Origin of the sequence: Bacillus sp. SW14, from assembly GCF_047608225.1 — a bacterium.
In the GTDB taxonomy this organism is placed as follows: Bacteria; Bacillota; Bacilli; order Bacillales; family Bacillaceae; genus Bacillus; species Bacillus subtilis_G.
Genome location: NZ_JBLKRW010000001.1, coordinates 3565716 through 3727500, shown reverse-complemented (window position 1 = coordinate 3727500; position 161785 = coordinate 3565716). Strand labels below are relative to the sequence as shown.

Sequence of the window (161785 nt, the reverse complement as noted above, 5' to 3'; positions counted from 1 at the left end):
CATTACAAAGATTGGTCATGTCAGAGAAAAAACTGAATCCAACGTGATCCTTAAAACAGGTAAAACATCAAAGATCATAGAAAAAAAAGGATATAATCATTTTAAATAAGACGGGTGACTCGTGTGAAGCAATTAAAATGGAGAACTGTAAATCCTGAAGAAACAAAAGCGATTGCTAAGCTGACGGCATCGTTTGCTAAACCGGGAGACGTCCTGACATTAGAGGGCGATTTAGGGGCCGGAAAAACGACTTTTACGAAAGGTTTTGCGGAAGGACTTGGAATTACACGTGTTGTAAACAGTCCGACTTTTACAATTATAAAAGAATATAACGATGGCACACTTCCTCTTTATCATATGGATGTGTATAGAATGGAAGATGAAAGTGAGGATTTGGGACTTGACGAATATTTTCACGGACAAGGTGTCTGCCTCGTTGAATGGGCTCATTTAATTGAAGAGCAGCTTCCAAAGGAGCGACTGCAGATTGTCGTTAAAAGAGCTGGCGATGATGAGCGGGAAATTACCTTTACTGCTGACGGGAATCGGTATGAAATGCTTTGTGAGGAGATAAGTGGACATGACAATATTAGCAATTGACACATCAAATTATACGTTGGGCATTGCGCTGCTTCGAGAAGACACCGTCATAGCAGAATATATTACATATTTAAAAAAGAACCACTCTGTAAGAGCGATGCCTGCTGTTCATTCATTGCTGAAGGATTGTGAGATGACACCGCAGGATCTTTCTAAAATTGTGGTTGCGAAAGGACCTGGTTCATACACAGGAGTCAGGATTGGCGTGACGCTCGCAAAAACGCTTGCCTGGTCTTTACACATTCCGATTACTGCTGTATCAAGCCTTGAGGCGCTTGCGGCAAATGGACGGCATTTTGACGGGCTGATCAGCCCTATCTTTGATGCCAGACGTGGACAGGTGTATACAGGTCTGTATGAATACAAAAACGGGCTTTTGGATCAAGTTGTTCCTGATCAAAATGTGATGCTGGCCGATTGGCTGGAGATGCTAAAAGAAAAAGAACGCCCTGTTTTGTTTTTAGGTCATGATACTTCCATTCACAAGCAGATGATAGAGGATGTGCTTGGACCAAAAGGGATCATTGGAGCTGCTGCTCAGCATAACCCGCGTCCTTCAGAATTGGGTTTTCTAGGGGCGGAAAAAGAAGCAGCTGATGTTCATGGCCTTGTCCCGGAATACTTGCGGCTGGCGGAAGCTGAAGCGAAATGGATTGAAAGTCAAAAGTAGGGTGATAGGATGAAAACAAAAGCAGCGGTCAGAAACATGCGGAATGATGATATAGATCACGTATACGAAATCGAAACATCCTCCTTTACGTCTCCGTGGACGAAGGATTCGTTTTATCATGAGCTGCTGGAAAATCCGTATGCTCATTATCTCGTGATCGAAAAGAACGGCCATGTTGCTGGGTATTGCGGGATTTGGATTGTGATGGACGATGCGCAAATTACGAATATCGCGATCAAACCGGAGTATCGCGGCCAGTCTTTAGGAGAAACGCTTTTTCGCTCAGCGATGGAACTGTGCAAAGAAAAAGAAGCAAGGCGGCTTTCGCTTGAAGTGAGGGTTTCTAATCATCCTGCTCAAGGCTTATATAAAAAGTTCGGGATGCAGGCCGGCGGAATAAGAAAGAACTATTATACTGATAACGGGGAAGATGCGTTAATTATGTGGGTGACGATAAATGAGTGAGCAAAAAGAGACTTACGTATTAGGAATTGAAACAAGCTGTGATGAAACGGCGGCAGCAATTGTGAAAAACGGGAAAGAAATCATTTCGAACGTAGTGGCCTCTCAAATTGAAAGCCATAAGCGCTTTGGAGGCGTTGTTCCGGAAATTGCTTCAAGACATCATGTTGAGCAGATTACTTTGGTCATAGAAGAGGCTTTTCGTAAAGCTGACATGACGTATAGTGATATTGACGCGATTGCAGTAACTGAAGGTCCGGGATTGGTGGGAGCGCTTCTTATCGGAGTGAACGCTGCTAAAGCATTGAGCTTTGCGCATAACATTCCGTTAATTGGCGTCCATCATATAGCCGGTCATATATACGCGAATCGTCTTGTAGAAGAGATCGTGTTTCCGGCATTGGCATTGGTCGTTTCAGGGGGCCATACGGAATTGGTCTATATGAAGGAACACGGATCATTTGAAGTCATTGGGGAAACGCTCGATGATGCAGCGGGTGAAGCTTATGACAAGGTGGCGCGAACAATGGGACTGCCGTATCCGGGCGGACCGCAAATTGATAAGCTTGCTGAAAAAGGGAATGGCAATATTCCGCTTCCTCGGGCATGGCTTGAAGAAGGCTCTTACAATTTCAGCTTCAGCGGGTTGAAGTCTGCCGTGATCAATACGCTTCATAATGCGTCTCAAAAAGGACAAGAGATTGCTCCGGAAGATTTGTCTGCCAGTTTCCAAAATAGCGTAATTGATGTCTTGGTGACGAAAACGGCGCGTGCGGCAAAGGAATATGGCGTTAAACAGGTCCTTTTAGCTGGTGGAGTAGCTGCAAACAGAGGACTCAGAGCAGCACTAGAAAAGGAATTTGCACAGCATGAAGGCATTGCGCTTGTCATTCCTCCGTTAGCGTTGTGTACGGATAATGCTGCGATGATTGCTGCGGCTGGTACCATTGCTTTTGAGAAGGGGATTCGCGGTTCATATGATATGAATGGCCAGCCTGGCCTTGAATTGACTTCATATCAAAGTCTCACGATATAATGGCGTGAGACTTTTTATCTTTTATTAACAGATAATTCTCAATTTATCCACATGTCTGTGAGTAATTATGGAGATATAGATGGATAAAGGGCTGAAGACACTGTTAATAAAGTGGATAAATTCAGAATATTTTGTGGATAATGTGTATAAAGCGCTTACTTTGTTTACCTAAAAGGTTATTTTCTGTGGATAAAAAGCACCTCGAAAAAGAGGTGCTTGACTTTTTTTAAGCTTCTTCTGTGGATAGTTCTTCCCATTCGGATAAAAGAATCTCCAGCTCCTGATTGAGTTTCTCGTTTTCTGCATGGATGTCTTGTACCTTTTCGTGATCTTTAAAGACTTCCGGGTCACAAAGCAATTCATCATTGCGGCTGATGTTTTCTTCAATGGTTTGAACAGTGGTTTCAATTTCTTCAATCCGCCGGAGCCGTTGGCGTTCTTTCTTTTTCCATTCTTTTTCTTCTTCGTAGGAACGTTTGGAGTCAGACTTTACCGTGGCGGGCGTTTTTTCTGTTTCCTCTTGCTGATTCATTTTCTCCAGTTCAAGCTGTTCTGTTTTTTTCTCCGTATAATAATCGTAATCGCCCAGATATTCTTCTATATGGTTTGAAGATAGCTCCAAGACTCTTGTGGCGATTCTGTTAATAAAATATCTGTCATGTGAGACAAATAACAATGTGCCTGGATAATCAATCAGCGCGTTTTCGAGAACTTCTTTGCTATCTAAGTCCAGATGGTTTGTTGGTTCATCAAGGATGAGAAAATTTGCTTTTTGAAGCATCAGCTTAGCAAGGGCCACTCTTGCTTTTTCACCCCCGCTCAGTGAATGCACGGGTTTCAATACATCATCTCCGGAAAACAAGAAGTTCCCGAGACAAGTTCTGATTTCTTTTTCCGGAAGCCCGGGGTACTCATCCCACAGCTCATCAAGGACACGTTTGGAGGAAGTCAGCTCAGCCTGCTCCTGATCATAGTAGCCGACACTGACATTCGAGCCGTATGAGATCGTTCCTTGATCTGGCTTCAGGGTGTCCATTAATGTTTTCAGCAATGTCGATTTACCGATCCCGTTTGGGCCGACAAGCGCGGCGCTTTCTCCTCTTGTAAGCATGAAGGACACTTCTTTTAAAAGCGGCGGCTGGTTTTCATAGCTGATTGTGAGATCTTGAACACGCAGGACTTCGTTTCCGCTCTGTTTTGTAATATCAAAATGAAAGTTTGCGGATTTTTCATCGCCGAGCGGTTTTGCTTTGACTTCCATTCGATCAAGCTGCTTTCGGCGGCTTTGCGCTCTTTTTGTGGTAGAGGCTCTTGCCAGATTTCGGTCTACGAAGTCCTGGAGCTTTGCGATTTCATCCTGCTGCTTTTCATACACTTTAAGATCTTTTTCATATTGCACGGCTTTTTGGTCGAGATAAGCGCTGTAGTTGCCGTGATACTTTTTACTTTCAGCTCTAGATACCTCGTATACTTGGTTTACCACTTTGTCCAAAAAGTAGCGGTCATGAGAAACGATGAGAATGGCGCCTGAATAGCCCTGCAAATAATGTTCAAGCCAGGTTAGTGTATCAATATCGAGATGGTTTGTCGGCTCATCAAGAATGAGCAAATCAGGCTGTGTTAACAGAAGCTTACCTAGGGCCAGTCTTGTTTTCTGGCCTCCGCTGAGGCTTTGCACCTGTGTCGAATCGTCAAAATGGCTGAAGCCGAGGCCATGCAGCACAGATCTGACATCCGCTTCATATTGATAGCCGCCTTTATCCTTGAAATCCTGCTGAAGCCGGTCATAGGTTTTCATGATGCTTTCCAATTCATCGGGATCAGCTGCCGCCATTTTTTCTTCCATAGCCCGCATTTCCTTTTCCATTGCTTTTAAGTGGTCAAAAACAGTCAGCAGCTCTTCTTTTATGGTAAGCTTAGAATCCAAGCCCGTATGCTGGGCGAGATATCCCATTGTAATATCTTTCGGTTTAATGACTTCGCCCTTTTCATACGATAGCTGGCCTGCGATAATTTTAAGCAACGTAGATTTTCCCGCGCCATTTCTACCTACAATGGCGATGCGATCACGATTTCTGACTTCCAGCTTTATATTGTTTAAAATAGTATCAGCACCAAATGATTTGGACAGCTGATTAACTTGTAAGATCATCATATTATTTCACCTCTGCTATAATAAGTTAAGTGTAGCTTATGAATCAGAAGTCAGCAAACAATACATTGGCCGAATAAGACATAGAGAAGAAAATAGTGTATGATCTTTTTAAGGAGAGTTTTAATATGAATGGATTTTCTCATTTTAATGAACAGGGAAGAGCCCAGATGGTGGATATAAGCGAAAAATCTTCGACTGTCCGTACTGCGGCGGCTGTTTCAAGCGTACACATGAAGAATGAAGTGTACGAGAAAATACAAAGTCACGATATCGGCAAAGGAGATGTACTGGCTGTTTCGCAGGTGGCAGGCATTATGGCGGCAAAGCAAACGTCCACTATCATTCCGATGTGCCATCCGCTTTCACTGAGCGGAGTAGATATATCGTTCGACTGGAAAATAAAAGAAAAAGAAGTTATACTTCATATAAAAGCACAGGTCAAAACGAAAGGGAGTACAGGTGTGGAAATGGAAGCGCTCACTTCTGCATCGGTGTGCGCTCTTACCGTTTACGATATGTGCAAGGCCCTTGATAAGGGGATGGTCATCGGCCCTACTTTCTTGCTGGAAAAGACAGGCGGGAAAAACGGTGACTTTAAAAGAGAACTATCCGAGTATAATTTGGAGGACCAAAAATGAATAAGGATCAATCAAAAATTCCGCAGGCGACGGCAAAAAGGCTGCCGCTTTACTATCGCTTTTTAAAGAATCTGCATGCGTCAGGAAAACAGCGTGTATCTTCCGCTGAACTCAGTGATGCCGTAAAGGTTGATTCTGCCACGATTCGCAGGGATTTTTCCTATTTTGGAGCTCTTGGCAAAAAAGGATATGGATATAACGTGGATTATTTGCTGTCTTTTTTCCGCAAAACGCTTGATCAGGATGAGATGACAGACGTCATCTTGATTGGTGTCGGGAACTTGGGAACGGCATTTCTTCACTATAATTTCACAAAAAATAATAACACAAAAATTTCTATGGCTTTTGATATAAATGAGAGTAAAATAGGAACTGAGGTAGGCGGCGTGCCCGTCTATAACCTTAATGACCTTGAACAGTACGTAAAAAATGAATCAGTTGCCATTCTAACAGTGCCAGCAGTTGCTGCTCAGCCTATTACAGACAGATTAGTCGCGTTAGGAATCAAGGGTATTCTTAACTTTACGCCGGCCCGCTTGAATGTGCCGGAACACATTCGAATTCATCATATAGATTTAGCTGTAGAGCTTCAATCACTGGTTTATTTCTTGAAGCATTATTCAGTTTTGGAGGAAATCGAATAGAGGGAAAGGAGGAGCCCACATATGCCGATCGGTCCTGGAAGCCTTGCTGTTATCGCAATCGTTGCTTTAATTATCTTCGGTCCTAAAAAGCTGCCTGAACTGGGGAAAGCAGCGGGAGACACACTTCGTGAATTCAAAAACGCTACTAAAGGATTAACGAGTGATGAAGAGGAAAAAAAGAAAGAAGATCAGTAGGTTAGGGTGACACGAATGAATGTGAATCAAATGTCGCTGCTGGAGCATATTGCTGAGCTTCGAAAACGATTGCTGGTTGTGGCGCTGGCGTTTGTCGTTTTTTTCATCGCGGGATTTTTCTTAGCGAAGCCGATTATTGTGTATCTGCAAAAAACAGATGAAGCGAAGGAGCTTACGCTTAACGCGTTTAACCTGACAGATCCGCTTTTTGTGTTTATGCAGTTTGCGTTTATCATCGGCATTGTTCTGACCTCCCCGGTTATTCTTTATCAGCTTTGGGCTTTTGTGAGTCCAGGCCTCTATGAGAAAGAGCGAAAAGTAACGCTCGGTTACATTCCGATCTCTGTTTTGTTGTTTTTAGCGGGCTTATCTTTTTCGTATTATATTTTATTTCCTTTTGTTGTTGATTTTATGAAGCGAATCTCTCAGGACTTGAATGTCAATCAGGTGATCGGAATTAATGAGTATTTTCATTTTCTTCTGCAGCTGACAATTCCGTTCGGACTGTTGTTCCAAATGCCGGTCATTCTCATGTTTTTGACAAGGCTTGGAATTGTGACACCCATGTTCTTAGCGAAAATCAGAAAGTATGCGTATTTTGCGCTGCTTGTGATCGCTGCCCTGATTACGCCTCCTGAGCTTTTGTCTCATATGATGGTCACTGTTCCGCTGTTGATTTTATATGAAATCAGTATTTTTATATCGAAGGCCGCCTATCGGAAAGCGCAGAAAAGCAGCGCTTCCGACCAGGACGTGTCTTCCGGGCAATAATAAAAAATCCATTTCTCATACGGAGAAATGGATTTTCTTTATTTCTGGTTCTTTTTGATTTTCAATGAAAAGGCGAACATCTTAAATGAAATGCTGATGTTGTAAGCGGCGAACACCATCAGCAGGATGGAGTAAAATGACCACATGCTGCCTGGCGAGCTTGCGGCAAGATAAGTAAAGATGCACCCTACGGCAAAATAGATCATTCCCCAAACGACCGGGTTTCTCATAGAAATAATCCTCCAATAATCAATTGCATTTGTGTGCTCTGCTGTTCAAGGTACTTCTGAACAGGTTCAAGCTGCATGATAACGACAAATGTATTCATCATGACATGGGCGAAAATCGGCACCCATATCCGTTTTGTCCTCGCATACAAGAAGGCAAAGGTAAAGCCCATAGCTGTATAAAGAAGAAGATGCTTCAAATCAGCGTGAACAATACCGAAAATAATCGAGCTGAGCAGTGCTGCAAAAAAGAAATTCGTTTTTTCGTAAAGCGCCCCGAAAATGATTTTTCTGAAGAGGATTTCTTCTAATATAGGCCCGACGATAGAAGAAACGATAATCATGAGCGGGACTGCCTGAATGACTTTAAGAATGGCTTGTGTATTTTCTGATTCTCTTCCGATGCCGAATATATAATATTCAATAGAGCCTGCTATTCCTTGAGAGAAAAGGGCAATGAAAAAACCGGCTATCGCCCAAAGGATAGAAAGCCCGACGGAGTCTTTCCGGCCGTTTCGCAACGTTGTCTTCGGAACCGTTCTCAGAATAAGCAGAACGACAACGAGACAGGCGATAAAGCTGATGACGGACCATAATCCTTGTGCGTGCAGCATGTTTTCCTTGGTAGGCTGTCCTCCGGCATAACCGAATCTAAATAACAAGGGAATCCCGATAAATGCAGAAAACTGCATAATGATATATGTCAAAATAATAAACCAATACTGTTTTCTCAAATGGTATGTACTCCTTTGTTAAATGGGTTTCGTTGTCTACAGCTATTGTAACATAATCAGAACGGGGGTGAAAAAGCTAAGGGATAAGGGTGCTGAAAAGAATCATGTAAGCGTGAAAATTTTTTTATCTTATCACTTGAAATTGGAAGTGAGATTCTTTATTATAAGAATTGTGTTAGCACTCTTTAGTGTTGAGTGCTAAAATTACATATTCATACTATTGAGGAGGTTATTACATTGTTAAAGCCATTAGGTGATCGCGTTGTCATTGAACTCGTAGAATCTGAAGAAAAAACTGCCAGCGGAATTGTGTTGCCGGATTCTGCAAAAGAAAAACCACAAGAAGGCAAAATCGTGGCAGCTGGTTCAGGTCGCGTGTTAGAAAGCGGAGAGCGCGTTGCTTTAGAAGTAAAAGAGGGCGACCGCATTATCTTCTCAAAATACGCAGGTACTGAAGTGAAATACGAAGGTACTGAATACTTAATCTTACGTGAAAGCGACATTTTAGCTGTTATCGGCTAATTCTTAAATAAACAAATACTTAAAAATTCGAGGAGGTTTTGTAAAAATGGCAAAAGATATTAAGTTTAGTGAAGAAGCTCGCCGCGCAATGCTTCGCGGTGTCGATGCACTTGCTGATGCTGTAAAAGTTACTTTAGGACCAAAAGGACGCAACGTGGTTCTAGAGAAAAAATTCGGTTCTCCGTTAATCACAAATGACGGTGTAACAATCGCTAAAGAAATCGAACTCGAAGACGCGTTTGAAAACATGGGTGCTAAGCTTGTTGCTGAAGTAGCCAGCAAAACAAACGATGTTGCCGGTGACGGTACAACAACTGCGACAGTTCTTGCGCAAGCAATGATCCGTGAAGGCCTTAAAAACGTAACAGCAGGCGCTAATCCTGTAGGCGTGCGCAAAGGTATGGAAAAAGCTGTAGCGGTTGCGATTGAAAACTTACAAGAAATTTCTAAGCCAATCGAAGGCAAAGAGTCTATCGCTCAGGTTGCTGCGATCTCTGCTGCTGATGAGGAAGTCGGAAGCCTTATCGCTGAAGCAATGGAGCGCGTAGGAAACGACGGCGTTATCACAATCGAAGAGTCTAAAGGCTTCACAACTGAGCTTGAAGTTGTTGAAGGTATGCAATTCGACCGCGGATATGCGTCTCCTTACATGGTAACTGACTCTGATAAGATGGAAGCGGTTCTCGACAATCCTTACATCTTAATCACAGACAAAAAAATCACAAACATTCAAGAAATCCTTCCTGTGCTTGAACAGGTTGTTCAGCAAGGCAAACCATTGCTTCTGATCGCTGAGGATGTTGAAGGCGAAGCACTTGCAACACTTGTTGTGAACAAACTTCGCGGCACATTCAACGCAGTTGCTGTTAAAGCTCCTGGCTTCGGTGACCGCCGTAAAGCAATGCTTGAAGACATCGCTGTCCTTACTGGCGGAGAAGTCATCACAGAAGATCTTGGCCTTGACCTGAAATCGACTGAAATCACACAATTGGGACGCGCTTCTAAAGTTGTGGTTACAAAAGAAAACACAACAATTGTTGAAGGCGCTGGCGAAACTGACAAAATTTCTGCCCGCGTGACTCAAATCCGCGCTCAAGTGGAAGAAACAACTTCTGAATTCGACAGAGAAAAATTACAAGAGCGTCTTGCGAAACTTGCTGGCGGCGTAGCTGTCATCAAAGTCGGCGCTGCAACTGAAACTGAGCTGAAAGAGCGTAAACTTCGCATCGAAGACGCCCTGAACTCAACTCGCGCAGCTGTTGAAGAAGGCATCGTATCTGGCGGTGGTACAGCGCTTGTCAACGTATATAACAAAGTGGCTGCAGTTGAAGCTGAAGGTGATGCTCAAACAGGTATCAACATCGTGCTTCGCGCGCTTGAAGAGCCAATCCGTCAAATCGCACACAATGCTGGTCTTGAAGGATCTGTCATCGTTGAGCGCCTCAAAAACGAAAAAATCGGCGTAGGCTTCAACGCTGCAACTGGCGAATGGGTAAACATGATCGACAAAGGTATCGTTGACCCAACGAAAGTGACTCGCTCTGCACTGCAAAATGCAGCTTCTGTAGCAGCAATGCTCTTAACAACTGAAGCTGTTGTCGCTGACAAGCCGGAAGAGAATGCTGGCGGCGGTGCTGGTATGCCTGATATGGGCGGCATGGGCGGTATGGGCGGCATGATGTAAAACCGACAAAAAACCTTTGATTTACAAGGGTTTGTCGGCAATAGACGTCATTTTTAATGCCCATTTGGTGCCATTTATAGATTTTCGAGGCTTCTCATGAGTTCATTGAACTTGTGAGGGGCTTTTTTTCTGTCTTTTGTGATTTGATTTTTCAGCACTGTTCTATATCAATTTTCAATAGTTTTAATAAATGGTAGGTAACCCCGATATGGACTATTCATTGTCATCTCTACCGGCTCAGGTTCCTGCTTGCCTCTTTGACAAACGGCTTACTGTAACTTCAGTAAACTGCGTTTCTGTTATGATTATAAAAAGGGTTTGAAAATTATTTATCCAAACTTTTTTTACCTCTCTCTATTGCAGACAGGAGACTATATTTGTATACTGTCGTACGACAAAAAAGCCCCGATTATCTAAATAGTGCCACCAACACTCTTAGACGGTTTCCCCTAGGGAAGGTCTGTAAAATCCTGTTAAAATGTCTATTTGTGTTGTTTTTTTAGCTGCTATAAGACGATGTTTTTCTTGCAATAAGGAAATCGTCTTTTTATGTTAAATATAAAGAGCGACATAATAATGACATCCGGTTCCCAATAATTTCCTATCGATGGGGTTAGGTTCTTCCAATAACATTTGATAAAATCCGTTCCGGACTCTATGAAGATAGACAACCTAATTATCAACTCTAATATTAGTTTTTTTATGATGATCAAGGAGGAATTAATAGTGCATTTTTCAGAAATGATAGATCGTTTGGCTTTATATGATTTACATAGAAAAAGAAGCAAAGATAAACATTTTTCTGCTGCTTTTACAGCCGATGTAGATGATAGAGAGGAATTTTACAGTGCAAATATAGCTGATGTTTCCATTGATTTGAATGAATCTAAAGAAAGTTATAGGGTTGGAACATTTAGTTATGAATCCTTAACTCAATCTGGGAATCTTGTTAATGATACTTTAAAAGGGGAGGTTTTTTTAAATGAAAATGACATAGATCAACCCAATGTCATCTTTGTACACGGCTGGCGCATGGATTCGTACAATAGGATCAAAAAAATATTTCATAATCGTATCATGAACGATTTAGGCTGGAACATGTATTATTATTGTCTTCCATACCATTTTGAAAGAGAACCGGAAAATTCACTGTATAGTGGCGAATTGATGATTAGTGCAAATATTGATCGTACAATTGAGTCGACAAGACAGGCCATTGTAGATTTACGAGCGTTAATTCACTGGATAAAAGCAAATAAAAAAGGCCCTGTTATCTTAGTCGGAGTAAGCCTTGGGGGATGGGTTACTAATCTAATTGTTACCCTAGAATCTCAAATTGATGCAGTGGTATCAATCTTTTATGCCAATCGCCTTTCTTATTCAATATGGAACACGATCCCAGGTAAATTCATAAGAGAAGAATTAGAACAAAATGGTGTGACCTATGAAGAGTTAATAAAATATTGGAATATCACAGATCCTAGCCAAGCCTTGCCGAAAGTTAATAAAGATAACATTCTGCTGATTTCTGCTAAACATGATCAGTATATTGACTTAAAAGATGCAGATTATTTATGGGAAAGTTGGGAGAAACCCACAAGATTTATCTACAATTGTGGTCATTCAGGTATTGTTCTTTATCACAAAAAGCTCGCAAATGATGCGCTTTCCTTTATACGGGAAAGGATACATACGGGAAAAAGTGGTTCAGTACATTTGTAAACCTTATAAGAAACGAAAGACCAACTGCGACTTCAGTTGGTCTTTCCTATTTATTAATAAAGAAACTGAGTGAGATTGATGACAAAACTACTATGCTTGCTAGTCGTTTTCTTTAATGACCCTTGCCAATAGTTCCACCTCACCCCGAATCCCAATCGCAGGCTCCCACGAATCAATCAAACGAATCGCCTTCTGATTGAATTCCATCGCTTTCGTTTTCTCTCCTTTACGATACAACAACTGCGCCATCCCATAATAATAATAGATCAACTCAACTTGATTCGCGTTATGTTTGTCATAAAGCATCTGCTCAAAGGCTTCTTCTGCTTTCTCAAACTGATCACACTTCACGTAAGCGACACCCAGATTGAAATAGGCTTCTATCGTTTTTTCGCCGCCGTACGTGGAGCTGATTTTATTTGCCGCTTCGTATAATTGAATGGCTTCTTCATCATGACTTCTCACAAAGCCTAAGTCACCGCGAACCAATAGAACCCTGTGTTGAATTGTAGGGGAAATCGGTTGATCTTCGATTTTGTTTAAAATGGTCTCTGCTTTTTCCTGTTGCCCGGCTTTTAAAAACAGCCTCGATTGCAGTGCGAGTCCCCAAACCTTTAGATCAAGGGCATCGTGATCTGCAGCGTCTGATTGTTCCAGAATCTTTAGTCCGGCATCAATTTGCTGAAGCGCCCCGTCTAAATCATTGACTTCCATCAGTGCCCAGCCTGCTGTGTCGATTCGGAAGAAAGCTTCTCGTGTGTGTTTGCCTAATTGGTGGGCAGCATCGGCGGCTTTGCATCCGTATTCGATTCGCAGGGGCAGGTTGATTCTGCTTAGAAAATGGCTGATGCGGGTGATGAGTTCGATTAGGAATTCTTTTTGTCTGGTTTCGCTTGTCCATTTGATGACCTTTAAGATATTTGGCCATTCTTGTTTCATTTGATCTAAGTTCCGCCCCAGCAGGTAGCTCCAATAGATAGAGTTGGGCTGTTCTCGCTTTAAATGGGTTTCGGCATACTCAATATAATAGTGAGCCCAGCGGCTGCGGGCTTCTTTTTCATATTCGTGCTGTTCGGACAAGTGCTGTTCTCCGTAAGCGACAACGGTTTGGTGCGCTAAGTATTGTGTCCTTCCTTCGCTTCGTTCCGGCTGAATCAGAGCATATGACCGCATTTGTTCAATCGCGTAATGAAAACGACGGGCGTCTAATCCGGCAGCTGCCGCCAGGCTTTTTTCATCCGGCGGCTTGCTGAAAAAGCATAGCACCTGCCATAGCTTTCTCGTATCTTCATTGCATCTGTCCCATGTGCGGCCAAAGAGGAACTCAAACAATTCCAACAGAGAGTAGCCTGCTTTTCCAAGTTCATGAATCAGCTGCTGAGCGGGAATGTCATCGTCTGACATATAGGCGATGCTGAGTGCCATGGCTTTCGGGTTTCCGGCAGTCGCTGATATGAATTCGTTCTTCAGTTCAGACGATAGATGTAACAGCTGTTCCAGCTTTTCCTGTTTATGTGGGAGGTTGCATGTTTGTAAGCAGCGATGCACTTCTTGATGAAAAAATACTAGGGCATCTGTTTGGTCAAGGCCGCTCAGCTGGATGGCTGCCATTTCTCTGGAGCCTTCCCGATAGGTTTGTTTTACGTTTTCTCGTGCTGTGAGGAGAACTTTAACACCTTGCGGAAGGCTTGTGATAAATTCGTGAATGTCACGTTCTGCGGTATCGATGCTGTCAACGATCAGCAGTACTGGTTTTTCTCTTGTGTAATTGGCTAATGCATTGCGGACGACGAATCGTTTTTCATTGATTGATTTATCGATTTGTTCAGCGCGTCCGAGCTGATAGGCGATCGTATTTAAAAAATCGCTAAAGCTCCGTCCTTTCCAATCAGCGCTGACCCAGATGATGCTATTGAATGCCGGCCAATCTGAAGTATCATCGACACAGGAATAGGCAGCTTCAAGAGCGATTGTGGTTTTTCCCATGCCGGCCCAACCGGTGATTAAACAGACTGGTGACGGAGAAAGCATCCATTGCCGTATCGCTTCCATATCAAAGCTGCGTCCGATAAAGCTCCCGGCCCAGCGTGACGGTAGGTTATGCGTGATAGGCTGTTCTGTAAGCGCATTCGTTTTTTGGACGGGGATATCATGAAACAGCCGTTTTACTGCTATTTCTATATCGTCATCAATCGGAGCTCCAAACGATCCATCTTTTCCTATCGTTTTTGCTTTTTTAAGACAAGACGCTACCCATACAGGCAATGCGGGTTTAATGACAGGAATGGTGGTGGTTCCCAGCAGGTTCATCAGCCACTCGATATCGAAGTCGGTCTTTTCGAGAATGATCCAGATCATCCCGAACAGTTTTCCGTCCTCAATTCTTCCGGGAATATAGTTTGCACCCATCTGCCCGATCCAGCTTTTGATCGTGTTAGAGGAGACTCCCAGCTGGAGTGCGATTTTATCTATATAAGACTGTCCTGTTTTTTCGTTCTTTTTCCTTCTGACTTTATAATCAGGATGAAGCTTGAGTGATTTGACGGCAGGTGCCAGCAGTTCTGCAAATTGTTTTCGGTTTTCAAGTTCAGCCATAAGCCTGCACCTCCTATTAGTACTATTTTATCAATCCAGCGTTTTTTGTATATGAAAAAATAAAAGTACAGTGCCGCTGTCCTTTTATACAGCAGGAAAGGCTGTTGAACGTCTTGAAAAGCAGATAAAATGGGGCAGTAACAGAGAAAACAAAAAATGTATGCACTTACATTTTATTTTCTAAAGAAAGGAATTTGCCAAATGACTCACACAGTACCTCAGAACATGAAAGCGGCTGTTATGCACAACACAAGAGAGATCAAAATTGAAACAATGCCTGTGCCTGACATCAATCATGATGAAGTGTTGATTAAGGTGATGGCTGTCGGAATTTGCGGATCGGATCTGCATTACTATACAAATGGCAGAATAGGCAACTATGTAGTGGAAAAACCACTTATCCTTGGTCATGAATGCGCGGGTGAAATTGCCGCAGTCGGATCGTCTGTCGAACAATTCAAGGTGGGAGACCGTGTAGCTGTTGAACCGGGTGTCACGTGCGGACGCTGTGAGGCGTGCAAAGAAGGACGTTATAACCTTTGTCCGGATGTACAGTTTTTGGCGACACCGCCAGTTGACGGCGCATTTGTCCAATATATCAAAATGCGTCAGGACTTTGTTTTTTCGATTCCGGATTCTCTTTCCTATGAAGATGCTGCTTTGATCGAACCGTTTTCTGTCGGCATTCATGCAGCGGCGAGAACGAAACTTCAGCCCGGATCAACTATTGCGATTATGGGAATGGGGCCGGTGGGGTTAATGGCTGTTGCGGCAGCTAAAGCATTTGGGGCAGGCACAATTATCGTGACCGACTTAGAGCCGCTGCGGTTAGAAGCTGCGAAAAAAATGGGAGCGACTCATGTCATTAATATCCGTGAACAGGATGCGCTTGAAGAGATTAAAACGATCACGAATGAAAGCGGCGTTGATGTTGCTTGGGAAACAGCGGGGAATCCAGCGGCATTGCAATCCGCACTGGCTTCTGTGCGCCGGGGCGGGAAACTGGCGATTGTCGGTTTGCCTTCTCAGAACGAGATTCCGCTCAGTGTGCCGTTTATTGCGGATAATGAGATTGATATTTACGGGATCTTCCGTTATGCCAATACGTATCCAAAGGGAATTGAATTTCTCGCTTCCGGCATTGTGGACACAAAGCATTTGGTTACGGACAAATATTCGCTGGAGCAGACGCAAGAGGCGATGGAGCGGGCGCTTCAATTTAAGAATGAATGCTTAAAAGTAATGGTGTATCCAAATCGCTGAGTGAACTGGGAGGGGCTTTGGATTCTCCCTCTTGTTTACTAGAAATGAAAACGGATTCTTGGGGTGGGAAATGATGATTGAAACAGAAAAAGCAACGGCATTAAAAGCGAAGCATCATGGCCTGTCCTGGTTTGAACGAATCGGATATGGATTCGGTGATATGTCGTATAATATTGTCTTTCAGTTTGTAAACGCATACCTATTATTCTATTATACAGATGTCGGCGGCATTCAGCCTGCGGTGATCGCCACTTTGTTTCTAGTTGTCCGGGTGCTGGATGCTATTTTTGACCCAATCATGGGATTGATTTTAGACAAAACAAATACACGGTGGGGAAAGGCAAGGCCATATCTGCTGTGGGTGGCATTTCCTTTTGCGTTATTTACGTTTTTATGTTTCACGACGCCTCATTTCGGTGAGACGGGGAATATGGTATATGCGTACATCACCTATATTCTGCTTGGGATGTCCTTTAGTATGCAAACGATTCCGGTGAACAGCTTAACGGGTCGGATAACGAATTCTGTGGAGGAACGAACGGTTCTGACCACAACCCGGATGATTTTGGTCTATATCGGCATCCTTTTATCCATTTCCTGTGCGACACCGCTTGCAACTGCTATCGGAGGAGAGGATCAGGCGTTTGGATTTCAGATGACGGCGCTCATTTATGCGACGGTCAGCATCGTTTTGAATCTATTCAGTTTCTATACTGTACGGGAGCGGATTCAGCCTGAAAAGAGAAAAAAACAGGGGATCAAAAAGACGTTATCCGTTTTATTCCGAAACAAACCTTTGCTTATGTTAGTTTCATCATTTTTAGCTTTTGCGATGGGATTTAATATTAAGCTCAGCACGATGGTGTACTATTTTACGTATAACGTCAATCATAAAGAATTCGTGTTTTTGGGAACCGTTTTATTTTTCGGAGCAGCGCTGATCAGCAATCTGTTTATTCCTTTCTTTTCTGGGAAGTGGGGCAGAAAACAAGTCATGATCATCACGGCGGCTCTATCGCTTCTTTCTTACGCGGGCCTTCAGTTTACATCGTATTCTTCGATTCCGCTTATTTTCTTTTGGCTTTTCGTTTCTGGATTTTTCACGACGCCTTTGAATACCCTTGCTTGGGGAATGGTTGCCGATTGTGTCGATTATGCGGAATGGAAAACCGGAGTCCGGGCCGATGGCGTGGTGATTTCGAGCATGAGCTTTATTAATAAGCTGGGTGTTGCGTTAGCCGGGTCATTTTCGGCCATTTATTTAGGAATCGCCGGGTATGTCGCGAATACCGATCAGACGGCATCGTCATTGAATGCGATTAAAAATATGAATGCTTTGATTCCGGGATTATTCATTTTGCTTTCTATTATTCTTATCGCCTTTTATCCTTTAACTGAAAAAAGATATAAGCACATCATCTCTGAGCTGGAGCAAAGGGCTGTAAGATGAGTATACGTAAAATTTAAAATATTCCATGAAAACGGTTGTATTTATGACAGAAAGCACTATACTGAAACTATAATCAAGAACTGACAAATGAGTGTGATAATGTGGGAAGCCAATCTGTTATTTGTATTGGAGAATTGTTAATTGATTTCTTTTGTACCGATGTTGATGTTGATTTAATGGAAGGCCGCCATTTCTTGAAAAGTGCCGGCGGTGCTCCGGCGAATGTGTCGGCAGCGATTGCTAAGCTGGGCGGAGACGCCGCTTTCAGCGGAAAAGTAGGCAAGGATCCGTTTGGGTATTTTCTGAAGCAAACATTAGACGCCGCACAGGTGGACACTTCCATGCTGGTCATGGATGAGAAAGCGCCTACAACGCTTGCGTTTGTTTCGTTAAAGCAAAATGGGGAGCGCGATTTTGTTTTTAATAGAGGCGCGGACGCTTTGTTTACGCTGGAGGATATTGATCAGGAAAAACTAAACGAAGCGAAAATCCTTCATTTCGGCTCAGCGACGGCATTGTTATCAGATCCGTTTTGCTCAGCTTATTTACAGCTGATGTCGATTGCAAAAGACAATGGACAGTTTATATCGTTCGACCCTAACTATCGTGAGGATTTATGGAAGGGAAGGGTTTCAGAGTTTGTAAGTGTCGCAAAAAAAGCGATTGCTGTAAGTGATGTTGTGAAAGTCAGTGACGAGGAACTGGAGATCATCAGCGGTGCGAAGGATCACGAAAAGGGTGTTGCGATCCTTCATGAGATTGGAGCCAAAATTGTTGCTGTGACACTTGGGAAAAACGGAACGCTTCTTTCGAATGGAAAAGATCATGAAATCATTCCGAGCATTCCGGTTACATCAATTGACTCAACAGGAGCGGGAGATGCTTTTGTCGGCGCGGCTTTATATCAATTGGCCAACACGGATCAGATTCAATCCGTAGATGCTGATTTTGAGAAGCTGCGTGAGATTGTGGCGTTTGCCAATAAGGTCGGAGCTCTTGTGTGCACGAAAATTGGAGCGATTGATGCACTGCCAAGCATGGATGAGATTGAAGTTTCTTTGTAAATCATCGAGGATGTTTCTTGAAAGTCTTTGGACTTTTGGGAAGCATCCTCTTTTTGTTTGCCTACTCTCGTACAGGCCATTTTCGGGCACCCGCTTGGACAATGCCCAGCAGCAATTGACGCCGCTCCTGTAAAGATTGGATAGCCGTTTGGAATGTTTGCTTTGATAAAGTGGGTATGCCTTTTTGTTTAAGCTTTGTGATGTCTGGTTCCGGCGGCGCTTGTTCAGCTGAATGGATATAGGCGGTATGAACGGTATCCAAGTAGTTTTTAATGCTTGAGCGGGTTTCTTTGATGTGAAGCTGGTTTGGCTGATATTGTTCAGGAATGCCGTATTTCAAAATGGTTAATGCTTCATCCAATACAGTGACGGCTATAATGGATGATTCCTGACGCTGCGTGCTGTGGTAAAAATGAAGGATAGGGAAGGCGTAATGCTGAGCAGTCAGCTTTCCCAAGTCTGATGAAATCGTGATAAGAAGAAAATCAATGTCGTGAAAGTCTTTGCCATTCCATGCATTCTTGACAATTTCTGTTCCATCGCGCCCCATACTTAATACACTTTGGGCAAATGAACGCTTTTGGTTAACCGCACTCAATACGGAAATCAAATAGGTGACAGAAAATGTGATGGTAAGCAGGCCATGAGCGGTTTCTATGACCGTGACCAGCTTCCATAGGTGTCCGTTCGGTGCGAGGTCGCCATTCCCTAGTGTAAACATGACATAGCCGGCAAAATAAATTCGATCTGACCAGGATGCCGGGTCATTCGATTGAGTTTCCACGAGTGAATGGGGGTCACTTGAAAAAATCAAAAACCACCCGCCCCAAAATAAAATGATCCATATCACTAACGTTAGGCATAACAGCAGAGGACCTGCCGTGCTGAGAACCTTTGCGTGGTCTCCGCTGATTTTGCGGAAGCCTTTCCACAGCCATGCTGACAAACATCTTGTGATCGGGCCTGCGCCGCTCTCTAACCATAATGTGGTCCATAAAAAATCAATCATGCCTGCTGTTAACAATAAAAGGCCTACAATGACATAAACCTCATTCAATTTTGTTGCCTCCCTTAGCCAGCCATCTTTTCTTTTTTATTTCCTTTTACCTTTAGTCTGAAACAATTGTTCAAATGTTTGATAAGAAAGTCATTGTATAGAAGAAAAACAGGAGGAGTTACCCAACAGTTAACCATCTTGTCGTTGATAGCAGATAAACAGAAACTCACAGAGATTTTGACTAGATTTACTTATTTTCACAAAGAAAAAAGTTCATTTTCCCCTTGAATTGATGATTTTTCTTTGAATAGATAAAAAATTTTCAGAAATTTATATTGACTGTAAGTGTTTTTATAATTATGATAATATCAGAAGTAACAAAAATGTCACTATTATATTACTAAAATAGAACTATCAAGTTACTATAAAGTAACAAGTTGTCGAGTATATGCGCAAAGAAATGCTCAATGTTCTTTTAGTTGAAAATGAAATCGCTTCCAAAAGAACTGAGAGGCTAAGCAGAAGGGAAGGTAATGAGGCCATTGGATAAACATGAAGAATTTTTTCTGAAGCCTGCTCACCAGATGTAAGAAAAGCAGCAACCCTAGAATAAGTTTTTGAAATACGCAGTAATCGATTTTGAAAAAGACTGGGGGAAACAGTATGAATAAACAAGGTAATCAAATGTCATTTTTACGTACAGTTATTATAGTCTCGACTTTCGGCGGTCTCCTCTTCGGTTATGATACGGGAGTGCTTAATGGAGCTTTGCCGTATATGGGAGAGCCGGACCAGCTTAACCTCAATGCCTTCACAGAGGGGCTTGTCACCAGTTCACTTCTTTTTGGAGCCGCACTGGGTGCCGTGTTTGGCGGCAGGATGTCTGATTTTAACGGCCGCCGCAAAAATATTTTGTTCCTCGCTGTTATATTTTTCATTTCAACGCTCGGGTGTACGTTTGCTCCAAATGTAACGATCATGATTATCTCCCGTTTTGTGCTCGGAATTGCGGTGGGGGGCGCATCAGTTACGGTTCCTGCCTATTTAGCGGAGATGTCTCCTATGGAAAGCAGGGGGCGGATGGTGACGCAGAATGAACTGATGATTGTATCAGGACAGCTTTTGGCCTTTATTTTTAATGCGATCCTCGGAACAACAATGGGAGATAGCTCCAATGTGTGGAGATTTATGCTCGTCATTGCGTCGCTCCCTGCGGTATTCTTGTTTTTCGGTATGCTTAGAATGCCTGAGAGTCCTCGCTGGCTCGTCTCTAAAGGGAGAAAAGAAGATGCTTTGCGGGTTTTGAAAAAAATTAGGGATGAAAAGCAGGCTGCGTTTGAGCTGGAAGAAATTGAATTCGCTTTCAAAAAAGAAGATAAGCTTGAAAAAGCGACGTTTAAAGATCTTGCGGTACCGTGGGTGCGCCGGATTGTGTTCATTGGAATCGGGATTGCGATTGTACAGCAAATTACAGGTGTAAACTCAATTATGTATTATGGTACTGAAATTTTAAGAGATGCCGGTTTTCAAACGAAAGCCGCATTAATCGGAAATATCGCGAATGGCGTGATTTCGGTATTGGCAACATTCGTCGGAATCTGGCTGCTAGGGAAAGTTGGCCGCCGGCCGATGCTGATGACAGGTTTGATCGGTACGACAACGGCATTATTGCTGATCGGGATATTCTCACTTGTGCTCGAAGGATCACCGGCTCTTCCATATGTGGTTCTGTCGTTAACAGTGACATTCCTTGCATTTCAGCAGGGTGCGATCTCGCCTGTGACGTGGCTGATGCTTTCTGAGATTTTCCCGCTCCGCCTCCGTGGTCTAGGGATGGGCGTCACGGTATTCTGTCTGTGGATGGTGAATTTTGCAGTCAGTTTCACTTTCCCGATATTGCTGGCCGCGATTGGGCTGTCCACAACGTTCTTTATCTTCGTTGTACTAGGAATTTGCTCTGTATTGTTTGTGAAGACATTTTTACCGGAAACGAAAGGGCTTTCGCTTGAGCAGCTGGAGGATAATTTCCGCGCTTATGTTCGCGGCGAGGCGAAGAAAGATTCCAGTTCTGAAGTGGTAGGATAAGGAATATAAAAAGAATCCGCATCTGTGTGCGGATTCTTTTTTGTTCCATTAGTTAGGTCTCACAAGGATTTTGACTTGGTTTTTCTCTTTAATAAGAGCCCCGAAGCCTTCCTCGATCAAATCGTCTAATACGATTTTTTTCGTTACAAGTTTGTCAGCTGCAAAATAACCTTCTTTCATTAATGACAATACAGCCGGGAAGATGTCGCGGTATCCGATAATTCCTTTGACTGTACGTTCTTTGATGACGATATCGTTCGGGTGGATTTCAGCGCCTTTTTCCCAAATGCTTACAATGACTGTTTCACCGGCAATTGTAGTGGATTGGATCGCTTGTCGCAGTACCACTGGAACGCCAGTGACTTCGAATGCTACGTCGACACCGCCTCCAGTACGTTCTGCAATTTCAGCGACTACATCATCTGTTTTAGACGGATCAACGATGATGGCTCCAAGCTCCTCAGCTTTTTGCTGGCGTTCAGGTGAAAGCTCGACAGCGTAAATGTCAGTCGCGCCAGCAGCCTTCAGCGCTTCAATCACAAGAAGCCCGATCGGTCCGCAGCCGAATACAGCCGCTTTGTCACCGGCTTTGATTTTGCTTGAACGGACAGCGTATAAAGCGACCGCGGAAGGCTCAACAAGAGCGCCTTGTTCATATGATAATTCCTCAGGAAGTTTGAACAATAGCTCTTCATCTACAGAGACGTATTCAGAGAAACCGCCGCCTCCGCCGGCTAAGCCGAGGAATCCCATTTGTTCATCAAGGTTGTAGGCGCCCTGGTGACCGTGTGTTGCAAAAATCGGTTCGACTACGACTCGGTCTCCTGCTTTATAATTTTCAACGCCTTCACCGACTTCAACAACTTCACCGGAGAATTCATGGCCCATTGTGACAGGTGCTGTTTCATTCGTTAATGGATGCGGTTTGTCAACCGGAATAAAGATCGGGCCGCCAAGATACTCGTGTAAATCACTGCCGCAGATACCGCACCATTTGACTTTGATCTTTACTTTTCCCGGCTCTGTTTTTGGCTCTTCAATATTTTCAATACGGATATCCTTTTGGTTATGCCATCTTGCTGCCTTCATGGATTACCACTCCTATATCTTTTTATATGAGTAATTCCGCACTGATCAATATGAACTGTTCACAAAATCGCCATTTTTAAAACCAAAAAAGAAATGAAAATTTTATATAATGTAATTTACGTTTTTAAAAAAAGAAACTTTGAAGAAAAAAGAGTCTCGCACGCTCTTTTTTCTTTATTATGAGAGAGTATGAATCGTTTACATAACTATGAAATTTGGTTTGAACAATACGGTAATGGTTCGTTCATATTGAATGCGATAACTACTCTATCAACAATTATAACGCTTATATTCCAATTATAATAGGATAATCTTCCATGGGTTATTTTAGCATTGGTAACTATTCTGACTTTGTAACATTACTGTAAGGATATTGAAATAAAAATTCCCTGGTTGATCGTGTATAATTTTTCTAGATGTTAACAAACAGGGGGACGAAATGTTGAAGAAAGTCATTTTAGCCGCTTTTATCTTAGTAGGAAGTACTTTGGGAGCTTTCAGTTTTTCAGCAGATGCCAGTGCGAAACATGTGAATGGAAATATTACTTGGTATAATGGAGTCGGGAAAAAAGGCTCTTCAGGAAAAAAACTTGGGCACTGGGACTGTGCGACCAAAATCGGATTTGATGTTCCTAAAAACGGGACAAAAATCAGAGCTTATGCAAAAGCAAAGCCTAAAAAGGTGATTACGGTTTACAAAAATGATGTTGGCAGAATGCCTCATGCAGTACTGGATGTAAGCCCTAAAGCGTTTAAAGCGCTTGGATACCCATTAAGCAAAGGCAAAGTAGCGGGACATTACAGCTATTAATCTACATATATAATCTGTAAAGCAAGAAGTCACATTCTTGCTTTTTCTATTGGTGGAGATAAGAGATGAAAAAAAGAATCATATTATTGTTAACAGTCGTGATAGCGGCAGCGGGCTTTGTGTTTTATGTTGTAAAGGATAAAAGCCATGAGAGCGCTGCTGATGTTTCAGTCAATACGGAAAGCGGTGATCAGCTGCTCGTTTCGATTACGAATACCGATCTGCAGACGAAGTATTATGAAAATGACAAGGTGATCCATGAGGAGGAGCTGACCGGCTATCCGGCATTTGCCTTGGATCAAAAGCAGCGGGTGCTCTATTATACGGGCAATAATGATCAAAATGAAATGAGGCTCTTTAAGCTGGATCTAAAGTCTAATAAAAAGATGATGCTGTATAAAGGCGCTGAGAGTGCGGACAGCTTGTTTTTATCGAGGGACCGTTCAACCATCTATTTCCGTTTAGGAAAAGCGGACGAAAGCAATTTTCGGATCGCATCCTTTGATCTAAAAACGAAGAAATACAAAAACCTTTATCCTGCCGTGAATGATCAGGATGACAGCGTCAGCAGCTTCTTTTATAACAAAAAAACAGATTCATTTGCATTGCTTCATTATTCTGTAGAAGAAGATTACAAGAAAACAGATGAAGCGAACGAAAAGGGGATCGATCCTGAACCGACAACGATTCATTTTGCGGCGGGCCATCAAAACAAATTTGCTGAGCTTAAGAGCCTTGACCAGTTTATCAGCGATATTGCCGTTTCTGATGATGATAAACGTATGTTGTTTACATCCTATACACAAAAAGGCACTGAGCAAACCGCTGCTGTTCAGATGCTGAATGCGGATACGAAAAAGTATAAAACCATCATTACAAATCAAAAATCATTCAAGCTGTTAATTGACGCACAGCCGCAGTTCTCTACGGATGGCAAGAGCATTTATTTTCTCGCCGAAGCCAAGGGAGCTAAAAAATTAAAGGATGAAACAGGGCGTGAAGCAAAGGTTCGGACGATTTATTCCTACAACCTTGAAAAAAAGACGTTCGAAAAAGTGTGGGAAAATCCGAACGGCATCATCAACAGCTTTTCTGTTATTAGCTGAAAAAACCACTCGACATGGGCTGAGTGGTTTTTTAATGGATGAGATGCAGGACTGATGAACCGAGCCATTTAAAGAAATGGATCAGCGGTATCGACAAAAACAGAAGTTCAACATATGAGTGGATGGCAAGGTTCAGCTTTTTGATCTGAGCTCTTTTTTTTAGGTCGTTTCGCTGCTGGTTTGCGATCATGTTATCACCTCATTGATATCCATATTATACCATAACGGCAGGCGAAAAAAAGCCCTAAACGTAGACAGTTTTGGGCTTCTTTCTTTGTTTTAGGCCACTTTTGAAATGGAGGCTTTTTAGTCTGGATATAGAATTTGCGTCTCCGTTCGGGGAATGTTTGCTTGCAGGAGACTGCATTTGTTTATAGGGAAGAGCTAGCTTGTTTTCGTTTGACCGTTGTTTTGGAGATTCACTAATGAACGGATGCCGTCAATCATTTTGCTGCCGCACAAAGGGCATGATGGCGAGTCACTGCTGGCAAAGTTTTTTCTGCTCCAGCCGTTGCAGTCTTCTTTTGTGCATTCCCAAGTACTCACATCTTCTTTAGGCAGCGGTTCTTGATTACGTTTATTATAGTAAGACATAAAGTCACTTCTTCCCTCATGTATTTTAACTGCACATTTCTTATTGTCTCATACTTTTCCCCAATCTCCTAATTCCTTTTTCTTTATGGCTTTCCAATCAGACCATCTAAAAAGGAGAGGAGTGTACTGTTAAAAGCATCAGGCTCTTCTAAAAACGGGCAATGGCTGCTGTTAGAAAAGGTGACGAGCGTGGAGTTGGAAATTTTGCTGCGCAAGTGTTCTCCAGCTGCTGTAGAGAAAAATTTGCGGTCTTCCCCGAAGCAAAGCAATGTCGGTACAGTGATGTTTTGAAGGGTGCCGCGGTAATCAGCAGCCGTTTGGTTAAATAAAATCGTGCTTGAAATGGCAGCCGGCTGTTTGAGGATTTCTGCCAGCATCCATTCTTTTTCTGTCTCAGCAGGCGGTTCCGCGAACATATTCTGAATGAAGCTTTCGTAGAATGGCAGCGGATCAGTCTGAATGGCGTGCATCGCCGTTTTTAAACCGTCAAAATCAAACGGGCCGTGTTTCCAGCCCTCCCACTGATAGTCGGAAGCGGATTGGTCGATGATTACAGCGGCTTGTATGTTATCATTCCCAAATTGATTGAGATAATCCCATACGACAAAAGCGCCCATTGACCAGCCGGCGAGAACGGCACGATCGAGCTCCATTGCTTTTAGAAACTCCCTTACGTCGCGGGCGTATTGGGAAATGGTGTGGCCGTGAAGCACTTTGTCGGGCCGTGTCCTCTAAGGTCGAGACGAATAAACTGATAATTGGCAGATAGTGCTGAACATTGTTTGTGAAAAAACTGCCCGCTCATCAGCACCCCGTGTATAAACAGGATCGGTGTACCGCTCCCGTGCGTTTCATAGTATAGACGTGTCTGATCTTCTAATGTGATGTATGGCATGTTTCTCCTCCTCTAGTTTCCGTCTTGAGAATGAATGGCTGCTGTTGAGCTGATGATGGCGGCTGTCGCGGCTGTCTGCTGAGCCTGAATTGCCGCTTCGATTGCGGTGTATAGGCCTGATTCCATCAGCAGATTGTTCTCCATATACTCACTGAGATATAAGCAGACAGCAATTTTAAAATTAATCTCCTTTTGCCGTTTAAATGCTTTATCTTGGTTTAATTCGCGAGCGATAGCCAAAACGGTTTTGATATCTGGCTCTTCCAGAAATGTGAGAAGGGCAAGGTCTGGATAATGATAATCCTTAGGCTTTTTGAAAGATGCAGTGATGGATTGATATATATGTTTGTAATGGGAAACAAGTGTTTCAGGGGCTTTTTCACTTTGTAAGGCCAGAATATGGCTGACCTGATGTAAGTACTGCCCTTTTTTAAACCCGTTGGCCGCCAGCAGCTGATAGCATGTTTCCGCTTTGTTTAGCGCCTCCAAACCTTTTCCGCTTTCGCCAAGCAATACGGCAAGCGGAACATTCTGGGGTGAGGTGAGGAAATAATGATTTTTCTTCATCTGCTGATAAACAGAAAGCCCCGTGTTCATCTGTTCTCTTAGGTTTGTTGTGTCTGATTTGCCGGTGAGCAGGATCAGGGCGGAAAGGTACGTGAATATATCCCGCTTATATCCAAGCTTCACCATTTCATTGTATACGTCGATGAAAGTCAGAAACGTTTGTTTTGCCTCATGCTGAAAATGAATGTCCAGAATGGAAGCAACTGTAAAGCGGTGGTGGGAATTGAGTGTCGAGAAGCTGCCGATGTTTGATTTGATATAGCTGCTCAAATCATAAAAGCGCTCAAAATCAAACTCTCTTTTATTCACAATATATGCAGACGAAATGAGTATTAATATCTGATCTTGTGCAACTTTCCATTTTAATTTTGATTTTAATTCGGCATAAATGGAAATGTATTGTTTTGTCTTTTCGCTAAGACTGTTTGTCAGCATAAAAACGCTCCTTATTGCTGTTTTTATGTTATACGAAAAATGGGGCCAAAAGTTTCTTAAAGAAAAAACTTGCCTGCGAGAGGCAAGTTTGTCGGGTTATTTACGGGGATCTGTTATATCCATCGGTCTCATCATGTCATAGTCTTCATGCTCAAGAATATGGCAGTGCCATACGTATCGTCCGCTGTATGGCCCGAATGTCGCCGCGATTCTCAGGACTTCACCGGCGTGAGCTTGAATGGTGTCTTTCCAGCCCTTTTCACTTGGAGGCGGCGGAACAGCTGGACCTGTATAGGACAATTCCCCGCTTTCTTGATAACGTGCGATATCAAATGGCCGGCGGTCTAATACACGGAAGGAGACCAGATGCAGGTGAATCGGATGTGTTCCGCGTGTCGGATTGATAATGGACCATATTTCAGTTGTGCCGGCTTTTGGTGCTTCTGTGACAGGGTCGTGCCACCGTTTGTTATTGAGAAGAAGGACCGGTCTGCCGTATTCGTCCTGGGTGCCTGCCAGTTTCAGTGTTCTGATGTTTTGGATTCTTTCATTCTGCACCGAAGGGTATGAGGCGAGGTACTTCGGCTTTCTACTTTCATCTTTTTGTGCCAATGGTTTTGTGACTCTAAATTGCATGATATTCGCATCTGTTTCGGGATTGACGTCACCGCCGCAGCCTGCGCTGTTTGCCAAAATGATCGATTGTCCTTCATAGGCTGTGAAATCAATGATGATATCATAACGTTCAGCAGGTGCAAGACTGAAAGAGTTCAGTTTAGCAGAGCGCGGAAGAAGCCCGCCGTCTGAACCGATCTGAATAAATTCTCCGCCGTTATCGAGTGACAGATTATAGGTTCTCGTATTGGAGGCGTTGATGACGCGGAAGCGGTATTTCCTCGGTTCGACCTCCAAGTATGGCCAAACCTTCCCATTCACCAGTATGGTTTTTCCGCAAAAAGCCGGAACGATTGAAGGATTGGGAAGTGTCGGGGTAGGGTTTTCCGGTCCGTTTGGATAAAACAAAGAACCGTCCTCGTTGATCGTGCGGTCTGTGATCAGAAGCGGTATGTCGTATTCGCCGGAAGGCAGCTTTAAGCGTTTTTCCTTTGGATCGTGAATGAGATAAGCGCCGACGAGTCCGGCATAGACATTCAGCCTGGTAAGCGCCATGGCGTGATCGTGATACCACAAAATAGCACCGCGCTGCTGATTCGGATAATGATAAACCTCTCGTTTGAAATAAGGGCCTGTTTGCTCAAAGTTTTTGGAAAACCAAGCTTCCGGATACCCATCACTATCATCTGGCGTGACGCCTCCGTGTAAATGTACAACAGTCTTTACTTCGGGCTCATCATGCTGGCTGTCGCTGTGATGAATCGTATGGTCAATCGGAAGGAAATGCGTTGAAGGAAGGTGATTCATCCATTTCACATAAACGTTCTCATTTCTTTTGACCTCAATGGTAGGCCCCGGAAATAAGCCGTTGTAGCCCCAAAGGCGGGTCGGGGGGAGATCGCGGTGGAGCTGGTGAGTGCATTCTTCCATAGTGACTTCGTAGTATGTCTTTTCTTTTGTTTGCTGAACAGGCTTTAGTGTATCTGGGATTGGGAGAGCATCCGCAAATTTTTCAAGTATCATTTTTCATCTGTCCTTATTTAAATTTTCCATATTGGTATTATAGTTAATGACAATAAGGGCGTGATGGTTACAAAAAAATGGCGTGCCGCTGCCTGCCCGAAGAAGAAATAACAAAATCCTAAACGGGAGTCCGTTTAGGATTTGATCAGCATTAAGGGAGGATGTCGGGCTGCTGATGTGTGACAGACTTGGCTGCCGCTTTTTCGCTCACCTTGCGTTTTCTGAACACAAGATAAGAAATCAGAACGACTCCTGTGATGACGCCTGTCAGCAGCAGCTCGTCTCTCATGGAATCAATGAATGCCATAGATACTAAAATCCCGCAGATGGCGATAATGGTCACGTAGGTTAAGTATGGGAAGAGCCACATTTTAATCTTTAAAGCTTCAGGGTTCGTTTTTTCAAGTTTTTTACGCATTCTCAAATGGGAAACAGCGATGACGAGATAGACGAGCAGTGCAATTGCGCCTGATGAATTGACTAAAAATAAAAAGACGGTATCAGGAGAAAAGTAATTCATCACAACCGCGATATATGAGAAAAGTGTACCGGCAACAATCGCCTGTACGGGAGCACCTTTTTTGCTTAATTTCATAAAGCGGCGCGGTGCTTCGTTTCTTTCTGCAAGTGAATACAGCATTCTGGATGTGGTGTACAAACCTGAATTCAGGCAAGAGAGTACAGCGGTGAGGACGATAAAATTCATAATCTGCGCGGCAGCGGGAACACCGATATGCCCGAGCACAGCGACGAACGGACTTTCTAAAATATTGGCTGAATTCCAAGGCAAAAGCGCAACGACAACGGCAATAGAGCCGACGTAAAAGACAATGATGCGCCACACAACGGAACGCGTCGCTTTGGTTACGGATTCCAACGGATTGGATGTTTCTCCTGCAGCGATAGCAACGATTTCCGTTCCCATAAAGGAAAAAATAACGACGACAATGCCAAGCAATACGGAGCTGATGCCTTGCGGGAAAAATCCGCCTTGGCCCGTCAGGTTGGAGAGGCCCACTGGACTGCTTCCTGGTGCGAATCCAAAAATGAAAGCGAATCCAATAATTAAAAACAAAATAATCGTAACGACCTTAATAAGGGAGAACCAATATTCGAATTCACCGAATGATTTAACGGAATAAATGTTGGTCAGCGTGAGCAATACGGTCAAAATTAAGCTTGTGAGCCACAGAGGAATATCGTGGAACCAGTATTGAATGATGCCGGCTCCGGCAATTGCTTCAATCGCGATAACGACGACCCAGAAAAACCAATACAGCCAGCCGATTGTAAATCCGGCCCATGGCCCGATGGCGTCATGAGCGTATTGGGAAAACGATCCGCTCGTCGGGTTTACGGAAGACATTTCACCGAGCATTCTCATGATGAAAATAACCAGTAAGCCGGCTAGCGCGTAAGAAACGATAGCACCGGGACCGGTCGAGTGAATGACTGAACCGCTGCCTACAAATAGGCCGGCTCCGATCACGCCCGCGATCGAAATCATGGTCATATGGCGGGTCTTTAATTCTTTTTTTAATCCTGATTGAGACTGGTTCATAAATTACCTCCTTAAAGAATGAAACCATTACTGAATATTATGATAATTGAAACTCTATCATAAATATACAGTTTGTCGAAAATTCGTGTGAGAAAATATAACAGTTTATTTCAAATTTGTAGGTTTTTGTTTGTGGTGTTTTCAGGAGATAAGCTTGGATTAAAAGAAAAAGTGTTTCGTTAATTATTCATTTTTGCAGCTAGCGTAATGTTTTAAAATATCGAAGATCGCAGAGGTATTGGCGGCATTGAATTTTAAGGGATTTTTAGAGGAGAAAGTAAATTGGTTTAGAGAAACAGTGTTCCGCCATAACTATTTTTCTGTGGCAAGTGAATCATGTTTCTATAGACCCACTGCTATTCAGCTTTGTATCATTATAATAGGAATTCACGAGCGGAGAGGAGGTTTTGTATGGAGAGATACGATGAACTGAAAAAGGGAGAAGCCGGGGCTATTGTCAGCATTTCCGCGTATCTTGTCCTGTCCGCGATTAAGCTGATCATCGGTTATTTCTTTCACTCGGAAGCGCTTATGGCAGACGGGTTTAATAACACAACTGATATTATTGCTTCTGTTGCTGTGCTGATCGGCCTTCGCATCTCTCAAAAGCCTCCTGATGAAGATCATCCATACGGCCACTTTCGGGCGGAAACGATCGCATCACTTATCGCATCCTTTATTATGATGGTTGTCGGACTGCAAGTGCTGTTCAGCGCCGGAGAATCTATTTTTTCTCCTAAACAAGAGACACCGGATATGATTGCGGCTTGGACGGCAGCAGGCGGGGCAGTCCTGATGCTTATGGTGTACCAGTACAATAAAAGGCTGGCCAAAAAGGTGAAGAGCCATGCGCTCCTTGCCGCGGCCGCTGATAATAAATCGGATGCGTTCGTCAGCGTCGGCACGTTTATCGGAATTGCGGCTGCGCAATTCCGCCTTGCTTGGATTGATACGGTCACGGCGTTTGTGATCGGTCTTCTCATTTGTAAAACGGCGTGGGATATTTTTAAAGAATCATCTCACTCTTTGACAGATGGATTCGACATAAAAGACATTTCAGCTTATAAACAGACAATCGAAAAGATTCCAGGGGTACGCCGTTTAAAAGATATTAAAGCGAGATACTTGGGCAGTACGGTCTACGTTGATGTGGTGGTTGAAGTATCCGCTGATTTAAATATTACGGAAAGCCACGATATTGCCAATGAAATTGAGCGGAGAATGAAGGAGGAGCATGCGATTGATTATTCACATGTTCATATGGAACCTTTAGAACGCAAATAATTGAGCTTCCTGTCATAGGAAGCTTTTTTGGTGTGATTTATTCTGCTTTATTGGAAACAATTTGCTAGAATCGTTTTTTTATACAGATCGCTTTTTGTGGTAAAGTTAGGTTACAATATGATGAATTTTGTAGATGACTAGGAGGAAAAGAATGGCATACCAAGAAGACCTGCATCCTTTGCTGGGGAAAGCAGTTGAACATATTAATAGAGTAATGGTGGGAAAACGAGACATCGCCGTACTCAGCTTAGCAGCCATTCTTGCCAAAGGGCATGTGCTGCTTGAGGATGTGCCCGGAGTCGGTAAAACGATGATGGTCCGCGCGCTGGCAAAGTCAATCGGCGCCGATTTTAAAAGAATTCAATTCACTCCGGATTTGCTGCCATCTGATGTCACAGGCGTGTCCATCTATAATGCGAAAACGATGGAATTTGAATACCGTCCCGGCCCGATTATGGGAAATATCGTGCTGGCCGATGAAATCAACCGTACCTCTCCGAAGACACAGTCTGCTTTGCTTGAAGCGATGGAAGAAGGAAGTGTAACGGTAGATGGCCATACGATGCCGCTTGCGGCTCCGTTTTTTGTGATGGCAACGCAAAACCCGTTCGAATATGAAGGGACGTACCCATTGCCGGAAGCCCAGCTTGACCGTTTTTTATTCAAACTTCGCATGGGTTATCCGACCTTTAATGAGGAGCTGGACGTCTTATCTCTTCAGGAAAAAAGCCATCCGATTGAGACGCTTGAGCCGGTTATTTCAAAAGAAGACTTCATCCGTTTGCAGCGGGAAGTGCAAAATGTCCGCGCCGATGACAGCATTAAAGAATACATTGTGGAAATCGTGCAGAAAACGAGACAGCATGCCTCTGTTCAATTAGGCGTCAGTCCGCGCGGATCAATCGCTCTCATGAAAGCGGCCCAAGCATATGCGCTGCTCCATCATCGCGACTATGTCATTCCGGATGATATTCAATATTTGGCTCCTTTCGCGCTTCCGCACCGGATGCTGCTGCAGCCAGAGGCGAAGTTTGAAGGTATCGAGGCAGACGCGATCGTACGGGAGATCATGTCCGTTGTGAAGGTACCGGTTCAAAGGTCGTCGATCCGCTGATGAAGAAGACGCAATGGCTGGTATATGGGTGGAAGCTGATTGTATTAACGCTATTGACGGCTGCTGTTTTTTCTTACGCGATGTTTCAAGGAGGCTTTGTCAGCTGGTTTTTGTTTTACGCGTTTCTCCCTTTTGTCGTGTATGCCGGGCTGCTGGCGTTGTATCCGCTCCGCTCTTTCCAGGCTTCACGGCAAATGGCCAAAACACAATTGCAAGCGGGGGACAGGCTGGGCGTGTCGATAACGCTGAGAAGGAAGCTGCCGTTTCCGCTGATGTATATGGTGATTGAAGATTGCCTGCCAGAGGGAATCGAGTCATTGAACCGAGACGAAGCCGCGGCCAAACGTCTCGTTTTTCCTTGGTTTAAACGGCGTATGACGATGTCGTATGAATTAGCTCGCGTACCGCGCGGAGAACATCATTTTCATGCTGTCAGGGTGCGAACCGGGGACGTTCTCGGCTTGATTGAAAAAACAGCTTTTTATGAGCTGGATGATACCCTGTTTGTCTATCCATCCTTTCAGCGTCTTTCTTATCATGTGAATGAGAGGCATCAGGAAGATGGTGTAAGCGGTTCTTCTCCGGTTCATCAGCACCATTCCGCAGTCGCAGCGAGTGTTCGGGATTACCAGCCGGGAGACCGGTTTGCCGCGTTAGACTGGAAGACTTCTGCACGGCGGAGCCAGCTGATGACGAAGGAATTTGAACCGTCTCGAAGCAAAAACCTGTTTCTTCTGATGGACCGTTTTTCCTCTGAAGCATTCGAAGAGGTCGTTTCTGTGTCAGCTTCGATTCTTCATTCTGTTTTACAAAGCGGCGCGGGGGCAGGTTTGGCCTCAGTCGGAAAGGAAAAAACGCTTTTTCCTATTCAAGAAGGGGAGCAGCATTTTAAGCGCATGCTTCGGCATTTAGCCGTCGTTCATTGTGATGCGGCTGACCCGGTAAGCCGATATGTACGGGAGGAGCTGGGTAAGCCGTCTGTTCGCAAAGCTGATAAGGTGATCGTCACGGGGCAGTTCACGGAAGATTTGTTGAACTTAGCAGAAACCGGGGGAGGCCGGTTTACAGTGATCCTGGCAAAAGAGAAAGACGCTGAGCTTTCTCAAGCTGAAAATGTCATGGTCGAACGCATGATGAAACGCCAAATCAGAGTTCAGGTCATGAGGGGCGGACGAGTTTCGCGTGTTGTTTAGAAAGAGGGGTGACGGTGCACATGCCGCACGATGATCAGAAGGGAAGCCGTTTGAGCTTGCTGCTATTTTATTTTCTGGCGTTTTTATTGCTGTGGGAGTGGCTCAGGCCGCTTGACCATTTTACAGATACGAAACATACGGGCTTTTTTATTGTCTTTATCGGCTTGACGTTTCTACTGAGTTTTTTCAGAATGAGGTGGTTTGTCACCGTTCCTTTTTGTGTCTTATTTACGTTGATCTCGGTGCACATCCTGTTTTATCAAGGGTCCATATTTGACTTGAACTGGGTCAGCTCTTTTTTGCGGGATGTCTATTTGAATATCACGCTGATACAATCAGGGCAATGGAATGACATGATTCCTTCGTTTCGGACCCTGTTGTTTTTTGTGCTGTTGTGGCTGCTGGTCTATCTCCTTCATTATTGGGTGATTTACCAGAGAAGAATCTTATTTTTCTTTATGATGACAGTAGCGTATATTACGATTCTTGATACCTTTACGCCATATGATGCCACTTTTGCCGTCATCCGTATCGTGCTGATCGGCTTCTTTATGCTTGGCCTTTTATACTTAGAACGCATCAAGCTGATGGAAAGAATCGCATTGCCAAAAATATCTGTCCTGAAATGGTTTCTGCCGTTATCGGTATTCATTTTGGCTGCCGTGGGATTCGGACTTGCCGCTCCGAAATCAGATCCGGCTTGGCCTGATCCGGTGCCTTTTCTCAAAAAAATGACCAATCAAGAGCGTATGCCGGCTGGTGAAAGCAAAATCGGATACGGGAACCATGACGAATCACTCGGTGGCCCGTTTCAGCAGGATGACACCCCTGTTTTTACTTGGCAGGGAAAAGAGCGTACGTATTTCCGTGTGGAAACGAAGGATACGTATACCGGGAAAGGCTGGATTGAAACAGACACAGGCATGTCATATCAGCTAAGCGGAGGGAAAGTTGAAAATCTATGGTTTGACCACAAGGTTGCGACAGAGCGCAGCGCCGTCCGTGTCAAAGTTGATGAACACTATGGGTATAACCATGTGATGTATCCGATCGGTGCGAAAACCATACAGCCAAAGCAGGCTGTCTCGCTTGAAATGAACGGAAACACGGAACAAATTTCCCCGATCAGTGAACAAGCCGGTGAGATCAGAAATATGGGGAGCTATTCCGTAACGTACAATTCCCCGGTCTACAAGCTGGATGAGCTGAGAAAGGTGAAAGTGAGAAACAACAGTGAGGAATACACATTCAGCAACCGCTATATGCAGCTGCCGGATTCACTGCCTGAGCGGGTGAGAACCCTTGCGGCCAAGCTGACTCAGGATCACGATAATATGTTTGATAAGGTGAAAGCGGTTGAGGACTATTTAGGTTCAAATCAGTTCACATATGAAACCGAAAACGTGACCATCCCTAAGGATGATGAGGATTATGTCGATCAATTTCTGTTTGAAACAAAGATGGGCTACTGTGATAACTTTTCTTCCGCTATGGTGGTGCTCCTGCGTTCGGCCGGCATTCCGGCCCGCTGGGTCAAGGGGTATACATCAGGCGAATATAAAGAAGCGGGAAACAAAAACGGCAGCATCTACGAGGTGACAAATAACAACGCCCATTCCTGGGTAGAGGTGTATTTCCCAGAACAAGGCTGGGTCACATTTGAGCCGACTAAAGGGTTTACAAACCCGGCTGCATTTACTTCTTCTGACACAAAGGATTCCGGCAGCGAAAGCAGCAGCTCACCGGAAAAAACAAAAGAAGAGCAGACAAAAGAGAAAAAACAGCCGGAAAAACAAAAGGAAAAACGGGAGACATCTGTTTCTAAAAAACCGTCCGCTTCACATGAAAATGCCGGGGCGGGCTGGTATGGAGCGCTTGGGGTTCTTGCAGTCCTGCTCTTGGCAGCGGTCTTGCTGTATGTTTTCCGTTCGCTATGGATTCCTATTTTCGTTGTAAGAAAATTGAAGCGCCGCAGCGATCAGCACGTGTTTTTTGAGGCATATGGCGCGCTGCTGAAACAGCTGAAGAGAAGAGGCATTCCGAAACGAGACAGTGAAACGCTGCGTGACTATGCGAAACGAATCGATGGAAAATATGGCTCGGAAGACATGTCAAAGCTGACATCAAGCTATGAACGGGCGCTTTACAGAAATGAAGATTCGAAGGCGCTTTGGAATGAAACCAGAGAGTTATGGGAAAATTTAATTAAAAGAAGATGGTCTTGACCGCTTATCGACGTGTTGTTAGAATTAGTGAATATTATCGGAGTCTGGGAGCGAGTTGCCGGACTCCGGCAAACGGCCTTGCCAAAGAGGGCGGATCGTGCTTCATATCTGTCCTCGTTTTTTTCTGTGTCAAAAAACTTAGAGGAGATTAGGTGACAACCATGACAAAGTTAGTGAATGAAATGATTCTTGTCCTTGATTTCGGCAGTCAGTATAACCAGCTGATTACACGCCGTATCCGTGAATTCGGTGTATACAGCGAGCTGCATCCCCATACATTGACGGCTGAAGAAATTAAAGAAATGAATCCGAAAGGAATTATTTTATCCGGCGGTCCAAACAGTGTGTATGATGAAAACTCTTTCCGCTGTGACGAGAAAATCTTCGAGCTTGATATTCCTGTTTTGGGAATTTGCTACGGCATGCAGTTGATGACTCATTACCTTGGCGGTAAAGTTGAAGCGGCAAGCCAGCGTGAATACGGAAAAGCAAACATCCACATCGAAGGCGCACCTGATTTGTTCAAAGATCTTCCGAACGAACAAGTGGTTTGGATGAGCCACGGCGATTTGGTTGTAGAAGTTCCTGAAGGCTTCACTGTTGACGCGACAAGCCATCACTGCCCGAATTCAGCGATGAGCAAAGCGGACAAAAAATGGTACGGCGTTCAGTTCCATCCGGAAGTGCGCCACTCTGAATACGGCAATGACCTTCTGAAAAACTTTGTATTCGGCGTTTGCGAATGTGAAGGCAAATGGTCAATGGAGAACTTTATCGAAATTGAAATGCAAAAAATCCGTGAAACGGTCGGAGATAAGCAGGTTCTTTGCGCGCTAAGCGGCGGCGTTGATTCCTCTGTTGTTGCTGTTTTGATTCATAAAGCGATCGGCGACCAGCTGACTTGTATCTTTGTAGACCATGGTCTTCTCCGTAAAGGCGAGGCTGAAGGGGTTATGAAAACATTCAGCGAAGGCTTTAACATGAACGTCATTAAAGTAGACGCACAAGACAGATTCTTAAATAAACTAAAAGGCGTTTCTGATCCTGAGCAAAAACGCAAAATCATCGGTAATGAATTCATTTACGTGTTCGATGATGAAGCGGACAAGCTCAAAGGCATCGACTATCTTGCACAAGGAACGCTTTACACTGATATCATCGAGAGCGGTACGGCAACGGCGCAAACGATCAAATCTCACCACAATGTCGGCGGGCTTCCAGAAGACATGCAGTTTGAACTGATCGAGCCGTTAAACACGCTCTTCAAAGACGAAGTGCGCGCGCTTGGCACAGAGCTCGGCATTCCCGATGACATCGTATGGCGCCAGCCTTTCCCAGGACCGGGACTCGGAATCCGCGTACTTGGCGAAGTAACAGAAGAAAAACTGGAAATCGTTCGTGAATCAGATGCGATTTTGCGTGAAGAAGTTGCGAATCACGGATTAGAGCGTGATATTTGGCAATACTTCACTGTTCTTCCTGACATCCGCAGCGTTGGTGTTATGGGTGACGCAAGAACATATGATTACACAATCGGAATCCGCGCCGTTACTTCAATTGACGGCATGACATCTGACTGGGCGCGTATCCCGTGGGATGTGCTTGAAGTCATTTCGACACGTATCGTAAACGAAGTGAAGCACATTAACCGCGTGGTGTACGATATTACAAGTAAGCCGCCTGCGACGATTGAGTGGGAATAAGTAAATAGCTAATAGAAAAACGTCCCTTTTACAAAAGGGGCGTTTTTTTTGTGAACTTTTTGAAACCGTTTCGGCAGTTTTCCTATCTAACAACATAGGAGGTGGATAAGGTGAAGGAAGAAAGATTGATTACAAAGGCGAGAAAAGGAAATTCTCGAGCCTTTGAAAAGCTTATGCTGGCACATCAGGAGACGTTATATAAAACAGCCTATCTCTATTTGAGAAATAAAGAAGATGCACTTGATGCTGTACAGGAAACGGCTTATAAAGCCTTTATTCATATAGAAAAACTAAAAGAGCCAAAGTATTTTTTAACGTGGCTTACTCGAATACTGATTCATTCCATTTTCGCCATGAATAAAAAGAAAGGAGATTTGGTTCCGTTTGAGAAACAGCATGATACTGGCACTGATCAAGCCAATATCGAGGAATACATGGATTTGCGAAATGCGATTGATTCACTTGATGAACATGTTCAGTTAACAATTCAGCTCTATTATTTTCAAGATTATTCGATTTCAATGATAGCTGAACAAACAGGAATGGCAGAAGGCACAATTAAAACACATTTACATAGAGCAAGAAAATCACTAAAACAGGAGCTGGAAAAGGAGGATAAAAAAATATGGAAAAACACCAAGTAAAGCAGTTGTATGATGACATAGAAGTGCCAAAGAGAGCACTCAAAAAAGCAATACATCAAGCTGTCGTTCGTGCTGAAAATGAAAGTAACACAAAGCGCCGTTTTAAATGGGGACGAACCATTACTAATGGAATCGCTGTTGCTGCTGTGGTAGGTATACTGTATTTAACGTCCGGCCTTTTTCTGCCGTCTGTAAACAAAGCGATGGGAAGCATACCCATTGTCGGCCAAATTTATAAAGATTTTCAAGATAAAGTTGGCCTATCATTGTTTGAAAGCAATTTGGTCATAGCTTTGAATGAAAAGGCTGAATCCAGAGGAATCACCGTTTCTGTAAACAGCTCCTATTACGATGCTGGCCAGCTTGTCTATAACTTTACTGTTGATAACCTCCAGTCTGATGAAAAAGAGCTCATGTATGATGTGGATGAAGTGAGTTATAACGACAATTTTTCAATTAACTACGATTCCTTAGTGCTTAAAAAAATAAATAACAAACAATATGCAGGACAATTAAGGATTTATACAAATGGCATTCAAATAAAAAATGGGGAAACCGTACCCTTTGTGATTACTCATATCAATGAAATACAGGGGAATTGGAGGTTCAAACTGCCAATAATCAAAAAGAAAGCAAATTATTTAGAAAGCTCAAAAGTGGTATCAGCTCATCATAATCGTTATCAATTTTCCAATATTCAAGTGGAGAACGGAAAGCTCGGATCTGTCCTTCAATTTACAATAGATTATCAAGGCATAGCAAAAAATGATACGGTGGCAATTGATGAAGTCAAAGATGATTTAGGAAACACATATGAGATGACAGAGTCAAACATCGAACTTGGAAATCGCAAAAAGGTAAACGAGAGAACGGTAAGAGTAAAAGGACAAACACAGTTAGAATCACCAATCAATCCAAAAGCGAAAAAGCTAACATTAAGAGCATATATTAAATCTGAGGCAGAGGGCAGTGAAATCGTTCCGCTAAATGCAGAGATGCCGTTTCGTGTTTCAGAAACAAACCATCAAAACATAGGGATTGAAATCAATAACATGAAACAAAAAGGGAGGAAAGTAATGGTTCATTACCGCTTCACTGGAATTGATACCTCAAGCATGGATGAAAATGATTTAGTGAATATAGGTGAAACGATTGGCCTTGGTGATATAAAAAAAATGAAATCATGGGCTGATCCGTTGGCTTATTATGAAGAAGGTTATTATGTGAAAGCAAATACAGCTAAAGTGAAAAATATGAACACTGCCGAAATGGTATCCACTTTTGAACTGGATGATGCCTATCTTGATAAGCTGTCTTTAAAGCATTTTGAGTTTAATGAATATGGCCTGTATATGGATAAAGGCGTTTTAAATGAACTGATTCAACTAAAGCCATTCTCGTTTACTGTACCAGTGCATCAGGTGAGTCAGCCTGCCAAGATAAAATAAGCATAAGTTGAAAAACCGTATGAAGTCATGCATACGGTTTTTATCATTGTTACCAATTTAGTCAATAGACGAATAAACCATTTTTTTGAATCGGTAATGTTCGTTTTTTATATTGTCATTTCAAAACGAACTTGGTACAATAGACACAGAAATCAAATAAGATAATTCGTATAATCGCGGGGATATGGCTCGCAAGTCTCTACCAAGCTACCGTAAATGGCTTGACTACGTAAACATTTCTTTCGTTTGATATAAATAAAACACGTTTATTTATTCGAACTGAAATCCGTCTGTAGTCAAGCGTCCCAAAATGCATTGGGGCGTTTTTTATTTGGCGTTTTCAGGGCAGGATAAATAACAAAGAGTGAAGGGAGTCAAATAGCTTGAAAAAGTTTTTTCAGTTTGATGAGCTGGGCACCAGCTATCGCAATGAAATCATTGGCGGATTAACGACTTTTTTATCTATGGCATATATTCTGTTCGTCAATCCGATTACACTTGCTTTGGAGAGCGTGAAAGATTTTCCGGAAGCGCTGAGAATTGACCAAGGCGCGGTCTTTACAGCGACAGCACTGGCGTCTGCGGCAGGCTGTATCTTAATGGGACTGATCGCGAGATATCCGATCGCCATCGCGCCAGGTATGGGGCTGAACGCGTTTTTTGCGTTTTCTGTCGTGCTCGGCATGGGCATTTCATGGCAGGCCGCTTTGTCTGGTGTTTTCATTTCAGGTCTTATCTTTGTTGCTCTTTCGTTAACAGGTTTTCGTGAAAAAATCATCAACGCCATTCCCCCAGAGCTGAAATTGGCAGTCGGCGCGGGTATCGGCCTGTTTATTACATTCGTTGGATTACAAGGTTCAGGAATTATTACATCCAACCCTTCTACACTCGTCACCATCGGAAACATTCACAGCGGTCCTGTGCTGTTAACGATTTTCGGTGTAATTGTAACGGTTATTTTAATGGTGCTTCGCGTTAACGCGGGCGTGTTTATCGGGATGCTGTTAACTGCGGTTGCCGGCATGATTTTCGGTTTGGTTCCGGTTCCGACTCAAATCATCGGCAGTGTGCCGAGCCTTGAGCCGACTTTCGGACAAGCGTGGCTTCATCTGCCGGATATTTTCTCCGTACAAATGCTGATCGTCATTTTAACGTTCTTGTTTGTCGGATTTTTTGATACAGCGGGTACACTGGTTGCTGTGGCAACTCAAGCTGGTTTAATGAAGGAAAACAAATTGCCGCGTGCGGGCCGTGCGCTTTTAGCTGATTCATCTTCGATTGTGATCGGCGCCATGCTCGGTACGTCTACCACAACTTCTTACGTGGAATCAAGCTCAGGTGTCGCTGCGGGTGCCCGCTCAGGATTTGCGGCAATTGTAACAGGTATTCTCTTTTTACTGGCTACGTTTTTCTCGCCGCTTCTATCAGTCGTTACCTCAAATGTAACCGCTCCGGCGCTGATCATAGTCGGTGCATTGATGGTGGCGCCGCTTGGCAAAATCGCTTGGGATAAGTTCGAGGTGGCCGTTCCCGCTTTCCTTACCATGATCATGATGCCGTTAACATACAGCATTGCAACCGGGATTGCCATCGGATTTATTTTCTATCCGATTACGATGGTGTGCAAAGGAAAAGCCAAAGAGGTCCATCCGATTATGTACGGGCTGTTTATCGTTTTTATCCTGTACTTTATCTTCTTAAAATAACGAATGAAACCAGCTGCCTTGGCAGCTGGTTTTTTTGTTACAAAAGGTAAAACCATTTCATACGATATACCGTCATGTAGATGTGCCGCCATGCTTTACTTAAATGGAAATGACTTGACTGTTCAGGAAGGCTTCGGTACCTTATATAAGTGTTTTATTTTCTTGCTGAATGGTATTCCGCCGTATTTTTTTGATAGGAGTTGCTGACATGACGGAAGAAAGAAAAGAAACGTTTGAAGAAGAAGTTAACCAGAGTGAAAGAATAGATACAGATGAAGAACCGCTATCGAGAATGTCCAGAAAAGCGAGCCGGCAAAGCAAGCAGAAGCAAAAACAAAAGCAGAAACCGCATCAGGAACGCGGTGGTGTATCCATTGCTAAAGACAAGCTTGCGTCTGTATGGGCAGCCATCAACAGATATTGCGGTTTTGCGTTCTCGATTTTAAAATCACCGGCGAAAACCGTCGTGGCGGATGGTTTTTCTCATTATAAGTATGGTTTGATTTCAATGCTTATATTCAGTATGATCTTTTCAATCGGGAACTGGTTTCAGTTAAAGGCCAGCTGGAATCGGCCGCTCGGTTTCGGAGAACGCCATCACGCTTTCTATGACGGATTTTTAATCGTTCTTGTCTATTTGCTTCTCTTTTTCGCGGTAATGGTCATAGCCGTATGGGCCGTCTCCCGCTATATGATGAAGCAGAAGGTGACGTTTAGAGAAGCGGCTGCGGGTTTGGGTTCATTGCTTGTACCGGTGATTGCTGTTTCAATTCTTTGGCTAATCTTTGCGATCGTGAATATCCCGATGCTGACAGTTCTTTTTACAGTGCTGATCTTGTTTTCGATCTTTTTTATGATGGCGCTGTATGTGCAGCGTCTGTATCAGGCGGCACAAGATGCACCGATTGATTATATCTATTGTGTATTTGCAGTAGTTGCGGTCGCGCTGCTGTTTGCGGCGGTGACTTGGCCGTTTATTTCTGAATATTTCACAGCGTCGCTGATTCCGCTTTAATGAAAAAACCGGCTGTTCATAGCCGGTTTTTTGATGTCACAATTTTTACAAATATATCTAAAAAACATAGTTGATTTGTAGGATTAATCCGTGTATGATGAGGAAAATGCTGTAAACGTCCAGCGTACAAACCTTTATATTTTGGAGGATGATGGACATGGCTGAAGTACTTCGCCGAGCGATTAATCAAAAGAAGCAATTTTTAAAAACCAAATTACTGCTCTCGGAATTTTATCAGGGAAGAGGGGAACAGCTTGCTGATTATACGCTGAGTGAGCTTGAGAAAGAATACAAATCCCTTCTGAAAATGAAAAAAGAGATCTGACAATATATGAGAAAAGGTGAGTCTGCTGAAAAGCGGGCTTTTTTGTTTTGATGTTGAAAAGGTAAGAAAGAGGGTAAACTACTACTGTTCAATCTGAAAAAGCGTGTCGAAATATTTTCCTTAGGCTTACGGCCTCAGTTGATTGTAAACGACGCGTTTCTCTAGTAGAATATGATTGCTTTATGCAAGATGAAGAGTAGGGGGATGAAATGAAATGATGCAAACCATCTTATCAAATGGAATAGCCATGGTTCTCATAATTCTCATTATTAATATTGTCTATGTGTCATTTTTTACGATAAGAATGATTTTAACGCTGAAAGGCCAGCGTTATTTAGCGGCCGGCATCAGTACGATTGAGATACTGGTTTATGTGACAGGATTGAGCCTGGTCCTCGATAACTTAGACCAGATTCAAAATGTGATTGCGTACGCGCTCGGTTACGGTCTTGGCGTCATTGTCGGCATGAAAATAGAAGAAAAATTGGCGCTTGGCTATATGATGGTCAATGTGATTACGAAGGAGCTTGATGTTGATCTTCCGAGGCAGCTCCGTGAAAAAGGCTACGGTGTGACAAACTGGGTGGTCGGCGGGCTTGAAGGCGACCGCACAGCCCTTCAGATTCTGACACCGAGAAAATATGAACTCCAGCTGTATGATACGATTAAGACAATTGATTCAAAAGCCTTTATTATTGCGTATGAACCAAAAACAATCCACGGCGGCTTCTGGGTCAAAGCGGTGAAGAAGAGGAGAATTAAAGAATAATGGCAAAGCCGAAGAAGAAAAAGTTTGAAGTGACAGAGCAGCAAACGATTGATGCTGTGCTTCAGCAAATGAAAGAAGAAGGATATTTGCCTGTGCGGCGAATGGAGGAGCCTGTTTTTATGGAGAAAAAGGAAAACGGGTCAATTCAGATCGTTCCATGCGGGAAAAAAATCGTATTTGAAGGGAAATTGATCTAAAACACGAACATTAGCAGAATGAATTTTTGTATCGTTCGATAATGTCGTTGACATTATCCATGTCCGTTGTTAAGATAAACATGAAATCAAAACACGACCTCATATAATCTTGGGAATATGGCCCATAAGTTTCTACCTGGCAACCGTAAATTGCCGGACTATGCAGGAAAGTGATCGATAAAACTGACATGGATATATCGCAGAAGCGAACGACTGACGATACATGTACCATGCCCGGTTTGTATTGCTTCCTCATAAGTGCAATGCAGAGCGGGTATTTTTTATTTTCTGAAAACAAAAGCATGAGAAGGTGGGAACAGAATGCAGCCGCTAGTAGGAATCATCATGGGAAGCACTTCCGATTGGGAGACAATGAAAAACGCATGCGACATACTTGACGAACTTAATGTTCCGTACGAAAAGAAGGTCGTTTCCGCTCACCGGACGCCTGATTTCATGTTTGAATACGCTGAAACCGCGAGAGAAAGAGGCATCAAGGTGATTATCGCCGGTGCCGGAGGAGCGGCGCATCTGCCAGGGATGACGGCGGCGAAAACAACACTGCCGGTCATCGGAGTTCCGGTTCAGTCCAAGGCGCTGAACGGAATGGATTCTCTGCTTTCCATCGTCCAAATGCCTGGGGGCGTGCCTGTTGCGACAACAGCCATCGGAAAAGCGGGCGCTGTGAACGCAGGGCTGTTAGCGGCGCAAATGTTGTCAGCTTTTGACGAGGATCTTGCCCGTAAGCTGGATGAGAGAAGAGAAAATACAAAACAGACAGTGTTAGAAAGCAGTGATCAGCTTGTCTAAACAAATCATCTATCCAGGAGCAGTGATCGGCATTATCGGCGGCGGCCAGCTTGGAAAAATGATGGCTGTGTCCGCCAAACAAATGGGGTATAAAGTCGCGGTCGTCGATCCGGTGAAAGATTCGCCATGCGGGCAGGTTGCGGATATTGAAATTACCGCTCATTACAATGACCGTGAAGCGATTCGAAAATTGGCTGAAATCAGCGACATCATCACGTATGAGTTTGAAAACATCGATTATGATGCGCTGCATTGGCTAAAAGATCATGCCTATCTCCCGCAAGGAAGTGAACTGCTGCTCATTACCCAAAATCGTGAAACAGAGAAAAAAGCCATTCAAGACGCGGGCTGTGAAGTTGCTCCGTACAGCATCGTCAATACAAAGGATGGATTGAAACAGGCGGTACTGGAGCTTGGACTTCCCGCCGTGCTGAAAACATGCCGCGGCGGATACGATGGCAAAGGCCAATTTGTGATCAAGGAAGAGGCGCAAATTGAGCAGGCTGCTGCTCTTTTAGAACACGGTACTTGCATTCTCGAAAGCTGGGTTTCTTTTAAAATGGAAATGTCGGTCATCGTCGTCAGATCGGTAAACGGCGAAATTTCAACATTTCCGGCAGCTGAAAACATTCACCACAACAATATCCTCTTCCAAAGCATCGTGCCTGCACGGGTGGAAAAAGCGATCCAGAGGAAGGCTGCCGATTTGGCTGTTAAGCTTGCAGATGAGCTTCACCTTGTCGGGCCGCTCGCTGTTGAAATGTTCCTGACAGAAGACGGCGAGCTTTTGGTCAATGAACTGGCGCCAAGACCGCATAATTCAGGGCATTATACGCTGGACCTGTGCGAAACGAGCCAGTTTGAACAGCATATCAGAGCGGTATGCGGCCTTCCGCTCGGTAAAACAGATTTGCTGAAGCCGGGCATGATGGTGAATCTACTCGGCGATGAAGTGAAGCTTGTTGAGGAAGAGCCGGAGCTTATAAAAGAAGCAAAGCTCTATATATACGGAAAACATGAAATCAAAAAAGGCCGCAAAATGGGGCATATTACATTTATGAAGCAGCCTGAAGACCAATGGATTCAGGAGATCACAAATAAATGGATGAATAGAGACGGAGGACAAGCAGAATGATCGAACGTTATTCAAGACCTGAAATGTCCGCAATTTGGACGGATGAAAACAGATTTCAAGCATGGCTGGAGGTTGAGATTCTTGCCTGTGAAGCGTGGGCGGAGCTTGGCGTCATTCCGAAAAAAGACGTAAAGGTCATGCGCGAGAACGCGTCATTTGACATCAACCGCATTTTAGAAATCGAACAGGATACCCGCCATGACGTTGTCGCTTTTACACGCGCCGTTTCCGAATCACTGGGCGAAGAAAGAAAATGGGTGCACTACGGCTTAACGTCAACTGACGTTGTGGATACCGCTCTTTCTTACTTATTAAAACAGGCAAACGATATTCTGCTCAAGGACCTTGAAAGATTTGTTGACATTATAAAAGAAAAAGCGAAAGAACATAAATACACAGTCATGATGGGGCGCACACACGGCGTACACGCTGAGCCTACAACATTCGGCTTAAAACTTGCGCTTTGGCATGAGGAAATGAAACGTAATCTTGAGCGTTTCAAACAAGCGAAAGAAGGCATCGAGGTTGGGAAGATTTCCGGCGCTGTCGGCACATATGCGAACATTGACCCATTTGTTGAGCAATATGTCTGTGAGAAGCTCGGATTGAAAGCAGCACCGATTTCAACCCAAACCCTTCAGCGCGACCGCCATGCTGACTATATGGCGACACTTGCTTTGATCGCGACAAGCATCGAGAAGTTCGCAGTGGAAATTCGCGGTCTGCAAAAGAGTGAAACACGCGAAGTCGAGGAATTTTTCGCGAAAGGGCAAAAGGGTTCATCTGCAATGCCGCACAAACGCAATCCGATCGGCTCTGAAAACATGACAGGCATTGCGCGCGTCATCCGTGGCTACATGATGACGGCTTACGAAAATGTTCCATTATGGCATGAGCGCGATATTTCTCATTCTTCAGCAGAACGGATTATTCTTCCGGATGCGACAATCGCGCTGAACTACATGCTGAACCGCTTCTCCAACATCGTGAAGAACTTAACGGTCTTCCCGGAAAACATGAAGCGCAACATGGACCGCACACTCGGCCTTATTTACTCTCAGCGTGTGCTGCTTGCTTTGATCGACACAGGCCTGACTCGTGAAGAAGCCTATGATACAGTACAGCCGAAAGCAATGGAAGCGTGGGAAAAACAAGTGCCGTTCCGTGAGCTTGTGGAAGCGGAAGAGAAAATCACGTCCCGTCTTTCTCCAGAAAAAATTGCTGACTGTTTTGATTACAACTATCATCTGAAAAATGTTGATCTGATCTTTGAACGTTTAGGTTTAGCATAGAAGAAGCTTTTAGGCGGCTTCTTCTATGCTGCCGTGGTTTGAAAATTCCCAAGATTCGGATTAGGAGGCCTTCCGTGAATATTGTGAAGAATGAACTTTTATATGAAGGAAAAGCAAAAAAAATCTACAAAACCGATGACGAAAACACGTTGTATGTCGTGTATAAAGACTCCGCCACTGCTTTTAACGGCGAGAAAAAAGCAGAAATCAGCGGCAAAGGGCGCTTAAATAACGAGATTTCAAGCCTGATTTTCAAACATCTTCACGCTAATGGCATTAACAACCACTTTATCGAGCGCATATCGGAAACGGAGCAGCTCATCAAAAAGGTAACAATTGTGCCGCTTGAAGTCGTCGTCAGAAATGTTGTGGCAGGAAGCATGTCCAAACGTCTCGGCATTCCAGAAGGCACCGAGCTTGAACAGCCGATTATCGAGTTTTACTACAAGGATGACGCGCTGGGTGATCCGCTCATCACGGAAGATCATATTTGGCTCTTGAAAGCGGCAACTCCTGAGCAGGTAGAAAACATTAAGTCCATAACAAAAACAGTAAATGAAGAGCTTCAAACCATTTTTGCCGATTGTCATGTCAGATTAATAGATTTTAAGCTTGAATTCGGTTTAGATCCAGACGGACAAGTGCTTTTGGCCGATGAAATTTCACCAGACACATGCCGCTTATGGGATAAAAACACGAACGAAAAGCTGGACAAAGATTTATTTAGACGCAATCTCGGAAGCTTAACCGACGCATATGAAGAGATTTTCAAAAGACTGGGAGGCATTCATCATGTATAAAGTAAAAGTTTATGTCAGTTTAAAAGAAAGTGTACTAGATCCACAAGGGAGCGCTGTCCAGCATGCCTTGCACAGTATGACTTACAACGAAGTTCAAGATGTGCGCATCGGTAAATATATGGAGCTTACGATCGAAAAATCTGACCGTGATCTTGACGTGCTAGTGAAAGAAATGTGCGAAAAACTTCTTGCGAATACAGTGATTGAAGATTACAGATACGAAGTTGAGGAGGTAGTCGCACAGTGAAATTTGCGGTGATTGTGTTACCTGGCTCCAACTGTGATATCGATATGTATCATGCTGTAAAGGATGAGCTCGGCCATGAAGCGGAATACGTCTGGCATGAGGAAACAAGCCTTGACGGCTTCGATGGCGTATTAATTCCGGGAGGATTTTCTTACGGCGATTATTTGAGATGCGGGGCTATTGCCCGATTTGCGAATATTATGCCAGCTGTCAAACAGGCGGCGGCTGAAGGAAAACCAGTTCTCGGCGTCTGCAACGGATTTCAAATTTTACAAGAGCTTGGCCTTCTGCCAGGCGCAATGAGACGCAACAAAGATTTGAAGTTCATTTGCCGGCCTGCTGAATTAATTGTTCAGAACGACGAAACATTATTCACATCTTCCTACGAAAAGGGCCAATCGATTACAATCCCGGTTGCCCATGGTGAAGGGAACTTCTACTGTGATGACGACACACTTGCTTCATTGAAAGAAAACAACCAAATTGCTTTCACATACGGCTCCGATATTAACGGAAGTGTCAGCGGCATTGCCGGTGTCGTGAACGAGAAAGGCAACGTATTAGGCATGATGCCTCACCCTGAGCGCGCGGTCGATGAACTGCTTGGAAGCGCCGACGGTCTTAAATTATTTCAGTCTATCGTGAAAAATTGGAGGGAAACTCATGTCACTACTGCTTGAACCAAGTAAAGAACAAATAAAAGAAGAGAAAATGTATCAGCAAATGGGTGTCAGTGATGATGAGTTTGCATTGATTGAATCCATTCTTGGCAGATTGCCGAACTACACAGAAATCGGAATCTTTTCTGTCATGTGGTCAGAGCATTGCAGCTACAAAAACTCTAAGCCGATTCTGCGTAAATTCCCGACAAGCGGCGAGCGTGTGCTGCAAGGTCCGGGGGAAGGCGCCGGAATCGTTGATATCGGTGACAACCAAGCGGTTGTGTTCAAAATTGAATCACATAACCACCCATCAGCTCTCGAGCCTTATCAAGGTGCTGCGACTGGCGTAGGCGGCATTATCCGTGACGTTTTCTCAATGGGTGCCCGTCCAATCGCTGTATTGAACTCTCTTCGATTTGGTGAACTGACTTCACCGCGTGTGAAGTACTTGTTTGAAGAAGTAGTAGCGGGTATCGCGGGATACGGCAACTGTATCGGCATCCCGACAGTCGGCGGAGAAGTGCAGTTTGACAGCAGCTATGAAGGAAATCCGCTCGTCAACGCAATGTGCGTCGGTTTAATTAATCATGAAGACATTAAAAAAGGCCAGGCGAAGGGTGTCGGCAACACAGTGATGTACGTAGGAGCGAAAACAGGGCGTGACGGAATCCACGGCGCTACGTTTGCTTCGGAAGAAATGTCTGATTCGTCTGAAGAAAAGCGCTCTGCCGTTCAAGTCGGCGATCCGTTTATGGAAAAGCTTTTGCTTGAAGCATGTCTGGAAGTCATCCAATGTGATGCGTTAGTCGGCATTCAGGATATGGGAGCTGCCGGTTTAACAAGCTCAAGCGCGGAAATGGCAAGTAAAGCCGGCTCTGGCATTGAGATGAATCTTGACCTGATTCCTCAGCGTGAAACAGGTATGACTGCATATGAAATGATGCTTTCTGAATCACAGGAGCGGATGCTTTTGGTCATCGAGCGCGGACGTGAGCAGGAGATCATCGATATTTTTGACAAGTACGATCTTGAAGCGGTTTCTGTCGGACGTGTAACAGACGATAAGATGCTTCGCCTCACACACAAAGGTGAGATTGTGTGCGAGCTGCCCGTTGATGCCTTGGCAGAAGAAGCGCCGGTTTACCATAAGCCTTCTCAAGAGCCTGCTTACTACCGCGAGTTTTTAGAAACGGAAGTTCCGGCTCCGCAAATTGAAAATGCGAATGAAACACTGAAGGCACTCCTGCAGCAGCCGACGATCGCAAGCAAAGAGTGGGTTTACGATCAATATGACTACATGGTGCGGACGAACACAGTTGTCGCTCCTGGATCTGACGCAGGTGTTCTCAGAATCCGCGGAACGAAAAAGGCGCTGGCGATGACGACAGACTGTAACGCGCGTTATCTCTATCTTGATCCTGAAGTCGGCGGAAAAATTGCTGTCGCTGAAGCGGCGCGCAACATCATTTGCTCAGGTGCAGAGCCGCTTGCGGTCACAGATAACCTTAACTTCGGAAACCCGGAGAAACCGGAAATCTTCTGGCAGATCGAAAAAGCGGCTGACGGCATCAGCGAGGCGTGCAATGTTCTCAGCACACCGGTTATCGGCGGAAACGTATCGCTTTATAACGAATCAAACGGCACGGCGATTTACCCGACACCTGTTATCGGCATGGTCGGCTTAATTGAAGATACAGCCCACATTACAACACAGCATTTCAAACAAGCGGGTGATCTCGTCTACGTGATCGGTGAAACAAAACCTGAGTTTGCGGGAAGCGAGCTGCAAAAAATGACAGAAGGCAGCATTTACGGAAAAGCGCCGCAAATCGATCTTGATGTAGAGCTGTCACGCCAAAAAGCATTGCTTGACGCGATAAAAAAAGGCTTTGTTCAATCCGCGCATGATGTGTCTGAAGGCGGCTTAGGCGTAGCGATTGCAGAAAGTGTCATGACGACGGAAAACCTTGGCGCGAACGTGACTGTAGAAGGGGAAGCGGCGTTATTATTCTCTGAATCTCAATCCCGCTTTGTCGTTTCTGTAAAAAAAGAACATCAAGCAGCGTTTGAAGCGACTGTAAAAGATGCCGTTCATATCGGTGAGGTAACAGCGGACGGACTTCTGGCGATTCAAAACCAAGACGGACAACAATTGATTCATGCGCAAACGAATGATCTTGAACGCGCATGGAAAGGAGCTATCCCATGCTTGCTGAAATCAAAGGCTTAAATGAAGAGTGCGGCGTATTTGGGATTTGGGGACATGAAGAAGCTCCTCAAATCACGTATTACGGTCTCCACAGCCTCCAGCACCGAGGACAGGAGGGCGCTGGCATTGTGGCGACAGACGGTGAAAAACTAACGGCGCACAAAGGCCAAGGGCTGATCACTGAAGTATTTCAAAATGGCGAGCTCAGCAAAGTAAAAGGAAAAGGCGCAATCGGGCACGTTCGGTACGCAACGGCTGGAGGCGGCGGATACGAAAATGTTCAGCCGCTCCTCTTCCGTTCCCAAAATAACGGAAGCCTGGCGCTTGCCCATAACGGAAACCTAGTCAATGCCACTCAGTTGAAGCAGCAGCTCGAAAATCAAGGGAGTATCTTTCAGACCTCTTCGGACACAGAGGTTTTGGCTCACCTGATCAAAAGAAGCGGTCACTTCACGCTGAAGGATCAAATGAAAAACTCGCTTTCCATGCTGAAAGGGGCCTACGCATTCCTGATCATGACCGAAACAGAAATGATCGTCGCGCTCGACCCGAATGGGCTCAGACCGCTGTCCATCGGAATGCTGGGCGACGCTTATGTCGTCGCATCAGAAACGTGCGCATTTGATGTGGTCGGCGCGACGTACCTTCGTGAGGTAGAACCGGGCGAAATGCTGATCATCAATGATGAAGGCATGAAATCAGAGCGTTTTTCCATGAATATCAACCGTTCCATTTGCAGCATGGAGTACATTTATTTCTCAAGGCCTGACAGCAATATTGAAGGGATTAACGTGCACAGTGCGCGTAAAAACCTTGGGAAAATGCTTGCTCAGGAATCCGCAGTTGAAGCCGATGTCGTAACAGGGGTTCCGGATTCCAGTATCTCAGCGGCGATCGGCTATGCAGAAGCAACAGGCATCCCGTACGAGCTCGGCTTAATCAAAAACCGTTATGTCGGCAGAACGTTTATTCAGCCGTCTCAGGCTCTTCGTGAGCAAGGCGTCAGAATGAAGCTTTCTGCTGTGCGCGGGGTTGTGGAAGGAAAACGCGTCGTTATGGTAGATGACTCGATCGTGCGCGGAACAACAAGCCGCCGGATTGTCACGATGCTCAGAGAAGCGGGTGCGACAGAAGTGCATGTGAAAATCAGTTCACCGCCGATCGCTCATCCGTGCTTTTACGGCATTGATACTTCCACTCACGAAGAACTGATCGCGTCTTCCCATTCAGTTGAAGAAATCCGTCAGGAAATCGGAGCCGACACTCTCTCATTTTTGAGTGTGGAAGGGCTGCTGAAAGGCATCGGCAGAAAATACGATGACTCTAATTGCGGACAGTGTCTCGCCTGCTTTACAGGAAAATATCCGACTGAAATTTACCAGGATACAGTGCTTCCTCATGTAAAAGAAGCGGTATTAACCAAATAAACCTTGAAAATGACATAAAGGCAGCGCAGTTCGGCTGCCTTCTCTTTCTGCCCTCGTTCGGGGAGATATTTTGAAAAGCGCCTAAAAGGAGTGAATAGGATGTCTGAAGCATATAAAAACGCAGGAGTTGACATCGAAGCCGGATATGAAGCTGTAAAACGAATGAAAAAACATGTGGAGCGTACAAAACGGCTTGGCGTTATGGGCAGCCTTGGCGGTTTTGGCGGCATGTTTGACCTGTCTGAGCTTTCTTATCAAAAACCGGTTTTAATTTCGGGAACAGATGGTGTCGGCACAAAATTAAAGCTCGCTTTTTCTATGGATAAGCATGACACGATTGGCGTGGACGCTGTTGCGATGTGTGTCAATGATGTGCTGGCACAAGGTGCAGAGCCGCTATTTTTCCTTGATTATTTAGCGGTCGGCAAAGCGGATCCTGTGAAAATTGAGCAAATCGTACAAGGTGTGGCGGACGGCTGTGAGCAGTCAGGTTCAGCCTTAGTCGGCGGCGAAACAGCTGAAATGCCGGGACTATATACAGCTGATGAATACGATATTGCCGGTTTCTCAGTCGGAGTGGTTGAAAAGGACGAAATCGTGACTGGTGAAAACATCGAGGAGGGCCATCTATTGATCGGTCTCAGCTCCAGCGGCCTTCACAGCAACGGATTTTCCCTTGTCAGAAAAGTGCTTCTAGATGATGCGGAGCTGGATCTTGATAAAACATACGAACCGTTTGACCGCCGACTTGGCGAGGAGCTGCTTGAACCGACAAGAATTTACGTGAAGCCTGTGCTTGCCGCGGTGAAGAGCGGAAAAGTCGACGGCATGGCGCACGTGACAGGCGGAGGATTCATCGAAAATATCCCGCGCATGCTTCCAGAAGGCTTAAGCGCGGAAATCGATCACGGCTCATGGCCGATCCCGCCGATTTTCTCTTTCCTGCAAGAGTACGGCAAGCTGAAGGAAGAAGACATGTTCAACGTCTTTAATATGGGCATCGGCTTTGTTTTGGCAGTCAAAGAAGAGCATCTGACAGATGTGATCGAAACGCTTGAAAGCCATGGCGAAAAAGCCTATTTGATCGGGCGTGTGAAACAAGGCGAAGGCGTCACATTCGGCGGTGCGGCACTTTCATGAAAAAAATTGCGGTATTTGCATCCGGAAACGGTTCAAACTTCGAAGCCATCGTCACGCGTTTGAAAGAGGAGAACTGGGATGCGTCCGTATCGCTTCTCGTTTGCGACAAACCGCAGGCGAAAGTCATCGAACGGGCGGCAACGTTCCATATTCCATCCTTTGCATTTGAACCGAAGTCTTATGAAAACAAGGCCGCATTTGAACGGGCCATTATTGAACAGCTTCACCTTCATAACGTTGAACTGATTGTTCTCGCCGGCTATATGAGGCTGATCGGTGACACGCTGCTTCAGGCATACCGAGGAAAAATCATTAACATTCACCCGTCGCTTCTTCCGGCGTTCCCCGGAATCGACGCAGTCGGGCAGGCGTACCGCGCGGGTGTGAAGGTTGCCGGAATCACCGTGCATTATGTCGATGAAGGAATGGATACAGGCCCGATCATCGCTCAAAAGGCAATCGAAATTAACGAACATGATACATTGCAAACAATCGAACAGCGGATTCACAAACTTGAGCATAAATGGTATCCCAGTGTGATTAAACAGCTATTAGGATTAAATAACAGAGGTGAAAAGGCATGACCATTAAACGTGCATTAATCAGTGTTTCAGATAAAACAAATCTCGTTCCTTTCGTAAAAGAACTGACAGAGCTTGGCGTTGAAGTCATTTCAACAGGCGGAACGAAAAGGCTTCTTCAAGAAAACGGTGTGAATGTCATCGGAATTTCTGAAGTGACAGGCTTTCCTGAAATTATGGACGGACGGCTTAAAACACTTCATCCGAATATTCATGGCGGCCTTCTGGCGGTTCGCGGCAATGAAGAGCATATGGCGCAGATCAATGAACACGGGATTCAGCCGATTGACCTCGTTGTCGTCAACCTCTATCCATTTAAAGAAACGATTTCTAAAGCAGATGTCACATATGAAGAAGCGATCGAAAATATCGACATCGGCGGCCCGGGCATGCTGCGTGCGGCATCAAAAAACCATCAGGATGTAACGGTTATCGTCGATCCGGCGGATTACAGCCCAGTGCTGAATCAAATCAAAGAAGAAGGCGGCGTATCACTTCAGAAAAAACGCGAGCTGGCGGCAAAAGTATTCCGTCATACTGCGGCGTATGATGCACTGATCGCTGACTATCTGACAGATGTTGTCGGTGAAAAAGAACCAGAGCAATTCACTGTGACATTTGAGAAAAAACAATCACTTCGCTACGGTGAAAACCCGCATCAGGAAGCGACATTCTATCAAACAGCTCTTCCTGTCAAAGGCTCCATTGCGCAAGCAGAACAGCTTCACGGAAAAGAGCTTTCTTACAACAACATTAAAGACGCGGACGCGGCAGTTCAAATCGTTCGCGAATTCACTGAGCCGGCTGCGGTTGCCGTCAAGCATATGAATCCGTGCGGCGTAGGAACTGGAAAAACGATCGCAGAAGCGTTTGACAGAGCGTTTGAAGCGGATAAAACTTCGATCTTCGGCGGCATTATCGCCCTGAACCGCGAAGTGGACAAGGCAACTGCCGAAGCGCTTCACAACATTTTCTTAGAGATCATCATTGCGCCTTCATTCAGCCAAGAAGCGCTTGACATTCTGACTGCGAAGAAAAATCTTCGTCTGCTGACACTTGATGTGACAGCTGCTGCTCAAAAGGAAAAACAGCTGACATCCGTTCAAGGCGGGCTGCTGATTCAAGATTTGGATATGCACGGCTTTGATGATGCTGAGATCAGCGTTCCGACAAAAAGAGAGCCGAACGAGCAAGAGTGGGAAGACTTGAAGCTTGCTTGGAAAGTCGTCAAGCATGTGAAATCAAATGCGATCGTTCTCGCGAAGGACAACATGACAGTCGGCGTGGGAGCAGGCCAAATGAACCGCGTCGGATCAGCAAAAATTGCAATTGAACAAGCAGGTGAAAAAGCGAAAGGCAGCGCGCTCGGATCTGATGCATTTTTCCCAATGCCTGATACTGTCGAAGAAGCGGCAAAAGCGGGCGTAACGGCTATTATTCAGCCGGGGGGATCTGTACGTGATGAGGATTCCATCAAAAAAGCGGATGAGTACGGCATTGCCATGGTATTCACCGGCATCAGACACTTCAAACATTAAGGGGATGAAAACGACGTGAATGTATTCATTATCGGTAAAGGCGGAAGAGAACATACGCTGGCATGGAAGGCGGCGCAAAGCGGTCTCGTAGAAAACGTATTTGCAGCTCCAGGAAATGACGGTATGGCTGATTCCGCACAGCTTGTAAACATTGAGGAAAGCGATCACGCCGGGCTTGTCTCGTTTGCAAAAGAAAATCAGGTCGGCCTGACCATTGTCGGCCCCGAGGTTCCTTTAATTGAAGGTCTGGTGGATGAATTCGAAAAGGCCGGTCTGCGTGTGTTCGGCCCGTCAAAAGCCGCTGCGATCATCGAAGGCAGCAAACAGTTCGCTAAGGATTTAATGAAGAAATACGATATTCCGACTGCAGAATATGACACGTTCACATCCTTTGAAGAGGCAAAGGCATATGTGCAGGAAAAAGGCGCTCCGATTGTCATAAAAGCAGATGGACTTGCGGCTGGAAAAGGCGTAACCGTTGCTATGACAGAGGAAGAAGCGATTGCATGTCTGCATGATTTTCTTGAGGATGAAAAATTCGGTGATGCGAGCGCGTCTGTTGTCATTGAAGAATTTCTTTCCGGCGAAGAATTTTCTCTGATGGCATTCGTCAAAGGAGAAAAGGTGTATCCAATGGTGATTGCCCAAGATCACAAGCGGGCGTTTGATGGAGACAAAGGCCCGAATACGGGCGGAATGGGCGCTTACTCTCCAGTTCCGCAAATTTCAGAAGAAACCGTCCGCCATGCGGTGGAAACGATCGTCAAGCCGACTGCAAAAGCAATGGTACAAGAAGGCCGTTCCTTCATTGGCGTTTTGTACGCGGGATTGATGCTCACTGAAAACGGCTCAAAGGTCATCGAATTTAATGCCCGTTTTGGCGACCCGGAAACACAGGTCGTGCTTCCGCGCATGGAATCTGATCTGGTACAGGTGCTTCTTGATCTTTTAGAAGATAAAGAAGTCGACTTGAAATGGAAGGATACCGCGGCAGTGAGTGTGGTGCTTGCTTCAGAAGGGTACCCGGAAAGCTACGCAAAGGGCACGCCGATTGGCAACCTTGCAGCGGAAACTGATCAGGTTGTGGTCTTTCATGCCGGAACGAAAGCAGAAGGCGGAGAGTTCGTCACAAACGGAGGCCGCGTCGCCAATGTGACGGCTTTTGATGAAACATTTGAAGCGGCGAGAGACCGAGTGTACAAAGCCGTTGATGAGATCATCAAGCCGGGACTCTTTTTCAGAAAAGACATTGGGGCACGCGCTTTAAAGGCTGCCCAAAAATAAAGTGAAGAAAACCCGCAGAGGTTGAACTGCGGGTTTTTTGTTATGCAAAAGCGGGGTGGTGTGCGGAAGAAGAAAGCACAACCAGCGTGGTCGGTTTTCCGTGGGCCATCGAGGCGTCAATAAAATCTTCAAGCGTATGTACCGATTCTGTCACCACTTTTGTCACATAACTGTACATGCCTGTAATGCGGTGGTTTTACATCCGGATGCGCTGTGGCAAAGGCGGCGTAGTGTTTGCAGCTTTTCGGTTCCATCAGGATAAAAGCGGTAACATGCTTGTTTAGTTTTTCATAACAGATATTCGCGCTGTAGCCGGTAATCACTCCTTTGTCTTCCAGCTTCCTGACACGTTCCGCCGCGCTTGGAGAGCTGAGTCCAACAAGCTTTCCCAGCTCAACCATCGTTAATCTGCCATTTCGCTGCAAATGCGAGAGGATGTGAAGGTCTGTTTCGTCCATTTGTCTGGCTCCTTTACATGTTTAAGAGAATTCGTGAAAATTCCTTTTATCATAAGGTGATGCTGTCGATTTAACTTAATTGTAGCATATGGATGCCGTCTTATTTTTCCTATAATAAAGCCATCAACGGGAGAGGAGGCATCATGTTGCCAGAATTGCAGCGTTCGATCACTTGGATACAAGGGACGGCATTAACGATTGGGGCCGTTTTAGGCTGCGGGATATTAATTCTGCCGTCTGTCACAGCTGACGCAGCCGGTCCTGCTTCTTTATTTGTTTGGGTGTTCATGTCTTTCTTATCATTTCTTCTTGTCGGCACGTTGGCCCGGCTTGTGAAAATAGCGCCCAGCGCGGGAGGAATCACGGCTTATGTGCAGTTGGCTTTTCAGAAAAAAGCCGGAGCGGTTTTGGGCTGGATCATGTTAGGGTCCGTTCCAATCGGTGTTCCTGTCATCGCTTTGACTGGCGCGCATTACGTCAGTTACGTCACAGATGCTTCGGATTGGCAGATTACATTGATTGCAGGTTGTATGTTGGGTGTCTCCATTTTGCTTCATATAAAAAGCATTCAACTATCCGCTAATATCAGTACACTCGTTATTTGTGTCATCGTAATTCTGCTTGTCACTTCGATTGCCGTGTCATTTCCTCACGTCAAAGCAGCAGAATTCAAGCCGTTTCTTCCGCATGGCTGGTCTGCCGCAGGATCTGTTTCTGTAATGATTTTTTTCTCTTTTGTAGGCTGGGAAATGATTACCCCATTGTCCGAGGAATTTCATCGCCCTGAAAAAGATGTCCCAATCAGCTTGTTCTTGGGAGCGGCTTGTGTGGCAGGGCTGTATATCATGCTGTCGTTTGTGACGATAGGGACTCATTCATACGGAGTGAATGGAGAAATCGCATCGCTTGCCATGCTCATATCAAAAGGAGTTGGTGAAGGCGGAGTATATGTAACGGTGTGTTTAGCACTGTTTATCACATTCGCCACCATTCATGCTAATATTGCGGGTTTTTCCAGAATGGTGTACGCATTGGCGAGAGAGGGGCACATTCCTGTATATTTCGGGAAACTCAGTGAGACAAAACTTACGCCTATCCGTGTATTAACAGCGCTGGCCGCAGTGTTTGGCTTCGTGCTTGCGGCATATGGCTTGTTTCAAATCGATTTGACAACTCTGTTAAAAGGGCCGAGTGCGGCATTCATCGCATCTTACATATGTACAATGGCGGCAGCGCTAAAACTGTTGAGCTGGAGAGATTCAGGCTGGTGGATGGCGTTAGGGGCTTTTGCGGCGTGCGCAGTGATTTACTCATTCAGCGGCTGGGCAGTCCTTTATCCAGCAGCACTGGCAGCTGCAGGGTATCTCTATATGAAGACAAAGAAATGTCATGAGAAAAAGCCTGATCACGTTTCGTGATCAAGCTTTTTTCGTTTATCTGTCTTGATGCTCTTGTTCGTTATGACCGGAAGCGCTGTTTTGAAGCATGTAGGTCACAGGGCAGAAGCGCAGGATTCCCGATCCTGCTTTCATGGCCCCCATAAAGATGTAAAAGAGGTGCATTCTGCACCAAGGCTTTTTCGTAAACTTTGCGCTGGCGGCTGACATAATCGTCAGTCCGCAGGCGATTCTAAAGACGGCATTGATAAGACTGATGTTTGGCTTCATGGTAACCCGCTCCTTTTTAATTAAAAAATTTTTTAAATTGAACCTTCAAAAATTTGTAACGTTTTTATCGTGCGTGTTGAGGAAGGATGTGATAACATGAGTCTAATACATGTAAAGGAGAGTATGTGAATGTCCGAACGCACCTTTAACTGGAAAAACAAAGACATCAGGGCACAGGTTGATGTTGTAGACTCAAAGCTGCTTCCAACGCTCCTTTTACGGAATGCTCTCGTCTTAAATCCATATGTAAAACAGTGGCTGAAAAAAAACATTTGGATTTATCAGGACCGCATTGTTTATGTGGGTCATGAAATTCCGAATAGAGCCGAAGAAATTCATACAATTGATTGTGAAGGAAAATACATTGTGCCAGGGTATATCGAACCGCACGCACATCCTTTTCAAATATATAATCCCCAAACGCTGGCGGAATATGTGTCTCAATACGGAACAACGACATTTGTGAATGATAACTTATTTTTGCTTTTACAAAGCGGAAAAAAGAAAGCGCTTACCATTTTGAATGAACTCAAAAAGCAGCCTGTTCAATATTTTTGGTGGTCACGTTATGACCTCCAAACCGAAGTTCTGAACGAGGATCACGTTCTTCCGTTTGATGTCAGAAAGCAGTGGATTGAACATCCGGATGTGATTCAAGGCGGAGAAATGACCGGATGGCCGCGTTTGGTAGATGGTGATGATTTAATGCTTCACTGCATGCAAGCTACAAAGAAGCAGAGAAAACGCATTGAAGGGCATTTTCCCGGCGCTTCAAATAAAACGCTTACAAAAATGAAGCTGTTCGGAGCGGATTGTGATCATGAAGCGATGACAGGTGATGAAGTGATGAGAAGGCTGGAACTGGGCTACTATGTTTCCCTTCGGAACTCTTCCATTCGCCCTGATGTAAGAAAAATCTTGCGGGAGCTGCATGAGAAGGGTTTCCGCTATTATGACCATTTCTTTTACACGACAGACGGCGCGACGCCTAATTTCTATAAAGGCGGCATGACAAACGAGCTGATCCGCATCGCGTTAGAAGAAGGAGTCCCGGCAATCGACGCCTACAATATGGCATCATTTAATATTGCAAAGTATTATCAAATGGATGATTATTTAGGAGTTGTCGGACCGGGAAGGCTGGCATCGCTGAACGTATTAGAAGATCCGTTAAATCCGAATCCCGTGACCGTTCTCTCAAAAGGGGTCATCCTTCGTGAAGATGGCTGTGATTTGAAGGCGTTTACAAAGACGGGCTGGAGCAAAGGCGGTCTTGTCCCGCTTGAGCTTTCATATGATATGACGATGGATGATTTACAGTTTTCCATGCCGATGGGCGTGAAAATGCGGAATGCGGTCATTATGGAGCCGTATATGATTGAGATCGACAATTCGATGGAACAGCTCTCGTTTGACCATGATGAAAGTTATTTGACGATGCTTGACAGACATGGGAAATGGCGTGTCAATACGATGATAAAAGGCTTTGCCTCAAGCGTGCAGGGATTTGTGAGCTCCTTTACGACGACAGGTGATATTGTCGCGATCGGAAAAAATAAAGCGGATATGCTGCTCGCTTTCGCCCGCATGAAAAAGATCGGAGGAGGAATCGTTCTTGCGGAAAACGGGAACATTCTGCATGAAATTCCGCTTGCGCTGTGCGGCTGCGCCTCTTCGGAAGCGTATGAAGACGTGCTGGAGAAGGAACAAAAGCTGAAAGATCTTTTGACTGAAAGAGGTTACGAGTTTTGTGATCCCGTCTATACGCTGCTCTTTTTGCAAAGTACGCACCTTCCGTATATACGCATTACGCCTAGAGGAATCTTTGACGTCATGAAAAAAACTGTACTCTTTCCATCGATAATGCGTTAAAATATAAAAGAGCGGGGAGCCGACATATGAAAAAATGGATGACAGTTTGCGTGCTGTGTATCGTGTTTTTTCTGCTGGTATCCTGCCAGCAGAAGGATGCTGTCCCGGATTCTGCAAAGAAGCCGAAAGCTCCTTTGACAGGACTGGAGACGGAACAGAAGGTGACTGAACGCCGGCCTGTTGCTGTTATGGTGAATAATCACCCGAAGGCGAGGCCGCAGTCAGGACTGTCTAAAGCCGATATTGTCATAGAAGCGCTTGCCGAAGGGCAAATTACGAGATTTCTGGCCATTTTCCAAAGCCAGATGCCCGAAACTGTCGGGCCTGTGCGGAGCGCGCGGGAATATTTCGTCACTCTCAGCAATGGCTTTGACAGCATATTTGTCCATCACGGCTGGAGTCCCGGCGCCAAAGAGCAGCTGGAATCCGGAGCTGCCGATTATATGAACGGATTGGATTTTGACGGAAGCTTATTTTGGAGAGTTGATTTCAGCAAACCGCCCCACAATTCCTACACGTCTTATGATTACATAAAAAAGGCGGCGGAGCAAATGGGATATGAGCTGAAGCAGAAAACAGATCCGCTGCTGTTTCAAACATCAGAAGCAAAACCTGCAAATGACTTTTACAATGTTCGGGTAGATTATGGAACAAAGAACGTTACGAATCTTGTCGAATACAACTATGATAAAAAAGCCGAAGCTTATACAAGAAGCTCTGATGGTGTCATTACGACAGACCGGGAAACCGGAAAGCCGGTTGCAATGCAGAATATTTTCATTGTTGAAGCGAGCCATCATATTATTGATCAAGATGGAAGGCGGGACATCGATCTAGAATCAGGGGGGAAAGGTCTGTTGTTTCAGCGCGGAAACGTTATTGAAACAGACTGGAAACAAGTAAACGGCAGAATTGTGCCGGTAAAAGACGGCAAATGGCTGCCGCTTGTGCCCGGAAAAACTTGGATCAATATCGTGCCTGATCTAGATGCGGCTTCCATTAGTAAAGGAGAAGGTGTGTAACGATGCAAATCGATAAATTACGCGGCAAAGAGCTGGACCAGTTATTCAACTCGATCTTATCGCTGAAAGACCTGGAGGAATGTTACCGGTTCTTCGATGATCTTTGCACAATTAACGAAATTCAATCGCTGGCTCAGCGCCTAGAAGTGGCGCGCATGCTTCGCGAAGGTAACACGTATCATAAGATTGAAACAGAAACAGGCGCTTCCACGGCTACGATTTCCCGTGTGAAACGCTGCTTAAATTATGGAAATGACGCTTATGAAATGGCGCTTGACCGTGTGAAGGAGACGGAAACAGGGTCTTCTTCAAACTAACAAAGAGCCGCCCTGCCGTTTGGCATGGGCGGTTTCTTTATGAAACAAATTGGTTGATCAGTTTGTCGATGTCGACGATGCTTCCGTCTTCTTTTCGATAGACAACATGCTCCTTGGAAAAGTGGATGGGCGAATTGATGCCGGCTGCGGCTGCGAGATTAAACAGTCCCTCGCGCAGCGAAATGACGTAGTTGCAGACACGATGCTGTTTTTCCTCAACGCTTAGTGCTTGTTGCAGTTTTGGATCTGTTGTCGCTACACCTGCCGGACATGTGTTGGTGTGGCAGACGAGGGCGCGGATACAGCCGACAGAAAACATCATCCCGCGCGCAATATTGACAAAGTCAGCGCCGAGGGCTAAGGCGACCGCAATTTTGTCAGGAGTCAGGAGCTTTCCGGAAGCAAAGATTTTCAGCTGGCTGCGCAAGCCGTATTGTCTAAGCAGTGTATCAACCATAGGCAGCGCTGTCATAATCGGAAGGCCGACTGTGTCAGCGAGCTCATAAAAGGAAGCGCCAGTACCGCCTTCACTCCCGTCTATCGTAATAAAATCCGGATGCTTTCCGCTTTTCTGCATATAAGAGAAAAGCTCGCGCAATTCGTCAGGGTGGCCTGCGACAAGTTTGATTCCCACAGGCTTTTGCCCGACATCTCTAAGTTTCTCAATAAAGTCGAGCATTTCAGGAGCGTTTGAAAATTCATGAAAGCGGTTCGGGCTGTCAATTGATTTCCCGGGTTCGACATTCCGGATGTCTGCCACTTCCTCTGATACTTTGGCGCCATCCACATGGCCGCCGCGGGTTTTCGCTCCTTGCGCCAGCTTTAGCTCAAACGCTTTAATTTGGTCAAGCCTGCTTTTTCTTTTAAACTCCTCCCATGAAAATTCTCCGTTTCTTTTGCGCACGCCGAAAAGACCCGGACCGATTTGGCAAATGATATCGGTGCCGCCCTTTAAGTGATACTCAGATAATCCCCCTTCACCGGTATTCATCCATGTGCCGCCAGCCTGATGAAGCCCTTTTGAGAGCGCCGTAATCGCCCGTTCTCCAAGGGAACCGTAGCTCATGGCGGACTGGCCGACTAATCCCTTCACATAAAAAGGCTTCTCGCATGTATGGGAGCCGATCACCTGCACATCATCAGGGTGGAGATAATACGGATCGGCCTTAATTTGTTCGGCGTGTTCCTTTCGTTTGAACAGATTGTCAGCTTCGATTTCATAGATTTGGGTTTCAATTTTAGGCTTTTGGTTTACGTGCAATTCTTTTTTTTGTTTCGGAAATAGAGCATTACGGATATAAAAGCCCGGTTTGTCAAAATCTTTTACAGATCCAAAGCCCATCATTCTGCTTTTGTATTTGCCCGAGATAACGGTTTGCTCATATTCCTTTCGTGAAAAGGGCTTGCCCTCATTGTCATTGTTGAATAAATACTGCCTGAGTTCCGGCCCGATTTTTTCAAGGATATATCGAAATCTTCCAAGCAAGGGGTAGTTGCGGAGGATCGAATGCTCCTGCTGTTTTTCATCCTTTATGTAGATCCACAGAAACAAAACGATGGGGATGGCAATGATCCCGATAAGAAAAGCGATAAGTGCAATGATGAGGGTTTCCATCTGTCATCCTCCCTTTTTTATGTAACCTTTTCCACAGTTGAGCGCTTTCCAAACAATAACAGAAGGGAGTCATTTGCCTAGGCCTTGATGCTATTGAAGGCTTTCTGGAGCTTTCTTTTTTTATGAAAAAAGAATCAAAACACCTTTTTCAGTGAATAACGAGATTAACGGCTTTTTCCGTTTTTACGGGCTATGTGAATTTGTTATAATGTTTAAATGGTAACAAACGAATGGAGGAACGTATGACGTGTACGATGTAACGGAGTGGAAGCATGTCTTTAAACTCGACCCAAATAAAGATTTGCCTGATGAACAGCTGGAGATTCTTTGTGAATCAGGAACGGATGCGGTCATTATCGGAGGAAGCGATGGTGTGACAGAGGACAATGTCCTGCGCATGATGTCAAAGGTGAGACGGTTTTTGGTGCCGTGTGTCCTTGAGGTGTCAGCGATTGAAGCGATCGTTCCCGGCTTTGACTTATATTTTATTCCGAGTGTACTAAACAGCAAAAACGCGGACTGGATTGTCGGAATGCACCAGAAGGCCATGAAGGAATACGGAGAACTGATGTCTATGGAAGAAATTGTGGCGGAAGGCTACTGCATCGCAAATCCGGATTGCAAAGCGGCTGCATTAACTGAAGCGAATGCCGATCTGAGTGTTGACGATATTGCCGCCTATGCGCGTGTGTCTGAGCTGCTGCAGCTTCCCATTTTTTATTTGGAATACAGCGGTATGCTTGGAGACATAGAAGCCGTGAAGAAAACGAAGGCTGTATTGGAAACGTCCACCCTGTTTTACGGCGGCGGCATCAAGGACGCGGAAACGGCAAAGCAGTATGCAGAGCATGCGGACGTGGTTGTTGTAGGCAATGCGGTGTATGAAGATTTTGACCGGGCTTTAAAAACAGTAGCGGCTGTGAAAGGCGAGTAGTAAATTGTACGGATTTGGTTTATGATAGAACATATGTTTTGTATAGGCGGGTGAACGAATTTTGAATTATATTAGCAATCAATTACTAAGAGGATTAAACCCCGTTCAGCAGGAAGCAGTCAAAACAACGGACGGGCCCCTCTTGCTGATGGCGGGAGCGGGAAGCGGAAAGACGCGTGTTCTGACACACAGAATCGCTTTTTTAATGGCGGAAAAACATGTGGCGCCGTGGAACATTCTGGCGATCACATTTACAAATAAAGCGGCACGAGAAATGAAAGAACGTGTGGAAAGCATTCTCGGACCGGGCGCGGACGATATCTGGATTTCCACATTCCACAGCATGTGCGTGCGGATTTTGCGCAGAGATATCGACCGGATCGGGATCAACCGCAATTTCTCCATCCTTGATACGGCGGACCAGCTTTCGGTCATCAAAGGGATTTTGAAGGAACGCAATCTTGATCCGAAAAAGTTTGACCCAAGAAGCATCCTGGGCACGATCAGCGGTGCGAAAAACGAATTGACCGAACCGGAGGAATTCTCTAAAGTTGCCGGCGGTTATTACGATCAGATGGTCAGCGACGTATATGCCGATTATCAGAAAAAGCTATTGAAAAACCAGTCGCTCGATTTCGACGATTTAATTATGACAACGATTAAACTGTTTGACCGTGTGCCGGAAGTGCTTGAATTTTATCAGCGCAAATTCCAATACATTCATGTTGATGAGTATCAGGATACGAACAGAGCCCAATACATGCTTGTTAAGCAGCTTGCGGAGCGTTTCCAGAACCTTTGCGTGGTCGGGGACTCTGATCAGTCGATCTACAGATGGCGCGGCGCGGATATCGCCAACATCCTTTCGTTTGAAAAGGATTATCCGAACGCAAGCGTGATTTTGCTTGAACAAAACTACCGGTCAACGAAACGGATTTTGAGCGCGGCTAACGAGGTCATCAAAAACAACTCAAACCGCAAACCGAAAAATCTGTGGACGGAAAACGATGATGGCGTCAAAATTGCTTACTACCGCGGAGATAACGAGTTCGGCGAAGGACAGTTTGTTGCCGGTAAAATTTATCAGCTTCACAGCTCAGGCAAGCGGAAGCTGTCGGATATCGCCATTTTGTACCGGACAAACGCCCAGTCCCGTGTAATTGAGGAAACACTTCTCAAAGCTGGCTTGAACTATAACATTGTCGGCGGCACAAAGTTCTATGACAGAAAAGAAATTAAAGACATTCTCGCGTACCTGCGCCTCGTATCCAACCCGGATGACGATATCAGCTTCACACGTATTGTCAACGTGCCGAAGCGCGGAGTCGGCGCCACTTCACTTGAAAAAATCGCTTCGTATGCGGCGATGAACGGCTTGTCGTTTTTCCAAGCGATTCAGCAGGTTGATTTTATCGGCGTCAGCGCTAAGGCTGCCAACGCTCTCGACAGCTTCAGACAGATGATTGAGAACCTGACCAATATGCAGGACTACTTGTCCATTACAGAGCTGACAGAAGAAATTCTCGATAAGACGGAATACAGAGAAATGCTGAAGGCTGAGAAATCAATCGAAGCCCAAAGCCGTTTAGAAAACATCGACGAGTTCCTGTCTGTCACGAAAAACTTTGAACAGAAAAGCGAAGATAAAACACTCGTTGCGTTCCTGACTGATTTGGCACTGATCGCCGATATCGATCAGCTCGACCAGAAAGAAGAGGAATCCGGCGGCAAGGATGCGATCACGCTGATGACGCTGCACGCCGCAAAAGGGCTGGAGTTCCCGGTTGTTTTCTTGATGGGGCTTGAAGAAGGCGTCTTTCCGCACAGCCGTTCACTGATGGAGGAAGCGGAAATGGAAGAAGAGCGCCGCCTTGCTTACGTTGGGATTACGAGAGCGGAGCAGGAGCTTTATCTGACCAACGCCAAAATGCGCACCTTGTTTGGCCGAACAAATATGAACCCGGAATCTCGCTTTATTGCTGAAATACCGGATGATTTATTGGAAAACCTAAATGAGAAAAAAGAAACGAGAACGCCGTCTGCGAGAAAAATGCAGCCGAGACGCGGCCCTGTTTCACGTCCGGTATCCTACGCCGGCAAAACAGGCGGTGACTCCTTAAACTGGGCAGTTGGAGATAAGGCCGGCCATAAAAAATGGGGAACAGGAACTGTCGTCAGTGTGAAAGGCGAAGGAGAAGGGACGGAGCTTGATATCGCCTTCCCGAGCCCTGTCGGCGTAAAACGCCTATTAGCGGCATTCGCTCCTATTGAAAAGCAGTAATTGAAGAGGAAAGGAAGAAGCAGATGGACCAAGAAACAGCGAAGCAGCGGGCAGAAGAACTGCGCCGCACCATCAACAAGTATAGCTATGAATATTACACCTTAGATGAACCGAGCGTCCCTGATGCCGAATACGACAGATTGATGCAGGAGCTGATTGCGATCGAGGAGGAGCATCCAGACCTCAGAACGCCTGACTCTCCTACGCAGCGTGTCGGCGGAGCCGTGCTTGAAGCGTTTCAGAAAGTCACTCACGGCACGCCGATGCTCAGTTTGGGCAACGCCTTTAATGCCGATGATCTCCGTGATTTCGACCGCCGGGTGTGTCAGGCGGTCGGTGACGATGTGGCGTATAATGTGGAGCTGAAAATAGACGGTCTTGCTGTTTCTCTCCGTTATGAAGACGGCTATTTTGCCAGAGGCGCCACAAGAGGTGACGGCACGACTGGAGAGGATATTACGGAGAATCTGAAGACGATCCGCAATATCCCGCTCAAAATGAAACGTGATCTGTCCATCGAAGTGCGCGGCGAGGCGTATATGCCGAAGCCTTCGTTTGAAGCGCTCAATGAGGAACGGATCAAAAATGAAGAAGAACCGTTTGCCAATCCGCGAAATGCCGCCGCGGGCTCACTCAGACAGCTCGATCCGAAAATTGCGGCGAAACGAAATCTCGATATCTTCGTCTACAGTATAGCGGAGCTTGATGAAATTGGGGTGGAGACGCAAAGCCAGGGACTTGATTTTCTCGATGAAATCGGATTTAAAACGAATCAGGAACGACAAAAATGCGGCAGCATAGAAGAAGTCATCGCGCTGATCGATGAGTTTCAGGCTAAGCGCGCTGACCTCCCGTATGAAATTGACGGCATCGTCATTAAAGTAGATTCCCTCGATCAGCAGGAGGAGCTCGGTTTTACGGCGAAAAGCCCGCGCTGGGCCATCGCGTATAAATTTCCTGCTGAAGAGGTCGTGACAAAGCTTCTCGATATCGAATTAAATGTCGGCAGAACAGGTGTCATTACGCCGACCGCGGTTCTCGAGCCGGTAAAAGTTGCCGGCACAACGGTCTCAAGAGCATCCCTGCATAATGAAGATTTAATTAAAGAGAAGGACATTCGGATCTTGGATAAGGTCGTCATCAAAAAAGCGGGCGATATCATTCCGGAAGTCGTAAACGTCCTAGTTGAACAGCGCACGGGAGAAGAAAAGGAATTCCGCATGCCGACGGAATGTCCGGAATGCGGAAGCGAGCTCGTTCGTATCGAAGGAGAAGTGGCGCTCCGCTGCATTAATCCTGAATGCCCGGCGCAAATCCGGGAAGGGCTGATCCATTTCGTTTCCCGCAATGCCATGAACATTGACGGGCTTGGCGAACGAGTCATCACACAGCTGTTTGAGGAGAACCTTGTTCGCAATGTGGCGGATTTGTATAAGCTGACAAAGGAACAGGTCATTCAGCTCGAACGAATGGGAGAAAAGTCCACTGAAAACCTGATCAGCTCCATCCAAAAATCAAAAGAAAATTCGTTAGAACGCTTGCTATTCGGACTCGGCATCCGTTTTATCGGCTCAAAGGCCGCAAAGACGCTCGCTATGCATTTTGAAAGGTTGGAGAACCTGAAAAAAGCATCCAAAGAGGAGCTTCTCGCGATCGATGAAATCGGTGAAAAAATGGCTGACGCGGTCATCACTTATTTTCATAAAGAAGAAATGCTTGATCTCTTGAATGAACTTCAGGATCTGGGCGTAAACACACTCTACAAAGGCCCGAAAAAAGTAAAAGCAGAGGACAGCGATTCTTACTTTGCCGGTAAAACAATTGTTCTGACTGGAAAGCTGGAAGAACTGTCTAGAAACGAAGCCAAAGCGCAAATCGAAGCGCTCGGCGGAAAGCTGACTGGAAGCGTCAGCAAAAACACAGACTTGGTCATTGCCGGAGAAGCGGCGGGAAGCAAGCTGACAAAAGCTCAAGAGCTGGACATTGAAGTGTGGAATGAAGAACAGTTAATAGAAGAGCTAAAGAAATAAGAGGAGTGTTTTCTATTGAAAAAGACGTTGGCAATGGCGGCAACGGCGGCAGTGTTAATGCTGTCTGCCTGCTCGTCAGGTTTTGGGGGGGAGAAGGAGGAAGAGATCACGCAAAAGACAGCGAAATCGTCAGAAAAAGCGATTGTCCCGAAATATAATATCTCTGACTCCTATTACAAAATGGTGCTGCCATTTAAGGCGGGAAAAGCGCGAGGCTTGACGACAGAACAGCTAAATACAAGACTGGACATTGATGAGTTTGAAACAGGGCTGATGCGTCTTGCCCAAGATTCTTTCTCGACTGAAGATTACCTGTTCCAAGAAGGGCAATATTTAGATGAAGATACAGTATTAAGCTGGCTGGCACGGAAAAAAACAGGCTCAGATCTGAAAAAAGCCCAAAAAGAAGATAAAGACTTCAAAAATGAAGGATTGAACCCGGCGCTTCCAAGCTCCGGTTCAACAGAAGAGAAATACGAAAGCAGCCCGGTTTATTTAGCGTCCATGCTGGAGCACGATTATTTAGTCAGAAAAGACAAGAATTCCATCCAGCTTGGCGGCGTGATGATCGGACTGGCGTTGAACTCTGTGTATTACTATCGTGAAAAAACAGGCGACCCTCAAAAAGAGGTGGAGATTAAGGACAGCACGCTCCGCAAACAGGGAGAAAAAATCGCGCAGGAGGTTATTAACCGCCTCCGTAAAAAAGATAACCTGAAGAATGTGCCGATCACCATCGCGCTTTACAAGCAGGCGTCAAAAACATCGATTGTACCGGGGAATTTCATCTCCAAAACAGAAGTCAAAGCAGGCTCCACGGATATCTCGAATTGGGATGACATCAATGAAACTTATGTTTTCTATCCGGCGGATACAACCACAGCAGAAAAATACCCGGATGACACCGAGGTCTTTAAGCGGTTCAAAAACTCAATCGAAGAGTATTTCCCGAACTACACAGGCGTTGTAGGTACAGCGTTGTATGAAAATGATGAAATGACGAAAATGAAGATCGACATTCCAATGCAATTCTATGGAAAAAGTGAAGTCGTCGCGTTTACCCAGTTCTTAACGGGTGAAGTGATGGATTACTACTCTAAGAGCTCACTTAATCTCGAAGTGAATATCACATCTTCAGATGGACAGGAAGCGGTTATTATCCGCAATGCAGGAGATAAAGAGCCAACTGTTCATATTTATGACTAAAATAAGGTAACCCCTTGCGTCGCAACGGCGCTGGGGTTATTTTGCGTCTATGTTGAATTTAGGTATCATTGGAGGGGATATATATTTATGTTATGATGTTCTAAAAATAGAAAAGGGTTGAAATTATGAAAAATAAATCCTTTTATTTCATATGGGCGGGTCAATCAATTGCCAATTTAGGGGATTCTCTATATGTATTGGTTCTGACCCTATTCACCTATCAAGTCACAGACTCAGCTTTTTTGGCATCGCTTGTGGCTATGATGCAATTTGTCGGACAGTCATTAAGCGCAGTATTTATACCTGTTTTTATTAATAAATACAGGCTCAAACAAATTTTGATTTTTTTGCAGCTGACGCAAACTATTCTTTTATCTTTGCTGCTTGTTATATTTATTATAGATTTTAAATCTATTTTTATCTTTTTTTTGATCGTATTTTTCATGTCGCTGTTAGATGGAGGAACCATCCCGGTCAGAAATTCTATGATTCCCCGTTTTGTTCCCAAATCCATGCTATTGAAAGCAAATAGTCTTGTATTAACCTCTGATCAAATCGTGCTCTTGCTCGGTTGGCTGCTCGGCGGCATTTTGATCAAATGGCTCGGGCCCCAATTGCTTTTAATGCTGACTTTTGTGCTTTATGGCACTTCGACAGTGTCTTTATTTTTTGTCAAGGATGCCGGGAAAGGAGATGCTGAAAAAGAAGAAAATGAGTCTTTTATTGATAAAATCTCAGCTGGCTGGAAAGCGATTTATCAAATGCCTGTCATCAGAATGCTGACTGTTCTAGAACTTTTATCTATGTTTGGCAGAAGCATTTGGACTGGGGCCATCATTCTTGTTTATGTCGATGAAGTGCTTCATAAAAGTGAGACATGGTGGGGATTTATTAATGCAAGCTATTTCGCCGGCACCATTACAGGCGGTTTAATTGTATGGAAACTTTCGAAAAACATCAGTGGAAAACTGTTCTCAATGATCTTATGGACATCACTTGCCATAGGTGCTTGCACATTATGTCTTGCACTAAACAAGTATGCGCTGGCATCCCTGCTTTTTGTCTTTATTCTGGGACCATCATTTCAGCTCAGGGGGATTGCGATCAGAACGTATGTACAGGAGAACATAAACGAAACAATGCTGCCGAAAATCCTGTCTGCTCAGCATACAATAAGTACATTTGTATACGGCGCTTCCATCTTAATTATGAGCAGTCTTACTGATTGGCTTGGTGTGCAATATGTCTTTTTCTTGAATTTTATCATTTTTACTGCTTCAGCACTTCTATCAATAAAATTAAAAAATGAACAAATATAGACAATATATTATAAATATTTACAAAGATATTTTTGTATGTTTAAATGGGTGTTGTTAAATATTTTTGTAAAGAGGTGGGAATTTTTGAATGGTAAATTGAATTTATTTCCTCTTTCTCATCATCAAAAAAGAATTTTAAATATCGAAAATTTATATCCTGATACAGCTATTAATCATATCGGCGGCCTTATACAAATCAATGGAAAGCTGAATCTGGAGACATTACAAAAAGCCATTCAGCTTTGTATCAGACAGACAGAATCCCTCAGAATACGGCTCGTGAAGCAGGAAGAATCAGTTCTTCAATACATAGACGAAAAAACTCAGGCGCAAGTGCCGTCAGCCGATTTTACCCAAACGGATTATCCTTATGAAAGAATGCTGGATTGGGCAGAACGAGAGTTTAAAATACCATTCTCTTTATATGATAACGCACTTGCTCAATTTTATGTGTTTCAAACAGATGAAGCGACATGCGGATATTTAATCAAATGCCATCATATTGTCGCTGATGGCTGGTCTATGAAAATCATCATTGATAAGATTAAGAATCTGTACATGCAGCTCACATCCGGTGAACTTCTTACAGAAGGAGCTGACAATTATTCGATTCTTATAGAAAAAGAGAAAAAATACCTTTCTTCATCACGATATGACAAAGATGCTACGTTCTGGAAAGCTGAATTTTCTCACTTGCCGGACAGCTTCCTGTCAAAAAGCTCTGCACACATTGCCGGAAAGCGCAAGCGGTATAAGCTTGACCAAAAGCATTCTGCCGCAGTTTATGAATTTATTCAACGACAAGGCTCTTCGTTAAACGCTTTGTTTACTGCATCGTTGTTTTGGTATTTAAGCAAGGTAACCGGAGAGAATGATTTTATTATAGGCACGCCGGTATTAAACAGATCAGGCAAGAAGGAAAAAAGCACTGCAGGGATGACGGTCAGTACGATGCCGTTCAGAAAGAAAACAGACAGTGATGTATGTTTTTCGGACTTTTTAAAAGAAGTCAATTCCGATTACATGAAATACTTTCTCCATCAAAGATACCCCTATGATGAATTGGTGAAGGAACTGCAGCTTGCAAAACAGGGATACGACCAGCTTTTCCAAATTTATATGAATTCATATAACACCGACCTGGCTTCTGATATAAGCGGGTGTCGTGTCGAATATGATGAATTATATAACGGGTCACAGCCTTATTCTCTGCAGATCGCTGTTAAAGAGTGGGATGAAGGCGGAGCGATCGAATTGCAGTTTGACTACAAGGTATCCGATCACAGCGAAGCGGACATTCAGCTATTGAATGAACGTTTACAGCGCTTGATTTTATCAGTCATCGAGAATCCAGATCTGGAATTAAGGAATTTGTCTCTATTAACTGAACAAGAAAAAAGAGACGAAATCGTGAAATGGAATCAGACACGGGCTGATTATCCGAAAGATCTCACAATCGATCAATTATTTCAAGGAAAAGCCGCACAGTATCCGTTTCATACAGCGATTGAGGATGGAACAAAACAGGTTTCCCATCAAGAACTGGATGAACGCTCCAACCAGATTGCCCGTTACCTAATCCATAAAGGAATAAGCCGCGGTCATTTTGCCGCCGTGAGCATGAAACATTCACCCGATTTGATCGCTGTGTTGCTTGGCATTTTAAAAGCAGGCGGCGCCTATGTGCCGATCGATCCCGAATATCCCGCCGAACGCATTCAATATATTTTGGAAAACAGCGAAGCGGCATTTTTTATCACAGATCCGCTTTTTGAGACAGACTGCCGTTTGCCAAGCCAAGTGAAAAAAATCAGTTTTGACTGCGCCATGTTTCATAATTTAGATACGGGACAGTTAGACATCAAGAACGATCCTTCCGACATTGCATATATGATTTACACTTCTGGATCAACAGGGCAGCCGAAAGGCGTGATGATCGAACATCAGAGCCTTGTAAACTACATTATATCAGCCTCTAAGAATTACACTTCTTCCCAAGATGATAGCTTTGCGCTCTACTCATCCATAGCTTTTGATTTAACCGTTACATCCATTTATACCCCATTAGTGACAGGAAATAAAATCATCATTTACAGACAAGAAGATATACCGGAGTTTGTACTCCATCGAATCGTAAAAGAAAAGAAAACAGCTGTTATCAAGCTGACGCCAGCACATTTAGCGTTATTGAAAGATGAAAATTTGTCAGTATCCTCTATAAAAAGAATGATCGTCGGCGGAGAGCAGCTGCCTGTTTTATTAGCACGCCAAATAACAGAATCATCAGATCAATGCATTGAGATTTTCAATGAATACGGACCGACAGAAGCGACAGTGGGATGTATGATCCACAAATATGACCTAAAGCAAGATCAGCGGGCTTCGGTGCCAATAGGGATCCCGATGCAGAACACTGAAATTTATTTATTAGATGAACAGCTGCAGCCTGTATTGCCGGGAACTCAAGGGGAAATGTATATATCAGGCGATAATGTCGCCAGAGGATATTGGAAGCGTCCGGATTTGCAAACCGAGCGTTTTCTGGATAACCCTTTCATGAAGGGCAGAAAAATGTATAAGACAGGCGATCTGGCGAAAAGAACGAATAATGGACTGCTTGAATATGCGGGGCGGAAAGATCATCAAATCAAATTAAAAGGCTACCGTATTGAACTGGGAGAAATTGAATTAGCTCTGCTTTCGCTTGAAGACATAGATGAGGCGGTTGTCATTGATTTTAATGATTCACAGGGCAGAAAACAATTGGCGGCATATGTTGTCAGCTCAACCAAAACGGCAGCGCTGGAGCTCCGGAAAAAGCTTTCTGACAAACTGCCTGTTTTTATGGTTCCGGCCTACTTTATTCATATGGATCGGATTCCGCTGACGCAAAATGGAAAAACAGACAGAGAAGCTCTCCCTGACCCTTTACTGTCTCAAGAGCAGACAGATTATGGATTGTTAACTGAAGAGCAGAAAGAAGCGGAGGCGGTTCTTTTAGAAACCGCGAAGGAGATTCTCGGCCAGACTGATATTCGCCCAGAGGATCATTTTTATCAGCTTGGCGGAGATTCTATCAAAGCCATTCAATTCGTTTCAAAAATGAAAGAAAAAGGTCTTTTTATCAAGACTCAGGATATGATGACATATCCCGTATTTAGAGAACTTGTCAGTGCCGTGACTAGCAAACAATCGGTTTCAATTTCTCAACAACAAGCAGAAGGCAGAGTGATGGGAACGCCGATTGCCCAATGGTTCTGGTCCTTGAATTTAAAGTGCGCTCATTTCTGGCATCAATCGGTTATGCTAACTGCTGAAAAAGAGATTCATCTTGAAGATGTAAAAGCGGTTCTATCTATTTTGATCAATCATCACGACAGCTTGCGAATGAATGTAGAAAAAGAAACGAATACCTTGTTTTATCACAATACAGATATCGAACCTTATGCCGAATACTGGGATCTGTCTAATTTTTCCGAGGATGAGCAAACCAAACAAATAGCGGTAATCGGACAGGAAATGAGAGAAAGCACTGACTTATACAATGGAGTGCTTTTTAAAACCGGAGTGATCAAAGCAAACAAAAAAACGCATTTGTTATTTACAGCTCATCACCTGATCACGGACGGTGTATCATGGCAAATTTTGATTGATGATTTTCTTACTCTTTTACATTCAATAGATAAGAAGGAAGAGGGGAGACTTCCTTTAAAGACACATTCTTATCAGAAATTTTCAGATTCGATCCATGAATATGCTAATTCGCGTGAAGCGGAAGAAGAATGCAGCTATTGGGATGAAAAAGTGAAACAGATTGAGCCTCTCTATGAGGTTTGTTCGGAAAATTCCAAAGTTAAAGATAGCTTAAAACTGAAACGGGCTTTGAGCCGCCAGATGACTCAAAAACTGCTCAGTGAAGCAAATGAGGCGTATCAAACCCAAACCAATGATTTGCTTATCGCTGCGTTAATCCGGGCTTGCCATCATTGCACAGGCAAAGAGGTTATTTCTTTGGAATTAGAAGGTCACGGAAGAGAACCAATAAAAGAAGATTTAGATTTTTCAAGAACGTTCGGGTGGTTTACAGCGATGTATCCTTCCGTATTTCAGGCAGAGGCTGAACTGCCGGCGCAAATCCGGTCAGTGAAAGAAAACCTGCGGAGCATTCCCAAAAAGGGTATTGGCTACGGCGCTCTCACCTATTTGAGTAAACGAATGCCGGCTCACAGGAAGCCTGAGCTACGCTTTAATTATCTAGGAGAAGTTGACCGTTTTTTAGCAGACAAATCAGAATACCGGATTACTTATTTAAATTCAGGCGCCGAGTCATCACCGGAAAATGATCTGACAGTCAGTCTTGATTTGACAGCGGGAATCTATGACGGACAGCTAACGTTGGATCTAATCTGCAGCGATCTTTATCAAACAGGAGATATGGAACAGCTTTTAGATGAGTTTTCTGTACAGCTGAAGGAGCTGGCAGAACATTGTTGTAAACAAGAGTCTGTCGAATATACGCCATCAGATTTCGAGACCGCCTCATTATCTATTGAAGAATTGGATTCTTTGTTCAAATGATGAGAAACGTATGGCTGGTTTTATGTTTTTGTCTGTCAATTCTAGTCTGGGATGGCGGGCAGGTAAACGCTCAGACACCAGTTGATAAGCGCATTGACGCCCTGATTGAAAAGCAAATGAAGGAAAGCGGAATACCCGGGATCTCTATGACAGTGGTAAAAGGAGATGATGTTGTATATGAAAAGGGATTTGGTTATGCCGGCGAAAGGCATAGCCGCCCTGTATCTACTTCGACATTATTTGAGATGGGCTCAACCTCTAAAGCGTTTACTGCACTGGGTGTACTTAAGCTTGTACGTTCGGGGGCAATCAGTCTAAATGACCCTGTCAGCCGGTATATCAGCGGATTTTATCCAGTTTATGACGGAAAGAAAGTAGATATCACAATTGATCAGCTGCTGCATCATACAAGCGGGATTCCTTTTTTATCGATAGCTGATATCAAAGTTGATTCAAAAGAAGATGCCTTGGGGAAAACGGCGAAGGGATTAAGGGGAGTTGAGCTTAGCCATAAACCGGGAAGCACATTTGAATATGCCACAATCAATTATGATGTGCTGGGATATATCATCGAACAGGTATCAGGCCAGCCGTACGAGCAATATATGGCTGAGCACGTTTTTAAGCAGTTAGATATGTCAAACACGTATGCTGGACGTCACGCTGGACAGGCCGGCTATGTATCATCAGGTTTTAAATTTGGATTTCTAAAGGCCAGAGCCTATAATGCGCCTGAGTATCGAGGGAACACGCCTGCTGGATATATCATCACGAACGCAGAAGATTTATCCAAATGGCTTCGTTTTCAGCTCAATCGCAGTGACACTGATATAAGCCGTTTGATCGAGCAGAGCCACCAGCCTGATAAAAGCGTAAAAACGGATGAGCCGGGCGTTTATTATGGTGCGGGATGGTCAATTTTTGAAAAAAAGGGCGCAGTCAAAGAAATGTTCCATGCCGGCTCCAACCCTAACTTTTCTTCGTTTATTATCATCAGCCCTAACGATAATGCGGCTGTAGGGGTTTTGGCAAATATGAACAGCGCGTACGCTGAGAAAATCGCACGTTCTGTTTTAGAAGTGGTTGCCGACCAAAAGCAAAAACAGGACGGTTCTGTCACTGACCCGTTTCAGGTCATTGATCAAGTTGCGGTTGCCATGCTGGTTTTATTCAGTTTATTGCTTATTGTTTTGCTGTGGAGAATTTATATTTTTCTAAAAAGCGTAAAATCGAAAAATGTTCCTGTTCAGCAGCGAATCAGAATAAAGGCGCTGCTTTGGGGGATTTTGCTGGCAGCGGGAATAGTGGCGCCTAAGCTCATTTCAGTCTTCGCCTTTAATGGATTGCCTTGGAGCATGATATTTATTTGGGGGCCCGGTTCTCTTCTTTATTTGGCAGCGGTTTATTATATGCTGCTCTTTGTCTCCTGTCTATTCGGTTTAGCCGCATGCTTTTTCAATCACGGTGCCGCAAGAAGGAGTGAAACGCATGAAATGTGAAGCATACATCCCTGGTATTCAGCCGTTTAATGATTTATTTTATCGCAGCTGTTTTTTTAACTGTTATTTTTCCGTGGTTCGTTCATTTCAGCAGGAAATCTATCCTTATCTTTTAAATGACGTGTATTCATATCAATTAGATGAAGACGGTTATCCAATAATAGATCGGACAGAAGTTTATGATCCTGAGTATGTCATGAATCAGCAGGGAATAAGCGCGGATAAGCAATCGATGAGCAGCAGTCTCATAGATGATGTCAAACGGGATGTTCTTAAAAATAAACCCGTCATCATTTGGTTGGATACATATGCACAGCCTTATAGACAGGAATATATGTCTAAGCATAATCGGAACAGCATACTGATTTATGGCTTACATGACGCAAATCAAACTGCTCTTGCCCTTGAAAACCGTTATCCCGATAACTTGTCATATGAAGGCAGACACATTTCATATGATCATTTGGCCAAAGCCTATCAAGGCTTTCATCGTTATTTCCAGACTCCTGCCGCTTTTCATTCTTATGCCTCCTTTTCTTATGATCCGGGCAGGGATCGCTCAGGGCAAAGCCTTTTCAAAGATGCTGCTGCCTTTTTTGTTCATAACATCACCGAGCACTTAGATCGGATGTTATCCGGTTTGGCGAGCTTCAGCCGGTTTACTGAGGAATTTCACGGCATAAAAGACAGCGAAAAACTCCTTCATTCATTTAATGGAATTTTAAATGTGAAAAAAACAGAGCGATACCGTCTCGCATTTCTTCCGGCTTTTGAACAGCTTGCCGCTGTGACATCTGACATTATCGATGAATGGGAAGCAGCGCGGCATCTTGCGGCTAAGCTTTATTTTTCAGGAAGATCTTCTTCTGGTTATAAAGACCGGATCAAAGATTCACTGCAGAAAGTGCTGGAGCTGGAAGCAGCCCATATTGAATGTTTGAAGGATATTGGTAAAGAGGAGAGGGTCAAATGATCAAATTATTCTGTCTGCCGTATGCCGGGGGGGCGAGCACCATCTTCAGCGGATGGAAAAGGTTTCTTGATGCGTCAGTTGAACTGGTGGCCTTAGAACTTCCCGGACACGGAACGAGAATGTCTGAACCGTTGCTGCATCATGCGGAATCCGTGGCGGAAGATCTTTTGGAACAAGCAATACCCCATTTGGGCCATTCGGATTATGCCATTTTTGGACACAGCATGGGATCGCTGCTTGCATATGAACTGCAAAAGAAGTTAGCCGCGGAACATAAACAGCCGATCCATATGTTTTTTTCCGGACGTTTCCCGCCCCACATCCCGGAAAAGAAAGTGCTTCATCAGCTTTCAGATTCCGCTTTAAAACAAGCGATTATTGAAATGGGGGGTGTACCAGAAGAATTCAGCAAAAATGAGCAGGTGCTTGACTTTTTCCTTCCTATATTAAGAGCTGACTTTGAGTTACTGGAAACATACAAGAATACAACTGTTGCTCCTTTATCCTGCGATATTTCGGTTTTGTATGGAGAACGTGATCTGCCGTCAGTGCTGTTTGATTTATCCGACTGGAATCAGTACACCGATCAGTCATGCAGATTTTACGAATTTGAAGGAGATCATTTTTTCATTAATCAGAAGACAGAAGAAGTGACAGCTAAAATCAATCATATTTTGAATCAGACAGGAGTGGTGTGAAATGGATTTCAGAACTGCCGGTGTTATCGGAGGAGGCGTCATGGGGGCCGATATGGCTCTTGATTTGTCTGCGAACGGGTATCAAGTGATTTTGCTGGATATCAGTGATGAAAAACTGAAAGCCGCAGAGGAAAATATTAAAAAGACATTCAGGCTTGTTCAACTAATGCGGAAAGAAAAATTCAGCATGTCACTGGAAAATGTGCTTGATAACATTCAATTCACGACTGAGCCGCACAATTTGGAGCCGGCTGATATCGTCATTGAAAACGTAACAGAAGATTGGGAGATAAAAAGACAAGTGTATTTACAACTAAAGGATATCTGCCGAGAGGATACCATCTACCTTGTAAATACAAGCTGTATCTCAATCACGAAGGTTGGTTCACTGATGCATCGTCCGGATAAGGTAATTGGAGCGCATTTCATGAATCCTGTTCCTCTGAAAGAACTTGTAGAGGTGATTCGGGGCGATGCCACTTCTGACGAGACTGTCAATGCAGCCGTCGAGTTTTTGAAATCTTTCGATAAAAATCCTGTCGTCGTTTATGATTTGCCTGGCTTTGTGTCAAATCGTGTATTAATGCTGACCATTAATGAAAGCATTTGGACGGTTCAAGATCAAGTGGCGACACCAGCCAATGTGGATAAAATCTTCCGCGGCGGGTTCGGGCATAAAATGGGTCCGCTCGCGACTGCGGATTTAATTGGTCTTGATACGATCCTTAACTCCTTGCTGGTTCTATATGAAAGCTACAAAGATTCAAAATTCAGGCCATGTCCGCTGCTCGTGAAAATGGTAGACGCAGGAAAGTTAGGGAGAAAGTCAGGACAAGGATTCTTTCAATACAGTTAAAGGAGGAGCAGACCATTGAAAAAGGGAGTTAAGTGTGTTGTCTGGGATTTAGATCATACGCTATGGGATGGTATTCTGCTTGAATCTGATGATGTAAAGCTGAAGGACAATATTAAAGAAATTTTGACTGAGCTTGATGAACGCGGCATATTGCTGTCTGTCGCAAGCAGAAATGACGAAGCTGCTGTTATGGGAAAATTAAAGGAATTTGGAATTGATCATTTCTTTCTATATCCGGAAATCAGCTGGAATGCCAAATCGGTTTCTTTGGAAAAAATCAGCAAAAACCTCAATATCCATAAGGATACGCTTCTCTTTATTGATGATCAAGCATTTGAAAGGGAAGAAGTGCAAAATGCCCATCCAGAGATTTCGTGCTGGGATGCCGTTCGATATAAGGATCTCATCGTCGATCCTTTGCTGAAGCCTGCATTCGTAACGGAGGATGCCAAAAGACGCCGGCAGATGTATCTTGAGGATGACCGCAGAAAAGAGGACGAAGAGCAGTTTGAAGGACCGTCCGAACAATTCCTTGCCACTCTGAATATGAAGTTTACGATCAGCCATGCGCAAGAAAGCGACTTGCAGCGGGCAGAAGAGCTAACGGTACGTACAAACCAGCTGAATGCAAGCGGAAAAACATATGATTATCAGGAATTAAATGATTTCCGAAAGTCAGATTCTCATTTGCTGTTAGTTTGCGAGCTTGAGGACAAGTACGGTTCTTATGGAAAAATCGGACTCTCTCTAATAGAAGAAAAGGGAGATGAATGGCATATTAATCTTCTTTTAATGTCTTGCCGCGTGATGTCCCGCGGCGTCGGTACGATTTTGCTGACAGCCATTATAAATGAAGCGAAACAACAAGGGAAAAAACTGTTTGCCGATTTTAAACAAACGGATCGAAACAGAGTCATGTATATCACATATAAATTTGCCAATTTCAAAGAACATACGAAGGGCCCGGACGGCTTCATCTTATTTGAAAATGACTTGAGCCGGATTCAGCCTTATCCTGCGTATGTCGAGGTCAAAACGGAATTCAGCCAATCACCTGTTGCAAAAAGCAGAAATTAATCTAAATAGCGGGGAGAGCAAATAGATGAATCTTCATGAACAAATTAGAGAATATATTGAACAAAATTTGGTGGTCTTTGACGATGAAATCGAATTAACCAATGATGATCACATTTTTGAAATGGGATTTGTGAATTCTTTATTTGCGATGAAACTTGTAACATTTCTTGAGCAAAACTTTGGGTTTCAGCTTGATAACGAAGATTTAGATATTGCTAACTTCAGCACAGTAAACCGAATCGTCAGCCTAATTGAACAGAAACAGAACGGGGCGCTTGCTAATGAAAACAGCTGAGATGAAAGCCGACATCATTCAAGATTTCCGAGGTTACTGCGATGAAAAAATCAGACCTTTTGCAGGCGAATTTGATGAGAAGGAATGCATCCCGGCAGCATTAATAAAAGAGTTAGGGAGCAAATCTTATTTTGCTGCGGGTATTCCGGAAGTTTATCACGGATTGGGATTGAACCCTGTCGAGTACGGTTTGTTTACTGAACAAGCAGGTAAAGCGTGCTGTAATATTCGAACCCTTTTGACTGTAAATTCGTTAGTCGGTGAATCTCTGCTGCGGTACGGTACAGAGCGCCAAAAAGAAGAATGGCTTGTCCCCATCGGAAAAGGAGAGAAAATCGGAGCGTTTGCATTGTCTGAACCAAATATTGGTTCAGACGCAAACCACATTGAAACATCGTATACAAGAAACGGAAGCAGCTATGTCATCAACGGGAGAAAAAAATGGATTTCTTTTGGCGCCATTGCTGACTTTTTTCTGGTTATAGCCCGTGATAGAGAAGTGGTTACAGCCTTTATCGTAGACAGCCGCCAGAGCGGAGTAACGGTTAAAAAAATGGAAGGCATGATGGCCAATAGAGCTTCTTATCTTGCGGAAATAGAGTTTGACAGCGTCGAGGTTTCTGAAGATCAGATATTAGGGCCAATCGGGGGCGGCTTTAATTACATCGTTAATTTAGCCTTGGATCATGGGAGGTACAGTGTGGCATGGGCCGGCTTGGCGATTGCACAGGAAGCCGTCGATTCTTTAGTCACATATTCACGGAAGAGAAGCCAATTTGGAGAGAAGCTCTACAAACATCAAATGATTAAAGGAATGATCGGTGATGCTGTAACACAGCTGCATGCAGCCCGAGCCTTATGCATGAAAGCAGGCGAAATGCGGATGAAACAAGATCCAGAGGCCGTGACGGAAACGTCTATCGCGAAATATTTCACTTCAAAGATTGCTGTGGAGATTACCAATTCAAATGTGCAGATCCATGGAGGAAGCGGTTTCAGCAGAGATCATTCAGCTGCCCGCTTGTACAGAGAAGCCAAAGTGTTGGAAATCATTGAAGGAACATCTCAAATTCAGCAGCAAGTCATAGCGAATTATGGATTGAGACGATATTTTGTCAAACATATATAGGCAGAGGATGGAGAGGATTCTGTGAGTGAGCAAATGAAAAAAATAGATAAAAATAACATAGCCAACATTCTCGGACTGACCACCATTCAGGAAGGTCTGCTTTTTCATCATTTAATGGAGCCGGAAGGTAATGCTTATTTTGAACAAATGCTAATCAAGCTAGAGAGTGAGCCAGCCCGCGATCTTTTTGAAAAAGCATGGCAGCAAACGGTTCAGCAAAATGAAATGCTTCGGACGGTGTTTAGGTGGAAGGAAACAGCTAAGCCAATTCAGGTTATATTAAAGCATCATAAAATAGATATCCGTTATCTGAGCCTCTCGTTCGAGAAAGGCATTTCTCAGGAAAAGCTGAAGGAAGAGCTTGCGGAGAGTGACCGGGAAGAGCCGTTTCAGCTTCAAGAAGTACCTTTCCGTGTCACACTGTATCAAACAGAAGAAAATGGGACCTGGATGATGATCAGCTTTCATCATATCTTGATGGACGGCTGGAGCATGGGGATTGTCCTCAAAGAGTGGATGGAGTCCTATCAAGCGTTAGCCACGGGTCAAACACCTGTTATACCGCAAAAACCGTCGTATCAAGCATTTGTGAAATGGCAGCAGGCACAGCAGCGTAAAACAAAAGACAGCCAGGCGTCATTTTGGAAAGGATTATTGAAAGACTGGGAGCCCGTGCAATTGCTGCCGAATACAGAAAGACCAGGGAAGCGAAATGCTATTTTTTCTAAACATGAAATACAGCTTCCAGCTTCAGCAGGAAAAGCTCTGCGCTCACTCGCTTCTGAAAGGCAGGTTACACTGGCTTCAATTCTATATAGTGTCTGGGGTCTGCTGCTAAAGAATTATTCTGATCAAGAAGAAGTGGTGTTCGGGACAACCGTTTCCGGAAGAGGCGCGGATGTACCTGGAATAGAACAAATGACGGGGCTGTTTATCAATACCATTCCGCTTCGTCTCCGCTTCACGCCTCACTCCACTCCTTTAGATGTGATTCAGCTTGCACATGAGCAGATTGCTAAGAGAAGTGAGTATGAACATACACCGCTGTCTGATTTAAAAACCTATGCGGGTCTGACCGCTGAGCAGTCATTATTTGACACGATTGTCGTGATTGAAAATTATCCGCTTGACCAGATGCTTAAGTCAAACAGTCTTCCTCTTTCAATCGAGCAATACGACATGTTTGAACAAACTGAATTCGATTTGACATTGAGTGTACAGGCTTTTGATGAGCATATCCATTTTTCATTTATATACAATCCTGGTGTCATGTCTGCTCTTCAAGTGAAGCAGCTGGGAGATCATTTTCTCAACCTGTTATCGGAAGTTATTGAGTATCCGGCAGACAGATCTGTGCACCGCTTGAATATGCTTTCCGAAGACGAAGTGCATTATCAGCTTGAAGAGTTTTGCAACTATAAAGGTATGACCGGCAACACACATCAAACTGTTATTGATTTGTTTGAACAGCAGGCGGAAAAGACGCCGGATGCGCTTGCTGTGGACTTTCGCTCGGAATCCCTGACCTACGATCAATTAAATAAAAAAGTGAATCAGCTCGCCCGCTTTTTAGAAAGTCGGGGAGTCAAACCTGCACAAAGAGTCGGTATTTTAACAGAACATTCAATTGAAATGGTGATCGCTTGTCTCGCTGTATTAAAAGCGGGCGGCGCTTATGTCCCAGTTGATCCCGATTATCCTTCGGAAAGAATTGAATATCTCCTGCAGGACAGCGGGATAAAACTTCTGCTGACAGAAGATATTGAGGGGCTGGTTTACTCGTTCGATGGTGTGAAAGTAGATATTACCGATCAAAACCTTTATCAAGGAAACGACAGCAATCTGGTGAAACAATACGGTTCGCAGGACATTGCGTATTGCATCTATACCTCTGGAACAACAGGCAGGCCAAAAGGGGTGCTTGTTAAGCATCTTGGTCTTGAAAATTATGTTTCCTGGGCCGCCGAGCAATATGTAAGAGGTGAGAAAAGAGATTTTGCCCTTTATACCTCCCTTTCTTTTGATTTAACTGTAACTTCTATCTTTACCCCGCTTATTACAGGAAACGCAATTATTGTGTATCGTGATAAAAACAAGCAGCTTCTTGTGGAACAGATTCTGAAAGATAATCGAGCCCATGTTATGAAGTTAACGCCGTCCCATCTGCATTTCATTTCCGGAATGCCGTTTCGGGACAGTGTGATGAAGTGCCTGATACTGGGGGGAGAGCAATTAGAAACCTCTCTTGCGGCGAAAATTGAACAGAACTTCGATGGGGAAATTGAAATCTTTAACGAATATGGCCCGACGGAAACGGTAGTCGGCTGCATGATTCACCGCTACTCATCTGAAAGGGATAAAGGTCTGTATGTGCCGATCGGCCGGCCGGCAGCACATACTGATATATACATTCTAGATTCACATATGAATCTGCTGCCTCAGGGAGCAGCAGGAGAACTATATATTGCCGGAAAAGGAGTAGCAGAAGGCTACTTAGGCCGGGAGGAACTGACGGCAGAGCGCTTTGTGGCGCATCCTTTTAAACCCGGAGAAAAAATGTATAAAACAGGAGACGCAGCCCGCTTTTTACCGGATGGAACCATTCAGTTTTTAGGCAGAAACGATGACCAAATCAAACTTAGGGGCTATCGGATTGAGAGCGGGGAAATTGAGCACTGGCTCTGCCGGTACGGGCGTATAAAAGGGGCAGCGGCTGTCGTGAAGAAGGACGCGTCCCAGACGCCGTGCCTGGCTGCTTATCTTTTCACTGATGAGACGATTGATGAAAAGCAGCTGCGCGTTTACTTGCGCCGTTATTTGCCGGAATATATGATCCCATCCCGATTTATTGTGATGAGTGAGATGCCGCTGACGGCCAATGGGAAATTGGATAAAAAAGCACTGCCCGAGCTTGCAGCAGAGACAAAACGAGAGGTGTTTGCATCGGCCCCCGCTTCTGAAACAGAAAAGATGGTGCTGGAGGTTTGGAAACGCGTACTTGGTCAAGACAGCATCAATGTGCAGGATAAATTTTTTGAAATCGGCGGCACATCCCTGCATTTGATCCAAGTCAATCAGCAGCTTTCTAAGGAAACGGGAAAAAGTATTCCAATGGTTGAGATGTTCCGCCGTCCAACAGTCCAATTGCTTGCTGAGTTCTTGTCAGGCCATGATGAAGAGCAATCAAAAAAGAAAACACAATTAACATCAAAGCGGAAGGCACAATCAGATGAAAACATCGCCATCATCGGTATGGCCGGGCGTTTTCCTGGAGCTGAAAACATAGATGAGTTTTGGCATAACCTGCAAAATGGCAAGGAATCTATCTCTTTTTTCACTGATGAAGAGCTGTTTACGGCAGGCATTGATGAACAAACATTTACGAGAACTGATTATGTAAGGGCGAAAGGAATCATCGACGGCCCCGATTTATTTGATGCCTCCTTCTTCGGCTATTCACCGGGACAGGCAGAGGTTATGGACCCGCAAATCCGTCTTCTTCATGAGTATGTATGGAAAACACTTGAAGATGCAGGGTGTGTTTCAGCTGAATATGAAGGGAAAATCGGTTTGTTTACTGGAACAACCTCAAATTTTCAATGGCTCCAGCATTTCGCTGATTCATTAGACGGCAGGATGTCAGAGCTGTTTGAAATCGGCTCTTTAAATGATACCTATACGATCAGCACGCGAGTTGCTCATAAACTTAATTTAAAAGGTCCAGCCATTACACTGCAGACAGCTTGTTCAACCTCCTTGGTGGCGTTGCATTTGGCTTGCAAATCAGTGCTGAATGGAGAATCTGATGTGGCTCTCGCAGGCGGTGTATCCATTCTCCATCCGGTTAAGTCAGGCTACATCTACCAAGAGAATATGGTGAAATCACCAGACGGTCACTGCCGAGCCTTTGATAAAGACGCGAAAGGCACTGTAGGAGGCGATGGAGTCGGATTTGTCGCAGTGAAATCGTTGAGCCGCGCTTTGGCTGACGGCGATAGGATCTATGCGGTTGTAAAAGGGTCTGCAGTCAACAATGACGGTGACCAAAAGGTAGGCTTTAATGCGCCGAGTGTGGAAGGCCAGACAGAGGTCATAAGAGATGCGATTGCTGACGCGGGGATTGAACCTGAAACCATCAGCTATGTGGAAACTCACGGAACAGGCACAGCTCTCGGAGATCCAATTGAAATAGAAGCCTTAACAAAAGCGTTTCAAACGAATAAGACCGCGTTTTGCAGGATTGGTTCCGTAAAAACGAATATTGGGCACCTTGATGCTGCTGCTGGAGCGGCAGGTCTCATTAAAACAGTTCTTTCTCTGAAGCATCAACAATTTGTGCCTAGCCTTCATTTTAGGGAAGCGAATCCGAATATTGATTTTGAAAACAGTCCTTTCCTTGTGAATGACAAGCTCCGAATGTGGAAGAAAACAAATACCCCAAGACGAGCAGGCGTGAGCTCATTCGGTATGGGCGGCACCAATGCCCATGTGATTCTGGAGGAAGCGCCTGTCAGTGAACGTGAACAACATTCGCGTTCGTATCAGCTGTTTCCGCTTTCAGCAAAAACGATGAATGCTTTAGAAAAAACGAAAGACCTTTTGCTCGAGCACATGGAAAGGAACTCAGAGCTTAATGCAGCGGACGCCGCTTATACGCTGCAGGCCGGGAGACAGCACTTTGATTATAGGCAAATGTTTGTGGCAAAGGACAGACAGGATGTCATCCGCCTGCTTTCTGAGAAAAAGGACAGAGGACTTAGCCGAATGTCGCGGATTCAGGAAAAGAAGGGTAAAAAATTGATTTTCATGTTCTCGGGCCAAGGCAGTCAATATGTGAACATGGGCCGTGATTTGTATACGGAGGAGCCGTTTTTCAAAGAGACGATGGATCATTGTTTTCTAGAATTCTATGAAGCGACCGGCGAGAGGCTTGAGGATATTCTATACCCTGACCAGCAGGATGAAGACGCTGCCGCGAAAAAGCTTCAAGAGACGAAATATGCCCAGCCTGCTATTTTTATGCTGGAATATGCGCTGTCACTTTTGCTGATGAAGTGGGGGCTGCGGCCATGGGCTATGATCGGCTACAGCTTTGGTGAACTAACGGCTGCCGCGGTAGCGGGAGTGTTTACGCTCAGTGACGCTATCAAGCTCATCAGCTTACGTGGACAAGTTATGCACGAAGCGCCGTCAGGCATCATGCTAAGCGTCCCATTGCCAGAGGAAGAATTGAAACCGATTCTCCCTGATTGCATTTCCTTGGCTGTTGTTAATGACGCTTCTTGCATTGTGTCGGGGATTGAGTCTGACATTTCCGTATTTGAAGAACAGTTAAAAGCCAAAAAAGTGCTTTGTATGAGAGTAAAAGGTTCAATTGCTGCTCATTCGCATGTCATGGCTTCCGCAGCTGAACGATTTGGAAATACAGCAAAGCACATTTCTTATCAAAAACCGGATGTTCCTTTCTTTTCAAATTTAACGGGAGACTGGATAGCGGATGAAGAAGCCGCGGACTATGACTATTGGAAGCGGCACATGACTGAGACTGTTCGCTTTGCCGAGGGTATTGACGTGTTAACGAAGCAGGAAGATGCTATTTTTATCGAAATTGGCCCGGGACAGGACTTAAGTGTGCTGGTGAAGAGATCGATTAAGGATGAGCTGCGCCAGCATGCTTGCAATGTGCTGAAACACAGCAGACAGAGTATGTCAGATGTCCAATTTTTACTCAGCAGAATTGGCACGCTGTGGATGTATGGCGCGGACATTGATTGGCGCGGGCTGCACGAGGGCAGAAATCCTGAAAAGGTCTCTATGCCTCAATATCCTTTTGAAAAGGAATCCTTCTGGTACAAACGGAAACATACTGCCAGCGGAAAAGGCAAAAAACATTTCGAAGGAAAGCTCCCGGTTCAGGAGTGGTTTTATCTGCCGCAATGGGAAAAAGAAATCCTGCCGATTTCTCGCGAGATTGAAGCGACGGAACAAAGTTTGCTTGTCTTCATGGAGGATAGTGATTTTGGCCATAAGCTTATTCGGGGTCTTCAACCAGCCTGTGCTTCTTGTGTCATCATTAAAAAAGGGCATAACTTTCAGCAGATTGAAAAAGGAGTGTACACACTCCGCCCGGACTCTGCGGAAGATTACTGCCGTCTCTTTGAAGTGTTGGAGAAGGGAAACATCCAGTACAGCCGGATTTTGCACCTCTGGGGGCTGGCAGAGAAGAATGAATCAGCTGCTGCCGAGTGGATTGAGCAGATGCAAAACGAATCCTATTACTCTTTGCTTTACTTAGGGCAAGCATTGAAAAAGAAAGAAACAAAGCAGGACATTTCGATCTTTGTGTTATCGTCCCTTACTTATCAGCTTGGCGGAGAAGACATGCTGTATCCAGAGAAAGCCGTACATCTGGGGCCGAGTATGGTCATATCTCAGGAAACACCGTTCCTTCGCTATCGAGTGATTGATATAGACAGGCAGAAAGAAGATTCCTGGAAAGAAGACAAGCTGCTGGGACTCATCAGATCAGAGTTGATGACCGAATCAGGCAATCTCTTAACGGTTTACAGAAGTAATAAAAGGTACACCAGGAATTTTATTCACAAAGCAGTGCCTGCAGAATCATCGCAGGGGCACCTTCGTCCCGGAGGTGTATATATTCTGATTGGCGGTCTGGGCTTCATCGGTTTACATGCTGCAAAAACCATTGCTGAGAAAACAAAAGGAAAACTTATTCTGACAAGCCGTTCCGGCTTACCGCCGCGGAGTGAATGGGAGTCCTTAATCAGCACGCATGCTGAGGATGATCCAACCGTTAAAAAAATAAAATCAATATATGAGATAGAAAAAACAGGCGCAGAAGTCACTACCGTTGCTGCGGATGCAAGCTGTGAAGCGGATATGTCTGAACTGGTTCATATGGCTGAACGTAAGTACGGCTCCATCCACGGTGTAATTTATGCAGCTGGAATAACAGGCGAACAATCATTCAGAATGATGGAACAAACGGATAAAAGTTTCTCGGATGCTCACTTTCAAGCAAAAATGACGGGCGTTGCGGTATTAGAAAAAGTGCTGGCTGATCGACCGCTTGATTTCTGCTTTTTGATTTCGTCCTTGTCTCCAATATTAGGAGGACTTGGATTTACCGCCTATACTGCCGTTAACCAGTTTGTTGATGCCTTTGTATATAAACATAATGCGCAGCATCCTGTTCAGTGGACAGCCCTAAATTTAGACGGCTGGGAATTTGAAGACGGCAAAAAACCGGATATTCCAATCGGAGGGGATTTAGAAAATACCCTGATTCGTACGCATGAGGGCAGAGAGATCTTTGAGAAGATTTTTACATTTGATCATATGGATCAGATTGTAGTGTCTGCCACGGATCTGCAGGAAAGGATACAAAAATATGTGAACCGTCTGCAGAAGCCTAACGGTGAAGAGCAAGAGGAAGTATCGCTGTACGGCCGGCCGGAACTTACCGCTGAATATGCCGAACCGGTGACTGATATGGAAAAAGAACTTCTTGTTCAATGGCAGTCGTTTTTCAAGATTGATCAAATTGGCATAGACGATGATTTCTTTGAAATGGGCGGGGATTCGTTAAAGGCGATTACTTTCATTTCCATTATTCATCAAGCATTCAATGTGGAAATTGCGCTGCCGGATTTCTTTAACATTCCGACGATCAGGCAGATGGCCGAATTTATCAGCCAAGCCGACAAGAAGATGTACAGAAAGATAGAAAAAGCTGCGAAAAGGGATTATTATCCGTTATCCTCAGCGCAAAAACGACTTTATCTTGTACAGCAGTTAGATCCAACAAGCACAGGCTACAATGAGTTCACTGCCGGCAAGATTGCAGGAAAGCTTGACATGCAAAGGCTTGAGAATGTGTTCAAGCAATTGATTATACGTCATGAGAGTTTAAGAACATCCTTTAAAGCAATAGACGGTGTTCCTATGCAGTGCATAGCTGAGCATGCGGAATTTCATGCGGACTTTTTTGACCTATCAAATGTGGCAGGCCAGGAAGGGCAAAATCAAAAAGAACAAGAAGTCATCAGCAGCTTTTTAAAGCCGTTCCAGCTTGATCAGGCTCCTTTGATGAGAGTTGGTGTTATGAAGAACTCTGAAAACGAGTATATTCTGATGCTCGATATGCATCATATTATTTCTGACGGTTTATCTCAGGATATCTTGGTCAGCGAATTTATGGATCTGTATGACGGCAAGGAGCTTGCGCCGCTTGAATTGCAATATAAAGATTTCTCAGAATGGCAGAATCTGATGCTTCAGTCTGATGATCTGAATGAGGTGAAAACATATTGGCTGAAACGGCTTGATGGATTTAGTGAGCTTCAGCTGCCGGCTGATTATCAGAGACCTGTTGTCAAAAGCTTTGCCGGCGCCCATTATCGTTTTTATATAAGCAAAAAAGAGCTGGAGGCGTTCAAAGCCATTATGGCCGATGAGGATGCCACGCTGTTTATGGGACTTTTATCAATCTATCAAATCCTGCTGCATAAGCTTACTGGACAGTCCGACATTGTAGTCGGCGTTCCGGTCGCGGGGAGAAGGCAGGAGGAACTGCAGCGGATCATCGGTATATTCGTTAATATGCTTCCGCTTCGGTTTTATCCGAAAAAAGAGATGGCGTTCACTCAATTTCTGCACCATGTCAAGCAGCTGGTGATAGATGACTTTGATCATCAAGATTATCAGTATGAACATATGGTTCAAGATTTGAAGTTAGATAGGACGTTAAATAGGAATCATATTTTTGATACTGTTTTTGCACTGCAGAATCTAAGCCAGCCTGCTTTAGAGGTAGACGGGATCTCATTAACCGACTATGAATATGAAACAGCGGTTTCCCGGTTTGATTTGCTTTGGATCGCTTCAGAAGACGAAAACGGTTTATCTTCTGTCATTGAATACAGCACTGAGCTGTTTACAAGAGAAACCATTGAAAGCATTGCGAAAGGGATTAAAAAGGTGCTGTCAGCCGTGATTGATTGTAAGCAAACCTCTCTCGAGGATATTGACCTGACTTCAGGCATCAATGATTTAGAAAAGGTATCGTTGTTGGAACTAGACGATCTGAAAATCTAGCAGAAATAGGTGAATAACAATGAATCAAACCGATGTCTTTCAATTGAAAACCGCGGCTCTTGAAAAAGTGAAGGAGCGGCAATTTTGGACTTCTCTATTAACTCAAATTTCGTCGGACTGCCGTTTTCCTTATGATTCAAAGCAGTTTGATCAAACCGATGAAGAAGCTTCATTCACTTTTTTATTTCCGGTTCAGCTGGAAAAGGCCATCTTAAAGGCATCCGGAGCTTCAGATTTGCGTATGTTTATCATTTTTATGACTGTGGCAGTCACATTGCTGCACAGGTACAGCGGAAGAACGGATGTCGTGGCGTCGGCTCCAGTGATGAAACAGCGGGAAACACAGCCGGTGATCAATGACCTTCTTCCGCTGCCGGTGAAAATAAACCCTTCTATGAGTTTCAGAGACTGCCTTGAGCGGGTGAAACAGTCTTTTCAACAAGCGTATGCCCATCAAAATTATCCTGTGAAAATCCTGTTGGATGAGCTCTATCCTTTGCATATAAAAGGGGGTCCCCGCTTCGGCATTTCCGTGGCAATGGCTGACCTTCAGCAGCCCGCCTCATTGAAAGAGATGGACACCGATTTGTTGATTTCCATTCAGCGTGACGAAGGGATACTGACTGGTAAGGTGAGCTGGAATTTAAGGCATTACACCTTTGAAACGGCTGAACGGATAGCCGGCCATTTTTGCACGCTGGCAGAGCAGGCGATGTCAGCGCCAGAGACGCCAGTTACTGAGCTGCAATTTCTTTCTCAAGAAGAGAGAGAGAAAATCACCATGACATTTAACCAAACAAATCAGCCATATCCGAAAAACAAATCAATTGTCGATCTATTCAAAGAACAGGCCGATCGCAAGCCGGATCAGCCTGCGATTGTTTATGAAGATATCAGCTTCACATACAGTGAGGCTGATGAATTGTCAGACAGGATCGCTGCTTTTTTGATAAAAGAGGGTGTTCGTCATGAGGAGGCTGTTGGGCTGATGGTTCATCGTTCGGCAGAAATGGTTATCGGCATATTAGGCATATTAAAAGCCGGCTGTCCTTATTTGCCGATAGATGTAAATATGCCGTCCGAACGGATGGATTATATGCTGAGAAACAGCGGTTCGCGGTTTGTGATCACGAACGAGGATCATGACATTTCTGCTGGGGATAAAAAAAGCTTATTGATAGAGGAAATGATGAAATTTGAAGGGACGGCGGAGCATGGGCGTCTGCCGTCTCCTGAAAATCTCGCTTATGTGCTGTATACATCCGGGACAACAGGCAAACCGAAAGGCGTGATGGTGGAGCATCGTCAAGTCATCAATTTAGTATATGGCATAGACAGCCTTCATTTTCAGCCGTTTTCACAAGTGCATCTACGCATCGGCATGCTTGCATCTCATATTTTTGACGCATCTGTGCAAACGTTATTTCCTGCGGTGCTTCTCGGACACACCTTATATATTGCACCGGATCATGCAAGGGTGGATGGAAAGCAGCTGTGGTCTTTTTATGAGGAGAACCGCATTCATATTTCAGATGCGACCCCCTCTCATTTGCGCCTAATGATCAAAGCCGCTGAGAAAGAGCCGCACCACGTTAACGAATTGAAGTTAATATTGGCAGGCGGCGAAGTTCTTCAGCCCCAATTGGTTGACCAGTTTTTACAAACGTTTCAAGCCGACAAGCCGGTGATGACAAATAATTACGGCCCGACGGAATGCGCTGTGCAGTCAGCGGCTTTTATTATTCCTGAGCCTTGGAATGAAGCCGCCGTGCCGATCGGCAGGCCGATGCCAAATGAACAGATTTTTATTCTGGATCATTGCGGCCAGCCTGTGCCCATTGGCTTGTACGGAGAATTATGCATTGCCGGCGACGGTGTGGCAAGAGGATATATCGGTCAGCCTGAGCTGACGGCTGAAAAGTTTACAGTACCGCAGCATATCCCCGCCAGCAAGCTTTATCATACCGGTGACTTGGCGAGATGGCGTTCTGACGGCTTAATCGAATTTTTTGGCAGGTATGATGATCAAGTGAAAATAAGAGGATTCAGAGTAGAGCTGGATGAGATTAAAAAAGCCTTGCTTGATTACAGTGAGTCCGGACAAATCATTCATGACGCGGTGATTATTCCAGTTCAAAAGGAATCGGATGACCAGTTTCTTGTGGCGTATCTCATTTCCGATCAAAAGTTGAAAACTCGAAAAATGAGAGAATTTTTAGCAGCAAAGCTGCCGGCTTATATGATTCCAAGGCGATTCATTCGCATAGATTCGTTTCCGATGAACCTGTCAGGAAAGCTTGATATCAAGGCTCTTCCAGATCCTTTGGAAGAGCCTGAATCTGACGAGCAGGTCATAAAACCGCACAATGAAACAGAGAAAAAGCTGGTTTCCATTTTTGCTGGCATTTTGAATATATCTGAATCTGAAATCAGCATGGAAGATAACTTTTTTGATATCGGCGGAAACTCATTTCACATCGTAGAACTATCGAACAAATTGAAAGAGCAGTTTGGACAAGAGCTGTCAGTTGTTCAGCTGTTTCAATATACATCCGTTTCAGCAATAGCTGCCCAGCTCAGCCGGCAAACGGAGTCTGAGGGTTCTCAGGCAAACGCTGAGAGAGCGGAAGAGGCAGCGGAAGATTTAGAAAATGTCTCACAACTGTTAGGCGGGATCTCTGATGAGTAAAACAACAGGCTTGGAAATCGCGGTTATCGGAATGGCTTGCCGTTTCCCTGGTGCCAAAAATATTGAAGAGTTTTGGGAGAATATCAAAACGGGCACGGAATCCGTTACATTTTTCTCAAAAGAAGAGCTTATGGAAGCTGGTGTGCCTAAAGAGCAGCTCGATCATAAGAATTATGTCAGAGCCAAAGGAAAAGTAGACCGGCATGACCACTTTGACGCAGCGTTTTTCGGCTACTCACAGCGCGAAGCAGAGGTGATGGACCCGCAAGTGCGCATGTTTCATGAAGTCGCGTGGGAATCCCTTGAAAACGCCGGGTACAATCCCGAAAACTATTCCCAGCCTATAGGCTTATTCGGCGCTGCGTCTGCGAATTTGTACTGGCAGGCAAGTTCAATGCTGCTGAGAAGCAGCAGTTCTTCTGAGCAGTTTGCTGCTGTGCAGTTGACGGACAAGGACTTTATGAATACGCAAATTTCTTACAAATTAAATTTGAAAGGGCCGAGTATCGCAGTGGATACAGCTTGTTCTTCTTCTCTGACCGCTGTGCATCTCGCATCCAGAGCTTTGCTTACCGGCGACTGTAAAATGGCGCTGGCCGGAGGTGTAACGGTGACTTGTCCCCACAAAAAGGGTTATATGTATCAAGAAGGGATGATTATGTCGCCAGACGGCCGCTGCCGTGCATTTGATGCGGAAGCAAAAGGGACAGTCGGGGGCGAGGGCTGCGGTGTTGTAGTGCTCAAAACCTTAAAGCAGGCGCTGAAGGATCAAGACCATATTTACGCTGTCATTAAGGGATCAGCATATAACAATGACGGCAGCCGTAAAGTCGGTTACACCGCGCCAAGTATCGAAGGGCAGGCGGATGTCATTAGAAAAGCACTGAACATCAGCCGTGTAGAGCCCGAAAGTATTTCTTATGTCGAAGCGCATGGCACGGGCACTTCGCTAGGAGATCCAGTTGAAATAGAGGCGCTTAACCAAGCGTTTCAAACAGAAAAGAAGCAATACTGCGCGATCGGCTCTGTTAAAACAAATATCGGTCATTTGGATTCCGCCGCGGGAATTGCGGGGTTTATTAAGACGGCGCTGAGTCTCAAAGCGAGAATCCTGCCGCCAAGCCTTCATTACAAAAATCCCAATCCTAAAATTGATTTTGAAAACAGTCCTTTTTATGTCAGCACATCAGCAAAACAATGGACAGCATCTGACCGTGTGTTTCGGGCGGGGGTCAGTTCCTTTGGGATCGGCGGCACGAATGTTCATGTTGTCATGGAGGAGCCGCCGATGAAGGAAAGACGCCATAAAGAGGATCATGAAGACTGCCTTATGCTTATTTCTGCCAGGTCTGAAAAAGCCGCAACTAAGGCTGCGGATCAAGTCAAGCAATTTATAAAAGAGAATGAAGAGGTACCGCTCCAAGACATTTCATACACGCTGCAAGAGGGCCGCAGGCATTTTCAGTATCGTCAGGCATTTACGGCGGGTCCTTTAGGAATAACAAGCGATAAGACAACTTCTTCAATAGCGCTGGAAAAGCCGGCGGTTGTCTTTATGTTTTCCGGTCAAGGCTCTCAATACGTCAATATGGGGAAACAACTGTATGAAATGGAGCCCATATTTCAGGAGGAGCTGGAGCGCTGTTTTGCCATTCTGCAAGCTGAGGAAGGACTCAATATTAGAAGCATCATGTTTCCGGCTAATGAAGCAGAAAGCAAAGAAGCCGAACGGCTTATCCATGAAACTTCATATACACAGCCTATTTTATTTTCTTTTGAATATGCGCTGGCGTCCTTCTTGATCAAAAAAGGTTTAAAACCGCAATACATGATAGGCCACAGCATAGGAGAAGTAACGGCAGCCTGTCTGTCAGGCATTTGTTCATTGGAAGACGCGCTTCATATGGTTGTGGTGAGAGGCCGATTGATGCAGGAGATGCCGGAGGGAGAAATGTTGAGCGTCGGCCTGTCTGGCAGAGAGATAGAAATGGAATTGACGGAGGGCGTTGAGCTTTCGGCTTCAAACAGCTCTGATTTATCCGTTGTATCAGGTTTTATGGAGCCAATCAATGCTTTTGCCACGCGCCTTCAGTCCAAAGGAGTGGCAATTCAGCACTTAAAAACGTCCCATGCGTTTCATTCAAGCATGATGAAGCCGGCGGCCTCTCGTTTTGCTGATATTCTGAAAAACATGGAATTCCAAGTACCTGGCCTTCCGTTTATTTCGAATGTGACAGGCGATTGGATACAAAAAGAGCAGGCGGCAGATCCGGAGTATTGGGCTTCGCAAATCATAGAAAAGGTTGATTTTCATTCAGGGCTGAACACACTTTTACAAATGGGCAATGTTGTATTCGTTGAGATCGGGCCAGGGAACACTTTAACGCAGTTTGTGAGAAAGCATAAGGGTTTTATGACAGAGCGGCATGCCGCGGTAAATATCATCCGGCATCCAAAGGAAGTATCATCTGATCGTGTCTATCTGTTAAACAGCATCGGCAGGCTTTGGACGCATGGTGTAAACATGAACTGGGAGCAATTTCGCAAGGGAGGCTCATACGAAAGGGTCCCGCTTCCGACTTATCCTTTTGAGCATCAAGTATTTCCCGATCCGCAAACATCTCAGGGCGGAATGGAAGAAAAGATCAAAAACGAGTTGAAATTAAACGTTGCTTCAAGTGAAAAACAGCTTCCTTTTGATAAGTGGTTTTCCGTTCCGTTCTGGGAACGAATGGAACCAGTCAATGAGACATTCACTCATCAAGGAAAGAGGATACTTGTTTTTGAAGAAAACAGTGATGTCAGCCAACATCTCATAAAACAGCAAGCGGAGGCAGTTTCTGTCCTGCCGGGTGATTGCTTTGCGGAAACAGATAGCAACACGTTTACGGTAAAACGCGGGGATACGTCCCACTTTCGGAAGCTGCTGGATGAACTCAATTCAAGAGGGTTTGTCCCTGATGAAATCATCTGGATGTGGCTGCAAGACTGTGATTGCCGTGATGGAGACATTGCGGAGCACGCAATAGCCGGTTATCTCCCTCTTCTTGATCTTGTCCGTTTACTTGGAACACAGAGCAATAAAAGATTCAACATAACCGCAGTGACCAATCAAGCCCACGATGTGACGGGAACGGAGGAACTTCAGCCTCATCAGGCTGCGCTGACCGGAGTCTGTTTGACCATTCCGCAAGAGTATAAGCAGATCAGCTGTAAAGCGGTTGATCTTTATCCGGATCCGAGACGCGGCCAATCAAGCTGGCCTGAAATGATTTCTTATGAACTGCAAAAAGAAGATGATGAGCCTATTGTGGCTTATCGCGGAAACAGCAGATGGATTCGGCAGGCGAAGCAGCCGGCCAAGCAAGATGAGATGAATATGACCGGCAAACTCAGACATAAAGGAGTTTATATCATTACAGGCGGCCTTGGCGGAATCGGGTTATCTCTTGCATCTCACTTAGCTGTAACGGTTCAAGCGAAGCTTGTGCTGCTAAGCCGGACAGGACTGACCGATCAACTAAGAGCAGACGATAAAGAAAAAAAACGCAATGCTGTGGCAGAGCTCGAGAAGGCTGGAGCCGAAGTGCTGGTATTACAGGCGGATATTTCAGACGAGGCAGAGCTTCAAAAAGCCCTGCAAACAGCAGAATCTCGCTTCGGACAAGCTATTCATGGCGTTATTCATGCGGCAGGCATTCCTGATGGCAAAGTGATTCACGCAAGGACGCTAGACGATGAGAGGCATATGGCGAAAGCCAAAATAACAGGAACGGCTCTGTTAAGAAAAGCGCTTAGAAACAAACAGCCAGACTTCTTCTTCATTTGTTCCTCTCTTGTTTCATTTTTGGGAGCGGGGGGCCAAGTCGGCTACGCTGCATCAAACGCATTTTTGGACAGTTATGCTCACGCATGCCAAAAAGAAGGCGAAAACATGGTGACGGTTAACTGGGACCGTTGGGAACAAGTAGGGATGGCATATGAATCAGAAACGGCGACCATTCTTTCGAAGATAGCGAACAAAGAAGAGCAAAACCAAGGAATTCTGCCGAGTCAAGGCGCAAAAGCGTTTATGAGAGCTTTGCAGCTGAGCTACCCGCAAGTCCTGATTTCACTGCAGGACGTAAACAAACGAATGAAAGACAGCTATGTGAAAAAGGACAGACAAACCGCAGAGCATGTGCTGACAAAAGACCGGTTGGATACACTTGAAGATAGGTTAATGAATATCTTCAAAGATTATTTTCATTCTGAAACAGATGTAAATATGAATTTCTTTGAATTAGGAGCCTCTTCACTGGATCTGCTTCAGGTGAGCGGGAGAATCAAAAACGAACTCGGCGTGGATATCCCGGTTGTGATGATGTATGCCCACCCGACGGTTGCGGCGTTAACCCAAGCTATTAAAGCGCAGCAAAGCGGTGATGATTTACACATAAAAGGAGTTGAGCCAGATCGCCAAAAAGCCATAAATGAAGGGAAAAACCGGCGAAAACAGCGAATGAGACGAAAATAGATGGGAGGCTGATTTCCATGGCTGACGAGAAACAATGGACAGAAACAGGACTGGAAATAGCGGTAGTCGGTATGGCGGGCAAGTTTCCAGGCGCGGCACATATTGATGAGTATTGGAGCAACATTTCAAAAGGGATAGAATCGGTCACTCAATTTACCGATGAAGAATTAATCAAAGCCGGAGTGGATGAGGCGCTGCTTCGCCAAGATGCGTATGTAAAAGCAAAACCGATCATTGATGAAGTTTCTGATTTTGATGCGGAGTTTTTCGGCTATTCACCGAGAGAAGCTGCCTTAATGGATCCGCAAATCAGACTCATGCATGAATGTGCCTGGGAAGCGCTGGAGCATGCGGGCTGTGACCCTGAACGGTTTAACGGGCTGATCGGGCTGTATGCTGGTGCTTCCAGCAATTTGTCCTGGATGGGCCGGCATATGTCTTCTCTTCATAAGCATGAAGACGCTTTTCAAATCATGCATTTAAATGATTCGTCGTTCGCATCACGAATCGCTTATAAACTTAATTTAAAAGGGCCGAGTGTATCAGTTCAAACCGCTTGCTCGACTTCTCTTGTCGCGATACATATGGCGTGCCAGGGCTTGATTGGGGGAGAATGTGACCTTGCATTAGCCGGAGGTGTTACCCTGAGCCTGCCGCATATATCCGGGTACCTTTATCAGGAAGGAATGATCTATTCTTCAGATGGTCATTGCCGTCCGTTTGATGAACAGGCGAACGGAACCATTTTTGGTGAAGGAGCCGGAGTGGTGGCGTTAAAGCGATTGAAAGATGCACAAGCTGACGGCGATGCGATTTATGCCGTCATCAAAGGCTCTGCCATTAATAATGATGGAAACAATAAGGCCGGGTATACGGCTCCAAGTGCTGAAGGCCAGGCGAATGTCATTGCCACAGCTATGGAGATGGCGGAAACGGAACCGGAAACCATCGGTTATGTTGAGGCTCACGGGACAGGAACGCCTGTCGGAGATCCGATTGAAATTGAGGCGCTGACCCGTGCTTTCAATACAGATAAAAAAGCATACTGCCGAATTGGTTCTGTCAAAGCCAATATCGGACATCTGGACGCCGCTTCTGGGGTAGCTGGATTTATCAAAACCGTTATGATGCTCCATCATAAAAAACTGCCGCCCGCTTTTCACTATCTAAATTCGAACCCGCGCATCAAATTTGAGAACACGCCGTTTTTTGTCAATACAGAGCTGACTGAGTGGGCATCCCTGCAAGGGCCGAGAAGAGCCGGCGTGAGCGCTTTTGGAATCGGCGGGGCTAATGCGCACGTTGTTCTTGAAGAGCCCCCATCTCTTACTGATGAAATGCCAGCCGGCGGTCCTGAGTTAGTTGTTCTTTCTGCGAGAACAAGACAGGAGCTGGCCCGCTCAATGGATCAAATGGCTGATTTTCTTCGCCGGAACCCGGAATCGCCGCTGCCAGCCATAGCTCGCACGTTACAGCTTGGCAGAAAGCAATTTCAGTACAGAGTCGCTTTTGTTGCCTCAGATCAAAAGGATCTGCTTGATCAGCTTTCTGATCATCGGCATGAGAAACAAATCAGCGAATCGGCGGCTGTATCAAGCAGCACCATGTTTGTATTTGCGGGAGACGTTCAAGAGGGCTTTGACCGATATGCGGAACTATACCGTACAGAGAACCTGTTCAAAAAAGAAGTTGATGTTTGCCTTGAAAAGGTGCATAACGCTTTTCAGCAGGATGTTCTCGGTTTCTTTAAAGTGTGCATTTCTGCTCCAAACACATACCGGGAAGAGAAAGATCTGGGATTGGTCCATACGTTGTCGTTCATCATGGAATACGCCGCAGTCCGTTATTTACAACACATCGGCATTACACCGGACCGCTTTATCGGGCGGGGATTCGGGGAGTTTACGGCGGCCTGTGCGGCAGGAATGTTCTCCTTTGAAGAAGGGGCTGTTGCTGCATATAAACGCGGAGAGTTCATCAGTATGTCGCCGGCAGGAAAAATGCTCGGTGTCAGCCTGTCAGAACCGAATATCGTTCAATACTTAGAAAAATCATTATCTTTGGCGCTGATTGATGAGAGGTATTGTGCCGTCTCCGGTTTGCCAGAGGATGTGTATCAGCTGAAGGAGCGGCTTGAACAAGAAGGGATAGCTGCTGAATTATTTGATGGGGAGATCGCATATCAATCGGATCTGCTGGTTGACGCGGCCGAAGAATTCATGCACTTCCTTGGCACGCTGGACATGAAATCACCAGACATTCCAGTCGTTTCGTCTGTCACTGGAAAAGGTATAGCAGATTCCGAAGCAGCGGATCCCAGCTATTGGGCCGGCCAAATCTGCAAGCCGATACGATTTTTTGAACATATCTCGTCTTGTTTGCGGGAGGAACCTGCTGTTTGCATAGATCTGCGTTTGACTCAGGGTGCATCAGTATTTACAGAGCGCCGTTCAGTTGGCGTGACAGATAAACTCGGCACACAAGGACACACAGACGTTTTAAAGTTACATATATACGGAGCGTTGTGGAGTCTCGGGGCTGAGATTGATTTCAGCGTCCTGCACGAACCTCAGGATAATAAAAGGTTAGCCCTGCCGACTTATCCTTTTACAAAGCAGCATTTCCCGCTGCCTGACAATTCAGCGCAGGATAGGGAGGAAGAAGCGCCTCGGCAACTGGCGGATACACATCCCGAATTGCCGGCACTGACGTTATCAGCTGTTGAAAAGACAATCGGAGAAATTGTCCTAAAGCATTTTGGATTCCATGAACTGGACGATGAGGTGCCGTTTTTTGAACTGGGGGCTACATCGCTTGATATCTCTCAATTAGCGGCAAAATTCACAGATCATTTGAAATGGAAAGTGGAACCAGTTGTGCTTTATCAATTTGCCACAGTTCGCAGCCTGGCGAAGCATCTTCATCAACAGGTTCAAACGGTGGCCGGCCAGCCGGAAATGATGCAGCCTCAAAAGGTGCCTCAAACCCATTCGAATGGCCGGGGATCGGATATCGCGATTATCGGTATGGCAGGGCGTTTTCCCGGAGCCGGCAATTTGGATGAGTTTTGGAATAATCTCGTAAACGGCAAAGAATCTATCAGCTTCTTTACGGATGAAGAATTAAAAGCGTCAGGTATGGATGATCAGCTCTTGAAGCACCCCAATTATGTAAAAGCGAAGGGTATCCTCGAAGATCCTGATAGGTTTGATGCTGATTTTTTTCAATATTCCTCAAGAGAAGCAGAATTGATGGATCCGCAATTCAGGCTTTTACATGAATGTGCATGGGAGGCTTTAGAAGATGCGGGCTGTGACCCTGAGCGGACAACAGGGAAAATTGGCGTCTACACTGGGACAAGTCCGAACCTCGAATGGATCACACGTTTTGCAGGAAAACTGGATGGGACTGAACAGTTCAGCTCCATGCTGTTAAATGACAGAGAATTTTTCAGCACCCAGCTTGCTTATAAATTAAACCTGCATGGGCCGAGCATCACAATGCAAACAGCCTGCTCCACTTCTCTAGTGAATATTGGAGCGGCATGCCAAGCGCTGCAAAACGGAGCATGTGACGCAGCGCTTGCAGGAGGCGTAACCGTCAGCACGCCTTTGCGGTCAGGTTATGTTTATCAGGATGGCATGATTCAATCACCGGATGGGCATTGCCGGCCTTTTGATGAGGAAGCGGGCGGTACAGTTTTTGGCGATGGCGCGGGAATTGTCGTTTTAAAAAGATATGAGGACGCCGTTAAAGAAGGGCATACCATTTATACAGTCATAAAAGGGGTCGGAATGAATAATGACGGAAGCCGAAAAGTCGGTTTTACCGCCCCGAGCGTAGAAGGCCAGACCGAAGTGTTAAAGAATGCATACGAGAATGCAGGTATTGATCCGAACACAGTAGGGTATATCGAAGCTCACGGAACCGGCACAAAAATGGGTGATCCAATTGAAATAGAAGCGCTGAGCCAGGTTTTTAAAAGTGACAAGCCAATGTCAATTCCAATCGGGTCAGTGAAAAGCAATGTCGGACATTTGAACAGCGCTTCCGGCATTGCCGGCCTCTTTAAGGCCGTTTTATCGATAAAACATAAAACAATTTTGCCAAGCTTGAACTACACAACACCTAATCCGCATATTCATTTTGACCGGACGCCTTTTTATGTCAATACCGAGGCGACTTACTGGAAGGAATCCGATTATCCTAGGCGGGCGGGTGTCAGCTCCTTCGGAATTGGCGGCACAAATGCGCACATAGTACTGGAAGAAGAGCCGGAGTCAGGCAGAGAAGCTTCCGAAAGCCAGCGGCATTTGCTAGTTCTGTCAGCAAAAACAGACACAGCCTTAGAGCAGATGACAAATCGATTGAAGAAATTTCTTCGAACGCATCCAAACATTCCATTAGAAGATGTGGCATACACCTTGCAAGTCGGCAGAAAACAATTTTCATACCGAAAATCTGTCGTGCTGTCAAAATCAACGGAATGGGAAAGCGGTTCAGAGCTCACCGGTTATCAAAGACACAGCGGGCGTCCGACTGCCTTTATGTTCTCCGGGCAAGGTTCTCAGTATATTGATATGATGAAAAATTTATATGAAGCTGAACCAGTATTTCAGAAAGAAGCGGACCGCTGTTTTGCCTTAGCTGAAAAAACACATCAGGTCGATTTGAAGGCAATCGTCTTCCCGGATTCAACTGATGGGGCGAAGCTGACGGAGACCGCTGTAGTGCAGCCGCTGCTGTTCATATTTGAATACGCGCTCGCAAAGCTGCTGCAAAGTGCAGGCATCTCGCCGGATTATATGATTGGACACAGCATTGGTGAATACACTGCTGCATGCTTGTCAGGCGTGTTTTCATTAGACACGGCTTTAACGCTCGTCATGGAGCGGGGACGATTGATGCAGCAGCTGGAATCTGGAGCAATGATAAGTGTTCAGCTATCAGAGGAAGAGCTGCAGCCGCTGCTAACGAACGGTCTGTCACTTGCGGCTGTCAATGCTCATGACTTATGCGTAGTCTCAGGAAAAAGTGAGGAGATTGAGGCGTTAGCCATTTTCCTTGAAGAGAAGGGCATTGCCGGACGGCAGCTGCATACTTCTCACGCTTTTCATTCTTATATGATGGAGCCGATTCTTGCGGAATTTGAAACGCTTGTGAAGCAGATGGATATGCATATTCCCCGCATCCCTTTTGTCTCCAATGTCACAGGGACATGGATACTGCCGGAACAAGCACAAGATCCGGCTTATTGGTCTCAGCACTTAAGAGGCACAGTGCGTTTTCATAAAGGATTAGAGCAAATTCTAAATGATGAAAACGTGCTGTTGATCGAAGTCGGGCCCGGCAACACACTCAGTACATTTGCCAAAAGGCACAAGAAGCGATCAAACCGGCATGACATTGTTCATACAGTCCGGCATGCTCAAGAACCAGCTGATGACCATGCTTATTTCTTGAAGAAACTAGGGCAGATTTGGGTATGCGGTTATGAGATTGACTGGAATCGGTATAGCGGTGATAAGCCTAAGCGCCTCGTACCGCTGCCGCCTTATCCTTTTGAGAGAAAACGCTATTGGATAGAAGCGGCTGACAATGCGGCTACTGCTATCGCCTCCGCTGATGAGCCAAATAAAAAGAAGCAGATGGATCAATGGTTCTACCTTCCATCATGGGAAAGAAAGATCAAGTCCGCGAATGTCCGAAAACAAGAACAGCCGGCTGAAAGCGGAAAAACGCTTGTGTTTCATGAAGGAACAGCCTTTGGAGACCGGCTTGTGCAATCGATACGCCGTCATGGGCGTGAAGCGGCAGTTGTCACGAGGGGCCGGCAATTTGAAAAGGTGAGCAGCGGATTGTATATCATCAATCCGGCTGACAGCACGCATTATGAGCGTTTGTTTTCTTCACTTGCTTCAGACGGACTTCTTCCAAACCGAATCATGCATCTCTGGAGCGTTTCTGAACAAAGTGAATCTCAGCAATCTTTCAGTGCTTACAGCGAAAGCGGCTATTACAGTTTGATTTTTACTGCACAGACAGCAGCCAATCAAAAACAAATGAACCAATGTGACATATTTGTACTGACAAGCGGCATTCATGAGGTGACAGGAGAAGAGCAAATCGATGCAGAAAAGTCTCCGGTTTTAGGGCCATTGAAAGTGATCCCGCAAGAATACAACCATATGAAGTGCTGGAACATCGATATCCCTCCTTTGCCGGACAATTTGACATGGAAAGAAGAGGAGCTGATTGACCAGGTCCTTGAGGAAGCCGAAGACCCAGACTCAGATCAGATTATCGCATACCGAAGCCGCCGCAGATGGGTGCAGGCGTATCAGCCTGTACAGTTAAATAAAGCATCCGCCTTACCGGAGATGATCCGCCCTAATGGCGTATATCTTATCACCGGAGGAATGGGCGGAATCGGTTTTATTTTATCTAAGATGCTTGCGCAAGAAGGGAATGTCCATCTGATTCTGACAGGAAGAAGTGAACTTCCGCCGCCAAGCCAGTGGGAAAGCTGGTGCAAAAAACATCAGGAAGATGATCCGGTGACTGCGAAAATCCGAAAAATACAAGAATTGGAGAATCTGGGCGCAAAGGTGACAGCTCTTCAGGCGGATGCAGGAAGCCTATCAGATATGCAATCTGTTATGAGAGAGATTCATGCTGAATTCGGACAGCTGAACGGCGTCTTTCACGCCGCTGGTCTCCCGGGTAGTTCGTCTTTCCGGGCTATTAAAGATATACCCGGAGCAATTGAAGGCGGAGAGGACCAATTCAAGTCTAAAGTAAGGGGCCTGGAAGTGCTTGAATCGTTATTGGAAAACGAAAAAATAGATTTCTGCTTCTTATTTTCATCGATTAGTGCTTTACTCGGCGGTCTCGGCTTTTCCGCTTATTCTGCAGCAAATATTTATATGGACGCCTTTTCCGCGAGGATGAATCAGCGCAGCGAGATTCCTTGGATATGCGTCAATTGGGATGCCTGGAACTTCTGGGGACAGCTTGAATCTACAATTGGTGAATCCATTGCTGATCTTGCGATTTTGCCCGAAGAAGGGGCCGAGCTTTTTCAATATGTGCTGTCTGATATCCACAATCGTCATCTATTGGTTTCAACAGGTGATTTGGACCATAGAATCAAGCAATGGATATCCATGAATACAGAAAGCGCAGCGGGTGAGAAGAAAAAAGCAGCCGCCGTACACACAAGACCTGAATTGAATAATCCATATGTCGCTCCGCGCAGTAAAACAGAACAAGTGATTTGCGGCATCTGGCAGGATTTCATGGGTCTGGAGCAAGTCGGGATACATGATAACTTTTTTGATCTTGGGGCCAGCTCTTTAGATATCGTACAAGTGACAAACCGCTTAAATAAGGAATTGGGAACGAATGAGGCAGTGGTGACTTTATTCACATACCCGTCAGTGGCTGCTTTAGCGCAATTTATCAGTCCTGATCAAGAAGAAAGTGAAGAGGAGACAGAGGAAATGGCGGCTGTATCCAGCGTACGGAGAAAAACGCGGTTACGCAATCAGCGAGATAAAAGATTGAGAGGCGGCGAATAGAATGAGTAATTCTAACAATTCGAATCACGGAGCTGAAATTGCTGTTATCGGAATGGCAGGCCGATTTCCGGGTGCGAAAAACATGCAGGAGTTTTGGAGCAATTTGATAAATGCGAAAGAGACGATTTCTTTTTTCACTGATGAGGAACTGAGAGAAGAAGGCGTGGATGAAGAGCTGCTGAATAATCCGCGATTTGTAAAAGCAAAAGGAATTGTGGAGGACGTAGACCTGTTTGACGCCGGCTTCTTTGACTATACGCCAAAGGAAGCTGCTATGATGGATCCGCAGTTCCGAATCTTTCATGAATGTGTGTGGACCGCGTTGGAAGACGCTGGATACGATCCCTTCACTTACAAAGGGCAGATCGGCCTTTATACAGGAGCCGGCCTCAATGCAGAATGGGTGCTGAGGGCTCTTCAGGGGGCAAAACATGGAGAAGACTCAAAGACGCTGGAAACAGCTGTTTTGAATATGAGAGATTATATGGCAACACTTATTTCTTATAAGCTTAACCTGAAAGGGCCGAGCATGATGGTGCAGACTGCTTGCTCAACCTCGATGGTCTCTATTCACCTTGCTGCCCAGGCTTTGTTAAATGGAGACTGCCATATGGCGGTTGCAGGCGGAGTCTCTATCCGCCTGCCGCAAAAATCCGGGTATCTCTACCAAGAAGGTATGATCCATTCTCCAGACGGGCATTGCCGCGTCTTTGATGATGAGGCGGCGGGCACAGTATTTGGAGACGGGGCAGGAGCGGTCATTTTAAAAACGCTAGAAGATGCCGAAGCAGACGGAGATCATATTTATGCTGTTATAAAAGGTACTGCAATCAATAATGACGGCAGCAGAAAGGTTGGATATACAGCGCCGAGCACCAAAGGCCAGGTAACAGCTATCAAAACAGCCCTGCACATGGCAGAGGTGGAGCCTGAAACCATTACGTATGTCGAGGCTCACGGCACAGGGACGACACTCGGTGACCCGATAGAAATAGAAGCGTTAAAACAAGCTTATCAAACAGACCGTCGCGGCTACTGTAGAATTGGTTCTGTCAAATCCAACATTGGTCATTTAAATGATGCGTCAGGTGTGGCTGGATTTATGAAAGCAGTTCTAAGCTTAAAGCATAAAATGATTCCGCCGACTCTGAGTTTCGAAAAGCCAAACGCCAAAATCGATTTTGAGCAATCACCATTTGTCGTCAACACGGAACTTACCCCTTGGGAAGAAAACGAATTCCCGCGCAGAGCGGGCGTTAGTTCATTTGGCATAGGAGGAACAAATGGCCATGTCATATTAGAGGAAGCACCGGCGCATCACAAGGCAGCGGAAAGACACGACGCGGAACTCTTATTGCTGTCAGCCAAAACACCGGCCGCTTTAAACAACATGACAGACCGGCTATCAAACTATTTCATGAAAAATCAGCAAGCCAATTTGGCAGCCGCCGCATATACCCTCAAAGTAGGGCGTCATTCGTTCCCTTATAAAAAAGCAATTGTGGCAGCGGATGTGCCTGAGCTTCTTCAGGCTATTCATGAAAATGACTATGAGTCTGTTAAAACCGGAAGCTCTCAATCAGCAAGCCGGCCCGTTGTCTTTCTTTTTCCGGGACAGGGGGCGCAGTATGTTGATATGGCTAAAGGGCTTTACAATTCTGTACCGATTTTTAAAGAGGAGCTCGACGCCTGTTTTGACATATTAAAAAATCATATGGATACAGATCCGCGCTCGGTGCTTTTCTCTGACAATAAGCAGCATGATGCGAAACTGATTAATCAAACTGAATATACGCAGCCTCTTCTGTTCTGTATCGAATATTCACTTGCAAAAATGCTGATAGATTGGGGAATTAAGCCGAAAGCAATGGCGGGGCACAGCATCGGTGAATATACGGCTGCAGCCATATCGGGTGTGCTCTCATTGGAAGATGCGCTTGACATCGTCAGCTTTCGAGGGGCAGCGCTCCAAAATTTGCCGTCCGGATCTATGCTTAGCGTATCCTTAAGCGAAGCAGACATCAAACCGTATACAGGCGAAACCGTTTCAATCGCTGCGGTGAATGCGCCAAATTCATGTGTTGTCTCAGGGGAACTAGACGAGATTGAGGCATTGGAAAGGAAGTTGAGCGCCGAGGGGCATAGCTGCAGAAAACTCCATACATCTCATGCCTTCCATTCACATATGATGGAACCGGTTTTAGAGAGCATGAAACATAAACTCTCTGCCTATCAATTTGAAAATCAAAAGATTCCGTTTGTTTCAAATGTAACAGGGAATTGGATCACAGACGAAGAAGCCGGAGATCCGGCATATTGGGCTCACCATTTACGTGGGACCGTCAGATTTATGGACTGCGCAAAACGTTTAAAAGAAGAATTAAATCCGATTTTTATAGAGGTTGGCCCTGGAAACGCTTTGCGGTCGTTTGTCAGCAAGCTGTATCAGGCGGAGGATCAGCCGCAAATCGCCATTCAGCTGTTAAGGCACCCGAAGGAGTCAGCCTCCGATTATCGGTATTTGCTAAGCAGGCTGGGAGATATGTGGCTGCACGGGGTTCCGATCGACTGGAAAGCTTTTTATGAGCAGGAGCAATGCCAGCTTATTCCGCTTCCAACGTATCCTTTCGAAAGAGAAAGATATTGGATTGGCCGGACAAATGAACAGTCGGGAACACCGGTGGCAGAAAATTTTCAGCTTTTGGTGCCTGAGCAAGTAAATGACGAGAAGACAGCGGATACAGAATCAGATGTTCCATTGAATGAGACAGAAGCGGCTTTGGCGGTCATGTGGAAGGACATTCTCGGAGTCAAACATGTCACATTCGATACACATTTCTTTGAAACAGGAGGGCATTCATTAAACGCCACTGGCCTGATTTCCCGCATTCACAAGGAATTTGGAGCGGAGCTTACATTAAGCGACGTATTTCAGCATCCGACAATCCGTGCGCTTGCCGCACTTATTGAGCGTTCTGACCGAAATCAATATACATCCATTCAGCCTTCAGAAATAAAAGACGTGTACAGGCTTTCAGCGGCACAGCGGAGAACGTATTTGATTCATCAGAGAATCGGGCAAGTCACCACATATAACATGCCGATGGCCCTTTTATGCTTCGGGAAAATTGATGCCGCCCGCTTCGAGGACACATTCAAAAAGCTGATCGAAAGGCATGAAACACTGCGTACAACCTTTGAAATTAAAGATGGAGAACCTGTTCAGAGAATCCATCATAACTTTAATTTTTCGATTGAACAGACCGAAGCGAGAATGGATGAGCTCGATGACGAAATCAGTTCATTTATACGGCCGTTTGACCTTAAGGTCTCTCCATTAATTCGGGTGAAATTCGTCAAAATTGAAGAAGAAAAACATGCGTTGCTTGTTGATATGCACAATATTGTGGCGGACGGCGCCTCGATGAATATTTTCATAAAAGAATTTACTCAATTATATAGAGGGGAACAGCTCCCAGAAAAAATCATTCAGTATAAAGATTTTGCGGAGTGGCAGCAGACATTTTTTAATAGTGACATGTTTAAACGCCAAAAAGAGTATTGGCTGAAACAGCTTGAGGGTGAAGTGCCTGTGCTGAATATGCCTCTTGATTATGAACGCAAAGAACAAAGCTTTTTAGGCAGGGCAATCAAGTTTACAATCCCGACGCGCGTTTTAGAAAAGCTTGAAAAAATCGGAGAGGCGCAGCAGCTGACCAACAATGTCATGCTGTTTCAGCTCTATGCCATGCTTTTGTCCAGCTATACAAAACAGCAGGAGTTGATGATCGGGTCATTGGTGGCAGGCCGGCGTCATGCGGATATTGAGAATACGATCGGAATGTTTACAAACTTTTTGCCGATCAAAATTCATTTAAATCCTGAAGAATCGTTTGCCGGCAACCTTCAACACACTAAACAAACTCTGCTTGAAGCTTATGACCATCAAGATTATCCGTACGATCAAATGGCAGAAACGCTGAAGCCGGTGATCAAGCCGAACCGCAACCCTTTCTTTGACACCATGCTGATCTATCATAATGAGTATGACCCGAATATAAAAATGGAGGCCGGCGGATTAACATTTGAAACATATGAATTCGCAAAAGGCATTTCAAAGCTTGATATGAAAATGGACGTCGTCAAGGAAGTGACGGGAGAGCTTAAATGTGTGCTTCAATACAACCGATCTCTTTTCACTCATGAATCCATGCAGGCATTTGTTTCTCATTTTATCTCTCTTGCTGAAAAAGCTGCGGAAGAGCCTGAAAAACGCATAAAGGACATTCCGGTGCTGAGCCAAAAAGAGCAGGAAGAGGCCGAACGAAAAAGGGAGAGAGAGTCAAATCGAGTCATCGCGTGCCCATTAACCATTTGTTCCAATTTTACGGCTGATCCGATTGTGCCTTACCTCAAATGGTGGGGCGAACAGTTTGATATCAAGCTTGAAATCAAGCTGTCTCCTTACGGACAGGTGTTTCAAGAATTGCTTAATGAAGAAAGTTTACTGTCACAGCAAAAAAATGGTGCCAGCCTGCTGTTGATTCGCCTTGAGGATTTGGCGGGGGATTCAGGCCTTTCTTTGGAAGAAAGAATGGCCCACGTTCAATATAATTCAGATGAACTGCTCGCCATCATTAAACAAAAGAAAAAAGAAGTGCCTTATTTCATTGGATTGCTGCCGCTGGAAAATGTGAAAGAGCAGGAGCTTCGGGATATTCTTGTACAGTCCCAGCAGAATTGGATCACGGGGCTTGCTGGAGAAACGGATGTACATTTGATTGATCTCCGACAGCTGCATCAAACATACCAGCTTGATGCCATATTTGACCCGCAAAGTGAAAGAGCGGCAAGAATACCGTTTACTGAAGAATTTTATGCGGCGATGGGAACACGGGTGGCCCGTGAGTTTGCGGCATGGCTCAAACCGCCATTTAAAGTGGCCGCCATCGATTGTGACGGCACTTTGTGGAGCGGAACCGTGTCTGAAACTGGGGCGGAAGGGATCTTGATTACGCCTGCCCATCGAGCGCTGCAGCAATTTTTAAAGAGAAAACAAGAAGAAGGTTTGCTCCTTGTGCTTTCAAGCAGAAATAATGAAGAAGACGTCTGGAATGTGTTTGAACGACATCCAGATATGATTTTGAAGAAAGAGGACTTTGTCCTGTCACGCATTAATTGGGATGAGAAAGCCAGAAACATGAAAGAAATGGCCGATGAGCTGAACATTTCAGTGGATCGGTTCATATTCTTAGATGATGATCCGGCTCAATGCCTGGAAATGACCGAACGCCTGCCAGAGGTTCTGACCTTGCTTCTGCCATCTGATACAGATTCTATTCCGATGTTCTTAGAACATGTCTGGGCATTTGACAGGTTCACAGTGACAGAAGCTGATCAAAAGCGCACGGAACGATATTTGGCCGCGCAAGAAAGAAAAATAGAATTGAATACGTCCCGTTCGCTTGAAGAATTTCTTTCCGGTTTACATCTGCGTATAGCCTTGACTGAGATGACAGAAGAGCATTTGCCGCGAGTTGCTCAAATGAGCGCGAGAATTAATCAGTTCAATATGAATCCGTCAGTCTACCGTGAGGAGCAGATTGCCCAGCGGCTCAGTACGGACGGCCATATCGGCTGGATCGTTGAAGCAGCGGACAGATTCAGTGATGAAGGCATCGTCGGTGCAATTATGGGAATTCGAACAGAAGACTCATTAAAGTTAGATACTTTCCTTCTTAGCTGTCGCGCACTAGGCAAAGGAATTGAACATAAATTGCTGTCGGGTCTTGCTTCATATGCAAGGGATAAACAGCTTGCGTCGTTGTCCTTGGAGTTTAAGGATTCAGGCAGAAACCGCGCCTTTTCTGAATTTTTGGCTGCACATCGTTTTAAGAAAGAGACGGGCTCGTTAAAAACGGTTTATCACATATCCGCCGATGAGGTAGAGGATCAAAGCAGGCATATTGAATGGGCATCCTCTTTACAGCCTTCGTCTGGCAAAAAGGAGAAAGCGATTGCGGATGACGGATTGCAACCCGCTTTAATGGAAAACACAAGCGCTCATTGGGAAGTGCTGCATGCTGAGAAATCCTTGCATTCTCCATATTTACTGGCCTTAGATACTCATCAGCCGAAGCATTTGCGGGCGCTGCTAGTAAAGGAACAATTAGGAGCTGAAACAGAAGATAGCGGACCGAAGACAGAACAGCAAAAAATACTTGTGGACATTTGGAAGGAAATCCTCCACTTGGATTATGTAGGAATTGACAACGATTTCTTTGATTTGGGAGGAAATTCGTTGCTCGCTGTCAAAATGGAAGTAGAGATGGAAAAGAAAGGCTGGTATGTTGATGAGTTGAATCATGCGAAAAAACACACGATAAGGGAATTATCTAAATATATGAAGAGGGAGAATCAGCATGCATAAAGATATTAAAGCAATTTTTGATGAAGATAAGGTTTTGGCAGAAGGTGCCGTTATATATGGATTTACTAGAGATCAAGTACAGTTTTTAGCGGATGCGGAAAACTATGTGTATGAGTTTGCCAAAGACAATGAATCTTATATTTTAAAGATTACACACACGATTCGCCGGTCGCCGGATTATATAATGGGAGAGATGGAATGGCTCCACCATCTTGCTGAAGGCGGGCTTTCAGTCGCCAAACCAATTCCGTCGTTAACCGGTAAAGATGTTGAGGAAGTGCCGGACGGAAACGGCGGAGCATTTTTATTGAGAGTCTATGAAAAGGCGCCGGGTCATAAAGTAGACGAATCTGAGTGGAACGAAACCCTATTTTTCGAGCTTGGCAGATATACAGGGAAGATGCACAGCCTGACAAAAAGCTATAAACTGAGCAATCCTAGATTTAAAAGACAGGAGTGGGATGAAGAAGAGCAATTAAAGCTCAGAAAATATGTCCCCGAAGATCAGACAAAGGTTTTTCAAGAGGCGGACGATTTAATGAATGAGTTGCGTCAACTGCCAAAAAACCGTGACAGCTACGGCCTTGTTCACGCAGATCTTCACCATGGTAATTTTAACTGGGATCATGGTAAGATCACTACATTTGATTTTGATGATATTGGGTACAACTGGTTTGTGAATGATATCAGCATTCTCCTTTACAATGTCCTATGGTATCCAGTCGTCCCATATGAAAATAAAGCAGCCTTTACAGAAGAATTTATGATGCATTTTATAAAGGGATACAGGGAGGAAAATGAAATTGCCGCCGAGTGGCTCAAGAAAATCCCGGATTTCCTCCGTCTGCGCCATATGCTGATTTATGGATTGCTGCATCAAATGTTTGACCTTGATTCAATAGGAGAAGAAGAAAAAGAAATGCTTAAGGGATTCAGAAACGATATCGAAAATCAAACGCCGATAACCGAATTTGACTTTTCGAAGTTAGCGTAAGAAATTTGCGCCGATCCCCTTATTAAAAAACTCCGGCTCACGGGACTGACCCCCGTTTTTGAGACAGGGATCAAAACACCTTTTAAACAGCCAATTGCCGATAGTTTATCGGTGATTGGTTGTTTAGTTTCGTTTGAATACGAATATTGTTATAATAATGAATGTATTCTATGACAGTGCGTTCTACGATGGCGGTCGTGGTTCGATCAATGCTGTTAAGATAGAACGTTTCAGACTTTAGTGAGGAATGAAACGATTCGATGGAGGCATTATCAGCGGGCGTCCCTTTGCGGGACATGCTCATGGTAATGCCTTTTGTTTTAACAGCTTTCTGATACTCGTAAGATGTATACACAGATCCTTGGTCACTATGTAACACGCAGTTCTCAGGCAGTGTTGGCAGTTGATCAAGTGTGTGTAAGACAAAGTCTGTGTCCTGCTTATCTCCAATCGTAAAAGCAATCACTTCTCCATTGTATACATCCAATATACTGGAAAGGTACAATTGCTTCTGTCCATAAGGCAAATATGTGATGTCCGTTACTAGTTTTTCAAGAGGGCGATCAGACTGAAAGTTCCGATCCAATATATTATGGGCTACGGCATATGGCTGCCCGTTTTTCTTGCGTTTCTTCATCTTAACCCTGCACTGCCACTGATTTTTCTGCATGATACGCTGAACCGTTTTATGGTTAATGCACATTTCCTTTTTTAATAGGGCGGTGATTTTTCGATATCCATATCGATACTTGTGCTTTCGGCATACTACGCCAATTTGTTTCTCTAAATGCCGTTTGGGGTGATCTTTCGTCAGATTCTTCTTCCAACGATAATAAGACGCTCGTGAGATACCTAAATGAACACAGATATCCTGCACGGTCATTGTGCTGTGCAATCCTTCTACAAGTTCGACTGACGTTTGGCTATCAACTTCCTTTCCAATTCGTTGTACTTTTTTAAAACTTCATTCTGTTGTCTCAGGTAACGATTCTCTGCCTGCAGTTTCTCTAATTCGGAAGAATACTCCGGACCTTTTCCATAAGTGTATTGCTTACCAACAGGCTGTTCAAATCGATGTGTATCACCAGCCTTATACCATCTGACCCATGTCTTAATCTGCGTATTATTTTTGATATTCAACTCCTGCATGATCTCTTTCATAGGTACGCCTGCCAATCTCATTTCTACAGCCTTCTGTTTCACTTCAAGCGGATAACTCACTCTTGTCCCCATAGAAAAAACACCTCCAAGTCTAATTTCGGATAACAATCATCCGTATTCAAACTTGAAGGTGTTTTTATTTGTCTCATCTTATGGGGTCAGTCCCCACAGCCGGAGTTTTTTATTTTTGTTCTAAAATAGCAAAAATGTTTTTTGCCTGCTGCGTATTGTCGATGAGCCCCTTCCATTTTCCCTTCCCCGGACCGTAAGCATAAACCGGTACGTCTTCACCGGTGTGGGCTAACGTTGTCCAGCCTGAAAAAGACCGTTTATCAAAAATCAATTGAATGCTTTTTTGGACAGCAGCTGTATTTGATTGTGAGGCTGCGTTTTTCACCTGATTTATCTCATTTTCCGTCAGCTTCATATTAATATAAGTGCTAAGCACCTTTTCGGCATCTTGGCCTTCAGCGATCTTCTCTGCCATATAGCCCGGCGTTTTTTTAGCGGCGATGATTAGGGAAGGATCCCATTTATAGCCGGTCTCGCGCGTCATTCCCTCTGCACCGTAAGAGAAACCGCCTGTAGAGTGATCAGCTGTAATAATAACCAGTGTTTCTTTATCTTTTTTCGCAAAATCCAGAGCAGCTTGAACACCTTTCTCGAAATCTTCCATTTCGCTCAAAGCGCCCACCACGTCATTTTCGTGGGCTGCATTGTCTATATTGCTTCCTTCCAAAAGCATAAAAAAACCGTTTTCGTTCTTCTGTAACTGGGTGAGTGCCGCTTCTGTCATGTCTTTTAGAGAAGGTGTGCTGTTCTCTCTGTCAATCGCTTTATCTAATTCAACTTCTCCAAACAGTCCGAGCAGCTTATCGTGCTGGTTTTTTTTCAAGTCTTGCTTTGTGTTCACATAATGATAGCTGTCTTTTTGGAATTCTTCAGCAAGATTTCGGTCTTTGCGAATGAAATATTTCGCTCCGCCTCCGAGTAAAACATCAACCTTATGAGAACCATTAATACGTTCATCATAGAATTGGTCCGCAATTTCAGTGTAGTTTTTCCGTGAGACGTTATGTACACCGAAAGCAGCGGGGGTGGCGTCGGTTAAGTCCGAAGTCACGACGAAGCCGACGGACATCTTGTTCTCTTTGGCAGCTTCTGTTACGCTTTTGAGCTGCTGATGTTTGTTGTCTACTGCAATCGCATCATTATATGTTTTCGTTCCGGTTGCCATGGCGGTTGCAGCAGCCGAAGAATCAGTAATATTGTCTCTGGGATCGTTAGGATGTGTCATCTGCATGCCTGTTAAATAAGGGTCCCATGCTGTTTGGACGGGGGTATTCAGCTTTTCGCTTTTTAATGTCCTATAGCTGTTAATCATCGGCATACCCATTCCATCTCCGATGATTAAGATCACATTTTTAGGGTTCTTGCTGCTTGTCTTAGATGATTGAGAATGAGGAGAGGATATGAATTCTGTTATGGCAAAAACACTTAAGAAAGCAGTCAAAATGAGGGTGACAGTTACTGTAAAACGCGCTTTGGTAATAAGAAACATCTCCCTTGTTATATTTATTTACTAATATGTATTTTATTTGAAAATAATAGAGACTTCAATGCTTTTTTCGATAACAGCGAAAAACCAATAGGGAATCTAACCCCATTGGCTTTTACAATGTATCACATTTTACGCCGACTACGCCTTCAATGTCTTTAATGTCATAGTAGACATCGGTCGTGTACCTGTTTTTATGAACGCGGACCTTGACTTCCATGATTGGAAATTCCTTTTCACCCAGGTCGTCGATCCGGACGGAGTGCGTTTTAATATCTTTTCTTTTCATTTCTTTTAAAATATCTGTCATTTTGTCTTTATCCGAAAGCGACATTCTGATGCGGATGTCTTTTTCCTGCAGGCGGTCGGGACCGATTTTTCTGATCGCCCATGGTAAAAATTCCACGCTGATCAGGATGAACAGAAGACTGGCAAAGGCTTCTTTATAAAACCCGGCTCCGGTTGCCAGCCCAAGCCCCGCTGCACCCCAGATCATAGCTGATGTTGTCAGGCCGGAAATGACATCGTTGCTTTTCCGCAAGATGACACCGGCACCGATAAATCCGACGCCGGAGATAATTTGGGCCGGGAGACGCAGCGGGTCCATCATGATGCGATAGTATTTAGGGAAATGATATGCCGCATTAATACTGACGATCGTGAGCATGCATGAGCTGACGGCGATAACGATACAGGTTTTTAATCCGAGCGGCTTATTTTTTAATTCGCGCTCAAGCCCAATGACCATGCCAATCAATGTGGCAATGCCCAATTTTAATAAAATATCAGGATCAATATACCAGCTCAACAGCAACTTCCCCCTTCTCTAAGGTGTTTTTAAATAAATATGATTTTCTCACAGTATTTATAGCAAAACAAGAGCACAAAAGCCACCAAGCGGTGCTTGATGGCTTATTGCTTACTTTTTGCGTTTTAACAGCTTTTCCATGACACCGAATAATCGGTACGAGGCTTTTGCAGGACGTTTCGTGATCAAGCTCCCGATAATACCCGCGATCATACTCAGGAAAAATCCCGGTATCATTTCATAGAGTCCTGTAGAGTCAGCTAAACCAGTTGTAATCCAAATTAATACTGTCGCAGCTCCGACAACCATGGCTGAAAGAGCGCCCCATTCAGTCATCCGTTTCCAATACAGACTCAGAAGAATGGCAGGCCCGAAAGCAGAACCGAATCCGGCCCACGCATACCCAACCAAATCAAGAATCGTACTGCTTGGATTCAAGGACATCAGAATCGCAATGACCGCGATAATGAGCACTGACAGACGGCCGGTCATGACCAATTCTTTATCTGATGCTTCACGTCTGAAAAATGTCCGGTATAAATCCTCTGTCATTGCGCTCGCTGTGACCAGAAGCTGAGAAGAGATCGAACTCATAATCGCTGCTAAAATAGCAGACAGCAAAAATCCCGTAATCAATGGATGGAACAATATTTTAGAAAAAATAATGAAAATCGTTTCAGGATCACTTACAACAACTCCGAATTTATGTGCGTAAGCCACACCGACCAAACCCGTTAAAGTTGAACCGAGAATGGAGATCACCATCCAGCTCATCCCGATTCTGCGCGCGGGTTTTAAATCTTTGATATGTTTAATCGCCATAAAACGGATGATGATATGAGGCTGGCCATAGTAGCCTAAACCCCAGGCCAAATAAGAAATAATGCTAATGACGCTCGCGCCTTTAAAAATATCCAATAGCTTCGGGTCCACGGCTGAAATCTCATGTAAAGCAGGAGAGACGCCGCCCAGCTGGGTAAAAGCAACGATCGGCACAAGCACTAGTGCTGCAAACATGATCGCACCCTGTACAAAGTCAGTCAGACTGACAGCAAGGAAACCGCCAAACAGTGTGTATAACACGACAACGCCCGCAGTCAGCAGGAGTCCAAGTGTATAATCGGCTCCAAAAGCAGATTCAAATAATCTTCCGCCTGATACCATACCAGAAGACGTATACAATGTGAAAAAGATCATAATGATCAAAGCTGATACAATTTTAAGCACTGATGAAGAATGCTGGAATCTTTTATCAAAGAAATCGGGAATTGTAATCGCGTCATCCGCCGCTTCCGTATACGCTCTAAGACGCGGAGCCAAAAGAAGATAATTCGAATACGCGCCGATTGTCAAGCCGAGTGCAAGCCATAATGTCGACAAACCTGTGGCGAACATGGCCCCCGGAATTCCCATCAGCATCCATCCGCTCATATCCGCCGCACCGGCAGACAAAGCAGTGACAAACGGGCCGAGTCCTCTTCCCCCAAGCATGTAATCGTTGATATCAGTTGTTTTCCTAAATGAATACCAGCCGATTAACAGCATGGCAGTAAAGTAAATTCCTAACGATATAATAATTTCAATACTCACGTTTTACCCTCTCTTCAATCCTATAAATGTGACATCACCTCTCCAATTGATGGTGCCAGTTAAGTCTGGCGCAAGTGTGACCTATTTTGGTGCACTTGTTAACTTAACCTAACAAAGTATTCCCGGCCATTCAAGCGATGAAACTTTCAGCAGCAGTAAGAAATACCGCTGAAAACCTAGAAGGGACTAATAGATAAAGCGCTTTCATAAATGGATAAAATTAAAAATATTCAGAAAAATATTTTGTTTCTCCTTCGTCTCTTTTTAGTATAAAATATATGAGGTATTGTCTCGAAAACACAAGCCTGTTCCAAGGCGTTTTGTTGCTTTAAAGGGCTTGTTTTTGATATGATCAGTATTATATGACTTAACGGAGAAATATGTGGAGGTGGATCAGATGTCACGAATTTCAATAGAAGAAGTAAAGCACGTTGCGCACCTTGCGAGACTTGCGATTACAGAAGAAGAAGCAAAAATGTTCACTGAACAGCTTGACAGCATCATTTCATTTGCCGAGGAGCTTAATGAGGTTAACACAGACAATGTAGAGCCTACAACTCACGTGCTTCAAATGAAAAATGTCATGAGAGAAGATGAAGCGGGTAAAGGCCTTCCGGTTGAGGACGTTATGAAAAATGCGCCTGACCATAAAGACGGCTATATTCGTGTGCCATCAATTCTGGACTAAAGGAGGGACACAAGAATGTCATTATTTGACCATAAAATCACAGAATTAAAACAGCTCATACATAAAAAAGAGATTAAGATTTCTGATCTGGTTGACGAATCTTATAAACGCATCCAAGCGGTTGATGATAAGGTACAAGCCTTTTTGGCATTAGATGAAGAAAAAGCGCGAGCGTACGCCAAGGAGCTTGATGAAGCGGTTGACGGCCGTTCCGAGCACGGTCTTCTTTTTGGTATGCCGATCGGCGTAAAAGATAATATCGTAACAAAAGGGCTGCGCACAACATGCTCGAGCAAAATTCTCGAAAACTTTGATCCGATTTACGATGCTACTGTTGTTCAGCGCCTTCAAGATGCTGAAGCAGTCACAATCGGAAAATTGAACATGGACGAATTCGCCATGGGCTCATCTACCGAAAACTCAGCTTACAAGCTGACGAAAAACCCTTGGAACTTGGATACAGTTCCCGGCGGTTCAAGCGGCGGTTCAGCGGCTGCGGTTGCTGCGGGAGAAGTTCCGTTTTCTCTTGGATCTGACACAGGCGGCTCCATCCGTCAGCCGGCATCCTTCTGCGGCGTTGTCGGATTAAAGCCAACATACGGACGTGTACCCCGTTACGGATTGGTCGCATTTGCGTCTTCATTAGACCAAATCGGGCCGATTACTCGCACGGTTGAGGACAACGCATTTTTGCTTCAAGCGATTTCCGGCGCAGACAAAATGGACGCCACAAGCGCAAATGTGGATGTTCCTGATTTTCTTTCTTCATTAACTGGCGATATTAAAGGACTGAAAATCGCGGTTCCGAAAGAATATCTAGGTGAAGGTGTCGGCAAAGAAGCGAGAGAATCTGTTCTTGCCGCGCTGAAAGTTCTTGAAGGCCTCGGCGCTACATGGGAAGAAGTGTCTCTTCCGCACAGCAAATATGCGCTTGCGACATATTACCTGCTGTCATCATCTGAAGCGTCAGCCAACCTTGCACGCTTTGACGGCATCCGCTACGGCTACCGCACAGACAACGCGGACAATCTGATCGACCTTTACAAGCAAACGCGCGCTGAAGGTTTCGGAAATGAAGTCAAACGCCGCATCATGCTCGGAACGTTCGCTTTAAGCTCAGGCTACTACGATGCGTACTACAAAAAGGCGCAAAAAGTGCGTACGTTGATTAAGAAAGACTTCGAAGACGTATTTGAGAAATATGATGTGATTGTCGGACCGACGACACCGACACCTGCGTTTAAAATCGGTGAAAACACGAAAGATCCGCTCACAATGTACGCAAACGATATCTTAACGATTCCGGTCAACCTTGCCGGCGTACCGGGAATCAGCGTGCCATGCGGTTTAGCAGACGGACTTCCGCTCGGCCTGCAAATCATCGGAAAACACTTTGATGAAAGCACTGTATACCGCGTTGCTCATGCTTTTGAACAAGCGACAGACCATCATAAAGCAAAACCTGAACTGTAAGGGGTGAAAAGAATTGAACTTTGAAACGGTAATCGGACTTGAAGTCCACGTCGAGTTAAAAACAAAATCAAAAATTTTCTCAAGCTCTCCAACGCCATTCGGCGCGGAGGCGAATACACAGACAAGCGTCATTGACCTCGGATACCCGGGCGTCCTGCCTGTTCTGAACAAAGAAGCCGTTGAATTCGCAATGAAAGCCGCTATGGCGCTCAACTGTGAGGTCGCAACGGATACGAAGTTTGACCGCAAAAACTATTTCTATCCGGACAACCCGAAAGCGTACCAAATTTCTCAATTTGATAAGCCAATCGGCGAAAACGGCTGGATCGAAATTGAAGTCGACGGAAAAACAAAACGCATCGGCATCACACGTCTTCACCTTGAAGAAGATGCCGGAAAACTGACGCATACAGGCGACGGCTATTCTCTTGTTGACTACAACCGCCAGGGAACGCCGCTAGTTGAGATCGTATCAGAGCCGGATATCCGCACGCCGGAAGAAGCGTACGCGTACCTTGAAAAACTGAAGTCCATCATCCAATACACAGGCGTTTCTGACTGTAAAATGGAAGAAGGCTCGCTTCGCTGTGATGCCAATATCTCTCTTCGTCCGATCGGCCAAGAGGAATTCGGCACAAAAACAGAATTGAAAAACTTGAACTCCTTCGCGTTTGTTCAAAAAGGCCTTGAGCATGAAGAAAAACGCCAGGAGCAGGTTCTTCTTTCCGGCGGCGTCATCCAGCAGGAAACACGCCGTTACGACGAAGCAACGAAGAAAACCATTCTTATGCGTGTCAAAGAGGGATCTGACGATTACCGTTACTTCCCGGAGCCAGACCTTGTCGAGCTCTACATTGACGATGAGTGGAAGGAGCGCGTAAAAGCAAGCATTCCTGAGCTTCCGGATGAGCGCCGCAAGCGTTACATTGAAGAGCTTGGCTTGCCTGCATATGACGCGATGGTTCTGACGCTGACAAAAGAAATGGCTGATTTCTTTGAAGAAACCGTTCAAAACGGCGCTGAAGTTAAACAAGCGTCTAACTGGCTGATGGGTGAGGTATCAGCTTATCTGAACGCTGAGCAAAAAGAGCTTGCCGACGTTGCGCTGACACCTGAAGGCCTTGCCGGCATGATCAAATTGATTGAAAAAGGAACCATTTCTTCTAAGATCGCGAAGAAAGTGTTTAAGGAATTGATTGAAAAAGGCGGCGACGCTGAGAAGATTGTGAAAGAAAAAGGCCTCGTTCAGATTTCTGACGAAGGCGTGCTTCTGAAGCTTGTCACAGAGGCGCTTGACAACAATCCTCAATCAATCGAAGACTTTAAAAACGGGAAAGACCGTGCGATCGGCTTCCTTGTCGGACAGATTATGAAAGCGTCCAAAGGACAAGCCAACCCGCCGATGGTCAACAAAATCCTGCTTGAAGAAATTAAAAAACGCTAATAAAAAAGCAGCCCGCAGGGGCTGCTTTTTTGATGGTCAAATCGAGATGAAGACAGAGATCAGAGCCCGAAGCTTTTCAACTTCTTTGTCATTGGTTCCGGTTAAATTGGACAGCATGCCTTTCATAATCGGCTTGCGCGGTTTATCCTGAGACAGTTCTTCCGCGATGACATCAAGCGACACGGTGATATCCTCGGGCAGCGTGCTGTTTTCTTTCACTTTCTGAATGTCCTCAAGCAGCTGCTCTTTGCCCGCGGGCATCAGTCTGAAAATGTCTTTTGGCACAATCGGATTGAGAGTTGAACGACTCAGTCCCTGTACAAGGTCATCCAGTCTTTCGATGATAAAGGCTGAGATTTCTTCTGCATTAATGCTGAGTTCACCGTTAAATATCATGACATTCATATAGGAATGCACAATGCCTCTTGCCATGATGGAAAGGTCTGCGACGTACCGTTCGATTCCCTCGCCATAAGACGCCAGCAAGGCGTTCCGGTACAGTTTATCCGTCTCCGCGGTTATTTTGTAAAAGTATTGCTTGATCTCTTGATTCTCCGGAATAATATTTTCGGTAAGCAAAAGAACAATAAAATCTCTATGATCCCGGAAATCTTCAAATTGAGCGCCGATTTGCTTTTTCAGCACTTCCTTAGGCGGTTTTTCGGCGAGATCCTCTTCTATATGTTTCATTTTTTTCATAGACATGCCGATGTAATATTCGCAGGCTGATAACAGCAGCGCTTCTTTCGATTTGAAATGCAAATAAAAAGCGCCCTTCGAGATGCCGCATTCATTGGCGATTTCCTGGATTGTCGTAGCTGTGAATCCTTTTGTCGCAAATAAATGAATGCTGGTTTTTATGATTCTTTCTTTTTTTTCATTCATGACGTGCTTCCCCTTAATCCTTGAAAAATTTAGTAAAATTTTCTCGTATATGAGTTGACGTTGTTGCAATATAACGTTTAGTATTATATAGAATGACCAGTCAGTCAATAAAAAATGTAATGGAGGATATGATGAATCACGTTATTAATTTTGTTCTGAAAAACAAATTCGCCGTATGGCTGATGACGATTATTGTAACGGCAGCCGGATTGTATGCGGGTATGAATATGAAGCAAGAATCCATTCCTGACGTGAACATGCCTTACTTGACGATCAGCACCACATATCCGGGCGCGACGCCAAGCCAAGTGGCTGATGAGGTGACCAAACCGGTTGAACAAGCGGTGCAGAATCTGGATGGGGTCAGTGTTGTGACTTCGACCTCCTATGAAAACGCATCGTCGGTCATGATTGAATATGACTATGAGAAAGATATGGACAAAGCCAAAACAGAAGCGGCTGAGGCATTAGAAAACGCCAGCCTGCCTGATGACGCGAAGGATCCGGAAATTTCACGCTACAGCTTGAACTCCTTCCCGATTCTGACGCTGAGCGTGTCCAGCGATAAAGACAATCTGCAAGAGCTGACGAAAAAAGTGGAGGACAGCCTCGTTACGAAGCTTGAAGGTATAGAAGGCGTTGCTTCAGTCCAAGTATCAGGGCAGCAGGTTGAAGAAGTTGAATTTTCTTTCAAAGAAGACAAACTGAAAGATTACAGCCTTGATGAAGATACAGTCAAACAAGTGATTCAAGGTTCAGATGTGACAACTCCGCTTGGATTGTACACATTCGGAAATCAAGAGAAATCTGTCGTCGTCAGCGGCGATATTGAAACCATTAAAGATTTGAAGAATATGAGAATCCCGACGGCATCTGCTTCAAGTGCAGGCAGCAGCGCGGAGTCTCAAGCGGCGGCCCAAAGTGCACAAGCGGCAGCGCAGGCGCAGCAAAGCGCGAGCACAGCTGTGCCGACGGTCAAGCTTTCTGACATTGCCACAATGAAAGATGTGAAAAAAGCTGAATCTGTTTCACGCACAAATGGCAAAAACAGCATCGGCATCAACGTCGTTAAAGCAAACGATGCGAATACAGTAGAGGTTGCAGACAATGTCAAAGATGAGTTGAAGCAGTTCAAAGAAGACCATAAAGGCTTCGATTACAGCGCAACACTTGACATGGCAGAGCCAATCACACAGTCAGTTGAAACGATGTTAAGCAAAGCCGTTTTCGGTGCGATTTTCGCGATTGTGATTATTCTCTTATTCTTAAGAGATATCAAATCAACATTAATTTCAATAATTTCTATTCCATTATCACTGCTGATCGCGCTTCTTGTGCTGAACCAGCTGGATATCACACTGAATATCATGACGCTAGGCGCAATGACCGTGGCCATCGGACGTGTAGTCGATGACTCGATCGTTGTTATCGAAAATATTTACCGCCGCATGAGGCTCAAAGATGAACCGCTCCGCGGAAAAGCCTTGGTCCGTGAAGCGACGAAGGAAATGTTTAAACCGATCATGTCATCGACGATCGTGACAATCGCGGTGTTCCTGCCGCTCGCGCTTGTAGGCGGACAAATCGGTGAATTGTTTCTTCCATTCGCTTTAACAATCGTATTTGCGCTTGCCGCATCCCTGTTGATTTCGATCACGCTTGTGCCGATGCTCGCGCACAGCCTGTTCAAAAAATCATTATCGGGCGCGCCGGTCAAAGCGAAAGAACATAAACCTAGCAGACTGGCAGGCTTCTATAAAAAAGTTCTGAACTGGGCGCTGAGCCACAAATGGATCACGTCTATCATCGCTGTTCTAATGCTGCTGGGAAGCTTGTTCCTCGTACCGTTAATCGGTGCCAGCTACCTGCCGTCCCAAGAAGAAAAAACGATGCAGCTCACATACAGCCCTGAGCCGGGGGAAACGAAAAAAGAAGCCGAAGCTGAAGCTGAAAAAGCGGAAAAAATTCTGCTTGACCGCAAGCATGTCGATACGGTCCAGTATTCATTAGGCTCTGGCAGCCCGCTTGCCGGGGGAGATTCAAACGGTGCGTTGTTCTATATCAAATATGAAAGCGACACGCCTGATTTTGATAAAGAAAAAGACAACGTGCTAAAGAAAATCCAAGATCAGTCAGATCGCGGAGAATGGAAGTCACAGGACTTCAGCTCTTCAGGCAATAACAATGAATTAACATATTATGTGTATGGCGATTCAGAAAACGATATTAAAGACACGGTCAAAGACATTGAAAAAATCATGAAAGATGAAAAGGATCTGAAAAACGTAAGCTCAGGCCTTTCCAGCACATATGATGAGTATACATTTGTCGCTGACCAAGAAAAATTAAGCAAACTCGGTTTAACCGCGTCTCAAATTTCTCAGGCCTTAATGACACAAACAGCACAAGAGCCGCTCACAACCGTGAAAAAAGATGGCAAAGAGCTTGACGTGAACATTAAGACGGAAAAAGACGAGTATAAGAGTGTGAAAGATTTAGAGAACAAAAAGATCACTTCTGCGACTGGCAAAGAAGTCAAAATCGGCGATGTCGCCAAAGTGAAAGAAGGATCAACATCTGATACCGTTTCAAAACGTGATGGAAAAGTCTATGCAGATGTCACAGGTGAAGTGACAACAGACAACGTCACAGCTGTATCAGCTGATGTCCAGAAGAAAATTGATAAGCTTGACCTTCCTGATAACGTATCAATTGATACAGGCGGCGTATCCGCAGATATTGCTGATTCCTTCACGAAGCTCGGTTTAGCGATGCTGGCCGCAATAGCGATCGTCTATCTCGTGCTTGTGATTACATTCGGCGGAGCCCTAGCGCCATTTGCGATTCTGTTCTCATTGCCGTTCACAGTCATCGGTGCCCTGGTCGGACTATATGTATCAGGTGAAACGATCAGTCTGAACGCGATGATCGGTATGCTCATGCTGATCGGTATCGTTGTCACGAATGCCATTGTCTTAATTGACCGCGTCATTCATAAGGAAGCGGAAGGACTGTCTACAAGAGAAGCGCTTCTAGAAGCCGGCTCTACACGACTCCGTCCGATCCTGATGACAGCCATTGCGACAATCGGCGCCTTGATTCCATTGGCGCTCGGCTTCGAAGGCGGAAGCCAGGTCATTTCAAAAGGACTCGGCGTCACGGTTATCGGCGGCTTAATCAGTTCAACGCTTCTGACGCTCTTGATCGTGCCGATCGTATATGAAGTATTGGCGAAGTTCCGCAAGAAAAAACCGGGAACAGAAGAAGAGTAAAAATGTGAAAGCCTCAGCTCTGCTGAGGCTTTTGTGCGTTTTTACCTGTAAGATTATGTACATTTTGTTGCGATTTTTTTAACTCATAGTATAATTAAAGGTTGTTAGTGTAAAAATGGATCGGATACTCTTAAGTAGGATGATGAGATAATGAAACGTGCACGCATAATATACAATCCGACTTCAGGACGGGAGATCTTTAAAAAGCATCTGGCCCAGGTCCTGCAAAAATTTGAACAAGCCGGTTATGAAACCTCTACCCATGCCACAACATGCGCAGGAGACGCAACGCACGCCGCCAAGGAAGCGGCATTGCGTGAGTTTGACTTAATTGTTGCAGCGGGCGGAGACGGAACGATCAACGAGGTCGTCAACGGGCTTGCGCCTTTAGACAACCGTCCGACACTCGGTGTGATTCCTGTCGGCACAACGAACGACTTTGCCAGAGCGCTCAATATTCCGCGCGAGGATATTTTAAAAGCGGCAGATACGGTCATTAACGGCGCTGCCCGCCCAATTGATATCGGACAGGTCAACGGCCAGTATTTTATCAATATCGCCGGAGGAGGCCGCCTGACGGAGCTGACGTACGACGTGCCAAGCAAACTGAAAACGATGCTCGGCCAGCTTGCTTATTATTTAAAGGGAATGGAAATGCTGCCTTCACTTCGACCGACAGAAGTCGAGATTGAATATGACGGCAAGCTGTTTCAAGGTGAAATCATGCTGTTTTTGGTCACGCTGACAAATTCCGTCGGCGGGTTCGAAAAGCTCGCGCCGGATTCCAGCCTGAATGACGGCATGTTTGATTTGATGATACTAAAGAAAGCAAACCTTGCTGAATTTATCAGAGTCGCCACGATGGCGCTCCGCGGCGAACACATCAACGACCAGCACATTATTTATACAAAAGCGAACCGCGTGAAAGTCAATGTATCAGAAAAGATGCAGCTGAACCTGGACGGCGAATACGGCGGCATGCTGCCGGGCGAATTCGTGAATCTGTACCGGCACATTCACGTCATCATGCCGGAAGAGAAAGCGGAACAGCTGGATGACTAAAACTTGGCTTGAATAGGCCAAGTTTTTCTTTCGCTTAAAACTAGAGGTGATTATAGATGAAAATGAAACCCCCAGTAGAAAAAAACGAATACTACGACGTGACATTTGAGGATTTGACCCACGAAGGAGCGGGTGTTGCCAAGGTTGAAGGTTTCCCAATCTTTGTCCCAAACGCCCTGCCGGAAGAAAAAGCCCAAATCAAAGTGACACGCGTCAAAAAAGGCTTCGCTTTCGGCCGCCTGATCGAGATGAAGGAAGAAAGCCCGCACAGAACCGACGCCCCATGCCCGATCTACAAGCAATGCGGCGGCTGCCAGCTCCAGCACATGACCTACGAAGGCCAGCTCTTGTTTAAACAGAAACAGGTCAAAGACGTCTTAGAACGCATCGGCAAGCTGGACCTGTCAAACGTCACCGTGCACCCGACACTCGGAATGGAAGACCCTTGGAATTACAGAAACAAAGCACAGGTGCCTGTAGGAGAACGGGAAGGCGGACTCGTCGCCGGATTTTATCAGCAAAGAAGCCATGACATCATCGACATGAGCGCCTGCCTGATCCAGCAATCCAAAAACGACGCAGCCGTCCAAGCCGTCAAAGACATTTGCGCAAACTACGGGGTCAAAGCCTACAACGAAGAACGCCACAAAGGCTGGCTCCGCCACATCATGGTCAGATACGGCGTCGTTACAGGCGAAATGATGATCGTCTTCATCACAAGAACGAACGACTTCCCGCACAAAGCGAAGATCATCGAAGACATCACAGCGCAATTCCCGCACGTTAAATCAATCGTGCAAAACATCAACCCAAACAAAACAAACGTCATCTTTGGCAACGAAACAAACGTCATCTGGGGCGAAGAATACATCTACGACCTCATCGGAGACGTTAAATTCGCCATCTCCGCCAGATCGTTCTACCAGGTCAACCCGGAGCAGACAAAAGTGCTGTACGACAAAGCGCTTGAGTATGCTGAGCTTCAAGGGGAAGAAACCGTCATCGACGCCTACTGCGGCATCGGAACGATTTCTCTCTTCTTGGCGAAGCAAGCGAAAAAAGTGTACGGCGTAGAAATCGTGCCGGAAGCAATTGAGGACGCAAAGCGAAACGCTGAATTAAACGGCATCACAAACGCAGAGTTCGCGGTCGGGGAAGCGGAAACCGTGATTCCAAAGTGGTATGAAGAAGGCATCACGGCCGATACGCTAGTCGTCGACCCGCCAAGAAAAGGCTGCGACGAAGCCCTTCTGCGGACGATTGTGGAGATGAAACCGAAGCGGGTGGTGTACGTGTCCTGTAATCCTGGCACGCTTGCGAGAGACCTGCGGGTGCTTGAGGATGGCGGGTATGCGACACTCGAAGTGCAGCCTGTGGATATGTTTCCGCATACGAATCATGTGGAGTGTTGTGCGTTGATAGAGAAAATCAATTAGGATAGGATTTTTAATCCATAAAATTTCTCGAACCAGTATGCATGTTTAAACCGGAATATATTAACTTTTGAATTCCTGCTTTGAATATGCTGCAATTAAAATGTTTAGGATATTTCTTGCTATAATCAATAAATCGTCTAAAAACTGTCTTGATAAATTGAGATTCGAAGGATATACAGTTGAATATTTCACTGTAGCAGATAAGCCTCGAGGAATAAATTGCTTTTTAGTAAAAATTCCTTCCTGATTAATATTATTTTGGTTTATACTTTATTGGATAACATTGCTGTTCAGGAGGTTCAGGCTTTGGAGAAGATACATGGAATAAAAATAGCAGTAGAAGTATTTGATATTAAGTGCCGACAATTAGCAAAAACACGACACCCCAATATTTATATCAAGAATTCAAAAGAACTTTTCAGTGATTGGTTTGAAGATGGGATTCCCTATGGAATTACTCATCTCGGTGCAAATGATCATCCTGATGCCATTATTCAAAACGTTGGTTTTGAGTTGAAATCGAAAAAGGATAATGGACAAATTCAATTTAATAGCACTATTCCAACAGGAAGATTTAATCATAAAGGGCTTGAAGGGGAATGTTATTATGCTATTGCACGTTATGAAAAGGACCGGAGCTTTGGTCAGTTGCACGATTTTATAATTTGTTATGGAGACTTCTTTAATTTTAATCATGAATTTGCACATGCCCATATGAATTCGCAAGAGAAATACTTTGGCGATTATGGGGATGGAGTAGTTCGTTATAGAAAAATGTATTCTTTTCCCACACCAACTAAATCTGTTCCTGGTGTTGCTCTTATATTAGATATTGACGATGCTGAAAAATTTAATGCGAACTTAGTTTTGGAAAAAAAGATAAGTCGTTATGGAAAGGATTGCAACACAGAATATGAATTTTTTGTATATAGGCATAAACTGGTTATGAGCTGATACTTTGGGGATAGAAGTATACTAATTCTATTTATTTTGTCTATATTAATTTGATATAATCCACACCGTATAACCTACTTTTAAATAATGTTTATTGATAGAAGAATCGATCTTTGCAATTTATTGCAAAGGTCTTTTTTGCTAGTGTTGATACTACAAGCCTTTTTCTGAATGAGGCACAAAGAAATAGATCTGGAAGGTAAATGTTTTTTCCTGCTTCTATAGGGAATTGATTTAGAAAAAGCTTTATGGAGGTATGCCCGATGGATAAAATGTCAAAAGAATCTAGAAGCAATATTATGAAATCCATAAAGTCGGTCTCTCAACTAGAAAACATCGTAGCTAGTGCATTATGGCATCGTGGGTATCGTTTTAGGAGAAATTCAAAAAGCCTTTTTGGCAAACCAGATTTATCTATAAAGAAGTATAAAGTGGTTATTTTCATTGATTCTTGTTTTTGGCATTTCTGTCCTATGCACGGAAGAGTTCCTAAAAGCAATACAGAATATTGGAATTCCAAATTAAAAAAAAATAAAAAAAGAGATGAAAAAGTGAATGCTTATTATAAAGAAAATGATTGGAATCTTCTTCGAGTTTGGGAACATGAATTCAAGGATGACTTTTATTTAGCCATTGATTCTATTGCAGATTTTATAGATTTATCTAGAGAACAAACTTTTTAATGAATAGTCCAACATAACTCAGATTGATCTTAAGTCCATTTAAGTTTTATTACCTAGATTATCAAATGAAGAAAATGTAAAATAAAGCAATTTTCGCAAATGCAACAAAAAAATTTATAATACATGTCCTTTCTATATAGAAAAGACTTATTTTATACAAATAACAATTTTTTTAAAAATAACTTTATTTTATTGGGTGAAATTTGACGCTGGCCTTTTGGCTTTAAATTTGTTACTATTACACAAGAGAGGACAACAGGAGGTTGTTTTAATAATGAATATAAAAATAGAGAAAAAAGGAAGAGGCAAATTTAAGCCAGCGCCAAACTATACTATAGATGATGTGAAAACTGTGCTTATGGAGAAAATATTTGAGGAGTCTTCTAGAATTATCGATTCTTACGATGATTTTGAGTATATTAAAAAAGTAGATTTCCGAACTGACAAAATAAATGTGCTTAGCCTGTTTTCAGGTTGTGGGGGTCTTGATCTTGGCTTTGAGGTAGCCGGATTGGCTGCTGTAATTGGCGAAGACGCAGCTCTTGAAGCATTTAAGGATAAAAAACGTTTTAATGAAATAAGAGAAAAAAGTATTTTTCATACTATATATTCTAATGATATGTTTAAAGAAGCCAATCAATCATATAAATTTAATTCTCCTCCTCATGTTGTACAACATGAAAAAGACATAAGAGAAGTGAAATACTTTCCAAAGTGCAACCTTGTCTTAGGTGGTTTCCCTTGTCCTGGATTTAGTGAAGCAGGTCCAAGGCTCATAGACGATGAACGGAACTTTTTATATTTGCATTTTATACGAGTCTTAATTCAAACACAGCCTGAAGTTTTTGTTGCAGAGAATGTAAAAGGCATGATGACACTGGGGAAGGGGGAAGTTTTAAAACAGATTGTAGAAGATTTTGCTTCTGCAGGTTATAAAGTGCAATTCAAACTCCTGAATGCCCGAGATTATGGAGTTCCACAAATCCGTGAACGTGTAATAATTGTCGGGGTTAGAAAAGATATAGATTTTAATTACGAGTACCCTGCTCCTACACACGGAGAAGGAGAGAATCTTTTGCCATTTAAAACATTAAGCGATGCTATAGGTGATTTACAAGGAGATCCAGGTCCGTACTATACAGGATCATACTCATCCATTTATATGTCTAGAAATAGAAAAAAGAGCTGGAATGACCAAAGCTTTACAATACAGGCGTCAGGAAGACAAGCACCTCTTCATCCTGGTGGTTTGCCAATGCAGAAAATAGGGAAAGATGAATGGATTTTTCCTGATGGAGAAGAAAAAAATCGGAGACTCTCTGTAAAAGAAATAGCAAGGATACAAACATTTCCTGATTGGTTTGAGTTTAGTCAGGGAACAAACCAAAAAGCTTCTCTTAACAGTAAGCTAGATAAACAGTATAAACAAATAGGGAATGCAGTTCCTGTTGAGTTGGCAAGAGCAATGGCCATGCCTATTGCAGAATGGGCAATTGGCTACCTAAAGCAGTCACCAAATGAACAAGTCAAAAAAGAAAATGAAGATTTTCAGTTAGAGCTTTTTTAATATTGATGTCAGAAAAGATTTTAAAAGCTTTAAGGGCTTTTTAGAATCTTTTCTGCTACTTATGATTTATTAACTGGCATCAACACATAAACGATGTTTACCGCAATGAAGGCACTTAAAAAGATATCCTTGCAAAGTTCCGTTGTTTACTAACCAGCTTTTGAATTCCTCTCTTGTCATATGATAGTCATTGCATATGCTGTTAATATCGTTATCTAACTCATCTTCTAAATGGCTGATTTCTTTCCATCCAACATATTGCACAATGGCACAAAAATCTCCGCAATGACTCAGCCAATATTCTTGCTGCCAGCCGAAGTAACCCGGTGTTCTATGTATTAGTTCATCGATGAATGTTTCATTTTCCACTTCATCACAGCGGCCCGGATCTTGGAATTCACCATCATACAATTTGGCGGCTGATCCGTCAGAAATGCACCATGGACAAATTCCTTCTACATCATCTATTGAATAGAAAGGACCTTCATATACGTATTCACGTTCTTGATTGCATACAGGGCAGGTTGTCTTTTCTTTACTAATTACATTTAATGCAACTGGGTTTGGATTGTATTTAAACGTTGGAAGTGACATGGTTTATCCTCCTAATGTCCGCTTTTAGACTGTATGTACTTTCTAAAAAAGTTTTTACCGACTCTCTCTTAGGGTGGGTTCCCAAGTGTTCATAAACCCAAATTGCTTTCCGCTGAGAGATTGTGTATTGGGATTGTAAAATATCCTCATAATCGTATTCTATTGAGAATTTTCCGTTTATCTCTAGCTGAAGTGTTAAGTTCGTCCAGACATCCTGGTTATTTTCTTTGAACTCATCTCGTAATTCCTCAAATGAGTCATGTAATTCGAATAATAATTCATCATAAACGTCCTCACTAACATGAAAATGTTCAGGAATATTATGAGAATAAATATAATCCTCACTTTGCGGAGGATTGAAATAAAAGAAAACTTCAGAAGAATCGTCGAGTATTTCTGCATAAAGAATGACTTTTTCCCATTCAGAAGGAATGATTTCGTTAATGCCTTCTGCTATCTGTTGATATAATTCACCCATTTTTTCTGTTTCCATGCTAACCTCCACTTTTCAAGAGCTATATCAAATTTATAGATTTAGGTAGCTAATTAAAAATTTTTGATCTTCCTCGTCTTCAGGCAAGATACCAAGAGTTTTGTACTCCCATAATGCAATTCTTTGATACCCATCTAACTCAGATGCCAAAATATCGTCATCATTATAATCTAGTTGGAATTGACCATTGCTCTCCAATGTCAATGTAAGGTTAGTCCAAACCTGATCAATATTATTTTTGTGCTCAACTCTTAATTCCTCAAAAAGTTCTCGGATTTCTCTTAATAAAGTTTTGAAGATATCTTTACTTACGTTGTATTGGGCAGGTATATCTTGTGAATAAATAAGTTGATGTTTTTCTGATGTCTTGAAGTAAAAGAGAACCATGGTAGAGTCATTTAATACTTCTGCATAAAGATAAATTTTTGTCCATTCACAAGGTATGATGTCATTTAATTTCTGTCTAATAAGCTGGTACAAATCTAGCATTTTTTTAGTTTCCAATCTTTTCACCTTCAATCGTCGAGAAATCTTAGTTATCAAAAATAGCTCAGCAGAGAAGGGCTGAGCCATTTTTGATTTATAGACCGAAGTAGTTTATTACAAATTCTTTATCGTCCTCATCTTTAGGTAATATCCCTAAATTTTGATATTTCCAAACATCTCGTCTTTGAAGGTCATCAAGTTCAGACGATAAAACATCATCATAATTATAATCAATTGAAAACTTTCCGGTGTTTTCTAATTTTAAATTGAGATTTGTCCAAATATCTTGGTTGCCTAGTTTAAATTCTTCTTTTAGTTCTTCAAATAGCTCTTGAAGTTTAATTAGCAGTTGATCGTAAATCTCTTCGCTCACATCAAAGTGTTCAGGTATATAATGAGAAAATAAATAATCATTGTTATTTGGTGTTGTAAAATAAAAGTATATATCTGCTGAGTCATCAAGTATTTCAGCATATAAAACGATCTTTTCCCATTGAGATGGGATCATTTCATTTAGATGTTCAGCAATTTTTTGATACATTTTCTGAGTTTCCATCATTTAATTATCGGATTGTTCATTTAGATATTGTTCAAGGAACTTTCTGCTGCTCTCGCTCATTGGTGTAATTCCCAAGTGCTTATATTCCCAAATTACTTGCCGCTCAGTATCAGTATATTTTGAAGCGAGTACATCTTCATAATCATAATCAATTGAGAACTCCCCATTTCTTTCTAAATTTAGTGTGAGGTTAGTCCAAATATCTGAGGATTGCTTTTTAAATTCATCCCTTAATTCATCAAATAAATCTTGAAGGTCTAGTAGCATATTTTTGTAAATTCGATTACTTACTTGAAAATGTTCTGGAATATCGTGTGAATAAATATATTCTTCGTCTTCATGTGTGTTAAAGAAAAAATAAACTTCTCTGGAGTCATCCAAAATTTCGGCGTATAGAGTAACCCTTATCCATTCGGAGGGAATCATATCATTTATTTTTTCAGCAATCTTTTGATATAGTTGTTCCATTTTTGTAGTTTCCACTTTCATCAGCCTCCAATTTGGTTTCTAATTGTTATACTCTTTGTTCTTTCTTCTCCAATTTTATATGTTATATCAAATAAAGTGGGTCTTAACGAATCGCTCTCATAAACATTTTCAATTGTGATCGTAACCTTTTTTGGAGGCTCTTCTTTAAGCGCCTGCGACCATGCCTGTTCTAACTTGTACCATTTTCCGCCGCTTCTATTAATCTGAGAATTCATCGGCACAATATTGTCAAACTGGCCTGAGCCTTTGAATTGGGTGGCGATTAAATGGCCTCCGTCATCGTCAGGCTTTCGGTCTTGGGGCTTTCCAGCATTCGACTGTGCATATTGGTTTCGTTTGGCTTCTCCTAGCTGCAAGTCTGCTTTGACACTTGTAATTCTACCATAGTTGTCAGTGGTGTACGTGTAGCCTTCTTTTGTTTTATAGACAACATTCGGCTTCAGCACTTTCTTTCTGCTCCATTTTGCGTAATGCTCGCCGTATTTGACGGTTACCGGCGGTACAACTGGCGCTGGTGTTCGTCTTCCGCTTGCTGAGATTCCGTACGGTTTCGGCAGGATGACTTTGGCGAATTTCTGCAGTCCCTCTTTAAGTGTGACCCCGTTGACTGCGTTGTAAGGTACGCCTGCTGGCACTAAGTCGTGACGGGGATGATAGGGGAGAATATCCGCAAGTGTGAGTTCTCCGATTTGATTTAATTTGGTTTTGACGTGTTTTTTTGATATTTCAATGCCTGTGTTTACTTTTTGTTTGATGTGATCAATGGTTTGTTTTGAGACTGTTATGGCTTTTTGAGCTTTTGCTGATTTGCTTGCTGCTGTTGTGACTTTGGCAGTCACTTTGGCGGCTGTGCCAGTTTTTGAGACGGCGCCAACGCCTTTTGTGCCGACAATTGATGTGACAACAGTGCCAACCGCATATGACACCCATCTTGCTCTTGAGTAGGTGTCGCCATTCACCATGTCTTTTTGGTATGATTCTTCGATTGCCGCTGAAATGGCTTCATACGTTTTGATTGGGTGAGCCACCGCACCTGTAATGGCTTCAACGGTTCCGCCCGGATCTGTGACCATATCCCACAGGCCTGTGACCGCGTCTTTTCCTGAATCGTAAAGACCGACGGCGACCCCTTTGAAGCCTGCTTCAAGTTCACGCGTGTTTTCAATTTGGGTAAAGTATCTTTGCTGTTCTGCTGTCAGATTTTCATAGCCGATCGTTTTTGCCATTGTGTAAAATTCATCGGCATCCGCATAATCGTAGTTTTTCAGTTTTTCTTTCAGTTTTTCAATCTCGCGTTCCTTCGCTTCCTCTTTCTTAACCTTCAAGTAAGCCTCAGTCCGCTTTTCAATGTCGCCTTTTTTCTTATGTATGTCACTCTCACGGTACGCTTTGGCGTTGTAGTGGATGGGTGTGGCGTTTTTGCCTTTGCCCGTTGCTTCTTGGAGCTTTTGAAAGTCTGACTTGATGAATTGTTCGTTTGGTTCTGACAGGGCGTATTCTGTCTTCAGGTCTTCGTCCAAGGCGTCCAATTTTTCCAGTGTTTTTTTGCGTTTGTCGTTGGCATCTGCCAGCTCGTCTTTGAAGGTTTCTGTTGAAAACAGGTCGAGCGGGAGGATGTCGTTGATATCGTGCAGGATGTCTTTCATCGCTTTTTTCTGTTCGGACATGATGGACTTTGATTTTTTGTGGGCATTTGCCAGTTCGTGTTCCAAAAAGGATTCTTCGATGTATGCGTCAGAGAGGCCTTTGTCCTCGACGGCTCCGGCGATGCTGTTGAAAAATGCGATTTTCATGTCGATGTAGTCGATCCATTGGTCGGTGACGCCGACGTGGTCATGGTAGAAGGCTTTGATGTTGCTGGCGCCTTTTCCCGAGAATTCACTGTCACTGAGATCAGCGACGCTTTTTAACGCTTTTCTCAAGTTCACCATTTGCGTTCTTAGTTCTTTGTACTCTTTTGCACGGTCTGTTGCTTCCGAAAGCAGGGTTTTCGCTTCAAATACTTTCATGACCATTTCCCTTCTTTTGTTCACTCAATATCAAAATTTTACCACGGTGCGGGATGAGGGTGGGAATGAGAACGTGTTTCGGTGGAAAAATGAGTCATTTGGCATGTGTCTTTATTCATGAAGGGATTGGTGGAAACATGGTCGAAATGATATTGATCACTAAACATTTTTTGGAAGTTGGGATTCTATATTGTATTTTTAAGGAGCATGTTGATGAAGAAAAAACGGGTTACATTTGGTTTATTAGGGTTAATGGTATGCGCCATTGCTCTGTATGGTCAGTTACACAATAAAGATAATATTCCTGTCAAAGCTCCCGCCATCCACCCCGAAGAAGACCGCATCTTTTTTATCTACTCCAATCCTTTCATAAAAGAAAGCACGCTCCTCTCAACCTCAACAGGCGAACGGTTTAACAGGCGTACATTCAAGGTGGCTGATGTGCCTTATATTCAAACGAAATCTAACGCATCAACAGATATTGTCTTATTAGCGGAGCACGAGTCGTTTTATTACACGCTGGAGAAGGATGTGATCAAAGAGCACCCGCTTTCAAACCCCTTTGCGTTTTGGTATGAGGGGAAGGATGTTTCTGTTAAGGCCTATAACGTTGATACGACGGGGAATGAGATCCATATAAACGATAGAAAAACGGAAAAGAAATATCGGCTCACCTTGCCTTCGCTTGTCACGATGGGGTCTAGTGATGAGAACTATATTTATATCATTCAAAGCATGTCTATTTACGTGATTGATAGAAAAACAGAGGAAATCATTGAGACCCTGAGCTTAGCCTCATATGCAGATCAATTCGCAGACTCCAAGGATTTTATTGTCGCGAGCTCGGAGCATAAATTGACTGTTATTGAAAAAGGGACATGGAAGACGACATATATTCCGTATCCTGATGATCTTGAATACGCTGATACCGTGTACTATGACAAAGAAAGCGGCCATTTTTACGTGACGTATGAAGACAAAGAGGGTGAGGCTAACTTGCTGGAATATGGGAAGGATTTTTCTTTTCACGCATACGATTTGAAATTCCCTTATATGGAGGCGAAGTTTAAGGGGGATCAACTGTATATAGTTGCCCAGGAAGAGCATAAGAAGGGCATTGGCGGGTACGTGGGTGTGTTTGATATCCATTCTAAGGAGATGCTTTATCAGTTTGATTTGCCTGAGGAACAGGTGAAGGTTCAGGATTTTGTTGTGGTTGATTGAGTGTATTTCAGTCTCTTTCTTCTTCAGAAATGGTGCTTTGCGCATGAAGCAGCGCCAATGGATAAAGGATAGAGATGCGGCGGCAGACCAGCATAAGGAAGAAGAGAGCGGTTTCATTAGAACGCGTCAACAAAGTGATGGAATTGAAAAAGCGGACGAAAGAGCGCTGTTACGAGCTGGTAAATACGTATATGGATTAAACGAAGGGCCTGTGCCGGAACGTATCTGTGTTGCGGACATAGCCCTTTTTGTTGATAAGGGAGTCATGTTTTACAAGCGGGGGAAAAGGATATGGTATTAATGAAATCATTCTTGAGGAGGTTTACGAATGGCATATGAACAATATCAATCATTAGTTGAGACGCTGCACGACTGCATGGTGGCATGCAACCATTGCTATGACGCCTGTTTAAAAGAAGAAAATGAAAATATGATGGCGGATTGCATTCGGCTGGACCGGGAATGTGCTGATATTTGTGCGTATGTTGCGCAAGCGATTGTAAGAGGCACGCCGTTTGTTTCTGAGCTGACACACGCTTGTGCGGCGATTTGTGAGGCTTGCGGAAATGAATGCAAAAAGCATGACAAAGAGCATTGCCAGGATTGCGCCGAGGCTTGTTTTTCCTGTGCCGAGGCTTGTAAACAGGCAGTTTAAACATTGAGACAAACAAGGGCTTGAAACAGTGGAGATGAGACTGTTTCAAGCCCTTTTTTATTCAGATGGAGAATTCTCTTTTTTATCAATATACAGAGTGCCGTCTGTTTGAACTTCTGCATAAAATACTTCTTTAGGATGTTGGATGCCGGATTCTTTTAGCCGGTCCATCAGCCATTGTTTGTTCAGATTCAATTTTTTCAAGTTGTCTTCTCTCACTTTGCCATCGGCTATGACTGAAGCGGGATGGGAAACCTTCGCATTTTCTCCTTGAACGTTCATATCCTTTTTCGTCACGTTTTGTTTTGCTTGCTTTTTCAGGACGGATAAACTGCCGTCCGTTTCAAAAATGGCATAATCGACATCGGCTAAGGAAAATATATTTTTTTTGCGCAGTAAGGTTTGTAAAGCATCGAGATCAAGACGGACGCTTCTTAACTGCTTATCCATTATTTTACCTTTTCTTATTAAGATGACCGGCTGCCCTTCAACCGCATACCGAATAGCAGGGAACTTAATATCCAGAAATCCGACGATGATTGTAAAAGCACTCCAGGCAAACAGGGCGATGAATCCATTTCTGATGCTGAGGGTGGAGTCAATGGCAAGCGAGGCTCCGATGGTTCCAATGGAAATGGCTGAAACAAAGTTAAAAAAGGTCAGCTGGGCGATTTCTTTTCTGCCCATCAGTCTCGTTAACACCAACAAGGTGATAAAGGCGATGATCAGTCTAATGATCAATTGAGGAATAGGCATTGGCGAAAGCTCCTTTTATATAGATTCCATTCATATGTCTTTTATTTTCATCTTTCTTGGGGAAAACAATGCACCATTTTTTCGATCGTTCATAGCCTATACAGACCATAAAGGAGGGATGTTGATGAAACTTCCTGCCGCGGATCTGGGGATAATGGCAGAGCATTTGAGCACCCATGAAGGTGTGATTTCTAAGCTGAAAGCATACGGATCTGCTGTTCAGCATCGCGATCTGAGGGATTTGCTCCACCTGCATGCGAATCTTTTAAGAACTCATGTCACGGCGATGCTGGCACTGATCAATCCGGGTCAAACGAGTGAGGTGCATTTGCCTGAAATGCCGCACGTTCACTTTCACCAGCATTCAGGGGCTCTTTCGGCTGCTGAAAAAGATATCGCTCTGGAGGCTAGGTCGACCGCAAAACTCATGGGAAGCGATAATTTTAATTCGGCATTAATGATGAAACATCCTAACGTGAGGAATATTCATCTTCAAATGTCTTTCCAAAATGCCGCGCTGCAAATGCTGTATACCCGTCTGATCAGAAGAGGGAATGGTGAATTTGTTCCGATGGCCAGTGAACAAATGCAGCGGCTGACGCTGCAGCACTATCAGCATGTCGGGAATGAGTGAACCATAGGTGAAAGCTTTTCCAAACAATCAAATGGAAAGGCTCTTTTGCGTGAAAGGTACATAAAAAGGAAACAGCCTATTCAGGAGGTGCTTTTGCTTGGACATGCTTCAGAAAGAAATTCAGGTTGGGGAGCACAGATTGTTTTATCGGACTGCATGTGTCGGCAGCAAAACGGACATGGAGACAGAATCTGATGCGATTTCTCTGTCAGGCATTATTTATTTTAAGAAAAACGAATTGACAGGATGAAAAAACAATTTCTTCCTTTCACCTTGTTTTCAAATTTTTGGATTGATAGAATATGACATATCTTACATAGAGGGAGGGAAGCCGTTGGGTCAAGCCATACCGTCTTCGCGTGTTGGTGTTAAGATTAATGATTGGTACAAGATGATACGTCAATTTAGTGTTCCGGATGCTGAGATTCTCAAAGCGGAGGTGGAGCAGGACATTCAGCAGATGGAAGAGGATCAGGACTTGTTGATCTACTATTCTCTCATGTGTTTTCGGCACCAGCTGATGCTGGATTATTTGGAGCCGGGACAATCATACGGGAATCGCCCTACAGTGACAGAGCTTCGGGAAACGATTGAAACCCCTCAGAAAAAACTCACAGGACTTTTGAAATACTACTCTTTGTTTTTCCGCGGCATGTATGAATTTGATCAGAAAGAATATGTGGAAGCGATCGGATATTATCGCGAGGCGGAGAACGAGCTGCCGTTTGTGTCAGATGAAATCGAAAAAGCGGAATTCCATTTTAAAGTGGCGGAAGCGTATTACCATATGAAGCAAACGCATGTGTCGATGCATCATATCCTTCAAGCTTTAGACATTTATCAAAAACATCCTCTATACAGTGTTAGAACCATACAAAGCTTGTTTGTGATCGCCGGCAACTATGATGACTTCAAGCATTATGACAGAGCGCTCCCGCATTTAGAAGCGGCGCTGGGATTAGCAATGGACATCCAAAACGACCGGTTTATCGCCATTTCTTTGTTGAACATCGCGAACAGCTATGACAGATCAGGAGACTATCATATGGCGGTAGAACACTATCAAAAAGCGGCGAAAGTAAGCAGGAAAACGGTACCTGATCTGCTTCCGAAAGTCTTGTTAGGTTTAAGCTGGACACGATGTAAAGCTGGACGGAAACAAGAGGCGTTTCAGTCAATAGAAGAAGGATTAGCACATATCACAACATATTCGCAACTGACGTCTTATCAATTATATAAAGAATTATATACGTTCTTGCAGGCCGTGTACAAAGAGGCTGTTGACGAAAGCAAAATTCATGATCTTTTAAACTATTTTGAAAAAAAGAACCTGCACGCTTACATTGAAGCATGTGCCCGAAGTGCTGCCGCTGTTTTTGAGAGCCGCTGTCATTTTGAACACGCTGCCGCGTTTTATCGAAAAGTGCTGAAAGCCCAAGAAGATATTCAAAAAGGAGAGTGTTTATATGCTTATTAAGAAAAAAGTGATGATGTGCCTTGCTGTTACCCTGATTTGCGGAAGCATTTCGGTTCCTTTCCTGACAAAGTCCGGCGATTTGAAGGAATCAACGGATCGAAACACGACGTATATCGATCATTCCCCTCAAAATAGTATTGCTGATCAGGAGAAGAAAGCCCTTAGCTAGGGCTTTTTTCTTGCTTTACGGAAGAAGTTCATCCTTTTACACCGCGGCATTCCTTCTATTTCTAACGCAAGACACTCGAAACAACCAAACCATTTGAGGTATAATGGATAAAGTGAATAACAATATGTAGATAGATATATATGAAAGAGAGTGGAGCATCATGGGCCGTAAGTGGAACAATATTAAAGAGAAGAAGGCGTCTAAGGACGCGAATACGAGCCGGATTTATGCCAAGTTTGGCCGTGAGATTTATGTGGCGGCGAAGCAGGGCGAGCCTGATCCGGAATCCAATCAGGCGCTGAAGGTTGTGCTTGAGCGCGCGAAGACGTACAGCGTGCCGAAAAATATCATTGAGCGTGCGATTGAGAAAGCGAAGGGCGGAGCGGAAGAGAATTTCGATGAGCTTCGTTATGAGGGCTTCGGACCGAACGGATCAATGATCATCGTTGATGCGCTGACGAATAATGTAAACCGTACGGCGCCGGAAGTGCGTGCGGCGTTCGGGAAAAACGGCGGAAATATGGGTGTAAGCGGATCTGTCGCTTACATGTTTGACGCTACAGCAGTTATCGGTGTGGATGGCAAAACAGCTGATGAAGCGCTTGAAATTCTGATGGAAGCCGATGTCGATGTCCGTGACATTTTAGAAGAAGATGAGAGCGTCATCGTATACGCAGAGCCGGATCAATTCCATGCGGTGCAGGAGGCGTTTAAAAACGCGGGCGTTGAGGAATTTACTGTTGCCGAGCTGACGATGCTTGCGCAAAGTGAAGTGACGCTTCCGGATGATGCGAAGGAACAATTTGAAAAATTGATTGATGTATTGGAGGATTTGGAAGATGTTCAGCAGGTGTACCACAACGTAGATTTAGGAGAATAAAAGCAGGCTGCCACAGCCTGCTTTTTTCTTGTCCCCTGAATTTGTATGAGCTGTATATGGGCGGCCGCCTATACGATCTGTAAGGTATTCTCATACTCTGGACTGTAACCTATGTGAAGGAGAGAGTGAATATGACTGATATGGATACAAGACATATCTATGGCGGACCTGGTTTTGGCGTTTCTCCAGGCTATGGCATGCAAGGCGGAGGCTATCCGGGCTATGGTATGCAAGGCGGAGGCTACCCGGGCTACGGTATGCAAGGCGGAGGCTACCCGGGCTACGGTATGCAAGGCGGAGGCTACCCGGGCTACGGCATGCAAAGCGGAGGTTACCCGGGCTACGGCATGCAAGGCGGGGGCTACCCGGGCTATGGCATGCAAAGCGGAGGCTACCCGGGTTACGGCATGCAAGGCGGGGGCTACCCGGGCTACGGTATGCAAAGCGGAGGTTACCCGGGCTACGGCATGCAAGGCGGGGGCTATGGAGGCTATCCTGGAACTGTAAGTTCTCCGAGCTATGGCATGCATCATGAGAATGATGGGAATCCCCATCATCATAAGGGTAACCCCCATCATGATGGAAAAGATAATCACCACCATATGGGCCACTGGGGACAAGGCGGCTATAAATAAAGATGATGTAAAAAGGGACACTCTTGCAAACCAAGGGTGTTTTTTGTTTTGACTGTTCAGTCTGAAATCGAATCGCTAACCGTTTGTTGAGTTCGGGCACAGGGGGCGTATTCCAGCCGGACGGTGAAAGGGTACGCTTTGCTGATGCTGAAATGTGTATTGTGAATAAAGTCATTGGCCTTTTAACGGATATCGGCTGAAACAGATTTCTCCGGCTTATTGTTCCCGTTTCTAAATGAGGCAAAGCGGCAGGGATCAACGGAGCTGTGTGGGGACGCCGGGTTTTCCGTTCCGATCTGTAGCAGAGAATAGAGGCGGCAGGTTTGCCGGCGGATTATGCCCATTTTATGGCGGGCTGGATGAAGCGACCCGCCATGGCGCAGAACATTGGGGAAAGAACCCCGTTCGCAGAATTGGTTTGCGGCTGCTGATGCTGCTGCAAGGACTGATTAATTTAGAAAGACCTTCGGCTCTGCCGAAGGTCTTCTTTTTATTGATTCAATTGAAAAAGCTTAGCCGCGTTTTCAGTGCCAATTTTGTATCGGTCCGTTTCACTGATTGGGCATTGGTCAAACCAGGAAGAGATTTCTTCCATCGTTTCATACGGATAATCGACGGAGAAGAGGATGCGGTCTGAGCCAACCTCTAACAATGTATCAATTAGGGCCTGTGTTCTGAACACGCCGCTTGTTGTGAGATAAAAGTTTTTGCGGAGGTATTCAGTCGGCGCTTTCTGATGGTTGCCATGGGTTTCAGGACGCTGATGGCGAAGTCTGTGTTCAACCCGCGGCAATGTAAACGGCAGGCCCTCGCCTAAGTGGCCAAGGATGACAGTCAAGTCAGGGTATTCGTCAAAAAGGCCGCTGAGCATCAGGCGGATGGCATGTGTTGCTGTTTCAAAACCGAAGCCCCACGCTGAACCGAGAAGCCCTTCGTAGCCTTTATAAATTCGCTGCTGATTCGGCAGCGGGATACGCGGATGCAGATAGACGGGAACCTTTAGCTGTGCGGCTTTTTCCCAGAAAGGGCGTACCTGAGGCTCGTCTAAATATTGGGCATTGTTTTCGTCCCCGATGTTGCTGTAGCCGTTGACCAAGGCACCCGCAAAGCCGAGCTCGTTTACGGCTCGTTCGAGTTCCTTCGCGGCTTCTTCAGGATCTTGCAACGGCACCGCGGCAAATGCTTTAAAGCGGTCAGGGTGCTTAGAAACGAAGAATTCCGCAGCGTGATCGTTCATTTGCTTTGCGAGTTTCACCGCTCGTTTAGGATCAGTGATGCCTTCAATTCCAGGCTGTGTCAATGAGAGAATTGAAGTTTGGATGCCGTTTCGATCCATGTCTTCAATTCGGTTTTCGAATTCCTGCAAACGTTTTTGGACAGCGATGAAATATTCATCGTCAGTAAAATTGTGGCTTCCTGTAGCCGGAAAATCAGGAGATTCCCAATGCTCTTCTAAAGCGATTTTTCCATTCATGCTAAAGACTCCTCTCTTTATCATAGCGAGTGAGATCAGATGGAGTGCACTCATTTTAAGTAACGAAGCTTCGTTTAGAAAGATAATGAACACTATGTTCATTACTTTACACCGTGTACAAGATGTACGTTCATGGTACAGTAGATTTTAGAGAAAGGTCAATAAACAGAGAACGCTCAAATGTTTAGAAGTAGACATCCGCAGAAGATTTGTTCAGAAGAAAATGAAAGTTAGACAAGGAGGGGAAAAATGTCTGAAAAACGCAAAGTCGATCCGAGAATCAGACGAACAAACCAATATTTAAGAGATGCTTTAATTGCTCTACTGAAAGAAAAAGATGCCAACTCGATTACGATTCAGGAAATTACGGAAAAAGCGGATCTCACCCGCGGCACCTTTTATTTGCATTATCAGGATAAACAGGATTTTCTGTTTCAAAGCATGACCGAGGTTCTAGATGATTTGATCCGTCAGGTAAAGCCGGAAACGCCGGTCGAACCGGTCAGCATTGATGAGGATCATCCACCTTTATCTTTTGTTAAGCTATTTGAGTATATCCATAAACATGCCGAATACTTTCGAGTGATGCTGAGCGACAGGGGTCTGCCTCAATTCAGAAGTCTTATGGCGGAGTTCGTACAGAAGCGAATTTACGAGGAATTGCTTTCTTCCATTAAGGAATCAGACAAGGCGCTGCAGGTGCCGAAAGAGATTCTCATCAGCTATATCACATCCGCTCATATCGGGGTCATTTGTTCCTGGCTGGAGAGCGGCATGAAGTACAGTCCGTTATTTATGGCGAATCAGTTAACGCGTTTAACGCTGCTGGGCCCGCTCCGTATCGCGGGGATTGAGGAGCAGATCAAGCTTCCTTATTAGCAGTTTCAGTCATAATCATACCTCCTGCCTCATACCTATTAAGGTCATTGTATTTAAGAAAGGAGGAGCGGGAATGAAGGATATGCAGCCGTTTACGCCTGTTAAATCATACACGCCCTTTCACAGCCGTTTTGATCCCTGTCCGCCCATAGGGAAGAAATATTACAGAACGCCGCCTAATCTCTATATGACCTTTCAGCCTGAGCATATGGAGCAGTTTTCGCCGATGGAGGCTTTAAGGAAAGGCACCCTTTGGAAGGATCTCTATGATTTTTATGAAAACCCTTATCGAGGGGGAGACGCCCATGGCAAAAAAGGTTGATGCCGAGTATTACCGTCAGCTTGAGCAAATTCAAGCCGCGGATTTTGTGCTTGTTGAGCTGAGCCTTTATTTAGATACACATCCTCACGATGAAGACGCGCTGAAGCAATTCAATCAATATTCCGGCTATTCAAGGCACTTAAAAAGAAAGTTCGAATCCTCTTACGGACCGCTTTTGCAGTACGGCAACAGCCCCGCGGGCGAGGATTGGGATTGGAATCAAGGGCCTTGGCCGTGGCAAGTATAAGGAGGAATGCCTGAATGTGGGTGTATGAAAAGAAGCTGCAATACCCTGTTAAGGTCAGTACGTGCAATCCGACGCTGGCGAAATATTTGATTGAGCAGTATGGCGGAGCGGACGGCGAGCTGGCCGCGGCTCTCCGTTATTTGAACCAGCGGTATACGATTCCTGATAAAGTCATCGGCCTTTTAACGGATATCGGCACGGAGGAGTTTGCCCATTTGGAAATGATCGCGACCATGGTGTATAAGTTAACTAAAGACGCCACGCCGGAGCAGCTGCGTGAAGCGGGACTTGGCGAACATTACGTGAATCATGACAGCGCGCTGTTTTATCATAATGCGGCGGGTGTGCCGTTTACAGCGACTTATATTCAGGCGAAGGGCGATCCGATTGCCGATTTATACGAAGACATTGCGGCAGAAGAAAAAGCGCGGGCGACGTATCAATGGCTGATAGATATCTCCGATGATCCTGATTTGAATGATTCCCTGCGTTTTTTGCGTGAGCGTGAAATTGTGCATTCCATGCGCTTCAGAGAAGCGGTTGAAATTTTAAAAGAAGAGCGGGATAAAAAGAAGTTTTTCTAACGGGCAGCCGGGCCTCTCTTTCACGCACCCCTTTTACATACAGAGAAAATGTCTGTTTTTGCTGGAAGGTCTGCATTATAATCAAGGTGTGTGCAAGCTTATTTTTGGATTGGGAGGCCTTTATGTCATCTTTTAAGATTACGAATGAAACACTAGCTGATGGAATTTGCGCGTGTCCGGCCGTGTATGAGGATGCAGAATCGATTACCGGGCTGCTTGTCCGAACAGCTGAATGGCTCCGGGATCGGGGCTCTAACCAATGGAGCGGACTGCTGGAAGGGCAAGATACACACGATATCATGGGTTCAATTGAAAATGGACATGTGTTTGTGTTTAAAAAAGGTGAAGAGCTTGCGGCTGTCGTGATGCTGCTGCCGGAACCGAGTGAGTGGGATCAGACGCTTTGGGGAGACGATGGGCATGAGGCGTCCATTTATTTGCATCGTCTGGCGGTCAGCCGCCGGTTTGCGGGACAAGGACTTGGGGCGCGCGTTCTTCATTGGGCGGAGAGCGCTATTGACTATCCGGGGAAAACACGGATTCGGCTTGACTGTGTCGCTGATAATGACGCCTTACACTCGTTTTATCGGCGTATGGGATATGAGTTCATGGGTGCTGATGCATCCGGTTATCATTTATTTGAAAAAGAGCTTGCGGCAGAATAAGCGTCCTTTACAGGAGGCTTTTTTGTCTTTTTCTAAAAAGGGGGGACATGGGATGTGGTCACTTGTTTTTGTGATAGGGATCGTAACGGCTTGTCTGTTCGCTAGCGTATCCGTTTTTGTACGGGGGAAGCTTCCTGACAAAAGGTGGCCGGAATGGATATTGGCCGGGCTGGTTGTCCTTGGTGTGCTTGCCATCTGGTACAGCCTCGTGTATGTACGCGGCTGGGAGGGGGCTGCGCTCGGCATGCTTGGATTTCAGGTCATTTGCGGAGCTATTGCTGGATATTTGATCGAAAAGGCCATTCGGCGATACAGGAAAAGATAAGGGCGTCTGCTGTCTCAAAAGATGTCGAATTTGTCACGGGGCGGCAGGAATTTTCTTTCGAAAAGAGAAATACATATTACTTTAAAATGAAAGCGTTTTCTGAATCAGGAAGGTGATGTTAATGATACACAGTGTGACGAATGGGCTGAATCGTTTTTGTACGTGGGTGATGAGACTGGCCTATTTGAATGTGCTTTGGATTTTATTTTCTCTTGCAGGTCTGGTTGTGTTTGGGCTGATGCCTGCTACTGCCGCGATGTTTTCAGTGGCGAGAGAATGGGCGAAGGGGAACACGGATGCACCGGTGTTTTCTGTCTTTTTTCGGGCGTTTCAAAAGGAGTGGAGGGCATCGCAGCTTCTCGGGCTCATGCTTGTGACGGCTGGCCTGTTTCTGTTTGCGGATATGCGGATTGCGGCTCAGATGAATCAGCCTGTGCTCGTCAATGTGTTCCTGAGCATCAGCTTGATTTTCGCGTTTGTTGTGCTGTACGTGTTTCCGGTGTTTTCTCATTTTGATGTGAAAATCAGGGAAGTGCTGAGCATCAGTTTTTTGATTGCCTTCAGCCGTCCGGCGGTGACGCTCATGATGGCGGCGAGCGCTGTCGGTGTGTTGTTTCTCGTGCTTTTTCACGTTGTGTTTCTGCTGTTTTTCAGCGGGAGTTTACTTAGCCTGATCTTAACGAAGCTATCCTTTAAAGCGTTTCGGTCAATGGATCAGCGTCAGGAGAAAGAAAAGGCGGCATGAAAAAAAGAGTCGCGGGCTGTTACAGACGGATGAAGATTAAGGATAAGCTGTTTGTGTTTCTCTCTTTGATTATGGCCGTGTCCTTTCTGTTTGTATACAGCGGGGTGCAGTACGCCTTTCATGTGTATGATGAGCAGATTTACCGCAAGTCGTCGGAGGTGCTGCGGATGTCTTCTGAAAGGATCGAAGACGAGCTGAAAAAGATAGAGGATGTGTCATATGAAATCATTACGAACGAACAGATTCAGCGCATCCTGAGCATGCAAAATCGTGATGATACGTACGATCAGTATCAAATGAAGCAGGAGCTGTGGGATCAGCTGGCGGAATATGCCGGCGATGAAAAGTACATCGATTCCATTCATTTGATTGACGCCCGCGGCTCAGAGTATTCAGCCGGAAGCAGTTCCTCAGATCTTTTGAAGCAGCAGCGGGAAGAGGTGTTTACACGAGCCAAAGCGAAAAATGGAAGAAATCTTTGGATGACGCTCGGCGGTTCAGATCCTGTCCTCATTTCAGCGCGGCAGATCAGATCCTATCACCAGCTGAGTTTGAACGGTTTGGGCATGGTGCTGATTCAAGTCAATGTGAAACAGATGATTCGTGATTTGCCAAAGGATTGGGGCGATGCGGTCGGAGACATCATGATCGCCGACCAAGGCGGGAATTTGGTGTACTCGGCACATGCTTCGGTGTTGGCGTCCGAGGCGGCAAAGGAGACGCTGAAGCACCCTGGTTATGACCTGATAAAAAAGAATGGCAAACGTTACTTTATTTCTTTCCTTCAATCATCCTATCAAAATTGGAGCTACTATAACGTCATCCCCTTTGATCAGATGTTCGAAAAAATTTCCTTTATGAAAACGGTGATCGGCACGTGTTTTCTCCTGTTTTTCTGTGCGGTTTTGCTTTTCGGAAGAAAAATCGCCAACAGCATCACGGAGCCGATTGAGCAGCTTGTGTCCGCGATGAAATCGGTGCAGGACGGCGGCATTGAGGCTGGGGTATCGCTTTCTCTGCCGGAACATACACAGGATGAGGCCGGCATGCTGAACCGCCATTTTACTGTCATGATGAAACGGATTAACGAGCTTATGGAAGAAAATGTGGAAAAGCAGCTCATCATTAAAGAAACCGAATTGAAGGCACTGCAAGCCCAGATCAACCCGCACTTTTTATATAATACTCTCGAGTCCATCAATTGGCTGGCAAAGGCGAATCAGCAAAAGCAAATTTCAAAAATGGTGGAATCGCTCGGCTTTCTGCTGCGAAACAGCATTCATATGAAAAAAGATACAGTGACCATTCAGGAGGAGGCGGACATCGTTCTTCACTATATGACCATTCAGCGGTTTCGATTTGAAGAGCGCCTGAATTTTACTTTGGATATCGACGAAGAAGTAAAGCATTGCCTTATTCCGAAACTGACGCTTCAGCCGCTGGTTGAAAATGCGATTCAATACGCGCTTGAGCCCTTCACCAGGCCATGCGCCATCCGCCTTCAGGCGAAAAAAATGAAGAACTGTGCCTGTATTACGGTCGAAGATAACGGTCCCGGCATGGATGAACAGATGCTCGAAACATCGGGCGGAAGAGGAATCGGGCTTTGGAATATTCGTGAACGCATCAAGCTGACATTCGGAGAGCCGTACGGCTTGCGCATTCATAGTGAGCAAGACAAGGGAACGAGGATTGTGATCACAATACCGTGCCGAAATGAGGTGGCGTGATGTATAAGATACTGCTGGCTGATGATGAAAGGATTATTCTTGACGGAATGGCGGGAATCATTGAGTGGGAGGCGCTTGGCGCTTCATTGATCGGCAAAGCGCAGAACGGGAATGAAGCGTATGACAAGATCTTAAGCAAGCAGCCGCATATTGTCATTACAGACGTGAAAATGCCCGGTATGGACGGGCTTGAGTTGATTAAGAAGGTGTCAGCCGTCAGTCCGTCGGTTCAATTTATCGTCTTATCCGGGTTTGGAGAGTTTGAGTACGCGAAGGAAGCCATGAAATACGGGGTAAAGCATTATTTGCTGAAGCCCTGCAATGAACAGCAGATTATCAGCTCGCTGGAGGAGATCATGGCCGAGCTGAAGCAGTTCGATGTGCGGAAAAAGAGAACCGCTCATCTGAAGCATGAGCTCGATCATATCCGTTCCTTTGCCGCCGATCAATACTTGGAGGGCTTGATCGCCGGTGTAGCCCAGCTGTCACCGCTGCCTTCACTTGCCGGAACAAAGGTCCGCCTCCTGATTTTCAAAGGGGAACAATCTGTTGATGCCGGGGTCAGAAAGACATTCGGTTCGGCGCTGACAGCGGTTTGCAGCAGCGGAGAATGGACGGTGCTCGCCGTGGAGGAAAACGCCGCTGAAAAGGCAGCGGACGTTTTCGGGGACTATCGGATGGCAATCAGCCAGGCGGGAGAACTCCGGCACGCGGGGCAGCTGTTTCGGGACACCATCGAAACGTCTGGTGACCTGCACGGGAGCGCAGTGATTTCAAAAATGATCAGGCTTGTTGCCGATGAGCTCGGAAATCCGAATCTGTCCTTAAAATGGGCGGCGAAGGATATGCTGTTTATGAATCCTGATTATCTGGGAAAATTATTTAAACAGGAAACAGGCGAGAAATTTTCCCAATACGTGACGCGAGTGCGTCTTGAACATGCGATGAAGCAGATGAAAATCAGGCGGGACACGAGTGTCTCAGAAATCGCGGAAGAAATCGGGTTTGGCGATAATCCGAAGTATTTCAGTCTCGTCTTTAAAAAATATACCGGTCTGACACCGTCAGAATTCAGAAAAAAACAGGGAGGCGCTTCCGCAGGATAGCCATCTCTGTTTTTTTTACTTTCCCCACTGTTTTTTGAGTGTTTCGCCCTATCTGAACGCTTTAAAATAAAATGTAAGCACTTACATTAAAGGGGGGATTGGTTTGAAGAAGATTTGTTACGTGCTGCTGTCGCTTGTCTGCGTCTTTTTTTTCAGCGGATGTTCCGCGGGTGAAGAGGCATCGGGGAAAAAAGAAGACATTACGCTCAGAATCGCATGGTGGGGCGGGCAGCCAAGGCATGATTATACAACGAAGGTAATTGAACTTTACGAAAAAAAGAATCCGCACGTCCATATTGACGCAGAATTTGCGAACTGGGATGACTACTGGAAAAAGCTTGCGCCGATGTCTGCCGCCGGCCAGCTTCCCGATGTCATTCAAATGGATACCGCTTATTTGGCACAATACGGAAAGAAGAACCAGCTGGAAGATTTAACGCCGTATACAAAGGATGGAACGATTGATGTCAGTTCAATCGACGAGAATATGCTGTCGGGCGGAAAAATTGACAATAAGCTCTATGGGTTTACGCTGGGCGTCAACGTGCTGTCTGTGATTGCCAATGATGATTTGCTGAAGAAAGCCGGTGCGTCCGTCAATCAGGAAAACTGGACGTGGGAGGATTACGAGAAGCTGGCGTATGATCTTCACGAACAAGCCGGCGTCTACGGCTCCAACGGCATGCATCCGCCTGATATTTTCTTCCCTTATTATTTGCGCACGAAGGGTGAGCGTTTTTATAAAGAAGACGGCACAGGCCTCGCGTATCAGGATGATCAGCTGTTTGTCGATTATTTTGAACGGCAGCTGAGGCTGGTGAAAGCGAAAACATCTCCAACGCCCGATGAAAGCGCACAGATTAAAGGGATGGAGGACGACTTTATCGTCAAAGGCAAGTCGGCGATTACGTGGAACTACTCCAATCAATATTTGGGTTTTGCCCAGCTGACAGACTCGCCGTTGTCTCTTTATCTGCCGCCGGAGCAAATGAAGGAAAAGGCGCTGACGCTAAAGCCGAGTATGCTGTTTTCGATTCCGAAAAGCTCCGAGCATAAAAAAGAGGCCGCGAAGTTTATTGATTTCTTCGTGAATAATGATGAAGCGAATCAGCTGATCAAAGGCGAGCGGGGAGTGCCGGTATCCGACAAAGTGGCGGATGCGATTAAACCAAAGCTGAATGAGGAAGAAGCCAATATCGTTGAATATGTAGAAACCGCTTCAAAACACATCAGCAAAGCCGATCCGCCGGAGCCTGTGGGAAGCGCGGAGGTCATCAAGCTGCTGAAGGATACGTCTGATCAGATTCTGTTTCAGAAGGTATCGCCGGAAAAAGCCGCCAAAACGTTCCGGAAGCAGGCCAATGACATTTTAGAGAGGAATAATTGACGGGAAATGGGGCTGACGCAATGAAAAAAAGCCGGAGTATGAGAAAAGACAATCTGGCGGGATATGCTTTTATTTCTCCGTTTATTATCGGGTTCCTTTGTTTTACGGTGATTCCGATGGGAGCGTCCCTGTTTCTGTCCTTCACAAGCTATGACTTGTTTACGGCGCCGAAATGGATCGGGCTCAATAACTACAAGGAAATGTTTACGGGTGACGAAAAGTATTGGCAGTCGCTGAAGGTGACGTTTACGTATGTGCTTGCCGGCGTTCCGCTCCGCCTCGGCTTCGCGCTTTTTATCGCTGTCATTTTAAACAATGCATCAAAAGGAACGGCCATTTACAGAACGCTCTTTTATCTGCCTTCGATCATCGGCGGAAGCGTGGCCGTGGCGATTATGTGGCGCAATATTTTTGGCAATGACGGGGTCATCAATGCGCTGCTGTTTTTTGTGGGGATTGATCAAAAAATTCTTTGGTATCAGGACCCGACAAGCGCGCTGTGGACACTGATTTTGCTGTCCATCTGGCAGTTCGGGTCATCGATGCTGATTTTTCTGGCCGGCCTGAAAAACATTCCGTCTTCGTATTTGGAAGCGGCCAGTGTGGACGGGGCAAATCGGGTGCAGCGTTTCTTTCAAATTACGCTTCCGATTCTCACGCCGATTATCTTCTTTAATCTAGTGATGCAGACGATTTCTGCTTTTATGACGTTTACACCTGCCTATATCATTTCAAAGGGAGAGGGCGGGCCGCTTGACGGGACGCTTTTGTATTCGCTTTATTTGTTCCAGCGGGCGTTTAACTATTTTCAAATGGGCTACGCATCGGCGATGGCGTGGGTCATGCTGATCATTGTCGGGCTGATTACGCTGATTTTGTTTAAAACATCGGCCTATTGGGTTCATTACGAGTCAAAGGAGGAATGACGGATGGAGCCGGTCAACCAGCCTGTCAGAGAAGCCCCGGTTTTTGAGAGAAAAAAAGCCGGGCGCTTCAGGCTCAAACGCATACTGTTCCATGTTTTTACGGCATCGCTGGCGGTGTTATTGCTGTACCCGGTCATTTGGCTGTTTGTCAGCTCGTTTAAGGAAAGCTCCAGTATTTTCACAACCTCTCATTCTCTCATTCCCGACCCTTTTATTCTCAGCAACTATGCGGAAGGATGGAAGGGCATTGCGGGGCAGCCGTTTCTGACCTTTATTAAAAATTCGGCGATCATTGTCGGGCTGTCCACAATCGGCGCCGTCCTGTCATCGGCTGTCATTGCATACGGATTTGCGCGCATCCCGTTTAAGGGAAAAGCGTTTTGGTTCGTCTGCATGATGGGGACGTTAATGCTGCCGCATGAAGTGCTGATGATTCCGCAGTATATTTTGTTTGCGAAATTAGGCTGGCTGAATTCTTTTAAACCGATTGTCGTTCCGCCATTTTTCGGGCATGCATTTTTTATTTTTCTGATGATCCAGTTTATCCGGACGATTCCCGAGGAGTTGGATGAAGCGGCGAGAATCGACGGATGCGGGCGCTTTGCCTGCTTTTGGCGGATTATTCTGCCGCTGATTGCCCCGGCGCTTGCGACGTCTGCGATTTTCTCCTTCTATTGGAAGTGGGAGGAGCTGATTCAGCCGCTTTTGTACTTGAATAAACCTGAGCTTTACCCTGTTTCACTCGCGCTGAAGCTTTTTCTCGATACGGAATCGGCTTCGAACTGGGGCGCGATGTTTGCCATGTCAGCCGTGTCGTTATTGCCTGTGATTCTTGTCTTCTTTTTGTTTCAGAAATATATCGTTCAGGGCATTAGTACGACCGGATTAAAATAAAAGGAGTGTTGCAGATGGCACAGCTTATCTTTGATGAAGAAAAGGTTACATCCGTGATTGACCGAATTGTGAAACGGACATTTCAAATGGATTTTGCATGGGATTGGCCGGGCGGCGTCGCGTTTTATGGTGTGGCGGAGGCGTATGAAGCGACGGAAAACGAGGAATATATCAATCTGTTAAAAACGTGGGTTGATGAACAGCTTGAGGATGGGCTGCCGCCGCTTTCGATCAACGGAGTTTCCATCGGCCATACGCTTTTGTTTCTCCACAAGGTGACGGGTGATCACGTGTATTTGGAAACGGCGGGTGAGATGGCGGAATATGTGCTGCATAAGGCGCCGCGCTTTGGCGAGGGGATCCTTCAGCATACGGTTAATTCGACGGAATATGTGTTTCCTGAGCAGGCATGGGCGGACACGCTGATGATGGCGGGGCTGTTTATGCTGAGAATCGGGCGGGTGATGGAGCGTGAGGATTATTTTGAAGACGGCCTGCGCCAGTTCCACGGACATGAAGATGTGCTTCAAGATCCTGTCACAAATTTGTACTATCACGCCTGGGACAACAAAGCGCAAAATCATCTGTCGGGGATTTATTGGGGCAGGGCGAACGGCTGGGCCGCACTCACGATGGCGAAGGCGCTTCCGCTCATTGAGGTGACGCATCCTTCTTTTATGATCATTGACGGCTCGCTCAGAGACCAGCTGAGCGCGCTCGTCCGGCTGCAGGATGAATCAGGGCTCTGGCACACCATTTTGGATGATCCGGATTCGTATCTCGAGGTTTCAGCTTCGGCGGGTATTGCATCTGCTCTTTTGCCGAACGGAAAGCTGTATACAAAATACGCGCAGAAATCGCTTGCCGCCATTTTGGATGCGGTGGAAGAGGACGGACGAGTCAGCAAGGTATCGGCCGGAACAGCCGTCATGAAAAATGCCGAAGGATACAAACAGGTGCCTTACAAACGAATACAAGGATGGGGACAGGGACTTGCGCTGACTTTTCTTGCTGATGTGCTGAGAACGAAAAAACGCGTGTATCAGTAAAGCGGCGGCGGGGGGAAAGGGATGAAAAAACAGCCTCAACAGAAGGAACGGGTTTCACGCTGGAAGGGAACGTATTTCAAAAGAAACTTTGTCTTCATTTTGCTGATTGCCTGTATTCCCGGATTGCTGACTGGCGGCGCTATCTATTTTCTTTCGATCGACAAGGTGGAGAAGGAACTGCAGAGGTCGCATGAAACACAGGTGGCGCGTGAAGTCAGCCGGATGGATGAAAAGCTGGGAGTGCTGGAGCTGACTCTCACCCAGATGGCATACGATTCTTCGCTGATGAATGGATTGGCAGAGAAAGATTTGGAGAAAGATTATACGTTCTCCTATCAATTAACGAAAAAGCTGTTTCTTTTACGGGACCAGCAGCCGCTGATCGAGCAGGCTTCCATCTTTCTGAACAGCCCCCGGCCTCTTGTGCTGAGCCCTGAATACAGCGCTTTGACAGAACAGGAGACGCTTCGCAAGTATCGCTCGCTGCTTGCCTCGGACAAGAGTATTTATTGGAACCGATCCGGAAATCAAGCGATGCTGATCCAGCTCATTCCGGGTTCGGCGGAGAAACCGTTCGGCGCGATCATGCTGGCGGTTGATCCGTTAGAAATGGAGTCGATCCTGCAAAGCTTGTCCCCTTATCCTGAGGGCAGTGCGCTGCTTCTGGACCAAAATCGGGAAGTGCTTTTTCAGGAAGGAAAAAAGGATTTAGAAAAGACTTTAATTGAAGAGATAAAAAAACAGCCGGACGAGAAAGGGCATTTTCAGATGGAATGGGGCGGCACGTTGTATTCCGTCTCCTTTGGAGAAATGAACCGCATGCATCAGCAGTGGACCTTTGTGTCAGCGGCGCCTCTTTCAGCCATTACAGCCCCGATGGTGTTTTTATCAAAAGTGATCATCGTCATGCTTGTTATTTGCATCGGCTTAGCGTTGTGCATGACGTGGTACGCAGCAAAAAAAATCTATCGCCCCATTCAGCATTTGCTTGGCTTGTTCACCGGGGGAGAGAAGAAAACATGGCAGGTGTCCGGGCAGGATGAATTCAAGTGGATTGAAAAGCGATGGCATGATTTATCCCTTGAAAGCCGGAAGCTTCAGGAGCAGCTCCTGCGGCAGACGCCCCATATGAAAAAGAGTTTTTTGCAGCACCTCTTGCAGAGCGATTTTTACTATGACAACGAGGCAAGTCTCAGATCACGGATGGAGGAGGCTGGATGGAACATCGGAGAAAACGTGTTTCAGGTGCTTGATCTTCAGGTGACAGGGCTCCGCTGCGAAACAAGCATCTTCCGCGCCGATGATGAGCAGCTCGCTGTATTTACCCTGACCAATCTGGCCGAGGAGCTTGCGGCAAAACGCTGTTTTCAGCCCTCCATTCTTGATGTCGGCCGGCTTTCCGTCACCGTGCTTGTGATGAAAACAAACAGAGCTGATCTGAGGGCGTACGTAACGGAGCTTGCACACCAATTTGACGATCTCACCGGATTACACCTGACCGGGACGATGAGCAGGAAGACGGAGCTCGTCGCGGAAATCCGTTCTTTATATCAGGATGTGAAAAGCGGAAAATCCCACAGGCGGTTTGCCAACCGGCATCAGGTGATTGATTTACAGGCCGGCTTCCCTCAAGATGAGCAGTCCGCCCCTTATTACCCTTTTGAGCTGGAAAAACAAATTGTTCGGGCCATCCGGCTGGAAAGAAAACAGGAAGCCGAGGACCTGATACGTGTCTGCATGGAGGAACTGGCGGAAAAGGCGGGCATAGACAGACATGTGCACTCCGCCCTGATTCAAGTGTTTTCCCGCATTCAGGAGGATATTCTGCATTCCGGGCTCAATCCGAGCGAACTGTTTCAGCATCGGGATCTGCTTCTGGAGATTTCAGAATTGCGTGAACCCGGTGAAGCGGCGGCCTGGCTGATGGATGCTGTCGTTACACCATACCTTTCCAAGCTTGAGGGCAGAAAAAACAGACAGGAAAAGCAGCTGGCGGAACGTGTGATGGCCATGATTCATGAACAGTATATGGCGGATCTTTCGCTGGAAAGCTGTGCCGATGCGCTTGGCATGAATTCATACACGTTAAGCAAGGCATTTAAGCAAGTAACCGGCATTAATTTTATTGATTATGTAACCCAAATCAGAATTGAAAAGGCGAAAGAGCTGCTGGTGAATACGAATAAGAAAATTCTTGACGTGTCAGAAGAAGTTGGCTACCGACACAATTACTTTAACCGGATTTTTAAAAAACAGGTCGGCGTGCCGCCGGGTGTCTTCAGGCAAATGTATCAGGAAACGCCGTGAAAGGAGAGGACATGTGATGGAGAAACCGATTCAAGTGTTTTTAGCGGGGGATTCCACCGTGAGTGACTGCCCGCCTCATGAAGCGCCGATGGCGGGGTGGGGGCAGGTATTCGGGCAATTGTTTTCCGCAGATGTAAAGGTGCTCAATCACGCCAAAGGAGGGGCGAGCACCAATTCTTTTGTGGAGGAAGGAAGGCTTCAGGCGATTGCCGAGCGCATCACACAGGGCGATTATTTGTTTATTCAATTCGGCCACAATGACCAGAAACCGCGGGGGACGCAGCCGTACTCTACGTTTCAGCAATTTCTCACCCTGTTTGCAAATACGGCACGCGAAAAGGGAGCGCATCCTGTGTTCGTCACATCAGTGCAGCGCCGCCGCTTTGATGAAAACGGGCGGATCGAGCATACGCTTGGCGAATATCCTGATGCGATGAAAGCACTGGCAAAGGAACTTGCTGTGCCCGTGATCGATCTGCTGGCGAAAACAAAGGTGCTGTATGAAGCATACGGGCCGGAGGAGTCGAAGCGATTGTTCGTTTGGCTTCAGCCGAATGAACATCCGAATTATCCGGAAGGCATTGCGGACAATACGCATTTTTCGGAAGAAGGGGTAATGGAGGTTGCGAAGCTTGTGGCAGAAGGGATTGAGGAACTCGGCCTTCCGCTGAAGGACCATCTCGTGAGCCGGGAGGGAAAAGAAGATGTATAAGGAAGGCGCGTGCCTGTACCGTAACCCGCTCCGGTCAGCAAGCGATGTGAAGGACTGGCGGATGGAGGGGGGCGGACAGATTTCATTTGACGATCACCGCTTGCACCTGTCGCATGTTCAGGACGAAGCACACTTTGTCTATTGGTGCCCGGAAACCTTTCCGGACGGCATCATTGTGACGTGGGACTTCTCGCCGATTGAGCAGCCTGGACTTTGTATGCTGTTTTTTTCCGCCGCGGGGATTGGAGGCGAGGATTTGTTTGATCCAAGTCTCAAGAAAAGAACGGGAAAGTACCCTGAATATCATTCAGGAGACATCAACGCGCTCCACCTGTCGTATTTCCGCAGAAAATACGCGGAAGAAAGAGCGTTCCGCACCTGCAATTTAAGAAAAAGCCGCGGTTTCCACCTCGCCGCGATGGGAGCTGACCCGCTGCCTTCTCCAGACGACGCTGATTCTCCGTATCAGATGAAGCTCATCAAAGACAAAGGCTATGTGCACTTTTCAATCAATGATCTGCCCATTCTTGAGTGGACGGACGACGGCAGCGCACATGGGCCTGTGTTAACAAAAGGGAAAATCGGGCTCCGGCAGATGGCGCCCATGAAAGCCGTTTATCGAAATTTTGCTGTGCATCAAGCGGTAAGAAGATGAAGACGACGGTAACGGATGCGCTTTACGCAGGATGCGAAGCGGTGGTGAAAATCGCGTGGCTCAACGGGCTGTGGCTGTTGTTTACGCTTTTGGGCGGCGTTCTTTTTGGCTGGGCGCCGAGTACAGCCGCGATGTGTGCCGTCATACGAAAATGGCTGATGGGGCAAAAGGATGTCCCGGTGTTTCCGTTATTTCTCGATACCTACAAAAAAGAATTTCTCAAGGTCAATGCGATCGGATTGGCGTTTGCGGCTCTTTTGCTCATATTATCCGCGAACTATCATTATTTTTATGCCAGTACGGATTGGCTATCCTTTGCCGTAACAAGCTGCACGTTGCTTGCTGGGTTTTTGTATATCATCGCGCTAATGTATGTGTTTCCCCTTTATGTTCACTACCAGCTCCCGCTTCGTAAATATATTCCGCAAGCGCTGCTGTATGGCGCCATGCGGCCGCTGACGACCTGCTGTATGCTGATCGGGTGCGGATTTGTCTTTTATTTGCTGTATACGCTCCCGGGCCTGATCCCCTTTTACGGCCCTTGTTTATTTGGGCTTGTGTCGATGTTTTTTGCTTTCAGGGGGGTTCAAAAGACGGAGGCCCAGCACCGCCAAGCCGGGTAACAAAAAAGTGACCATTTCGCAAAAGAGTGCAGTGTCTGAATAAGGCGGATGCAAAAAAGTGAAATTGAAGGCAGCTCATACAGCGCATAAAATCCAATTTGAGTAAGCGCTTACAAATGAATGAGAAGGAGCTGTCTGATGAATACACGAAGGAAACGCATGTTTACCGCTGTGATGTTGCTGGTCTTGTTGGTGATGGGGGCCTCTGTATGTCCTGTGAAAGCTGAAGGGGCAGCGCGGCAGATGGAAGGGCTGAACCGGGGGCTTGTGGCAGTCAAGACGGACGGCGGCATTTTTGTCAGCTGGCGGTTTCTTGGCACTGAAAATGCATCTGTTTTGTTCAATGTGTACAGAGACGGGCAAAAGCTGAATGCCGCACCTGTCAAAAGCACGAACTATGTGGATCAAAACGGATCGGCGGCCTCCACGTATACGATTCGGGCTATCGTAAACGGAACCGAACAGGCGGCTTCTGAAAAAGCCTCCGTATGGGCGCAGCCGTATCATTCCATCCGGCTGGATAAACCGGCTGGCGGCACGTCGCCAAAGGGTGAAGCTTACACGTACAGCGCCAATGACGCCAGTGTTGGCGATGTGGATGGCGACGGGCAATATGAGCTGATCCTGAAATGGGACCCGTCTAATTCAAAGGACAACTCACAGGATGGCTATACGGGTGACGTGCTGATTGACGCGTATAAACTGGATGGAACGAAGCTATGGCGGATCAATCTCGGCAAAAACATCAGAGCGGGAGCGCACTACACCCAGTTTATGGTGTATGACCTTGATGGTGACGGAAAAGCGGAAGTGGCGATGAAAACGGCGGACGGGACAAAAGACGGCACGGGCAAAGTAATTGGAAATGCCAATGCTGATTACAGAAATGAACAGGGGCGTGTGCTTTCAGGCTCTGAATATCTCACTGTATTTCAAGGTGCAACCGGGAAAGAGCTTGTCACAACAAATTTTGAACCGGCCCGCGGCAATGTGTCAGATTGGGGAGACAGCTACGGCAACCGGGTTGACCGGTTTCTAGCTGGGATTGCCTACCTCGACGGACAGCGGCCGAGCTTGATCATGACTAGAGGGTATTATGCCAAAACCATGCTTGTCGCCTATAACTTCAGAGACGGAAAGCTGTCAAAGCTATGGACGCTCGATTCTTCGAAGTCGGGAAATGAAGCGTTTGCCGGACAGGGGAATCACAGCCTGAGCATTGCGGATGTTGATGGAGACGGAAAAGATGAGATCATTTTTGGCTCAATGGCTGTTGATCATGACGGCAAAGGCATGTATTCGACTGGCTTAGGCCACGGGGATGCCCTCCATACCGGGGATCTTGATCCGAGCCGGCCGGGTCTTGAGGTGTTTCAGGTGCATGAGGACAAAAACGCAAAATAC

General features: G+C 45.0%; 126 protein-coding genes, 5 pseudogenes and 2 riboswitches (2 of these 133 only partly in view). Of the genes and pseudogenes, 102 read left to right on the top strand and 29 right to left on the bottom strand.

Annotated features, from left to right (window positions below):
- The 5 genes in view from thiL to tsaD are tightly spaced (at most 14 nt apart) and all read left to right on the top strand, a layout consistent with a single transcriptional unit that may run on beyond the window.
- On the top strand, positions 1-109 hold the 3' end of the coding sequence (gene thiL, locus ACMX2I_RS18800; RefSeq protein ID WP_414957979.1) for a thiamine-phosphate kinase. 869 nt of this gene lie to the left of the window's left edge; only the last 109 of its 978 coding nucleotides appear in the window; its start codon lies off the left edge, out of view; it ends in the stop codon at positions 107-109.
- A gap of 14 nt (positions 110-123) precedes the next feature.
- Positions 124-600 (top strand): tRNA (adenosine(37)-N6)-threonylcarbamoyltransferase complex ATPase subunit type 1 TsaE, encoded by a 477-nt coding sequence (gene tsaE, locus ACMX2I_RS18795; RefSeq protein WP_414957978.1) that lies wholly within the window; start codon positions 124-126, stop codon positions 598-600.
- Positions 581-1270, top strand: coding sequence for a tRNA (adenosine(37)-N6)-threonylcarbamoyltransferase complex dimerization subunit type 1 TsaB (gene tsaB, locus ACMX2I_RS18790; RefSeq protein WP_414957976.1), 690 nt, complete (start codon positions 581-583; stop codon positions 1268-1270). Before tsaE ends, tsaB begins: the two co-directional genes overlap by 20 nt.
- A gap of 9 nt (positions 1271-1279) precedes the next feature.
- Positions 1280-1735 (top strand): ribosomal protein S18-alanine N-acetyltransferase, encoded by a 456-nt coding sequence (rimI, locus tag ACMX2I_RS18785; protein ID WP_414957974.1) that lies wholly within the window; start codon positions 1280-1282, stop codon positions 1733-1735.
- Positions 1728-2768, top strand: coding sequence for a tRNA (adenosine(37)-N6)-threonylcarbamoyltransferase complex transferase subunit TsaD (gene tsaD, locus ACMX2I_RS18780; RefSeq protein WP_087991307.1), 1041 nt, complete (start codon positions 1728-1730; stop codon positions 2766-2768). Before rimI ends, tsaD begins: the two co-directional genes overlap by 8 nt.
- A 226-nt stretch (positions 2769-2994) precedes the next feature.
- Here tsaD and ACMX2I_RS18775 read toward each other — a convergent pair whose 3' ends face one another.
- The gene (locus tag ACMX2I_RS18775; RefSeq protein ID WP_087991308.1) at positions 2995-4923 is read right to left on the bottom strand and encodes an ABC-F family ATP-binding cassette domain-containing protein; all 1929 of its coding nucleotides are present in this window, start codon (positions 4921-4923) and stop codon (positions 2995-2997) included.
- A 125-nt stretch (positions 4924-5048) separates the two neighbouring features.
- Between ACMX2I_RS18775 and moaC the strand changes: the two genes are divergently transcribed.
- The 4 genes from moaC to tatC are packed head-to-tail and all read left to right on the top strand — an operon-like array spanning position 5049 to position 7171.
- Positions 5049-5561, top strand: a complete 513-nt coding sequence (gene moaC / locus ACMX2I_RS18770) for a cyclic pyranopterin monophosphate synthase MoaC (RefSeq protein ID WP_414957971.1) — start codon at positions 5049-5051, stop codon at positions 5559-5561.
- A complete protein-coding gene (locus tag ACMX2I_RS18765; RefSeq protein WP_087991310.1) occupies positions 5558-6205 on the top strand; it encodes a redox-sensing transcriptional repressor Rex in 648 nt (215 codons plus the stop codon). The genes moaC and ACMX2I_RS18765 overlap by 4 nt, the downstream gene beginning before the upstream one ends.
- Before the next feature lie 21 nt (positions 6206-6226).
- On the top strand, positions 6227-6400 hold the full coding sequence (tatAY, locus tag ACMX2I_RS18760) for a sec-independent protein translocase protein TatAY (RefSeq protein ID WP_003234072.1): 174 nt from the start codon (positions 6227-6229) through the stop codon (positions 6398-6400).
- Positions 6401-6406: 6 nt separating this feature from the next.
- Positions 6407-7171 carry a twin-arginine translocase subunit TatC gene (gene tatC, locus ACMX2I_RS18755; protein WP_333561761.1) on the top strand — a complete coding sequence of 255 codons (765 nt, stop codon included), beginning with the start codon at positions 6407-6409 and terminating at the stop codon, positions 7169-7171.
- A 38-nt stretch (positions 7172-7209) separates the two neighbouring features.
- On the opposite strand, the gene ACMX2I_RS18750 is transcribed toward tatC, so the two are convergent.
- Both ACMX2I_RS18750 and ACMX2I_RS18745 read right to left on the bottom strand, forming a co-directional pair.
- Positions 7210-7401: a YdiK family protein gene (locus ACMX2I_RS18750; RefSeq protein ID WP_087991312.1), complete on the bottom strand. Its 192-nt coding sequence runs from the start codon at positions 7399-7401 to the stop codon at positions 7210-7212.
- Positions 7398-8132, bottom strand: coding sequence for a CPBP family intramembrane glutamic endopeptidase (locus tag ACMX2I_RS18745; RefSeq protein WP_289346578.1), 735 nt, complete (start codon positions 8130-8132; stop codon positions 7398-7400). Before ACMX2I_RS18745 ends, ACMX2I_RS18750 begins: the two co-directional genes overlap by 4 nt.
- 237 nt (positions 8133-8369) lie before the next feature.
- Between ACMX2I_RS18745 and groES the strand changes: the two genes are divergently transcribed.
- The 4 genes and pseudogenes from groES (at position 8370) to ACMX2I_RS18725 (ending at position 12060) form a co-directional block, all read left to right on the top strand.
- Positions 8370-8654 (top strand): co-chaperone GroES, encoded by a 285-nt coding sequence (groES, locus tag ACMX2I_RS18740; protein WP_003155970.1) that lies wholly within the window; start codon positions 8370-8372, stop codon positions 8652-8654.
- A gap of 46 nt (positions 8655-8700) precedes the next feature.
- On the top strand, positions 8701-10338 hold the full coding sequence (gene groL, locus ACMX2I_RS18735) for a chaperonin GroEL (protein ID WP_087991314.1): 1638 nt from the start codon (positions 8701-8703) through the stop codon (positions 10336-10338).
- A gap of 603 nt (positions 10339-10941) precedes the next feature.
- Positions 10942-11226, top strand: a pseudogene (locus tag ACMX2I_RS18730) (abhydrolase domain-containing 18); the annotation flags it as partial.
- Between the two features lie 144 nt (positions 11227-11370).
- Positions 11371-12060 (top strand): alpha/beta hydrolase, encoded by a 690-nt coding sequence (locus tag ACMX2I_RS18725; protein ID WP_414958360.1) that lies wholly within the window; start codon positions 11371-11373, stop codon positions 12058-12060.
- 99 nt (positions 12061-12159) lie between these two features.
- On the opposite strand, the gene ACMX2I_RS18720 is transcribed toward ACMX2I_RS18725, so the two are convergent.
- Positions 12160-14655 (bottom strand): NB-ARC domain-containing protein, encoded by a 2496-nt coding sequence (locus ACMX2I_RS18720; RefSeq protein WP_414957967.1) that lies wholly within the window; start codon positions 14653-14655, stop codon positions 12160-12162.
- 201 nt (positions 14656-14856) lie between these two features.
- On the opposite strand from ACMX2I_RS18720, the gene gutB reads away from it, so the two are divergent.
- From gutB to ACMX2I_RS18705, 3 genes are all read left to right on the top strand, one after another.
- Positions 14857-15918 (top strand): sorbitol dehydrogenase, encoded by a 1062-nt coding sequence (gene gutB / locus ACMX2I_RS18715; RefSeq protein ID WP_414957965.1) that lies wholly within the window; start codon positions 14857-14859, stop codon positions 15916-15918.
- Positions 15919-15991: 73 nt separating this feature from the next.
- Complete coding sequence (locus tag ACMX2I_RS18710) at positions 15992-17368, top strand: MFS transporter (protein WP_414957963.1); 1377 nt, start codon at positions 15992-15994, stop codon at positions 17366-17368.
- A gap of 101 nt (positions 17369-17469) precedes the next feature.
- Positions 17470-18432, top strand: a complete 963-nt coding sequence (locus tag ACMX2I_RS18705; protein WP_414957961.1) for a carbohydrate kinase family protein — start codon at positions 17470-17472, stop codon at positions 18430-18432.
- Positions 18433-18493: 61 nt separating this feature from the next.
- On the opposite strand, the gene ACMX2I_RS18700 is transcribed toward ACMX2I_RS18705, so the two are convergent.
- Positions 18494-19489, bottom strand: coding sequence for a potassium channel family protein (locus ACMX2I_RS18700; protein WP_414957959.1), 996 nt, complete (start codon positions 19487-19489; stop codon positions 18494-18496).
- Between the two features lie 603 nt (positions 19490-20092).
- Here ACMX2I_RS18700 and ACMX2I_RS18695 point away from each other — a divergent pair.
- Positions 20093-21514 carry a sugar porter family MFS transporter gene (locus ACMX2I_RS18695; protein WP_414957957.1) on the top strand — a complete coding sequence of 474 codons (1422 nt, stop codon included), beginning with the start codon at positions 20093-20095 and terminating at the stop codon, positions 21512-21514.
- A 48-nt stretch (positions 21515-21562) separates the two neighbouring features.
- Here ACMX2I_RS18695 and bdhA read toward each other — a convergent pair whose 3' ends face one another.
- Positions 21563-22603, bottom strand: coding sequence for a (R,R)-butanediol dehydrogenase (gene bdhA, locus ACMX2I_RS18690; protein ID WP_087991323.1), 1041 nt, complete (start codon positions 22601-22603; stop codon positions 21563-21565).
- A gap of 439 nt (positions 22604-23042) precedes the next feature.
- Here bdhA and walM point away from each other — a divergent pair, with 439 nt between their 5' ends.
- Together walM and ACMX2I_RS18680 are read left to right on the top strand one after the other, a co-directional pair.
- Positions 23043-23414, top strand: coding sequence for a cell wall metabolism protein WalM (gene walM / locus ACMX2I_RS18685; RefSeq protein ID WP_087991324.1), 372 nt, complete (start codon positions 23043-23045; stop codon positions 23412-23414).
- A gap of 65 nt (positions 23415-23479) precedes the next feature.
- Positions 23480-24520: a hypothetical protein gene (locus ACMX2I_RS18680; RefSeq protein WP_414957955.1), complete on the top strand. Its 1041-nt coding sequence runs from the start codon at positions 23480-23482 to the stop codon at positions 24518-24520.
- 31 nt (positions 24521-24551) lie between these two features.
- Here ACMX2I_RS18680 and ACMX2I_RS18675 read toward each other — a convergent pair whose 3' ends face one another.
- From ACMX2I_RS18675 to ACMX2I_RS18645, 7 genes and pseudogenes are all read right to left on the bottom strand, one after another.
- Positions 24552-24710, bottom strand: a complete 159-nt coding sequence (locus tag ACMX2I_RS18675) for a hypothetical protein (RefSeq protein ID WP_202328354.1) — start codon at positions 24708-24710, stop codon at positions 24552-24554.
- Between the two features lie 194 nt (positions 24711-24904).
- Complete coding sequence (locus tag ACMX2I_RS18670; protein ID WP_087991327.1) at positions 24905-25114, bottom strand: cold-shock protein; 210 nt, start codon at positions 25112-25114, stop codon at positions 24905-24907.
- Between the two features lie 83 nt (positions 25115-25197).
- A pseudogene (locus ACMX2I_RS18665) lies at positions 25198-26009 on the bottom strand (alpha/beta fold hydrolase).
- 12 nt (positions 26010-26021) lie between these two features.
- Positions 26022-27011 (bottom strand): DUF4003 family protein, encoded by a 990-nt coding sequence (locus ACMX2I_RS18660; RefSeq protein ID WP_414957953.1) that lies wholly within the window; start codon positions 27009-27011, stop codon positions 26022-26024.
- 96 nt (positions 27012-27107) lie between these two features.
- Positions 27108-28649 (bottom strand): outer spore coat copper-dependent laccase CotA, encoded by a 1542-nt coding sequence (gene cotA / locus ACMX2I_RS18655; protein WP_414957951.1) that lies wholly within the window; start codon positions 28647-28649, stop codon positions 27108-27110.
- A 151-nt stretch (positions 28650-28800) separates the two neighbouring features.
- Entirely contained in the window at positions 28801-30210 is a 1410-nt protein-coding gene (gabP, locus tag ACMX2I_RS18650; RefSeq protein WP_414957949.1) for a GABA permease, read from the bottom strand.
- 37 nt (positions 30211-30247) lie between these two features.
- Positions 30248-30355, bottom strand: a pseudogene (locus ACMX2I_RS18645) (hypothetical protein); the annotation flags it as partial.
- Positions 30356-30621: 266 nt separating this feature from the next.
- Between ACMX2I_RS18645 and mneS the strand changes: the two are divergent.
- The 24 genes from mneS to purD all read left to right on the top strand — a co-directional run bounded on the left by mneS (position 30622) and on the right by purD (position 56958).
- A complete protein-coding gene (gene mneS / locus ACMX2I_RS18640) occupies positions 30622-31494 on the top strand; it encodes a manganese transporter MneS (protein WP_414957947.1) in 873 nt (290 codons plus the stop codon).
- A 151-nt stretch (positions 31495-31645) separates the two neighbouring features.
- On the top strand, positions 31646-32608 hold the full coding sequence (locus ACMX2I_RS18635; RefSeq protein ID WP_087991333.1) for an AAA family ATPase: 963 nt from the start codon (positions 31646-31648) through the stop codon (positions 32606-32608).
- A complete protein-coding gene (locus tag ACMX2I_RS18630; protein WP_414958359.1) occupies positions 32605-33801 on the top strand; it encodes a DUF58 domain-containing protein in 1197 nt (398 codons plus the stop codon). Before ACMX2I_RS18635 ends, ACMX2I_RS18630 begins: the two co-directional genes overlap by 4 nt.
- 20 nt (positions 33802-33821) lie before the next feature.
- Positions 33822-36026, top strand: coding sequence for a DUF4129 domain-containing transglutaminase family protein (locus ACMX2I_RS18625; RefSeq protein WP_414957945.1), 2205 nt, complete (start codon positions 33822-33824; stop codon positions 36024-36026).
- Positions 36027-36187: 161 nt separating this feature from the next.
- A complete protein-coding gene (gene guaA / locus ACMX2I_RS18620; RefSeq protein WP_087991386.1) occupies positions 36188-37729 on the top strand; it encodes a glutamine-hydrolyzing GMP synthase in 1542 nt (513 codons plus the stop codon).
- A 110-nt stretch (positions 37730-37839) separates the two neighbouring features.
- Positions 37840-38373: a sigma-70 family RNA polymerase sigma factor gene (locus ACMX2I_RS18615; RefSeq protein WP_414957943.1), complete on the top strand. Its 534-nt coding sequence runs from the start codon at positions 37840-37842 to the stop codon at positions 38371-38373.
- Positions 38355-39821: a DUF4179 domain-containing protein gene (locus ACMX2I_RS18610; protein ID WP_414957941.1), complete on the top strand. Its 1467-nt coding sequence runs from the start codon at positions 38355-38357 to the stop codon at positions 39819-39821. Before ACMX2I_RS18615 ends, ACMX2I_RS18610 begins: the two co-directional genes overlap by 19 nt.
- A gap of 146 nt (positions 39822-39967) precedes the next feature.
- Positions 39968-40069: riboswitch (purine riboswitch) on the top strand.
- A 135-nt stretch (positions 40070-40204) separates the two neighbouring features.
- Positions 40205-41527 carry a hypoxanthine/guanine permease PbuG gene (pbuG, locus tag ACMX2I_RS18605; protein WP_087991336.1) on the top strand — a complete coding sequence of 441 codons (1323 nt, stop codon included), beginning with the start codon at positions 40205-40207 and terminating at the stop codon, positions 41525-41527.
- 208 nt (positions 41528-41735) lie between these two features.
- On the top strand, positions 41736-42542 hold the full coding sequence (locus tag ACMX2I_RS18600) for a hypothetical protein (RefSeq protein WP_414957939.1): 807 nt from the start codon (positions 41736-41738) through the stop codon (positions 42540-42542).
- 157 nt (positions 42543-42699) lie between these two features.
- Complete coding sequence (locus ACMX2I_RS18595; RefSeq protein WP_052245624.1) at positions 42700-42867, top strand: Fur-regulated basic protein FbpA; 168 nt, start codon at positions 42700-42702, stop codon at positions 42865-42867.
- A gap of 214 nt (positions 42868-43081) precedes the next feature.
- The gene (locus tag ACMX2I_RS18590) at positions 43082-43636 is read left to right on the top strand and encodes a DUF2179 domain-containing protein (protein ID WP_087991338.1); all 555 of its coding nucleotides are present in this window, start codon (positions 43082-43084) and stop codon (positions 43634-43636) included.
- Positions 43636-43833 (top strand): NETI motif-containing protein, encoded by a 198-nt coding sequence (locus ACMX2I_RS18585; protein WP_148963482.1) that lies wholly within the window; start codon positions 43636-43638, stop codon positions 43831-43833. Before ACMX2I_RS18590 ends, ACMX2I_RS18585 begins: the two co-directional genes overlap by 1 nt.
- 79 nt (positions 43834-43912) lie before the next feature.
- A riboswitch (purine riboswitch) is annotated at positions 43913-44014 on the top strand.
- 140 nt (positions 44015-44154) lie between these two features.
- A complete protein-coding gene (gene purE / locus ACMX2I_RS18580; protein ID WP_087991339.1) occupies positions 44155-44643 on the top strand; it encodes a 5-(carboxyamino)imidazole ribonucleotide mutase in 489 nt (162 codons plus the stop codon).
- Positions 44636-45778: a 5-(carboxyamino)imidazole ribonucleotide synthase gene (gene purK / locus ACMX2I_RS18575; RefSeq protein WP_414957936.1), complete on the top strand. Its 1143-nt coding sequence runs from the start codon at positions 44636-44638 to the stop codon at positions 45776-45778. Before purE ends, purK begins: the two co-directional genes overlap by 8 nt.
- Positions 45775-47070 carry an adenylosuccinate lyase gene (gene purB / locus ACMX2I_RS18570; protein WP_394716634.1) on the top strand — a complete coding sequence of 432 codons (1296 nt, stop codon included), beginning with the start codon at positions 45775-45777 and terminating at the stop codon, positions 47068-47070. The genes purK and purB overlap by 4 nt, the downstream gene beginning before the upstream one ends.
- A gap of 74 nt (positions 47071-47144) precedes the next feature.
- Positions 47145-47870: a phosphoribosylaminoimidazolesuccinocarboxamide synthase gene (gene purC, locus ACMX2I_RS18565; RefSeq protein ID WP_414957934.1), complete on the top strand. Its 726-nt coding sequence runs from the start codon at positions 47145-47147 to the stop codon at positions 47868-47870.
- Positions 47863-48117 carry a phosphoribosylformylglycinamidine synthase subunit PurS gene (gene purS / locus ACMX2I_RS18560; protein ID WP_003219409.1) on the top strand — a complete coding sequence of 85 codons (255 nt, stop codon included), beginning with the start codon at positions 47863-47865 and terminating at the stop codon, positions 48115-48117. Before purC ends, purS begins: the two co-directional genes overlap by 8 nt.
- Positions 48114-48797, top strand: coding sequence for a phosphoribosylformylglycinamidine synthase subunit PurQ (gene purQ / locus ACMX2I_RS18555; RefSeq protein WP_087991343.1), 684 nt, complete (start codon positions 48114-48116; stop codon positions 48795-48797). The genes purS and purQ overlap by 4 nt, the downstream gene beginning before the upstream one ends.
- Entirely contained in the window at positions 48781-51009 is a 2229-nt protein-coding gene (purL, locus tag ACMX2I_RS18550; protein WP_414957932.1) for a phosphoribosylformylglycinamidine synthase subunit PurL, read from the top strand. The genes purQ and purL overlap by 17 nt, the downstream gene beginning before the upstream one ends.
- Positions 50985-52415: an amidophosphoribosyltransferase gene (gene purF / locus ACMX2I_RS18545; protein WP_414957930.1), complete on the top strand. Its 1431-nt coding sequence runs from the start codon at positions 50985-50987 to the stop codon at positions 52413-52415. Before purL ends, purF begins: the two co-directional genes overlap by 25 nt.
- 99 nt (positions 52416-52514) lie before the next feature.
- On the top strand, positions 52515-53555 hold the full coding sequence (gene purM / locus ACMX2I_RS18540; RefSeq protein WP_087991346.1) for a phosphoribosylformylglycinamidine cyclo-ligase: 1041 nt from the start codon (positions 52515-52517) through the stop codon (positions 53553-53555).
- Positions 53552-54139, top strand: a complete 588-nt coding sequence (gene purN / locus ACMX2I_RS18535; RefSeq protein ID WP_414957929.1) for a phosphoribosylglycinamide formyltransferase — start codon at positions 53552-53554, stop codon at positions 54137-54139. The genes purM and purN overlap by 4 nt, the downstream gene beginning before the upstream one ends.
- Complete coding sequence (gene purH, locus ACMX2I_RS18530; protein ID WP_414957928.1) at positions 54136-55674, top strand: bifunctional phosphoribosylaminoimidazolecarboxamide formyltransferase/IMP cyclohydrolase; 1539 nt, start codon at positions 54136-54138, stop codon at positions 55672-55674. The genes purN and purH overlap by 4 nt, the downstream gene beginning before the upstream one ends.
- Positions 55675-55689: 15 nt before the next feature.
- On the top strand, positions 55690-56958 hold the full coding sequence (gene purD, locus ACMX2I_RS18525; RefSeq protein WP_414957927.1) for a phosphoribosylamine--glycine ligase: 1269 nt from the start codon (positions 55690-55692) through the stop codon (positions 56956-56958).
- A 40-nt stretch (positions 56959-56998) separates the two neighbouring features.
- Here the strand turns inward: purD and ACMX2I_RS18520 are convergent.
- Positions 56999-57416, bottom strand: a pseudogene (locus ACMX2I_RS18520) (Lrp/AsnC family transcriptional regulator).
- 143 nt (positions 57417-57559) lie between these two features.
- Between ACMX2I_RS18520 and ACMX2I_RS18515 the strand changes: the two are divergent.
- A complete protein-coding gene (locus ACMX2I_RS18515) occupies positions 57560-58834 on the top strand; it encodes an APC family permease (RefSeq protein ID WP_414957926.1) in 1275 nt (424 codons plus the stop codon).
- A gap of 15 nt (positions 58835-58849) precedes the next feature.
- Here the strand turns inward: ACMX2I_RS18515 and ACMX2I_RS18510 are convergent, their stop codons facing one another.
- Positions 58850-59083 (bottom strand): DUF2892 domain-containing protein, encoded by a 234-nt coding sequence (locus tag ACMX2I_RS18510; RefSeq protein WP_087991352.1) that lies wholly within the window; start codon positions 59081-59083, stop codon positions 58850-58852.
- Positions 59084-59212: 129 nt separating this feature from the next.
- Between ACMX2I_RS18510 and ACMX2I_RS18505 the strand changes: the two genes are divergently transcribed.
- The 3 genes from ACMX2I_RS18505 to ACMX2I_RS18495 are packed head-to-tail and all read left to right on the top strand — an operon-like array spanning position 59213 to position 62294.
- A complete protein-coding gene (locus ACMX2I_RS18505; protein WP_414957924.1) occupies positions 59213-60955 on the top strand; it encodes an adenine deaminase C-terminal domain-containing protein in 1743 nt (580 codons plus the stop codon).
- A 26-nt stretch (positions 60956-60981) separates the two neighbouring features.
- Entirely contained in the window at positions 60982-61977 is a 996-nt protein-coding gene (locus ACMX2I_RS18500) for a DUF3048 domain-containing protein (RefSeq protein WP_414957922.1), read from the top strand.
- A gap of 2 nt (positions 61978-61979) precedes the next feature.
- The gene (locus ACMX2I_RS18495; protein WP_087991355.1) at positions 61980-62294 is read left to right on the top strand and encodes a YerC/YecD family TrpR-related protein; all 315 of its coding nucleotides are present in this window, start codon (positions 61980-61982) and stop codon (positions 62292-62294) included.
- A gap of 37 nt (positions 62295-62331) precedes the next feature.
- Here ACMX2I_RS18495 and ACMX2I_RS18490 read toward each other — a convergent pair whose 3' ends face one another.
- Positions 62332-63909, bottom strand: a complete 1578-nt coding sequence (locus ACMX2I_RS18490; RefSeq protein WP_414957920.1) for an FMN-binding glutamate synthase family protein — start codon at positions 63907-63909, stop codon at positions 62332-62334.
- Positions 63910-64156: 247 nt separating this feature from the next.
- On the opposite strand from ACMX2I_RS18490, the gene ACMX2I_RS18485 reads away from it, so the two are divergent.
- From ACMX2I_RS18485 to ACMX2I_RS18395, 19 genes are all read left to right on the top strand, one after another.
- Complete coding sequence (locus tag ACMX2I_RS18485) at positions 64157-64843, top strand: heptaprenylglyceryl phosphate synthase (protein ID WP_414957918.1); 687 nt, start codon at positions 64157-64159, stop codon at positions 64841-64843.
- A gap of 61 nt (positions 64844-64904) precedes the next feature.
- Positions 64905-67124, top strand: coding sequence for a DNA helicase PcrA (gene pcrA / locus ACMX2I_RS18480; RefSeq protein ID WP_414957916.1), 2220 nt, complete (start codon positions 64905-64907; stop codon positions 67122-67124).
- 23 nt (positions 67125-67147) lie between these two features.
- Positions 67148-69154, top strand: coding sequence for an NAD-dependent DNA ligase LigA (gene ligA, locus ACMX2I_RS18475; protein ID WP_414957914.1), 2007 nt, complete (start codon positions 67148-67150; stop codon positions 69152-69154).
- 15 nt (positions 69155-69169) lie between these two features.
- Positions 69170-70360 (top strand): CamS family sex pheromone protein, encoded by a 1191-nt coding sequence (locus tag ACMX2I_RS18470; protein ID WP_394716619.1) that lies wholly within the window; start codon positions 69170-69172, stop codon positions 70358-70360.
- 125 nt (positions 70361-70485) lie between these two features.
- On the top strand, positions 70486-71679 hold the full coding sequence (locus tag ACMX2I_RS18465; RefSeq protein ID WP_087991361.1) for an MFS transporter: 1194 nt from the start codon (positions 70486-70488) through the stop codon (positions 71677-71679).
- 84 nt (positions 71680-71763) lie between these two features.
- Positions 71764-76257: an amino acid adenylation domain-containing protein gene (locus tag ACMX2I_RS18460; RefSeq protein ID WP_414957912.1), complete on the top strand. Its 4494-nt coding sequence runs from the start codon at positions 71764-71766 to the stop codon at positions 76255-76257.
- Positions 76254-77756 carry a serine hydrolase domain-containing protein gene (locus ACMX2I_RS18455; RefSeq protein WP_414957910.1) on the top strand — a complete coding sequence of 501 codons (1503 nt, stop codon included), beginning with the start codon at positions 76254-76256 and terminating at the stop codon, positions 77754-77756. Before ACMX2I_RS18460 ends, ACMX2I_RS18455 begins: the two co-directional genes overlap by 4 nt.
- Positions 77746-78729, top strand: coding sequence for a hypothetical protein (locus ACMX2I_RS18450; RefSeq protein ID WP_414957909.1), 984 nt, complete (start codon positions 77746-77748; stop codon positions 78727-78729). The genes ACMX2I_RS18455 and ACMX2I_RS18450 overlap by 11 nt, the downstream gene beginning before the upstream one ends.
- Entirely contained in the window at positions 78726-79427 is a 702-nt protein-coding gene (locus ACMX2I_RS18445; protein WP_414957908.1) for a thioesterase II family protein, read from the top strand. The genes ACMX2I_RS18450 and ACMX2I_RS18445 overlap by 4 nt, the downstream gene beginning before the upstream one ends.
- Position 79428: 1 nt before the next feature.
- Complete coding sequence (locus ACMX2I_RS18440) at positions 79429-80283, top strand: 3-hydroxyacyl-CoA dehydrogenase family protein (protein ID WP_414957907.1); 855 nt, start codon at positions 79429-79431, stop codon at positions 80281-80283.
- Between the two features lie 15 nt (positions 80284-80298).
- Positions 80299-81360, top strand: a complete 1062-nt coding sequence (locus tag ACMX2I_RS18435; protein WP_414957905.1) for an HAD-IIIC family phosphatase — start codon at positions 80299-80301, stop codon at positions 81358-81360.
- Positions 81361-81385: 25 nt separating this feature from the next.
- Complete coding sequence (locus ACMX2I_RS18430; RefSeq protein WP_414957903.1) at positions 81386-81655, top strand: acyl carrier protein; 270 nt, start codon at positions 81386-81388, stop codon at positions 81653-81655.
- Positions 81642-82784 (top strand): acyl-CoA dehydrogenase family protein, encoded by a 1143-nt coding sequence (locus ACMX2I_RS18425; RefSeq protein WP_289346614.1) that lies wholly within the window; start codon positions 81642-81644, stop codon positions 82782-82784. The genes ACMX2I_RS18430 and ACMX2I_RS18425 overlap by 14 nt, the downstream gene beginning before the upstream one ends.
- Positions 82785-82805: 21 nt before the next feature.
- Positions 82806-91901: an amino acid adenylation domain-containing protein gene (locus ACMX2I_RS18420; RefSeq protein ID WP_414957901.1), complete on the top strand. Its 9096-nt coding sequence runs from the start codon at positions 82806-82808 to the stop codon at positions 91899-91901.
- A 19-nt stretch (positions 91902-91920) separates the two neighbouring features.
- The gene (locus tag ACMX2I_RS18415) at positions 91921-94590 is read left to right on the top strand and encodes a non-ribosomal peptide synthetase (protein WP_414957899.1); all 2670 of its coding nucleotides are present in this window, start codon (positions 91921-91923) and stop codon (positions 94588-94590) included.
- Positions 94583-99106, top strand: a complete 4524-nt coding sequence (locus tag ACMX2I_RS18410; RefSeq protein WP_414957898.1) for an SDR family NAD(P)-dependent oxidoreductase — start codon at positions 94583-94585, stop codon at positions 99104-99106. The genes ACMX2I_RS18415 and ACMX2I_RS18410 overlap by 8 nt, the downstream gene beginning before the upstream one ends.
- Before the next feature lie 17 nt (positions 99107-99123).
- The gene (locus ACMX2I_RS18405; protein WP_414957897.1) at positions 99124-106686 is read left to right on the top strand and encodes an SDR family NAD(P)-dependent oxidoreductase; all 7563 of its coding nucleotides are present in this window, start codon (positions 99124-99126) and stop codon (positions 106684-106686) included.
- A gap of 1 nt (position 106687) precedes the next feature.
- Positions 106688-113116, top strand: coding sequence for an HAD-IIIC family phosphatase (locus ACMX2I_RS18400; protein WP_414957895.1), 6429 nt, complete (start codon positions 106688-106690; stop codon positions 113114-113116).
- A complete protein-coding gene (locus ACMX2I_RS18395; RefSeq protein ID WP_414957893.1) occupies positions 113109-114110 on the top strand; it encodes a phosphotransferase enzyme family protein in 1002 nt (333 codons plus the stop codon). Before ACMX2I_RS18400 ends, ACMX2I_RS18395 begins: the two co-directional genes overlap by 8 nt.
- An 82-nt stretch (positions 114111-114192) precedes the next feature.
- On the opposite strand, the gene ACMX2I_RS18390 is transcribed toward ACMX2I_RS18395, so the two are convergent.
- The 4 genes from ACMX2I_RS18390 to putP all read right to left on the bottom strand — a co-directional run bounded on the left by ACMX2I_RS18390 (position 114193) and on the right by putP (position 119227).
- A protein-coding gene (locus ACMX2I_RS18390) for an IS3 family transposase (RefSeq protein ID WP_414957891.1) occupies positions 114193-115343 on the bottom strand; the annotation gives its coding sequence in 2 pieces (ribosomal slippage) (positions 114193-115070 and positions 115070-115343; 1152 coding nt in all).
- 109 nt (positions 115344-115452) lie between these two features.
- Positions 115453-116832 carry an alkaline phosphatase gene (locus ACMX2I_RS18385; RefSeq protein ID WP_414957889.1) on the bottom strand — a complete coding sequence of 460 codons (1380 nt, stop codon included), beginning with the start codon at positions 116830-116832 and terminating at the stop codon, positions 115453-115455.
- 112 nt (positions 116833-116944) lie between these two features.
- Positions 116945-117643: an MgtC/SapB family protein gene (locus ACMX2I_RS18380; protein ID WP_087991375.1), complete on the bottom strand. Its 699-nt coding sequence runs from the start codon at positions 117641-117643 to the stop codon at positions 116945-116947.
- 105 nt (positions 117644-117748) lie between these two features.
- Positions 117749-119227 carry a sodium/proline symporter PutP gene (gene putP / locus ACMX2I_RS18375; RefSeq protein WP_148963519.1) on the bottom strand — a complete coding sequence of 493 codons (1479 nt, stop codon included), beginning with the start codon at positions 119225-119227 and terminating at the stop codon, positions 117749-117751.
- Positions 119228-119624: 397 nt separating this feature from the next.
- On the opposite strand from putP, the gene gatC reads away from it, so the two are divergent.
- The 3 genes from gatC to gatB are packed head-to-tail and all read left to right on the top strand — an operon-like array spanning position 119625 to position 122832.
- Positions 119625-119915, top strand: coding sequence for an Asp-tRNA(Asn)/Glu-tRNA(Gln) amidotransferase subunit GatC (gatC, locus tag ACMX2I_RS18370; RefSeq protein WP_087991377.1), 291 nt, complete (start codon positions 119625-119627; stop codon positions 119913-119915).
- A 15-nt stretch (positions 119916-119930) separates the two neighbouring features.
- On the top strand, positions 119931-121388 hold the full coding sequence (gene gatA, locus ACMX2I_RS18365; protein ID WP_087991378.1) for an Asp-tRNA(Asn)/Glu-tRNA(Gln) amidotransferase subunit GatA: 1458 nt from the start codon (positions 119931-119933) through the stop codon (positions 121386-121388).
- 13 nt (positions 121389-121401) lie between these two features.
- Positions 121402-122832: an Asp-tRNA(Asn)/Glu-tRNA(Gln) amidotransferase subunit GatB gene (gatB, locus tag ACMX2I_RS18360; RefSeq protein ID WP_087991379.1), complete on the top strand. Its 1431-nt coding sequence runs from the start codon at positions 121402-121404 to the stop codon at positions 122830-122832.
- On the opposite strand, the pseudogene ACMX2I_RS18355 reads toward gatB, so the two are convergent.
- Positions 122829-123717, bottom strand: a pseudogene (locus ACMX2I_RS18355) (TetR/AcrR family transcriptional regulator). The gene gatB and the pseudogene ACMX2I_RS18355 overlap by 4 nt on opposite strands.
- A 131-nt stretch (positions 123718-123848) precedes the next feature.
- Between ACMX2I_RS18355 and srfP the strand changes: the two are divergent.
- The 6 genes from srfP (at position 123849) to ACMX2I_RS18325 (ending at position 132691) form a co-directional block, all read left to right on the top strand.
- Entirely contained in the window at positions 123849-126989 is a 3141-nt protein-coding gene (gene srfP / locus ACMX2I_RS18350; RefSeq protein WP_414957886.1) for a surfactin resistance protein SrfP, read from the top strand.
- 150 nt (positions 126990-127139) lie between these two features.
- Positions 127140-128051 (top strand): diacylglycerol kinase, encoded by a 912-nt coding sequence (locus tag ACMX2I_RS18345; RefSeq protein WP_087991382.1) that lies wholly within the window; start codon positions 127140-127142, stop codon positions 128049-128051.
- Positions 128052-128107: 56 nt separating this feature from the next.
- Entirely contained in the window at positions 128108-129487 is a 1380-nt protein-coding gene (gene rlmD / locus ACMX2I_RS18340; protein WP_414957885.1) for a 23S rRNA (uracil(1939)-C(5))-methyltransferase RlmD, read from the top strand.
- Between the two features lie 306 nt (positions 129488-129793).
- Positions 129794-130441: a hypothetical protein gene (locus ACMX2I_RS18335; protein WP_414957883.1), complete on the top strand. Its 648-nt coding sequence runs from the start codon at positions 129794-129796 to the stop codon at positions 130439-130441.
- A 263-nt stretch (positions 130442-130704) separates the two neighbouring features.
- A complete protein-coding gene (locus ACMX2I_RS18330; RefSeq protein WP_414957882.1) occupies positions 130705-131124 on the top strand; it encodes a very short patch repair endonuclease in 420 nt (139 codons plus the stop codon).
- 274 nt (positions 131125-131398) lie between these two features.
- Positions 131399-132691 (top strand): DNA cytosine methyltransferase, encoded by a 1293-nt coding sequence (locus tag ACMX2I_RS18325; RefSeq protein ID WP_414957881.1) that lies wholly within the window; start codon positions 131399-131401, stop codon positions 132689-132691.
- A gap of 69 nt (positions 132692-132760) precedes the next feature.
- Here the strand turns inward: ACMX2I_RS18325 and ACMX2I_RS18320 are convergent, their stop codons facing one another.
- The 6 genes from ACMX2I_RS18320 to ACMX2I_RS18295 form a co-directional block, all read right to left on the bottom strand.
- Positions 132761-133285, bottom strand: coding sequence for a CbrC family protein (locus tag ACMX2I_RS18320; protein ID WP_414957879.1), 525 nt, complete (start codon positions 133283-133285; stop codon positions 132761-132763).
- Complete coding sequence (locus tag ACMX2I_RS18315; RefSeq protein ID WP_414957877.1) at positions 133266-133778, bottom strand: antitoxin YezG family protein; 513 nt, start codon at positions 133776-133778, stop codon at positions 133266-133268. Before ACMX2I_RS18315 ends, ACMX2I_RS18320 begins: the two co-directional genes overlap by 20 nt.
- 33 nt (positions 133779-133811) lie before the next feature.
- Complete coding sequence (locus ACMX2I_RS18310) at positions 133812-134282, bottom strand: TIGR01741 family protein (RefSeq protein ID WP_414957876.1); 471 nt, start codon at positions 134280-134282, stop codon at positions 133812-133814.
- Positions 134283-134358: 76 nt separating this feature from the next.
- Positions 134359-134820: an immunity protein YezG family protein gene (locus tag ACMX2I_RS18305; RefSeq protein ID WP_414957874.1), complete on the bottom strand. Its 462-nt coding sequence runs from the start codon at positions 134818-134820 to the stop codon at positions 134359-134361.
- Between the two features lie 3 nt (positions 134821-134823).
- Positions 134824-135306 carry an antitoxin YezG family protein gene (locus tag ACMX2I_RS18300; RefSeq protein ID WP_414957872.1) on the bottom strand — a complete coding sequence of 161 codons (483 nt, stop codon included), beginning with the start codon at positions 135304-135306 and terminating at the stop codon, positions 134824-134826.
- Between the two features lie 5 nt (positions 135307-135311).
- Entirely contained in the window at positions 135312-137321 is a 2010-nt protein-coding gene (locus ACMX2I_RS18295; RefSeq protein WP_414957870.1) for a T7SS effector LXG polymorphic toxin, read from the bottom strand.
- Positions 137322-137534: 213 nt separating this feature from the next.
- Between ACMX2I_RS18295 and ACMX2I_RS18290 the strand changes: the two genes are divergently transcribed.
- Genes ACMX2I_RS18290 through ACMX2I_RS18280 form a run of 3 tightly spaced genes read left to right on the top strand, consistent with a single transcriptional unit; the run spans position 137535 to position 139200 of the window.
- Positions 137535-138545, top strand: a complete 1011-nt coding sequence (locus tag ACMX2I_RS18290; RefSeq protein WP_414957869.1) for a hypothetical protein — start codon at positions 137535-137537, stop codon at positions 138543-138545.
- A 43-nt stretch (positions 138546-138588) separates the two neighbouring features.
- Positions 138589-138846, top strand: a complete 258-nt coding sequence (locus tag ACMX2I_RS18285) for a hypothetical protein (RefSeq protein WP_414957867.1) — start codon at positions 138589-138591, stop codon at positions 138844-138846.
- Between the two features lie 27 nt (positions 138847-138873).
- Positions 138874-139200: a four-helix bundle copper-binding protein gene (locus ACMX2I_RS18280; RefSeq protein ID WP_414957865.1), complete on the top strand. Its 327-nt coding sequence runs from the start codon at positions 138874-138876 to the stop codon at positions 139198-139200.
- Between the two features lie 57 nt (positions 139201-139257).
- On the opposite strand, the gene ACMX2I_RS18275 is transcribed toward ACMX2I_RS18280, so the two are convergent.
- Positions 139258-139956, bottom strand: coding sequence for a YetF domain-containing protein (locus tag ACMX2I_RS18275; RefSeq protein WP_414957863.1), 699 nt, complete (start codon positions 139954-139956; stop codon positions 139258-139260).
- Positions 139957-140080: 124 nt separating this feature from the next.
- On the opposite strand from ACMX2I_RS18275, the gene ACMX2I_RS18270 reads away from it, so the two are divergent.
- The 6 genes from ACMX2I_RS18270 (at position 140081) to ACMX2I_RS18245 (ending at position 143751) form a co-directional block, all read left to right on the top strand.
- Complete coding sequence (locus ACMX2I_RS18270; RefSeq protein ID WP_414957862.1) at positions 140081-140590, top strand: hypothetical protein; 510 nt, start codon at positions 140081-140083, stop codon at positions 140588-140590.
- 97 nt (positions 140591-140687) lie between these two features.
- A complete protein-coding gene (locus ACMX2I_RS18265; protein ID WP_414957860.1) occupies positions 140688-140840 on the top strand; it encodes a hypothetical protein in 153 nt (50 codons plus the stop codon).
- 84 nt (positions 140841-140924) lie between these two features.
- Positions 140925-142067 (top strand): tetratricopeptide repeat protein, encoded by a 1143-nt coding sequence (locus ACMX2I_RS18260; protein ID WP_414957859.1) that lies wholly within the window; start codon positions 140925-140927, stop codon positions 142065-142067.
- Positions 142057-142236, top strand: coding sequence for a phosphatase RapH inhibitor (locus ACMX2I_RS18255; RefSeq protein WP_414957857.1), 180 nt, complete (start codon positions 142057-142059; stop codon positions 142234-142236). The genes ACMX2I_RS18260 and ACMX2I_RS18255 overlap by 11 nt, the downstream gene beginning before the upstream one ends.
- Positions 142237-142396: 160 nt before the next feature.
- Complete coding sequence (locus ACMX2I_RS18250; protein WP_087992476.1) at positions 142397-143116, top strand: YebC/PmpR family DNA-binding transcriptional regulator; 720 nt, start codon at positions 142397-142399, stop codon at positions 143114-143116.
- 140 nt (positions 143117-143256) lie between these two features.
- Entirely contained in the window at positions 143257-143751 is a 495-nt protein-coding gene (locus tag ACMX2I_RS18245; RefSeq protein ID WP_414958358.1) for a spore coat protein, read from the top strand.
- A 490-nt stretch (positions 143752-144241) separates the two neighbouring features.
- On the opposite strand, the gene ACMX2I_RS18240 is transcribed toward ACMX2I_RS18245, so the two are convergent.
- Positions 144242-145225, bottom strand: a complete 984-nt coding sequence (locus ACMX2I_RS18240; protein WP_414957855.1) for an amidohydrolase family protein — start codon at positions 145223-145225, stop codon at positions 144242-144244.
- Positions 145226-145474: 249 nt separating this feature from the next.
- On the opposite strand from ACMX2I_RS18240, the gene ACMX2I_RS18235 reads away from it, so the two are divergent.
- From ACMX2I_RS18235 to rhgW, 18 genes are all read left to right on the top strand, one after another.
- Positions 145475-146104, top strand: a complete 630-nt coding sequence (locus ACMX2I_RS18235) for a TetR/AcrR family transcriptional regulator (protein ID WP_394716599.1) — start codon at positions 145475-145477, stop codon at positions 146102-146104.
- Between the two features lie 73 nt (positions 146105-146177).
- The gene (gene cotJA / locus ACMX2I_RS18230; RefSeq protein WP_003219489.1) at positions 146178-146426 is read left to right on the top strand and encodes a spore coat-associated protein CotJA; all 249 of its coding nucleotides are present in this window, start codon (positions 146178-146180) and stop codon (positions 146424-146426) included.
- Entirely contained in the window at positions 146410-146673 is a 264-nt protein-coding gene (gene cotJB, locus ACMX2I_RS18225; protein ID WP_010329138.1) for a spore coat protein CotJB, read from the top strand. The genes cotJA and cotJB overlap by 17 nt, the downstream gene beginning before the upstream one ends.
- 14 nt (positions 146674-146687) lie before the next feature.
- Positions 146688-147257 carry a spore coat protein CotJC gene (gene cotJC, locus ACMX2I_RS18220; RefSeq protein WP_087992477.1) on the top strand — a complete coding sequence of 190 codons (570 nt, stop codon included), beginning with the start codon at positions 146688-146690 and terminating at the stop codon, positions 147255-147257.
- Positions 147258-147379: 122 nt separating this feature from the next.
- Positions 147380-147922 (top strand): GNAT family N-acetyltransferase, encoded by a 543-nt coding sequence (locus tag ACMX2I_RS18215; RefSeq protein WP_414957852.1) that lies wholly within the window; start codon positions 147380-147382, stop codon positions 147920-147922.
- 22 nt (positions 147923-147944) lie between these two features.
- The gene (locus ACMX2I_RS18210; RefSeq protein ID WP_414957850.1) at positions 147945-148247 is read left to right on the top strand and encodes a YesK-like family protein; all 303 of its coding nucleotides are present in this window, start codon (positions 147945-147947) and stop codon (positions 148245-148247) included.
- Between the two features lie 115 nt (positions 148248-148362).
- The gene (locus ACMX2I_RS18205) at positions 148363-148992 is read left to right on the top strand and encodes a YesL family protein (RefSeq protein ID WP_414957849.1); all 630 of its coding nucleotides are present in this window, start codon (positions 148363-148365) and stop codon (positions 148990-148992) included.
- Complete coding sequence (locus ACMX2I_RS18200; RefSeq protein ID WP_414957847.1) at positions 148989-150722, top strand: cache domain-containing sensor histidine kinase; 1734 nt, start codon at positions 148989-148991, stop codon at positions 150720-150722. Before ACMX2I_RS18205 ends, ACMX2I_RS18200 begins: the two co-directional genes overlap by 4 nt.
- Positions 150722-151828, top strand: coding sequence for a response regulator transcription factor (locus ACMX2I_RS18195; RefSeq protein ID WP_414957845.1), 1107 nt, complete (start codon positions 150722-150724; stop codon positions 151826-151828). The genes ACMX2I_RS18200 and ACMX2I_RS18195 overlap by 1 nt, the downstream gene beginning before the upstream one ends.
- Positions 151829-151931: 103 nt before the next feature.
- Complete coding sequence (locus tag ACMX2I_RS18190; RefSeq protein ID WP_414957844.1) at positions 151932-153215, top strand: ABC transporter substrate-binding protein; 1284 nt, start codon at positions 151932-151934, stop codon at positions 153213-153215.
- The gene (locus tag ACMX2I_RS18185; RefSeq protein ID WP_414957842.1) at positions 153212-154141 is read left to right on the top strand and encodes a carbohydrate ABC transporter permease; all 930 of its coding nucleotides are present in this window, start codon (positions 153212-153214) and stop codon (positions 154139-154141) included. Before ACMX2I_RS18190 ends, ACMX2I_RS18185 begins: the two co-directional genes overlap by 4 nt.
- A gap of 3 nt (positions 154142-154144) precedes the next feature.
- Complete coding sequence (locus ACMX2I_RS18180) at positions 154145-155035, top strand: carbohydrate ABC transporter permease (protein ID WP_414957840.1); 891 nt, start codon at positions 154145-154147, stop codon at positions 155033-155035.
- 14 nt (positions 155036-155049) lie between these two features.
- Positions 155050-156084: a rhamnogalacturonyl hydrolase YesR gene (gene yesR / locus ACMX2I_RS18175; protein WP_148963545.1), complete on the top strand. Its 1035-nt coding sequence runs from the start codon at positions 155050-155052 to the stop codon at positions 156082-156084.
- Positions 156085-156105: 21 nt separating this feature from the next.
- Entirely contained in the window at positions 156106-158391 is a 2286-nt protein-coding gene (locus ACMX2I_RS18170; protein ID WP_414957838.1) for an AraC family transcriptional regulator, read from the top strand.
- Positions 158392-158404: 13 nt separating this feature from the next.
- On the top strand, positions 158405-159103 hold the full coding sequence (locus ACMX2I_RS18165; RefSeq protein ID WP_414957837.1) for a rhamnogalacturonan acetylesterase: 699 nt from the start codon (positions 158405-158407) through the stop codon (positions 159101-159103).
- Positions 159096-159758: a YesU family protein gene (locus ACMX2I_RS18160; protein WP_414957835.1), complete on the top strand. Its 663-nt coding sequence runs from the start codon at positions 159096-159098 to the stop codon at positions 159756-159758. Before ACMX2I_RS18165 ends, ACMX2I_RS18160 begins: the two co-directional genes overlap by 8 nt.
- Complete coding sequence (locus ACMX2I_RS18155) at positions 159755-160381, top strand: YesL family protein (RefSeq protein WP_414957834.1); 627 nt, start codon at positions 159755-159757, stop codon at positions 160379-160381. The genes ACMX2I_RS18160 and ACMX2I_RS18155 overlap by 4 nt, the downstream gene beginning before the upstream one ends.
- A gap of 120 nt (positions 160382-160501) precedes the next feature.
- Positions 160502-161785: the 5' portion of a rhamnogalacturonan lyase gene (rhgW, locus tag ACMX2I_RS18150; protein ID WP_414957832.1), read on the top strand. It continues 579 nt past the right edge of the window; the window shows 1284 of its 1863 coding nt (coding positions 1-1284); it begins with the start codon at positions 160502-160504; its stop codon lies off the right edge, out of view.

What these genes read in the sequence shown, in the direction of transcription:
- ACMX2I_RS18240 (WP_414957855.1), bottom strand. Translation starts at nt 145,225, where the DNA reads ATGAATGGAAAAATCGCTTTAGAAGAGCATTGGGAATCTCCTGATTTT.
- ACMX2I_RS18290 (WP_414957869.1), top strand. Translation starts at nt 137,535, where the DNA reads ATGAAGAAAAAACGGGTTACATTTGGTTTATTAGGGTTAATGGTATGC.
- ACMX2I_RS18675 (WP_202328354.1), bottom strand. Translation starts at nt 24,710, where the DNA reads ATGATCGCAAACCAGCAGCGAAACGACCTAAAAAAAAGAGCTCAGATC.
- ACMX2I_RS18590 (WP_087991338.1), top strand. Translation starts at nt 43,082, where the DNA reads ATGATGCAAACCATCTTATCAAATGGAATAGCCATGGTTCTCATAATT.
- walM (WP_087991324.1), top strand. Translation starts at nt 23,043, where the DNA reads ATGTTGAAGAAAGTCATTTTAGCCGCTTTTATCTTAGTAGGAAGTACT.
- purB (WP_394716634.1), top strand. Translation starts at nt 45,775, where the DNA reads ATGATCGAACGTTATTCAAGACCTGAAATGTCCGCAATTTGGACGGAT.
- ACMX2I_RS18710 (WP_414957963.1), top strand. Translation starts at nt 15,992, where the DNA reads ATGATTGAAACAGAAAAAGCAACGGCATTAAAAGCGAAGCATCATGGC.
- tsaD (WP_087991307.1), top strand. Translation starts at nt 1,728, where the DNA reads ATGAGTGAGCAAAAAGAGACTTACGTATTAGGAATTGAAACAAGCTGT.
- cotA (WP_414957951.1), bottom strand. Translation starts at nt 28,649, where the DNA reads ATGATACTTGAAAAATTTGCGGATGCTCTCCCAATCCCAGATACACTA.
- ACMX2I_RS18245 (WP_414958358.1), top strand. Translation starts at nt 143,257, where the DNA reads ATGGATACAAGACATATCTATGGCGGACCTGGTTTTGGCGTTTCTCCA.
- cotJA (WP_003219489.1), top strand. Translation starts at nt 146,178, where the DNA reads ATGAAGGATATGCAGCCGTTTACGCCTGTTAAATCATACACGCCCTTT.
- ACMX2I_RS18725 (WP_414958360.1), top strand. Translation starts at nt 11,371, where the DNA reads ATGGATTCGTACAATAGGATCAAAAAAATATTTCATAATCGTATCATG.
- groL (WP_087991314.1), top strand. Translation starts at nt 8,701, where the DNA reads ATGGCAAAAGATATTAAGTTTAGTGAAGAAGCTCGCCGCGCAATGCTT.
- ACMX2I_RS18450 (WP_414957909.1), top strand. Translation starts at nt 77,746, where the DNA reads ATGAAATGTGAAGCATACATCCCTGGTATTCAGCCGTTTAATGATTTA.
- ACMX2I_RS18315 (WP_414957877.1), bottom strand. Translation starts at nt 133,778, where the DNA reads ATGGAAACAGAAAAAATGGGTGAATTATATCAACAGATAGCAGAAGGC.
- ACMX2I_RS18160 (WP_414957835.1), top strand. Translation starts at nt 159,096, where the DNA reads ATGTATAAGGAAGGCGCGTGCCTGTACCGTAACCCGCTCCGGTCAGCA.
- ACMX2I_RS18395 (WP_414957893.1), top strand. Translation starts at nt 113,109, where the DNA reads ATGCATAAAGATATTAAAGCAATTTTTGATGAAGATAAGGTTTTGGCA.
- ACMX2I_RS18425 (WP_289346614.1), top strand. Translation starts at nt 81,642, where the DNA reads ATGAAAACAGCTGAGATGAAAGCCGACATCATTCAAGATTTCCGAGGT.
- purH (WP_414957928.1), top strand. Translation starts at nt 54,136, where the DNA reads ATGACCATTAAACGTGCATTAATCAGTGTTTCAGATAAAACAAATCTC.
- srfP (WP_414957886.1), top strand. Translation starts at nt 123,849, where the DNA reads ATGAATCACGTTATTAATTTTGTTCTGAAAAACAAATTCGCCGTATGG.
- rimI (WP_414957974.1), top strand. Translation starts at nt 1,280, where the DNA reads ATGAAAACAAAAGCAGCGGTCAGAAACATGCGGAATGATGATATAGAT.
- ligA (WP_414957914.1), top strand. Translation starts at nt 67,148, where the DNA reads ATGGACCAAGAAACAGCGAAGCAGCGGGCAGAAGAACTGCGCCGCACC.
- ACMX2I_RS18750 (WP_087991312.1), bottom strand. Translation starts at nt 7,401, where the DNA reads ATGAGAAACCCGGTCGTTTGGGGAATGATCTATTTTGCCGTAGGGTGC.
- ACMX2I_RS18695 (WP_414957957.1), top strand. Translation starts at nt 20,093, where the DNA reads ATGAATAAACAAGGTAATCAAATGTCATTTTTACGTACAGTTATTATA.
- ACMX2I_RS18720 (WP_414957967.1), bottom strand. Translation starts at nt 14,655, where the DNA reads ATGGCTGAACTTGAAAACCGAAAACAATTTGCAGAACTGCTGGCACCT.
- ACMX2I_RS18285 (WP_414957867.1), top strand. Translation starts at nt 138,589, where the DNA reads ATGAAGCAGCGCCAATGGATAAAGGATAGAGATGCGGCGGCAGACCAG.
- ACMX2I_RS18500 (WP_414957922.1), top strand. Translation starts at nt 60,982, where the DNA reads ATGAAAAAATGGATGACAGTTTGCGTGCTGTGTATCGTGTTTTTTCTG.
- ACMX2I_RS18465 (WP_087991361.1), top strand. Translation starts at nt 70,486, where the DNA reads ATGAAAAATAAATCCTTTTATTTCATATGGGCGGGTCAATCAATTGCC.
- ACMX2I_RS18680 (WP_414957955.1), top strand. Translation starts at nt 23,480, where the DNA reads ATGAAAAAAAGAATCATATTATTGTTAACAGTCGTGATAGCGGCAGCG.
- ACMX2I_RS18320 (WP_414957879.1), bottom strand. Translation starts at nt 133,285, where the DNA reads ATGTCACTTCCAACGTTTAAATACAATCCAAACCCAGTTGCATTAAAT.
- ACMX2I_RS18405 (WP_414957897.1), top strand. Translation starts at nt 99,124, where the DNA reads ATGGCTGACGAGAAACAATGGACAGAAACAGGACTGGAAATAGCGGTA.
- guaA (WP_087991386.1), top strand. Translation starts at nt 36,188, where the DNA reads ATGACAAAGTTAGTGAATGAAATGATTCTTGTCCTTGATTTCGGCAGT.
- ACMX2I_RS18345 (WP_087991382.1), top strand. Translation starts at nt 127,140, where the DNA reads ATGAAACGTGCACGCATAATATACAATCCGACTTCAGGACGGGAGATC.
- purE (WP_087991339.1), top strand. Translation starts at nt 44,155, where the DNA reads ATGCAGCCGCTAGTAGGAATCATCATGGGAAGCACTTCCGATTGGGAG.
- ACMX2I_RS18295 (WP_414957870.1), bottom strand. Translation starts at nt 137,321, where the DNA reads ATGAAAGTATTTGAAGCGAAAACCCTGCTTTCGGAAGCAACAGACCGT.
- gatC (WP_087991377.1), top strand. Translation starts at nt 119,625, where the DNA reads ATGTCACGAATTTCAATAGAAGAAGTAAAGCACGTTGCGCACCTTGCG.
- ACMX2I_RS18305 (WP_414957874.1), bottom strand. Translation starts at nt 134,820, where the DNA reads ATGGAAACTCAGAAAATGTATCAAAAAATTGCTGAACATCTAAATGAA.
- moaC (WP_414957971.1), top strand. Translation starts at nt 5,049, where the DNA reads ATGAATGGATTTTCTCATTTTAATGAACAGGGAAGAGCCCAGATGGTG.
- ACMX2I_RS18250 (WP_087992476.1), top strand. Translation starts at nt 142,397, where the DNA reads ATGGGCCGTAAGTGGAACAATATTAAAGAGAAGAAGGCGTCTAAGGAC.
- cotJB (WP_010329138.1), top strand. Translation starts at nt 146,410, where the DNA reads ATGGCAAAAAAGGTTGATGCCGAGTATTACCGTCAGCTTGAGCAAATT.
- cotJC (WP_087992477.1), top strand. Translation starts at nt 146,688, where the DNA reads ATGTGGGTGTATGAAAAGAAGCTGCAATACCCTGTTAAGGTCAGTACG.
- ACMX2I_RS18280 (WP_414957865.1), top strand. Translation starts at nt 138,874, where the DNA reads ATGGCATATGAACAATATCAATCATTAGTTGAGACGCTGCACGACTGC.
- tatAY (WP_003234072.1), top strand. Translation starts at nt 6,227, where the DNA reads ATGCCGATCGGTCCTGGAAGCCTTGCTGTTATCGCAATCGTTGCTTTA.
- ACMX2I_RS18155 (WP_414957834.1), top strand. Translation starts at nt 159,755, where the DNA reads ATGAAGACGACGGTAACGGATGCGCTTTACGCAGGATGCGAAGCGGTG.
- bdhA (WP_087991323.1), bottom strand. Translation starts at nt 22,603, where the DNA reads ATGAAGGCAGCAAGATGGCATAACCAAAAGGATATCCGTATTGAAAAT.
- ACMX2I_RS18600 (WP_414957939.1), top strand. Translation starts at nt 41,736, where the DNA reads ATGACGGAAGAAAGAAAAGAAACGTTTGAAGAAGAAGTTAACCAGAGT.
- ACMX2I_RS18235 (WP_394716599.1), top strand. Translation starts at nt 145,475, where the DNA reads ATGTCTGAAAAACGCAAAGTCGATCCGAGAATCAGACGAACAAACCAA.
- ACMX2I_RS18585 (WP_148963482.1), top strand. Translation starts at nt 43,636, where the DNA reads ATGGCAAAGCCGAAGAAGAAAAAGTTTGAAGTGACAGAGCAGCAAACG.
- ACMX2I_RS18215 (WP_414957852.1), top strand. Translation starts at nt 147,380, where the DNA reads ATGTCATCTTTTAAGATTACGAATGAAACACTAGCTGATGGAATTTGC.
- mneS (WP_414957947.1), top strand. Translation starts at nt 30,622, where the DNA reads ATGGAGAGATACGATGAACTGAAAAAGGGAGAAGCCGGGGCTATTGTC.
- ACMX2I_RS18660 (WP_414957953.1), bottom strand. Translation starts at nt 27,011, where the DNA reads ATGCTGACAAACAGTCTTAGCGAAAAGACAAAACAATACATTTCCATT.
- ACMX2I_RS18490 (WP_414957920.1), bottom strand. Translation starts at nt 63,909, where the DNA reads ATGGAAACCCTCATCATTGCACTTATCGCTTTTCTTATCGGGATCATT.
- ACMX2I_RS18255 (WP_414957857.1), top strand. Translation starts at nt 142,057, where the DNA reads ATGCTTATTAAGAAAAAAGTGATGATGTGCCTTGCTGTTACCCTGATT.
- ACMX2I_RS18455 (WP_414957910.1), top strand. Translation starts at nt 76,254, where the DNA reads ATGATGAGAAACGTATGGCTGGTTTTATGTTTTTGTCTGTCAATTCTA.
- ACMX2I_RS18330 (WP_414957882.1), top strand. Translation starts at nt 130,705, where the DNA reads ATGGATAAAATGTCAAAAGAATCTAGAAGCAATATTATGAAATCCATA.
- ACMX2I_RS18505 (WP_414957924.1), top strand. Translation starts at nt 59,213, where the DNA reads ATGTCCGAACGCACCTTTAACTGGAAAAACAAAGACATCAGGGCACAG.
- ACMX2I_RS18610 (WP_414957941.1), top strand. Translation starts at nt 38,355, where the DNA reads ATGGAAAAACACCAAGTAAAGCAGTTGTATGATGACATAGAAGTGCCA.
- ACMX2I_RS18440 (WP_414957907.1), top strand. Translation starts at nt 79,429, where the DNA reads ATGGATTTCAGAACTGCCGGTGTTATCGGAGGAGGCGTCATGGGGGCC.
- gatA (WP_087991378.1), top strand. Translation starts at nt 119,931, where the DNA reads ATGTCATTATTTGACCATAAAATCACAGAATTAAAACAGCTCATACAT.
- rlmD (WP_414957885.1), top strand. Translation starts at nt 128,108, where the DNA reads ATGAAAATGAAACCCCCAGTAGAAAAAAACGAATACTACGACGTGACA.
- ACMX2I_RS18510 (WP_087991352.1), bottom strand. Translation starts at nt 59,083, where the DNA reads ATGAAGCCAAACATCAGTCTTATCAATGCCGTCTTTAGAATCGCCTGC.
- ACMX2I_RS18270 (WP_414957862.1), top strand. Translation starts at nt 140,081, where the DNA reads ATGAAACTTCCTGCCGCGGATCTGGGGATAATGGCAGAGCATTTGAGC.
- purN (WP_414957929.1), top strand. Translation starts at nt 53,552, where the DNA reads ATGAAAAAAATTGCGGTATTTGCATCCGGAAACGGTTCAAACTTCGAA.
- ACMX2I_RS18625 (WP_414957945.1), top strand. Translation starts at nt 33,822, where the DNA reads ATGCCGCACGATGATCAGAAGGGAAGCCGTTTGAGCTTGCTGCTATTT.
- ACMX2I_RS18180 (WP_414957840.1), top strand. Translation starts at nt 154,145, where the DNA reads ATGGAGCCGGTCAACCAGCCTGTCAGAGAAGCCCCGGTTTTTGAGAGA.
- ACMX2I_RS18495 (WP_087991355.1), top strand. Translation starts at nt 61,980, where the DNA reads ATGCAAATCGATAAATTACGCGGCAAAGAGCTGGACCAGTTATTCAAC.
- ACMX2I_RS18205 (WP_414957849.1), top strand. Translation starts at nt 148,363, where the DNA reads ATGTTAATGATACACAGTGTGACGAATGGGCTGAATCGTTTTTGTACG.
- ACMX2I_RS18670 (WP_087991327.1), bottom strand. Translation starts at nt 25,114, where the DNA reads ATGTCTTACTATAATAAACGTAATCAAGAACCGCTGCCTAAAGAAGAT.
- purM (WP_087991346.1), top strand. Translation starts at nt 52,515, where the DNA reads ATGTCTGAAGCATATAAAAACGCAGGAGTTGACATCGAAGCCGGATAT.
- ACMX2I_RS18195 (WP_414957845.1), top strand. Translation starts at nt 150,722, where the DNA reads ATGTATAAGATACTGCTGGCTGATGATGAAAGGATTATTCTTGACGGA.
- ACMX2I_RS18325 (WP_414957881.1), top strand. Translation starts at nt 131,399, where the DNA reads ATGAATATAAAAATAGAGAAAAAAGGAAGAGGCAAATTTAAGCCAGCG.
- ACMX2I_RS18635 (WP_087991333.1), top strand. Translation starts at nt 31,646, where the DNA reads ATGGCATACCAAGAAGACCTGCATCCTTTGCTGGGGAAAGCAGTTGAA.
- ACMX2I_RS18515 (WP_414957926.1), top strand. Translation starts at nt 57,560, where the DNA reads ATGTTGCCAGAATTGCAGCGTTCGATCACTTGGATACAAGGGACGGCA.
- yesR (WP_148963545.1), top strand. Translation starts at nt 155,050, where the DNA reads ATGGCACAGCTTATCTTTGATGAAGAAAAGGTTACATCCGTGATTGAC.
- ACMX2I_RS18200 (WP_414957847.1), top strand. Translation starts at nt 148,989, where the DNA reads ATGAAAAAAAGAGTCGCGGGCTGTTACAGACGGATGAAGATTAAGGAT.
- ACMX2I_RS18415 (WP_414957899.1), top strand. Translation starts at nt 91,921, where the DNA reads ATGAATCAAACCGATGTCTTTCAATTGAAAACCGCGGCTCTTGAAAAA.
- ACMX2I_RS18430 (WP_414957903.1), top strand. Translation starts at nt 81,386, where the DNA reads ATGAATCTTCATGAACAAATTAGAGAATATATTGAACAAAATTTGGTG.
- ACMX2I_RS18410 (WP_414957898.1), top strand. Translation starts at nt 94,583, where the DNA reads ATGAGTAAAACAACAGGCTTGGAAATCGCGGTTATCGGAATGGCTTGC.
- ACMX2I_RS18275 (WP_414957863.1), bottom strand. Translation starts at nt 139,956, where the DNA reads ATGCCTATTCCTCAATTGATCATTAGACTGATCATCGCCTTTATCACC.
- ACMX2I_RS18775 (WP_087991308.1), bottom strand. Translation starts at nt 4,923, where the DNA reads ATGATGATCTTACAAGTTAATCAGCTGTCCAAATCATTTGGTGCTGAT.
- ACMX2I_RS18765 (WP_087991310.1), top strand. Translation starts at nt 5,558, where the DNA reads ATGAATAAGGATCAATCAAAAATTCCGCAGGCGACGGCAAAAAGGCTG.
- purL (WP_414957932.1), top strand. Translation starts at nt 48,781, where the DNA reads ATGTCACTACTGCTTGAACCAAGTAAAGAACAAATAAAAGAAGAGAAA.
- ACMX2I_RS18595 (WP_052245624.1), top strand. Translation starts at nt 42,700, where the DNA reads ATGGCTGAAGTACTTCGCCGAGCGATTAATCAAAAGAAGCAATTTTTA.
- gabP (WP_414957949.1), bottom strand. Translation starts at nt 30,210, where the DNA reads ATGAACCAGTCTCAATCAGGATTAAAAAAAGAATTAAAGACCCGCCAT.
- ACMX2I_RS18170 (WP_414957838.1), top strand. Translation starts at nt 156,106, where the DNA reads ATGAAAAAACAGCCTCAACAGAAGGAACGGGTTTCACGCTGGAAGGGA.
- tsaB (WP_414957976.1), top strand. Translation starts at nt 581, where the DNA reads ATGACAATATTAGCAATTGACACATCAAATTATACGTTGGGCATTGCG.
- ACMX2I_RS18385 (WP_414957889.1), bottom strand. Translation starts at nt 116,832, where the DNA reads ATGTTTCTTATTACCAAAGCGCGTTTTACAGTAACTGTCACCCTCATT.
- purS (WP_003219409.1), top strand. Translation starts at nt 47,863, where the DNA reads ATGTATAAAGTAAAAGTTTATGTCAGTTTAAAAGAAAGTGTACTAGAT.
- purF (WP_414957930.1), top strand. Translation starts at nt 50,985, where the DNA reads ATGCTTGCTGAAATCAAAGGCTTAAATGAAGAGTGCGGCGTATTTGGG.
- gutB (WP_414957965.1), top strand. Translation starts at nt 14,857, where the DNA reads ATGACTCACACAGTACCTCAGAACATGAAAGCGGCTGTTATGCACAAC.
- ACMX2I_RS18400 (WP_414957895.1), top strand. Translation starts at nt 106,688, where the DNA reads ATGAGTAATTCTAACAATTCGAATCACGGAGCTGAAATTGCTGTTATC.
- ACMX2I_RS18445 (WP_414957908.1), top strand. Translation starts at nt 78,726, where the DNA reads ATGATCAAATTATTCTGTCTGCCGTATGCCGGGGGGGCGAGCACCATC.